This window comes from Streptomyces sp. NPDC093568, from assembly GCF_044764945.1.
GTDB lineage: Bacteria > Actinomycetota > Actinomycetes > Streptomycetales > Streptomycetaceae > Streptomyces.
On the sequence record NZ_JBIWJD010000010.1, the window covers coordinates 1 to 230686 of the forward strand.

184 protein-coding genes and 5 pseudogenes (1 of these 189 cut by a window edge) are annotated in these 230686 nt (G+C 71.3%); 78 read left to right on the forward strand and 111 right to left on the reverse strand.

The annotated features are described in order from the left end of the window. The first annotated feature begins 223 nt into the window (after positions 1-223). A complete protein-coding gene (locus ACIRD7_RS33200; protein ID WP_403459394.1) occupies positions 224-433 on the forward strand; it encodes an aldehyde dehydrogenase family protein in 210 nt (69 codons plus the stop codon). 97 nt (positions 434-530) lie between these two features. Here the strand turns inward: ACIRD7_RS33200 and ACIRD7_RS33205 are convergent, their stop codons facing one another. Then, positions 531-1886: an NAD(P)/FAD-dependent oxidoreductase gene (locus tag ACIRD7_RS33205; RefSeq protein ID WP_403459708.1), complete on the reverse strand. Its 1356-nt coding sequence runs from the start codon at positions 1884-1886 to the stop codon at positions 531-533. A gap of 305 nt (positions 1887-2191) precedes the next feature. Further along, a complete protein-coding gene (locus tag ACIRD7_RS33210; protein WP_403459709.1) occupies positions 2192-3313 on the reverse strand; it encodes a PP2C family protein-serine/threonine phosphatase in 1122 nt (373 codons plus the stop codon). 200 nt (positions 3314-3513) lie between these two features. Between ACIRD7_RS33210 and ACIRD7_RS33215 the strand changes: the two genes are divergently transcribed. Then, positions 3514-6222: a SpoIIE family protein phosphatase gene (locus ACIRD7_RS33215; RefSeq protein WP_403459396.1), complete on the forward strand. Its 2709-nt coding sequence runs from the start codon at positions 3514-3516 to the stop codon at positions 6220-6222. Here ACIRD7_RS33215 and ACIRD7_RS33220 read toward each other — a convergent pair. Both ACIRD7_RS33220 and ACIRD7_RS33225 read right to left on the reverse strand, forming a co-directional pair. Beyond that, entirely contained in the window at positions 6210-8099 is a 1890-nt protein-coding gene (locus tag ACIRD7_RS33220) for a propionyl-CoA synthetase (protein WP_403459398.1), read from the reverse strand. The genes ACIRD7_RS33215 and ACIRD7_RS33220 overlap by 13 nt on opposite strands. A gap of 196 nt (positions 8100-8295) precedes the next feature. Further along, positions 8296-8400: pseudogene (locus ACIRD7_RS33225) on the reverse strand (AraC family transcriptional regulator); the annotation flags it as partial. Between the two features lie 104 nt (positions 8401-8504). On the opposite strand from ACIRD7_RS33225, the gene ACIRD7_RS33230 reads away from it, so the two are divergent. From ACIRD7_RS33230 to ACIRD7_RS33245, 4 genes are all read left to right on the forward strand, one after another. Continuing rightward, the gene (locus tag ACIRD7_RS33230) at positions 8505-9512 is read left to right on the forward strand and encodes an NADP-dependent oxidoreductase (protein ID WP_403459400.1); all 1008 of its coding nucleotides are present in this window, start codon (positions 8505-8507) and stop codon (positions 9510-9512) included. Positions 9513-9538: 26 nt separating this feature from the next. Further along, positions 9539-10591, forward strand: a complete 1053-nt coding sequence (locus tag ACIRD7_RS33235) for an alcohol dehydrogenase catalytic domain-containing protein (RefSeq protein ID WP_403459401.1) — start codon at positions 9539-9541, stop codon at positions 10589-10591. Between the two features lie 709 nt (positions 10592-11300). After that, positions 11301-12539 carry a choice-of-anchor Q domain-containing protein gene (locus ACIRD7_RS33240; RefSeq protein ID WP_403459403.1) on the forward strand — a complete coding sequence of 413 codons (1239 nt, stop codon included), beginning with the start codon at positions 11301-11303 and terminating at the stop codon, positions 12537-12539. A gap of 33 nt (positions 12540-12572) precedes the next feature. After that, the gene (locus tag ACIRD7_RS33245) at positions 12573-14234 is read left to right on the forward strand and encodes a carboxylesterase/lipase family protein (protein ID WP_403459404.1); all 1662 of its coding nucleotides are present in this window, start codon (positions 12573-12575) and stop codon (positions 14232-14234) included. A 33-nt stretch (positions 14235-14267) separates the two neighbouring features. Here the strand turns inward: ACIRD7_RS33245 and ACIRD7_RS33250 are convergent, their stop codons facing one another. Continuing rightward, entirely contained in the window at positions 14268-14927 is a 660-nt protein-coding gene (locus tag ACIRD7_RS33250) for a TetR/AcrR family transcriptional regulator (protein ID WP_403459405.1), read from the reverse strand. A gap of 392 nt (positions 14928-15319) precedes the next feature. On the opposite strand from ACIRD7_RS33250, the gene ACIRD7_RS33255 reads away from it, so the two are divergent. Then, positions 15320-15652 (forward strand): putative quinol monooxygenase, encoded by a 333-nt coding sequence (locus ACIRD7_RS33255; protein ID WP_403459406.1) that lies wholly within the window; start codon positions 15320-15322, stop codon positions 15650-15652. A gap of 111 nt (positions 15653-15763) precedes the next feature. Here the strand turns inward: ACIRD7_RS33255 and ACIRD7_RS33260 are convergent, their stop codons facing one another. From ACIRD7_RS33260 to ACIRD7_RS33270, 3 genes are all read right to left on the reverse strand, one after another. Next, positions 15764-16975: a S8 family peptidase gene (locus ACIRD7_RS33260; protein WP_403459408.1), complete on the reverse strand. Its 1212-nt coding sequence runs from the start codon at positions 16973-16975 to the stop codon at positions 15764-15766. Positions 16976-17304: 329 nt separating this feature from the next. Continuing rightward, entirely contained in the window at positions 17305-18249 is a 945-nt protein-coding gene (locus tag ACIRD7_RS33265) for an LLM class F420-dependent oxidoreductase (RefSeq protein WP_403459409.1), read from the reverse strand. After that, entirely contained in the window at positions 18246-19031 is a 786-nt protein-coding gene (locus ACIRD7_RS33270) for an ABC transporter ATP-binding protein (RefSeq protein WP_403459411.1), read from the reverse strand. The genes ACIRD7_RS33265 and ACIRD7_RS33270 overlap by 4 nt, the downstream gene beginning before the upstream one ends. A gap of 295 nt (positions 19032-19326) precedes the next feature. On the opposite strand from ACIRD7_RS33270, the gene ACIRD7_RS33275 reads away from it, so the two are divergent. Beyond that, positions 19327-20352: an ABC transporter substrate-binding protein gene (locus ACIRD7_RS33275; protein WP_403459413.1), complete on the forward strand. Its 1026-nt coding sequence runs from the start codon at positions 19327-19329 to the stop codon at positions 20350-20352. A 76-nt stretch (positions 20353-20428) separates the two neighbouring features. Then, positions 20429-21277: an ABC transporter permease gene (locus ACIRD7_RS33280; RefSeq protein ID WP_403459416.1), complete on the forward strand. Its 849-nt coding sequence runs from the start codon at positions 20429-20431 to the stop codon at positions 21275-21277. Here the strand turns inward: ACIRD7_RS33280 and ACIRD7_RS33285 are convergent, their stop codons facing one another. From ACIRD7_RS33285 to ACIRD7_RS33295, 3 genes are read right to left on the reverse strand one after another with little or no spacing between them, the layout of a single operon-like run. Next, complete coding sequence (locus ACIRD7_RS33285) at positions 21278-22000, reverse strand: TetR/AcrR family transcriptional regulator (RefSeq protein WP_403459710.1); 723 nt, start codon at positions 21998-22000, stop codon at positions 21278-21280. A 49-nt stretch (positions 22001-22049) separates the two neighbouring features. After that, positions 22050-22673, reverse strand: a complete 624-nt coding sequence (locus ACIRD7_RS33290) for an HAD-IA family hydrolase (protein WP_403459417.1) — start codon at positions 22671-22673, stop codon at positions 22050-22052. Positions 22674-22696: 23 nt separating this feature from the next. Beyond that, the gene (locus tag ACIRD7_RS33295; protein ID WP_403459418.1) at positions 22697-23896 is read right to left on the reverse strand and encodes an acetyl-CoA C-acyltransferase; all 1200 of its coding nucleotides are present in this window, start codon (positions 23894-23896) and stop codon (positions 22697-22699) included. Between the two features lie 209 nt (positions 23897-24105). Here ACIRD7_RS33295 and ACIRD7_RS33300 point away from each other — a divergent pair, with 209 nt between their 5' ends. Then, the gene (locus ACIRD7_RS33300; protein WP_403459419.1) at positions 24106-24987 is read left to right on the forward strand and encodes an alpha/beta fold hydrolase; all 882 of its coding nucleotides are present in this window, start codon (positions 24106-24108) and stop codon (positions 24985-24987) included. A 2-nt stretch (positions 24988-24989) separates the two neighbouring features. Beyond that, positions 24990-25811: a hypothetical protein gene (locus ACIRD7_RS33305; RefSeq protein WP_403459420.1), complete on the forward strand. Its 822-nt coding sequence runs from the start codon at positions 24990-24992 to the stop codon at positions 25809-25811. 53 nt (positions 25812-25864) lie between these two features. Here ACIRD7_RS33305 and ACIRD7_RS33310 read toward each other — a convergent pair whose 3' ends face one another. Both ACIRD7_RS33310 and ACIRD7_RS33315 read right to left on the reverse strand, forming a co-directional pair. Beyond that, positions 25865-27187 carry a cytochrome P450 gene (locus ACIRD7_RS33310; protein WP_403459421.1) on the reverse strand — a complete coding sequence of 441 codons (1323 nt, stop codon included), beginning with the start codon at positions 27185-27187 and terminating at the stop codon, positions 25865-25867. A 148-nt stretch (positions 27188-27335) separates the two neighbouring features. Continuing rightward, positions 27336-27734 carry a hypothetical protein gene (locus tag ACIRD7_RS33315; RefSeq protein ID WP_403459711.1) on the reverse strand — a complete coding sequence of 133 codons (399 nt, stop codon included), beginning with the start codon at positions 27732-27734 and terminating at the stop codon, positions 27336-27338. A 181-nt stretch (positions 27735-27915) separates the two neighbouring features. Here ACIRD7_RS33315 and ACIRD7_RS33320 point away from each other — a divergent pair, with 181 nt between their 5' ends. Beyond that, on the forward strand, positions 27916-29157 hold the full coding sequence (locus ACIRD7_RS33320) for a cytochrome P450 (RefSeq protein ID WP_403459422.1): 1242 nt from the start codon (positions 27916-27918) through the stop codon (positions 29155-29157). Here ACIRD7_RS33320 and ACIRD7_RS33325 read toward each other — a convergent pair whose 3' ends face one another. The 5 genes from ACIRD7_RS33325 to ACIRD7_RS33345 are packed head-to-tail and all read right to left on the reverse strand — an operon-like array spanning position 29158 to position 33253. After that, the gene (locus tag ACIRD7_RS33325) at positions 29158-30534 is read right to left on the reverse strand and encodes a cytochrome P450 (RefSeq protein WP_403459424.1); all 1377 of its coding nucleotides are present in this window, start codon (positions 30532-30534) and stop codon (positions 29158-29160) included. Beyond that, entirely contained in the window at positions 30531-31169 is a 639-nt protein-coding gene (locus ACIRD7_RS33330; protein WP_403459425.1) for a GTP-binding protein, read from the reverse strand. Before ACIRD7_RS33330 ends, ACIRD7_RS33325 begins: the two co-directional genes overlap by 4 nt. Beyond that, positions 31147-31506 (reverse strand): DUF742 domain-containing protein, encoded by a 360-nt coding sequence (locus ACIRD7_RS33335; RefSeq protein WP_403459426.1) that lies wholly within the window; start codon positions 31504-31506, stop codon positions 31147-31149. The genes ACIRD7_RS33330 and ACIRD7_RS33335 overlap by 23 nt, the downstream gene beginning before the upstream one ends. Then, a complete protein-coding gene (locus tag ACIRD7_RS33340) occupies positions 31503-31916 on the reverse strand; it encodes a roadblock/LC7 domain-containing protein (protein ID WP_403459428.1) in 414 nt (137 codons plus the stop codon). Before ACIRD7_RS33340 ends, ACIRD7_RS33335 begins: the two co-directional genes overlap by 4 nt. Continuing rightward, complete coding sequence (locus ACIRD7_RS33345) at positions 31913-33253, reverse strand: ATP-binding protein (RefSeq protein WP_403459430.1); 1341 nt, start codon at positions 33251-33253, stop codon at positions 31913-31915. The genes ACIRD7_RS33340 and ACIRD7_RS33345 overlap by 4 nt, the downstream gene beginning before the upstream one ends. Positions 33254-33569: 316 nt before the next feature. On the opposite strand from ACIRD7_RS33345, the gene ACIRD7_RS33350 reads away from it, so the two are divergent. After that, the gene (locus tag ACIRD7_RS33350; RefSeq protein WP_403459431.1) at positions 33570-34505 is read left to right on the forward strand and encodes a helix-turn-helix domain-containing protein; all 936 of its coding nucleotides are present in this window, start codon (positions 33570-33572) and stop codon (positions 34503-34505) included. Between the two features lie 28 nt (positions 34506-34533). Here the strand turns inward: ACIRD7_RS33350 and ACIRD7_RS33355 are convergent, their stop codons facing one another. From ACIRD7_RS33355 to ACIRD7_RS33370, 4 genes and pseudogenes are all read right to left on the reverse strand, one after another. Continuing rightward, positions 34534-36855, reverse strand: a complete 2322-nt coding sequence (locus ACIRD7_RS33355; RefSeq protein WP_403459434.1) for an FdhF/YdeP family oxidoreductase — start codon at positions 36853-36855, stop codon at positions 34534-34536. A gap of 107 nt (positions 36856-36962) precedes the next feature. Next, positions 36963-38111 carry a glutathione-independent formaldehyde dehydrogenase gene (locus ACIRD7_RS33360; protein WP_403459436.1) on the reverse strand — a complete coding sequence of 383 codons (1149 nt, stop codon included), beginning with the start codon at positions 38109-38111 and terminating at the stop codon, positions 36963-36965. A 427-nt stretch (positions 38112-38538) separates the two neighbouring features. Beyond that, complete coding sequence (locus ACIRD7_RS33365) at positions 38539-38787, reverse strand: hypothetical protein (RefSeq protein ID WP_403459437.1); 249 nt, start codon at positions 38785-38787, stop codon at positions 38539-38541. Positions 38788-38863: 76 nt separating this feature from the next. Then, positions 38864-39217 (reverse strand): annotated as a pseudogene (locus ACIRD7_RS33370) (AMP-binding protein); the annotation flags it as partial. A gap of 843 nt (positions 39218-40060) precedes the next feature. On the opposite strand from ACIRD7_RS33370, the gene ACIRD7_RS33375 reads away from it, so the two are divergent. Both ACIRD7_RS33375 and ACIRD7_RS33380 read left to right on the forward strand, forming a co-directional pair. Then, the gene (locus tag ACIRD7_RS33375) at positions 40061-40834 is read left to right on the forward strand and encodes a calcium-binding protein (protein WP_403459438.1); all 774 of its coding nucleotides are present in this window, start codon (positions 40061-40063) and stop codon (positions 40832-40834) included. A gap of 64 nt (positions 40835-40898) precedes the next feature. Continuing rightward, the gene (locus ACIRD7_RS33380; RefSeq protein WP_403459439.1) at positions 40899-41675 is read left to right on the forward strand and encodes a calcium-binding protein; all 777 of its coding nucleotides are present in this window, start codon (positions 40899-40901) and stop codon (positions 41673-41675) included. Between the two features lie 457 nt (positions 41676-42132). On the opposite strand, the gene ACIRD7_RS33385 is transcribed toward ACIRD7_RS33380, so the two are convergent. Both ACIRD7_RS33385 and ACIRD7_RS33390 read right to left on the reverse strand, forming a co-directional pair. After that, a complete protein-coding gene (locus ACIRD7_RS33385) occupies positions 42133-42849 on the reverse strand; it encodes a cellulase B precursor (RefSeq protein WP_403459440.1) in 717 nt (238 codons plus the stop codon). 133 nt (positions 42850-42982) lie between these two features. Beyond that, positions 42983-45334 carry a xyloglucanase gene (locus tag ACIRD7_RS33390; protein WP_403459441.1) on the reverse strand — a complete coding sequence of 784 codons (2352 nt, stop codon included), beginning with the start codon at positions 45332-45334 and terminating at the stop codon, positions 42983-42985. Positions 45335-46298: 964 nt separating this feature from the next. On the opposite strand from ACIRD7_RS33390, the gene ACIRD7_RS33395 reads away from it, so the two are divergent. From ACIRD7_RS33395 to ACIRD7_RS33405, 3 genes are all read left to right on the forward strand, one after another. Further along, complete coding sequence (locus tag ACIRD7_RS33395; protein WP_403459443.1) at positions 46299-47015, forward strand: glycoside hydrolase family 3 protein; 717 nt, start codon at positions 46299-46301, stop codon at positions 47013-47015. Then, positions 46958-47692, forward strand: a complete 735-nt coding sequence (locus ACIRD7_RS33400) for a fibronectin type III-like domain-contianing protein (protein ID WP_403459445.1) — start codon at positions 46958-46960, stop codon at positions 47690-47692. Before ACIRD7_RS33395 ends, ACIRD7_RS33400 begins: the two co-directional genes overlap by 58 nt. A gap of 191 nt (positions 47693-47883) precedes the next feature. Then, complete coding sequence (locus ACIRD7_RS33405; protein WP_403459446.1) at positions 47884-49266, forward strand: condensation domain-containing protein; 1383 nt, start codon at positions 47884-47886, stop codon at positions 49264-49266. 276 nt (positions 49267-49542) lie between these two features. On the opposite strand, the pseudogene ACIRD7_RS33410 reads toward ACIRD7_RS33405, so the two are convergent. Continuing rightward, a pseudogene (locus tag ACIRD7_RS33410) lies at positions 49543-50214 on the reverse strand (hypothetical protein); the annotation flags it as partial. A 531-nt stretch (positions 50215-50745) separates the two neighbouring features. On the opposite strand from ACIRD7_RS33410, the gene ACIRD7_RS33415 reads away from it, so the two are divergent. The 4 genes from ACIRD7_RS33415 (at position 50746) to ACIRD7_RS33430 (ending at position 57090) form a co-directional block, all read left to right on the forward strand. After that, on the forward strand, positions 50746-51318 hold the full coding sequence (locus ACIRD7_RS33415; RefSeq protein ID WP_403459448.1) for a hypothetical protein: 573 nt from the start codon (positions 50746-50748) through the stop codon (positions 51316-51318). Between the two features lie 155 nt (positions 51319-51473). Beyond that, the gene (locus ACIRD7_RS33420) at positions 51474-53780 is read left to right on the forward strand and encodes a beta-L-arabinofuranosidase domain-containing protein (RefSeq protein ID WP_403459450.1); all 2307 of its coding nucleotides are present in this window, start codon (positions 51474-51476) and stop codon (positions 53778-53780) included. A gap of 161 nt (positions 53781-53941) precedes the next feature. Next, entirely contained in the window at positions 53942-55354 is a 1413-nt protein-coding gene (locus ACIRD7_RS33425) for a non-reducing end alpha-L-arabinofuranosidase family hydrolase (RefSeq protein ID WP_403459451.1), read from the forward strand. 89 nt (positions 55355-55443) lie between these two features. Further along, a complete protein-coding gene (locus ACIRD7_RS33430; protein ID WP_403459453.1) occupies positions 55444-57090 on the forward strand; it encodes a glycoside hydrolase family 27 protein in 1647 nt (548 codons plus the stop codon). 456 nt (positions 57091-57546) lie between these two features. Here ACIRD7_RS33430 and ACIRD7_RS33435 read toward each other — a convergent pair whose 3' ends face one another. From ACIRD7_RS33435 to eccD, 9 genes are all read right to left on the reverse strand, one after another. Beyond that, positions 57547-76101: a hypothetical protein gene (locus ACIRD7_RS33435; protein WP_403459454.1), complete on the reverse strand. Its 18555-nt coding sequence runs from the start codon at positions 76099-76101 to the stop codon at positions 57547-57549. 81 nt (positions 76102-76182) lie between these two features. Continuing rightward, positions 76183-76554: a hypothetical protein gene (locus ACIRD7_RS33440; protein WP_403459455.1), complete on the reverse strand. Its 372-nt coding sequence runs from the start codon at positions 76552-76554 to the stop codon at positions 76183-76185. Positions 76555-76556: 2 nt separating this feature from the next. Further along, positions 76557-77021, reverse strand: a complete 465-nt coding sequence (locus ACIRD7_RS33445; protein WP_403459456.1) for a YbaB/EbfC family nucleoid-associated protein — start codon at positions 77019-77021, stop codon at positions 76557-76559. 157 nt (positions 77022-77178) lie between these two features. Then, positions 77179-80490 carry an AAWKG family protein gene (locus ACIRD7_RS33450; protein WP_403459458.1) on the reverse strand — a complete coding sequence of 1104 codons (3312 nt, stop codon included), beginning with the start codon at positions 80488-80490 and terminating at the stop codon, positions 77179-77181. A 30-nt stretch (positions 80491-80520) separates the two neighbouring features. Further along, positions 80521-80985, reverse strand: a complete 465-nt coding sequence (locus ACIRD7_RS33455) for a type VII secretion system-associated protein (RefSeq protein WP_384767591.1) — start codon at positions 80983-80985, stop codon at positions 80521-80523. 195 nt (positions 80986-81180) lie between these two features. Beyond that, a complete protein-coding gene (locus ACIRD7_RS33460) occupies positions 81181-81489 on the reverse strand; it encodes a WXG100 family type VII secretion target (RefSeq protein WP_126397276.1) in 309 nt (102 codons plus the stop codon). An 88-nt stretch (positions 81490-81577) separates the two neighbouring features. Next, positions 81578-81913 carry a hypothetical protein gene (locus tag ACIRD7_RS33465; RefSeq protein ID WP_126397274.1) on the reverse strand — a complete coding sequence of 112 codons (336 nt, stop codon included), beginning with the start codon at positions 81911-81913 and terminating at the stop codon, positions 81578-81580. A gap of 476 nt (positions 81914-82389) precedes the next feature. Then, positions 82390-83955, reverse strand: a complete 1566-nt coding sequence (gene eccB, locus ACIRD7_RS33470) for a type VII secretion protein EccB (protein WP_403459459.1) — start codon at positions 83953-83955, stop codon at positions 82390-82392. Between the two features lie 40 nt (positions 83956-83995). Then, the gene (gene eccD, locus ACIRD7_RS33475; RefSeq protein WP_403459461.1) at positions 83996-85402 is read right to left on the reverse strand and encodes a type VII secretion integral membrane protein EccD; all 1407 of its coding nucleotides are present in this window, start codon (positions 85400-85402) and stop codon (positions 83996-83998) included. 457 nt (positions 85403-85859) lie between these two features. Here eccD and eccCa point away from each other — a divergent pair, with 457 nt between their 5' ends. Then, positions 85860-89843, forward strand: coding sequence for a type VII secretion protein EccCa (eccCa, locus tag ACIRD7_RS33480; protein WP_403459462.1), 3984 nt, complete (start codon positions 85860-85862; stop codon positions 89841-89843). A gap of 496 nt (positions 89844-90339) precedes the next feature. On the opposite strand, the gene ACIRD7_RS33485 is transcribed toward eccCa, so the two are convergent. The 4 genes from ACIRD7_RS33485 to ACIRD7_RS33500 all read right to left on the reverse strand — a co-directional run bounded on the left by ACIRD7_RS33485 (position 90340) and on the right by ACIRD7_RS33500 (position 96972). Beyond that, positions 90340-91551: a S8 family serine peptidase gene (locus ACIRD7_RS33485; protein WP_403459464.1), complete on the reverse strand. Its 1212-nt coding sequence runs from the start codon at positions 91549-91551 to the stop codon at positions 90340-90342. Continuing rightward, positions 91548-94862 (reverse strand): right-handed parallel beta-helix repeat-containing protein, encoded by a 3315-nt coding sequence (locus ACIRD7_RS33490; RefSeq protein ID WP_403459465.1) that lies wholly within the window; start codon positions 94860-94862, stop codon positions 91548-91550. The genes ACIRD7_RS33485 and ACIRD7_RS33490 overlap by 4 nt, the downstream gene beginning before the upstream one ends. A 158-nt stretch (positions 94863-95020) precedes the next feature. Next, on the reverse strand, positions 95021-96223 hold the full coding sequence (locus tag ACIRD7_RS33495; protein WP_403459466.1) for a ricin-type beta-trefoil lectin domain protein: 1203 nt from the start codon (positions 96221-96223) through the stop codon (positions 95021-95023). Further along, positions 96220-96972, reverse strand: a complete 753-nt coding sequence (locus ACIRD7_RS33500) for a type VII secretion system-associated protein (protein WP_403459713.1) — start codon at positions 96970-96972, stop codon at positions 96220-96222. The genes ACIRD7_RS33495 and ACIRD7_RS33500 overlap by 4 nt, the downstream gene beginning before the upstream one ends. A 499-nt stretch (positions 96973-97471) precedes the next feature. On the opposite strand from ACIRD7_RS33500, the gene ACIRD7_RS33505 reads away from it, so the two are divergent. Both ACIRD7_RS33505 and ACIRD7_RS33510 read left to right on the forward strand, forming a co-directional pair. Then, on the forward strand, positions 97472-98548 hold the full coding sequence (locus ACIRD7_RS33505; protein WP_403459468.1) for a mannose-binding protein: 1077 nt from the start codon (positions 97472-97474) through the stop codon (positions 98546-98548). A 314-nt stretch (positions 98549-98862) separates the two neighbouring features. Continuing rightward, positions 98863-100254: an MFS transporter gene (locus ACIRD7_RS33510; protein WP_403459469.1), complete on the forward strand. Its 1392-nt coding sequence runs from the start codon at positions 98863-98865 to the stop codon at positions 100252-100254. Positions 100255-100311: 57 nt separating this feature from the next. Here ACIRD7_RS33510 and ACIRD7_RS33515 read toward each other — a convergent pair whose 3' ends face one another. The 4 genes from ACIRD7_RS33515 to lnt form a co-directional block, all read right to left on the reverse strand. After that, positions 100312-102258, reverse strand: coding sequence for a helix-turn-helix domain-containing protein (locus tag ACIRD7_RS33515; RefSeq protein WP_403459470.1), 1947 nt, complete (start codon positions 102256-102258; stop codon positions 100312-100314). 75 nt (positions 102259-102333) lie between these two features. Next, on the reverse strand, positions 102334-103143 hold the full coding sequence (locus tag ACIRD7_RS33520; RefSeq protein WP_403459471.1) for a 3-hydroxybutyrate dehydrogenase: 810 nt from the start codon (positions 103141-103143) through the stop codon (positions 102334-102336). Positions 103144-103197: 54 nt separating this feature from the next. Further along, the gene (locus tag ACIRD7_RS33525; RefSeq protein WP_403459472.1) at positions 103198-103677 is read right to left on the reverse strand and encodes an NUDIX hydrolase; all 480 of its coding nucleotides are present in this window, start codon (positions 103675-103677) and stop codon (positions 103198-103200) included. Between the two features lie 68 nt (positions 103678-103745). Continuing rightward, positions 103746-105356 (reverse strand): apolipoprotein N-acyltransferase, encoded by a 1611-nt coding sequence (gene lnt, locus ACIRD7_RS33530; RefSeq protein ID WP_403459473.1) that lies wholly within the window; start codon positions 105354-105356, stop codon positions 103746-103748. A gap of 264 nt (positions 105357-105620) precedes the next feature. On the opposite strand from lnt, the gene ACIRD7_RS33535 reads away from it, so the two are divergent. After that, a complete protein-coding gene (locus tag ACIRD7_RS33535) occupies positions 105621-106688 on the forward strand; it encodes an O-antigen ligase family protein (protein ID WP_403459474.1) in 1068 nt (355 codons plus the stop codon). Between the two features lie 225 nt (positions 106689-106913). Here ACIRD7_RS33535 and ACIRD7_RS33540 read toward each other — a convergent pair whose 3' ends face one another. Next, complete coding sequence (locus ACIRD7_RS33540) at positions 106914-107456, reverse strand: hypothetical protein (protein ID WP_403459477.1); 543 nt, start codon at positions 107454-107456, stop codon at positions 106914-106916. A 105-nt stretch (positions 107457-107561) separates the two neighbouring features. Continuing rightward, positions 107562-108347: a glutamate racemase gene (locus ACIRD7_RS33545; protein WP_403459478.1), complete on the reverse strand. Its 786-nt coding sequence runs from the start codon at positions 108345-108347 to the stop codon at positions 107562-107564. A gap of 57 nt (positions 108348-108404) precedes the next feature. Here ACIRD7_RS33545 and ACIRD7_RS33550 point away from each other — a divergent pair, with 57 nt between their 5' ends. Next, the gene (locus ACIRD7_RS33550) at positions 108405-109580 is read left to right on the forward strand and encodes a glycosyltransferase (RefSeq protein ID WP_403459479.1); all 1176 of its coding nucleotides are present in this window, start codon (positions 108405-108407) and stop codon (positions 109578-109580) included. Here ACIRD7_RS33550 and ACIRD7_RS33555 read toward each other — a convergent pair whose 3' ends face one another. Next, entirely contained in the window at positions 109581-110849 is a 1269-nt protein-coding gene (locus tag ACIRD7_RS33555) for a TerD family protein (protein ID WP_403459481.1), read from the reverse strand. A 299-nt stretch (positions 110850-111148) separates the two neighbouring features. On the opposite strand from ACIRD7_RS33555, the gene ACIRD7_RS33560 reads away from it, so the two are divergent. From ACIRD7_RS33560 to ACIRD7_RS33575, 4 genes are all read left to right on the forward strand, one after another. Continuing rightward, entirely contained in the window at positions 111149-111583 is a 435-nt protein-coding gene (locus ACIRD7_RS33560) for a DUF6643 family protein (protein WP_403459482.1), read from the forward strand. A gap of 45 nt (positions 111584-111628) precedes the next feature. After that, positions 111629-112459, forward strand: a complete 831-nt coding sequence (locus ACIRD7_RS33565) for an MOSC domain-containing protein (RefSeq protein ID WP_403459484.1) — start codon at positions 111629-111631, stop codon at positions 112457-112459. Between the two features lie 186 nt (positions 112460-112645). Continuing rightward, positions 112646-113251, forward strand: coding sequence for a hypothetical protein (locus tag ACIRD7_RS33570; protein ID WP_403459485.1), 606 nt, complete (start codon positions 112646-112648; stop codon positions 113249-113251). 109 nt (positions 113252-113360) lie between these two features. Then, positions 113361-115805 carry a right-handed parallel beta-helix repeat-containing protein gene (locus ACIRD7_RS33575; RefSeq protein ID WP_403459486.1) on the forward strand — a complete coding sequence of 815 codons (2445 nt, stop codon included), beginning with the start codon at positions 113361-113363 and terminating at the stop codon, positions 115803-115805. Positions 115806-115830: 25 nt separating this feature from the next. On the opposite strand, the gene ACIRD7_RS33580 is transcribed toward ACIRD7_RS33575, so the two are convergent. Further along, positions 115831-118182 carry a hypothetical protein gene (locus ACIRD7_RS33580; RefSeq protein ID WP_403459488.1) on the reverse strand — a complete coding sequence of 784 codons (2352 nt, stop codon included), beginning with the start codon at positions 118180-118182 and terminating at the stop codon, positions 115831-115833. A 291-nt stretch (positions 118183-118473) separates the two neighbouring features. Here ACIRD7_RS33580 and ACIRD7_RS33585 point away from each other — a divergent pair, with 291 nt between their 5' ends. The 3 genes and pseudogenes from ACIRD7_RS33585 to ACIRD7_RS33595 form a co-directional block, all read left to right on the forward strand. Beyond that, complete coding sequence (locus ACIRD7_RS33585) at positions 118474-119304, forward strand: DeoR/GlpR family DNA-binding transcription regulator (RefSeq protein WP_403459490.1); 831 nt, start codon at positions 118474-118476, stop codon at positions 119302-119304. A 58-nt stretch (positions 119305-119362) separates the two neighbouring features. After that, on the forward strand, positions 119363-119842 hold the full coding sequence (locus tag ACIRD7_RS33590) for an SRPBCC family protein (RefSeq protein ID WP_403459491.1): 480 nt from the start codon (positions 119363-119365) through the stop codon (positions 119840-119842). A gap of 23 nt (positions 119843-119865) precedes the next feature. Next, positions 119866-120012 (forward strand): annotated as a pseudogene (locus ACIRD7_RS33595) (SRPBCC family protein); the annotation flags it as partial. A 10-nt stretch (positions 120013-120022) separates the two neighbouring features. Here the strand turns inward: ACIRD7_RS33595 and ACIRD7_RS33600 are convergent. Beyond that, positions 120023-121147 carry a PLP-dependent cysteine synthase family protein gene (locus ACIRD7_RS33600; protein WP_403459493.1) on the reverse strand — a complete coding sequence of 375 codons (1125 nt, stop codon included), beginning with the start codon at positions 121145-121147 and terminating at the stop codon, positions 120023-120025. Positions 121148-121487: 340 nt separating this feature from the next. Here ACIRD7_RS33600 and ACIRD7_RS33605 point away from each other — a divergent pair, with 340 nt between their 5' ends. Next, positions 121488-121811 carry a hypothetical protein gene (locus ACIRD7_RS33605; protein ID WP_403459495.1) on the forward strand — a complete coding sequence of 108 codons (324 nt, stop codon included), beginning with the start codon at positions 121488-121490 and terminating at the stop codon, positions 121809-121811. 184 nt (positions 121812-121995) lie between these two features. After that, positions 121996-122547: an ATP-binding protein gene (locus tag ACIRD7_RS33610; RefSeq protein WP_403459498.1), complete on the forward strand. Its 552-nt coding sequence runs from the start codon at positions 121996-121998 to the stop codon at positions 122545-122547. 64 nt (positions 122548-122611) lie between these two features. On the opposite strand, the gene ACIRD7_RS33615 is transcribed toward ACIRD7_RS33610, so the two are convergent. The 3 genes from ACIRD7_RS33615 to ACIRD7_RS33625 are packed head-to-tail and all read right to left on the reverse strand — an operon-like array spanning position 122612 to position 126230. Continuing rightward, positions 122612-125173: an ABC transporter permease gene (locus ACIRD7_RS33615; RefSeq protein WP_403459499.1), complete on the reverse strand. Its 2562-nt coding sequence runs from the start codon at positions 125171-125173 to the stop codon at positions 122612-122614. Next, the gene (locus tag ACIRD7_RS33620; RefSeq protein WP_403459501.1) at positions 125170-125946 is read right to left on the reverse strand and encodes an ABC transporter ATP-binding protein; all 777 of its coding nucleotides are present in this window, start codon (positions 125944-125946) and stop codon (positions 125170-125172) included. Before ACIRD7_RS33620 ends, ACIRD7_RS33615 begins: the two co-directional genes overlap by 4 nt. Next, complete coding sequence (locus ACIRD7_RS33625; RefSeq protein WP_403459502.1) at positions 125943-126230, reverse strand: SHOCT domain-containing protein; 288 nt, start codon at positions 126228-126230, stop codon at positions 125943-125945. The genes ACIRD7_RS33620 and ACIRD7_RS33625 overlap by 4 nt, the downstream gene beginning before the upstream one ends. A gap of 256 nt (positions 126231-126486) precedes the next feature. On the opposite strand from ACIRD7_RS33625, the gene ACIRD7_RS33630 reads away from it, so the two are divergent. From ACIRD7_RS33630 to ACIRD7_RS33645, 4 genes are all read left to right on the forward strand, one after another. Next, positions 126487-127062 carry a TetR/AcrR family transcriptional regulator gene (locus ACIRD7_RS33630; RefSeq protein ID WP_403459503.1) on the forward strand — a complete coding sequence of 192 codons (576 nt, stop codon included), beginning with the start codon at positions 126487-126489 and terminating at the stop codon, positions 127060-127062. Between the two features lie 72 nt (positions 127063-127134). After that, complete coding sequence (locus ACIRD7_RS33635) at positions 127135-127719, forward strand: DUF4865 family protein (protein ID WP_403459506.1); 585 nt, start codon at positions 127135-127137, stop codon at positions 127717-127719. 45 nt (positions 127720-127764) lie between these two features. Further along, positions 127765-127941, forward strand: a complete 177-nt coding sequence (locus ACIRD7_RS33640; protein WP_403459507.1) for a DUF1272 domain-containing protein — start codon at positions 127765-127767, stop codon at positions 127939-127941. A 189-nt stretch (positions 127942-128130) separates the two neighbouring features. Continuing rightward, positions 128131-128487, forward strand: a complete 357-nt coding sequence (locus tag ACIRD7_RS33645) for a peptidase inhibitor family I36 protein (protein ID WP_403459508.1) — start codon at positions 128131-128133, stop codon at positions 128485-128487. Between the two features lie 33 nt (positions 128488-128520). Here the strand turns inward: ACIRD7_RS33645 and ACIRD7_RS33650 are convergent, their stop codons facing one another. The 3 genes from ACIRD7_RS33650 to ACIRD7_RS33660 all read right to left on the reverse strand — a co-directional run bounded on the left by ACIRD7_RS33650 (position 128521) and on the right by ACIRD7_RS33660 (position 131091). Continuing rightward, positions 128521-128970 (reverse strand): RpiB/LacA/LacB family sugar-phosphate isomerase, encoded by a 450-nt coding sequence (locus ACIRD7_RS33650; protein WP_403459509.1) that lies wholly within the window; start codon positions 128968-128970, stop codon positions 128521-128523. Between the two features lie 204 nt (positions 128971-129174). Further along, the gene (locus ACIRD7_RS33655) at positions 129175-130413 is read right to left on the reverse strand and encodes an ROK family protein (RefSeq protein ID WP_403459510.1); all 1239 of its coding nucleotides are present in this window, start codon (positions 130411-130413) and stop codon (positions 129175-129177) included. 36 nt (positions 130414-130449) lie between these two features. Beyond that, positions 130450-131091, reverse strand: coding sequence for an alpha-ketoglutarate-dependent dioxygenase AlkB family protein (locus ACIRD7_RS33660; protein ID WP_403459512.1), 642 nt, complete (start codon positions 131089-131091; stop codon positions 130450-130452). 67 nt (positions 131092-131158) lie between these two features. On the opposite strand from ACIRD7_RS33660, the gene ACIRD7_RS33665 reads away from it, so the two are divergent. After that, positions 131159-132292 (forward strand): methyltransferase, encoded by a 1134-nt coding sequence (locus ACIRD7_RS33665; RefSeq protein ID WP_403459714.1) that lies wholly within the window; start codon positions 131159-131161, stop codon positions 132290-132292. A 3-nt stretch (positions 132293-132295) separates the two neighbouring features. On the opposite strand, the gene ACIRD7_RS33670 is transcribed toward ACIRD7_RS33665, so the two are convergent. Beyond that, a complete protein-coding gene (locus ACIRD7_RS33670) occupies positions 132296-133150 on the reverse strand; it encodes a ketose-bisphosphate aldolase (RefSeq protein ID WP_403459514.1) in 855 nt (284 codons plus the stop codon). Positions 133151-133184: 34 nt separating this feature from the next. Continuing rightward, positions 133185-134066: an SIS domain-containing protein gene (locus ACIRD7_RS33675; RefSeq protein ID WP_403459515.1), complete on the reverse strand. Its 882-nt coding sequence runs from the start codon at positions 134064-134066 to the stop codon at positions 133185-133187. A 132-nt stretch (positions 134067-134198) separates the two neighbouring features. Here ACIRD7_RS33675 and ACIRD7_RS33680 point away from each other — a divergent pair, with 132 nt between their 5' ends. Next, complete coding sequence (locus ACIRD7_RS33680) at positions 134199-134978, forward strand: DeoR/GlpR family DNA-binding transcription regulator (RefSeq protein ID WP_403459516.1); 780 nt, start codon at positions 134199-134201, stop codon at positions 134976-134978. A gap of 58 nt (positions 134979-135036) precedes the next feature. Here the strand turns inward: ACIRD7_RS33680 and ACIRD7_RS33685 are convergent, their stop codons facing one another. Next, positions 135037-135207, reverse strand: coding sequence for a hypothetical protein (locus tag ACIRD7_RS33685; protein WP_403459518.1), 171 nt, complete (start codon positions 135205-135207; stop codon positions 135037-135039). On the opposite strand from ACIRD7_RS33685, the gene ACIRD7_RS33690 reads away from it, so the two are divergent. Both ACIRD7_RS33690 and ACIRD7_RS33695 read left to right on the forward strand, forming a co-directional pair. Beyond that, the gene (locus ACIRD7_RS33690) at positions 135185-135505 is read left to right on the forward strand and encodes a hypothetical protein (RefSeq protein WP_403459520.1); all 321 of its coding nucleotides are present in this window, start codon (positions 135185-135187) and stop codon (positions 135503-135505) included. The two genes, ACIRD7_RS33685 and ACIRD7_RS33690, sit on opposite strands and share 23 nt — an antisense overlap. A 90-nt stretch (positions 135506-135595) precedes the next feature. Further along, positions 135596-137431 carry a glycoside hydrolase family 15 protein gene (locus tag ACIRD7_RS33695; protein WP_403459521.1) on the forward strand — a complete coding sequence of 612 codons (1836 nt, stop codon included), beginning with the start codon at positions 135596-135598 and terminating at the stop codon, positions 137429-137431. 18 nt (positions 137432-137449) lie between these two features. Here ACIRD7_RS33695 and ACIRD7_RS33700 read toward each other — a convergent pair whose 3' ends face one another. Then, positions 137450-138400 (reverse strand): hypothetical protein, encoded by a 951-nt coding sequence (locus ACIRD7_RS33700; RefSeq protein ID WP_403459523.1) that lies wholly within the window; start codon positions 138398-138400, stop codon positions 137450-137452. Between the two features lie 187 nt (positions 138401-138587). On the opposite strand from ACIRD7_RS33700, the gene ACIRD7_RS33705 reads away from it, so the two are divergent. Then, positions 138588-138803, forward strand: coding sequence for a heavy-metal-associated domain-containing protein (locus ACIRD7_RS33705; RefSeq protein ID WP_403459524.1), 216 nt, complete (start codon positions 138588-138590; stop codon positions 138801-138803). A gap of 67 nt (positions 138804-138870) precedes the next feature. After that, positions 138871-141126, forward strand: coding sequence for a heavy metal translocating P-type ATPase (locus tag ACIRD7_RS33710; protein ID WP_403459525.1), 2256 nt, complete (start codon positions 138871-138873; stop codon positions 141124-141126). A 90-nt stretch (positions 141127-141216) separates the two neighbouring features. On the opposite strand, the gene ACIRD7_RS33715 is transcribed toward ACIRD7_RS33710, so the two are convergent. From ACIRD7_RS33715 to ACIRD7_RS33750, 8 genes are all read right to left on the reverse strand, one after another. Further along, positions 141217-141669: a phospholipase gene (locus tag ACIRD7_RS33715; RefSeq protein ID WP_403459526.1), complete on the reverse strand. Its 453-nt coding sequence runs from the start codon at positions 141667-141669 to the stop codon at positions 141217-141219. A gap of 148 nt (positions 141670-141817) precedes the next feature. Next, complete coding sequence (locus ACIRD7_RS33720; protein WP_403459529.1) at positions 141818-142396, reverse strand: hypothetical protein; 579 nt, start codon at positions 142394-142396, stop codon at positions 141818-141820. Between the two features lie 5 nt (positions 142397-142401). Then, the gene (locus ACIRD7_RS33725) at positions 142402-143262 is read right to left on the reverse strand and encodes a carbohydrate ABC transporter permease (RefSeq protein ID WP_403459530.1); all 861 of its coding nucleotides are present in this window, start codon (positions 143260-143262) and stop codon (positions 142402-142404) included. After that, positions 143259-144197 (reverse strand): carbohydrate ABC transporter permease, encoded by a 939-nt coding sequence (locus tag ACIRD7_RS33730; RefSeq protein WP_403459532.1) that lies wholly within the window; start codon positions 144195-144197, stop codon positions 143259-143261. The genes ACIRD7_RS33725 and ACIRD7_RS33730 overlap by 4 nt, the downstream gene beginning before the upstream one ends. Beyond that, positions 144194-145477: an ABC transporter substrate-binding protein gene (locus tag ACIRD7_RS33735; protein ID WP_403459534.1), complete on the reverse strand. Its 1284-nt coding sequence runs from the start codon at positions 145475-145477 to the stop codon at positions 144194-144196. Before ACIRD7_RS33735 ends, ACIRD7_RS33730 begins: the two co-directional genes overlap by 4 nt. Before the next feature lie 69 nt (positions 145478-145546). Beyond that, entirely contained in the window at positions 145547-146299 is a 753-nt protein-coding gene (locus ACIRD7_RS33740) for a cupin (RefSeq protein WP_403459535.1), read from the reverse strand. After that, positions 146293-147204, reverse strand: a complete 912-nt coding sequence (locus tag ACIRD7_RS33745; RefSeq protein WP_403459537.1) for a PmoA family protein — start codon at positions 147202-147204, stop codon at positions 146293-146295. Before ACIRD7_RS33745 ends, ACIRD7_RS33740 begins: the two co-directional genes overlap by 7 nt. Continuing rightward, complete coding sequence (locus tag ACIRD7_RS33750) at positions 147201-148316, reverse strand: Gfo/Idh/MocA family protein (RefSeq protein ID WP_403459538.1); 1116 nt, start codon at positions 148314-148316, stop codon at positions 147201-147203. Before ACIRD7_RS33750 ends, ACIRD7_RS33745 begins: the two co-directional genes overlap by 4 nt. Before the next feature lie 299 nt (positions 148317-148615). Here ACIRD7_RS33750 and ACIRD7_RS33755 point away from each other — a divergent pair, with 299 nt between their 5' ends. Continuing rightward, positions 148616-149797, forward strand: coding sequence for a flavin-dependent monooxygenase (locus ACIRD7_RS33755; protein ID WP_403459540.1), 1182 nt, complete (start codon positions 148616-148618; stop codon positions 149795-149797). Positions 149798-149803: 6 nt separating this feature from the next. On the opposite strand, the gene polX is transcribed toward ACIRD7_RS33755, so the two are convergent. The 8 genes from polX to ACIRD7_RS33795 form a co-directional block, all read right to left on the reverse strand. Then, positions 149804-151540, reverse strand: a complete 1737-nt coding sequence (gene polX / locus ACIRD7_RS33760) for a DNA polymerase/3'-5' exonuclease PolX (RefSeq protein WP_403459543.1) — start codon at positions 151538-151540, stop codon at positions 149804-149806. A gap of 114 nt (positions 151541-151654) precedes the next feature. After that, complete coding sequence (locus tag ACIRD7_RS33765) at positions 151655-152896, reverse strand: DegT/DnrJ/EryC1/StrS family aminotransferase (RefSeq protein WP_403459544.1); 1242 nt, start codon at positions 152894-152896, stop codon at positions 151655-151657. A gap of 139 nt (positions 152897-153035) precedes the next feature. After that, positions 153036-154163: a GNAT family N-acetyltransferase gene (locus ACIRD7_RS33770; RefSeq protein ID WP_403459545.1), complete on the reverse strand. Its 1128-nt coding sequence runs from the start codon at positions 154161-154163 to the stop codon at positions 153036-153038. A 177-nt stretch (positions 154164-154340) separates the two neighbouring features. Further along, a complete protein-coding gene (locus ACIRD7_RS33775; RefSeq protein WP_403459715.1) occupies positions 154341-154613 on the reverse strand; it encodes a DUF6355 family natural product biosynthesis protein in 273 nt (90 codons plus the stop codon). Positions 154614-154834: 221 nt separating this feature from the next. Further along, a complete protein-coding gene (locus ACIRD7_RS33780) occupies positions 154835-155599 on the reverse strand; it encodes a class I SAM-dependent methyltransferase (protein WP_403459547.1) in 765 nt (254 codons plus the stop codon). A 96-nt stretch (positions 155600-155695) separates the two neighbouring features. Next, on the reverse strand, positions 155696-156901 hold the full coding sequence (locus ACIRD7_RS33785; protein ID WP_403459549.1) for an aminotransferase class V-fold PLP-dependent enzyme: 1206 nt from the start codon (positions 156899-156901) through the stop codon (positions 155696-155698). A gap of 5 nt (positions 156902-156906) precedes the next feature. Next, entirely contained in the window at positions 156907-158217 is a 1311-nt protein-coding gene (locus tag ACIRD7_RS33790; RefSeq protein ID WP_403459550.1) for a pyridoxal-phosphate dependent enzyme, read from the reverse strand. Beyond that, positions 158214-159686 (reverse strand): Y4yA family PLP-dependent enzyme, encoded by a 1473-nt coding sequence (locus tag ACIRD7_RS33795; protein WP_403459551.1) that lies wholly within the window; start codon positions 159684-159686, stop codon positions 158214-158216. Before ACIRD7_RS33795 ends, ACIRD7_RS33790 begins: the two co-directional genes overlap by 4 nt. A gap of 254 nt (positions 159687-159940) precedes the next feature. On the opposite strand from ACIRD7_RS33795, the gene ACIRD7_RS33800 reads away from it, so the two are divergent. After that, positions 159941-160483 (forward strand): hypothetical protein, encoded by a 543-nt coding sequence (locus ACIRD7_RS33800; protein WP_403459552.1) that lies wholly within the window; start codon positions 159941-159943, stop codon positions 160481-160483. A 13-nt stretch (positions 160484-160496) separates the two neighbouring features. Here the strand turns inward: ACIRD7_RS33800 and ACIRD7_RS33805 are convergent, their stop codons facing one another. Together ACIRD7_RS33805 and htpG are read right to left on the reverse strand one after the other, a co-directional pair. Next, on the reverse strand, positions 160497-160907 hold the full coding sequence (locus ACIRD7_RS33805; RefSeq protein WP_403459553.1) for a VOC family protein: 411 nt from the start codon (positions 160905-160907) through the stop codon (positions 160497-160499). A gap of 98 nt (positions 160908-161005) precedes the next feature. Beyond that, positions 161006-162913, reverse strand: coding sequence for a molecular chaperone HtpG (gene htpG, locus ACIRD7_RS33810; protein ID WP_403459555.1), 1908 nt, complete (start codon positions 162911-162913; stop codon positions 161006-161008). 205 nt (positions 162914-163118) lie between these two features. On the opposite strand from htpG, the gene ACIRD7_RS33815 reads away from it, so the two are divergent. Together ACIRD7_RS33815 and ACIRD7_RS33820 are read left to right on the forward strand one after the other, a co-directional pair. After that, a complete protein-coding gene (locus ACIRD7_RS33815) occupies positions 163119-163541 on the forward strand; it encodes a hypothetical protein (RefSeq protein ID WP_403459556.1) in 423 nt (140 codons plus the stop codon). A gap of 28 nt (positions 163542-163569) precedes the next feature. Then, the gene (locus ACIRD7_RS33820) at positions 163570-163995 is read left to right on the forward strand and encodes a hypothetical protein (protein WP_403459558.1); all 426 of its coding nucleotides are present in this window, start codon (positions 163570-163572) and stop codon (positions 163993-163995) included. Between the two features lie 15 nt (positions 163996-164010). On the opposite strand, the gene ACIRD7_RS33825 is transcribed toward ACIRD7_RS33820, so the two are convergent. Beyond that, positions 164011-164745, reverse strand: a complete 735-nt coding sequence (locus ACIRD7_RS33825; RefSeq protein ID WP_403459559.1) for a class F sortase — start codon at positions 164743-164745, stop codon at positions 164011-164013. 115 nt (positions 164746-164860) lie between these two features. Continuing rightward, a complete protein-coding gene (locus ACIRD7_RS33830) occupies positions 164861-165724 on the reverse strand; it encodes a hypothetical protein (protein WP_403459561.1) in 864 nt (287 codons plus the stop codon). A gap of 224 nt (positions 165725-165948) precedes the next feature. Between ACIRD7_RS33830 and ACIRD7_RS33835 the strand changes: the two genes are divergently transcribed. After that, positions 165949-167049, forward strand: coding sequence for an acyltransferase family protein (locus tag ACIRD7_RS33835; protein ID WP_403459563.1), 1101 nt, complete (start codon positions 165949-165951; stop codon positions 167047-167049). Positions 167050-167059: 10 nt separating this feature from the next. On the opposite strand, the gene ACIRD7_RS33840 is transcribed toward ACIRD7_RS33835, so the two are convergent. From ACIRD7_RS33840 to ACIRD7_RS33850, 3 genes are all read right to left on the reverse strand, one after another. After that, the gene (locus ACIRD7_RS33840; RefSeq protein ID WP_403459565.1) at positions 167060-167656 is read right to left on the reverse strand and encodes a TetR/AcrR family transcriptional regulator; all 597 of its coding nucleotides are present in this window, start codon (positions 167654-167656) and stop codon (positions 167060-167062) included. 19 nt (positions 167657-167675) lie between these two features. Continuing rightward, positions 167676-169739, reverse strand: a complete 2064-nt coding sequence (locus ACIRD7_RS33845) for a discoidin domain-containing protein (RefSeq protein WP_403459566.1) — start codon at positions 169737-169739, stop codon at positions 167676-167678. 186 nt (positions 169740-169925) lie between these two features. Beyond that, positions 169926-170702 (reverse strand): class I SAM-dependent methyltransferase, encoded by a 777-nt coding sequence (locus ACIRD7_RS33850; protein WP_403459567.1) that lies wholly within the window; start codon positions 170700-170702, stop codon positions 169926-169928. A 255-nt stretch (positions 170703-170957) separates the two neighbouring features. Here ACIRD7_RS33850 and ACIRD7_RS33855 point away from each other — a divergent pair, with 255 nt between their 5' ends. Then, positions 170958-172889, forward strand: coding sequence for a glycoside hydrolase family 5 protein (locus ACIRD7_RS33855; RefSeq protein WP_403459568.1), 1932 nt, complete (start codon positions 170958-170960; stop codon positions 172887-172889). A 30-nt stretch (positions 172890-172919) separates the two neighbouring features. Then, entirely contained in the window at positions 172920-173621 is a 702-nt protein-coding gene (locus ACIRD7_RS33860) for a lysostaphin resistance A-like protein (protein ID WP_403459569.1), read from the forward strand. 4 nt (positions 173622-173625) lie between these two features. Here the strand turns inward: ACIRD7_RS33860 and lpdA are convergent, their stop codons facing one another. The 4 genes from lpdA to ACIRD7_RS33880 form a co-directional block, all read right to left on the reverse strand. Further along, positions 173626-175038 (reverse strand): dihydrolipoyl dehydrogenase, encoded by a 1413-nt coding sequence (gene lpdA, locus ACIRD7_RS33865; protein ID WP_403459570.1) that lies wholly within the window; start codon positions 175036-175038, stop codon positions 173626-173628. Positions 175039-175187: 149 nt separating this feature from the next. After that, positions 175188-176009: a hypothetical protein gene (locus ACIRD7_RS33870; protein ID WP_403459573.1), complete on the reverse strand. Its 822-nt coding sequence runs from the start codon at positions 176007-176009 to the stop codon at positions 175188-175190. A gap of 133 nt (positions 176010-176142) precedes the next feature. Continuing rightward, complete coding sequence (locus ACIRD7_RS33875; RefSeq protein ID WP_403459574.1) at positions 176143-179304, reverse strand: amidohydrolase family protein; 3162 nt, start codon at positions 179302-179304, stop codon at positions 176143-176145. 110 nt (positions 179305-179414) lie between these two features. After that, positions 179415-179993, reverse strand: coding sequence for a hypothetical protein (locus ACIRD7_RS33880; RefSeq protein ID WP_403459576.1), 579 nt, complete (start codon positions 179991-179993; stop codon positions 179415-179417). A 177-nt stretch (positions 179994-180170) separates the two neighbouring features. On the opposite strand from ACIRD7_RS33880, the gene ACIRD7_RS33885 reads away from it, so the two are divergent. Together ACIRD7_RS33885 and ACIRD7_RS33890 are read left to right on the forward strand one after the other, a co-directional pair. Continuing rightward, positions 180171-181418: a sensor histidine kinase gene (locus ACIRD7_RS33885; protein ID WP_403459579.1), complete on the forward strand. Its 1248-nt coding sequence runs from the start codon at positions 180171-180173 to the stop codon at positions 181416-181418. After that, positions 181415-182017: a DNA-binding response regulator gene (locus ACIRD7_RS33890; RefSeq protein WP_403459580.1), complete on the forward strand. Its 603-nt coding sequence runs from the start codon at positions 181415-181417 to the stop codon at positions 182015-182017. Before ACIRD7_RS33885 ends, ACIRD7_RS33890 begins: the two co-directional genes overlap by 4 nt. A gap of 22 nt (positions 182018-182039) precedes the next feature. Here ACIRD7_RS33890 and ACIRD7_RS33895 read toward each other — a convergent pair whose 3' ends face one another. After that, positions 182040-182471 (reverse strand): helix-turn-helix domain-containing protein, encoded by a 432-nt coding sequence (locus tag ACIRD7_RS33895; RefSeq protein WP_403459581.1) that lies wholly within the window; start codon positions 182469-182471, stop codon positions 182040-182042. Positions 182472-182545: 74 nt separating this feature from the next. On the opposite strand from ACIRD7_RS33895, the gene ACIRD7_RS33900 reads away from it, so the two are divergent. The 3 genes from ACIRD7_RS33900 (at position 182546) to ACIRD7_RS33910 (ending at position 185333) form a co-directional block, all read left to right on the forward strand. Continuing rightward, complete coding sequence (locus ACIRD7_RS33900; protein ID WP_403459582.1) at positions 182546-183436, forward strand: class I SAM-dependent methyltransferase; 891 nt, start codon at positions 182546-182548, stop codon at positions 183434-183436. Between the two features lie 92 nt (positions 183437-183528). Beyond that, positions 183529-184239 (forward strand): ThuA domain-containing protein, encoded by a 711-nt coding sequence (locus ACIRD7_RS33905; RefSeq protein WP_403459584.1) that lies wholly within the window; start codon positions 183529-183531, stop codon positions 184237-184239. Continuing rightward, positions 184209-185333, forward strand: coding sequence for a Gfo/Idh/MocA family protein (locus ACIRD7_RS33910; protein ID WP_403459586.1), 1125 nt, complete (start codon positions 184209-184211; stop codon positions 185331-185333). The genes ACIRD7_RS33905 and ACIRD7_RS33910 overlap by 31 nt, the downstream gene beginning before the upstream one ends. A 7-nt stretch (positions 185334-185340) precedes the next feature. Here ACIRD7_RS33910 and ACIRD7_RS33915 read toward each other — a convergent pair whose 3' ends face one another. Both ACIRD7_RS33915 and ACIRD7_RS33920 read right to left on the reverse strand, forming a co-directional pair. Beyond that, entirely contained in the window at positions 185341-186819 is a 1479-nt protein-coding gene (locus tag ACIRD7_RS33915; protein ID WP_403459587.1) for a glutamate-cysteine ligase family protein, read from the reverse strand. A gap of 480 nt (positions 186820-187299) precedes the next feature. Next, entirely contained in the window at positions 187300-188838 is a 1539-nt protein-coding gene (locus ACIRD7_RS33920; protein ID WP_403459589.1) for a CHAD domain-containing protein, read from the reverse strand. A 188-nt stretch (positions 188839-189026) separates the two neighbouring features. Here ACIRD7_RS33920 and ACIRD7_RS33925 point away from each other — a divergent pair, with 188 nt between their 5' ends. After that, complete coding sequence (locus ACIRD7_RS33925; RefSeq protein WP_403459591.1) at positions 189027-190196, forward strand: MFS transporter; 1170 nt, start codon at positions 189027-189029, stop codon at positions 190194-190196. 47 nt (positions 190197-190243) lie between these two features. Next, positions 190244-190603: pseudogene (locus ACIRD7_RS33930) on the forward strand (VOC family protein); the annotation flags it as partial. A gap of 33 nt (positions 190604-190636) precedes the next feature. Here ACIRD7_RS33930 and ACIRD7_RS33935 read toward each other — a convergent pair. After that, the gene (locus tag ACIRD7_RS33935) at positions 190637-191179 is read right to left on the reverse strand and encodes a DM13 domain-containing protein (RefSeq protein ID WP_403459592.1); all 543 of its coding nucleotides are present in this window, start codon (positions 191177-191179) and stop codon (positions 190637-190639) included. A gap of 211 nt (positions 191180-191390) precedes the next feature. Between ACIRD7_RS33935 and ACIRD7_RS33940 the strand changes: the two genes are divergently transcribed. Beyond that, on the forward strand, positions 191391-192131 hold the full coding sequence (locus ACIRD7_RS33940; RefSeq protein ID WP_403459594.1) for a maleylpyruvate isomerase family mycothiol-dependent enzyme: 741 nt from the start codon (positions 191391-191393) through the stop codon (positions 192129-192131). Between the two features lie 18 nt (positions 192132-192149). Here the strand turns inward: ACIRD7_RS33940 and ACIRD7_RS33945 are convergent, their stop codons facing one another. Then, the gene (locus ACIRD7_RS33945; protein ID WP_403459595.1) at positions 192150-192560 is read right to left on the reverse strand and encodes a MarR family winged helix-turn-helix transcriptional regulator; all 411 of its coding nucleotides are present in this window, start codon (positions 192558-192560) and stop codon (positions 192150-192152) included. Between the two features lie 85 nt (positions 192561-192645). Between ACIRD7_RS33945 and ACIRD7_RS33950 the strand changes: the two genes are divergently transcribed. Both ACIRD7_RS33950 and ACIRD7_RS33955 read left to right on the forward strand, forming a co-directional pair. After that, positions 192646-194130: an MFS transporter gene (locus ACIRD7_RS33950; protein WP_403459596.1), complete on the forward strand. Its 1485-nt coding sequence runs from the start codon at positions 192646-192648 to the stop codon at positions 194128-194130. A 71-nt stretch (positions 194131-194201) separates the two neighbouring features. Next, positions 194202-194486 carry a DUF6332 family protein gene (locus ACIRD7_RS33955; protein WP_403459598.1) on the forward strand — a complete coding sequence of 95 codons (285 nt, stop codon included), beginning with the start codon at positions 194202-194204 and terminating at the stop codon, positions 194484-194486. Here ACIRD7_RS33955 and ACIRD7_RS33960 read toward each other — a convergent pair. From ACIRD7_RS33960 to ACIRD7_RS33970, 3 genes are all read right to left on the reverse strand, one after another. Beyond that, entirely contained in the window at positions 194447-195112 is a 666-nt protein-coding gene (locus tag ACIRD7_RS33960) for a response regulator (RefSeq protein ID WP_403459600.1), read from the reverse strand. The two genes, ACIRD7_RS33955 and ACIRD7_RS33960, sit on opposite strands and share 40 nt — an antisense overlap. Beyond that, positions 195109-196350, reverse strand: a complete 1242-nt coding sequence (locus ACIRD7_RS33965; RefSeq protein WP_403459602.1) for a sensor histidine kinase — start codon at positions 196348-196350, stop codon at positions 195109-195111. The genes ACIRD7_RS33960 and ACIRD7_RS33965 overlap by 4 nt, the downstream gene beginning before the upstream one ends. 92 nt (positions 196351-196442) lie before the next feature. Continuing rightward, positions 196443-197138 (reverse strand): TetR/AcrR family transcriptional regulator, encoded by a 696-nt coding sequence (locus ACIRD7_RS33970; RefSeq protein ID WP_403459603.1) that lies wholly within the window; start codon positions 197136-197138, stop codon positions 196443-196445. Between the two features lie 132 nt (positions 197139-197270). Here ACIRD7_RS33970 and ACIRD7_RS33975 point away from each other — a divergent pair, with 132 nt between their 5' ends. Next, on the forward strand, positions 197271-197720 hold the full coding sequence (locus tag ACIRD7_RS33975) for a nitroreductase family deazaflavin-dependent oxidoreductase (protein WP_403459604.1): 450 nt from the start codon (positions 197271-197273) through the stop codon (positions 197718-197720). Here the strand turns inward: ACIRD7_RS33975 and ACIRD7_RS33980 are convergent. Continuing rightward, on the reverse strand, positions 197710-198948 hold the full coding sequence (locus ACIRD7_RS33980; protein ID WP_403459605.1) for a geranylgeranyl reductase family protein: 1239 nt from the start codon (positions 198946-198948) through the stop codon (positions 197710-197712). The genes ACIRD7_RS33975 and ACIRD7_RS33980 overlap by 11 nt on opposite strands. 133 nt (positions 198949-199081) lie before the next feature. Here ACIRD7_RS33980 and ACIRD7_RS33985 point away from each other — a divergent pair, with 133 nt between their 5' ends. Both ACIRD7_RS33985 and ACIRD7_RS33990 read left to right on the forward strand, forming a co-directional pair. After that, positions 199082-200437, forward strand: coding sequence for a dipeptidase (locus ACIRD7_RS33985; RefSeq protein WP_403459606.1), 1356 nt, complete (start codon positions 199082-199084; stop codon positions 200435-200437). A 25-nt stretch (positions 200438-200462) separates the two neighbouring features. Next, complete coding sequence (locus ACIRD7_RS33990; RefSeq protein WP_403459608.1) at positions 200463-201521, forward strand: protein kinase family protein; 1059 nt, start codon at positions 200463-200465, stop codon at positions 201519-201521. Here the strand turns inward: ACIRD7_RS33990 and ACIRD7_RS33995 are convergent. The 3 genes from ACIRD7_RS33995 to ACIRD7_RS34005 form a co-directional block, all read right to left on the reverse strand. After that, positions 201488-202531, reverse strand: coding sequence for an NUDIX domain-containing protein (locus tag ACIRD7_RS33995; protein ID WP_403459609.1), 1044 nt, complete (start codon positions 202529-202531; stop codon positions 201488-201490). The two genes, ACIRD7_RS33990 and ACIRD7_RS33995, sit on opposite strands and share 34 nt — an antisense overlap. Before the next feature lie 144 nt (positions 202532-202675). After that, the gene (locus tag ACIRD7_RS34000; RefSeq protein ID WP_403459721.1) at positions 202676-203005 is read right to left on the reverse strand and encodes a hypothetical protein; all 330 of its coding nucleotides are present in this window, start codon (positions 203003-203005) and stop codon (positions 202676-202678) included. 30 nt (positions 203006-203035) lie between these two features. Next, on the reverse strand, positions 203036-204034 hold the full coding sequence (locus tag ACIRD7_RS34005; protein WP_403459610.1) for a TIGR01777 family oxidoreductase: 999 nt from the start codon (positions 204032-204034) through the stop codon (positions 203036-203038). Between the two features lie 243 nt (positions 204035-204277). Here ACIRD7_RS34005 and ACIRD7_RS34010 point away from each other — a divergent pair, with 243 nt between their 5' ends. After that, positions 204278-206236 carry an NPCBM/NEW2 domain-containing protein gene (locus ACIRD7_RS34010; RefSeq protein WP_403459717.1) on the forward strand — a complete coding sequence of 653 codons (1959 nt, stop codon included), beginning with the start codon at positions 204278-204280 and terminating at the stop codon, positions 206234-206236. 76 nt (positions 206237-206312) lie between these two features. On the opposite strand, the gene ACIRD7_RS34015 is transcribed toward ACIRD7_RS34010, so the two are convergent. Next, complete coding sequence (locus tag ACIRD7_RS34015; RefSeq protein ID WP_403459611.1) at positions 206313-207266, reverse strand: ROK family protein; 954 nt, start codon at positions 207264-207266, stop codon at positions 206313-206315. A 246-nt stretch (positions 207267-207512) separates the two neighbouring features. On the opposite strand from ACIRD7_RS34015, the gene ACIRD7_RS34020 reads away from it, so the two are divergent. Further along, entirely contained in the window at positions 207513-208562 is a 1050-nt protein-coding gene (locus ACIRD7_RS34020) for a LacI family DNA-binding transcriptional regulator (RefSeq protein ID WP_403459612.1), read from the forward strand. Between the two features lie 6 nt (positions 208563-208568). Then, positions 208569-209378: a hypothetical protein gene (locus ACIRD7_RS34025; protein WP_403459613.1), complete on the forward strand. Its 810-nt coding sequence runs from the start codon at positions 208569-208571 to the stop codon at positions 209376-209378. On the opposite strand, the gene ACIRD7_RS34030 is transcribed toward ACIRD7_RS34025, so the two are convergent. Together ACIRD7_RS34030 and ACIRD7_RS34035 are read right to left on the reverse strand one after the other, a co-directional pair. Continuing rightward, positions 209324-211273, reverse strand: coding sequence for a protein kinase (locus ACIRD7_RS34030; protein ID WP_403459614.1), 1950 nt, complete (start codon positions 211271-211273; stop codon positions 209324-209326). The genes ACIRD7_RS34025 and ACIRD7_RS34030 overlap by 55 nt on opposite strands. A 94-nt stretch (positions 211274-211367) precedes the next feature. Next, positions 211368-212672 carry a DUF6986 family protein gene (locus ACIRD7_RS34035; RefSeq protein ID WP_403459615.1) on the reverse strand — a complete coding sequence of 435 codons (1305 nt, stop codon included), beginning with the start codon at positions 212670-212672 and terminating at the stop codon, positions 211368-211370. Between the two features lie 205 nt (positions 212673-212877). On the opposite strand from ACIRD7_RS34035, the gene ACIRD7_RS34040 reads away from it, so the two are divergent. Further along, entirely contained in the window at positions 212878-213783 is a 906-nt protein-coding gene (locus ACIRD7_RS34040) for an endonuclease/exonuclease/phosphatase family protein (protein ID WP_403459616.1), read from the forward strand. Between the two features lie 58 nt (positions 213784-213841). Here the strand turns inward: ACIRD7_RS34040 and ACIRD7_RS34045 are convergent, their stop codons facing one another. From ACIRD7_RS34045 to ACIRD7_RS34060, 4 genes are all read right to left on the reverse strand, one after another. Next, positions 213842-214816, reverse strand: coding sequence for an electron transfer flavoprotein subunit alpha/FixB family protein (locus ACIRD7_RS34045; RefSeq protein ID WP_403459617.1), 975 nt, complete (start codon positions 214814-214816; stop codon positions 213842-213844). Between the two features lie 51 nt (positions 214817-214867). Then, positions 214868-215656, reverse strand: a complete 789-nt coding sequence (locus tag ACIRD7_RS34050) for an electron transfer flavoprotein subunit beta/FixA family protein (RefSeq protein WP_403459618.1) — start codon at positions 215654-215656, stop codon at positions 214868-214870. 242 nt (positions 215657-215898) lie between these two features. Then, on the reverse strand, positions 215899-216408 hold the full coding sequence (locus ACIRD7_RS34055) for a flavin reductase family protein (RefSeq protein ID WP_403459620.1): 510 nt from the start codon (positions 216406-216408) through the stop codon (positions 215899-215901). A gap of 208 nt (positions 216409-216616) precedes the next feature. Further along, positions 216617-217030, reverse strand: coding sequence for a TlpA family protein disulfide reductase (locus tag ACIRD7_RS34060; protein ID WP_403459621.1), 414 nt, complete (start codon positions 217028-217030; stop codon positions 216617-216619). Positions 217031-217106: 76 nt separating this feature from the next. Between ACIRD7_RS34060 and ACIRD7_RS34065 the strand changes: the two genes are divergently transcribed. Next, positions 217107-217523 carry a DUF4395 domain-containing protein gene (locus ACIRD7_RS34065; RefSeq protein WP_403459623.1) on the forward strand — a complete coding sequence of 139 codons (417 nt, stop codon included), beginning with the start codon at positions 217107-217109 and terminating at the stop codon, positions 217521-217523. 185 nt (positions 217524-217708) lie between these two features. Continuing rightward, positions 217709-218437 (forward strand): lysophospholipid acyltransferase family protein, encoded by a 729-nt coding sequence (locus ACIRD7_RS34070; protein WP_403459625.1) that lies wholly within the window; start codon positions 217709-217711, stop codon positions 218435-218437. 12 nt (positions 218438-218449) lie between these two features. Here the strand turns inward: ACIRD7_RS34070 and ACIRD7_RS34075 are convergent, their stop codons facing one another. Both ACIRD7_RS34075 and ACIRD7_RS34080 read right to left on the reverse strand, forming a co-directional pair. Continuing rightward, positions 218450-219145 (reverse strand): B3/4 domain-containing protein, encoded by a 696-nt coding sequence (locus tag ACIRD7_RS34075; RefSeq protein ID WP_403459626.1) that lies wholly within the window; start codon positions 219143-219145, stop codon positions 218450-218452. A gap of 8 nt (positions 219146-219153) precedes the next feature. Next, positions 219154-219726 (reverse strand): transglutaminase family protein, encoded by a 573-nt coding sequence (locus tag ACIRD7_RS34080; RefSeq protein ID WP_403459629.1) that lies wholly within the window; start codon positions 219724-219726, stop codon positions 219154-219156. Between the two features lie 187 nt (positions 219727-219913). Here ACIRD7_RS34080 and ACIRD7_RS34085 point away from each other — a divergent pair, with 187 nt between their 5' ends. Then, positions 219914-221266 (forward strand): hypothetical protein, encoded by a 1353-nt coding sequence (locus ACIRD7_RS34085; RefSeq protein ID WP_403459630.1) that lies wholly within the window; start codon positions 219914-219916, stop codon positions 221264-221266. A 13-nt stretch (positions 221267-221279) separates the two neighbouring features. On the opposite strand, the gene ACIRD7_RS34090 is transcribed toward ACIRD7_RS34085, so the two are convergent. The 3 genes from ACIRD7_RS34090 to ACIRD7_RS34100 are packed head-to-tail and all read right to left on the reverse strand — an operon-like array spanning position 221280 to position 224535. Then, positions 221280-222350: a threonine aldolase family protein gene (locus ACIRD7_RS34090; RefSeq protein ID WP_403459632.1), complete on the reverse strand. Its 1071-nt coding sequence runs from the start codon at positions 222348-222350 to the stop codon at positions 221280-221282. After that, entirely contained in the window at positions 222347-223096 is a 750-nt protein-coding gene (locus tag ACIRD7_RS34095) for an SDR family NAD(P)-dependent oxidoreductase (protein WP_403459719.1), read from the reverse strand. The genes ACIRD7_RS34090 and ACIRD7_RS34095 overlap by 4 nt, the downstream gene beginning before the upstream one ends. Before the next feature lie 41 nt (positions 223097-223137). Further along, positions 223138-224535: a DUF6421 family protein gene (locus tag ACIRD7_RS34100; protein WP_403459634.1), complete on the reverse strand. Its 1398-nt coding sequence runs from the start codon at positions 224533-224535 to the stop codon at positions 223138-223140. Between the two features lie 389 nt (positions 224536-224924). Here ACIRD7_RS34100 and ACIRD7_RS34105 point away from each other — a divergent pair, with 389 nt between their 5' ends. After that, complete coding sequence (locus ACIRD7_RS34105) at positions 224925-225608, forward strand: glycerophosphodiester phosphodiesterase (protein WP_403459635.1); 684 nt, start codon at positions 224925-224927, stop codon at positions 225606-225608. 18 nt (positions 225609-225626) lie between these two features. On the opposite strand, the gene ACIRD7_RS34110 is transcribed toward ACIRD7_RS34105, so the two are convergent. Beyond that, positions 225627-226178 (reverse strand): GNAT family N-acetyltransferase, encoded by a 552-nt coding sequence (locus tag ACIRD7_RS34110; RefSeq protein ID WP_403459636.1) that lies wholly within the window; start codon positions 226176-226178, stop codon positions 225627-225629. A 70-nt stretch (positions 226179-226248) separates the two neighbouring features. On the opposite strand from ACIRD7_RS34110, the gene ACIRD7_RS34115 reads away from it, so the two are divergent. Further along, a complete protein-coding gene (locus ACIRD7_RS34115) occupies positions 226249-226641 on the forward strand; it encodes a VOC family protein (RefSeq protein WP_403459637.1) in 393 nt (130 codons plus the stop codon). Between the two features lie 120 nt (positions 226642-226761). Then, the gene (locus tag ACIRD7_RS34120) at positions 226762-227526 is read left to right on the forward strand and encodes a VOC family protein (RefSeq protein ID WP_403459638.1); all 765 of its coding nucleotides are present in this window, start codon (positions 226762-226764) and stop codon (positions 227524-227526) included. An 8-nt stretch (positions 227527-227534) separates the two neighbouring features. On the opposite strand, the gene ACIRD7_RS34125 is transcribed toward ACIRD7_RS34120, so the two are convergent. Together ACIRD7_RS34125 and ACIRD7_RS34130 are read right to left on the reverse strand one after the other, a co-directional pair. Next, positions 227535-228071, reverse strand: coding sequence for a MarR family winged helix-turn-helix transcriptional regulator (locus tag ACIRD7_RS34125; RefSeq protein ID WP_403459639.1), 537 nt, complete (start codon positions 228069-228071; stop codon positions 227535-227537). After that, positions 228068-229486 carry an FUSC family protein gene (locus ACIRD7_RS34130; RefSeq protein ID WP_403459640.1) on the reverse strand — a complete coding sequence of 473 codons (1419 nt, stop codon included), beginning with the start codon at positions 229484-229486 and terminating at the stop codon, positions 228068-228070. Before ACIRD7_RS34130 ends, ACIRD7_RS34125 begins: the two co-directional genes overlap by 4 nt. 166 nt (positions 229487-229652) lie before the next feature. Here ACIRD7_RS34130 and ACIRD7_RS34135 point away from each other — a divergent pair, with 166 nt between their 5' ends. Together ACIRD7_RS34135 and ACIRD7_RS34140 are read left to right on the forward strand one after the other, a co-directional pair. Then, positions 229653-230183: a DUF5134 domain-containing protein gene (locus tag ACIRD7_RS34135; protein ID WP_403459641.1), complete on the forward strand. Its 531-nt coding sequence runs from the start codon at positions 229653-229655 to the stop codon at positions 230181-230183. A 144-nt stretch (positions 230184-230327) separates the two neighbouring features. Next, positions 230328-230686: the 5' portion of a phosphatase PAP2 family protein gene (locus ACIRD7_RS34140; protein ID WP_403459643.1), read on the forward strand. The gene runs 313 nt beyond the window's last position; 359 of the gene's 672 nt are visible here — the first part of the coding sequence; the start codon lies at positions 230328-230330; its stop codon lies off the right edge, out of view.

A 230686-nucleotide genomic window follows, 5' to 3' on the forward strand; every position in this document is an offset into this window, starting at 1 on the left:
AACGGCTCGATCCACTTCGCATCATCCGCTGAGATCACCCCACCCATGCCCAGCCAACGCACCAACCGCCCCACCGGTTACGGGACAACCTCTAGACAGGCCTCGTCCGGGCTCGCCCCCTACTTGACCGCGTGGTGACGGCATGCTGCCCGCGGCGTCGCCGAGCTGCACGAAGGGCTACGGAAGGGCTCGGCCCCCCATTCCCCGACGACTTCACCGCCCGGTGATCATCGTCAAGACATTCGCCGACGAGGAAGAAGCCGTACGGCGAGTCAACGACGTACCTCTCGGCCCTCTCGGCCTGTCGGCATCGGTGTGGACCGAGGACGCGCGCCGCAGTCACACCGTCGCCGCCCGACTCGGCTTCGGCACCGTCTGGGTCAACTCCCATCTGGTGCTTGCGCCTCGACCACCCGGGGTGCCGGCGACCTGACCCGACCCCTCGCCGGCCGGAGATGCTGGACGCGGCGCGGGCTGTGCCGGGCGATTTGACGGCCGTTCGACGGGGATGCCCGGGCTGCCGCCCTCGCTCAGGCTTCCGGTTCCTCCCGTGTCTCCGGCGGCTCGGTGGGCGTCGGCGCGGGCGGGCGGAAGAGGACGGCCCGGGCCACCGGCGGGGCGAACAGGGCCGATACCGGCGCGGCGAGGACCAGCACGGCGCGGAAGGCGCGCCCCACGACCGGGTCGCCCGGGGCGCGCTCCTGGACGCGGCCCAGGTACCAGTCGGCGAAGCGGTCCGCGGGCCCGCCGTCGACCGCGTTGCCGACCGCGCCCGGCATCTTGCGGTCCGCCCCGGCGGAGATGTCCCACGCCTGCCGGGACGACGCGAGGAGTTTCCGCTGGACGCGCCGTGTCGTGGGGGTCCGGCGCGGATCGGCCAGCGCGTCGCGCAGGGCGACCGCGTTCATCGCGGCGACGGTCATGCCCTGTCCGTAGATCGGGTTGAAGGTGCACAGTGCGTCGCCGACAGCGAGGAATCCGGCCGGGCGGCGGCCGGGAAGGTCGTAGCGGCGGCGGGCGTTGGCGGTCCGCCGGTAGCCGAACGCCGATGTGAGCGGCTCGGCCTCCTCCAGCCACCGGTGCAGCAGCGGATGCGGCAGCCTCTTGGCGTACGTCACGAACTCGTCGTCGCCCCTGGGCGGTTCGTCGCCACGCAGGCCCGAGACGATGACCAGATGGCTGCCGTCCTCCAACGGCAGCGCACCGCCGGCGTGGACCTGTTCGGGGTTCGGGTAGACGTAGTACCCGGCGGTGTCACCGTCGAGGACACCGCTCCTGCCGCGGTAGACGCGTGACGCGTACGCGAGCCCGGTGTCGATGGTCTCCTCGTGCGGGGCCTCGGCCCCGATCTCCGTGAGCCACTCCGGGGCCTTCGAGCCGCTGCCGGAGGCGTCGACGACCAGGTCGGCCTCCACGGCCCGCTGCTCTGCGCGGGCGTCGCCGGAGCGGTCCCGCAGGCGCACGCCTCGCACGCGCGAGGCGTCGCCGAGGAGTCCGACGACGTCGGTCCCCTCCACGGTGCTGATCACAGGGTTGGCGAGAACTCGCCGCCGCACCAGATCCTCGAGCTGCGCGCGGGAACCGGTGTAGATGTGCGTCGAGGCGGGCGTCCTGCGGAACCAACGGCCCTTCTGCCACAGAACCAGGTCCGACGGCATGCCCACCCGGGGCGCACCTGCCGCCCCGAGCTCCGCCACGAAGCCCGGCAGCAGCGACTCCAGGGCCACCTGCCCGCCCTCCAGCAGCACATGCGGATGCCGACCCTGCGGTACACCGGACCTGGGCTCGGCCCCGTCCGGGAACCGGTCGCGCTCCACGACGGTCACCCGGTCGGCGTGCCCGGCGAGTGCGTGCGCGGCGAGCAGCCCCGCGAGGCTCCCGCCCACGACGACCGCATGCCGTCCGCCTCGACGACCGTCCACGCCCCGACCGCCCGTCTCCACAGCAGAGTTCACCGACCACTCCCCCTTTGATCGCCACGTCGCGAGAAGGCACCAGTATCCAGCCGCGCACGCCAGGTTGACCGCTTTCCAGCCCCTTTGCGCCTCCTGACCGCAGGGTGGGCGCAACAGGTTCTCCGCGGCCTCCGTGCAGGCGGCCGGCTCGCTCGAACGGCCGCACCGACACCCCTTCCACAGGGCCAGCACTCCACGGGCCGGTTCCGGGCCTGCCCTCCGCCCCTCCCGAAAACTCAGCCCTCCGCGCCGGCGGCTCTCCGATCTTGTGCGCCGGAGCACCTCAGCGCGAGGGCCGCGATGTCGTCGCCGAGCCTTCCGCCGCAGTGCTGGAGCAGATCCCGGTGCAGTTGATCGAGCAGCTCGCGCGGCTGCTCCTGGCCCTGCCGGCCCATCCAGTCCGACAGCGGGAAGAACTGGCCGGCGTGGTCCCGGGCCTCCGATACGCCGTCCGTGTAGAGCAGCAGCTGGTCACCCGGGGCGAAGTCGACCATGTCGACCCAGTAGCGGTCACCGATGAGCGCCGCGAGGTTGAGGGGCGGGGAGGGGACGGTGGGCTCCAGGACGCGGACCTTTCCGTAACGCGCGATCAGCGGCGGGGGATGCCCGCAGTTGAGCAGTCGCAGATGGCCGCCGCCGTGCGAGATCTCGGCGAGGAGAGCGGTGGCGAAGTGCTCGGGCTGGTCGTGGACGGGAAACGCGTCGCTGTGGCGCGTGACGGTGGTCTCCAGCCGGTGGACGATGCCCTGCAGGTCCGGCTCGTCGTACGCGGCCTCCCTGAAGCAGCTGATCACCGCCGAGGCCGCCCCCACTGCGGACAGACCCTTGCCCCGCACGTCACCTATGAGCAGCCGGACCCCGTGCGGTGTACCGATCGCCTCGAAGAAGTCGCCCCCGATCCGGGCCTGCTCCTGGGCCGCCAGATAGAGCGACTCGATCTCGACGTCCTCGATGCGGCTCGGCAGCGGGCGCAGCAGCACCGTCTGGGCCGCGTCGGCGACGAGCCGGACCTGGAAGAGGGTTTCCTCTCGCTGAAGTCGGACATGGCTCCCGTATGCGGCCGCCAAGGTGACCGCGACGATCGCGGCCGCCGTGTACTGCGTCCCCAGATCGGTGTAGAAGAAGCTGAGGACGATCATGAGCACCAGGCAGAACGACCCCAGGAGCATCGTGGGGACCACGGGCCACATCGCGGCGGCAAGGGCGGGTGCGGCGGGCAGCAGGCGGCTGACGGCGATCTCCCTGGGTGTGGAGAACGCCAGAGCGGCGATGAGGACGGTCAGGACCACGGGTGACAACCGGGCAGCTTCCCATCGGCCGCTGTAGGCGGGGCGACGGCGCCACAGCCGTGCAGACATGATCACAAAAAGCATCATATCGGCCTAAATGGGCATCCAGCACGGAAAGATCAAGCGCCGCACAGCGAGAATCCGCGGCCGGCAGTCACGCCGAGAGGGCCGAGGCCATGCGACGCATGGCCGCACAGACGCCCCAGGCCGGCCGAGCAAGGATCGGATCAGCCCTGGCCAGTCGGGATCACCGGTGTTAAAAAGGTCGCATGGCGAGTCGCTTCGCCCGCTTTCCACACCTGTCCGTCAAACGCGTGATCGGCAAGGGCACGCGGAGCGTAGCCGGGCAGGTGTTGATTTTCCAGGTGGCCCTGGTGGTGCTCCTCGTGGCCTGCGGCGTCTTCGCTCTCATCCTGCAGTCGGAGCGGGACACCAGTGCCGAGGCCAGGCGGCGCTCCACGGCGGTGGCACAGACCTTCGCGCACTCACCCGGCGTCCACGCGGCCTTGCGGACCCCGGATCCGAGCAAGATTCTCCAGCCGCTCACCGAGGCGGCCCGCCGCGCCGCCGGCGTCGACTTCATCGTGGTCATGAACACCGAGGGCATCCGGTACACGCACCCCTTGCCGGACCGCATCGGAAAGCGGTTCGTGGGCGAGATCGGGCCGTCACTGGCGGGGAAGGTCTACGTGGAGAGCGTCGACGGCCCGCTCGGCCGCGAGGTGCAGGCCACGGTCCCGATCAAGAACGCCGACCGCGAGGTGGTGGCCCTCGTCTCGGCCGGGATGAAGGTCAAGAGCGTCCAGAGTCAGTTGACCCGGCAACTACCGATCATCATCGGCGCCGGGGCGGGGGCGCTGGTGTTGTCGACCGGTGTGACGGCCCTGGTGGGCAGGCGGCTGCGACGGCAGACGCACAGTCTTGCCCCGGCCGAGATGACCCTGATGTACGAGCACCACGACACGGTGCTCCACTCCGTCCGGGAAGGCGTGCTGATCGTGGCCGACGACGGGCGGCTGATGCTGGCGAACGACGAGGCCAGACGACTGCTGGAGCTGCCCCCGGACGTCGAGGGCCGGCTCGTCTCGGACCTGCCGGGCCTCGATCCCGAGACGAAGGCGATGCTCTCCTCCGGGCGCGAGACCACCGACGAGGTACACCTCGCGGGTGAGCGGCTGCTGGCGGTCAACCAACGACCCACGGATCGCAAGGGAGGCCCCAAGGGAACGGTGGTCACGCTGCGCGACACCACCGAGCTGCAGGCGGTGACCGGCAGGGCGGAGGTCGCACGGGAGCGGCTCAGGCTGCTGTACGACGCCGGACTCCAGATCGGCACCACCCTGGACGTGTTGCGCACCGCCCAGGAGTTGGCGCGGGTCCCCATTCCTCGCTTCGCGGACTTCGTCACCGTGGACCTGGCGGACGCCGTTCTGCACGGCGATGAGCCGGCCCCCACGGGGACGGACATGCGACGCGCGGCCGTGTCCGGCATCGTGGACGACCATCCGCTCACCGAACAGGGCCGGCTTTTCGACTACCTTCCCTCCACGCCCCAGGCGCGCGGCTACGGCAGCGGCCGCTCCCAGTTGGTGAGCGATCTGCCGACCGCGACGGGCTGGCGCGTGCAGGACCCCGATCGCGCCAAGGCGATCATCGACTACGGCATCCATTCCCTCATCACCGCCCCCATCCAGGCCCGTGGCGTCGTACTGGGCATGGCCACCTTCTGGCGCGCGCGACAGCACGAGCGCTTCAACGAGGAGGACGTCTCACTGGCGGAGGAGCTGGTGGCCCGTGCCGCCACGAGCATCGACAACGCCCGCCGCTACACCCGCGAGCACACCCTGGCAGTCACCCTCCAGCGCAGCCTGCTGCCGCAGGCCATGCCCGAGCAGAACGCCCTCGACATCGCCTACCGCTACCTCCCCGCCCAGTCGGGCGTGGGCGGTGACTGGTTCGACGTGATTCCCCTGCCCGGGAGCCGGGTGGCACTGGCCGTCGGCGATGTGGTCGGCCACGGCCTGCACGCGGCCGCCACGATGGGACGGCTGCGGACCGCGGTGCACAACTTCTCCTCCCTCGATCTGCCACCCGACGAGCTGCTGAGCCATCTGGACGACCTGGTCGGGAACATGGACCAGAACGAGGCGGCCGAGAGTGCCGCGGGAGTCGTGGGCGCCACCTGCCTTTACGGGATCTACGACCCGGTGACGCGCCGCTACGTCGTGGCGCGTGCGGGGCATCTGTCGCCCGCGCTGGTCCACCCCGACGGAACCGTCACCTTCCCGGACGTGCCGGCCGGTCCGCCCCTGGGCCTCGGCGGCATGCCGTTCCAGACCGCGGAGCTGTGCCTCGCGGAGGGAACCCAGCTCGTCCTGTACACGGACGGCCTCATCGAGGACCGCGCCCGCGATCTGGACGTGGGAATGGAACTGCTGCGCGACGCGCTGACGGGCCACCCCGGCAGGCCGCCCGAGGAGACCTGCCAGGACGTGCTGGACAGCCTGCTCCCCGAGCGTCCCAAGGACGACGTCGCCCTGCTCGTCGCCCGCACACGGGAACTGCCGCCCGACCGGATCGCCGACTGGGACGTACCGCCGGACCCGGCGGCCGTCGCGGGTATGCGCGGCGCCGTGTCCGAAAGGCTCGAGGCGTGGGACCTGTCGGAGCTCGGCTTCACCATGGAGCTCATCCTGAGCGAGCTCGTCACCAACGCCATCCGCTACAGCAGCGGACCCATCCACGTGCGGCTGATCCGCGACCGCAGCCTGATCTGCGAGGTGGCCGACGGCAGCAGCACGTCACCGCATCTGCGCTACGCCGCGACGACGGACGAGGGCGGCCGGGGCCTGTTCCTCGTGTCCCAGATGGCTGAGCGCTGGGGCACCCGGTACACCCCGCAGGGCAAGGTGATCTGGGCCGAACAGGCCCTGCCGGAGACGGGAAGCGGCGGCGATCAGCCGGCTCAGACGGTGTGATCGGGGCGGTGGAGCAGCGGGCGCAGGGTCTCGATGACGCTCGGGTCGTCCACCGTGGACGGGATGGGCTCGTCGAGGCCGTCGGCGATACCGCGCATCGTCTTGCGCAGGATCTTCCCCGAGCGCGTCTTGGGCAGGGCGGCCACGACGGCGACCTCCTTGAGGGAGGCGACGGCGCCGATGCGCTCGCGTACGAGCTGGACCAGTTCGCTCTCCACCTCCGCCGGGTCGCGGGCGGTGCCCGCCTTCAGCACGACGAAGCCGCGTGGGACCTGCCCCTTGAGGGGGTCCGCGACCCCGATCACGGCGCACTCCGCGACATCGGGGTGAGCGGCCAGGGCCTCTTCCATGCTGCCGGTGGACAGCCGGTGTCCGGCCACGTTGATGACGTCGTCGGTGCGGCCCATGACGTACACATAGCCGTCCTCGTCCAGGTGCCCGCTGTCGCCGGTGAGGTAGTAGCCGTCGTAGGCGGAGAGGTAGGAGGCGACGAAGCGGGCGTCGTCGTTCCAGAGAGTGGGCAGCGAACCGGGAGGCAGAGGGAGTTTCACGACGATCGCGCCGTCCACGCCCGCCGGCACCGGCTGCCCCGAGGGGTCGAGGACGCGGACGTCCCAGCCCGGCAGCGGAAGGGTGGGCGAGCCGGGTTTGAGGGGGGCGGCCTCGATGCCGACCGGGTTGGCGACGATCGGCCAGCCGGTCTCCGTCTGCCACCAGTGGTCGATCACCGGAATGTCCAGGAGGGCGCCCGCCCAGTGGTAGGTCTCGGGGTCGAGGCGCTCACCGGCGAGGAAGAGATAGCGCAGGCGGGAGAGGTCGTAGTCGGCGGTGAGGGCGCCCTTCGGGTCCTCCTTCCTGATGGCGCGGAAGGCGGTGGGCGCCGTGAACATGGTCTTGACGCCGTGCTCGGCGGCGACCCGCCAGAACTGGCCCGCGTCCGGGGTGCCGACCGGCTTGCCCTCGTACAGCACGGTCGTGGCGCCGGCCAGCAGCGGACCGTAGACGATGTACGAGTGCCCGACGACCCAGCCGACGTCGGACCCGGTGAACATCGTCTCGCCCGGGCCGATGTCGTACACGGCGCCCATCGACCAGTGGAGAGCCACGGCGCAACCGCCGCAGTCGCGGACGACTCCCTTGGGTTTTCCGGTAGTTCCGGACGTGTAGAGGATGTAGAGGGGGTCGGTCGCGGCCACGGGAACGCAGGCGGCCGGCGGTGCGTCGGCGACCAGGCCGGCCCAGTCGAGGTCGTCCGGCCCCAACTCGGCCCGCGCTTGCGGACGTTGCAGGATGATCCGCTTGTGCGGCTTGTGCCCGGCGAGTTCGATCGCACGGTCCAGCAGCGGCTTGTACGGCAGGACGCGCTTGCCCTCGATGCCGCAGGAGGCGGAGACGATCACCTTGGGGGTGGCGTCGTCGATACGCACCGCGAGTTCGGGTGGGGCGAACCCGCCGAAGACGACCGAGTGGACGGCGCCGATGCGTGCGCAGGCCAGCATCGCGATGGCGGCCTCGGGCACCATCGGCATGTAGATGACCACCCGGTCGCCGTGCCCCACCCCGAGCCCGGCGAGAGCCCCGGCGAAGGCCGCCACCTCGTCCCGCAGCCGGGCGTAGGTATAGGTGCGGCGGGTGCCGGTCACCGGGGAGTCGTAGATGAGCGCGGCCTGTTCGCCCCGGCCGGCTTCGACATGCCGGTCCACCGCGTTGAAGCAGACGTTGAGCCGGCCGTCCGGGAACCAGCGGTGGAAGGGAGCGCCCGAGGAATCAAGGGCACGGGACGGCGTCACGTCCCAGTCGACGCCTTCCGCCGCCCGCAGCCAGAAGCTCTCCGGGTCTTCGAGGCTGGCCCGGAAGACGTCCTCGTACATTCCCATCGCGCTCTCCTTGACCAGAGTCGTGGTGCCTGCCTGCTCCCACGTCACAGTTGACCATGCGGCCGGCGCAGCCGTGTTCGGCCTGGTCCGACGCCGGTCAGCCGATCGCGAGCAGTTCCAGCGTGTCGATCACGCGGTGGAGGAGCCCCGCTCGTTGTCGTACCAGGCAATCACCTCGGTGTGGCGGCCGTCGACACGCCGCGCGCGTCGTGAACTCCTGTGCCGGGATGCCGACATCCAGCGGTTCGGCACCTTCGAGCACGAGGACGGGGGTACGAGCGGCCGGGGGCGCCGCGATCATCCGCACCTGCTCCCTCTTGTCTCGAACGGCACACCACCCGTACGCTCACTCTCCATACCGACCAGCTGGTATGCCATGTGGGAGCGCCGAAGGAGCCGCCGGAGATGAGCAGGATCAACCGCCAGGTGCGCCTGGCCGCACGTCCCGTGGGAGCGCCGCAGCCCACCGACTGGCACCACGTCGAGGAGCCGGCCGGGGAGCCGGGCGACGGGGAATTCCTGGTGCAGGTGCTCTGTCTGTCGATCGACCCCGCGATGCGCGGCTGGATGAACGCGGGCCGGTCCTACATCCGCCCGGTGGAGATCGGCGAGGTGATGCGGGCCGGCGCGGTGGGCAGGGTGATCGCCTCCCGGCACTCCGGCTTCGCGGTCGGCGACCATGTGTCGGGCTCGTTCGGCGTGCAGGAGTACTGCGTGTCGGACGGACGCGACGTGACCAAGGTCGACCCGGCGGCGGCCCCCTTGCCGACGTATCTCGGTACGCTCGGCATGTCGGGCCTGACGGCCTACTTCGGCCTCATCGAGGTCGGGCGTCCCGAGTCCGGGCAGACCGTCGTGGTGTCCGGAGCGGCCGGGGCCGTCGGCAGCGTCGTCGGGCAGATCGCCAAGATCCTGGGCTGCCGGGTCATCGGGATCGCCGGCGGCGAGGCCAAGTGCAAGCTGGTGGTCGACGAGTTCGGATTCGACGCCGCGATCGACTACCAGAACGAGGACGTCCGCAAGGCGCTGCGCGAGCACGCCCCCGACGGTGTCGACGTCTACTTCGACAACGTCGGCGGCGACGTTCTGGACGCCGTGCTGCTGCGGCTGGCGCGCGGTGCCCGCATCGTCGTCTGCGGCGCGATCTCCCAGTACAACAGCACCAAGCCGCAAGGCCCGGCCAACTACCTGTCGCTGCTGGTGAACCGCGCCTCCATGACGGGCATCGTGGTCTTCGACTATGCCGACCGGTACGCCGAGGGCATCGCGCAGATGGCCGCGTGGCGGGCGGAGGGCCGGCTGAAGTCCCTGGAGGACGTGGTGTCCGGCTCGGTCGCGGAGTTCCCCGACACCCTGATGCGACTCTTCCGTGGTGACAACCACGGCAAGCTCGTGCTGAAGATCGCGGACTGACCGGGCCGAGGGGAGGGCGAAATCCGATGAAGGCACTGACCTACCACGGCCGTCACGACATCCGCTACGGCGATGTCCCCGACCCGGCCGTCACCAGCCCCACCCACGCGGTGGTGCAGGTGACCGCGGCCGGCATCTGCGGCAGCGACCTGCACATCTACGGCGGCAATCCGTTCAGCCCGGAGCTGGGCTACACACCGGGACACGAATGCGTCGGCGTGGTCGTCGAGACCGGGGGGCAGGTCACCCGCTTCAAGCCCGGCGACCGGGTTCTGGTGCCGGCCTCGGTCGGCTGTGCGCACTGCGGGTCGTGTGCGGCCGGGTTCACCGCCCGGTGCGAGCGCGCCAAGTCGAGCATGGAGCTCTGCTACGGCGTGAGCCCGCAGCTCCCGGGCAGCCAGGCCCAGGCTCTGGCGGTGCCGTACGCCGACGTCAATCTGGTGCGGCTGCCCGAGGGCATCTCCGACGAGGCCGCCCTCGTCCTGACGGACAACGCCCCCACGGCCTGGTACGGCTGCCGCCGCGCCCGTATCCAGCCCGGCGAGACCGTCCTGGTCGTCGGCCTCGGCCCGGTCGGCCTGATGGCGGCCCAGTCCGCCTTCGCGATGGGCGCCGCGCGGGTGCTGGGCACGGACCTGGTCGCGGAGCGCCGCGCCTTCGCCGCCACCCTGGGTGTGGAGCCGGTCGAGGGCGAGGACGGGCGGGCGGCCATACGGGAGTTGACCGGCGGACGCGGGCCGGACGCCGTGGTGGAGGCGGTCGGCTCGGACGCCACCATCGAGCTCGCCCTCAAGGCCGTCCGCCAGGCCGGCCGGGTCAGTGTCATCGGGGTCAGCCAGAACAAGGCGTTCCCCTTCCACATGCAGCTGGCGCAGATCAAGGAGCTGGAGTTCGCCATCGGGCTGTGCTCGGTGCACTACGAACTCCCTCCCCTGATCGCCCTCACCCAGGCCGGCCGGATCAAGCCCGAGGTCGTGGTCTCCCACCACTTCGCTCTCTCCGAAGGCCCGGCGGCGTACGAACTGTTCGCGGGCCGCGCCGACGGCGTCCGCAAGATCCTGCTCGACCCCACCCGCTGACGCACCTCCCCCGGCCCATGGGCAGGGCTGCGGGCCGCCCTACGGCGTCCGGGCGGTCCGCGGCCGTCCCCGCGCAGCCCTCAGGAGGTGTCGCCGCCCGCGAGATCCGGCGCTCGAAGGCGGCCCGGGCGGCCGGGATGGGGCTTGTCCCCGCTCAGTACGGAGCCGAGCCGTCCGAGCACAAAGCCCAGAGGGCTTCTTCACCGTCAGCCCGAGGCAGCCCTCCTCCGCGAGGATCTCCACCGCCGCGTTCAGGAGCCTTCGCCGAGAGGCCGCTCGCTGCTCATCACGCTCGGCCGTGGGGCGGCCGCCCGCCACGGTTGGTTCGCTCATCGGGGACCAGAAGTATTCCATTGACGGTGCGGTTCCCCGGCCCTGTGGCGCCCGCCCGCCACGGCGTGACCGGCCGACACCTCCGCAGGCCGCGAGCGCCTCAGCCCGTCGTCGCGGCCAACACCCGTGGCGCTCAGGCGGCTTCTTCTCCCCAGGGTCACGACATCCCCATTCGGCCATTCCGTCGTCCGCCGGTGGACGCGGGACAGCCTGAATGGAACGCTCGCTACAGACCGGGCGGTATGGAGGCGCGGCCCCGCGGCCGCGCCGGCGCCGTTGCCCGTACGAGCCGTCGCGCATCGCTCATCAGCACGAAGTCCTCGCAGCAGTCGAGTCCTGCCACGCCCGGATTCCTGACCCGAGAGGGGTTCACCGCATGAAGTGCTTGGCCGTCACGGCCGCAACTGCCGCCGTCCTCCTTGCCACCGGGGCGCTTCCCGTCGCCCATGCCGCCGCTCCCCCGGCCGCCGACCCGGCCGAGTTCACCGTGGACACCACGTCCGACGCGGTCGACGCCGACGGGTCGGACGGCCGGTGCCTCACCGCCTCGGGCGCGTGCAGCCTGCGTGCCGCGGTGATGGCCGCCAACGCCCGGCCGGGCAGTACGATCACGCTGCCTCCCGGCCACTACCGGCTGACGATCCCGCCCGACCCGCGGCTGATCATCGGCGACAATCCCGACCCCACCACGGGCGACCTGAACGTCGCCGCCCCCGTCACGATCAAGGGCGCCGGCGCACGGACCACTGTCATCGACGCCAACCACCTGGACCGGGCCTTCCGCATGCAGGCGGAGTCCCGGCTGTCCGATCTGACGATCACGGGAGGGGTGACCAGGCAACGCGAACTGCCCATCACCGACACCGGCGGTGGGGCGATCGCCAACGGACATCACATGACGCTGCGACGCGTCACCGTGAGCGGGAACTCCGCCGGTTACGGTGGCGGCATCTTCAACGTCCCGGACTCCCACCTCGATCTGATCGACAGCACCGTCAGCGGGAACGTCGCGGGAGAGGCCGGAGGCATCAGGTTCGACAACACCGGCACCGTGACCAACTCGACCATCGCGGACAACCGGGTGACGAACCCCGGCGACCGCCCCGGCAGCCTCGCCGGTTACGGCGGAGGCATCGACATCCGCGGGAGGGGGCCCGTGGACATTCTCAACGCGACCATCACCGGGAACAGTTCCAGCGATGGCGGGGGCGGGATCAACTTCGCCCCGGCCTATCTCGACAGCCTGCCTTCACCGATCCCCGACGTCGTCGAGCTGCCCCTGGGGCGCATGACGCTGCGCAACTCCATCATCGCGGGCAACACCGTCGACGGCGCGCCCGCCGACTGCAAGAAGGCCTTCGCCACCATCGCGTCGCAGGGCAACAACGTCGACGGCGACGGCAGTTGCCGACTCACCGCGGCCGGCGATCTGCCCAGCCGTGCCCCCCTGATCGGACCGCTGGCGAACAACGGTGGCCCCACCGACACCGTCGCACTGCTGCCCGGCAGCCCCGCCCTGGACGCGGCCGACCGCTGTCCGGCCACCGATCAGCGCGGCGTCGTACGACCTCAGGGCGCCGCCTGCGACATCGGCGCCTACGAGCACACCCCCTGACCCCCTCCCCCACCCCGGCACCTGGAGTGATGGATGAGAGCCCCGCGCCTGCGCACCACGCCGGCCCGCGCCACAGCCACCTTCGCGGCCCTGCTCCTCTCACTGATCCTTCCCCCGCCCACGGCCCGCGCCGACTCCGGACCCGCATCCCTGGTCGTGCACACCGACCGGGGCTGGGTCCGGGGCACGGCCGTCCGCGACGACGGCCGGGCCTTCCATGGGATCCCGTTCGCCGCCCCGCCGACCGGTGAGCTGCGCTGGCGTCCGCCGCGACCCGCGGCGCGGTGGTCCGGCGTACGGGACGCCACCGCACCGGCCCACCCCTGCCCCCAGCTACCGCTGACGCTGCTCCCCGACGGCGGGCCCGTCCTGCCCGGTGAGTCCAACCGCACCGGCAGCACGGTGGAGGACTGCCTGTACCTCAATGTCCGGACCCCCGCCCGCACTGGCGGCCGGCCTCTGCCGGTGCTGGTCTGGCTGCACGGCGGAGGCAACACGTACGGCGCGGGCAGCGACTACGACAGCGCCGCGCTGGCCGCGCGGGGTGTGGTCGTCGTGACGGTCAACTACCGCCTCGGAGCACTGGGGTTCATGGCCCACCCCGCCCTGTCGGCCGAGGGCGCCGACCACGCCTCCGGCGACTACGGCCTCATGGACCAGCAGGCCGCACTGCGCTGGGTACGGCGCAACATCGGCGCCTTCGGGGGCGACCGGAACCGGGTGACGCTAGGCGGACAGTCCGCCGGATCGGCGGACACCTGCCTGCACATCGCCTCGCCGACCGCGAAAGGCCTGTTCCACCGGGCGATCCAGCAGAGCGGATCCTGCGCCGCGGACGGCGGTCTGACGCCCCTCACACTCGATGCGGCCGAGCGGAAGGGAAGCGACTTCGCGACCTCGGTCGGCTGCACCGACCCGACGACCGCGGCGGGCTGCCTGCGTGCCGTCCCCACCACCGAGCTCATCCGCGCCACCGGGACAGGGGCCGCCTCCCTGTGGACCCCGAACACCGGTCCTCGTGTCCTCCCCCGCCCTCCGCACACGGCGTGGGCCGAGGGACGAGTGAACGCGGTCCCGACGCTGAGCGGCAACACCCATGACGAATACCGCTACTTCACCGCGCTGTACGTGGATCTGCTCGGCGGCGGCCCCCTGACCCCCGCCTCGTACGCCGCCCTCGTCAGGCTCCAGTACGGCAACCGCGCGGCCGCAGTCCTGGACGCCTACCCCGCCTCGGCATACCCGTCCCCCAACCTGGCCTACTCCGCCGTCGGCACCGATCAGCGGTTCGCCTGCCCGGCGCGGGCCGACAGCCGACTGTATGCCGACCGGGTGCCCGTCTACGCCTATGAGTTCAACGACGCCCAGGCACCGCCGTTCATCCCGGCACCGCACACCCCGCAGGGCGCCTTCCACGCCTCCGAACTGGCCTATCTCTTCCCCATGGACGTGCTGGCGCCCCTGACGCCCGCCCAGCGGCGGTTGTCCGCCACGATGACCGCCTACTGGGCCCGCTTCGCGGCCACCGGCGACCCCAACGCGCCCGGGACTCCGCCCTGGCCGCGCTACACGGCCGTCGGCGACCGCATCCAGGTGCTGGCACCGGACCGGGTCGGACCCACCACCGGCTTCGCAGCCGACCACCACTGCTCGTTCTGGCAACCGGCCCCGGTTGCCCGAGGAGCCGTGCGATGACATCGCCCCTCGGATCCTGCACCTACCGGATCTTCATTCCCCGGTCGTGACGCCGTGGGAGGGGGCGTCCTCGCCAGGGACGCCCCGCACCGGAACTCCGTGGTGGGTCGCCAGCGCCAGCAACGCCACGCGCAGCGGTCCGGTTTCCAGGACGGTGTCCGGCTCGAACCAACGGGCCACCGCGGTTCCGCTCGCCATCCGCAGCGTGAAGCGCGCCAACCCGTCCGCCACCTCGGGGTGGTCACGCAGTGCGAAGACGGAGCTGAGCGAATCCCGGGCCCAGGCCACCAGCGCGTCGCGGTAGTGATGCACCTCGGCCACGGCGGCCGCACTGGCGTCGTGCTGCACCATGCCCAGCCCCAACAGCAGCTTCACTCCTCGTGGGTGGCGCTGGAATGCGCCCTCGACCTCCGCGAGAAAGGTGTCCAGCCGCTGCGTGACATCGGCCCCCGGCACCTCGGCCGGGGGCAGGGCCGCCAGCAGCGCGGTCCTGGCGCGCTCCAGTACCGCGACGTAGATCCCGTCCTTGCTGCGGAAGTGCCAGTAGATCGAACTGACCGGCAGGCCGCACGCGGCGGAGATCATCGAGATGGACGTGGCGGCGTAGCCGTGGCGCGACATCAGGTCGCCGGCGGTGTCCAGTATCGCGTCACGGGACCGCGCGCCACGGTCCAGGGCCGGTGCCTCCGTCATAAGGCCGACTTTAGAGGAGGCGCCGGCCGTGAGGGCCCAAGGCAGGCTCCACAAGGCGGAGTTGGCGAACCAGTTGGCCCGCAGATGCTCATTCCCGTCATGAGCGAAGGCCTCTGCTCCGAGGGGCAGGCGGCCGTAGACGAGGAGGAGCAGGCCAGCCGCGGCCCCCGGACGGTCGCATCGGCGGTGTCCGCGGTCGGAGGGGCGGTGTCCCGTGCGGAATGCCGCGACGCGCCGGGTGTCCTGGGCTCCGTAAAGCCGTGACGGCAGGGCGAACTCGTACGATCGTGTCGCTGTGCGCCCCTGCCCACCCTGCACGCGGCGCGACCCTTTCCCCTCCGCCCCGCACGCACGGCGCGGAGACGAGCAACAGCGATCACTGAAGGAATTCCATGATCTTCATCACCGCCAAGTTCCGCGTCCGCCCGGAGCACGCCGACCGCTGGCCCGAGATCAGCGCCGACTTCACCCGGGCCACGCGCGCCGAGCCCGGCTGCCTGTGGTTCGACTGGTCGCGCAGTGTGGAAGAGCCCACCGAGTACGTCCTGGTCGAGGCCTTCCGCGACGACGAGGCTGGGGCCGCGCATGTGCAGTCCGCGCACTTCAAGGCCGCGCAGCAGACACTGCCGCCTCATCTGGTCGAGACGCCGCGCATCGTGAACATGAGCGTTCCGCAGGACGACTGGTCCCTGCTCGGAGAGATGGCGGTCACCGAACAGCGGTAGTTCCCTGTCCGGACGTCCGTGTCGCGCGGGCATCACCCCTTGCCACGACGCGGCCCGGCGGTGCCGCCGCACACGCTGGCGGCACCGTCGGGCCCAATGACCTGTGTGGGTCTACTCGGTCACCTTCAGCAGCTTGTTGGGCGTTCCGCTGCTCGGGTTGGTTATCTTGTCGCCGGTCGCCGCGCCGGTGAGCGCCGTGGCGACCTCGGCGGGAGTGGCGTCCGGGTGACCGGCGAGGTAGACGGCGGCTGCTCCAGTGACGTGGGGGGTGGCCATGGAGGTGCCGGAGATCGTCTTGGTCCCCTGGTCGCTGTCGTTCCAGTCGGAGGTGATGTCCGAGCCGGGCGCGTACAGGTCCACGATCGAGCCGAAGTTGGAGAAGTCCGACTGGGCGTCGTCCTTGGTGCTGGACGCGACCGTGATGGCCTCCGCGACCCGGGCCGGTGAGCCCTGCCCCGCGTCCGCCGACTCGTTGCCGGCGGCGACCGCGAAGGTGACGCCCGAGGCGATGGCCTTCTTGACCGCCTCGTCGAGAGCGGGGTCCGCGCCACCGCCGAGGCTCATGTTGGCCACCGAGGGGCCCTGGTGGTTCTGGGCCACCCAGTCGATGCCGGCGACGACCTGTTCGGTGGTGCCCGAGCCGTTGTCGTCGAGCACACGGACCGCGACGATCTTGGCCTTCTTGGCCACCCCATGGGAGGCGCCGGCGATGGTTCCGGCCACGTGGGTGCCGTGGCCGTTGCCGTCGTCGGCCGAGTCGTCGTTGTCGACGGCGTCGAACCCGGAGGCGGCGCGGCCCTCGAAGTCCTTGTGGCTGATGCGTACGCCGGTGTCGATGACGTACGCGGTCACTCCTTCCCCGGCCTTGTCCGGGTAGGTGTACTTGCTGTCGCCGGCCGCGTCCGTCTGGTCGATGCGGTCCAGGCCCCAGGACGGCGGGTTGTCCTGGGTGGCATTGATGTGGAACTTCTTGTTCTGGACCACCTTGGACACCGCGGGGTCGGCGGCGAGGCGCTTGGCCTCCGTCTCGGTCAGGCTGCCGGCGGAGAAGCCGTTGACCGCCGAGCCGTAGGTCCGGCTGACCTTGCCACCGTACTCGGCGGCCAGATCCCGCTTCTCGGCCGTGGACGCCTTCTGGTCCAGAAGGACGATGTAGCTTCCGGCCACGGCTCCTTCGGCGTTCAGACCGTAGACGGTGCCCTCCGCGGGCTGTCCCGCCGAGGCAATGGGGGACACGTAAAGGCCGGTGCCGACGACGGTTGCGACAGCCGCGATCGCGGTGACGATCTTGGCCTTGCCTGAGCGTTTGTGATGCGCCGTCAAGAGGGGTCTCCTCGTGAAGTGGGGGGATTTGCGTTCGAACGGCAGCGCTGCGCGTGCTCAGGAGAGTGCCGACTTGTCGCGAGCAGATCAATCTCTTGATGTGGCCCCGACGTCCGGCAAGTGGTCGATCTCCACGAGATTCACGCACATTCGAAGCAACCCGAGCGCAAATGTGCAGCGCTGAACGCTGGTTGAATCACCAAGGAGCGGTCCAGGATTATCTGTGCCAATTTCTTCACCGGTCACTCACGTGCGGTGGCGTGAGCGTCACCGCACCAAGGTTCGGCCCGCGCGGCTCCGGCGTCACAGCGTGCGTCGGACTCCACGCACTACAGCTGCGGGAGCACCTCACCGGCGATGAGCTCCAGGTGGTCGAGGTCCTCGAAGTCGATCAGTCGCAGATGGATACGGCTCGCGCCGATCGCGGAGAACTCGCCGAGCCGGTCCACGAGCTGGGCCGGGGATCCGACCACCGGATCCTCCGGCGGCAACGCGCTCTTGACGTGCAGCGGGGCGGCCCGCCGTTGCGCCTCCGCGTCGGTACGGCCGATGGCGACCACGACCCCGGCCGAGAGCACCAGCGCTGACCGACCGGCATCGGCCCTTCCGGTCCGCTCGCAGGCCTCGGCAACCCGTTGGTACGCCCGGGCAGTCTCGGCAACCGACTTGAAGGGCATGTTGAATTCGTCGGCATACCGAGCCGCCAGCTCCGGGGTGCGCTTGGGGCCGCGGCCCCCGACGATGATCGGCGGACCCGGCACCTGCACGGGCTTCGGCAGGGCGGGCGCGTCGGCCAGCCGGTAGTGGTCGCCGCTATAGCTGAAGCTCTCGCCGACCGGTGTCCGCCACAGGCCGGTGATCACCGCCAGCTGTTCCTCCAGCCGATCGAAGCGCTCCGCGGCGGGCGGGAACGGGATGCCGTACGAGGTGTGTTCCCGCTCGTACCATCCTGCGCCGAGGCCCAGCTCGACCCGCCCCCCGCTCATCCGGTCGACCTGCGCCACCGTCACGGCAAGCGGGCCCGGCAGCCGGAAGGTGGCCGAGGTGACCAGGGTGCCCAGCCGGATCCGGGAGGTCTCCCGGGCGAGCGCGCCCAGCGTGAGCCACGCGTCGGTAGGGCCTGGCAGCCCGGGATCGGCGCCCATCGCCTGGAAGTGATCGGCCCGGAAGAAGCCCTCGAAGCCGCCGGCTTCGACGAGTCGGACGAAGCGCAGCTGATCCTCGTAGTCGGCGCCGCGGTGCGGCTCGGTGAAGACGCAGATCCGCAGGCTCATCGCCCCTCCGTCTCGGCCGACGTGGATGTGTCCCGTTCCATCAGCAACTCGTGCAGATCGGCGCTGCATCGGGCCACTTCGCCCAGGTGCGCGGTTCGGCCCAGCGTCCGCGGCCGGGGAATGGCGACGTCGACGATCTTGCGGATCCGGCCGGGCCGCGGGCTGAGCACCACCACCCGGTCGGCGAGCAGCACGGCCTCGTCCATGGAGTGGGTGACGAAGACGACCGTTGACGAGTTCTCGACGTGGATGCGCTGCAGCTCCACCGCGAGGTCCGCGCGGGTCAGCGCGTCGAGTGCGGAGAACGGTTCGTCCATGAGCATCACCCGGGGCTCGCCCATCAACGACCGGCACAGGGCGACGCGTTGCTGCATACCGCCGGAGAGCTCGTGCGGCCGGTGCTTCTCGAAGCCGCCCAGTCCGGCCGTCTCCAGCAGCCGCTTCGCCCGGTCGCGGTACTCGGCCTTGTTCCAGCCGAAGATCTCCACGGGCAGCAGGACATTGTCGAGGACGGACCGCCAGGGCAGCAGCGCCGGTCGCTGGAACAGCATGGCGACATCACGCCGGGCTCCGGTGACTCGCTCGCCGCCGATGGTGATCTCGCCCTCGGTGACCGGCAGCAGCCCGGCGATCAGTCGGAGCAGGGTGGACTTGCCGCACCCGGACCGGCCCACGACCGCCACGAACTCACCCTCGGCGATGTGCAGCCCGATGTCCTCGAGCGCCGGCGTCGAACCGGACCGGCTGGTGAAGCCGCGGGACACACCGGTGAGTCTGATCATCCGGCGCTCTCCCCATCCCCTGGCGATCGCCGTGTCGGCCGGTTCGTGACGCCCAGTCAGGCTACCCGCAGCAGGCCGCTCGGCGGTACCTGTCGTCCGGTCGGACGACGTCGGCGCGCGAATGCCCCAGTGCCCCACACCTGGCCCACAACTACCCATCGCTCGTACGCTGTTACCCGCACCAAGTGTCATGCTCGCGGCGGTTCCGTCACGCCGTTCCGTCCGTCTGTCTCGTCTGTCTCGACGCCCTTCCGCCGGCGCGCAGTCGGCGGTCGGAAAGGACAACACTGTGCGCATGATCAGGTTCGCCCGTACGGTCGCCGCGGTGGCCCTGACCACATCGCTGGCGCTGGTGGCGGGATGTGGCGGCTCGGATTCCGACGCAGGTTCCGGTGACGACGGCAAGGCACTGAAAAAGGTGACCTACCTGACCTCGTTCGGCAACTTCGGCCGGGACGCGTACGCCTGGGTCGCGAAGGACAAGGGGTTCTTCGAAGAGGCCGGCTTCGACGTGGAGATCAAGCCGGGCCAGGGCACCGGCGGCGTGATTCCGGCCGTCGTGAGTGGCCAGGCGCAGTTCGGCCCGATCGACCTGACGGGAGGTCTGCTGCACATGGGCAGCGGTCAGGCGAAGGACTTCGTCGCGGTGGCCGCCATCCAGCAGCGCACCATGGCCGCGATCGCCTCCACCGAGGGCAACGGCATCGCCGCTCCGAAGGACCTCGAAGGCAAACGGCTCGCCGACACGCCCGGCTCTGTCGTACGCAACCTCTTCCCGACGTACGCCCGACTGGCCGGCGTGGACGCCGAGAAGGTGACCTGGGTCAACGGCGAGGCACAGACCCTGATGGGCACGCTCGCCGGCGGTTCGGTGGACGGCATCGGCCAGTTCGTGGTGGGTAGGCCGACGATCGAGGCGGTGACGAAGAAGAAGGCCGTCCTGCTGCCGTACAGCGACGTGATGCCCGACCTCTACGGAAACGTGCTGATCACGTCGAAGAAGATCGCCGAGCAGGATCCGGAGATGGTGAAGCGGTTCACCGGCGCGCTGCTCAAGGGCTTGGAGTACAGCCTCGCCCACTCGAAGGAGGCCGCCGAGATCCTTCAGCGGAACGTGGACGCCACGAACCCGACCGCCGCGGCCGCCGAGTTGGAGTTGATGGCCGAGTACGTCACGCCGGGCGGTTCCGGCACGGCACTCGGGACGCTGGACTCCGCGCGGGTCGCGAGGAGCATCGCGATCCTGGAGCGAGCTGGCGCGCTGCGGCAGGGAATGACCCCTGAGCGGATCATCGACTTCGACCTGGTGCCGAAAGCCTGACCGTGCCGCGCCGGAGAAAAGCCCCGCTGGGAGAAAGGCCTCGCTGAGGGAAAGGCCTCGCTGGGAGAAGGATGGGATGACCGAACTCTCGAAGCCGCAGCAGGCCTCGGCGGCGGGCCCGGAGCCGGTGCCCGCGCCGCGAGTCGGTCCACGGCGCAGGACGGGCATCGGCGTTCTGCTGCTGCCCTTGGCCGGGCTGCTGGTCGCGCTCGGCGTGTGGTGGCTTCTCACCTCGGTGCTGGAGCTGATCCACCCGGCTGTGCTGCCTCCGCCGGGTGCCGTGCTCTCGGCGTTCGCCGCGGCCCCGGGCCAGTTCCTGGAACATGCCGGCGACACCACGGTCGAGACGGTGGTCGGGTTCGTTCTCTCCAGCGCCTGCGGTGTTCTGATCGGGCTGTCACTGGCGGCCTCGCGGGTACTGGAGCGAATGTTCACGCCGCTGCTGGTCGCCGTCAACGCGGTTCCGAAGATCGCGCTCGGGCCGCTGTTGGTGGGAGCGCTCGGTTGGGGGCAGAAGCCGGTCCTGACCATGGTCTTCCTGCTCTGCTTCTTCCCGATCGTGCTGTCCACCGCGACCGGCCTCACGTCGACCCCGGCGGACCTGGCCGAGTTGGCGCGCTCGCTGGACGCCTCGCGCTGGCAGGCTTTCCGGAAGGTACGGTTGCCCGCCGCACTGCCGCAGATCTTCGTCGGGCTGAAGGTGGCCATGCCTCTCGCCGCGATCGGCGCGGTCATCGGCGAGTTCCAGGCCGGTGAGAGCGGGCTGGGCTATCTGATCGTGCAGGCGGGCGGGGTCGGCGACACCGCCACCGCCTGGGCCGCGATCATCCTGATCGGCCTGATGAGCATCCTGCTCTACTTCGCTTTGGTGTCGCTGGAACGGTTGGCGCTGCCCTGGGTCAGGGACACCACCTCGCGAGGCTGATCAGCCCTGGTCAGGGAACCGTAGGGCGTTCGCCCAGAGCCGGGTGACGGTGGAGACGAGTTCCTCGAAGTCCACCGGCGTGCCGTCTTCTTGCCGCTCACCGAGCACGAAGGCGTTGTAGGCCATGACGCTGACCATGCCCGAGAGCGCACGGGAGGCCAGCATCGGATCGACCTCACGGTCTGCGACACCGCGCGCTTGCAGGTCGGCGATGCCGCGCGCGTTGCGGCGGATGAACTCGTCGGCGCGCCGGCTTCGGAACGTACGGAACTCCGGCTCCACCTGCGCGACCTGCTCAAGCAGTGCCATCAGCTTCGCGTTGCGCTTGTACGCCAGGAGATACGCGCGATTGCTCGCCTCGAGTACCGCGTAGGGATCGTCGGCATCCTCCACCCGGGCCATACCGGGGTGGAGCATGTCCTCCTGCGCCTCCAGGAGGACGGCCGCAAGCACCTCTTCCTTGTTCGCGAAGTAGGTGTAGAACGATCCCGCCGCGCACTGCGCCTCTTTGGTGATGTCGGTCAGGCGGGTGTCGAGGTAGCCGTCCCGTTCGAACACCTTGCGCGCTGCCTTCACCAGAGCGGCCCGTGTCCGCGCTCCGCGCTTCGTCGCGGGCGGCTCGCGAAGGTGCGAGAGGGGCGCCATGGGGGGTGCCTTCTCGCCGTCCATCTCGTCGGCCGCAGTGGTGTTCATCGCGGGAACAGTACTTGAATCCGACGCCATGGTCACAAAGCCGCCTCCGTCGAAGACGAGATGTTTCTCGATCGGTCGGTCAGGCGCTGATCCCGAATCGTTCGGCGAGCTGGCGACGGGTGTCGGCGGCACTGGTGTGCAGTACGCCGCCGATTCCGATCCGTGCCGCTCCGTCGAGGTTCTGCTGGAGGTCGTCGATCATGACTGCCTCCTCGGGGGCGACGCAGAGACGTTCACATGCGATCGAGTAGATCCGTCGGGAGGGCTTGCGGATCCCGACCACGCCGGAGATGACGACCACGTCCGCAAGAGCGGCCAGGTCGACACCGTCGTAGGTACCGGTACCGAACGAATTCGACACGAGCGCGACGGGATGGCCCGCGACTCGAAGATCACCGAGCAGCGCGAGCATGTCCTGGTCGATCGACATGCCCGCCTGCATCCGGGCCGTGAGCCCCTCGGCCTCGACGACGGCGCCGTGGACGCGGAGTCGTTCGGCGAAGCCCCGCTCGAAGGCTTCGGTGTCGATCCGGCCGCACTCGTGGTCGGCCAGAAGTGTGCGTGACGGCTGGTCCCGGCTGAGGAGTTGCAGCGGCAGGCGCGGGTCTCCGAGGGAGGCGCCGAAGTCGGTGAACGCCTGCAGCACACTGGAGGTGATGACACCCCCGAAGTCCACCAGGACCGCGGTTCGGGCCTTTTCCACGCCGTTCGACAAAGTATCCACGCTCACAGGACCTCGAACAGTCCGGCCGCGCCCATTCCGCCCCCGACGCACATCGAGATCACCACGTACCGAACACCCCGGCGCTTGCCCTCGATGAGGGCATGGCCCACCAGACGGGCACCGGTCATTCCGTAGGGGTGGCCGACCGAGATCGCGCCGCCGTTGACGTTGAACCGCTCGGGGTCGATGTGCAGTTCGTCGCGGCAGTACACCGCCTGGGAGGCGAACGCCTCGTTGAGCTCCCACAGGCCGATGTCGTCGATGGTGAGGTTGTGCTGCTTCAGCAGCTTCGGAATGGCGAACACCGGCCCGATGCCCATCTCGTCCGGTCCGCAACCGGCAACGGTCATACCGCGGTACACGCCCAGCGGTTCCAGTCCGCGGCGCTCGGCCTCGCCCGACTCCATCAACACCGACGCCGAAGCCCCGTCCGACAACTGCGAGGAGTTGCCCGCCGTCACGCTGGAATGCGCGCTCACCTGGCCGTCGGGCAGCACCGGTGCCAGCCCGGCCAGGGCCTCGAGCGTCGTCGACGCGCGGTTGCCCTCGTCCCGGGTCAGGGTGACCTCTTCGTGGCGTGCCTCCCCGGACTGCTTGTCGAGCACCTTCTTGACGCTGTCCAGCGCGACGATCTCCTGGTCGAACCGGCCGGCCTCCTGCGCCGCCGCGGTGCGCTGCTGTGACGCCAGGGCGAACTCGTCCTGGCGTTCCCGGCTCACGCCGTAGCGTTCGGCGACGATCTCCGCCGTCTGCAACATCGGCAGGTAGATGCTCGGCTTGTGCTCGACCAGCCAGGGATCCGTCATCCGGTGGGTGTTCATGTGCTCGTTCTGCACCAGGGAGATCGACTCGACACCGCCGCCGACAGCGATCTGCATGCCGTCCGCGATGATCTGCTTGGCGGCCGTCGCGATGGCCATCAGGCCCGACGAGCACTGCCGGTCGACCGTCATCCCGGACACGGTGTCCGGAAGCCCGGCGCGCAGAACGGCCTGACGCGCGACATTGAAACCGGATGCCCCCTGCTGCGCGGCGCAGCCGAAGATCACGTCCTCGACCTCGCCGCCCTCGAGTCCGGCGCGTCGTACGGCGTGGGACAGGGCATGGGCGGCGAGTTCCTGCGACTGGGTGTCGTTGAACGCGCCGCGGTAAGCCTTGCCGATCGGCGTCCGTGCCGTCGAAACGATGACTGCTTCCCTCATGTCGCCTCACTGCCTTTTGTTGGGGCGGTTCGTCCCGGATCTTCGGGGCCGGGGATTCCCTGACACGAGCCACGGCCGCAAGGGGTACGGGGGTCGGCCTCCGGCCCTGGTTATAGTTGAATCCGGCGTCATGTTCAACCAGCCCGCGGTCTTGACAGCGTGCCCCCCTGCCTGAAGGCTACCGACCAGTTGGTATGAAGGGGTGAGTCGTGACCGAGCTGAGCATCTCCACCGGTGCGGGCGTGTTCGACGCGATCGCGGCTGGTCCGCCCGAGGGCCGCCCGGTGCTGCTGCTGCACGGCTTTCCCCAGACGGCGCTGGCGTGGCAACGGCAGATCGCGGAGCTGGCCGAGCAGGGCTATCGGGTGGTGGCGCCCGACCAGCGTGGGTACTCCCCCGGCGCCCGCCCCCAGCGGCCCGAGGACTATCGCATGAGCCTTCTCGTCGACGACGTCGTCGCGATCACGGAGGAACTGGGCTGGGCGGCGTTCGATCTGGTCGGGCACGACTGGGGAGGTGCGGTGGCCTGGTGGACCGCTGACGCCCACCCCGGCCGCGTACGCACCCTGACGGTTGTCTCGACCCCGCATCCCGGCGCTCTGGCGACCGCCCTGCGTACCGACGACGACCAGCGCGGCCGCTCGCAGTACATGATCCACTGGCGTGAAACCCCCGCGACCGAGGAGCGCATGCTGGCCCACGACGCCGAGCTGCTGCGCGCCCTGTACGCCGGGAAGGTTCCGCAGGACAGCGTCGAGGCCTACGTACGGCACCTGTCCCGGCCAGGGGCTCTCACCGCCGCACTGAACTGGTACCGGGCAGGCCGCCCCGACGGCAAGATCGGCACCATCGACGTGCCCACGCTGTACGTCTGGAGCACGAGCGACAGGGCGTTCGGCCCGGCGGCGGCACGGGAAACCGAGCGGTGGGTCAACGGGCCGTACCGCTTCGAGTCCATCCCGGACGTCACCCACTGGGTCCCGGAGGAAGCGCCCGAAACCCTGAACCGCCTGCTGCTCGAACACCTGCGAGCGCACGGCCAGTACGGAACCGCAGCGCACACCCCGTCCCCCGACTCTCCGAAGAGGTGACCGTGAAGACAGCGCGTGCGGCCTGGCGCGGGCTCGAACCCGTGCACGGCATGATCTACTTCGTCCCCGAAGCCAGGCGACGGTACGCGGACCTCGGACTGAGCGGACGCGCCGGCTACTTCACCTCCCGCAGCGCCGCGTTCGGCCGGGCATCCGCCGAGCTGGTCATCGCGACCTTCTACAACTTCAACCCCTCGCTCGTACGGCAGGCGCTCGACGGGGCCTGGGACGCGACGACGCCGCAGCAGGTGCTGGACGCGCGGTACGCCGCGGCGGGCGAAGCCCTGCGGCGCGCGGGAATCCACGAACTGCCCGCCCTCGACGAGGTCCTGGCACTGACCCGCCGGGCCGCCGAGGCGGCCCGCGAACACGCGCAGGGCCGCCCGCTGTTCGCCGCGCACGCCGCACTGCCCTGGCCGGAGGATCCGGTACTGCAGCTGTGGCATGCCCAGACGCTGCTCCGGGAGTTCCGTGGGGACGGCCATGTGGCCTGCCTGCTGAGCGAGGGCATCGGGCCCCTGGAAGCCCTGGTTCTGCACGCCGCCACCGGTGACGTTCCCGTCGACTTCCTCAAGGCCAGCCGCGCGTGGCCCGAGGAGGAGTGGGCCGACACGCGGGAACGGATGAGCAAGCGAGGCCTCCTCGACGGCGACTCCCTCAGCCCGGAAGGCGTACACCTACGTCGGCACATCGAGGACCGCACCGACCGCCTGGCCCTTCCCGCCTACGCCGCCCTGGGTGACGCCGACTGCGAACGCCTCGCCGAACTCGCCGGCCCCTTCGGCCGGGCCGTCCTCGAAGCCGGCCTCCTCAAGCTCGGCTGACCGGGCCCTGTCCCGGGCCGAGGAACACCGAATGGTCGTCGCCGCCGTGCCGCCTACGCCCGTTCCACTGCCACCTTCGACGGCGCCCTGAACGACAGCAGGCCGAGCATGGGTGGCTCCCCCGTCCCGGCGGCCGGCCGGATGTCCGGAAGTCTGCGTGCCGCTGCCCGCAGGGCCACCGCCGCCTCCGTGCGCGCCAGGGACGCACCCGGGCAGCGGTGGCGACCGGCGCCGAAGGCCAGGTGGTGGCGGATGTTCGCCCGGTTCGGGCACATCTGTTCCGGCTTCGGGAAGACCTCCGGGTCGGATCCGCTGCCCATGAGCATCAGCAGCAACTGCGCACCGGCCGGCAGTGCGACTCCGCCCAGTCGGGTGGCCTGCGGGGTCACCCGGCGCCAGGTGGTCACCGGCGGCTCACGTCGCAGAACCTCTTCCACCCAGGCCTCGGCCGGGCCCGCCGCCCCGGCCACGCTCGGCCACCTGCCGGGCTCCTCGAGTGCCCGGCGCAGCACGGTGGCGATGAGTTGTCCGGTGGTGGACTGGCCGGCGATGAAGACGAAGAAGCACGCGGCGACCGCGGTCTCGGCGTCCAGTGGCCTGCCGTCGGGGAGGCGGTGGCGGGCGAGTGCCCCGATGAACGAGTCGGCAGGGACCGCGGCGCTGCGCACGGTCGCGGTGAGCCACTGATGGAATTCGGCTACGAGCTCTGCCAGTTCCAGTTGCCGTTCGAGTGGAGGCCTGCCCCAGAACAGCTCCAGCGAGGCGTCACTCCAGCGGATCAGAGTGGCCGGTTCGACGCCCTGGATGCCGAGAACCTCCATCAGCACCCGGCACGGAAGGACCTGCGCGAATGAGGTGAACAGGTCGCAGCCGTCAGTGGCGTCGAGTTGGGACCGTACCCCGTCGAGCAGTTCGTCGGCGATGCGCTCGATCACCGGCACGGCCGCCGCGACACGCTGTGCGTTGAAGAACCGTGTGACCACGCGGCGCAGTCCGGAGTGGCTCGGGGCGCCGTTGTTCGCCAGGGCGGGCGGGAGCGTGAAGCCGACGCGGGCCAGGACCCTGAGCACGGCGATGGGCAGCGGGGTGACAGCGTGCTGGGCGTTGTCCGGGTGGAACCGCTCCGGGTCGAGCAGGACCCGGCGTACGTCCTGGTGGCGGCTGACCAGCCACAGCCCGGTGGCGGGGTCGTGGTGGACGGGAGACTCGGACCGCAGGAGGTCCAGCCAGGGGTAGGGGTCGCGGACGAAAGGGTCACCGAACAGGTCGAGCAGACCCAGCGGATCACGGGTGTCGGTGGGTTCGGGGCCGGCCGCCGGGCCCCACCCGGCTGCTCCGGTACCAGGTGCGAGGGAATCCAGAGCCGGGGAAGTCACGGCCGGAAGTTAACACGCACCAGGCACGCCACCAGGCAGTATGTGCGCGGCATCACTTGCTGATCCCCGGCTTGGACTCGCAGACTGCGCCCGCATCGCACCCCGCGGATCCCGCCCCGGCCGGGCTCAGGTTCGGCCGGGGCGGGTGTCAGATGGTGGGCGGCTTCCCCTGGAGGAGGGCCGTGCGGAGGGCGGAGTGCAGGCGGGGTGTGTTCGTCCACTCGTGGTCGCGCGACGGGGAGACCCGCCAGTACAGACCGGGGCGCGTGACGCGGTGCAGCGGGGGGATCGCCACGTGGCAGCCCCGGCCCAGGACTCGCACCTGCGGCAGCTCCCAGTCGGCGGCGGAGCCAGGAGGAATCAGCCAGTACAGGCGTCCGCCGAAGCCGTCCCCGATCACGGCTCCCGTCCCGTCCCCGAGGTCGCGCAGTGTGTCGGTCCCGAGGTCGAGCGGTACGCGTACGGCGTCCCACCAGCCACCCGCGGCCACGATCCGCACCTCGACACTGCCCGGGTGCATCCACCACGGAGCCTCGTCGACAGTCATCGCACTCACCGGCTCTCCGATCCGACACCCCGCACCGTAAGGCGGCGACGAACCGCCGACTTGCGTCCGCGCGCAGGGAAGTTGCCCCCGCGCGCAGCGTTCGGGCACGGCTCTCACGTGCACACGCTACGTTCAAGTAGCTTTACAGGCCGTACTGATGCGCGAGCGCCAGGAGGCTTCCGTGGGACACCCCCGCCCCTTAGTGATCGACCCCACCGGCCGCGACATCCACGGCGAGGCCGCCCGGATACGCGAGCACGGACCGGTGACCCTCGTCGAACTGCCCGACGGTGTGCGGGCCTGGGCCGTCAGCAGTCCCGATCTCCTCAAGCGCCTGCTGACCGACCCACGTGTCTCCAAGGACCCGCGCCAACACTGGCCCCGATGGATCAACGGCGAGATCTCCCCGGAATGGCCGCTGTTCACCTGGGTCGCGGTGCAGAACATGTTCACCGCCTACGGAAGCGAGCACAAGCGGCTGCGCGCCCTGGTCTCCAAGGCGTTCACCGCACGCCGCAGCATGGCGCTCCGACCCCGCATCGAGGAGATCACCACCGCCCTGCTGGAGCGGGTCGAGGCGGCCGGACGGGACGGCCAAGTCGTCGATCTGCGCGAGGAGTTCTGCTATCCGCTGCCGATCCAGGTGATCAGCGAACTCTTCGGCCTGCCCGAGGAACAGGGTGCGGAGCTACGGGCCGTCGTGGACGGCGTCTTCCACACCTCCGCCACCCCGGAGGAAGTCACCGACATCTATACGCGGTTCTACGCGGCGATGGGCGAACTCGTCGCTCTCAAGCGGCGGTCGCCGGGCGACGACCTGACCTCGGCGCTCATCGCGGCCCGCGACGACGGCGACACCGGGCTGAGCGAGCAGGAACTGCTCGACACCCTGGTACTCATGGTCAGCGCCGGCCACGAGACCACGGTCAACCTGATCGACAACGCCATTCACCTCCTGCTGACCCATCCGGACCAGCTCGCCCACGTCCGCTCCGGCCGCGTCTCCTGGGAGGACGTCGTCGAGGAGGCGCTGCGCGTGGAGGCGCCCGTCGCCAGCCTGCCGCTGCGGTACGCCGTCGAGGACCTCGTGATGAGCGAGTTCGGCGGGCCGGACGGGGTGGTGATCGGCAAGGGTGAGGCCATCCTCTCCGCCTACGCGGCCGCCGGACGGCACCCCGGGAAGTACGGCGAGGACGCCGACCGCTTCGACGTCGCCCGCGCCGACAAGGAGCACCTCGCCTTCGGCCACGGCGTGCACTTCTGCCTGGGCGCCCCGCTGGGGCGACTGGAGGCCCGCATCGCGCTCCAAGCGCTCTTCGACCGCTTCCCCGGACTCCGACTCGCCGCTTCTCAGCAGGAGTTGGAACCGGTCGACTCCTTCATCTCCAACGGCCACCAGTCCCTTCCGGTACGCCTGTCCTGATCACTCGCCACGCCACCACGCCAGCAGCCGGGCGCCCCATCCTCGCCGCACGCGATCGGCCTCGGGCCCCGCGGTCGGCCCGGGTGTCGGCGCGCTGCGCCGCACGGGCGACTCGTCGCCGACGGTGGAGGGGGTGGACGGGGTGACGGCAGCCGGCGGGAAGGTCACCGGCAGCGCGGCCAGCGCACGGTGGAAGGGACCCGGCCGCCAGGCCAGTTCCTCCACGGGTACGGCGAGTTCGACGTCCGGAAGCCGGTCGAGCAGCTTCTCCACCGCGACCGCCGCGATCAGCCGGGCCGGACCCTGCGCCGGGCAGTTGTGCGGGCCCGCGCTCCACGCCAGGTGGGCGCGGTTGCCCGCACGCTGATCCGCCGTCAGGGACGGGTCGGTGTTCGCCGCGGCGAGACTGACCACGAGCGGATGCCCCGCCCGCAGCAGCACCCCTTCGTGGACGACGTCATGGATCGGGTAGTGAACGGCGTAGTTGGCCATGGGCGGGTCGGTCCACAGCACCTCGTCGAGGGCGTCGTCCACCGGCAGGCTGCCGCCCGAGAGGCTGCCCGCGAACCGGTCGTCGGACAGCAACAGCCGCAGGGCGTTGGCGATCAGGTTCTGCTGGGGTTCGGTGCCCGCGCCCATGAGCAGCACGAGGGTGTGCACCATTTCCTCGTCCGAGAGCTGGGCGGGGTGGGCCATGAGCCAGGACGTCACATCCGGCCCAGGACGTCGGCGCTTCAGTGTGACGAGGTCCAGCAGCGTCGTCGCGAGCAGTTCGTTCGCCTTCTCGGCGTCCACTCCGTCGAAGATCCCGGACATCCCCTGCACCAGCCGCTCCCCGTAGTCGGCCGGGCAGCCGAACAGGCGGTTGAACACCAGCAGCGGAAGCACCTGGGCGTACTCGCCGAGCAGATCGGCCTGCCCGGCCGGGGCGATGCGGTCGATGAGCGTGTCCGCGCTCGCCTCGACGTAGCGCCGCAGGGTGGCAGGGGCCACCCGGGCCACGCTGTCGGTGATCGCGCCACGCAGCCTGCGGTGTTCCGCGCCGTCGGCCCACAGCGCGTTCGGCCGGTACATCATCATCGGCACGACCGGGCTGTCCGGGGCCACGGTGCCGTCCGCGAGGTCCTTCCAGCGGCGGGCGTCCTTGGAGAACGTCTCGGTGCTGCGCAGCACGTGCAGGGCGGCGTCGTATCCGACGACGAGCGAGGCCCGCACGCCGGGCGCCAGCTCGACCGGCGCGATCGGGCCGACGTCGCGCAGCCGCCGGTAGACGGCCGCCGGGTCGGCGGCGAACTCGGGTCCGTGCAGGGACTCGCGCGCAGAGTGGGCGGGGCAGCCCGGCGGCGGGGAAGGCGGTACGTGCGGTACGGAGGTCACGCATGCTCCATGGGGCCGATGGGGGTCCCCCCGCTCGGGCGAAGCCGAGAGTGGGGGAGGGTGAGGAGGTACTCGACGAGACGGATGAGGGCCCGCGTGGCCGAGACCCGGTCGCGGGCGTCGCAGCGGACGAGGGGGGTTTCGGGCAACAGGTCGAGGGCCTCGCGCACCTCGTCGAGCTCGTACGCGGGGGCGTCGTGGAACTGGTTCAGGGCGACCGCGTACGGCAGTCCGTGCTCCTCCAGTACGCCCATGACCTCGAACGACTGGCTGAGGCGGCGGGCGTCGGCGAGGACGAGCGCGCCGAGCGCGCCCTGGGTCATGTCCTGCCACAGCCGGGTGAAGCGCTGCTGGCCCGGGGTGCCGAAGAGGTAGAGCACCAGGCGGTCGTTGAGGGTGAGCCGACCGAAGTCGAGGGCGACCGTGGTGGTCGTCTTGTCCCGCATGCCGGCCAGGTCGTCGACGAGGGCGCCGGCCTCGGTCATGACCTCCTCGGTGCACAGGGGCCGGATCTCGGAGAGCGTGCCGACGAACGTGGTCTTGCCGACCGCGAAGTGGCCCACGATCAGCAGCTTGACCGCCGTCTGCACGCTGGGCCGCAGATAGACGTCGTCAGAGGCGGGCGCGGAGTCCATCGAGCACCTCCTGGAGGATTGTGGCGTCGGTCGGCCGGGCGGCGGGGATCGGTGCGCGGGTGACGATGTGGCCGCTGTCCATGAGATCGGCGATCAGCACTTTGGCCACGCCGACCGGCAGCGACAGGTGGCCGGCCACCTCGGCGACCGACAGGGCACCGGGCCGGCACAGCTCCATGAGCCTGCGCTTTTCCGGGTTGAGTCCGGTCAGCGGCAGATCGTCGGCGGCGATCAGCAGCGTGACCAGGTCCAGGGTGTTGCGGGTCGGGTGGGCGCGGCCGTCCGTGACGACGTACGACCGCACCAGCCTGTCTGCGGGGCGGCGCCGGGGTGTCATGCCGGACTGCCGGTGTCCTGCCGGGCGGGGCTGGTCAGCTCCTTGCCGAGCCGGTCGACGAGTTTGTGCATGCGGTAGGTGACCGCCTCCATGTCGACGTCATCACCGGTGGAGACAGCGAGGTAGGCGCCCTCTCCGGCGGCGACCAGGAAGACGTAGCCGTGTGCGAACTCGATCATGGTCTGCCGCCAGGGGGTGTTCGCGGAGCCGCAGAACTCGGCCGTGCTGCGGCTGATCGACTGGACGCCGGACAGTCCCGCGGCCAGCCGTTCGGCGTCGTCGCGGTCGATGTCCTTGGAGAAGGCGCGGAGCATGCCGTCGGCGGAGAGCAGGATCGCGTGACGCGCCTGCGGCACCTTCAGCACCTCGTCCAGCATCCAGCCCAACGTGTTGTTGGTGGGCCCGGTCATTCGTGGCTGTTCCCTTCGTCGTCGTGGAGTGTGTGCCGGGCGTCCCTGCCGGAGCGGGTGCCGCGTGCGAAGGCGCCCATGCGCCGGGCGTTCTCCTCGGCCGAGCGGCCGCCGACCTCTTCGGCCGCCACGGGCTGCGGGGCCGGTTGCCGTGGGGTGCGGCGACGTCGCTTGGGCAGACCGCCCGGCGTCGTTGCCTCCGCGGGGTCGGGGTCGGGGTCGGGAGCGGCGGCCGGATCGGCGGTGGGGGCTGTGTCGGTCGAGTGCGTATGCGCAGGGGCATGGGCCTGCGCGGGCGCGGGCGGTTCCGCGGCCGGCACGGGCACCTGGTCGGCGGGGTCCAGGTGCGTGAGCAGGGCGGCCGGCAGGAACACGACCGCGCGGACACCGCCGTACGGGGAGAGTGTGTCCACGGAGACGTTGAACCCGTAGCGCTCGGTGAGCGCCCCGATGACGGCGAAGCCGAAGCGGGGCGGGTCGCCGAGCCGGACGATGTCCACGTCGTCAGTGCGGGCGAGCAGTTCGGCGGCGTGCTCGGCCGCCTGGCCGTCCATGCCGACCCCGGCGTCGTCGATCACCACGCAGGCGCCGTTGTGCACCGTCTGGACGGTGACCTCGACGGTCGTGCCCGGCTGCGAGTGACGCGCCGCGTTGTCGAGCAGTTCGGCAACCGCCAGTACCACCGGTTCCACGGCCCGGCTCCGCACGGCGATGTCGACCTCGCCGTTGATACGGATGCGCCGGTAGTCGCGGATACGGGAGGTTGCGCCGCGTACGACCTCCACGAGCGCGGAGGTGGCACGCTGGCGGCCCGGCCACGAGCCGCACAGCACGGCGATGACCTGGGCACGGCGGCCGAACTGGGCGTTGGCGTGGTCGATTTCGAGCAGGTCGCTCAGCACGCCGGGGTTGTCGTGCCTCTCCTGCATCTCGGAGATGGACACCTGTTGTTCGTTGGCCAAGGCCTGGAGGGAGCGCATGGACGCCTTCAAGGCGGCCTTGGCCGACTGGTCGGCGGTCGACCGGGCGTGTTCGACGGCACCGGCGAATCGCTCCACGACGCCGTCGAGACACTTCGCGAACTCCGTGTCGGCGAGCCGGGGATCGAGCAGACCGACGTCCGGGACCTGCTGGTGGGTCGCGTCTTCCAGGGCCGGCAGCCTGGCCGAGACGAGGTGCCGCAGTTCCTCGTCCCGTGCCCGAAGGCCCTCCCCCAGTTCGGCGTTCCGTCTGCGCTGCCGTGCGGTGATGCCGCGTTCGCGCACCAGCAGCACGGCGACGGCGAACAGGCCCAAGGCCAGGCACCAGAACACCGCCTCCGGTATCTGTTCCGTCATCAAGTCCTCACAGCGGGTGGCGGGTCGACGGGCAGCGCACGACGGTAGTGGCGCGTCCGCTTCCGGACTTGTCCGTGCGCGCAAGGAAGTTGCCGCGGGACGCACGCCCGTTCGTGAGACCCGCAGATCGCGACCTGCTCGGCACGGGCGTGGGTCGATGAGGCCGATGAGGCCGATTCGAGTTCCGGAAACCGATTGCTGGTCCCTAGGCTGCGCCGAACAACAGTCCTCGAACACAGGGGCGTTCGGGGCTGCTCCCGAGGCCGTCGGGAGACGTCGCAGCAAAGGGGATGCGTTGCCCACGGGAAGCTACGTCGTGGAGACGACGAGAACCGCCGAGGTCGGGGCCCGCGAGCAGACCGATCTGTGGAGTGAGCGCGTCGCGGCGTACCAGACCAGGATGGACTACAAGTACGCCCGCGCCGAGGGCTTCCGCGGCGAGATGATCCGGCAGGGCAGCGACAGCTACCAGGTCGTCACCTGGTACAGCGACCAGATCGAGTACGCCCGCACGCCGGGCCTGATCCGTCAGATGCCCGACCCCGACTACCGGCTCCTCTTCCCGCTCGCGGGCGAACTGCTGCTGCGGCAGGACGACCAGGAGGTGCGGCTGACGCCGGGCACGGGCAGCCTGATCACACTCGGTGCGCCCTTTGAGATCCTGCACGGCGCGTCCCTGCGCGGTGTCATCATGTCGATCCCGGCCCAGGAGATCGACGGCCCGCTGAACCGGAAGGCACCGCTGGCCACCGGGCTCGATCTGACCAAGGGGCTGGGCCGTGTGGTGCACTCCATGGTGCGCGGCCTGAACGACGAGCGTGGCCATCTCACCACCCCGCAGTTCGACGCCGTCTGCGACCGCGTCGTCGAGCTGCTGTGCATGCTCGCCTGCGGGGACGACCGTCCCGACGTCCTGGGGCAGCTGACCGAGGTGGAGGCGGTGGTCCGCCGCCATGTGCGCGAGCACGCGGCCGACCCCGGCCTGTCCGGCGCCTCCATGGCCCGTGCCCTCGGCTGGTCCCTCCGCCAGATCCAGCTCGCGCTCCAACAGGTGGGCACCACGCCTCGCGACCTGATCCGCGAGGAGCGCCTGCGGCTGGTCCGCGAGCGACTCCTGCGCGCCGACTGCGCGCACATGACGATCACGGACCTGACGTACGCCTCGGGCTTCTCCTCGGCGAGCGCGATGAGCACGGCCTTCCGCCGGCGCTTCGGGGTGAGCCCCCGGGAGATGCGTTCCAAGGCCCGCTGATCTGCTGATCCGTCGCACGGCGTCCGGCTCAGCCGTTGGCGGGTTCGATGCGGATCACGATGGATTTGGTCGTGGGAGTGTTGCTGGTCTCGGCCGTGGAGTCCAGTGCGGCCAGGACGTTCGCCTCCGGGTAGTAGGCGGCGGCGCAGCCCCGTGGTGTCGGATAGCGGACGGCGCGGAAGCCGGGGGCGCGGCGTTCGCCATCAGGGTTGACGCTGACCAGATCCACCAGATCGCCTTCGCGCAGGTGGAGGTCGCGGAGGTCGTCCCGGTTGAGCAGGACGACCCGCCGTCCGCCCTTGATGCCGCGGTAGCGGTCGTCGAGGCCGTAGACGGTGGTGTTGAACTGGTCGTGCGACCGTACCGTCGTCAGCAGCAGGTGTCCCGGCGGGACGTCGGTCGCGGTCGGTGGGTTGACGGTGAAGCGTGCCTTCCCGGCCGGTGTGGGGAAGGTGCGGGAGTCGCGAGGTGCCCGGGGAAGCATGAAGCCGCCGGGCTGCCGGAGGCGCTGCTCGAAGGCGTGGAATCCGGGGACGACGTGCTCGATGTGGCGGCGGATCACGGCGTAGTCGTCACGCATCTCGCGCCAGCCGAGGTCGGCGCCGAAGAGCGCGTGCGCGAGGTCGGCGATGATCGCGACCTCGCTGCGCAGGTGCGGTGATCCGGGAAGGAGCCGTCCGCGGGACGCGTGCACCATGGCCATCGTGTCCTCGACGGTGACGAACTGCTCGCCGGAAGCCTGCAGATCGCGTTCGGTGCGGCCGAGACAGGGCAGGACCACTGCCTCGGTGCCGTGGCACAGATGGGTCCGGTTCAGCTTGGTCGCGACATGGACGGTGAGGGCGCAGTTGGCCAGTGCGGCCTCGGTGACCTCCGTGTCGGGCGTGGCCGCGGCGAAGTTGCCGCCGAGGCCGAGGAACACGTCGACCTTGCCGTCGCGCATGGCCTTGATCGAGTCGACGGTGTCCAGACCGTGGGCACGGGGCGGTTCGAAGCCGAACTCGTCGCGGAGCCTGTCCAGGAAGGTGTCCGGCATCTTCTCCCAGATGCCCATGGTGCGGTCGCCCTGGACGTTGCTGTGCCCGCGGATCGGGGCGGGCCCGGCACCGGGGCGTCCGATGTTTCCGCGCAGCAGAAGGAAGTTGACGATCTCCCGGATGGTGGCCACCGCATTGCGGTGCTGGGTGAGCCCCATCGCCCAGCAGACGACGACGCTGTCTGCGGCGAGCACGTCGGCCGCGACGTCCTCGATCAAGCGGCGGGACAGACCGGCCGTCGTCTCGATCCGCGACCGGTCCAGGGCACGCCATGCCGCTGCCGCCGCCTCGTAGCCGTCGCAGTACCGGTCGATGAAGTCGTGGTCCAGGACGGAGCCCGGCCGGGCGTCCTCCCGGTCGATCAGCGCACGGTTCAGGCCCGCGAACAGGGCCAGATCCCCGTTGACGCGGACCGGGACCCAGCGGTCGGTGAGCTGCGTACCCGGACCGATCAGGCCGCGTGCGGTCTGTGGGTTGCGGAAGCGGCGGAAGCCGGCCTCGGGGAGCGGGTTGACGGCGATGATACGGGCGCCGCGCCGCTTGGCCTGTTCGAGCGCGGTGAGCATACGGGGGTGGCAGGTGCCGGGGTTCTGGCCCACGACGATGATCAAGTCCGCGTGATCGGTGATGTCGGGGTAGGTGATGAGGCCCTTTCCGACACCGATGGTCTCGGTCAGGGCCGCGCCACTCGACTCGTGGCACATGTTCGAGCAGTCCGGCAGGTTGTTCGTGCCGAGTCTGCGTGCCAGCAGCTGGTAGAGGAAGGCCGCCTCGTTGCTCGTACGGCCGCTGGTGTAGAAGACGGCACGGTTCGGATCGGCGAGGCCGCGCAGACGGTCGGCGGTGAGCGCGAGCGCGTCCTCCCACGAGATGGGCTCGTAGTGCCTCGCGCCGGGGGCGAGATGCATCGGCCGGGCCAGCCGGCCCTGCGACTCCAGCCAGTGACCGTCCCGCTCCCGCAGGGCGGCGACGGAGTACCGGGCGAAGAACGCCGCGTCGACGCGTTTGCGCGTGGCCTCCCACGCGACGGCCTTCGCGCCGTTCTCGCAGAACTCCGCACTCTTCCGGTGGTCGGGGTCGGGGTCGCCCCATGCGCAGCTCGGACAGTCGAACCCGTCGACCTGGTTCATCGCCGAGAGCGTCTGCAGACTCCGCTTCGGCCCCATTTCGGCCATGGAATACCGTGCGGATTCGGTGATGCCGTGGATTCCGACGCTGGACTTCTTTGGGCCGGACGCTGTCGGTTCCGATGCGGGCGCAGAGCCGCCCGGCGACGCGTGCGTGCCCGTCGGGTCGATCGGTTGCTCAGCCATGACTGCCTCTTCTGCCAAGGCCGCTCACGGCGGGTCGGCTGCTGGGCTTGGCTTCCAGCAGCCGACCCGCCGTCCTGGACGTACGGTGTGGCGTCCCGTCCGGCCTCTTACGCCGCGAGTGCGTGGCCTGGATGCAGGACGACCTTGGTGTAGCCCTCGATCCGCTGGTCGAACTTCTTGTACGCGTTCGGCGCCTCCTCCAGCGGCAGTTCGTGGGAGACCACGAAGCTGGGCTTGGCGCGCCCCGCGATGATGAGGTCACGCAGCTGGCGGTTGTACTGCTTGACGTTGCACTGCCCGGTGCCCATCCGCTGGCCCTTCTCGAACATCCTGCCGATGGAGACCAACAGCTGACCGTGCTTGGCGTTCTCGTCGGGTCCGCCCGGGTCGGACGGCACGTACAGACCCGGTACGCCCAGCATGCCTGTCGGCCGTACCGTCTCGACGAGTGTGTTGAGGACGACGGCGGGTTCCTCGTGGCTCGCGTCGTGCGCCTGGGCCTGGTAGCCGACGGCGTCGACGCCCTTGTCGGTTCCCTCCCCGCCGGTCTGTTCCTTGATCTGCGCGGCCGGGTCGCCCTTGGTGAAGTCGATCGGTATGGCTCCGATCTCCTCGGCCTTGGCGAGCCGCTCGGGCACCCGGTCCACGGAGAACACCTTCGACGCACCGCGCAACAGCGCGGAGTACGCGGCCATCAGCCCGACCGGACCGGCACCGAAGACGGCCACGCTCTCGCCGGGAGACACCTGGGCGAGCTCGCATCCGTGATAGCCGGTCGGGAAGATGTCGGCGAGCAACACGAAATCGGTCTCGAAGTTGTTCGTCGGCAGCTTCAGGCAGTTGAAATCGGCGAAGGGCACCCGTAGCAGCTCTGCCTGCCCGCCCGTGTAGGGGCCCATGGCCACGTAGCCATAGGCGCCACCGGCGAAGCCCGGATTCACCGTCAGGCAGAAGCCGGTCTTCCCGGCAAGGCAGTTCTTGCAGAATCCGCAGGCGACGTTGAACGGCATGACGACGCGGTCACCCTTGGACAGCGAGGTCACACCCGCTCCGGTTTCCTCGACGATGCCGAGGTTCTCGTGTCCGAAGACGATGCCCGACTCGGCTGCCGTGCGGCCCTCGTACATGTGCAGGTCGGATCCGCAGATCGCGGTGGACGTGACCCGTACCAGCACGTCGTTCGGGTGCTGGATCTGCGGATCGTCGACATCCCTGACGGCGACGCTGAAGGGCTTCTCGTAGACAACGGCTTTCATCTGGATCACCTCTGCGTCGAGCGCCGGGTGACGACGACGGGCCGCCCTGATCGAGGCCCTGGCCGGGAGAACAGGTAACGAGGCGGAGCCCTCGGTCCGTGTCGTAGCCCCAGGCGCCTTTGCTCCCCCTTTGGATACTTCCAGGGAACGCCCGTGACGCACGCGCTGCAACCCCCGCCGGCCGGGGATCCCGGCGCCGGGTAACACACTGCTCACGTCACGTCACCGAGGGGAAGGCCGCCGAGAACCGGCTGCGTCTCGGTGTGTGGGTCGGCACCGGGCTCGTGGGCGTCGCCTTCTGCCCGGAGGACGGCCTCTGCTTCAGCTACTGACACTTCGCTCCGTCCGCATGGCGCCTGGCACCGCCGCCCGGAGACACACGGCGACCAGGGCAGCACCGTCCCGTCGGGGCGGACCGTCTCGGCGTTCACCCGCACCTGCACGCGCAGCCGCGGGGAACGGGAGCCTGCCACGCCCCGACGCGGTCGAGGCTCTCGCCGGAGGTCACCCGCAGCTGGGCCTTGAAGCCCAGGGAGACGGAGCCCTCACCGGTGTCCACAAGGAACTCGAACGTGCCGAGGCCGGCATAGGCGGCCTCCCTGGCCATGCGCAGCGCCGCGGCGTGCAGCCCGGCCCGCACCGCCTCGTCGAGACCGGGCGCCGGCGCGATCTCCACGATCTTCTGCCGGTGCCGCTGCAGGGACGTGCAAGGCTCCGTCGCGCAGGATGCCGAGCATGGCGACCACGAGCTGCTGGCAGTTGGGCAGGAACACCCCGACGCGTTCTCCGGGGCGTACGCCACTGCGCTGGAGCCAGCCGCACAGCCGCGCCGTCGGATCCTCCAGCGCCGCGTACGTGATCTGGTCGCCGTAGAAGGTGATCGCGACGCGGTCGGGATGACGCCGGGCCCAGTGCCCCAGGTGGTCGGTGACCGGCCGCTGAACCGGCCGCTGCCCGAACGGATACACCACCTGCCTCGGCGTCGAGGCCGGCCATACGCGCTGCTGGCGGGCCCTCACGTCGGCGAAGCACTCCTCCACGCGCGCATTGTCCGCCACGACGGCCTCCACCCGGCTCAGGCATACCAACCGGTCGGCATGTGCCACGTCAACGTAAAGGGAACCGCAGGCCAGGACAAGGGTGCGGACGCGGTGGGAGGAGGCCCGTCTCCTTGCAGGTTACGAACCAGCCAGAGCCACATCAGGAGGCTCGTGTACGCACCCGAAGCGCGCTCCGGCGCAGTGGCGGCCCGGCCACCACTGGACGTCCTTGCCGTCCACCGCTCGCACCGAGACAGACCGGGATACCCAGGGCCTTCGGCGCAGAGCCCGAAGCCGCTTGGACATGCCGACGGAAAGCCCTGTTCACGAGCCCTTTTGGATCGGCCGTGCGGGCCGAATCAACTCCCCCCACGACTAATTGAATTCGGTATAGGTGAATCGTTAATTGACGCAGCCGGCCTGATAATAATCAAGCACAGGTATGCGCGCAGTTCATCCATCCCCGCCCAGGGTGACGATCCACGCGCGGAGACGGTGTATTCGGCAATGGCGCTAATTCGGCTTCAGCACGGCTTCGCATCCCGGCATGCTCTGGGTGCCCAGGCGCCAGGGCCGATCACCGGTCGAGCAGGCGTCGGCCATGGCGCGATGGGAGGGGTCTTCGAGGACCGAGGACTGTTGAAAGCGGCAAGGACATACGGGTGTTGCGCCGGGATGGGCCCCGCAGCCGTAGGTTCAGTGCTTGCGGCCACACCATTTCCCTAGTTTTCCCTCGCACTCCGCCAAGCCGGCTATTGGGTCCCGGCTGCGGCCGGCAGACCACGCCCCCGAGCCGTCAATACCTGTCTCCTCCGATTGGCTCGGTGATCGAAGCAAGGTGACCAAGGCAAAGGGAAATGCGCACGGCTGCGAGATCGAAATTCAGCGCCCTATCGTCAGGAGCAGGTCATGAAGAGAACGCGTCATCACACCGTGGCATTTCTGGCCACCGCGTGCGGTTTCACTCTGTGCCTCACGGGCGTGGCCCGCGCGGCCGACGCACCGGCGCCACACATTCTCGCCACGACGCTGGTGAACAAGACCGGCACCACCATCACGGTCACCGCCGGAGTCGGACGGGGCAACACGATCAGTGTCTGGCAGTCCGGCAGCAGCATCAGAATCAGAGACACCGGAGACACGGTCGCGCCGTCCGGCGACTGCTACGCCATCAGCACGACCGAAGTGGCCTGCAGGGCCGCCGACACCACCGAACTCGTGGTCAACGCCGGAGACCAGGACGACAGCGTCACGTCGTCGCTGGCGGCCCTCGGTGTCACCCTCATCGGCGGTGCCGGCAATGACAGCCTGTACGGCGGGTCCGCGAACGACACCCTCGAAGGCGACGAGGGTTCCGACTTCCTCTCCGGCGGCGCAGGCAACGACACGCTGACGGGGGCTGCCGAGGCGGACAGGATCTTCGGTGGCTCCGGCAATGACTCCATCGAGGGACGCGGCGGCTCGGACATCGTGGACGGCGGTGCCGGCAACGACGTGATCTACGGCGGCGGCGGCAACGAGCGGATCGTCGCCGGCGCCGGCAACGACTACGCCGAGGGCGGCAGCGGCCGGGACTCCATCGACGCCGTGGACAACGTCAGCGGCAACGACTACGTCGAAGGCGGCACCGAAGTGGACGACTGTCGCGCCGACTTGGGCGACAACGTCAGCGGATGCCCCTGATCAGCATGAGTGAGCAGCACGCAAGCACCCGTACACGGCGAGACAACACGGAAGGCGGGCACCGATGAGAAGACGAAGCATCTACACCACGCTGGTGGCGATCGGCGCACTCACCTGCGCCCCGCTCACCGCCGCCTCCGCCGCGCCCGGTGCCGCCCCCGGCGGAAGCCTGGCAGGCACCACGGTCGTGCAGGAGGTGGGTGACACCCTGGTCGTCACAGCTGACCAGGGGGTGGCGAACGACATCACCATCCGGCGTCAGGGCACCGTTGTCGTAGTGACGGACGCCGGGGACACCGTGGCCGCCGTCGCCCCGTGTCAGTCGACGGGGACGCACACGGCGGAGTGTCCGCTGCCGGTCACGTCGATACGGGTCAACGCCAACGACGCCGATGACAGTGTCAGCATCTCCCCGAACCTGGACGCCGCGGGAACGGTGATCGGCGGTGCGGGTGACGACCGCCTCAACGGCGGGCCCCGGGCGGACCGGCTCGTCGGCGACGACCCGGCTGCCACCGGCCTGCGGGCGACGCCGGGCAACGACACCATCAACGGCGGCCCCGGCAACGACACGATCTCCGGGCTGGCCGGCAACGACACCATCAACGGCAGTGCAGGCAATGACACCCTCAACGGCGACGACGGCAACGACACCCTCGGGGGTGACCAGGGCAACGACACCCTCACCGGGGGCAGGGGCAATGACACGCACCTCGGCGGCGAGGGCAACGACACCCTCAACGCCGTGGACAACATGATCGCCAACGACAGTCTCGACGGCGGCCTCGGCTTCGACACCTGCAACCGCGACACCGGCGACACAGCCCTCAACTGCCCCTGATCAACCTGGGACCGATCCGGTCGGAGGCGTCGCCGGACAGCCGCACCGGCTGTCCGGCGACAGGCCGCAGCGCCAAGCCTCCCAGCCGTCCCTCCACGAGCGGGCGTGGTGGTCCCACGCATAGCCAGACCACGAGCGGGCATGGTGGCTCACGTGTAGCCAAGCCCCGAACTATGTTGCCCCACAACATGTGCGCCTGACCTGCGTCTTTCTACGGTGTGCCGGTACCTACCCGTCCCCACCGCACACGAGGATGGCGAGCGCGGTGGCCTACTGCGAGCAGCGCGACACCCCCTCGTCCCGCTGCTCGGGGTTGCGGTCGCCGCCGAAGGCGAGACCGCCCAAGCGGTCGGTGACGCTGCGTGTGGTCCCGACGGTGCCTCCCTGCAGAGAGTCGGGCGCTGCTTCCGGGCAGAGGGCGGCAGGTCACTGGTCCGCCCTTCCGCTTGTGGCGGCGTCAGAAGCCCACGGCGCCCCAGGAGTGAGCCGTGTAGTCGCCCGGCCCGAACTCCCAGCCGGCCATGACGCTGTTGAGGTAGTGGTCGCCGGTGTAGAAGCCCCTGTTGAGGCCGTAGTTGAAGAACGGGGTGAGGCTGCCGGACCACCAGCCGGACTTGCTCCTGTCCAGGAAGCTGAGGGTGTGGCCGCCGTTGCTCCAGGTGTACTCGTAGATGTCCCAGGTGCGGCCGCCCAGGCTGACGTTGGTCGCGGCGGGGATCGCGTTGCCGTTCGCGTCGTAGTGGTCGGCCAGCGGCTTGGTGTTGTACCAGTTGAGCCAGATCATGATCTCGGTCTTGGAGTTGCGGTCGGTCGGCGCGGGGTAGGGGTCGATGAAGATGTCGTACGCGGCGTCGTAGTACGAGCCGGACTTCGGCCACGCCGACTGGCTGAACCACGAGTTGTTGCTGGGGCTGACGTCGCGGATCTTCTTGGGGAGGGTGGTCACCGGGGACGACCAGCCCCAGTCCTTGCCGTTGACCATGGCGACGAAGCCGGTGCCGGTCGAGGAGTTCACACCCCAGTTGTTGTCGTCGCTGTACCACGTCGAGGCGTTGCCGCCGGTCGCGTAGTGCTTGAACCAGTACGTCTGTGACGCTGCCACTGCCGAGTTCGGCAGAGTGAAGACGAGAGCCAGAGCCGCGAGAAGCGCGGCCCAGCCGATACGGAATTTCATCAGCCCTCCGGAATGTGCTGAGTGGGGGATCACACAGGAGAGGAGATGTCGGTCGTCCTGCCGTGGCGGCAGGGCCACGTCGGTCTCCCTTTCGGGACGGCGGGTGCGGAGCGAGGCGGCCGGCAGCCGAACCTCACTTGGGGTCGCCGTAGATGACTCCTCGTCCGTTCGTCCCGAAGTAGACCCGGCCGTGGACCCGGGGGTCTCCGGTCATGGTCTGGCCGGTCCAGGCGAACTGGTGCCGGTCGTCGTTGATGCGGATCCAGGTCCGGCCCGCGGTGTCGGACCGGAAGATGCCGCGCACGCCGTGGATCTTGGAGCTGGTGTAGACGGCGGGGTAGGTGGCGCCGGGTGCGGCCTTGCCGAATCCGACGACGTCGCCCTCGTCCACCGCCTTGAACCTGGTGAAGGACGTTCCGGAGTCGGTCGACCGCCACAGCCCGTACGGTGTGGGGGTGGTGGGCTTGTTGGTGCCGCCGGCCAGCCAGATGTCGCCCTCGTGGCCCGGTACTGCCTTGAACCGGACGTTCCCCGCGGTGGGCAGACCGGTCGCCGCCGTGGCCGTGAAGCTCTTGCCGCCGTCCGTGCTGCGGTAGAAGACGCCGGAGTTGTAGGCGTAGAACTTCGCCGGGTTCACCCGGTCGGAGCGCACGAGGGCCCCGGTCGGCAGCCCCTTCGACGCCGTCCAGGTCGCTCCGTGGTCGTCGGACCAGCTGACCCGCGCGCCGGCCGGGGACCAGACGATCCGCCTGCCGTCGGCGCTGATCGCGACGGCCTGGTCTGCGTCTCCGGGCCCGGTGACTCCGGACGGCTCACTGCCCGACGGCTTCCAGGTGTCGCCGCTGTCGGTGGAGACGGCGAAGTGCTGGGTCCAGCCGCTGGTGGGGTGGCCGACCCGCACGATGGTGTGGGGCGCCAGTTCCGCGTAGTCCAGGGTCGTGGTGCCGCCGAAGGTCGGGCTGTCGTACATCTTCGGCGCCTTGTGGAAATCCGTGTGCCGGAAGCCGCCGACATCGCCCACGCCCGAGAAGAGGTGTGCCGCACCGGCGGGCGGGCTGATCAGACAGAGGACAGAGGTTTCCTCCAGGCCCTGGGCGCGCACGGACAGGTGTACCGTGCCGCCGCTGTCCCAGTCGGTCAGGTTGTCGGCGCCGTAGATCGTCGCTCCGGTCCCGTACATGAAGTGGTCGGAGTCGAAGGGGTCGATCTGGACGGACTCCATCATCCAGCCCAGCTTCGGGGCGAGCTCGGGCAGCGACGGCGAGGCGTTCCAGGTCAGCCAGGGGGCGGCGGAGATGTCGATGTCGTAGCGCAGGGTGCGCTCGGAGTTCGGGCCCTGGTCCCATGCGCGGGTCCAGCTCGCGCCGCCGTCGGTGGAGCGGAAGAGGATGCAGTCGGGGTACCACTTGACCTGGGTGGACACCATCAGGGTGTCCGGGTTCTGCCGGTCGATGGTCAGGCCGCTGTAACCGTAGGCGTTGTCGTCGCTGGTGGACGGCACCGGGCTGATGCGGGACCAGGTGTCGGTGGCGGTGTCCAGCTTCCACACGTCGCCCTTGGAGCCGTCGTAGGGGCCGGCGGTGTCGCTGGTCGCCAGGTACAGGTAGCCGCCGACGTGGTCGAAGACCGCGTGGTGCGGGATGAAGCCGGTGGGCTGCCCCGGTACGCGTTCCCACGTCGCTCCCGCGTCGGTCGACCGGTAGAGGATGTTGTCCTTGTCGGCGACGGTGACGTAGATGGTCCGGGTGGCACGGCCCGCTCTGCCGGTGCGCTTGTCGAAGACGACTTGCAGCACGCCCAGGTTGTCGCCGTTGTAGCCGTCGGGGTCGGTGGGGTCGATGACGAAGTTGCCCGCGTTGGGGAAGGTGGTCACCTTCGCGAAGGTCTTGCCGTGGTCGGTGCTGCGCCACAGCCCGTGGCCCCCGCGCACTCCCAGGTAGAGGATCCTGTTGCGGTTGGGGTCGATCACCAGCCGCTCGCCGATGCCCCGGCCGGGCATGTTGCCGCCCAGCCGGAACGGCAGCGGGGTGGTCTTCCACGTGCGGCCGCGGTCGGTCGAGCGCAGGATCGCCGCCATGCTCGGGTCCCATTCGGGCATGGTGTAGGTGCCCGCCGCCAGGTAGACGCGGTCGGGGTCGACCTCGTCGGTGGCGATGCTGATGACGCCGGTGTGTCCGTACTCGTCCCAGCCGATCCAGTCGGTGAGGGGGATCCACCGGCGGGACGCCTTGTCGAGGCGGTAGGCGCCGCCGATGTCGGTACGGGCGTACACCAGTTGGGACTCGCTCTGGTTGAAGATGATGCCGGTGACGAAGCCACCGCCGACTATCTCCGCGTTGCGGAAGGTGTAGGGCGCGCGTCGGGCCTTCCCGGCCGCGTGGGCGGACGCGGCGGAGGCAGTGGAGGGGGCGAACACAGGGAGCGCGGCCGCGGCCGCGCCGGCGGCCAGCAGCCCTCGCCGGGAGAGGTGCGGGACATCACTCATGACGGGTCCTTGCCTTTCGGGTGCGGGTCCGTACGGGGCTGCGCACAAGCAGCGGCCCTGTCGGCTCCGGTGTGGTCGGAGCAGGGTGGGTGGACGGTGTCAGCCCTGGCGCAGCACCGCCGCGCACGGGCGGCGAGCGTCAGCCCGTCCGGGCCGACCGGCTCCGCGTGACCACCGCGGTGATCGCGCGCGACGTGGGCAGCACCACCGACCCTGGTAGTACTGGTTGCGAGCGGGCGGAATGGTTCCCCACAGCGGCGTGGCGGACGTGTAGTGACCGCCCTCGCCCGGGGTCTTCTTCACCGTGGTGACCGGCTCGGCGGGAAATGTGAGGTAACCCGGCTCCGTGACCGCTCCGTTGGGGAATCTGACGGATGCTATGTCCGGCTTGCCGACCGTGCTGGACACATAGGCGGGCAGCGCGGCGGCCAGGTCCTTCTTGCTGCTGGTGCCGCCCTTGCCGGCACCGGAGCCGCTGCCGCCGCAAGCGGCCAGCAGAGGTGAGAGAGAGGCGGCGCCTGCTACGCCGGCGGCCGTTCGTAGGACGGCTCGGCGGTTCATCTCAATGCTCAAGTCGTTGCGGCCCTTCGTTTTCGTGGATCCGACCGACGCGCGCGCCGACCTGCGTCGGCCGGTGGCCTGAGGTCGGGAGGGCGGGAGGAATCCGAGTCGATGCGCTTCGACGTTTCGGTGACACTAAGGCTGGGTTTCCTGGGCGACAACGGGCCGCACAGGTAACTTTTCGGTAACAGGCATGGTTGAGAGTGACGGCACGCCCCGCCCTTCATACGGCTTCACCACAGGTGAGCTGGTCTTCCGGGCAAACCCTCAGCGGGAAGCGGCGACGCCGGGAAATCGACCTGCGGCGGCTGAGCGACGTGTGATTGACACACAACTCAGCGTCATGTCAACGTCGAAGCGCTTCGATTGCGCGACCTGCGATCGAGGAAAGCCGTACGCCGCCGTGGACTCCGCCACCGGCCGGGTCACCCTCTCCGCCGAAGCCCCCGAGAAGGCGGAACGCTGGACCCTAAGGGTCGTCAGGGACGGAATCGCCGAAGCCGTCGCGGCCGCCGCCTCGGCGGACGTCGCCTCGGCGGACGTCGCCATGATCGTCCTCGGCAACGACCCGCACATCAACGGCCGTGAGACCGAGGATCGTACGGGCATCTCGCTGCCGCCCGCGCAGGAAGCCCTGCTGCGCGCCGTCGCCACCGAGCGCCCTGAGGCGGTGCTGGTCGTGATGAGCAGTTATCCGTACGCCGTCGACTGGGCGGACAAGCACCTGCCCGCCGTGGTGTGGACCTCCCACGGCGGGCAAGAGACGGGCCGAGCGCTCGCCGGGGTCCTGCTCGGCGAGGCCGAACCCTCCGGACGGCTCCCGCAGACCTGGTACCGCGGCGACGACCCGCTGCCCGGCCGCCTCGACTACAACATCATCAGCGCCGGCTGGACGTACCAGTACCACGACGCCGCACCGCTGTACCCGTTCGGGCACAGGCTGTCCTACACCAGCTTCGCCTATTCCGACCTGCGGCTGTCCGCCCGGGAAGCGGCACAGGACGACACCCTGACCGTGAGCGTCGAGCTCATCAACACCGGAGGCGCTCGGGCACCGAGACTGTGCAGCTCTACACTCGTGCACTCGCCGCCCGCCACCGTGCGCCCAGACGCAGACTGACGGACTTCCGCAAGGTCTCCCCCGCACCCGGTGAACGACGACGGCTGGAGTTCGACATGCACGTTGCGGTCTTGGCCCATTGGTCCGTCTCAGCGGGCGCCTTCGCCGTGGACCCGGGACAGTACGAGATCCTGATCGGGCACTCGGCCGAAGCCATCGCCCTGACGGCACCCCTCACCGTGACGGGGCCGTCGGTCCTCCCCGCACGCAGTCTCATCGGCGGACGACTGGAGGCCGTCGACTTCGACGAGTGCGTGGGCGGCACGCTCGCCGACGCAACCCGGGAGAAGGGGAGGCGGTCACGCCGGCAACCGGTGCCATCCACTGCGGACTGCGCTACCGCTCGGTCGACCTGGGCGGCCCGCCAGACAGACCGCTCGTCATCACGGCCGAGGTGTCCCGCGCGACGGAGGACGCGACCGTCGAGATCTACACCGGCGGCGGTCCCAGTATCGGCACCTTGCTCGTCGGCCTCCATGTCCCCGCCGGCACCGACGGCCGGGTACGACTGGCGCACGGTCAGCGCGCCGATCCCGGCGGGGGTGACCGGGGTGAACGATCTGCATCTCGTTCTGCGGGGGCAGTGTCCACCTGGCCGCGATCGCCGGCGGGACGCGGGAAGGACCGGTGGGACGCGGGAAGAAGGGCGGTCCGCCGTCGCGTTCCACACCTACTGAGCATTGACCCAGGTGGTCCGCGCGGAACTATCCTTTGCCCGAACATGGGGCGTCCGCGCTCCGGCCGCGTCGTCGTACCGCCGGACGGCGTGGAGGCTCGGGCGCCTCCACGCCGTCCGGTCGGCGAACCTGCCGCGCGCCATTCGCGAGACGTGGCGGGCAGCCGACGTACCGGAGGGGGCCGGGCGGACATGCGACAGATCGCACGCCATGACGTCGTCTTCGTCGCCGGCACCGCCGGAGAGCATGAACTGACCTGGTCGCAGAAGGCCCATGAACGCGAAGGATGCCACCCCCATCTCCACGGCCCCCGCAACAGGAACCAACGGATGGCGCGGGCACTCGACAGCACACCCGACATGGCCGCGGTGCTTCATGCCTTCGCCGCGGTCATGGCTCACTTCGAGGCGCTGCGCACGCTGTATCCACGTAACGCGGACGGGCACCCTCGCGCCGTCGTCGTGGCCTCCGGCGTGCTCCAGGTCGACGAGTACGCCTCCGACGCCCCGGCGACGAGCGACGAGCTGAGCGCCCTCACCCTTCGACTGGCCGAGCCCGGATTCGGTCCGGACGAGTTGCCGTTGCGGGCCGCCGTCGTCACCGTGGACGGCAGCCCCCTCCACATCGCGCTGTCATTGCACCACTTCTCGGCGGACACGACGGCCGCCCGGATCGTGGCCGAACGCCTGGCCCGACTGGCCGCCGATCCGGGCGCCGACCTCGGCACTGGGTGGCAGCCGCGGCAGATCGCGAGTTTCGAAGCCAGTCCCTCTGGGCTGCGGCACGCCCATCGTGTCGACGCCCACGACCGGGCCATGCTCCGTCAGTCCGCCATGCCCGAACTCCAGGTGCCCGCGAGCCCCAGGGGCGCCCTCTACAACTTCGTATGCCTCGACTCGGCGGCGGTCGCGCTCGCGGCAGCCGGTCTGGCGAAGCAGTACCGGACATCCGTGGCCGCCGTCCTGCAAGCCGCATACGCCTGTGTGCTCGCCGAGCACCTCGGCATCGAGAAGTGCGTGTTCAACACCGTGATGGCCAACCGGCAGACCACCTTCGCCCGCGAGGCGGTGGCCCATATCGCCGGCAGGGTCCTGGTCCCGGTCGACACATCCCTGGGCAGTGACCGGTTCCCGGCGCTGTGTCGTGCCGTCGACGCGGCACTCGTCAAATCCTCCTCCGTCAGCCTGCGAGAGCCCGAGCGCTACGCCAGGTCCCTGGACGAAGTCTCCGCCGAACTGGGCCGCTCCGCGGACAACCCGTACATGGTCAACATCCGCCCCGTTGCGCCCCGCACGCTGATCCGGGCTCGCGTGGACAGGGCACGGCAGGACTTCGAGCGAGCCATGGCGTCCAGCCGGTACGGACGATTCCCGAAAAACGTCGACACGTACTCCGGAAAGCTCTGCTTCGTTGTGTGGGACATGTCCGAGACGGCCGGAATCAGTCTCGGGACGGATGCCGCGTCGTTCGACGCTACGGATCTTGAGCAGATACTGCGGTCCTTCGAGAGGCGGCTGGTCGGAGCGGCGATCGGCGGTCATGCCGCACGGAGCGGCTCCTTCGCCGGCGCGTAGGGACACGGCGCCGGCCTCGAAGGCCGGCGGCCGGGCTCGGGCGCCGGCGCGGCTGACCCGGGCATGCCACCCGGGGCGGCGCGAGGCCTTGCCCAGAGCCTCCTGCACAAGGCCCCGTTGTCGGTGGCGGCTGCCCCAGGGGCCGGGCGCCGTACGACCCGCGCCCCGGCGCTCCGACCCCCTGGGACTGGGGGGCGGCGACAGCCTCTGTCCAGACGGGCCGCGTGGGCGCTCATCGAACGCTGACGCTGCCCAAAGCCTTCCACATACTGGTGCTCATCGCCCGCCCGGTGCTCGGAGTCGTAACCGGCGGTGCACTAGGCACAGTTCCATGGGGCCCTTGATCCGGATGCAGTCCCAGTCACTGAGGTCGGCCGGGATGATTGGGTTGACGTAGGGACGGCCGGAAAGCGCCGCCACCGTGCCAGGCAGGGCCGGGGCCTTCCTCTGTGAGCCAGTGGGCTCATGACCGTAGAGCCACTTCTGCCGGTGCGGGCGTCCGTGCCGACCATCCGGCACGCTTCCCGAGTGCTGTAGCCCTCTTGCATGAGCCGGGAGTACGTCTCCCGCGTCCGACTCGGCTCTCCGGCCCTGAGGGATCAGGTCCCGCCGGATCTCGAAGTTCGTCACCCCTCTGGACCGGGATGTTGCGACGGCCAGGGCTGGCTCCGCCGTTCGACTGCCGACCGACACCCGGACGCCGCCCGCGGCGGGCAGCGAGCGGATCTCGATGACGACGAAGTCCGGTGTCCAGTCGCCGGAGTTGGAGAACGTCAGCGTGTTCGACGAGCCCCTTGCCAGGGAGACCTCGACCGAGACAGTGCCGGGTGTGGTCCAGGAGACGGTCGGCGGGAAGGCGACCGCGGTGGCCTGCCGGTCGTTGACCTGGAGGACGGGCCTACGAGCCGCGTTGCTGCCGTTCGTGGAGGCGGATTCGACGACCTTGGTGCCCGTGGCGCCGTGTCACAGGACGCCCGGCCCGTCGGCGCCGGTGGCACCGCGACCTGGGGGGAGTCACCGCGAGGGGTACCGCCCGGAGGGGTTCGGCGCGCTCCGGCTCTGGATGCCGATGAGGCCGCCGACGGCGGTCATCAGCCCCACGGCACGGACGAGGGCGTCTGCACCGACGTCTCGCGCCTGGAAAGCGCGCACTTCGGGGCATGCGGGTTCCTTCCGGAGGCGGGAGCGCTCTCGCACCGCGATTGTCCGGCATTTCGAAGGCGGGTCGAATTGCCGGACATGGTCGGCGCCGACCGTAGAGGGAGCCACGTACGGGAGTCAACTGATGCGACAGTAACGACTTTTCCGTGATCCAGGCGGCACGGAATACACCAGAACGGAACCCGCCGGAAACATTGACGGCGCCACGTCCCAAATCTATCTTCTGCTCGAACTGCCGTACATCGTTCGCGATTTCGAACAACGACATCCCTCGCCACGGCGATTGACCAAGCGGACTGGCCGGGCCCGGAGGAAGAGTTGAACAGAACCGCAAGAACGCTGCTCGCCCTGCTGGGCCCAGTGCTGCTGGCCATGCTGGGTGTCCCCGCCCTTCAGGGCACGGCCTCCGCCGCCGCCCCGCCGGCCGGGCAGGCCACGCGCTACACGATGACCGCGTTCACCAACAGCAGCGAGTCGAGCATGTACGTCTACGACTCGCCGGACGCCACCGGATTCACCCTGCAGAAGGGCCCCGCCTACACACCGCCGTCCGGCCTGATCCGGGACCCCAGCATCTTCAAGCACACCGACGGCTTCTACTACATCACTTACACCACCAACTGGACCGGGAACACGATCGGTTTCGCCCGGAGCACCGATCGGGTGAAGGGGCCTGACCTCCGCACCGCCCTCCCGCCGTTCCGCCGCGGGCCCCACCCACGGCGGCACGGCCCCGACTCGGCCCCGCATGCTTCCTCTCAGGACATCCAATGTCTGACTCGCCTCCCAGAGAGCGGGTCGACCCCATCCGAAAGCATTCCAGCCTTTTCGTGTCGCAGGACTGGACAGAGGCAACATTCACGTCCGTTAATCCATCCCATGGATCAGTAGAGAGGGCTGATGGGACCGAGACTTCGTCGGCCTGCCGACGTATGGCGCCACATCGGCGGCAGACAAGCCCGTGACGTACTGCATCCGGCCGTCGGACATGCGAGCGGACGCACTGACGACCAAGCAGTCGCTCTCCCCCCACCGAAAGGTTCAAGATGTCTTCCTCCGTCAGCAGACGGCGCCTCCTGCAAATAGCCGGGGCCACTGCCGCTGCCTCTGCCACCGGATCCTTCATCGGCAGCTCTCCCGCCCACGCGGCGATCCCTCCCGCAAGGGCCGACATCGGGGTCTCCGCGCACCCCTTCGCACTCGACCAGGTCCGGCTCACCGCGAGCCGTTGGCTGGACAACCAGAACCGTGCGCAGAACTACCTGCGGTTCGTCGATGTCGACCGGCTGCTGTACAACTTCCGTGCCAACCACCGGCTGTCCACCAACGGCGCGGCCGCCAGCGGCGGTTGGGACGCACCGGACTTCCCCTTCCGTACCCACGTCCAAGGGCACTTCCTCACGGCATGGGCACAGCTGTACGCCGGGACCGGGGACACCACCTGCCGGGACAAGGCGACCACCATGGTTGCGGAGTTGGCCAAGTGCCAGGCCAACAACAGCGCCGCCGGTTTCAACGCCGGGTACCTCTCCGGCTATCCCGAGTCCGACTTCACCGCTCTCGAGCAGCGGACCCTGAGCAACGGCAACGTGCCGTACTACACCATCCACAAGACCCTCGCCGGCCTGCTGGACGTATGGCGCCTCATCGGCAGCACACAGGCCCGGGACGTGCTGCTCGCCCTGGCGGGATGGGTCGACTGGCGCACCGGCCGGCTGACCAGCCAGCAGATGCAGACCATGCTGGAAACCGAGTTCGGCGGCATGAACGCCGTGCTGACCGATCTCTACCAGCAGACAGGCGACGCACGGTGGCTCACCGTCGCCCGGCGGTTCGACCACGCCGCGGTGTTCGACCCGCTGGCGTCCGGCCAGGACCGGCTGGGCGGACTGCACGCCAACACCCAGGTGCCCAAGTGGATCGGGGCCGCCCGGGAGTACAAGGCCACCGGCACGGCCCGCTACCGGGACATCGCCACCAACGCCTGGAACTTCACCGTCAACTCGCACACCTATGCCATCGGCGGCAACAGCCAGGCGGAGCACTTCCGCGCCCCGAACGCCATCGCCGGCTACCTGAACAACGACACGTGCGAGAGCTGCAACACCTTCAACATGCTCCTCCTCACCCGGGAACTGTTCGCGCTGGACCCGAACCGAGCCGCACTGTTCGACTACTACGAGCGGGCGTGGCTCAACCAGATGATCGGCCAGCAGAATCCGGCCGACGACCACGGCCACGTCACCTACTTCACCCCGCTCAACCCGGGAGGCCGCCGCGGTGTGGGCCCGGCGTGGGGCGGCGGCACCTGGAGCACCGACTACGGCAGCTTCTGGTGCTGCCAGGGCACCGGTCTGGAGATGCACACCAGGCTGATGGACTCCATCTACTACCGCAGTGACAACACCCTGATCGTGAACCTGTTCGTACCCTCGGTGCTCAACTGGTCAGAACGCGGAATCACGGTCACCCAGACCACGACATACCCCGTCAGCGACACCACGACCCTGCAGGTCACCGGCAACGTCAGCGGAACCTGGGCCATGCGCATCCGCATCCCGAGCTGGACCACCGGGGCCTCCATCAGCGTCAACGGCACGCAGCAGAACATCAACACCAACCCCGGCAGCTACGCCACCCTGAGCCGCTCCTGGACCTCCGGCGACACGGTCACCGTCCGCCTTCCCATGCGGATCGTCATGCGAGCGGCCAACGACAACGCGAACGTCGCGGCGATCACCTACGGCCCGGTGGTCCTGTCCGGCAACTACGGCAACTCCGCGCTCAGCTCCCTCCCCACGCTGGACACGTCGTCGATCACACGGACCAGCGGCAGTTCGCTCGCCTTCACCGCGATCGCCAACGGCTCCTCCGTCAACCTGGGCCCGTTCCATGACGCGCACGGCCACAACTACACCGTCTACTGGAAAGCCGGCGGCACCGTCCGTCTGGTCAACGCGGCCAGCGGTCTCCTGCTGGGCATCCAGAACATGTCCACGGCCGACGGCGGCCGCGCGCTGCAGTGGCCGGACAACGGCACCGCCGACCACGACTGGTACATGATCACCGACGGGAACGGGTTCCGCTTCCGCAATGCCCACAGCGGCAAGGTGCTCGGCGTCCAGGGCATGTCCACGGCGGACGACGCGACCGTCCTGCAGTGGTCGGACAACGGCACCGCCGACCACAGATGGACGCTGCTCGACCAGGGAGACGGGACCTACAAGATCCGCAACGAGAACAGCGGCAAGTTGCTCGCCATCGCGGACAACTCCACCGCCGTGGGCGCGTTCGCGGTCCAGGACTCTGACGACGGCACCGCCGACCAGCGGTGGCGCATCGTCAGGAACTGAGATCTGCCCCGGAACCAGGTCTTGGTCGCTCTCTGCCCTTCACTCTGCTCGACGCTGCGATCAATGTTCGACAGACCGAACGCGGTCGGGGCGCAGCACATCAGTCCGGACCGCCCCCGACGGGGCCGACCGGAACCGCTCACCCAAGGAATGAGGTCCCCATGCTCAGACGTATTCCTAGCCGCAGACATCTGTCCGTGCTGCTCGCGGCTTTGGTCGCTTCGGCGGCGACACTCGTCGCCGACCCGGCTCAGGCGGCCACCAGCGGTGCCTTGCGCGGTATCGGTTCCGGCCGGTGTCTCGATGTGCCGGGCGCCAACCAGACCGACGGCACGAACGTGCAGATCTGGGACTGCCATGGCGGGACCAACCAGCAGTGGACGCTCACGGACAACAACCAGCTGACCGTGTACGGCAAGTGCCTCGATGTTCCGGGCCACGCCACCACGGCAGGTACCCGGCCGGTGATCTGGGCCTGCAACGGCGGTACGAACCAGCAGTGGCGGGTGAACTCCGACGGCACGATCGTCGCCGTGGAGTCCGGGCTGTGCCTGGACGTCAGTGGCGGCGCAACGGCCAACGGCACGGCGGTGCAGCTCTGGAACTGCACCGGCGGCAACAACCAGAAGTGGACCGGCCTGTCCGCGCCGCCGGGCGGCACGTGTGCTCTTCCGTCGACGTACCGATGGAGCTCGACCGGCGCGCTGGCCCAGCCGGCGAACGGGTGGGCCTCGCTGAAGGACTTCACCACCGTGACGCACAACGGCCGGCACCTGGTCTACGCGACCTACTCTGACGGGTCGTCGTGGAAATCGATGGCGTTCAGTCCCTTCACGAACTGGTCGGACATGGCGTCGGCCCCCCAGACCGCGATGAGCCAGGGCGCGGTGGCTCCCAAACTGTTCTACTTCGCGCCCAAGAACATCTGGGTGCTGACCTCGAACGGGTGGGGCACCCAATGGCCCTTCGTCTACCGCACGTCGAGCGACCCCACCAACCCCAACAGCTGGTCCGCGCCGCAGCCGCTGTTCACCGGCAGCCTCCCCGACGGCAGCGCGATCGACCCGACCATGATCGCCGACGGCCAGACCATGCACATGTTCTTCGCCGGTGACAACGGCAAGATCTACCAGTCGACCATGCCGATCGGGAACTTCCCGGCCAGCTTCGGCTCGTCGTACACGACGATCATGAGCGACACGGTGAAGAACCTGTTCGAGGCGCCGGAGGTCTACAAGGTCCAGGGCCAGAACCAGTACCTCATGATCGTTGAGGCGCGGGGTGCGAATGAGAACCGCTTCTTCCGCTCGTTCACGGCCACCAGCCTGAACGGTCCGTGGACGCCGCAGGCCGCCACCGAGAGCAACCCCTTCGCCGGCAAGGCCAACAGCGGTGCCACCTGGACCAACGACATCAGCCACGGTGACCTGGTCCGCGACAACCCCGACCAGACCATGACCATCGACCCCTGCAACCTGCAGTTCCTCTACCAGGGCCTGTCCCCCGACATCCCGCCGAACACCTCCTACATACAACTGCCCTACCGGCCGGGCCTGCTCACCCTGCAGCGCTGACCCGAGGGCACACGACCAGAAGCTTGTGACCGTGCCTGTCGGGCACGGTCACGAACTGCTTTCGCCTTGTCTCCCAGGAAGGAACCCCCATGGTCCCCCTGCACAGACGACTGCTGCGTCTCCTCGCGGCCACCGCACTGACGCTCACCGCCTCCGTCACCGCCTCCGCCGGCACGACCGCCGAGGCCGCGCCGGGCAGCCCCGCGCTCACCCCGCCGCTGGGGTGGAACAGCTGGAACAGCTTCGGGTGCGGGATCACCGAGGCCCAGGTCCGCGAGGCCGCCGACGCGATGGTGTCCTCGGGCATGAAGGCCGCGGGCTACCAGTACGTCGTCGTCGACGACTGCTGGTTCGACCCACAGCGCGACAGCGCGGGCAACTTGCGGGCCAACCCGACCAAGTTCCCCAGCGGCATGAAGGCGCTCGGGGACTACATCCACAGCAAGGGCCTGAAGTTCGGCATCTACCAGGCGCCCAACGAGCGTACGTGCGCGCAGGGCGTGGGCACCTACCCCGGCTCCACCGGCAGCAAGGGGCACGAGGCCCAGGACGCCGCCACGTTCGCCTCGTGGGGCGTGGACTACCTCAAGTACGACTGGTGCTCCGGCAACGGCACCCTCACCGAGCAGATCGCACAGTTCACCATCATGCGCGACGCCCTGCGCGCCACCGGCCGCCCGATCGTCTACAGCATCAACCCCAACAGCTTCCACGCCCCCACCGGCGACAAGTACAACTGGGGCGAGGTCGCCGACCTGTGGCGGACGACCGAGGACCTGCTCGACATCTGGCAGAACAACAACACCAACAGCTATCCCATGGGCGTCGGCAACGTCCTGGACGTCACCGCGCCGCTGGCCGCGCAGTCGGGTCCGGGCCACTGGAACGACCCCGACATGCTGGTCGTCGGCCGCCCCGGCCTTTCACTGGCCGAGTCCCGCTCCCACTTCGCCCTGTGGGCGCTGATGAGCGCCCCGCTCATGGCAGGCAACGACATCCGCACCATGTCCGCCGACGTGAGCGCCATCCTGCGCAACCCGCGGCTGCTGGCGGTGAACCAGGACTCGCTGGGCGCGGGCGGACGCCGGGTCCGCGACGACGGCAGCACCGAGGTCTTCGCCAAGCCCCTGTCCGACGGCTCGGTCGCCGTGGGCCTGTTCAACCGGGGCGAGGGCACCGCGACTGTCACCGCCACGGCCGCGCAAGTCGGCCTGTCCGGCAGCTCGTTCACCCTCACCGACCTGTGGACCGGCGGCACGTCCAGCACCTCCGGGCAGATCTCGGCGAGCGTCCCCGCGCACGGTGTCGCCGTGTTCAAGATGACCGGCGGGAGCCCGCTGGCCGCCACCACCGCACGCCTGCGCGGCACCGGGTCCGGCCGCTGCCTGGACGTGGACCGCGCCTCCACCGAGGCCGGGACGACGACGCTGATCTGGGACTGCCACACGGCCGCCAACCAGCTGTGGACCACCTGGGCCGGAGGCGAGATCCGCGTCTACGGCGACAAGTGCCTGGACGCCTCCAACCAGGGCACCACCAACGGCACTCGAGTCATCACCTGGCCCTGCAACGGCCAGAGCAACCAGAAGTGGACCGTCGGCACCGACGGGTCGATCCGCAACGTCCACGCCGGGCTGTGCCTCGACGCCAACGGGGCCGAAACCGCCAACGGGACCCCAGTCATCCTGTGGACCTGCAACGGCCAGAACAACCAGAAGTGGACCACGCTCCCTTGACCCGCCACCCCTACCACCGCGCAGGGAGCCGCCCGATCGGTTGAGAGCCGTCCCACGACAGCATGCCAAGACGGGTGCTCCAGTGGCCCTGCCCTGACTCCGCCAGACGAGCAGGGCAGGGCACCTGCTTGCTCCGAGGAAGCCAGACCTCGATCGACAGCAGGAGATGGTCTGTATGCCGGGTGACGTTGTCAGCGCGCACCGCTGCGGCCCATCGCGGTGCCTGCCCCAGGGCGTCACGTTCGGGGGACCCGGTCCCACGGGCGCAGACGCCACCGGGCAACAACCCGACGCTGAACGCAGCCCTCATCTGCCTGGCCGCCGCCGCGTCGACGTCCTGCGCGCCATGCTCAAGCACCGCGCCCTCCACCAATCCGGGCCCGACCGCGCCTCCAGGACCACCCTGCACCTCCCCTGTGATCAGGAACGACTACGGCCGCCGATCCCCGGGTGGGCTCAGGATGCTTGGTCGTCGCTCTGCTGGATGCTGTCGCCGCGGTTGTTGATCGCGATATAGGTGCCGATGCGGCGGAAATCGTTGATCACGCCGAACATGCTCTTGTCCGACGGCAGCAGGGTCCGCACCGGAGAGTCGTCCGCCAACTGGGCGAGGAACGCCGCCTTGTAGGCGTTGAACACCCTGGCCGTGTAGCCGGGTTCCTTCGCCGCGTTCATCCGGTGGTCGTTGGTGACGGCGATCGAGGCGAGGTCCATCAGATAGCAGTCGATCAGGTCTGTGACGTCCTTGGACGTCGCGTTGCCCTCCCCGTTCACCGCGTCCTCGGCCAGGATCTGTGCCATCCCCACAACGATGTCCCGGTAGATCCCGTGCCGGGTGCTGCTGGGGAAGGCGGCCATGATGTGGTCGGCCTGGCCCGCGCCTTCGGTACTCATGGTGCGCGGCGTCCTCAGGTCCGTCAGGCCGGGCACGGCCAGCGGAACGCCCTCGAACATCGACTCCTCGTCCGGGATGTTCGTGTTCCGGGAGGCGAGGGGGTGCAGGCCGATCTCGTGAGCCAGCATGCCCATGATGTAGCCGATGTCGTACTTCTCGAAGTAGTAGCTGGCCAGGTTGATGTCCACACCGTCGTCGCCACGGTCGATCACGTCGGCCGGCGTCTCCGTCGTGCGCAGGCGCAGGGTGACGCGGCAGGGGCGGTTGCCGATGTACTCGCGGATCGTGTCGTGCTTGCGAAGCAGCTCGATGATGTGGACGGCCTTGTCGCGGTAGGTCTCGTTGGTGTGCTTCAGGTTCGTGAACTCGAAGTTCCCCGACCTGAAGGAGGTGACGGTCGTCGCGTCGTGCGGCATGCGGGCCGGGACATCGGTCCCGGACTCGGTGGACCGGGGCAGGGACACTGGGTCTACCCACACCGACTGGCGCGGGACGGGCGTTGTCGCGGAGCGGGCCGCGGCCCAGGTCTGCTCGTCCTGCTGGGGCTGTGGGGCCACGTCTCCGATGTGGGCGGCCAGGAGGTCGAGGTGTCGGCCACGCAGACCGGCAGCCGCGAGGGAGGAGTCCTCGGGTTGCTCGTCCAGGGCGCCGAGCAGGCTGCCCGGGATGTGTGGGCGGTGCGGGGAGTCGGCGTCCCGGTACTCGTCCCGCAAGCCCAACTGGTGAGTGAGTTCGTGGGCGAGGTGGACCGGGTCGGCGTCCGCCCACCAGGTGTTCTGATCCATCGCCCGGTCCCGGCCCACGAGGTCCACGGTCAAGTGCGGGTCGTCGGCCGGGTCGACGTGCTCGACGGTGACGTGCAGGCGGTCGCCGTTGGGCAGGCGGTAGGCAGGGGTGTTCAGCAACTCCCGCACGCCCGCGTCGAGCTGACTGCGTACGTGTGCGACCTGGTCCGCCGGCCCCCGTATCGCAAGCCGTACCGTGAGGTCGGTGGTGGGCTCGCCCTCGAACGAGAACCGCCGCGTGTCGAAGCCCGACCGCACCACGAAACGGGGGCGATCGTCGCGCGGGCCACGCAACCGAGGTGTCGCCGCGGGGGTTTGCTGTGCGGGCACCTCGGTCTGCTGCGGGAGCCGTGGGCGGGCCTCTTCGGTCGTGATGGGCTGCTGGATGCTGTCGCCGCGGTTGTTGGTCGCGAGGCTGGTGGCGAGTGTGGCGAAGTCCCGGACGACGCCGAACAACCCCTTGTCCGCGGGCAGGAGGGGGCGGGCGGGGCTGTCCTCGGCCATGTGCTGGGCGAGCAGGGCCTTGTAGGCGTTGTAGACCTTGGCGGTGTTGCCGGGCTCCTTGGCCGCGTTCATCCGGTAGTCGCTGGTGATCGCGATCGAGGCGACATCCATGAGGTAGCAGTCGATCAGGTCGGTGACGTCCGTTGCCTTGGCTCCGTCCGCGCCGGATCGCGCGGCGCGGGCCAGCATGTCGGCCATCCTCAGGACGATGTCCCGGTAGATCCCGTGCCGGGTGCTGCTGGGGAAGGCCGCCATGATGTGGTCGGCCTGGCCCGCGCTGTCGGTGTTCATGGTGCGCGGCGTCTTCAGATCGGAGAGTCCGGGCACCGGGAGCGGAACGCCGGCGAACATGGCCTCCTCATCCGGGATGTTCGGGTTCCGGGAGGCGAGTGGGTGCAGACCGATCTCGTGAGCCAGCATGCCCATGATGTAGCCGATGTCGTACTTCTCGAAGTAGTAGCTGGCCAGGTTGATGTCCACACCGTCGTCGCCACGGTCGATCACGTCGGCCGGCGTCTGAGTGGTCCGCACGTGCAGAGTGATACGGCAGGGGCGGTTGCCGATGTAGTCGCGGATCGTCGGGTGGTCCCTCAGCAGCTCGATGATCCTGATGGCCTTGTCGCGGTACTTCTCGTTCGTGTGCTTGAGATTCGTGAACTCGAAGTTCCCCGACTTGAAGGGAGTGAGGGTCCCCTCCTGCGGTGTCCCGTCTTGTCGCGTACGGGCCGGGACTTCGGCCCCGGACTCAGCCGGCCGGGGTAGGGAGACCGGGTCCACCCAGACGGACTGGCGAGGCACCGGTGTGGTGCTCGTTCGGGCCGCGTCCCAGGTCTGGTCGTCGGGCTGGGGCTGCGGGGTCACATCGCCGATGTGGGCGGCCAAGAGGTCGAGGTGTCGGCCACGCAGGCCGGCAGTCGCGAGGGAGTCCTCGGGTTGCTCGTCCAGGGCGCCGAGGAGACTGCCCGGGATGTGCGGGCGGTGCGGGGAGTCGGCGTCCCGGTACTCGTCCCGCAGGCCCAGCTGGTGAGTGAGTTCGTGGGCGAGGTGGACCGGGCTGGCGTCCGTCCACCAGGTCGTCTGGTCCATGGCCCGGTCTCGTCCGGTGAGGTCCACGGTCAGGTGAGGCGAGTCCGAAGGCTGCACCAGTTCGACGGTGACGTGCAGGCGGTCGCCGTTGGGAAGTCGGTGGCCGGGGTTGTTCAGGAACTCGTGCACGCCTGCCGTGAGTCGGTCGTACACCTGCGTCGCATCGGCGCCTCGAAGGGCGACGCGGACGGTGAGGTCGGTGACCGGCTCACCGTCGTAGGAGAACCGGCGGGCGTCGAAGCCGGAGCGAACGACGTACCGAGGACGGCGGTCGAGCCGACCCTGCGGCTTCGGCTCGGGGTTCTGCCGCGGCACGGTGTCGGGGCTGGGCTGAGGCAGCCGTGGGCGCGCCTCGCCCGGGTCGGTGCCGGTCTGGATGCTGTCGCCCTGGTTGTTGAACGTGAAGCTGGAACCCAGACCCAGGAAATTGCCGGTCACGTTGTACCAGCTCTTGTCCGCCGGCAGCAGTGCACGCACCGGGCTGTCCTGCGCCAACTGCGCGACAAACATCTCCTTGTACGCGTTATAGACCCGCGCCGTGTTCCGGGGTTCCCACGCCGCGTCCTTGCGACGGTCGTTCGTGACCGCGATCGTCGCCAGATCCATGAGATAGGTGTCGATCAGATCGGTGACGTCCTTGGCCTTGGCACCCTCCTCCCCGGTCCGGGCGTCCTGCGCCAACACGCCCGCCATCTTCACCACGATGTCCCGGTAGATCCCGTGCCGGGTACTGCTCGGGAAGGCCGCCATGATGTGATCGGCCTGCCCCGCACCCTCCGTACTCATCGTCCGTGGCGTCTTCAGATCCGCCAGCCCCGGCACGGCCAGCGGAACGCCCTCGAACATCGACTCCTCATCCGGGATGTTCGTGTTCCGCGAGGCCAGGGGATGCAGGCCGATCTCATGGGCCAACATGCCCATCACATAGCCGATGTCGTACTTCTCGAAGTAGTAACTCGCGAGATTGATGTCCACGCCATCGTCACCACGGTCGATCACATCGGCCGGGGTCTCCGTCGTGCGCAGATGTAGCGTGATACGGCAAGGACGATTGCCTATGTAATCCGCGATCGTGTCGTGCTTCCGCAACAGATCAATGATCCGGACCGCCTTGTCGCGGTACTTCTCATTCGTGTGCTTCAAATTCGTGAACTCGAAGTTCCCCGACTTGAAGGGGGTAATGGTCTCCGCGTCCTGCGGCATACGAGCCGGGACATCGGACTCGGTCGACCTGGGCAGGGAGACCGGATCCACCCACACCGACCTACGAGGCACCGGTGTGGAAGCAGAGCGCGCCGACTCCCAGGACTGGTCGTCCTGCTCAGGCTGTGGCGTCACATCGCCGATCTGGGCGGCCAGGAGGTCGAGATGACGGCCACGCAAACCGGCCACAGCCAGGGAAGAATCCTCCGGCGGCTCGTTCAGATCGCCCAGCAGGCTGCCCGGGATGTGGGGGCGGTGCGGGGAGTCGGCATCCCGGTACTCGTCCCGCAGACCCAACTGGTGCGTCAGCTCGTGCACCAGATGTGCCGGGGCAGCATCCGCCCACCACGTCGTCTGGTTCATGGCCCGGTCCCGGCCCGCCAGGTCCACCGTCAGGTGAGGCGAGTCGGCCGGGTCGACGTGCTCGACGGTGACGTGCAGGCGGTCGCCGTTGGGCAGGCGGTAGGCAGGGCTGTTCAGCAACTCCCGCACGCCTGCGTCGAGCTGCCTGCGTACGTGTGCGACCTCGTCCTGCGGGCCCCGTAGCGCCAGACGCACCGTGAGGTCGGTGACCGGCTCACCGCCGAACGAGAACCGGCGCGCGTCGAAGCCGGAGCGCACCACGAAGCGGGGGCGGCTGTCCCGCCGGCCTCTTGGGGCGGGTGGGGTGGCCGTGGGGTCGGTCGGTGTGGGTGTCGGGGATTGCGGGAGACGCGGGCCTACAGCGTCCGTGCCCGGTGCCGTGGAGACAGGCACGGTGTCCGTGTCCATCTCGTCCTCGCCCGACTCGTACTCCGACGAGGAGCCGGCGGGATACTGCTCGTTCGCGTTCGCCGTCCTGGCGCCCTGGAGCACCCCGTTCTGGTCCAGGTACGCGCCGATGTTCTCCGCGTTGTCCCTGATGTGCTGCAGCAGCTGGGGCCGCTCGCGCATCCACTGCGGCATGCGCCAGCCGGGGAAGAACATGCCGTGGGTGCCCGACGCCTGCACCTGGTGGCCGAGGGGGTTGCCGATGTGTTCGTTGACGGCTTGGTAGGCGAGGTCGCAGGAGGCGCAGGCCATCTTGAATCCGCCCAGGTTCAGCGTCTGGGGGGCGTTCGGGTCGCCCGGGTTGTTCTCCCAGTGCTCGACCCAGTGCCCGAGGAGGGTCAGCTCGCCGTGCTCGGAGCCGTACGATCCGGCCGCCGGGGTGCCGTCCCGGCCGGCCACGTTGAGGATGCGGGGCCTCGCCAACGCCCGCTTGACCAGGTCGAGTTCGGGTGAGTCGGGGTGGTAGAGCCGGTACCAGCCGGTGGCCAGGGCGCGCAGTTTCGTGCGATCCCGCATGTCCCGTGCGACACCCGGCCGTCTGCGTGCGAGCCACCGCTCGTCCCGGCGCCACTGCTGCCGCTCCGTCGTGAGGCGCTGCTGTTCCTGCTGGGCGGCCGCTTCCTCCTCCAGCAGGGTGTCCCACTGCCGCTGAAGGCCCTCGTCCCAGACGCCCGAGTCGTACCTCTGCTCCAGCTGCCCCCGCAGCTGCGCCTGCTCCTGGGACCGCTGGTCGAGTTCGCGCTGCCCCTGGTCCAGCCGCGCAGACCACTGCCGGTGCGACTCCTCGTCCCGGGACCACTTCTCCAGTTCCCGCTGCCGCCCGGTGCCGCCCGGCTCCTGGCCGGAGACGAACCAGCGCAGTTCGTCCTCCACCAGGGCCGCCTCGTCCGCCGTGAGCGCCTTCGTGCCGGTGTTGCCGGCGATGCCGAGCGAGCCGTCCGGCAGCAGTCCGACGGCGATGTGCGGGGTGACCTGGGCGTCCGCCTGGCGGTCCGGCTTCCGGAGCACTTCCTTCACCATGCGGGCCACCCGGTCCAGCATGCGCAGCGTCACTTCGCGGTCCCGCTGGGAGGTACCCGGCGGGCGCGTCTGAGTGAAGGGGGTGCCGGTTCCGAGGCCGAGCGCCTCCCGTAGCTGGTCGTACTCCTCGGACGCCAGCCTGCCGGCCTGCTCCGCCGCGTCCAGGGCCTCGGGGACGCCGATGCCCGCGTGCTCGGTGAACGCACTGTCGAACGCGACGTCCGGGAAGCCGCCGAGTCGTTCGTTGCGGCGCGTCACCACGTTCAGCAGGGCGTCGGCCCGCAGTTCGGGCTCGTCCAGCAGGTCGGCGAACTCGGCGGCGAACTCGTACTCGGGGCTGGTCCGGACGGTCGCCTGCTCGCTCTCGGAGTCGGAGTCGGAGCCCAGGTCCATCTCGACGTCCGAGTCCGCGCCTGCGTCCGTCGCCTCGTCGGCTCCGGACAGTGTGCTCAGTTCGTACGCCTCCTCCTCGCCCTGCAGGCCAGGGAGGGGGCTGCCGGGCGGGGACTCGGGCAACGGGATGGCAGCCGGGTCCTGGTCCCGCACGGGCGGGGCCGGCGCGGGTGCCGGCGTGCGCGGGATCAGCGGGACGAAGTCGCCGCCGCGGCGGCGGAGCCGGATGTGCGGGCCGGCTTCGCCGGACGGGCCTGGGTAGGTGTGGGCGGTGCCGTTCTCCTCGACCAGGGTGACGGTGGTGCCGGTCGCCGCGGCGGCCCACTCGGCCACCGCACGGTCGGCCCCGGGGGTCCAGGGGGCATCGGCGAGGTAGCGCCGAAGGTGCCCGTCGCGGGCGTCCTGGCTCGGCGGGGGCGCGCCCGGGCGGAGGGTGAGGGGCGGGGGCGTGAAGAGTGAGTCGCGTTCGGCGCGGGTGCCGGGCAGGCCGCCCAGGCGCATCAGCCGGGTGGGCGGTGCCTCGGCGCGCAGGCGCAGTCGATTCGCCTCGTGGCGGTCCAGGCCGGGCTGTTGGGCAGCGTGGTGCAGCGCGGAGGAGAGCGCGCCGAAGAAGCCGTTGCCGCGGCCGGTGGGGGTGCCTTGGGTGTAGGTGGCGCCGTCCGGTGCGGTGAGGACGCCGTCGCGGTCGAGACCGTAGCGGGGGCCGGTGCTATCGGCGGGCGGGTGCCAGGGCGGGGTGGTGTGGCTGCGGTGCGTGGGGGTGGTCTCAGTGCCGGCGCTGCCCGAAGTCCCGGAGCCCGTATCGATGTCGGCCGTGGCCGGTAGCGCCGTGGCGACCGGGGGCGGGGTGCCGGGCGGCAGGGTGGCGTGGAAGAAGCCGTCGGCGGCAAAGAGGACCGGATCCGTGGCCGGGTTGACGGCGGCCGGATCCGTGCCGTGCGGGAGGAAGGTCTGCTCGCGGCCCTCACCGGTCACGACGGTGACCGGGGTGCCGAGGACCCGCGCGGCGAGGGCGGGCAGCAGGTCGGCGCCGCCGTGGTCGCCGGCGCGGCGCTCGGGCGGGGCCGGTTCGCCGTCCGGTCGGCCGGTGCCGTCCGGCTGCGGCTCGCTGGTGAACGGGCGGAGCATGGCCGCGGTGGCGAGGCCCACTCGCTGCGCGGGGGTCGGCCAGAACGTCAGCGGGAGACGGCCGAGGGCGTCGAACTCGGCCTGCTGGGCGGGCGTCAACCGTACCTGCGCGAAGTCGAGTTCGTCCTGGGTGAAGGTGTCCTCGGCATCCAGGGCGAGGGAGTCGAGCAGGTCCTCGTTGCCGTCCTGGCCCAGTTCCCAGGCCAGGCGGTTACGGGCGGCTCGGACGGCCCGCTCGGTGATCGCCGGGTCGCCGGGGTTGGCGGTGAAGCGGGCCGCGAGGTCGGTGCCGAGCAGGTGGGGCAGCCGGCCGCGGTCCTGGGCGACGGCGATGAGCGCGTGGAAGAACGAGGCGCCGTCGTGCGGCATGTCGTGCACGTCGCGCACGGTGGTGCCGTCCGGCGGGGTGAGGGTGCGCGGGGCGGAGTCGGTGCCGTCGGTGATCGTGTACGGCTCGGGCGCCTCGGAGCGCCAGTCCGGCTCGGTGTACTCCTGCGGGCTGTCCGGCACCGGGACCGTGGCCCGGCCCTGGTGGTGGGCGGTGGCTCGGGAGGCCGCGAGGTGCAGCCGGTGGTGGTCCGCGGCGGCGGCGTCGGTGTGCCCCTCCCAGCGGCGGACCTCCTCGCGGGCGGCCTGCCAGGCGGCGACGGCCGGGGACTGCGCCATGGCCTGCGGCAGGACGGTCGCCTGGTCGGGGTTGCCGTCCCCGAGTGCGGCCTGTTCCTCCGGGTTCAGGTCCAGCCATGTCTCCCGGGCCCGCGCCCGGGCGTCGTAGTAGTTCTTCTCGGCCGCGGCGAGGTCGCCCGCCGCCTTGACCAGGTCGTCCCAGGCCTTGCTGACCTCGTCGGGGAACGAGGTGTCGTCCAGGAGGCCGTAGTCGCGGGCGATGTCCTCGCGCAGCCAGACCAGGGCGGTGGTCTCCGCCTCGGCGGCGCGCGGGCCGCGCTTGGCCTTGCCGAGCGCGTGCAGCGGGCGGCTGTCGGTGATCCCGTGGTCCACCTCGGCCACCGACAGCCAGCTCACCGGCACGGCGAAGAGCATGCTGCGGTCGGTGACGACCTTGAGGTGGATGCCGAGGGTGGTGTCCGCGGTGCCCTTGAGCGCGGTGCCGTCGGTCGCGCCACCGATCGGGACCGAGGCGCCCGGGTTCATGACACCCGCGTTGCTGTTGCCGGCCAGCGGCGCGGTGCCGACCACGCCCTCGACGCTGTCGGTGATGCCGGCCTCCAGCGCGTCGGAGGTCTTCGAGCGCTGCATGGCCTCCATGCGCGGCTTGCTCTCGACGGCGAGCAGCCTGGCGCCGCCGCGGTGCATCTTCGCGTAGAGGCGGGATTCGGCGGTGTGGGACTGGCCGAAGAGGCGGGCGGAGGCCTGCGCGGGCAGCGGTGAGCCGTTCGCGGTGAGCGCCTCGCGGAAGCCGGCGGTCAGGCCGACCTGGCTGGTGGCCTCCTGCTGGGCCTGGGCGGGGGCGGTACCGAGGCCGGTCAGCGGGGTGAGGCGGGCCATGCGGACGCGTTCGGTGAGGGAGTTGCCGGTGTGCCGTTTGCCGAGGTCGCCGTCGCCGAGGCCGTCGGCTCGGGCGGTGGCGAGGGTGAGGGCGTCCTGCACGTTGGCGGCGCCTCGGATGTCCACGGCGAGGATGCCGGAGCCGAGGCGGTCGTCGAACGGCAGCACGTCGGAGGCCTCGGAGTCGCCGCGCCAGGCGGCGATGCCCTCGGGTCGGGCCTGATCGACCGTCAGCATCCGTACGGCGCGCTCCGGTTCGGGCACGTCCTCCTCGGTGAGCGCGCCGTCGGCGCCGTCGCCGGTGGGGGTGAGCAGGCCGGCCGGGACGATCTCGTTGAGGGTGCCGACCGACGCGACGGCGCGCGGGGAGAGCGTCTGGCCGGTCGCGTCCGTCATCGTGACGGTCAGGACGTAGCTGGTGACGATCTCGGCGTGCGCCTGGGTGGTGGCGATGTTCGGCATCGAGGTGTTGCCGGTGGTGTCGGTGCGGGTGCTCGACCGTCCCTTGGCGGCGGTGCCCTGGAGCGAGGGGTTGGCGAGTAGGACGCCGCTGTCCGCCGCGCGCTGGCCGACGCCTAGGGTCACGTCGCCGCCGCGGTCCTGGGAGGTGGCGCCGGAGTCGTCGCGGGCGGTGGTGCGGTAGTCCTCCAACTCGTAGCCGGTGCGCAGCCGTTCCACGGTGGTGGTGATCGGCGTCAGCTTGAACCGCAGCTGTCCGGGGCTGCCGCCGACCGGCAGACGGGTCGGGCTGGACCAGGTGCGGTAGCGGACCGGCAGGGTCATCCCGTCGGTCGTCAGCTCGTGCAGATGGGCGCGCAGGAAGTCCGGGGAGAGCCGCTGGAGCACCTGCTCCCGGTCGTGCGAGGGCACTCCGATCTTCTTCAGCCGTCCCGTCAGCTGCTGCGCGGCGTGGCTCGCGTCGAGCTGTCCGCTGGGGTGGCTGGGGAAGCGGCGGCCGCGCAGAAAGGGGGGCAGGCGGTAGCCGCCGCCGAGGTTGCGCGGGGTGGTGGTGCCCAGGCCGTCGGGGGCGAGCCCGGCCTCGATGACGTCCTGCATCGGCAGGTGGAACATCACCGCGTCGCGGACCCGGTGGAGCGCGGCGGCGGCCCGGCGCGGGGCGAGGCTTCGGCCGAGGCGCTCGGACAGCCGCCCGGCGGCGGAGCTGATCCTGGCCCCGGCCTTGGTGCCGATCGCACCCATCGCGGCTGTCCAGTTGTCCCGTACGGCGACGGTCTCGGCGGCGTCGGCGACCACCAGGTACATCCGCCCGCCGTAGGCGAGGGTGGTGTTGCGTCCCCGGGTGAGGGTTTGCGCGACGCTGCGGCCCTTGCCCCAGGCGTACTGGAGGGCGGTCGAGTAGGAGCCGACCACCGCCGGTTGGCCGGGGGCCTGCTGCAGCGGCATGTCGGCGCCCTGGACACCGACGGTGGTGCGCGAGACGGTGCTCGCGCTGCCGGCGATGCGGTGCTCGTTGCCGATGGTGGCTTCGAGTGTGGCCGGCTTCGGGTCGCTCTTGACGCGGAGGTTGTCCAGCGCGCCGCGGACCGCGGCCTTCACGTGGTGCGTCTGGAACGGTCCGGCGCCGTTGAGTCCGGTGATCCGGGAGCCGAACGGGCCCAGATACTGGCCGAGTTGACCGGCGACGTGGAGGTTCGCCATCGCGCGGCGCAGCGCGCTGCGCACCGGGGCGCCGGGCGCGCTGACGTGCCAGGAGGTGCCCGAGGCACGGTCGGCGGTGTCCTGCATCAGCTGTTGGCGTTGGGTGCCGCCCTCGGTGCTGAGCACCACGTGCGGGGCGCTCAGCAGCTTCCGGACGAGCCGTCGGTCGGCCGAGTCCGACCTCGGCAACGGGCGGGTGCCGTCGAGGAGTTGGTCGGCCTCCGTGGAGGAGAGCCGCTGCGGGGCGGGGTCGGTGGCCGGTGCCGCCCCGGTGGGCGTCGGGTCGGCGGGGGCGTAGCGGTCGGAGCCGTGCGCCATGGGTACGGCCAGCTCCACCCGGCCCACCGTCTCGCTCCCCCGGGCGAACAGCGGGCGTTCCTCGGCCTTGCTGACGAAGACGCCGGCGCCGAGGAGGCCGACCGAGGCGAGCCTGGCCCAGCCGCGCGGGCGTCGATGGCCCTCGAAGGTGGCGCCCAGCTCCACCTGGTAGCTGTACAGGTCGGCGCCGTTCTGGAACATCAGGTGGTCGTGGTTGACCGCGACCGTGTTGCGGGTGGCTTTCTGGTCGGTCCTGGCGTAGCGGGCGCCCACGGACACGTTGCCGGTCTGGCGCGGCAGTCCGGCTTCGGGCACCTTGTCGTGGTCGCGGGGCGAGATGCCCAGCTCGACACCGCCGGAGAGCGTGCTGGACGCCTGCTGCCCCTGGCCGGAGACCTCGGTGCCGATGACCGCGTTGCGCAGCGAGCGTTCGCTCATGGTGGTCTCGAACCGCCGGTCGGTGAGCCTCGCCCGCAGGATCAGCGTGTGGTGGCCGCGGCGCACCTTGCCGTCCTCGGTGAGGGTGACCGGGATGCCGGTGGTGGTCAGGTCGTCCAGGCTCTGCGCCAGGCTGGGCCGGTTGAGGGCCTCGCGGACCTGACGGTCGTTGTGCAGCGCGGTCCGCATCCGTCCGTCGCCGTACCAGAACTTCGCCAGTCGCGGGTGCCGCAGCATCAGCGGCGGGACGAACAGCGACGGGTACGAGCGGTGCAGGGTGTCGAGGACGGTGTCCGCGAAGGTGCGCAGGGGGTCCTGGGGGGTGGGTTGCCCTTCCTGGTTCTGCTGGGGATCCGGGTGCTGATCCTGGCCCGGATCCTGATCCTGGTTCGGTACGGCATCCTGCGGGCGGTCGGGGCGGAAGCCCTCGGCGCGGACCTGGCCGCTCAGGTGGACGGGATCCTCCCGGGTGAGGTACCAGGGCACCGGCGGCTCGGCGTCCGGGTTCGGGCCGGTCTGGCCGGGCGTACGGCTGTCCCAGCCCGCGAGCCTTCGGGCGTCCTGGGTGGAGATCCAGTCCAGGCTGACCACCCGGACCGGGCGGGCCGCGGAGGGCGGCTCGCCGGCCTTGCGCACCATCAGGGTGCGCTCCACCCGGTAGAGCGCGACCGGGTGGTTGCGGACCCGACCGGTGGTCTTGCGGGCCGCGTCGGTGCCGAGGTAGTGGCCCCGCCCGGTGCTGAGGTCCCCACGGACGAGCGGCCCGCCCTGGAGACGTACGTCGGTCTCCGGGCCGACGAGGGTGTAGTTGGGGCCGGCGGTGACCTGGACGCCGAAGCGGGTGTCGCGGACGTGGCCTCGCTCGTTCTGGTACGTGGTCTGGGTGAGGTCGCGCAGCTCGGCCTTGACCGACTCGGCGACCAGGGTGGCCCGGTGCGGGATCGACCGCTCGACGACGAGGTGGCCGAGCGGATGCTGTCCGCTCCCCCGGGTCAGTTCGGGTCCGCTGACCGGCCCGGAGAAGCGACCGAACAGGGCGAGCAGCCGCCCCGGACGGACGTACGAGACGAGCGTGCGGTGCGCCGAACTGCCGGGCCGTGCACCGGAGATGGCGAGAGCGATGTCCTCCGGCGGGTCCGGCAGATGCAGTCCGGTGGTGTCGGAGACCCTCGGCTCGACCCCGTCCGGGAAGGTGAGCGTCTCGGGCGCCCGTCGGGGCCCCTTGAAGGGCACGGTGAGGTCGTCGGGCAGCCGCCAGCTGAGCCCGTCGCGCATAGCGAACTCGGCGGTGTGGACGGATCTGCGCTGCCAATCGGGGCCCGGCCCGGGCGAGTCGGGGGTGTTGCTCGGCGCCTCGGTGACCCGCTCCACGCGCACCCGGTAGTGGACGTCGTCCAGGTGCAGGTGCGAGCCCTCGTGGGCGCGGTACTCCGTCTGGTGGTACGCCTGGGTGCCCTGGGAGTAGTCGGTGCGGCGGGTCCAGCCGAGCGAGACGCCGATCTTCAGAAGCCAGTTGAGGGGCGGTCCCATGCTCAGCGCGGCGGCGATTCGACGACCGTAGCCGACGCTGCGGCCGCCGCCCGTGCCGGCCTGTCCGCGGCGCATGGTGTCCAGGCGGGTGGTGCCGCCGTCCACGTCGGCGAAGCGTTCCCAGCGGTGGTACGGGATGGCCTCGACGATCATCTCGTGGCCGACCCCGGACTTCTCCCGGCCCACGAAGCGCGCACCGCGCGGGGCGGTGAAGGCACCGGGCTGGTCGGTCAGCAGGCGCAGCAGTTCCGCCTCGTCGAACTGGGAGCGCAGCTTCTTCGGCAGGTTCCCGAGGATCTCCTGGGCGACCTGCTCGGGTGAGCGCAGGGTGAGGACGCCGGGGCCGTTGAAGAGGCCGGTCCGGTCAGCCGTGCGGGAGTCCGGGTTCCCGTCGTCCGGATCGGCGTCCGGGCTGATCAGGACGGTGGGGAGCCGGCTGCCGTCCTCGAAGGTGACGGTGCGCGGTGCCGGGCCCGGTGGCGGGGCGTCCGGGCCGGTCAGCAGGCGGGGCGGGCGGTACCGGTCGAGCTGGGTCTCCAGCGGCACCCGGTCGCCCCGGTCGGGGGTCTCGGTGTCGGGGCGGTCGAGTTCGGTGATCCCGCCCATGCCGCGCAGCCACTCGCTGAACGGGTCGGAGTCGTCCGGCGGTGCGCTGGCCGGGTCCTCGGTGGCCGGGGTGGTGGTGTCGGTGTCCGGTACGGGGGTCAGCGGGGCCGTCGCCGGGACCAGGGCGTCGTAGTGGTCGTTGCCGTTGTAGGCCAGGTGCAGCGTGCCTCCCCGGCCGCCCGGGTGGAGGGTGGTGACGAGAGTGTTCGCCGAGGAGTGCGGGTCGGGCTGGACGAGGCGCAGGTCGAGGTCGAGGGTGTGCGCCAGCGCCTGCGGGAGCAGGTCGGCGAAGGGAGAGGACCACAGCTGCGAGTGTTCGGCCGCGGCGGCGACGAGTCCCTCGGTGCCGATCCTCCGAGCGTCGGCGGGAGTCGGCGCCACGACGGCGAGGTGCGGGTAGCCGCTGTCGCGGAGGATGCGCCGCCACTGGCGGGCGTCGCCGTTGGTGACGACCGACTGTGCGATGCGGTTCCAGCGCTCGGTGATCCGGCTGCGCGCGTCGGGGTTGCGCACCCCCGCGAGGGCGGTCATCCGCAGGTCGTCCACCACGGCGAGCACCGGGTCCGGGGTGGCCTCGGCCGCCGCGGCGGCGAGTTCGGACCCGGTGATCCGGTCGCGCAGCATGGTGCGCAGCCCGGCGACGTTCCGCGCGGCCCACGCGGGCGGGACGTCCTGGCTGCGGGCGCTGTCGAGCAGTGCCCGGAAGAGGCAGTTCCCGCCGCCCGGGGTGTCGAGTCGTCTGAAGTTGCGGCCGTCCGCGCGCACGGTGTCCGCCGGGCCGGGCGTCGTGGTGCCGTTGCTCAGCACGAGCAGGTCTTCGGCGAGGCTCTCCGGGCGGCTCGGCGGGGGCGACAGGTCGGGCCTGCGGCGGGCGAGTTCAGCGGTGTCCTCGGGGCTGAGCCCCAGCTCGGACAGAGGCAGCGGGGTGTCGGAGAGCGACCAGGTGATCTGCGCGGACGGCGCGTAGGAAAGACCGCGCACGTCGTCCGGCGAGACAAGGGTGTTCGGCGGGAGGGCGGGCGGCGGCGGGGGCAGGAGGGCGTCGAGCGTGGTGTCGGGCCCTGCGGTGGAGCGCAACTCGCCTGCGGCGCGCAGGAAGTCGGTGTACTGCTCGACGGTGGGGCCGGTCGCCGGGTCGACGTCGGCGCCGGACCAGTCGGTGACCATCCGGCGCAGCAGGTCGGGGGTCATACGGCCGTCGCCGTAGCGGGCGGCGGTGTCCGGGCTGAGCCAGCGCAAGCCGTCCACATAGGCGAGCCCGGCGAGCAACTCGCGGTTCCCCGGCTGCTGTTCGGCGTCCGTGCCGAGGGCGTCGCGCAGGGTGCGGACCTGCTGGAGGGTCCGGGCCCGGGCGAAGGCGTCGGCGGGTTCCGGGCCCGTGTGCAGGCCGGCGTCGCGAGCCAGGCCGTCCAGGTCGGCGCCGTCGGGCTCCGGGGTGAACAGCCGCCAGCGTCCCGGCCCGTCCGGACCCTCGGTCAACACCGGGCGGATGTCACCGTTCCCGTCCCGGGCCGTGCCCACCTCGGTGGTCGGCGCATACACGGGCCGCCCGGTGCGGTTCGCCACGTGCTGGGCCACCGGCAGCCCGGCCACCTGCGGCTGCCGGCCGGTCTCGCAGGAGAACAGCACCAGCGGCCGGTCCTGATCGCCGTCCCGCGCCCAGGACTTGAGCACCTCGCCGAGCTGCACACCGCTGACCTTCACGGTGGGGCGTGCCACGTCGTCGGTGCCGAGCGTGACGGTACGAGGGGTGCCGTGCCCCGTGAAGTAGTCGGCGCCCCGCTCGGTGCCCGAACCGGGCAGTGCGGTCGGCGGGCCGGTGAACACCGTACGCGGCGGGGACTGGGCGGTGTCGGTCTCCGAGCCGACGGGACGCGAGGTGGTGCGCACACCGCGGAAGGTGTCCTGGCCGAGCAGGGCCTGGCGGGCTGCGCTGTGCGACGTACCGTCCTCGGCGGGGCTCTGCGAGATGGTCAACGTCTGTACGGCACGCCCGGGTTGGGGCTTCATGGATGTGTCCGGCACCAGACGCCGCAGCTGCGCGAGGGGCACCGTGTGGCCGTCGAGGGTGGTGACGGCCGGCTCGCGGGCCGGCGGCGTGGGGCCGTTGCCGTCGTTGGCGGGGCGCACGACGATACGTCCGGGCGGCGGGGGCGGCACGGTGGGTGCCGCCGCGGGGGTGTCGGGCGTAGGGGACGGGGGTGGTGGCGGCGGGGTGCCGTCGTTCCCGGGCCCGCGTCCGCCGCCGGGACCGGGTGCGTGACCGCCGGTTCCGTTGCTGTCGCCGGACTCCAGGTGCAGGTCGGTGGCTGTTTCGGTCCAGGGGCGGGACAGGGTGTCGAATTTGGCCGTGGGGGGTTCGGCCGCGGCGGTGGTGGGGCGGGGAGCGGTCGTGACTTTGAAGTCGGGGTCGACTCCGTTGTCGTATACGGGAGTTGTGGACTCGGTGAGCACCTTCGCGGGCGGCGTGGCCGAGCTCTCGGTGGCGGGGCTCGGTGCCGGGCCCAGGGCGTCGGCGAGCGGCATCAGGACGTCCGCGCCGGGGAAGGCGGTCTCGGTGGTGACCGTGGTGACGGTGTCGCCGTCCGGTGTCACGATGGGCGGAGGACCGGCCAGCGGGCGGACGCGAACCGGGGCGCCCGGTCCCTCGCGGGTGAGTTCGACGGCGGCGCGAACCGGGCGGCTCGCCCCGTCCGGCGTGACCGGAGGCCCGAGCACCACGGCCCGGTCGACCCCGGCCCGGTCCAGCAGCTCGGCCGCCTCGGGGTCCCCCTCCACCGGGGGTGGTGTCTCCGAGACGACGATGGTCAGGGGCGGTGCGTGGGTTGTGCCGTTGATGTTGCTTGCGTCGGTGGTGCCGGCAGTGTCACTGGTGTCGGCGTAGGAGCCGGTGGTGCTCACCTTCGGCGGATCAGTGGTGATGTCGGGGGCCGGGGTGGAGACGCTGTCGGTCGAGTCCGAGGTCTCGGGGGATGGAGTGACCTCCGGCGAGACCGTGGTGTCCGGGGAAGAGGGAGTCTCCGGCGAGGACGTGGTCTCCGGCGACTGCGAGGGCTGCGTGGAGTCGTCCGTCGTCGTCCGCGAACCGTCCAACGGAGCCGTGCCGTCGGGCGTACGGGTGCCCTGTGGCTGCGACGTCTGCGGCGGCTGCGCGGTGGACGGACCCGGGTTGGCGCCGTTGGAGACGGGGGCGCCCGCCGGCCGACCGCCCGTGCCCGCCCCCGTGCTCGTTCCAGGAGCGGACGCGTTCTGTGAACCGCCCGCGGTGACGGGACCGTTGTTCACCTGTCCCGGCACCGGCGCCGTACGGCCGTCCCGCTCGGCTGCCAGATCCGGGTCCGGCGAGTTCTGGACGTCGCTGTCCACGGTGACCGGCGTGCCGAAGCCGTCCAGCGCGCGGCGGACGTTGTCGGCGTCGACCTGGACGGCCGGGCCGTTCCCGGCGGGCACCACCCGGACCTCGGGCCGTTGCGACAGGTTGTTGTGCACGGTGTCGCGGACGTCGATCTCGGTGTTGCCGGGCAGCGGGGTGCCGCGCAGGTCGGCGAGGTCGCGCAGGGCCTGCTCGCGGACATCGGCGGGGCCGTTGTGGACCTGCTGCCACAGGGCGTTCTCCGCGGAGGTCACGGGCAGTGAGCCCGGCGAGTACGGCGGGGGGTCCTGGGTGATGTAGGACGGCGGGTCCTGAGTCGAGTACGGCGGCGGGTTCTCCGCGAAGTCGGGTTGAGGCGACGGGCTGGTGGAGCCGGCGCCGCCGGTGAGGTCCGTGGTGGAGGGACCGCCGGTGCGGTCGGGGCCGTCGCTGTCCTCAGTGCGCGAGGAGTCGGTGGAGTTCCGCGTGTCGGAGTCGCGGGTGTCCCCGGAGTCCGAGGTGTCACCGGAGGAGACCGTCGGCGGCTGGTTGCGCATCTTGTCGATGACGTGGCGCAGTTCGGCGCCGCTGTTCAGGGCGGCGTCGGAGAGGGTCGACTCGACCTGGCTGCTGATTCCCGCGCCGACGAAGGTGGACCAGTTGGTGGACCAGTCGCCCTCGAAGGCGCCCTTGATCAGGATCTCGGCGAGGGACTCGCCGGCGCTGGCGGCGATGAAGTCGGCCGTGCCCTTGAGCCCGTAGTGGCCGGCCAGCGCGCCCGGCCGGTCGGCGTTGTTGCGCAGGAGTTGGTTGTTGCGCCACAGGTCGGGGTTGTTGCGGAAGGACAGCGGTCCGTCCCTGAAGGTGACCGGCGTGTTGTTCGTGAGGTTCGGACCGTTCCCGTTGGGGCTGGGGGTGGGGTCGGGCCGGTCGTTCGGGCCGGGGCCCGGGTCGGGATCGGGGTTCCGCTTGGGGTCGGGGGTGTTGTTCCTGTAGTCGAGGTCGGGGGTGTTGCGCAGGTTGGGGTTGGGGGTGGGCTTGAATTCGAGGTCGGGCCCGTTCTTGAGGTAGTTGTTGTCGTAGCTCTTGACGATCTTCTTCGCGAAGTCGTCGAAGATGCTGGTGAGGAAGCCCGCGGCGGCGCCGAACGCGGCGGACTTCAGGATGTCGTCCCAGTCGAAGCCGTCGGGGCGGCGGCCGTCCGGGGCGAAGTTCATCATCGCGAGGCGCACCGCGAAGGTGGTGAACGCCTCGGCGAACGCCTCGGTCAGCGAGGGCGCGATGTGCAGCCGCTGGAGCAGATGGGTGAGCGTGGTGAGGATGACGAACCGGCTGCGCAGCTTGGCCATCATGATCTGGCTGGCCGAGGCACCGCCGGTGAAGAAGGACATCGCGAGGTAGAGGGCGATCTCGATGAGCAGCCGGATGACCTCGGCGATGACCTGCCACTTGGACTCCATGATGTCCATGGAGGTCTTGCGTCGGCCCTCGGCGATCTTGTCGAGCTGCTCGGCGAAGTCGCGCAGGTAGTTCTTGCCGCCGTCGTCGATGAGCATGCCCATCGCCTTGGCGTAGGACTTGGACAGGTCGTCCGGCATGACCTCGGCGATGTCGTGGATCGACTTGTCGATCAGCGCGGACATCTTGTCCAGCTTGCGTCCCAGTCCGGAGTAGGGCCGGCGGCTCTCGTAGGCGAGATCCTCGTCGGCGTCGATGAGCTTCTCCCCGGTGAGGATGAAGATCATCGCGTTGACCTCGGGCGATGCCTTGATGCTCATCGGGAGCCGTCCTGGGGGCTGTGCGGGCAGGAAAGAGCGGCCGCTCCCGGCGTGGTGCGGGAGCGGCCGGCGGTGCGGAGGTCAGCGGCGGCCATGCCCGCCCGTGTCGCCGTCCAACCCGTTGGTCTCGATGAAGTTGTTGGCCCGCTCGACGTCCTCGATGTTGCGGTCGCGGGTGCCCTTCATCATGCGGACCTGGCTGACCGTGGCGTCGGTGATGCCCACGACCGCGTCGCGGATGGACATCATCGTCTCCTTGGTGGTCTGCCGCTCCTTCTGCTCCTGCGGCTTGGCCTTCTCGGCGAACTCGCCCTCCGTGCCGGGCCAGGAGACGGTGGGCGCCAGCTCGTCGAGGAACTCCTCGGTGATGCCCTTGGCCAGTGTGCCGATCTCCTCCAGCTGCCTGGCCAGGGCCTCGATGCGGTTCGGGTCGACGTAGTAGCGCTGTCCCATGGTCAGTCCTCCCCGTCCTCGCCGAGCGCGTCCCGCCAGGCCGGGGTGGCCTGGCCGTCGCGCGTCGTGTGCGCGGTGTCTTCGGCATCGTCGCGCAGCACCTCGGGGCCGAAGATCCGCTCCCAGTCCAGCTCGAAGCCCTTCAGCTCCGGCACGTTGCTGCTGGGCTCGGCGAAGGGTGCCATCGCCTTCATCACATGCCGGTTCATCTTCAGGCGCGCCGCGTTCGCCGCCTCCAGGACACTGGCGGCCAGCTCCTGGGGCGACATGTCGCGGTACTTGTTCTCCAGGAACTCGATCCCGGACAGCTCGCCCTGCGGGCCCACGGTGGCGCGGACGGCGCGGTCGGAGGAGAGCACCGCGAACGACGCCTGCCGCAGCTCGCGCTCGGTGCGCGCGATCGCCTCCTGGGCGGCCTGGAGTTCGGCCATGGCCTTCTCGAGGCGCTTCTCCAGCGGTTCCGTCACGCCCGCTCCTGCCTTCCGGGTCGGTCTCGCTACGCCCGGCTGTGGTGGCCGGTCCTGAACTGTCCTGCTGATCTTGCCTGTTGAGGCCTCCGCTGCGGAAGCCGGGGACGCGTGGTGTACGTCTCCGCGCGAAGCCCACACCGAGGCCGTACGGTGCTCACCGTCCGATGACGGCCGGAGTGCCGCCCTCTTCGGTGCCCCAGACGTCCGCGTCCTCCTCCAGGTAGTCGGCGGAGCTGGTGGTGGCCCTGCGGCCCGGCTCCGTCTCCTCCTCGGGGGATTCGCCGCCGGTGGTCGCCACCCGGGAGGCCGGCGCCAGGAAGGTGTCGCCGTCCTCCTGGCGGTTCCAGGGGCTGCGGCGCCGTCGGTTACGGCGTTCGCTCTCCTCGGCCGCGTCGACGAGCACGGCACGCACCCGCTCACCGTTGCCCTTGTCGCCGCCCGCGCCCATGCCGCCCATGCCGCCGCCCATCGGCATACCGGGGCTGCCGGGCATGCCGGGTGCGCCAGGGGTCCCGGCCGTGGCGGCGGGAGCGAGCGGGGTGCCCAGGCTGTCGGCGGCACCGTCCGAGAGGGGCTCGGCACCGAGTCCGCCTCCGCCGGAGAGGTCGGACGAGAGGGAACCGTCCCCGGTCAGGCCGCCGCCGGAGGCCCCGCCGCCCGCGCCGCCGCCGAGGCCCAGGTCGGACAGCGACATGTCCCGGGTGGTGGTGCCGTCACCGCCACCGCCACCGCCGCCACCACCGAGGCCGTCCAGCTTGCCGAGGTCGTCGAGCAGGCCCGAACTGTCCACGTCGCCGCGCGAGTTGAGATCGTGCAGGTTGACCGTCTCGGTCCTGCCCTGCGGGTCGGTGACGGTGGCGATGCCGGTGTCCGGGTCGATGACCTGCTTGCTGCCGTCCGGGAACTCGGTGGTCAGCTGGCCGTTGTCGAGGCGGGTGACGGAGCCGTCCGGGTTGGTCACCGTCGCGCCGTGGGTGAGGTCGGTGGTCGTGGTGGTGCCGTCCGGGTTGGTGCTGGTGAGCAGCCCGCTGTCCGGGTCGAACTCGATGCTGCTGCCGTCCGGGAACTCGGTGGTGATGTCGCCGCCGGTGAGCTGGGTGCTGCCACCCGTCGGAGTCGGAAGACCGGACCCGTCGCCGTTGAGGTTCCCGAGGTTGCCCAGGTCACCGATCGACTCGGTGGGCAGGTCGGCGTTGATGTCGCCGAGGTCTCCGAGCCTGTCCTGGCCGTTGAGGTTGCCCAGATTGCCGAGGTCCTGGGTCGTCGTGGTGCCGTCCGGGGCGGTGGTGGTGGTCTGCCCGGTGGTGGGGTCGACGGTCTGGACGGTGCCGTCGGGGAACGTGGTGGTCAGCTTGCCGTCGTCGCCGAGGGAGGTGACCGAGCCGTCCGGGTTGGTCACCCGGGTGCCGTCGCCCAGGTTCTGCGTGGTGACGCTGCCGTCCGGGTGCGTGGTGGTGAGGACCCCGCTGTCCGGGTCGAAGGAGGTGCTGCTGCCGTCCGGGAAGTCGGTGGTGAGCTTGCCGCCGTCGAGTTGGGTGGTGCTGCCGGTCGGGGACTTGAGGGAGCCGCCGCCGCTGTTCAGGCCGCCGAGGCTGCCGAGGTTCTCGGTGATCGCGTCGTTGGCGGCGCCCGCGGCGTTGTTGTTCGTCCCGCCCGCTCCGCTGTTCAGCCCACCGAGGCTGCCCAGGTTCGAGGTGACCGGGGGCGGGTCGGTCGCGAAGAACTGCTGGCTGCTCGTGGGTTCGAGGTCGCCCAGGCCCTCGGTGGTCGTGGTCGGGTTCAGCAGTTGGTCGATGTTGCCGAGGTTCTGCTCGGTGACGGCGTTGGGATCGTTGAGACCGCCGAGGCTCTCCTGCACGGACTGAGCCTGCTCCTTGGCGATGCGCTGGGCCTCCTCCTGCTCACGCCGCTGCTCCTCGCGCAGCTCGTCCTGGTACTTCTTGTCCTCGTCCCGCTGCTGGTTCTGCTCGTTGCGCAGCTCCTCCTGGAGTTTCTTGTCCTCCTCGCGCTGGCGGTTCTGTTCCTCGCGCAGCTCGTCCTGGTACTTCTTGTCCTCCTCCCGCTGCCTTCGCTGCTCCTCGCGGAGTTCCTCCTGGTACTTGCGGTCCTCCTCGCGCTGCCGCTCCTGCTCCGCGCGCAGCTCGTCCTGGTACCTGCGGTTCTCCTCGTTCTGCCGGTTGATCTCCTCCCGCTCCTCGTCGGCCTTGCGCTCCTCGTACTCCTCGGAGGCGGTGCTGGTCGACTTCGGCTTGGGCACGTTGTCGGAGAAGTCGTCGCCCAGGTCGAGGAAGTGGTTGTTCAGGTTCGACTGCACCGTGGCGGCGGGCTTGCCCAGGTACTCGTCGACGCCCTGGCTCCAGATCTTGACGGCCTTGTCGCCGACCTTCTTCCAGTTGGCGATGTCGGTGAGGTCGCCGTACTCCGGGTGCACCTGGGTGAAGTCGCCGTGCGGGCTGTGACTGACGGAGGTCGTGTAGCGGGAGGTGTACGACTTGATGTCCGTCTTGGCGACGTTGTTCGCGTCGACCCACTGGGCGAGGTCGTCCAGTACGTAGCGCAGCACCTGGTGCGGGTCGTAGTACGGGGACTTGGCCCAGGCCAGCCACGCCTCCAGCAGCTTGGTCGCCGCCTCCTCCAGGTACTTGCGGCCCAGCGAGAGAGCCTTCGAGTACACGGTGCCGCCGGTTCCGGTCTCGTCGCCGGAGCCGGGGCTGGAGTCGAAGGTCTCGACGTAGTTGTCGTAGTTCTCTCGGATCTTCTTCAGCAGGCTGCGGAAGACCTCCGCGGCCTCGCCCTTCCAGCTGGCGTCGTCCCGGCCGAAACGGTCCTCCCAGTCCTTCAGCACCACCGCGTGGTCCCTGAAGAACTTGGCGGCGAAGTCGAAGGACTCGCCCGTGGTGTTGAAGGAATTCAGGTCCACCACGTCGGCCCCGGGCACGCCCAGGTTGCTGAACCGGGCGTCCTGGGTGTTGCCGCCCAGCAGGGCGAGGAGCGCAGCCCGCGGCCCGTTCATGTACCGGGCGAGCGGGATGGTGCTCATCTTGTCCTTGTTGTAGTCCGTGAACTCGTTGCCCTCACGGACCTGCGCGTCATGGACGTTGTCCGAGCCCGGACCGGCGAAGATGATGTTGTCGCCGTCCTTCACCCGGCCCTCGAAGACGATCCGGGCCTGCATGATGGACCGCTTCTTGCCGCTGTCGAAGAACCAGATGTCGTAGTCCTCGCCCTTGTTCGTCAGGAAGCCGGAGTCCTTGACGAGCAGGCTGAGGCTGCGCTCCTTGATGTCCATCCGGAAGAGCTTGCCGCCGTGTTCGGAACGGAGCGTGTCGAAGACGGTGTTGCGGTCCGGGACCGGATAGCCGGTGATGTGGGTGACCAGGGTGGCCCAGGTGTCGCCCGACGGATCGCCGGCGTTGTCGAACTTGTCGAGGTTCGCACCGGAGTTGGGATCGTACCGATCGGCCACCTGGCGCCCTTTCAGATTCTGTGCGGCTGGTCAGGACTCGTCTTCGCCGGTGGTGCCGGCGGTCAGGGTGTCGACCTCGTCGAAGGTCTGCAGCAGTGTCTGCGCGTCGATCGCGTCGAGGTTCTTGTCCTTGGTCTTGTTGGCCTCTTCGATGGTCTCGGTGAGGGCCTCCTTCAACTCCTTGAAGAGGTCCATCTGGTCACCGAGCAGCTTGTCGATGGCCGTTGCCGCGGTGCGGATGTCCTCGATCAGCTTCGGACCCGAGACCAGGGGTTCGGTGACCATCCTGCCGATGCGCAGGAGTTGCTTGTCCTGGGCGAGGTTGTCCGGTGTGGTGTGCCCGTCGATGAGGTGGCCGAGCGGGCGGATGTGGGACCCGTCGCCCTGCTCCTTGTGCTTCTTCGCGGCCGTGTAGACGGGCTGTACCTCGTTGTCCCGGAAGTACTCCATCTGCTTGAGGTCGAAATGCTTGACGTCGGCCTTCTCACCGGCCATGGGACGCTCTCCTGCCGCTCGGTGCCGGACGGGGATAGGGGGGCCCGGCGGGCGCCCGCGGGTACGGACGACGGCCGGGCCGGCGCACCCGCATGCCGCTGGGGCACACCGGGACGGTCCGGAGAGTGCCGCCCGCGTAAGTGGCGCCCGGCACGGCCTCCCCGGGACTCCTGGGGACTCTTCTGCGGCCAGGGCCTAGCGGGCCCGCACGCTCCCCCAGTTATCGGCGCTCTTGCGCTCGTCACGGGAGTGGTTGTCGTGGATGGTCTGGATCAGCTCGCCGTTGTCCCCGAGCAGCTTGGCCATGTTCTTGGTGGCCTGGTCCCACTCCGCCTGGACCTGGCGGTAGGTCTCCTGGTCCGAGCCCTCCCAGGAGTTGACGAGCGGCTTCAGCTCGTCCTCCAGGTTGTTGAGGGTCGTGATGATCTGCTGGGTCTGAGCCATCAGTTCCTCGATGGCGTTGCGGACCACGGGGTACTGCACGTCGATGATGCCGTCGGCCATGACGTCTCCTCTCGTACGGCCGGGCGCCTGGGCCCGGGAAGCTCAAGGGGTCCGGCCGCGCCGTGACGGGGCCGGTGCTGCGGATCGGTCAGAGCAGCGCTTCGAAGACGCCCTGGCTGGTCTTGCTGTTGAGGATCTCGGTCAGATCCTGGTTCTCCTTCGCCAGGCGGTTGGCGGAGGTCACGTTCTCCTGGAGCGCGTCGACCATCTTGCTGATCTGGATGACGACCTTCTGCGCCTCGGCGTTCCAGCTGCGGAAGAGCTTCAGCAGGGCCTGGCCCTCGTCGCCGCCGACGCCCGAACGCGCAGCGATCTCAGCCACGTTGTTCTGGATCTTCTCGACCTGGCTCCGGGCCGACTCCAGGGAGGAGACACCCCCCAAGCCCTTGGCATAGTCCGCTTTCCTTGCGGCGCTGTCCGCCATGTCGCGCTCCCTTCCTACAGGCCTGTCTCGTCGTACGTTGCTCGCTGAGGCTAAAGAGAAGCCGGCGTTCCGCGCAACGCGATCAGGGAAGATTTGAGCTTCGGTCTGCTCACCTCAGAATTCTTGCGTGGCAAGGGAGTTGTGCCTTGGTTTCAGGGAAATGAACAAGCCTCACCGAACGGGCCGGACGTACCGAGGTACATCGTCCACCCCGCGTCGCGATGCGGGCAGAAAGCGGGCACGCACAGTCGGAGAACGGGCATCGCGGAGCGACGGTATCCAGCATTGAGAGCGCTTCCCCCGGGATTCCGCGGACACGGTCGGCCCAAATATCTGAGCTTTGTTTGAGGTCCTTCCCGCGCCCGATCCCGGGACGACGAGACAGACTTCACATCACCGGAACCGAGATTGGCTCAATTTCCCTGCTGTAGCGCCCTTTTCCTCTTCATCGGCGCTGAATGCACCCCTTGCAGTGATCAGCGCGCGCTGTCCGCCTTGTCCGGCCGGGCGCTCTCCTCACCCTGCTCCCGGTCGTCGGCGGCATCGCACTGCGGAGCGGTAACCCGGGGCTCCGCGGCGCCCATGGCGGCGGCCGGGTCGAGGTCCGCGCCGGTCGGGAGGGCCGCGAGCAGCGGCGCCGGGACCGAGCCGATGTCCGCGGCCCCGTATCCGAGTGCGGCCAGCGAGTTCTTGCTGGAGACGCGGTACTTCACGCCGTTCTCCGCCACCAGATAGGTCGTGCCGGCGTGCGCGGCGCCGCTGGCGTGCAGAGCCCGGACCAGGGCGCCCCTGCCGGGCCTGACCACCGTGGCGTCGGTGGGGACGCAGGCCTGCCGCATCGGTTGAGCGGTGCCCTCGGACACCGCCACCGGGGCGAGGTCGGCCAGCGGCACCAGCACCGACCTGATCCGGACGCCGCCATTGTCGCCGTCCACCTGCGCGCATAGCGCGGTACCGCGCGGCACGGACTGCGGGACAGGGGGCGCGTCCGGCAACTCCGCGGACGCGGTGGGGTCCTGGTCCGCGGCCCGGTGCTCGCGCAGCGCGTCGGCACCGACGGTGCGCACCTCGGGCGAGCGTCCCTCGTATGCGTCCCTCTGGGTGGCCGGGTCGCCCAGCACCAGGGCGGCGCCGAGCCGGGTCAGCGGCACCAGACCGTCCTTGGTCAGCAGGTGGTACGTGCTGTCGCCGCCGGGGACGCTGACCTTGAACAGCTGGCCGATCCGGCTGGCCTCACCGCCGAGCACGGGGCCTTGCGCACCACGCTCCGGCACCGCGAGCGGCTTCAGGACGGGACCGGGCGCCAGTGCGTCGAGGAAGGCCGCCGAGACCCGCATCGGCCGCTCGGAGCCGTAGCCGAGGGCGTTTCGGGCGTCGGATTCGCGGTCCAGCGGCAGCCTGCTGCCCCGCCACACCAGGTACTCGGTGTCGTCCGGCCCGCGCACCAGCACGGCGCGGTCGCCGCCGACACCGCGGGAGTCCAGCGGCGACCCGGCCACCACGGTCGTCGCCCCCGGCTCCTCCACGCCGGTCCTCGCCACGGCACCGGAGGTGTCCGGCAGCGCCCCGTCGGGACCGGTGACGCACATGTGCCAGGCGTCGGCGTCGAGTTGGCCGGGCTCGGGCACGGTGTCGGGAACGCCGGGGATACCGGCGGGGGCGCCCACCGGGACGTCGCGCAGGGAAGCGGTGCCGACGTCCACGGTCTCCAGGTCGGAGCCGCCGATCAGCCGCGCCGAGGCGTAGTTGCGCACGGGGTGCAGTACGCCGTCGGTGCCGGTCCACAGGTACCGGGCGCCGGTGTCGCGGTTGACCACCAGGTGCTCACCGTCTCGCCAGGCGTCGTTGCCGCCGGGGCGCAGCAGGCCGTACACGGTGGCGCCCGCGCCGATCAGGACGGTGACCAGCATGCCGAAGGCCACGCCGCGTGTGGTGCGCCCGAGCGGGCTCTCGGGGGCGTCCGGGTCGGCCATCAAAAGGCCCGAACTGAGCCTGCCCATCATGAAACTGTGGGCGTGTACCTGGTCGCGTTTGGACTGCACGGCCTCTCCTACTCGTTCTCTTGCAGTAGTGCGGGTGTGCTCAGCCGAACAGGCCGCGCAGCCAGCCGAAGAGTCCCGCCACCCACAGGCTCAGCGGCAGCAGCGCCACCGCGATGCCGGTGTGCGCGATCTCCGCGGCCCGGCCCCAGTACGGCAGCATCCGTCGGCCGGGCACCGTCCAGGCGGCGATCACCAGGGCCGCCGCCGCGCCGAGCAGTACCGCGAAGACCACCAGGCGCCCGTCGCCGTCGCTGTCCACCGCCCAGGCGCGGGCGAGCAGCAGCAGCCCCCAGATGCCGGGCACCGCCAGGGTCAGCCGCTGCCCGATGTGCACCAGGCCGCGGGAGTGCAGGAGCAGCAGCATGCTCAGCGCGACCGAGGTCACCACCTCGGGCAGGTCCGGGTGGTGGGTGAGGACGGCCAGGGCGGCCGCGGAGATGACGCCGCTGACGGCGAAGAGGGCGGTGACCCAGCGCCCGGCCAACTCGGTGCGCTCGGCGACCTCGTCGCCCGCGTAGGGCTCGATGCCCTCCTGGAGCTGGCTGGCGGAGGACGGCAGGGAGGGCATGCGCATCCCGGCCAGCTTGAAGGCGAACGGTGCCACGGTTCCGGCCGCGAGGACGATCACCGTCGCCACCAGCGCGACCGCTGCCTGCACGTCCAGGCCGGAGTACCCGATCAGGGCGCCGGCGATCGCGGTGGCCACCGAGACGACCGCGGTGGCCAGCAGGGCGGGGGCGCCGACCGCTGTGGCGGCCAGCGCGAGGACCGCGCCGCCGGCGCCCGCGGCACCCGCCGCGAGCAGGCGCGCACCGGCGACCTGCGCCGCGTCCGGGCCGGTCAGATCGCCGCCGGGCAGCACCCAGCCGGCCAGCGCCAGGCACGGCCCGACGAGCAGGCCGAGCGCGGTCGCGGAGAGACGGTCGCCGACCGCGCGACTGGCGGTGCCCGCGCCCGCGAGCAGCAGGATGCCCGCCACGGCCGCGCAGGCGGCCTTCAAGGAGCCGGAGCCGGTGACTCCCGGCCGAAAGACCAGCACCAGGGCGGCCAGCACGGTCGCCACGGTGGTGCCGACCAGCAGCCCGCGGGCCGCCTCGGGGTGCCAGGTGTGCAGCCGTCGGCCCGCGGTGTCGGCTATCCCGTCCACCAGGTCGTCGAGCCGCGCCTCGGGCAGCGCCTCGGTGTGCGCGCGCAGATAGAGCACGTCCCCGTCGGCGAGGCCGGCCCGCGCGAGTGTGGTCTCCTCGTCGAGCGGGGCGTCACCGAGCCGCTGCAGCACCCAGCCGGCATGGTCGAGTCCGGCCTCCTCGGCCTCCTCGCCGACATAGCGCAGCAGCGTGGGCAGCAGATCGGCGACCGGAACGTCGGCGGGCACGGCCAGATCGACGGAGACGCTCGGCGCGCGTACGGTCAGGCGGCACAGTTCGGCCACCGCGCTGTCGGTCATCAGCTGAACTCTCGTCTTCCTTGGAGGGTTTGCAGGAGGACTTTCCCCATGAGAGGGGCAGTGCGAAGAGTACGGAAGGTCCCCACGAGCCAGAACAGGGGGTTCGGACGGGGGAATTGACTCCGCTCACCGCGGCAACCACCCCTCCCGCGTGGACAGGTCGCGTTACGTGAATGCAGACTACTGCCTACGCTCGCCGGATCGTGCTGGGGACCGGACTCCTTGTCCGGTATGCGGCTGAATGGTGGGGGAGTTGAGAGTTCCCCGCTCTTGGCTCACAACATTCATCCGGCGTTCACCGCGCACCCGGGTCCCGGGAAAATGAGCGCGGTGCGGTCTTTCCCGTTACCGGGTGTGTACCGGTATTCGGCGCGGGCCGGAAAGCCAGTGAAACCGGAGGTTCTGTTCCTTGAGTGTGGTGCTGTTTCGCCGGCCGGCCCGCAGGCGCGGACCCGAGATGCCCGAAGGGCAATTGACCCTCCAGGAGCCACCGGTCCTGGCCGAGACGGTTCCCGACACCTCGGCGATCTGGACCTACCTGCCGATGGCGCTGATGTCGGTGTCGATGATGCTGATGTTCATGCGTCCGGGCGGTGGCAACGGCGTCTTCATGTATCTGGCGCTGGGCGTCATGGCGCTGTCGGCCGCCGCCATGCTGCTGGGTCAGCTGATGCGCCGCTCCAGCGAGCGCAAGCAGCGCCTGAAGGGCGAACGCCGCGACTACCTCCGCTATCTGGCGCAGATGCGCAAACGGGTCCGGGCCACCATCGTCGAGCAGCAGCGGGCGCTCGCCTGGCGCCACCCGGAGCCCTCGTCGCTGCGTTCGCTGGCCCGCACCTCACGGCTGTGGGAACGCCGCCCGGCCGACGAGGACTTCGGCGAGGTCCGGCTCGCGGTCGGCGAACAGCAGCTCGCGCTCACCCTGAACCCCGTCTCCACCCGCCCGGTGGAGGACCTCGAACCGCTCTGCGCGCATGCCCTGCGCCGCTTCATCCGCGCCTACTCCACCATTCCCGAGCAGCCCCTCGGCCTCTATCTGCGCTCCTCGGCGCGGGTCATGGTGCGGCCCGAGGAGCCGTCGGGCGAAGAGTCCGGCGCCCCGTCGGAGGAGGGCGGCCCCGACGCCGTACGCGCTCTGGTGCGCGCCGCGCTCGGGCAGCTCGCGGTGTTCCACGCGCCCGAGGAGCTGTGGATCGCCCTGTGCGTCAGTGACGAGCGGCGGGCCGACTGGGAGTGGGTGAAGTGGCTGCCGCACGCACTGCATCCGCACGAGGAGGACGGCGCCGGCCAGGTTCGCCGGATCACCGCCGACCTCACCGAGCTGGACGACCTGCTCGGCGCCGAGTTCGCCGAACGCCCCGGCTTCGACCCCGATGCCCGACCGGGGCGTGACGAGCCGTACACGGTCGTCGTCCTCGACGGCATCACCGTCCCCGAGAGCCACCGCTGGGAGGGCCACGGCTACCGCAACGCCGTGGTCCTGGACGTGTCCGGCGCGCTGCGCTGGCGGCCCGGCCGTAACACGCTGCGGCTGACCGTCGGACCGGACCTGGTGAACCTGGTGCGCACCGACCGCAGCCGCAAGGAGCGCTCGGTGCCGCTCGGCCGGCCGGACCGGCTCGGCCTGCTCGGCGCCGAGTCGCTGGCCCGGCTGCTCGCCTCCCGCCGGATCAGCCTGGGCAGCGACATCGCGCAGCCGCTGGACGCGGACGTGGAGCTGACCACCCTGCTCGGCATCCCCGATCTGCACCGGCACGACCCGAAGGCCCTCTTCGCCCGGAACACCGGCTCCGCGCGGCTGCGGGTGCCGATCGCGGTCGGCGTGGACGGCCGTCCGGTGGAGCTGGACATCAAGGAGTCGGCGCAGGGCGGCATGGGCCCGCACGGCATGCTGATCGGAGCCACCGGCTCCGGCAAGAGCGAGCTCCTGCGCACCCTCGTCCTGGGCCTGGCGCTGACCAACTCCTCCGAGACCCTCAACTTCGTCCTGGTCGACTTCAAGGGCGGTGCCACCTTCCTCGGCCTGGAGGAGCTGCCGCACACGTCCGCCGTCATCACCAACCTCGCCGACGAGGTCGCCCTGGTGGAACGCATGCAGGACGCCCTGCACGGCGAACTCATCCGCCGCCAGGAACTGTTGCGCGCGGCCGGCAACTACACCTCCGCCCTGGAGTACGAGCGGGCCCGCGCCGGCGGGGCGGATCTCAGGCCGCTGCCCAGCCTGTTCGTGGTGGTCGACGAGTTCAGCGAACTCCTCGCGACGCACCGGGAGTTCATGGACCTGTTCGTGATGATCGGCCGCCTCGGCCGCTCCCTGGGTGTGCATCTGCTGCTGGCCTCGCAGCGCCTGGACGAGGGCCGTATGCACCAACTGGAGAGCCACCTGTCCTACCGGGTCGGCCTGCGTACCTTCTCCGCGATGGAGAGCCGTGGCGTGCTCGGCGTGCCGGACGCCTACGAGCTGCCTGCCCAGCCCGGCAGCGGCTACCTCAAGTCCGGTGTGGAGGCGCTGACCCGGTTCCGCGCCGCCTACTCCTCCGGGACGTACCGGCGCCGTACCGGCGCGGTGGTGCAGGCCCGGGTGGCCAGTCAGGTGGTGCCGTGGACCAGCGGCTGGGTCGTGCCGCGCACGCTCGAGGCCGCGCCCGATCCGGAGCCGGAGACCGAGGAGACCGGCGACGAGGAGACCCTGCTGGACGTGGCCCTCGACCGGCTGCGCGACTCGGGTCCCGCCGCCCACCAGGTGTGGCTGCCGCCGCTGGACGAGCCGTCCCCGCTGGACGCCCTGCTGCCCGGTATCGCGCCCGACCCCGAGCGCGGCCTCACCGCCGCCGGCTGGTCCGGCAACGGCAAGCTGCGGGTTCCGGTCGGCCTGGTGGACAAGCCCTTCGAGCAGCGCCGCGACCCGCTGATCGTGGACCTCTCGGGGGCCGGCGGCCATGTCGCCATCGCGGGCGGCTCACAGAGCGGCAAGTCCACTCTCGCCCGCACCCTGATCGCCGGCCTCGCCCTCACCCACACGCCCGCCGAGATCCAGTTCTTCTGCCTCGACTTCGGCGGTGGCGGTCTCTCGCAGCTCGCGGGGCTCCCCCACGTCGGCGGTGTCGCCGCGCGCCTGAACCCGGAGCGGGTGCACCGGGCCGTCGCCGAGGTGATGACGCTCCTCGCGCGCCGCGAGCAGTTCTTCGTCGACCACACCCTCGACTCCATGCAGTCCTACCGCCGTCGCCGGGCCGCCGGGGAGTTCCCCGACGAGCCGTTCGGCGACGTGTTCATGGTGGTCGACGGCTGGTCCACGGTCCGTCAGGACTACGACGAACTGGTCCCGAAGTTCAACGAACTCGCCGCCCGCGGCCTGAACTACGGCATCCATCTGCTCATCACCACCACCCGCTGGGTGGAGCTGTCCGCGCAGGTCCGCGACCAGGCGGCGACCCGCCTGGAGTTGCGGATGGGTGACCCGATGGACTCGGAGATCGACACCCGCAAGGCCCGCTCGGTGCCGCGCAGCGGCGGCCGGGGTATCACCGCCGACAGCAAGATGCACTTCCTCGCCGGACTGCCCCGCCTCGACGGCCGCGGTTCCCTCGACGACCTCGGCGAGGGCGTCGCCCACTTGGTCGGCGAAGTCTCCAAGCACTGGTCCGGGCCGGCCGCCCCGCAGGTCCGGATGCTGCCGCACCGGCTGCCGGTCGCCGAACTCCCCGCGCCCGAACCCACCGAGGGCGGCGGCATGCGGCTCCCGCTCGGTATCGACCAGGACGCGCTGGAGCCGGTGTGGCACGACTTCAGCCGCACCCCGCACCTGATCGTGGTCGGCGACACGGAGAGCGGCAAGACCAACCTGCTGCGCCGCATCACCGAGGGCATCACCGCCCGGTACGCCCCCAACGAGGCGAAGATCATCGCGGTGGACTACCGGCGCACGCTGGTGGACGCCATCCCGGAGGAGTACCGAATCGGGCACGTGATCTCCCTGGACAACCTGACGGAGACCATCGACGGCGCGGCCCGCGCGCTGAAGACCCGTGTCCCGGGTGCGGACATCGCCCCGGCCCGGATGCGCAAGTGCGACTGGTGGACGGGGCCGCGTCTGTTCATCCTGGTCGACGACTACGACATGGTCGCGGGCAACTCCTTCCAGAGCCCCTTCGAGCCGCTCTTCGAGCATCTGACCCTCGGCTACGAAATGGGCCTCCACCTGATCGTCGCCCGCAGCGCGATGGGCGCGGGCCGGGGCCTCAGCGACTCGCTCATCCGACGCCTGGACGAGGCGAACAACCCCGCGATCCTGCTCTCCTGCCCGCCCACGGAAGGCCGCCTCTTCGGCAACGCCAAGCCCCTCAACCTCCCACCCGGCCGCGCCCAGCACATCGCCCGCCGCCGGTCACGGCTGATGCAGACGGCACTGGTGGAGACGGGCCGCGGCCAGGAGGAGTGACACCACGACACGGTGAGATACGGCGGGGGCCATCTCGGGGTGGCCCCCGCCGTCGGCTTTGCGGGAGGGGCGCCGTGGGCGGGCAGGTGGGCAGCCGCGACTCCGGCGGCACCCGTCCCTGCCGGAGAGCCGACCGCAGGTGCGTTCTGGGACCGGCCGCATGGGGGGCTGTGCAGCCGAGCGGGAGCCGCCACCGCCCGCAGGCCGACCCCGGGCACCTACCGGACCGGCGCCGCCTGACGGCCCAGCGCAGGCGCCTCCCGGACCAGCCGCACGCATCGCGTGCACAGCGGACACGAGCCGCCTGCCCGAGGGCCGACCCCGGGCACCTACGGGACCGGCCGCATGCACCGGATGCGCAACCGAAACAAGCCCACGCCGCCCGAGGGGCCCTCGGGGACCGGTCGCCAGTGCCGAGCGCGCAGCCGTTGGCATCCGGCACAAGCAAGCCCCAGCAGGGCGCACAACCGTCAGCACCCGCGCCCCCAGGCTCGGCTCAGTCCTCCTGCGTACCGCCCGCCCTCGCCGGGCGCCAGCCGCGGGCTCGGGCGCGGGGAAGGGTGAACGCGGCCCACAGGACCGTGAGTACGGCGGCGGAGCCGAGGATGACGAAGAGGGTGGCGCGGCCGGTCGCGCGGTCGGCGGCGGAGGTGTCACGGACGGACAGCGGTTCCGCGGCGCGCTCGGTACCGGACGCGGTTCCCGAGTCGCCCAGGACCGTGGTGACGGCGGCGTAGGCGTCGAGCTGCGGGATGTCGGCGGGATAGGCCGTGGCGGTCAGACGGCCGGTGACGGCGTCGGCCGAGTCGTCCGGGTGGGCGGCGCGGACCATCGCGGCGGCCCCGGCCGCGTAGGCCGCGGCCACCGACGCGCCGGCGCCGAGGTAGTGGCCGTCGCCTCTCGGACCGCCGGAGACCACCCCGGCGCCGGGGGCGGCCAGGTCGATGCCCGTGGTGGGCAGGGCGCTGTCCGGGCGGACGCCGCCGGGCAGCATGTCGGCGACCGAGAGTACGCCCGGTTCACCGGCCGGCCAGTACAGGCGGGACGGGATCTCGTCGGTGCCCCGTGACGGCGGGTCCGGGGTGGCCGCGGCGACCACGACGGCGCCCGCGCCGCGGGCCTCGACGACCGCCCGGGTCAGTGTCGCGTCCCGGCGTGGCAGGGCCACGGTGACGGCGATGACGTCGGCCCCGGCTTCGGTCGCCTCGCGCACTGCCTGCGCGACCAGCGAGGCGCTCGACTCACCGCGGGTGTCGGTACCCCGCAGGGCCAGGATCCTGGCGCCCGGGGCGACTCCGGCGAGACGCGTGCTGTCCCCGCCGGTTCCGGCGATCAGCCCGGCCAGGAAGGTGCCGTGCCCGACGCAGTCGTCGGCGGCGGTACCACTGGCGGTGACCCGGCCGTCGAGGCCCGCGGCGTCAGGGTCGACGCCCGTGTCGATCAGGGCGACGGTGACCCCCTCACCGGTGCCCTGCCCGCGCAGCCGGTCCAGGTCGAGGCGCTGGCGTGACCAGTCCTGCTTCTGAGCCGTCTCCCGGGAGGCGGGGGTGCAGTCCGCGTCCGCGTCGAGCGCGGAGGGCATCGGGGGAAGCTCCTGGCCCTTTCCACCGTCGGCCGTATGGGCCGGCACGGTCGCGGGCAGCAACAGGGCGGCGGCGAGGCCTGCCCCGGACAGCAGACGGGCGGCCCCACGGGCGTACGCGGTCACAGTCCGACCCCCTTGGGGGCCGCGGCGACGTCCTCGGGGATGAGGATGCGCAGGTCGTCCAGCGTGGGTGCGGCCAGCGAACTGAGCCGCCCCGCCTGGCGGGTGACCATCGACTCGACCACCTGCCGGGCCAGCCGCGCGTTGCCGAACGAGCGGTCCCGGGGCAGCGCGTCGAAGTATGCCTTGAGCACCGGGCCGGTGCCGGGTCCGCACTCGTAACCCATGCTCGCGGCCTGTGCGCGCACGATGGTGACCAGTTCCTCGGAGGAGTAGTCGGCGAAGGAGATCCGGCGCGGGAAGCGGGAGGACAGGCCGGGGTTGGAGCCGAGGAAGCGCTCCATCTCGTCGGTGTACCCGGCGACGATGACGACCACCTCGTCGCGGTGGTCCTCCATCAGCTTCAGCAGGGTGTCCACGGCCTCCTGGCCGAAGTCGGCACCGCTGCCCTGCGGGGTGAGGGTGTAGGCCTCGTCGATGAACAGCACACCACCTCTCGCCCGTTCGAAGACCTCGCGGGTGAGCTGGGCGGTGTGGCCGATGTAGCGGCCGACCAGGTCCGCGCGGGCCGCCTCCACCAACTGGCCTCGTTGCAGGATGCCGAGTTGCGTCAGGATCTCGCCGTAGAGGCGCGCGACGGTGGTCTTGCCGGTGCCGGGCGGACCGGTGAAGACCAGGTGGTGGCTGAGTGAGGGCACCGGCAGCCCGGCGGCGGCCCGGTGGCGGGCGGTGGTGATGAGGTTGACCAGGTCGGCGACGTCGCGCTTCACCTCGGCCAGGCCGATCATGTCGCCGAGGCGGGTCAGCGGGTCGTCGTCCGGTACGGCGGACTCGGTGGCCTTGGCTGCGGCGGTGGCGGAGACGTCCTCCGGGAGCAGCAGCTGCAGATCGTGCTCGCCGACCTGGGGCAGGGAGGCGAGACGGACCGCCTGCCGGTCCACCATCTCCTCGAACACCCCGCGCGCGGCACGGCCGTTGCCGAACCCGGCGTCCCTGGGCATCGCCTCGAAGTGCGCGACCAGCGCCTGTGCGGTGCCCTCGCCCAGTTCGTACTGGTGCTGGGCGCACATGTTCTCCATGATGGCGACCAGTTCGGGCACGGAGTAGTTCTCGAACTCGACGGTGCGGGAGAAGCGGGAGGCGAGGCCGGGGTTGGAGCCGAGGAAGGACTCCATCTCGCGGGAGTAGCCGGCCGCGACCACCACCACGTCGTCGCGGTGGTCCTCCATCAGCTTCAGCAGGGTGTCGACGGCCTCGCGGCCGAAGTCGGCGCCACCGTGGCCACTGTCCGCGGTGAGTGTGTACGCCTCGTCGATGAACAGCACGCCGCCGAGGGCCCGTTCGAAGGTCTCGGTGGTCTTGATCGCGGTGCCGCCGACGACCTGTGCGACCAGGTCGGCGCGGGAGACCTCGACGAGGTGCCCGCTGCGCAACGAGCCCAGTTCGGCCAGGATCGCCCCGTAGAGGCGGGCGACGGTGGTCTTACCGGTGCCGGGCGGACCGGCGAAGATCAGGTGCCGGCTCATCGGCGGGGCGGACATGCCGAGTTGCTCGCGGCGCTGGGCGAGCTGGGTCAGGTTGACCAGGGTGCGCACCTGCTGCTTGACGTTCTCCAGGCCGATCAGCGCGTTGAGCGCGCCGAGCGGGCCGTCCTCGCGGTCCGGCGGGGGCGCGTCCGCGGCGCCGGAGCCGGCCGGGTCGGTGTTCTCGGCGCTGCCGCTGCCCCAGGCGTCCCGCTTGCCGTTGCCGGTGCTCTTCAGGCCGTCCACGGCGAGCCGTTCGCCGGGCGTGGTCTGCACCAGGCCGCCGCCCTCGTTCTCCCGGGCGAGGCAGTTCACCAGCGAGACCGGCGCGGTGGACTCCACGCGGAAGCCGTCCTGGGCGCCGCCGGAGACCTCGCAGCCGCTGAGGGAGGCGAGCGCGCCCTCGCGGAGCAGGAAGCCGTGGCCCTGGGCGGCGTGCACCGTGGTGCGGTTGGCGGTCAGTTCGCCGCCCGCCTCGACCACGACGCCTTCCTCGCCGGATATCTCGATGCGGAAGTCGCGGACGGTGACGTTGCCTCCGTCGTCGACGACCAGGCCGTTGGTCGCGGTGTCGGAGACGCCGCCGCCGGCGAGGTAGAGGGTGCTGCCGGAGCCCGCGCGCACGCCCGCGCCCTTCGGCCGTACGATCTCGCAGTCCTCGGCGCGGCCGCGGGCGTCCTTGCCTGCCACGATGCCGTCGCCGCCGGGCTCCACCAGCCGGGCCCGGCGCAGCAGCGGGTTGGCGCCGCCGCGCACCGCGATCGCGGGCGAACCGCCGATCACCTCCAGGCGGTCCAGCTCGGGCGCCGAGTCCTCCTCCAGGAGCAGTCCGGTGTGTTCGCAGTCGCGGACCGTCAGGCCGGTCAGCGCCGGGGACGCGGCCCCGGCGACCCGCAGCGCCGCGCCCTGTGCGCCGTCCACCCAGCAGTCCTCGAAGGTGCCGCGCGCCCGGTCGGTGACCAGCACGCCGTGGCCGCGGGTGCGCGAGACGCGGCAGCGGCGCAGCACCGGGTCGGTGCCCGCGGCCAGCGCGATCCCGTTGCCGGAGGCGCCAGTGACGCGGACGTCCTCCAGCGTCGTACGGCCCGAGCTGCTCAGATGCACTCCGGTGCTGGTGTCGTGCACCACGGTCCGGATCACCGTGAGGGAGCTGTTCTGCTCCAGGGCGATGGAGGGCTTGTCGGTGGAGGAGATGTCGCAGTCCTCGACACTGCCGGTGGACTCGCCGTTGGCGAGCAGGCCGTTGCCGCGGGCGGCGCGCACGGTGCAGCCGCGCAGGCGGGCCTCGCCCTGCTCGGCGACGACCAGCCCGCTGGTGCCCAGGTGCTCAAGGGTGCAGGACTCCACGGTGGTGGGAGTGGTCGAGGTGACCACGATTCCCGCGCCCTGCGGGTTGCTCACCCGGCAGTCCCGCAGCGCGAGTGACCCGGTGCCTCCGGCCAGCATCGCGGTCCAGGCGGCGCCGACGATCTCGCAGCCGTCGAGCGCGGCCTGCCCGCGTCGCACGTCCACGGCCGGAAGCTCGGCGTCGCCGCCGCGCAGGGTCAGCTCGGAGAGCATCACGGCGTCGGCGCGCAGGGCGAGCACGCTGCCCGAACGTGGCCGGATCTCGACCGTGCCCCGGCCCTCGGCGGCGGTGAGGGTGACCCGGGTGTGGATCACCAGGTTCTCCGCGTACGTCCCTGGCCGGACGCTGATGAGCGCGCCGGTACGGGCAGCCGAGAGTGCCTCACCGATCGTCCGGTAGCGGTCCCGGTCCCCCGGACCGACCGTGAGTACCTGGCGCGACACGCACCAACCTCCTTGCTAGGGCGGCGTCTTCTGCGGGGCGCCCCCGGTACGTCGGGTGCGCGTGATGTCGGCGAGCCGACGGTGCCATCATGCCCTCCTGTCGGGGCGGGCTGAGGCCGGGAGTGCTTGCTCTCGGCCTGAACGCGTCCGCCGGGCGGTCAGACGCTCCACTTCTGGTTGTCGGTGCCGGCGCAGGTCCACAGTTGCAGCCAGGCTCCGTTGTCCGTGTTGTTGTCCTTGATGTCGACGCACTTGCCTACGACGGTGTTGACCAGGTCGTGGCGCTCGTTCAGGACGAACTTCTGGGCGGCGTTGCCGCTGCACCAGGCGATCTGGATGGGGGTGCCGTCGCTGTAGTTCGCGTTGGCCACGTCCAGGCACAGGCCCTTGATGCGGATGGTGCCGTCGGAGGCGAACTGCCACTTCTGCGCCTCGCTGCCGTTGCACTCCCACACGAACAGCTTCTTGCCGTCGCCGAAGTCGGAGTACGGGACATCGACGCAGCGGCCGGAGAGATGGCTGCGCAGGGAGACCGGGGCACTGAACGTCACGCCCGAACCGGGGTTCGCGGGCCGGTCGTCGCCGCCGGACGCCTTGTCGCCCCCGGACTTCGCAGGCTGGTCCCGCTCACCCGAGTCCGTCTCGGACGTGTCCTTGCCGCCGGTGACTTGCTTCGGCGTGTCCTTGCCCGAGCCCTGCGCCGCGCCACCCGCGGGGGCCTTCTGCACGGGCTTTTCGGGCTTGGCGGAGTTCTTCTCGCCGTCGGACGGGGCGCCGGTGTCGGGTTTGGTCACCACGAAGTCGCCCGGCGGCTCCTGCTCACCGCCGCCGAGGACGGTTCCTCCCGCCGGCGCCACTTTGGAGCTCTTGTCGTCGTCCCCGGTGAGGACGAGGAACGGCACCGACACGAGCAGCGCCCCCGCGACGGCCGCCCCGGCCAGCACCGCCTTGCCCGGCCGCCCCACGTGACCGGGCTGCTGCTGGGGCCGGTCGATGGCGGTCGCGGTCATGGTCCGCACGAGTGCGGGGAGCTGGCTTTTGGCTGCCGTGGCGGCACCGGGGTCGGCTTCGGAGTCCGACTCGGACGCGGACGTGGCATCGGACGCGGACTGACTGCCGGTGGCTGCGCCGGATCCGGGACCGGTCTCGGCTTCCGGCTCGGTAGCGGTAGCGGTCCGGCCTTCCGTGACGGGTTCGGCCGTGGCGGCCGTCTCCTCGGCACGGGCCCCGGCCTTCGCCTCGCTCGGATCCAGCGCGGCCTCGGACTGGGGCTCCGCGGCAGCGGCCGCGGCTGCCTCCTCGCCGCCGGAACCGGACTCCGCCCTCGGGGAGCTGGGGTTGGGCTGGACCGAACGCGTCACGGCGTCCTCCCTGTGGTGTGGGGCCAGGGTTCAGAAGAGCTGTGAGTCCGGTCCTCGGGGCGGGCAGCGGGTGCCTGCTCGGCTCCCGGCTCGCGCACGGGATCGAGGAGTCCGTCCGCCGGGACGAGCAAGGGGGCCGCGGCACCGGCGTTGACCATCAGCAGGGTGTCCGAGCCGCGCAGTGAACGGGCCAGCTCCCGTGCCGGAACGGTGTCATGCCGAAGTGCCCCGGACATGAACTCGTGTGCCGGGGAGGTGAACAGCAGCACCACGGGCGCCCCGTCCAGCCCGGCAGCCGTGAGCGGCCCGCCGTCCGGTCCGCGCACCACGGTGATCTCCGCTTCGGCGAGAGCCTCGAGCGCCTCGTCCACCGAGCCGTAGCCGGTGGCGGCCCGCTGCGCCGCCGCGTCCACCGGGTCGGTGGGCTCGGGCCAGCCGAGCACCCGAGCCGACGGCCGGTATGCGGGGTTGGGACGGTAGTCCCCGACCCCGCCGCTCTCGTCCGACTGCCACTCCCCCAGTACCGCCCACTCCGGCGGCGTCCGCTCCTGCGTCCACTCCGGGTCCACCACACCGATCCAGTGGCCGGGCGCACGCCGGGCAGCGGCCCGTACGGCCTCGGGTATCTCGGGGATGTCGGTGGGCCCGGCGTCGTCGGCGCCGGATGAGTCGACGGCGGCCGGGCCGGAGCCGTCGGGCGCCGCGAGCCGGCTGTCAGGCCCGCCCTCTTGCCGTTGTCCGGGCCGCATCTCCACCTGAACTCTTCGCTCTGTACGAACACTTGGGTGCCGGCGGCGTGCGCACGCGACGACACTGATCAGATCGGGGAGCCATCAGAATGCCACAACAGTCAAGCCCGTTGCGGGCAGAGCAGGGTCCGAATCAGTTGTTCACGTGCCCGTTTGCTGACCGGGTGAGGGACTTTCCGGGCGCAGCACGGCGGGAGCGGACAAAGCGATGGGAGAGTTGGGGCGGGTGGTACGACTGATCACCCGCGGTACGGGCTAAGTTGGGCCACACGGGAAGACCACGCAGCTCGAAAGGGCGCCTGACCGGCCCGCGGCCGCCACCGCGGCGGGTCTTGTACGCCTCGACGACCGGGGCAGGGCCGTACCAGGTCCACCCCGGCGCGGCGCTCACCCAACGCCCGCCGGGCCGCCCGGCGTTCGTCCAGCCGGCCACTGTGCGGGTCAAGCTCGCCACCGACAGCTCCGCCACCGACAGCTCCGCCCCGAGGAGGAGTACCGCATGTCCCCCCAGCACCCCACCACCGGCGCGAACGCGGAGGCGGCCGCCGCCCGCGTAGGGGAGGCCGGTTTACCGACCGATCCCTCCGCACCGGACGCAGCGGAGCCGAGCCGACCCCCGGCCCCCCAGGCGGAGTCCGGGACCACCGGTTCCACCTCCGGGACCACTGCTTCGGCGTCCGGCGCCACCGGTTCGGCGTCCGGCGACTCCGGCTCGGACTCCGGGACCACGGAGGCGGAGTCCGGCACCACCGGTGCCGAGGAGACAACGGTCACCCCGTCCCAGCCCACACCCGCAGCGGCAGCCGCAACCCCTGAGACGTCCGAGGAGCGCGTCGCCGTCGCGGCGGCCGTCGGTACGACGCCTCCGGGTGTCAGGACCGACACCGGCGTCGGCAGCGGACGACCCCGCAAGCCGATCCTGGCGGGGGCCGCGATCGCCGGCGCCGCGCTGATAGCCATACCCCTGTTCCTGGCGGGAAGCGCGAAGGACGACGGGCCTCCCGACTCCGCCAAGGGGCTGGCCGCGGAGGGCTCCGACACCGTCCTCAACCCGACCTCCGCCCCCGCCGCACTCGACGACTACGTGGCGTCGAAGCCCAGTCCGTCCCCGAAGAAGGCGAAGAAGAGCGGGCCGCCGAAGGTCACGGTCCCCGTGCCCGCGGCACCCGAGCCGAAGCCCAGCCCGAGCCGCACGGCCCAGTCGAAGCCCAAGGCGAAGCCGGCGCCCAAGCCCGCGGCGACCCCGAAGTCGAACTGGAGCACCGAGACCGTCTACGCGACGAGTGTCCTGGAGGTCAACCAGGCCTGGACCACCAACCGCATCCGGATGGTGATGCAGACCGACGGCAATCTCGTCGTCTACAACGAGGAGGGCAAGCCCATCTGGGCGTCCATGACATTCGGGCAGAACCACCGGGCGATCTTCCAGCAGGACGGCAACCTCGTCATCCACAACGGCGAGGACCAACCCATCTGGGCCTCCCAGACCTGGGGCCGTGAGGGCGCCCAGCTGGTCCTGCGAGCCGACGCCAAGGTGGTGATCGTGCACAACGGCGCGGTGGTCTGGTCGACCTGAGGCACTTCGGCGGGACACATCGTCACGCCTTGTCCTTTTCGCTTCCTTCGTCAACGCCTCCTGCAACACCGGTCATTGACACCTGGCCGGTGTTGTGGGCTCGCGATCGTGCTGGGGCTCACGGCCGCCCCGGCCCAAGACGTTTTTTCACCCCTCGTTAAGCCCCTCAGCCGCCCCTCCCCGAGCTGGCATGGTGGTCCGACGCATAGCTGGGCCCCGAACTATGTTGCCCCACCACATGTGCCCCTGACCTGCACGTTCCTACGGTGTGCGAACACGTACCCGTCCCCACCGCACACGAGGAAGTGGCGCACATGGCCTCCGGAACCACCGCTCCCCCACCACCCGCGAACCTCCGTCGCATCGTTGCCGCCAGCCTCATCGGCACCACCATCGAGTGGTACGACTTCTTCCTCTACGGATCGGCCGCCGCCCTCGTCTTCAACAAGCTGTTCTTCCCGGACTCCGACCCGCTCGTCGGAACCCTGTTGTCGTTCCTGACCTATGCCGTCGGGTTCGCCGCACGGCCGTTGGGCGCGTTGGTCTTCGGCCACTACGGTGACCGGCTCGGCCGTAAGAAGCTGTTGGTGCTGAGTCTGCTGTTGATGGGCGGGGCGACCTTCGCGATCGGCCTGTTGCCGACTCACGCGACCATCGGGTCCGCGGCGCCCGTGCTGCTGACCGTGCTGCGGCTGGTGCAGGGATTCGCTCTCGGTGGTGAGTGGGGCGGTGCCGTGCTGCTGGTCTCCGAGCATGGCGATGCGCGGCGGCGCGGATTCTGGGCCTCGTGGCCGCAGACCGGCGCCCCCGCGGGCCAGTTGCTGGCGACCGGCGTGCTGTCCCTGCTGACAGCCACCCTGTCGGACAGTGCCTTCGGCAGCTGGGGCTGGCGCATTCCGTTCCTGCTGTCGGGTGTGCTGGTGATCGTCGGTTTGTGGATTCGTCTGTCTGTCGATGAATCGCCTGTCTTCAAGCAGGCGCTGGCGCAGGCCGAGGCTCGCAAGACCGCGCGCACGTCCGCCGACGCCGCCGAGAAGCTGCCGCTCGTCTCCGTGCTGCGGCACCACTGGCGTGACGTGCTCGTGGCGATGGGCGCACGCATGGCGGAGAACATCAGCTACTACGTCATCACGGCGTTCATCCTCGTCTACGCCACCACGTCGGCCGGCATCTCCAAGCAGACGGCACTCAACTCGGTACTCATCGCCTCGGCCGTCCATTTCGCGGTGATCCCGGCATGGGGCGCGCTGTCGGACCGGATCGGTCGCCGTCCCGTCTATCTACTTGGCGCGGTCGGCATCGGGCTGTGGATGTTCCCGTTCTTCCGGCTCATCGACACGGGTGGCTTCGGCAACCTGATCCTCGCGGTGACCGTCGGCCTGGTGTTGCACGGCGCCATGTACGCACCCCAGGCCGCCTTCTTCTCCGAGATGTTCGCGACCCGGATGCGCTACTCCGGCGCCTCGATCGGCGCCCAGTTCGCGTCGGTCGCGGCGGGCGCGCCGGCACCCCTGATCGCCACCGCGCTGCTGGACAGCTACGGCAACTCCACCCCGATCGCCCTTTACGTCATCGCCGCGGCCGTCCTGACGGTGATCGCGGTCGGAGTGGCCAAGGAGACCCGCCACCGCGACCTGGCCGACATCGAACCCTCGGAAGGAGCGGAGCCCACAGCGGCCCGGGCGGCGGAATCACACTCCGTCTGACCCTAGTCCTGACCATCGCAACCGGCCCCGGCCCCCGTACGCCACCGCGTACGGGGGTCAGCGCTGTCCCGGTGCGGACAACCGGTGCAGACGCAGGGCCAGTTGGATCTCCAGGACGCGTGCGGGGCTCTGCCAGTCGGCGCCGAGGAGGCGACCGACCCGCTCCAGGCGCTGCGCGACCGTGTTCACGTGGACGTGCAGGTCGTCCTTGGTGCGGGCCGGGCTCATCCCGCAGGCGAAGTAGGCGTCGAGGGTCTGCAGCAGGTCGGTGCCGCGGCGTTCGTCATAGGCGACCACCTTGCCGATCGTACGGTCGACGAAGCCCCCAATGTCCCGGTCCCCGGCCAACAGCAGTCCCAGGAAGCCGAAGTCCTCGGCGGCGGCGCCGTCCCCCGAGCGATCGAGCAGCCGCAGCGCGTCGAGACAGCGCCGGCTCTCGTCGTAGGCGGTGGCCACGGCGTCCTGACGGGCGGTCAGGTCCTCGACCGGCGCGGAGGCGCCGACGGTGACCGCTTCGTGGACGGCCGTACCCAGGTGACGGGCGGTTCGGCGGGCCACAGCCGTGGCCGTGTCCCCGCGCTCCAGCGGCAGGAGCAGCACCGTGCCGCCGTCGCGGGCCACGGCCAGGCCCTGCCTGGTCGCGGCGAGGTGGGAGGCGGCGGACCACAGGCGTCGGCGAGCGGCCGCCTCCTGGTCGGCGTCGGCCGGGACCGCGTCGATGCGGGCGGCGAGGACGACGTGGGTGGCGTCGAGGTCGGCGTGCAGCCGCGCCGCGCGTTCGCGCAGCAGCCGTGGGTCACGGTCGCGGGCGTCGAGGAGGTCGTCCAACAGCTCGCCGCGGACACGCTGTTCGGCCTCGGCGGCGGAACGGCGGGCGAGGAGCAGTAGCGAGGTGACCGTTGCGGCACGCTCGAGCGTGCGCTGGTCGACGGGGTCCAGGCCGGGTTGGCCGCGCAGCACCAGCGCACCGAGGAGTTCGCCGCCTGCGACCACCGCCGCGATCCAGTCGTCGGCGTGCCGCACCGCGTGGCCCTCGGCGCGGGACGCCTCCAGGGCTCCCGCCGGTGCGGTGGCGGCCTCGGTGAACTCGACGGTGCCGTCGAGGACTTGGGAGACGGCGGCGGCCACGTCGTGCACCCCGCCGCCGTGCAGCACGAGTTGGGCGAGCCGGTCGTGCACGTCGGAGGCCCGCTCGATGACTCCGCTGCGGTCCTGGATGATCTCGTTGGCCCGCTCCAGGCCGGCCAGGGCCGAGCGTGTCTCGGTGAGCAGGTTCGCGGTGTCGAGGGCGGCCGCGGCGAGGGCGGCGAAGGAGCCGAGGAGGGCGATCTGCTCCCGCTCGAAGACCCGGGCACGCCGGTCCGCCGCGAAAAGCACCCCGATGACGTGGTGCCCCAGCATCAGCGGCACTCCGAGGATGGCGACCAGCCCCTCGTCGCGGACGCCGGCGTCGATGGCGAGCGTGTGCTGGAAGCGGTCGTCCTTGAAGTAGTCGTCGGTGACGTAGGGGCGGGCGGTCTGGGCGACGAGTCCGCCGAGCCCCTCCCCCATCCCGAGCCGCAGCTGCTGGAAGCGGGCGGCGACCGAGCCCTCGGTCACTCGCATGTAGGTGTCGCCCCTGGCCGGGTCGTTCAGGCTGAGATAGGCGACGTCCGTGCCGAGCAGAGACCGGGCGCGCTGCACGATCGCCTGGAGCACGGCGTCCAGATCCCGCAGGCCGGCCAGGTCGTGGGCCGTCTCGAACAGGGCCGACAGCTCGGCCTCGCGCCTGCGCCGCCCCTCCAGCTCGGAGCGGACGCGCAACGCGAGCAGCTTGGCCTGTTCGAGGGCGACGATCCACTCGGTGGATCTGCCCTCGGCGCGGGCGAGCAGCACCGGCTGTTCATAGGCGTCGGCGGACGCGCCCCGGGCCAGCAGCTCGAGGAACGGCGTCTCGGCGCCGCTCGGGGGCGCTCCGGCATCGGCTGGGAAGCGCTCGGCAGGGTGGACGTGATCGCGAGACATGCCGACAGGATTGCTCATCGCACCGCCGCCCCGTCAGGCCTGTGGATAACTCGGGATTCCGCCGGCCCCGGCCGGTCAGTGCGCGGTCCAGCCACCGTCGAGCACGAGCGAGGTACCGGTCACGAACGACGCCTGAGGGCTACACAGGTAGGCCACGGCCTCCGCGACCTCCTCGGGTTCGATGAGCCGCTTGACCGCGCTGTCCTTCAGGAGCACCTCGGACAGCACCCGCTCCTCGGGAATGCCGTGCGCCTGGGCCTGGTCGGCGAGCTGCCTCTCGACCAGGGGGGTGCGCACATAGGCGGGGTTCACACAGTTCGAGGTGACGCCATGTGCCGCGCCCTCCAGCGCGGCGGTCTTGGAGAGTCCCTCCAAGCCATGTTTGGCGGCCACATAGGCCGACTTGAAAGCCGAGGCGCGCAGCCCATGTACGGAGGACACATTCACGATCCGGCCCCAGCCCTGCCCGTACATATGGGGCAGGGCTCCACGGATGAGCCGGAACGGTGCCTCCAGCATCACGGTGAGCACCGTGTGGAAGACATCGGGCGGGAACTCCTCGATGGGACGCACCAGCTGCATCCCGGCGTTGTTGACGAGAACGTCGGTGCCGGCGGCGGCGAGTTCCGCTGCGTCCAGGTCGGTGAGGTCGAGGACGTGCGGCTCGACGGCGCCCGCGAGCCCCTGGGCCCGCGCCTCGAGGTCCTCCAGGCCCACCGCGTCCCGGTCGACCGCTCTCACCTTGGCCCCCGCCGCCGCGAGCCGCAGCGCACAGGCCCGGCCGATGCCGCCGGCGGCACCGGTGACCAGGGCGGTACGGCCATCGAGGTCGAGGGGGGACGGCGCGGGCGAGCCGTGAGCCGGGAGGGTTCTGGACGCGGTCATGGCTCGACCCTAGGCACCACCCTCACCAGGCCACATATGGTCACAGCCCATACTTCAGTCCGAGGTCATGGGTTCGAACCACGTGGGTTCATCGGACAGGGCCTGCTTGATCCGGAAGATCTGCCGTTCCTTCATCGTGGGCAGCGCGTCCACCGCGAACCAGCCCACCTCCACGGACTCGTCATCGTTGACGCGTGCCTCACCGCCGACGGCGCGGCAGCGGAAGGTGATGTCCATGAACTGGCACTGGTCGCCGTTGGGGTAGGTGACCTCACGGCCGGCCTTGATGAGGACGACCCGCTCGGGTACGCACTCGACCCCGGTCTCCTCGTACACCTCCCGTACGGCGCAGACCGCGGGCTGCTCGCCGGGATCGGGGATGCCGCTGATCACCGTCCACTGGTGGTTGTCCGCGCGCTTTCCCAGCAGGACCCGTCCCTCGTCGTCGAAGACGACGGCGCTGACCCCGGGAAGCCAGAGCAGTTGGTGGCCGGCGGAGGCCCTGATCGTACGAATAAAGTCGGGAGTAGCCATGCCGTCGACCCTAACGGGCAGGTGGCGGCGCCCCCGGTGAATTCCGGGGGCGTCCGACCGGCGTACGACTACACGTCACCGGCGCGTCGCGCGCGCAGCCCGGCGCCGATCGCCCAGCCGAGGCCGCCCGCGGCGACCAGCACCAGGGCGATCTCCGGCAGGATGCCGAGGCGCGTGGCGGGCGTCTCGCTGGAGCGCAGCGGGACCTTCTGGACGAGCGAGTCGGCCACGAACATGCCCGTGCGCTGGGTGATCGTGCCGTCCGGCATGATGATCGCGCTGACGCCGCTGGTCACCGGGACGGTGACGGTCCGACTGTGTTCGACGGCCCGCACACGGGACATGGCGAGCTGCTGGTAGGTCATCTCGCTGCGGTCGAAGGTGGCGTTGTTGCTCGGCACGGAGATCATCTGCGCGCCGTCGGTGACCTCGGAGCGCACGGCCCAGTCGAAGGCGGCCTCGTAGCAGGTGACGAGTCCGACCTTGGCGCCGTCCATGGTGAACACGCCCGGCTCGGTGCCGCGGCTGAAGTCCTTGCGGACCATCGAGGTCCAGTTCTCGTTGATCGCGCCGACGAGCGAGCGCAGCGGCAGGTACTCGCCGAACGGCTGGATCTGCCGCTTGTCGTAGGTGTCGACGGGGCCCTTTGCCGGGTCCCACAGGATCTGCTCGTTGAGCAGCTTGCCGTCGCGTTCGACGACGCCACCGACCGAGATGGGCACACCGATCGCCTTGGCGGCGGTGTCGATGACGGCGCGGGCGTCGGCGTTGGCGAAGGGGTCGATGTCGGAGGAGTTCTCGGGCCACAGCACGAAGTCGGGCTGCGCGACCTTGCCCGCCTTGACCTCGGCCGCGAGACGCTCGGTCTCGCGCGCGTGGTAGTCCAGGACGGCCCGCCGCTGGGAGTTGAAGTCGAGCCCCGCGCGCGGGACGTTGCCCTGGATGACGGCGACGGTCGCGGTGCCGTCCTCGGCCTTGTCGCTGACCAGCGGACGTGCGGCCACGGCGCCCACCACGGGCACGGCCACGCTCAGCAGGGCCACGGCCGCGGTGGACCGCTGGACGGCCCGGGTGCGCCGACGCTCAAGGACGAGGCGTACGACCTCGTAGAGCCCGAAGCCGCACAGGACCACCGCGAAGCCGAGCACCGGTGTGCCGCCGACCGCGGCGAGCGGAAGGAAGGCGCCGTCCGCCTGGCCGAACGCGATCTTGCCCCAGGGGAAGCCGTTGAACGGCGCACGCGCGCGTGCCGCCTCCCCGGCGATCCACAGCGCCGCCGCCCACACCGGCCAGCCCGGCAGTCTCGACACCACGGCGACTCCCGCGCCGACCAGCGCGACGAAGACCGCCTCGATCACGACGAGCGCGAGCCAGGGGCCGGGCCCGACCTCCACTCCGGTCCACACCAGCAGCGGCAGCAGGAAACCGAGCCCGAAGAGGTAGCCGAGGCCGAGGCCCGCCTTCCAGCTACGGCCGCGCAGCACCCAGCCGAAGACGGCGAAGGCGGGCAGGGAGAGCCACCACAGCGTGCGCGGCGGGAAGCTGACGTAGAGCAGCACTCCGGAGAGCGCCGCGGCGAGGGCCGGAACCAGGCGGACGAGCCGTGCGGCCCGCGAAGCGGGCGCTATCTGCGGCTCCAACTGGTCCGACTCGTCCACGGAGGTTGCGGTGACGGTCACTCCGGGAGTGTACGGCGGCTGACCTTGGCAACGACAGCGCGGTCCGAGTGCGGAGACGGCCCGCCCCTCGCCCGTACCGGATGCCCCGCCGAGGCCCTCCGGCGGCCGGGTGACGCATCGTTCCTGCACTGGACGTCCACAAATCGGCCATAAGCCGTTACGGTATGCCGGAGCCTCAGTCGTACCGGCCGAGAAGGTCCGGGCGGCCGGGGCCCGTCACAGGTCGGGGGACCGGTTTCGGGGGGCGGGTTGGGTGTCGCGGGGATGACGTCTGCGGCAGGTCCGGATGAGGACAGCGACAGACGAAACGTTTCTGATGCGGCCGGCGTGGTGGTGCTGGGGGCCTGCGCCGCCTGGTCGCTGATCTCGGCTGCCGTGCGCGACGGCCGCCCCGAAGGTGTGCTGCTCGCGATCCTCGCCGTGGCCGCCGGCTATGCGGCGGGGCGGATCAGCGGGGCGCTGCTGCCGGTCGCCGCGCCCTGCGCGGGAGCGCTGGCGGGGGTGAGCCTGACGCTGACCGTTCCGCATCTGTCTCCCGGCCCTCAGATCATCGCCCCGCTGGGCCACGCCGGGGCCACCGCCGCCATGCTGACCCTCTCCACGGGCGCCGCGTGCTGCGCCGCCTGGGCCGCGTCGACCCCGCTCGTGCGTCTGGGCCTACGCGCGGTGGCCGCCGGAATCGCGGTGACCGCCGCGGTCCTGGGCTCCACCAGCGGGTTCGTCGCCTGTACCGCCGTCCTCATCTGCTCACTCGCCGCCGGCCACATCCGTCATCGCGGCGTGGGCATCGCGGGTCTGGCCCTGGCCGCGGCCTCGGTCACCGGCCTGACCTGGGCGGTCGCCGGGAACATGGTGCCCGGCGGACTGCTCGCCTGGCTGGAGGGGCAGCTGACGGAGCACCGGATCCAGCTGTGGCACGACGCGCTGCACCTGGCCCAACAGGAGCCTGCCCTCGGCGTGGGTCCGGGACGCTTCGGCGAACTCGGCGAGAAGGCGGCCGGGACACTGCTGTCCGACGGCAAGCCCCACTCGGCGCCCTTGCAGCAGGCGGCGGAACAGGGGGTCGTCGGCGTGCTGCTGCTGGCGGCGGCCTTCTGCTGGATGCTGTTCGCGCTGTGGCGCACCGCCCGCCCCACCCCGGTCGCCCTCACAGCGGGCGCGGCCCTGACGGCCCTGGCGGGGATCGCCGCGGTCGGCAACGCCCTCAGCTTCACCACGGTGTCGGTCGGCGCGGGCCTGCTGGCGGGGCTGGCGACGGCACGCCCCATAGCCGTCGTACCGGCGCATCCTGAGAACGGCGTACGCGCGGGTGGCGATCGGCCGACGCACTGATCTGCGGCCACATGCCCCGGACTACGGCAGTGTCATCGGCGCACATGGGCTCGGAAGCCACCCTCGGCGACGATCCCCCGATCCCAGCGACGACCTGCATCACCTTCGGATCTACGCGTCACCTCCGGATCCACCCGTCACCCTCGGCTCTACGCGTCACCCGCAGATCCACCCGTCCTCCGCGGATCCACCCGTCCTCCTGGATCCCCTCGACCCAAGACCGTCTCAGAGCGCCGTACCCGCCGCCCTGGACCGCAGCCGATCCCGGATGACCCCCACGGCCGCCTCCGCGTCATCGACGGTGATGGTGAACGTGTGGCCGTCCCACAGCCGTAGCACCAGACCCTCACCACGCCGTACGACGACCGCGGTGCCCTTCTCGGGCCGCCATCGGTAGCCCCAGCCACCCCAGTGACGCGGAGTGACGAGCGGGACGAATTCGGCGCCCACGACCTGGGACAGGGGGATACGGCGACGCGGCACTCCGATGTGGCCGCAGCGCACTTCCAGGCACTCCTGGTCGACCTTCAGGGCGACATGCACGAACGCGAGGGTGCCGAAGAGGACCAGCAGTCCGGCCGCGATGCACCCCACGACCGCCATGACGAGCGGGGCGACGCCGTCCGTCCACGGCGAGTCGACGGCCAGCTCGATTCCGAGCGCCATGCAGGCGGCCCCGACGAGCGCGAGCAGCCACTGGACCCGGTTGGTCGCCCGCCCGGTCCATACATCGGGGTGCGGCTTACCGCCGTGGAGGTGGTCCCTCATGGCTATGAGGTTACTCAGGATTCGCTGCGCTGGTAGCTCGTGGCGGAGGGTGACTGCGCCGACCGGACCACTGCGGACTCTTGTCGTCCGTTTTATGCCCTTAGGTCACAGCACAGGGCTGATCTCCTGGAGGAGACGCCCCTCCTCGTAGGCGAGAGCGGGTGCGGGGAGCGTGCCCTCGCGTCCGCTCAGGAGCACGGTGAGCGTGCCGGTCGGCGCGGCCGCGGGGGCGGGCTGCTCATCGAGGCGGCGCAGTGCCTGGGCGGCCACCGCGCCGGCGGAGCCGTGCAGGACGAGCGGCGGGAAGCCGGGGCGCTGCACGGCGGTGCGGATGCGCTCGGCGACGAGTTCGTAGTGCGTGCAGCCCAGGACGACGGTCGTCACGTCCCGGGGGGTCAGCGCGGCGGCCGCGGCGACCGCGACCTCGATCGCCGTGTCGTCCGCGTGTTCGATGGCCTCCGCCAGTCCGAAGCACGGCACCTCGGTGACGGTCACACCGTCGGCGAAGTCCTTGATCAGTCCGCGCTGGTAGGGGCTGCCGGTGGTGGCGGGAGTGGCCCAGATCGCGACGGGGCCACCGCCGGCCGCGGCCGGCTTGATCGCGGGGACCGTGCCGATGACCGGTATGGCGGGTTCGAGCCGGGCCCGCAGGGCGGGCAGCGCGTGCACGGACGCGGTGTTGCAGCCGACGATCAGGGCGTCGGGCCGGTGTGCGGCGGCGGCCTCGGCCACGGCCACCGCGCGCCGCGTGAGGTCCTCGGGAGTCCTGGGACCCCAGGGCATGCCGTCGGGGTCGAGTGAGAGCACGAGATCTGCGTCGGGTCGCAGCCGCCGTACCGTAGCGGTGGCCGCCAGCAAGCCGATTCCGGAGTCCATCAGCGCGATCTTCACCCGGCCACGATAGACGATGGGCCCTTTTCGACCGGCCGGGTGGGGCAGACTGCGCACGTGAGCGCCATCGCGTGGATCGCCGCCGCATCACTGGCCGCCTGGCTGTGGCTGATGCTCTGCCAGGGCTTCTTCTGGCGTACGGATGTCAGACTCCCGCGGCGGGCGCTGCCGGACGACTGGCCGTCGGTCTGTGTCGTCGTGCCGGCCCGCGACGAGGCCGCGGTACTTCCGATGAGCCTGCCGTCGCTGCTCGCCCAGGACTATCCGGGACGCGCGGAGATCTTCCTGATCGATGACGGCAGTTCGGACGGCACCGGGGAGCTTGCGCGAGAGCTCGCGCGGGAGCGGGGCGGGCTGCCGCTGACGGTGGACTCCCCCGGTGAGCCGCCCGCGGGCTGGACGGGCAAGCTGTGGGCGGTGCGGCACGGCATCGGCCTGGCACGCGCGCGTGACCCCGAGTACCTCCTGCTCACGGACGCTGACATCGCGCATGCGCCCGACAGTCTGCGGGAGCTGGTCGCGGCCGCCCGCACCGGCGGTTTCGACGTCGTCTCGCAGATGGCGCGGCTGCGGGTGGATAGCCTGTGGGAACGACTGGTCGTGCCGGCTTTCGTGTACTTCTTCGCTCAGCTGTATCCGTTCCGCCGGATCGGTGCGAAGGGGGCGCGGACGGCGGCAGCGGCGGGCGGCTGTGTCCTGATCAGTGCCGAGGCCGCCGAGCGGGCGCGGATTCCGGACGCCATCCGGCACGCCGTGATCGACGACGTGGCGCTCGCGCGGGCCGTCAAGCGTGGGGGCGGCCACATCTGGCTGGGGCTGGCCGAGCGGGTGGACAGCGTGCGTCCGTATCCGCGGCTTGCCGATCTGTGGCGGATGGTCTCGCGCAGCGCGTACGCGCAGCTTCGGCACAACCCGTTGGTGCTGGCCGGGACGGTCGCCGGTCTCGCGCTGGTGTATCTGGTGCCGCCGGCGGCCCTGGTGGCGGGTCTGGCCGGCGGGGACACGGCGACCGCGGTCGGCGGCGGTCTCGCATGGCTGGTGATGACGGGGACGTACGTACCGATGCTCCGCTACTACCGCCAGCCGCTGTGGCTCGCGCCCCTGCTTCCATTCACCGCGTTCCTCTACCTCCTGATGACGGTCGATTCCGCGGTGCAGCACTACCGGGGGCGTGGTGCGGCCTGGAAGGGCCGCACCTATACACGTCCCAACGCGGTGCCCGACGAGGGCTGACTACTTGCGGCCCGGGGTCCAGTTCATGCCCCACCCGTAGGCGTAATCGACCGTGCGCTGCGGGCTCACGCCGCGCTCGGGCACCAGGTAGCGGGCCTCGCGCTGGACGACCAGGTCGTCGCCGGTGTTGGTGATCAGGGCGAGCGCGCACACCGTAGAGGGGACGGTGCACTCGTCGAGCGAGAAGTCGACCGGGGCGCCGTGCTGCGGTGTGAGGGTGACCGTTGCGTGCAGGTCGGCGAAGGAGCGCGCGCCCTCATAGATGGTGACGAAGATCAGGATGCGCCGGAAGGCCCGCTGGTGGTCGAGGTTGACGGTGAGGTTCTCGCCGCTGGCCACGGCACCGGTACGGTCGTCGCCGTCCAGGTGGATGTACGGGGGCTGGTGCAGGGCGCCGAAGGCGTTGCCGAGGGACTGGATCACTCCCTTGCTGCCGTCGGCCAGCTCGTACAGGGCGCACAGGTCGAGGTCGAGGTCGTTGTGCATGGCGACCGGGCGGCCCAGCTTGCTCGCCCAGCCGGAGAACTGCTTGCGGACCTGCCAGTTGAGGTTCACGCGCAGGGCGCCCGAGGTGCCGCCCTGCTTGGTCAGCGAGACCGAGGGGGCCGCCTTGGTGAGCGTCACCTTGCTGAGGCTGACGGGCGCTGCCTGGGGGACGGGCGGGGCGACCGGCGGCATGGCGGGCGGCGGCGGGGTCATCACGGGCGCGGCCGGTGGCGCGACGGGCGTCGGTGCGGGCGCCGCCTGCTGGGGCTCGTCGACGGTGATGCCGTAGTCGGTGGCGAGGCCCTCCAGGCCGCTGCCGTAGCCCTGGCCGACGGCGCGGAACTTCCAGGCGCCCTGGCGGCGGTAGAACTCACCGAGCACGAAAGCGGTTTCGACGGTGGCGCCCGTGCTGTCGAAGCGGGCGACGGTCGTGCCCTGGGCGGCGTCCTTGACCTCGATGTACAGGTTTGACACCTGGCCGAACGACCCTCCGTCGGCGGAGGCGGCGAGGATGACCGTCTCGATGGCGGGCTCCACGCGCGTGAGGTCGACGAGGAGGCTGTCCGTCACCTGGCCGCCGGCCTCCCGCTTGCCCTCGTGGCGGACGGCGCCGGAGGCGTGGGCGGGCTGGTTGTAGAAGACGAAGTCCGCGTCGGAGCGGACCTTTCCGCCGACGAGCAGGAGGGCCGAGGCGTCCGCGTCGGGGACGCCGGGTCCTGAACGCCAGCCCAATTCGACCCGCAGTGCCGTCGTCGGCACCGGAACATTCGATCCCTTCGGCATTGACATGTCCGCCCCCATCACCTGCTCACCGCGCCAGGCATGTCCCGGCGGCCCACTGGGTTCTTCTCCTGGGTCAACCTAATTCCCCTGGCCCTCGAAGTCCCACGGGGGCGCGGAAACACTCATGGTCAACCGGCGGTAACCCGCCCGGAACTCGGCATTTACAGGATCCGAGCGCCGATTGGCGTCCCTTTTTGCCAAGTTCGCTCGGATTGGGGATCCTGCGTCACTGCGGGCGCATAAAACAACCCTCTTATCGGTCTCCCCAACCAGCACATCGTGGGCTTACCTTATGTGCCATGACCTCCCCCCGCTCCACCTATGGCGGCGGCTACTACTCCGCCTCCTTCCCGGACACCCCGATCTACGACAAGCTCGTGGCCGAGCGGGGTACCCCGCAGATCGCCCCGATCCGGGTCCCCGCCGCGTACGACATGCCGGGCGGCAACCTGCCCGCGCTGCCGTCGGCGCTGCCCGCCCTCCCGGCGGCACCGTCCCAGCCCTCCTACGGTTATCCGCAGGCCCAGCAGCCCTCTCCGCTGCAACAGGCGCCCGCGGCCTACATCCCGCAGCAGGCGGCCGCGCCGCGCGGCTACCCGGGCCCGCAGGCGCAGCAGCCTCGGCCGGTGGCCCCCGGTGGCATGGGCTACGAGGCGATGCGCCCCGCGGCTCCCCGCCCCGCCGCGGCTCCTTACCAGGATCCGTACAACAACCAGCAGTACCGCGGCTACTGATCCATTCCCTGCGGGGTTGTCGGCGCCACCTGGCACGATGGCCCCATGGGGCATGCACAGCTGCAGTCGATTCACGTTCATCCGGTCAAAGCGTTCCGGGGCACCTCACCCCCGGAAGCCGCCGTGGAGCCCTGGGGGCTGGCCGGAGATCGTCGCTGGATGCTGATCGACGACGGGGGAAAGGTCGTTACCCAGCGCCAGCGGCCTCGCCTTGCGCTCGCCGCCGCGGAGCTGCTGCCCGGTGGCGGCGTACGGCTGACCGCGCCCGGCATGGACCCGCTGACCGTGCCGGTGCCGCGCACGCCCGACACCGTGCCGGTGGAGCTCTTCCGCGACAAGGTCGAGGCGGCCCTCCCCGAGGACGACGCCGCCCATACCTGGTGCAGCACTTATCTGGGCGCCGAGACGCGCCTCGTGTACATGGCCGACCCCGCCACGAGCCGGCCCGTCGACCCCGAGTACGCCCTGCCGGGCGAGACGGTCAGCTTCGCCGACGGCTATCCGCTGCTGCTCACCACGACCGGGTCGCTCGACGCCCTCAACTCCCTGATCGCCCAGGGTGACCACGCGAACGAGGGCCCGCTGCCCATGAACCGTTTCCGGCCGAACGTCGTCGTGTCGGGCACCGCCGCCTGGGCCGAGGACGACTGGTCGCGCATCGCCATCGGCGAGGTCACCTTCCGTTTGCCGAAGAAGAGCGGGCGCTGCGTGGTGACCACGACCGACCAGGCCACCGCCGAGCGCGGCCGGGAGCCGCTGCTCACCCTGGGCCGACACCGCCGCATGGGCGGCAAGCTGGTCTTCGGCCAGAACCTGGTGCCCCTGTCCCGAGGCACGATCCGGGTCGGCGATCCGGTCACGATCCTGCCTGACTGAGCAGACCTCCTGGCTGAGAAGCGCTCCTGACCGGGGAACCTCGCGCCGGGGCCCGGGCGTTGGGCCTTTCGTGAGAAGTTCATGAGAGGCCACGGACGCAGGTGATTTGGCTCTCTCTTCGGCGGGGCCCGCGGGTGAACGGCTCCGCCACGGGTTATCACGGAGCGGGAAGGGGGTGGCCGGACGATGCGGGCGATCAGCGGACTCTGGCGCTGGCGGCACAATCCGCTGCGCCGTGCGACGGACTTGGCGGAGGCCTGGCTCGCTCTCGCGGCGCTGCTGCTGATCCTGGCCGTGGCGCCCTTGGCGGGCTTTTTGATCGGCGGTCTCGCTCAGGACGCCTTGCAGCAGTCCGTGCGTGAACAGCGCCTGTCGCGGCACCTGGTGACCGCGAAGGTGGTCCGCAGGCTGGAGGCCTCCCCGCTGGACATGGACCCCGAGGCGGCGACCGGTCGGGACCGGCGCACGCGGGTCGTGGCCGACTGGACCGCACCGGACGGCACCGTGCACCACGGCCGGGTCATGGCGAGCCTGGACAGCCCGCAGCGGGGCGACCGGTTCCGGATATGGACCGACCAGCAGGGCCGTACGGTCGCCCGCCCGCTGGACTCCGCGACGGCGTCGACGCACGCCGTGCTCGCCGGAGTCGGCACCGCCCTGCTGGCGGCCGGCCTGGTCGAGGGCGGCAGACGGCTGATCGTCTGGCGCATGGTCCGTCGCCGGTACGAGCGTTGGGACCGGGCGTGGGACAAGGCGGGTCCGGACTGGGGCCGGACCGGCACCGGCAGCTGACGGCCTTCCGGCTCTGGTCAACCCACCGTCCGCGCGCACGCTACGGTGGACCGGCCGAACTCTTCGGCAGCAGAACCCGCGTACTACGAGGTGGGGGCACAACAACGCCATGGCACAGGGCACGGTCCAGGTGACGCACACCGGTACATCGCGGTGGCGGCGCCGCACGGGTGAGTACGCGTCGCTCGCCGCCGCCCTGGAGGCCGCGGCCGACGGTGACGTCCTCACCGTCGCCCCCGGCACCTACCGGGAGAACCTCGTCGTCCAGCGGGCGGTGACCCTGCGCGGCCCCGAGGGCTCCCCCGGTTCGGTGCGGATCGCGCCCGTGGACGGTGTGCCGCTGACGGTGCGCGCCTCGGCCGTGGTTCAGGACCTGCATGTGGAGGGACAGGACGCGGCGGCGCCCGCGCTGCTGGTGGAGGAGGGTGCCCCGGAGCTGTCGGACGTACGGATCGTCACCCGCTCCGCGGCCGGGATCGAGGTGCGTGGCGGGGCGCGACCGACCGTGCGGCGCTGCACCGTCGACAACCCCGCGGGCATCGGCATCGCCGTACTGGACGGCGGTGGCGGGGTGTTCGAGGAGTGCGAGGTCGTCGCGGCCGGCCAGGCGGGCATCGCCGTGCGCGGCGGCGCGCACCCCCGCCTGGAGCGCTGCCGGGTGCACCACGCGGCGGGCTCGGGGCTGACGGCCACCGGGGAGAACTCCGCGCTGGAAGCCGTGGGTTGCGAGGTCTACGAGGTCCGCGGCTCGGGCGTCCAGATCACGGGCCGGGCCACCGCTCACCTCACGGACTGCGATGTGCACCGCACCACCGCCGACGGTGTCACGCTGGACACGGACGCGGTGCTGACGCTGGCGGACTGCCGTATCCACGACATCCCGGAGAACGCGGTCGACCTGCGCTCCCGTTCGGTGCTCACCCTGACCCGCACGACGGTGCGTCAGTTCGGGCGCAACGGCCTGTCGGTGTGGGATCCGGGCACGCGCGTGGACGCCAACCAGTGCGAGATCTTCGACAGCACCGGCGACTACCCGGCGGTCTGGGTCAGCGACGGCGCGACGGCGGTTCTCGACTCGTGCCGGGTGCACGACGTGCCGGACGCGTTGTTCGTCCTGGACCGCGGCTCCCGCGCGGACGTCGTCGACAGCGACCTCTCCCAGGTGCGCAACACAGCCGTGTCGGTGAGCGACGGCGCCACCGCCCAGCTCGACGACTGCCGGATCCGGGACGCGGCGACCGGCGCCTGGTTCCGCGACCACGGCAGCGGCGGCACCCTCAACAACTGCACCGTGGACGGCACCCAGACCGGCGTGATCGTCACCAAGGGCGCCGACCCGACCATAGAGCGCTGCACGGTCGACTCCCCCGCGGAGGCCGGGTTCTACGTCTCGGCGGGCGGGCGCGGCACCTTTCTGAACTGCCGGGTGCGGGGCAGCGCCGGATACGGCTTCCACGTGATCGACGGCTGCCGTACGACGCTGCGGAAGTGCCGTACGGAGCGGTGTGCGCGCGGGGGTTACGAGTTCGCCGACGCCGGCTCGGACGGGGCCTCCGGGGTGGGCCCCGACGTGGAGGACTGCACCAGCGACGAGAGCGCCGGGCTGAGGCAGCCGGCTGCGGCGCCGGAGCCGGTCGTGCAGACGGCCGGCCAGACCCCCGGTCTGCTCGGCGCGATCCCCGGCCAGCGCACCACCGAGCAGGAGGCGCTCGTCGCCGCCTCGCGGGCCGAGGAGCAGCCGACGCGGACCTCGAAGGCCGTGCTCGGTGAACTGGACGCGCTGGTGGGCCTGGAGAGCGTCAAGCGCGAGGTGCGCGCCCTCACCGACATGATCGAGGTGGGCCGGCGCCGCCAGCAGGCGGGCCTGAAGGCGGCCTCGGTCAAGCGGCATCTGGTCTTCACCGGCTCCCCCGGCACCGGCAAGACGACGGTCGCCCGTCTCTACGGCGAGATCCTCGCCTCCCTCGGCGTCCTGGAGAAGGGCCACCTGGTCGAGGTCTCCCGTGTCGACCTGGTCGGCGAGCACATCGGCTCCACGGCGATCCGCACCCAGGAGGCCTTCGACAAGGCGCGCGGCGGTGTGCTGTTCATCGACGAGGCGTACGCGCTGTCGCCGGAGGACTCGGGCCGGGACTTCGGCAAGGAGGCCATCGACACGCTGGTGAAGCTGATGGAGGACCACCGCGACGCGGTCGTGGTGATCGTCGCGGGCTACACGGCGGAGATGGAGCGCTTCCTGTCGGTCAACCCCGGTGTGGCGTCCCGTTTCTCACGCACCATCACCTTCAGCGACTACGGCCCCGACGAGCTGCTGCGGATCGTGGAGCAGCAGGCCGAGGAGCACGAGTACCGGCTCGGCGCCGGCGTCACCGAGGCCCTGCTGAAGTACTTCACGGCGATCCCCAAGGGCCCGGCGTTCGGCAACGGCCGCACCGCACGCCAGACCTTCGAGGCGATGGTGGAGCGGCACGCGAGCCGGGTCGCGCAGCTGGAGGAGCCGAGCACGGACGATCTGACGCTACTGTACGCGGACGACCTGCCGGAGCTGCTCTGACCCGACCCGGCAGGTCGCCCTTGGCTCAGCTCTCGGCCGCGGTCTCGGGCCGTTGCGCCGGCACCCCCGGCCTGAGCCGCGCGAGCAGCCGCTCCCGTTCCTTCGCGAACGCCGGGTCCGCCTGGTAGTCGCCGTGGCCCAGGATGGGTGCGGGCAGGGGGTGTTCGGGGGTGCGGCCGTAGGCCAGCGGGTCCCTGAGGGGCTCGCGGTCCACCTCGGGTGTGCAGCTGCCCGGCAGCCGGACCGGGCCGCCGATGGGGTCGGTGAGCCGGTACAGGTTGCGCCAGCAGTCGACGTCGGCGTGCAGGGAGGTCAGCGCGGCCTGGCCGAAGTGGGCCGGGAACCAGCGGCCGTACAGGCGCTCCAGCGGGGAACCGTAGGTCAGGAGCGCGACCCGTTTGCGGTCGGCCGGCGTCAGCTGCCAGGCCGCGGCGGCCGCGAGCACACTGCCCTGGGAGTGACCGGAGATGACCAGCCGCCGGCCGTCCTCCGCGCCGGTCCACGTGGCCATCCGCCAGGTCAGGTCGGGCACCGCGCGCTCGGCGTAGCAGGGCGGCGCGAAGGGGTGTGCGGCGCGCGGCCAGAAGGTGCCGACGTCCCACAGGATGCCGATGGTGCGCCGGGCGGAGGCGTCCTTGTAGGCGCGTCGCCCCCAGGTGACGAACAGTATGAAGCCGAAGCCGATCAGCCAGGAGCCCAGCGCCTGCGCGGTCTCGGCGGCGCCGTGGACGAAGGCGTACGTCCCGTCGGCGGCCTTGCTCGGTGTCGCGTCGGTCGTCAGGGCACCGACCAGGGCTCCGGCGCCCAGGAGCAGGGTGGCCGCGGAGGTGACGGCGACGAGGAGGGGCGCGCGGTCGGTGAGCGTCGCCATCGCGCGGGTCGTCGCGATACGCCGGGTGCGGGCGGGGTCCTGCGGCTCCCCCGTGTAGTCGAGCTCCACCGTGCCCAGCTCGGTCCGGCGCAGCCGCCACGCCCGCCACCCCAGCCCGCCGCAGAACAGCAGGACGAGGACCAGCAGCGGCGGGATCACGGACGCCTGCCAGGTCAGCAGCACGGGCGGTCCGACGATCGACGTGCCTGTGCCGTCCAGCCAGTCGGCCACCCGCTGGGAGACCCCGCCGGACATCACCCCGCCCAGAGCGCAAGCCAGCATCACCACGGCGGGTCCGCCGAGGCCGCGCATCGCGGCACGGGCGTCGGGCCGGGTGCGGTACAGGAGGTGGGCGACCACGGCGAGCACGATGACGAGCAGGCCCTGGATGAAGGCGATGGCGCCGAAGGTGGGGTCGCCCGGGAGGCGACCGGTCGACTGCCAGCCCGGCCGGTCCCACCCGGCGTACACCAGGGCGAGCGCCAGCAGGCCGAGGGCGGCGAGCGGCAGCCGTCGTACGAGATGCTCGTCCAGTTCCTGGCCGAGGCGGTTCTCGCTGCGGCCCCGGCGGCATACCACCCACACCACGACCGCCGCACAGGCGACGAGGGCCGCGTCCAGGGTCCACCCCAGGGTGTCGAGGAGCGCCGGTCCGCCGGGGCGGCGGTCGAAGCGGGCCGCCGCCGAGCCGACCGCGGCGGCGACCGTCAGCAGGCCGGCGGCGGTGTGGGCGGCGCGCAGCCGGGCCACGAGGCGACGGCCGTACCAGAAGCCGGGGCGGCCCAGGGAGCTGCCGCCGGTCTCCTCGTCGGGCTCGGGCTCACGGGCGATGGGCTGCTGGGACTCGTAGGCGCTCCAGGTGCGCCGGGAGAGGTACCACAGCAGGCCGGTCAGCGCGGCGGGCACCACGGCCGCGAGGGCGAGCCTGCGGCCGGGGTCGCTCCACCAGCCGCCGTTCGAGACCGTCGGGGACAGGAAGCCCAGCCAGCTGTGCCGGTCGGCGCACGCGCGTGTGCCCGCGCACTGCCAGGCCGCGAGGTCTAGGGCTACCTCGCACGCGGCCGCGACGAGCAGCACCGTGAGCGTCAGGCCCGCGAGCCGCACGAGCAGGCCGTACAGCCGTACCGTGCGCCCGTGGTCGCGGGCGGTGGGGCGCATCCAGTGGGCGAGGTTCACCACCATGAACGGCAGAAGTAACAGCCACAGGGCGCGTGCGCTGTTGCCCGAGGTGAGGTTGCACCAGACGTAGGCCTCGCGCACCGGTTCGCCCCGGTGGTCCTGCGGCCGGTCCTCGGCGTCGACGTCGTCGGCCCGCCGGAAGACGGCTGCCGTGTCGTCGCCGGTGATCCGCACGGTCCGCGGATCGTCGAGCATGTCCTCCGGTGTCTTGCCGCCGACCCCGTGGACCAGGAGTTCCAGGGCAATTCCGGTACCCGTCCGCCCCGTGCCCGGGTCGTCGGGCCCTTCCGTGGCGTCGTCCGCTCCGCGTCTCTCAGCCAGTTCCACTGTTCGCACTTCCCCCGTGACGAGCCGTCGGCTTCTGTCCGTGCGGGCACAAGGATCTCCGCCCGGAGGCGTCCGTACACCTCTCGTCACGGAATCTCCCCGTTCCGTGTGAAGAACCGGGGAACGGAGGATGCCGAGATGACATGCACGCATCGTGACAGCCAGTGGCGCGGCGGGTACCGACCCATGCGAGGATGAGACGCCCCGCGCACGTGGAGGGGCGAGAATGTCCTTGTGGGAGGGGTTGCGGGGGGCATGTCGGACGGCGGCGGCGAAAGGACCGGAGCGTACGTGAGCGAGAATCAGAACCTCCTCGCGGAGCAGCGGCGCGCCCTGATTCTGGACGAGGTACGGCGCCGCGGCGGTGTGCGTGTCAATGAGCTGACGCGCAAGCTCGGCGTGTCGGACATGACGGTGCGCCGCGATCTCGACGCGCTCGCCCGGCAGGGCGTGCTGGAGAAGGTGCACGGCGGCGCGGTCCCGGTGGTCGAGGCCAGCACGCACGAGCCGGGTTTCGAGGCCAAGTCGGGTCTGGAGCTGACGGCCAAGGAGGACATCGCGCGGGCGGCGGCCGAGCTGGTCGCGCCGGGCAGCGCGATCGCGCTGTCGGGCGGTACGACGACGTACGCGCTGGCGCAGCAGCTGGTCGAGGTTCCCGACCTCACCGTGGTCACGAACTCGGTGCGGGTGGCCGACGTCTTTCACGTGGCGCAGCGCACCACGGGCCCCCGGCAGGGCGCGGCCACGGTGGTGCTGACCGGCGGGGTGCGCACGCCGTCCGACTCGCTGGTGGGCCCGGTGGCCGACCAGGCGATCGCGGCGCTCCACTTCGATGTGCTGTTCCTCGGTGTGCACGGCATATCGGTGGAGGCCGGCCTGTCCACGCCGAACCTCGCGGAGGCCGAGACCAACCGGCGGCTGGTGCAGTCGGCGCGGCGGGTCGTGGTGGTCGCCGACCACACCAAGTGGGGTGTGGTGGGGCTGAGTTCCTTCGCGGCGCTGGATCAGGTCGACACGCTGGTGACGGACGCCGGGCTGGCGACCGACGCGCGCTCGGGGATCGCCGAGCACCTGCGCCGGCTGGTGGTGGCCGGTGAGCCCGATGAGGGTGCAGACATCTGACGAGGCGCCAGCTATGGTGACGCTGCCCGGAGCGGCTTCGGCATAGGGGGTTTCGTCCATGGCTCACCTGCTGCGCGAGGTGGGGATCGACTTCGTCGGGACCGCACCCGTACGTCATGTCTTCGCGCGGGAGATCTCCGCTCCCCCGGAGACGGTGTACCGGGCGCTCGCGGAGGACGTGGCCGCCTGGCCGCAGTGGTTCTCGGCGGTGACGCTGGCGCGTCCGCTCGACGAGGGAGCCCGGCGCGAGGTCCGGCTCAAGGGCGGCACGCGTTTCGAGGAGACGATCCTGGCGGCGAAGAGCCCCGAGGTGTACGCCTACCGCGTCGACCTCACCAACGCGGCGGGGGCGCGGGCCATGGTCGAGGAGTGGCGGCTCGCCCCGGCGGGGGCGGGAACCCGGGTCCAGTGGACCTTCGCTGTCGACGGTACGGCGCCCTTCCGGTTCGTCTTCGGCCTCGCGCGGGCCGGCCTCGGCAAGGCGTTCAGGGACGCGGTGACGTCCCTGGACCGGCGGCTGGCCGCGGCGGCACGCTGAGGCCGGCGGGTCACTCGGGCCAAGCGGGAACCCGGGTCCAGTGGACCTTCGCCGTCGACGGTACGGCGCCCTTCCGGTTCGTGTTCGGCCTGGCGCGGGCCGGCCTCGGCAAGGCGTTCAGGGACGCGGTGACGTCCCTGGACCGGCGGCTGGCCGCGGCGGCACGCTGAGGCCGCCGGGTCACTCGGGCCACACGCCCGTCTCCAGCAGCTGCTCGATGGCCGTGGCGTACGGCGCGATGTCCAGGCCCTGCCCGGCCAGCCACGCGTCCGAGTAGTACTTGTCGAGGTAGCGGTCCCCGGGGTCGCACAGCAGGGTCACGACGCTCCCCTGCCGTCCCTCGGCCACCATCTCGGCGACGATCTTCAGCGAGCTCCACAGCCCGGTGCCGGTGGAGCCGCCCGCCTTGCGGCCGATGGCCCGCTCCAGGGCGCGCACGGCGGCCACGCTCGCCGCGTCCGGCACCTTCATCATCCGGTCGATGGCGCCGGGCACGAAGCTCGGCTCCATGCGCGGCCGGCCGATGCCCTCGATGCGGGAGCCGCAGTCGCAGGTGACGTCCGGATCGCCGGTGGTCCAGCCCTCGAAGAAACAGGAGTTGTCGGGATCGGCGACGCAGATGCGGGTGTCGTACTGCATGTAGTGGACGTACCGGGCGAGGGTCGCGGAGGTGCCGCCGGTGCCGGCCGTGGCGACGATCCACGCGGGCTCCGGGAACCGTTCCAGGCGGAGCTGGCGGAAGATGGACTCGGCGATGTTGTTGTTGCCGCGCCAGTCCGTGGCCCGTTCGGCGTAGGTGAACTGGTCCATGTAGTGGCCGCCGGTCTCCACCGCGAGCCGGGCGGACTCCTCGTACATCTTGCGCGAGTCGTCCACGAAGTGGCACTGGCCGCCGTGGAACTCGATCAGACGGCACTTCTCGGCGCTCGTCGTGCGCGGCATGACGGCGATGAAGGGCACGCCGATCAGCTTGGCGAAGTACGCCTCGGAGACGGCCGTCGAGCCGCTGGACGCCTCGATCACCGGGCGGCCCGGCCGGATCCAGCCATTGCACAGGCCGTACAGGAAGAGGGAACGGGCCAGGCGGTGCTTGAGGCTGCCGGTGGGGTGGGTCGACTCGTCCTTGAGGTACAGGTCGATGCCCCACTGCTCGGGGAGCGGGAAGCGCAGGAGGTGCGTGTCGGCCGAGCGGTTGGCGTCGGCCTGGACCTTGCGTACGGCTTCTTTCAGCCAGTCGCGGTAGTGGGCGTCGGTGCGGTCGACGTCGAGGGTCACGCCGGACGGGGTCTGCTGGAGGGTACTCACGGCGCTGCTCCTCGTGCTGTGCGGCGGCGCCGAATCGCGCGGCCGTCGCTTCGAGCATAAACACCTTCCGCACGCTTCTCACCTGCATAAACACACCTTTGAGAGCCTCAAAGGCAGCCCTGGGCCGATGGCCTCACGGGGCTCTGGGGGCGCATTCGCGCGAGTGCTTCCAACGCCCCCGGCCAGGCATGACGTGCGTACTGGTGTCCGGCGCGGTACGCGGGCAGACTGCACCGGACGGGACAGCGATCCCGAGCGGGGGCACACTGGATCACGACCAGAGCCGGCCGCGGCCCGCACGGGACGGACCGGCACACCGAGGCGCACTAAGGGGCGGGGCATGGCTGAGCCGGAGTTCAGGGCCACGGGCGTGCGGATCGGGAAGCGGCTGCGCTCGCTGACCCGGGCCGGGCAGATACGGATCAGCGACGGCAGGGTGCAGCTGCTCACCAGCTACGGCAGTGAGATCGACAGCGCGCCGGTGCAGGCGGTACGGGCGTCCAAGCCCTGGTTCGCCCCGGACGACCGGGCCCTCGCGGACCTCAACGGCAATCGCTATTCACTGACTTTGGGCGATCACGACCCCGCTCCGGGCGAGCCGGGTCCGCCCGCGGCGCGCCGGTTCATCGAGGCCGTACGGAAGGCCGCCGGGCGCAAGGGCTGAGTCACCGCGAGTTGCGGTCCCGCACCCCCTGCGTCACGCTGGTCTCACGTCACTCTGGGTTTACCGGCGATAACGCTGCGAACCAGCCCGCCGGCCACGACAGCAGGCGGCCGTTTTCCTCAAGGACCCTGCTGGATCCGTACTTCGTGTTCTTCCGGACCTCTTCAGTCGGGGAGTCGCAGCCGTGATCAAGTACCCAAGCAGGCACTGCACGGTGGAGCTCCAAGCCCTGCCGTCGCGGATCGGTCAGGTCCGCAGAATCGTATCGGCGCACTTGCGCTACTGGCATCTGGACGCCTTGATAGACCGCGCCGCGCTCGGTGTGACCGAGCTGTTGACCAACGTCCACCAGCATGCCCAGCCGGACAAGACGTGCACCGTGGAGATCGAGCTGCTGCTCGACCGGCTGATGGTCTCGGTGCGCGACACCGACCCGCGGCTGCCGGTCGTGGCGGACGTCGGCAAAGCCGACTCCCTCGCCACCTGCGGGCGCGGGCTGGCGATGGTGGCCGCGGTCAGCGAGAGCTGGGGCGTACGGCCGGACGGCGAGTCCGGCAAGGTCGTGTGGTTCGCGCTCACGACACCGGTCGTGTCGGCACGGGCGGCGGCCGCGCGCCCGCCGAGGCGGACGGCGATGGCCGTGGAGAAGCCCGTACGGCAGTTCGCGGAGGTCGCGCAGCGGGTGGACCTGCGTCGGCCGGAGCACGCTCCCGCCCGGTCGGCCGTTGTGGGCTGACCGGGCGGTGAGGGGGATCTGGCTGCCGGGTGACCCCGTGCTGGGGTGAGCCGGCCCGGCCGGGTCACTCCGTGGCGATGGCCCGCAGGACGTCCAGGCGTGCCGCGCGGCGCGCCGGGCGCAGGCCCGCGAGAGCTCCGGCCGTCAGGCCGACCAGGGCCACGACCACGAGTTGCAGGGGCGGTATCGCGAAGGCGAAGGCGCTGTCGCTCGCGCCGTCGGACGCCTTGACCAGGACCCAGCCGAGGAAGCCGCCGAGGGCGAGGCCGCCGGCGGTGCCGAAGGCGGCCACCAGGACCGACTCCCAGCGGACCATCGCGCGCAGTTGGGACCGGGTCTGGCCGACGGCCCGCAGCAGCCCGAGTTCGCGGGTGCGCTCGTGGATGGCCAGGGTCAGGGTGTTGGCGATGCCGAGCAGGGCGATGAGGACCGCGAGGGCGAGCAGCGCGTAGACGAGTGTGAGCATCATGTCGATGCCGCCCGCCGAGGACTGCGCGTACTCGTCGCGGGTCTGCACCTCGGGGTTGCCGTATCCGTCGGCGACCTTCTCGACCGCCGCCTTGCCGGCGTCCGTGCCGACGCCGTCCTTGAAGGAGACGGCGATCAGGGTGTCGGCGTCCTGGGTGCGGTGCGGGGCCCAGGCGTCGCGGGTGATGACGTAGTCGCCGGCGAGTTCGGACTGGCCGTAGACCGCGCGGACGGTGAAGTTCTCCGTACGGCCGTCGGTGAAGGTGAGACGGGTCTTGTCGCCGGTCGTCAGGTGCTGTTTGCCGGCCTCCTTCTCGGTGATGGCGATGCCGTCCGTACCGAGGTCGCGCAGGGAGCCGTGGACGGCGCCGAGGTCGAAGGTGCGCTCCAGGGCGACCGGGTCGGTGACCGTCAGGGCCCTGCCCTCGCCGTCGACTTCGGCGACGCCGCGGCCGAGGCCGACGGCCGTGTCCACCTCGGGCAGCCGCTGGACCGCGTCGGCCAGACGCGGGCTCAGGCCGCTGCCGCCCGCGCCGAACGACGGGGTGCTCACGGCCACGTCGCCCGCGAAGGAACGGGACACGGTCTGGTCCATGGTCGCCTTCAGCGAGGCTCCGAACACCGTGAACAGCGACACCACCGCCACGCCGATCATCAGCGCGCTCGCCGTGGCCGCCGTGCGCTTCGGGCTGCGCAGGGCGTTGCGCCGGGCGAGGCCGCCGGTGACGCCGCGCAGCCGGTCGAGGGGGCCGCCGAGGATCCGTACGGCCGTCGTGGAGGCGACCGGGCCGAGGACAACGAAGGCGACCAGGGCGAGGACCGCGCCGGTGCCCGCCAGCCAGAGGGACGGGGAGACCAGGACGCCGGTGAGCGTCACGGCGATGGCGAGGGCGATGAGGCCCAGTCCGGTGACGGCACGCGGCCGGGAGGCGCCGGAGGTGTCGACGGACGTCTCGCGCAGCGCGGCCAGCGGTGCGGTGCGGCCGGCGCGGACCGCGGGCAGCAGGGCGGAGCCGAGGCAGACCACGACGCCGACCGCGAGCGGCAGGGCCATGGAGAGGGCGCTGATGACCAAGTCGCCCTCGGGGAAGGGGAATCCGATCGCCGGGAACAGCGCCTGGAGCCCGGCCGCGATCCCGATGCCGCCCGCGAGTCCGGCCACGGAGGCGGCGACGGCCACGGCGGTGGCCTCGACGAGGGTCGACGCGGTGACCTGGCGGCGCGAGGCGCCCAGGGCGCGCAACAGGGCGTTCTCGCGGGTGCGCTGGGCCACGACGATCGCGAAGGTGTTGTGGATGGAGAAGGTCGCGACGAGCAGGGCGACGCCGGAGAAGACCAGCAGGAAGGTGGTGAAGACGGACAGGAACTGGCTGGAGATCATGTCGGTGTTCTCGGCGGCCGACTCCTGACCGGTGATCGCCTCGACTCCCTTGGGCAGTACGGGCGTCAGGGCGTCCACCAGTTCCTCCTGGCTGACGCCGGGACCGGCCCGCACCTGGATGCTCGTGGCCTCGCCCGGCCCGGCGGTGAGGTACTTCTCCGCGTCGGCCTGGGTCATGCCGGTGAAGGTCACCTGGGCCATGCCGTCCTCGCCGCCGAAGGTCGCGAGGCCGACGATCGTCACCTTGACGGGGTCCGGCGTACGCAGGGTCGTCGTGTCGCCGATCCGCAGGTCGCCGCGTTCGGCGGTGCCGCGGTCGATGACGACCTCGCCGGACTTCCCGGGGACGCGGCCGTCGGCGAGCTGGTACGCGTTGAGTTCGGGGTCGCCGATCCAGTTGCCGGCAAGGGTGGGCGGGCCCTGGCCGCCGATCGGGTCGCCGTCCTTGCCGACGAGTTGGCCGGCGCCCTGAATGCTGGGCGCCGCGGCCGCGACGCCGGGGACCTTTTCGACGGTGCGCACGAGGTCCGTGCCGACGGGTTCGCGTACGCCCTGGCTCTCGCCGGGCGTGGTGATGGCGTCGGCGCTGCGGACGACGGCGTCGGTGCCGCTGGTCGCGTTACCGAACATGGTGTCGAAGCTGGCGCGCAGCGTGTCGCCCATGACGAGGGTTCCGGCGAGGAACGCCACGCCGAGGAACACCGCGAGGAACGTGCCGGCGAAGCGTCGCTTGTGGGCGCGCAGGGAGGACACGCTCAGGCGGACGGATGCGTTCATGACGGCACCTCGAAGGCTTTCATGCGGTCCAGGACCTTGTCGGCGGTCGGGGATTCCATCCGGTCGACCAGGCGCCCGTCGGCGAGGAACACGACCTCGTCCGCGTGGGCGGCGGCCACCGGGTCGTGGGTGACCATGACGACCGTGCGGGAGGTCTGGCGCACCGTGCGGCCGAGCAGCCCGAGGACCTCCCCGCCGGAGCGGGAGTCGAGGTTGCCGGTCGGCTCGTCGGCGAACACGACGTCGGGCCGGCCGGCGAAGGCGCGGGCCACCGCGACGCGCTGCTGCTGGCCGCCGGAGAGCTCGGAGGGGCGGTGGTGGAGCCGGTCGCGCAGGCCGACTACGTCGATCAGCGCGTCGATCCATTCCTTGTCGCCGCGGCCGCCCTTGCCGCCCGCGAGGTCCAGCGGCAGCGTGATGTTCTCCGCGACGGTCAGCGTCGGCACCAGGTTGAAGGCCTGGAAGACGAAGCCGACCCGGTCGCGGCGCAGGAGGGTGAGGCGGCGGTCGTCGAGACTGCTCAGCTCGGTGTCGCCGATGTGGGCGGTGCCCGAGGTGAGCGTGTCGAGGCCGGCCGCGCAGTGCATCAGCGTCGACTTGCCGGAGCCCGAGGGCCCCATGATCGCGGTGAAGCGGCCGACCGGGAAGTCGACGCTCACCCCGTCCAGGGCCCTCACGCTGGTGTCGCCGCTGCCGTACACCTTCACGGCGTCCACGACGCGGGCGGCCGCCGGCGTGATCGTCACCGCGCTCGTGGCGCTCGTGGCCGTCATGCCGCACCGCCCTTGCCCTTGCCCTTGCGGCCGAACTGCTCGTCCCGGACGGACAGCCGGCGCCAGTACTCGTCCTCGTCGATCTCGCCGGAGGCGAAGCGGTGGCCGAGGACGGTGATGGGCGAGTTGTCGTCCTCGGCGGACCGCCAGGGGCCTCGGCGCCCGCGCCACACCGTGCGGCGCAGCAGGGTGATGCCGCCGATCACGACGGCCGCCCAGATCAGCGGGAAGAAGAGGATCCACGGGCCGGGGCCGCCGTCCGCGAAGTGAGCCAGGGTCTGCATCTCGAGTCATCTCCCGAGTCGTTTCGGTCGGGTGGTTCGGGTGGTTCGGGTGGTTCGGGTCGTTCCGGTCGTTCGGTGATGTCTCGAGACTCGCGCCGGGAGGGGGTCCGGGTCGTCGTACGGCCAGCGGCAGTGCGTGTACCTCGCGGGGAGTAGGACGGGCTGGTGGCGCTGCTCCGAAAGGCCTTCGGAGGGCCTTCGGAAGCGCCTTCGGAGGGCCTCGACTTCTGTAACTACTAGTATGTACAGTCTCCCTATGAGCACCTCGGACCGGCTGATCGAGTCCACCCGTGAGCTGCTGTGGGAGCGCGGTTATGTGGGCACCAGCCCCAAGGCGATCCTGGAGCACTCGGGCGCCGGGCAGGGCAGCATGTACCACCACTTCAAGGGGAAGCAGGACCTCGCGCTGACCGCGATCACGCGGACCGCCGAGGAGATGCGGGCTACCGCCGCGGGAGTACTCGACGGGCCGGGAACGCCGTACGAGCGCATCGAGACGTATCTGCGGCGCGAGCGGGACGTGCTGCGCGGCTGTCCGATCGGGCGGCTGACGATGGATCCGGACGTGATCGCGAGCGACGAGCTGCGGGCGCCGGTCGACGAGACCCTCAACTGGTTGCGGGAGCGGCTCGCGGCGATCGTCGAGGAGGGCCGGGAACAGGGCCAGTTCGCGGCGGGACTCGACGGTGAGTCGGTCGCGGCGACGATCGTCGCGACCCTCCAGGGCGGCTATGTCCTCGCTCGCGCGTCCGGTTCGGCGGCGGCCTTCGACGCGAGCGTCCGGGGCCTGCTGTCGCTGCTCGCCCCGCACGCTGACGCCCGCACACCTTGAGGACCCCGCCTCCCCTAGCACCCCGCGCACCCTTGAAAACCCCGTACTTCTTGCGGGAGAAGGGAATTCGGCATGCATGCCATGCAGTACTCGTTCACGTTGCCCGCCGACTACGACATGGGCGTCATCCGCTCCCGTGTCGCCCGCCTCGGACATCTGCTGGACGGCTGGGAGGGCCTCGGCATCAAGGCGTATCTGCTGCGGGAGCGCGGGGTGCACGGGTCGCCGGTCAACCAGTACGGGTCCTTCTACCTCTGGAACACCATGGAGGGCATGAACGCCTTCCTGTGGGGAGGCGCCTTCCAGGGGCCCGTGAACGACTTCGGGCGGCCCCGGATACGGCGGTGGACGGGGCTCGCGTACGCGGAGGGCGGCGCCGCGGACTCCCCCGCCCAGTTCGCCGCGCGTCGGCGCCGACCCGTGCCGGACGGTGTGGAGTTGGCCGCGTTCATGGCGGAATCGGCGGACGCTGCCGGTGAGTTGGCCAAACGGGACGAGGTCGTACTGGCCGCCGCCGCGGTGGACACGTGTGCCTGGGAGGTGGTCCACTTCTCGCTCTGGGACCGCGAGCCGCCCCAGGCCGAGGGCGAGGTGTACCAGGTGCTTCACCTGTCGGCGCCGGAGCGCGGCGCGTTGCCGCGGGGGCGGCAGTGGTGAGTGCGGTCCCTACGGTGAAGTGACCCCGCGAGGAAGGCGGAAGACATGGCGCTGGAGATGCGCGACCGGTGTGAGCGCTGCGAGACGGCGGCACTGCCGCCCGACGCCCCGGCCAGCATCTGCTCGTACGAGTGCACCTTCTGCGTCCCCTGCACGGAGGCGATGCGGGGCGTCTGCCCCAACTGCGGCGGCGAGCTGGTGACGAGGCCGCGCCGCCGGTGAGGGGTCGCGCGGGATCGCGCGACCGGTCGCGGTGCTGACAAGGCTCTGGTCCCTGACATCTGTCAGGGACCAGAGCCTTTGCCCGGCCGCAATGCTTGGCCACTTGGAAGCGGCCGGGCCGACCACAGCCGCCCGGCACCGACGAGGACGGAGGAAACTGTGACGGCACGGTTTCGCACGAAGGCCGGCGTGAGCGCAGCGGCACTGCTGATGGCGGCGGCCTGGGGTGTGGCCTCGGCACCATCGGCGTCGGCCGCCGTGTCGGACTGCCCCAGGGAACACGTCTGCGTATGGAACAACGACGTGGCGTGGGGTCAGCCGACGTGGAAGTCGACGGGGAACCTGTACGACCTGCACTCGGAGCACGGGATGGTCATCGTCAACAACGGTGTGCGCTACCCGGGGGCGGACCACATCTGGTACAACCTCACCGCCCAGGCCGGTGGCAACTTCAAGGGGTGCCTGCACTACCCCAACGACGAGAACATGACCACCTACCTGGGCCCCGTCACCCTGCACAGCGCGGTGTGGGGCGGCGAATGCTGAGCTGAGCGCCTGCCGACCGGATCCGGGCAGGCTCTACGCCCTGCCCCGGTCCAGTCGGCCGATGCGGGCCACGTTCTCCCGGTCGTCGGCGTCGGCGCTCGCCTCGGCGGCGAACCAGGCGTCGAGGATTTCCTTGAGCAGGGGGCCCGACGTCAGGCGGAGGCTGAGGGCGAGGACGTTGGCGTCGTTCCAGCGGCGGGCGCCGTCGGCGGTGTAGGCGTCGGTGCACAGGGCGGCCCGTACGCCCGGCACCTTGTTCGCGGCGATGGAGGCGCCGGTGCCGGTCCAGCAGCACACGACCGCCTGGTCGGCGGTGCCGTCGGCGACCTCGCGGGCGGCCGCCTCCGAGCAGGCGGCCCACTGCGGGTCGGCGCCGGGGCTGAGCGCACCGTACGCCACCACCTCGTGGCCGCGAGCGCGCAGCTCGGTGACGAGTGTGCGCGCCACCGGTTCGTCCATGTCCGAGGAAACGGAGATCCGCATGCCCCCGAGCCTACTCGGCGCCGCTCGGCCCGCCGGGGCGCACGAGGGCACGCCCGCGATGCGACGCGCGCTCGGTCCGCCGCCGCCCGGTCAGGCCAGCGCCCCCAGCGGATCGTCCAGCACCGGCTGCCACGCCGACTCGGCCGCGCCAATCAGGCATGGCACGCCCGCAGTGCGACACGCGCTCGGTCCACCGCCCCCCGGTCAGGCCAGCGCCCCCAACGGATCGTCCAGCACCGGCTGCCACGCCAACTCGGCCGCGCCGACCAGGCTGTTGTGGTCGAGGGTGCACGCGAGGATCGGGACGCTGCCGCTCTGACCCCACAGGCTGCGGTCGGCGACGACGGCCCGCAGACGGTCGGGGTCGGCGTCGAGCAGGGTGCGGTGGAGGCCGCCGAGGATGATGCGGTCGGGGTTGAGGATGTTGACCAGGCCGGCCAGGCCCAGGCCGAGGCGGTCGATGAGGGCCTCGGTGGCCGTGCGGATCGTCGGGTCGTCGTAGTGGTTGCCGATCAGGTCCTTGGACTGCTGGAGCAGCGAGACCTCGGGGCCCGGCTGGCGGCCCGCCGCCGTGAGGAAGGCCAGCGGGTCGGCCTCGACGTCGAGACAGCCGCGGCTGCCGCAGTGGCAGGGTCTGCCCTCGGGGTTCACGGTGAGGTGGCCGACCTCCAGGGCCAGACCCGAACTGCCGGTGTGCAGGCGGCCGTCCAGCACCAGCGCGCCGCCGACTCCCCGGTGTCCGGTGGCCACGCACAGCAGGTCGCGGGCGCCGCGCCCGGCGCCGTGCCGGTGCTCGGCGAGCGCGGCGAGGTTGACGTCGTTTCCGGTGAACGCCGGGCCGGTGATCCCGGCCGCGCGCACGCACTCCGCGAAGATACGGCGCACCGGGGCGCCGACGGGCCAGGCGAGGTGCAGGGGGTTGAGCGCGAGCCCGTCGGGTTCGGCGACGGCGGACGGTACGGCGAGTCCGGCGCCGACGCAGCGCCGTCCGGTCGTGCGCAGCAGGTCGGCGCCCGCTTCGACGACCGAGCCGAGCACCTTGGCCGGGTCGGCGTCGACGGTCTCGCAGCCCGGCGCGGTGGCGACGATGCGGCCGCCGAGACCCACCAGCGCCGCCCGGAAGCCGTCGGCGTGCACCTGGGCGGCGAGGACCACGGGCCCGTCCTCGGCGACCGCCAGCCGGTGCGAGGGGCGCCCCTGGGAACCGGCGGCCGCGCCGGGCCGGGCGTCGACCCGGATCAGCCCGAGCGCCTCCAGCTCGGCGGCGACCGCGCCGGCCGTCGCCCGGGTCACCCCGAGCTCGGCGGTGAGCACGGCGCGCGTGGGCGCGCGGCCGGTGTGCACGAGCTCCAACGCGGGTCCGAGCGCACCGCGCCCCCGGTCCAACCGCGTCCTCGAGGTGGTCCCATCCCCCGCCGGCCGGGGGTCCGCCTTGCCGCTCATGAGGGCGAGTCTCCCATGATCCGCAGCCGCGGCGGTCTACAGCCCGCTCACTCTGAGCGTGACGTTCAACCGTCCGGTCAGTCCCAACTCGGGCGGCGCGGTGCCGGGGTGCACCTTCGGTACGCCGTGGTAGGCGAGCCGCGAAGGACCGCCGAACACGAACAGGTCGCCGCTGCGCAGTTCGACGTCCGTGTACGGCCGGGTCCGGGTCTCGGTGTTGCCGAAGCGGAAGACGCAGGTGTCACCGAGGCTCAGGGACACGACCGGTGCCTGCGACTTCTCGTCGCTGTCGCGGTGCATGCCCATGCGGGCGTCGGCGTCGTAGAAGTTGATCAGCGCGATGTCGTAGGCCTCCCCCGCCCGGTCCAAGGCGTCCCGCACCGCACGGCGGCCCAGCTCGCCCAGCCAGGCGGGGAACGGCTTCACCGGGGTGCCGTCGCCGTCGACGACCGTGCGGGAGTAGGCGTAGGGGTACCAGTGCCAGCCGAGGCAGACCTGCCGGGCGGTCATCGTGCCGCCGCCGGGAGTGCGCACGGTACGCAGGCCGGCCGGTGGGCGGGCCCACTCACGGCAGGCCGCCAGCAGCTCGCGCTGACCCTCGGCGTCCAGCCAGTCGGGCACGTGCACCGCGCCCGGAGCCACCTCCGTACGGTCCCGCGGGAACAGCTCGGCGTCCATCTCCCCATCCTCCCCCACCGGCCGTGAGCTGCGGCTCGGCTAGCCTGGACGCACGATGAACGACCGTATGACGACGCCGTGGGGCGAGCTCGCGCTGACCCGTTTCCCCGAGGACCCGCGCGACAGGCTGCGTGCCTGGGACGCCTCCGACGAGTACCTGCTCCGGTACCTGGCTCAGGAGGAGATCGCGCTGTCCGGCTCGGTCGTGGTCGTCGGTGACCGCTGGGGAGCCCTGGTCACGGCACTCGCGGCGCACCGGCCGACGCAGATCACGGACTCCTTTCTGACCCAGGAGGCGACCCGCGCCAACCTCGCCCGGCAAGGGTTGGAGCCCGGCGGGGTCCGGCTGCTCACCACGCGGGACACCCCGCCGGACCGGGTCGACGTGCTGCTCGTGCGGGTGCCGAAGAGCCTCGCGCTGCTGGAGGACCAGCTGCTCAGGCTGGCGCCCGCGGTGCACGAGGGCACGGTGGTCGTGGGCACGGGCATGGTGAAGGAGATCCACACCTCCACGCTCGAGCTGTTCGAGCGGCTGCTCGGCCCGACCCGCACCTCGCTCGCGGAGAAGAAGGCCCGGCTGATCTTCTGCGCCCCCCGGCCCTCGGCGGAGCGGCCCGCGAACCCGTGGCCGTACACCTACACGCTCCCGGACGGCATCGGTGCGGTCTCGGGGCGCACGGTCGTCAATCACGCGGGCGTCTTCTGCGCGGACCGGCTCGACATCGGCACGCGGTTCTTCCTGGGCCATCTGCCGGACGGGAAGGGGGCCCGGCGGGTCGTGGACCTCGGGTGCGGCAACGGTGTCGTCGGTACGGCGGTGGCGCTGGCGAACCCGCAGGCGGAGGTGCTGTTCGTGGACGAGTCCTTCCAGGCCGTGGCCTCGGCGGAGGCGACGTACCGGGCGAACGGGGTGCCGGGGCACGCCGAGTTCCGGGTCGGTGACGGGATGGCGGGCGTGCCGGACGGCAGTGTCGACCTCGTGCTCAACAATCCGCCGTTCCACTCCCACCAGGCGACGAGCGACGCGACGGCCTGGCGGATGTTCAGCGGGGCGCGGCGCGCGCTCGGGCCGGGCGGTGAGCTGTGGGTGATCGGCAACCGGCATCTCGGGTACCACGTGAAGCTGCGGCGGCTGTTCGGCAACAGTGAGCTCGTGGCGAGCGACCCGAAGTTCGTGGTGCTGCGGGCGGTCAGGAAGTGACGGTCAGGGAGCCCTCAGTACGCCGATGAGGGCGGCGACCGCCCGCACCATCGCCTCGCGGCCCACGCTCAGGTACTTGCGCGAGTCGACGGCCTCGGGGTTCGCGGCGAGGTAGTCGCGGATGGCGCTCGTCATCGCGATGTTGAGGGCCGTGCCGATGTTGACCTTGGCGATACCGCCCGCGACCGCCGCGGCGAGTTCGCCGTCCGGGACGCCCGAGGAGCCGTGCAGGACGAGGGGGACGTCCAGGGTGGCGGCGAGGCGCTTGAGGAGTTCGTGGTCGAGGGCGGCCGTGCGGGTGGTCATGGCGTGCGAGCTGCCGATGGCGACGGCGAGGGCGTCGACCCCGGAGTCGGCGACGAAGGCGTGGGCCTCGGTCGGGTCGGTGCGGGCGCCCGGGGCGTGGGCGTCGAGCGGCGGCTCGCCGTTCTTGCCGCCAACCCGCCCCAACTCGGCCTCGATCCACAGGCCCTGGGCGTGCGCCCAGTCCACGGCCGCCTTCGTCGCGGCGAGGTTGTCCAGGTACGGCAGGCGGGCCGCGTCGTACATCACGGAGCTGAACCCGGCGTCGGGCGCCTGGCGCAGCAGGTCGTCGCTCTGGATGTGGTCGAGGTGCAGGGCGACGGGGACGGCGGCGCGTTCGGCGGCGGCGACGGCAGCGCGGGCGAGCGGCAGCAGCCGTCCGTAGCGGAACTTGACGGCGTTCTCGCTGACTTGGAGGACGACGGGCGAACTCACCGACTCGGCACCGGCGATGACGGCCTCGACGTGCTCCAGGGTGATGACGTTGAACGCGGCGACGGCCGAACGGGCCGCGGTGGCACGGTTGATGAGCTCACCGGTGGTGGCGAGAGGCACGTCCTGTTCCTTTCTCGGCGCCCGTCAGGAGGCGTCAGGGGGCGAGGATCACCGAGCGGGTGAGGTGGCGCGGCCGGTCCGGGTCGAGGCCGCGGGCGGCGGCGACGGCGACGGCGAGCCGCTGGGCGCGGACGAGTTCGGCGAGCGGGTCGAGACGGCCCTCGATCCACAGGCCGCCTGTGACGCGGACCTGTTCGGCGAGTCCCTCGGGTGCCTCGCCGAACATCCAGGTCGCCGTGCCGCTCGTCGTGATGCTGATCGGGCCGTGGCGGTACTCCATCGCGGGGTAGGCCTCGGTCCAGGACAGCGACGCCTCGCGCATCTTCAGCCCGGCCTCGTTGGCCAGGCCCACGGTCCAGCCGCGGCCGAGGAAGGTGAACTGCCCGCACTCCACGAGCCCTTCGGGCAGGTCGGCGGCGAGCGCGGCACGGGCGTCGGCGACGACGGCGTCGGTGTGCAGGCCGAGGTGGGCGCGCAGCAGGGTGAGGGCGGTGGTGGCGAAGCGGGTCTGTACGACGGATCGCTCGTCCGCATATGCGAGGACGACGACGTCGTCGGCGGCGGTCATGACGGGGGTGTCCGGGTCGCCGGTGATCGCCGTGGTGCGGGTGCGGCCCTTCAGGCGTCCCAGCAGTTCGAGCACCTCGGTGGTGGTGCCGGAGCGGGTCAGGGCGACGACTCGGTCGTACGTCCGTCCGGGCGGGAACTCCGACGCGGCGAAGGCGTCCGTCTCACCCTGGCCCGCGCTCTCGCGCAGGGCGGCGCACGCCTGGGCCATGAAGTACGACGTGCCGCAGCCGACGATCGCGACCCGCTCCCCCGGCGCCGGCAGCACCCCGCCGAGGCCGGCCGCCTCGGACGCGGCGCGGGTCCAGCACTCGGGCTGGCTGTTCAGCTCGTCCTCGACATGGGTCATGCCGACACCCTCCCGGCCTTCGACAGGCAAATGCTTGTTCTTGCAAGATATCGCGAGCTTTCGAGCATAATCAAGCAATCGGCTGAGATGCGTGCGCTATGGTCGCCGGGAAGATCGAGGATGGGAGGGCCGATGTCGCGCGACGCCCGCTGGAAGGCGCTGCTGGAACTGCTCGTCGAGCGGGGCCGGCTGGACGTCGAGGAGGCGGCCGCCGAGCTGGCGGTGTCGGCCGCCACGATCCGCCGCGACTTCGATCAGCTCGCCGAGCAGCAGATGCTGGTCCGCACGCGGGGCGGCGCGGTCGTGCACGGGGTGTCGTACGAGCTGCCGCTGCGCTACAAGACGGCCCGCCACGCCTCCGAGAAACAGCGCGTCGCCAAGGCGGTGGCCGATCTGATCGCCCCCGGCGAGGCCGTCGGCCTGACCGGCGGCACGACGACCACCGAGGTGGCGCGCGCGCTGGCCGTGCGCAGCGACCTGGGCTCCGGCGCGCCCGCTCTGACCGTGGTCACGAACGCGCTCAACATCGCCAACGAGCTGGCCGTACGCCCGCAGTTCAAGATCGTGCTCACCGGTGGGGTCGCACGTCCGCAGTCGTACGAGCTCATCGGCCCGCTCGCCGACGCGGTGCTGGCCCAGATCACCCTCGACGTGGCGGTGCTCGGCGTCGTCGCCTTCGACCTCACCCACGGCGCCGCCGCCCACGACGAGGCGGAGGCGGCGATCAACCGCCTGCTGTGCGAGCGCGCCGAGCGGGTGATCGTGGCGGCGGACTCCAGCAAGCTGGGCCGCCGCGCGTTCGCCCGGATCTGCGCGGCGGACACGGTGGACACGCTGGTCACGGACTCGGCGGCGGACCCGGACACGGTGCGGGGCTTCGAGGAGGCGGGGTTGCGGGTCGTCACGGTCTGAGCGGCGGCGGCCGACGCGGGCGACCGCCTCTGCGATGCGGTGGGCCGTGGTCCCCTCCTCACGTCCCCTCGGCGGTCAGCCGGCCGATCAACCTGATGACCTGCCTTCGGGTGGCGAGTCGGCGGGCGAGGAAGGCCATGATCCGGTTCAGCCGTCCGGCGATGACGCTGGGCGGCGGGTTTCTGCGGTCCAGGGCGGCCAGCGCGGTGCGGACGACGTCTTCGGCCAAACACACCCCCGAGCGGGTCCTGGAGCTGTCCCGCCTCATTTTCGACACCCCCTCGCTGCACGCCCGCTACATCGAGAAGCGACTTCGCTGGCAGGCCGAGCTCGTCCCGGTCGTCGCGGCACGGCTGGGACCCGGTCCTGCCCCCGACGCCGCCTCCGATCCACGCGCCAGGGCGATCGTCGCGACGGTCTTCGCCTGCGTCGACACGGCGACCGAGCTGTGGGCCAGGCACGACGGGCGGCCCGACCTGGCGGACCTCTACGACCAGTGCCTCGCGGCGGTGCGCGGCACCGACTGACCCGCCCGCGCAATCACGCCGGACCCGGCCCCACGCCCGCGATTCCCCCTACCCTGGGATCGAGGCGCATGGCGGGCCAGGGAGGCTGCGATGAGCACTACCCCGATCGAGACGGGCGCCCCCGGGGCGTCGCGCTACGTGCCGATCGCCGACCACGGCCTGATCGGCGATCTGCGCAGTGTCGCCCTGGTGGGCACGGACGGCACGATCGACTGGTACTGCTGCCCGTCCTTCGACGCGCCCAGCGTCTTCGCGGCGATCCTGGACGCCGAGCGCGGCGGCTGCTTCGAGCTGGCGGCCTCCGTGCCGGCCCGGACCAAGCAGTTCTACTTCCCCGACACCAACGTCCTGATCACCCGGTTCTTCACCGAGGACGGCGTCGGCGAGGTGCAGGACTTCATGCCGGTCGACGGCGATCCCACCGAGGTCGAGCGGCATCGGCTGATCCGGCGCGTGGTGTGCGTGCGCGGCTCGATCCCGTTCCGTACGCGCGTGGCGCCCCGTTTCGACTACGGCAGCCGGACGCACACCGTCCGCCTGGAGGACGAGCTCGCGGTCTTCGAGGCCGGGGAGCTGTCGATGGGGCTGACCTCCACGGTGCCGCTGGAGGCCGAAGGGACCGACGTGTGCGCCGACTTCAAGCTCTCCGAGGGCGAGACGGCGGTGTTCGCGCTGGACCAGGTCGGCAAGGGCGTGACCCCGCGCCGGTGCGCGCGGACCGAGGCCGAGCGGCAGTTCAACAGCACGGTGGCCTACTGGCGGCAGTGGCTGTCCGCGTCCAAGTACCGGGGCCGCTGGCGGGAGATGGTGCACCGCTCCGCCCTCACCCTGAAGCTGCTCACCTACGCGCCCACCGGCGCGATCGTGGCCGCGCCGACGACGAGCCTGCCCGAGCAGCTCGGCGGCGAGCGCAACTGGGACTACCGGTACATGTGGGTGCGCGACGCCGCGTTCTGCGTGTACGCGATGCTGCGGCTGGGCTTCACCACCGAGGCCGAGGCCTTCATGAAGTTCCTGACCGAGCACGTCAGCCGGGGCGACGGCGCCCCCACCGGTCCGTTGCAGATCATGTACGGCATCGACGGCCGCACCGATCTGCCCGAACGCGAACTCGACCACCTGGAGGGCCATCTCGGCTCCGCCCCGGTGCGCGTCGGCAACGCCGCGTCCGAACAGCTCCAGCTCGACATCTACGGGGCGCTGGTCGACTCGATCTACCTCTACGACAAGTGGGCGCAGCCGATCTCCAGCGGCCAGTGGGACGACGTGTGCGCGCTGGTGGAGTGGGTGTGCGAACACTGGGACCAGCCCGACGAGGGCATCTGGGAGACCCGCGGCGGGCGCAAGAAGTTCCTGTACTCGCGACTGATGTGCTGGGTGGCGATCGAGCGGGGCATCCGCATGGCCAACCGCCGCGGTCTGCCCGCCGATCTGCCGCGCTGGCAGGAGAGCCGGGACCTGATCTACCGGCGGATCATGAGCCGGGGCTGGTCCGAGACACGCCAGGCCTTCGTCCAGCACGAGGACAGCGACGTACTCGATGCCGCCGTGCTGATGATGCCGATGGCGAAGTTCATCGCGCCGACCGATCCGAAGTGGCTGTCCACGCTCGACGCCCTCACCGAGGACCTGGTGTCCGACTCGCTGGTCTACCGCTACGACCCGGAAGCGAGCCCGGACGGCATGCGCGGCGACGAGGGCACGTTCTCCATCTGCTCGTTCTGGTACGTCGAGGCCATGGTCCGGGCCGGCCGGGTCGACGAGGCGCGCCTCGCCTTCGAGAAGATGCTGACGTACGCCAACCATCTGGGCCTGTACGCCGAGGAGATCAGCCACACCGGTGAGCAACAGGGCAACTTCCCGCAGGCGTTCACCCATCTCGCGCTGATCAGCGCCGCGTTCAACCTGGACCGGGCCCTCGGGTGAGGTGAGTGCGCCGCACCGTCAGTGCCCGTGTCCGGCATCCTCCTCATGCGGGGCCGTCTCGCCTGCCGCCCCCGCCCGGACCGTGAACTCCGCGGTGCGCACCTCGCCCTCGTGCTTGAAGTCGAGGAACAGGCGGTAGGTGCCGCTGCTCGGCGCGGTGGCGGTGAAGGAGACCTCCGGGCCGGGCTTCGTGGTGCCGTCGCCGGGTTCGCCGTTGGGGTGGACGTGGAGGTAGGCGAGGTCGCCGGAGCGCAGGGCGACCAGGTGGCCGTAGGCGCCGAGGTAGGGCTGGAGGTCGGTCACCGGGCGGCCGTTTCGTGAGACCTTCAGCTTCAGCTCGCTCGCCTTGCCGGGGCTCAGGGCGCCGTCGAGGCGGACCTCGTAACCGTTGACCTTCGCGGTGGTGTTCGGGGCGGGCACGTTCTGCGGCTCGTAGGTGCCCGCGGCCGCCAGGTCCGCGCCCAGGGTGAGGTTCTCGGCGCCCTTCTTCGCCGGGGTGAAGTCGGCGAAGACGCGGTATCCGCCGGCGCGGGGAAGCTCCACGGGGATGCTCCAGGTGCCGTCGGTCGCGCGGGTGGGGTGCAGATGGCGGTAGGTGGCCAGGTCGCGTGAGGCGACTATGAGGTGGAGCTCCTTCTCGTGCTCGCGCTGGAAGGCGGTGACGGCGCGGCCGGCGGCGTCGCGGATGACGAAGCTCAGGTCGGAGCGCTTGCCGGCGGTGACGCGCGAGGTCCCGAGGTCGAGGGTGTAGCCGCCCTCGGAGATCTGCAGCCCGCCGGCCGGCGTCGTCTCGTGCCCGCCGTGGCCTTCGTCCTCCGCCGGTTTCGACGAGGTCTCGCCGTGACGGTCGTGGCGGGCGGGCGCTGGGTCCTCGACGACGGGGTCGACGCCCTTGCCCACCCCGTAGGCGGTCCCGAAGGTCGCGGCCAGTGCGGCGGCGAACGCGGTGATCCTCAATCCGGCATTCATGGCGGTCTCCTGCGGGTCGATGCTGCGGTGGCGTCCCCTCGATGCACTTCACAATACCCCTGGGGGGTATTAAGTCAACCTCCGACCAGCCCTTGCTTCACCTACCCCCTGGGGGTATACATGGATACCGAAGGATACCCCCACCCCGTACCCGGGTCGACTCGACCCGCGCCCATTGGAGGAACCCATGTCCACCACCACGTACGCCGTCTCCGGTATGAGCTGCGCCCACTGCAAGGCCACGCTCACCCAGGCCATAGGCGAGCTGGAGGGCGTCACGAAGGTCGATGTCGATCTCGCCACCGGACAGGTCACCGTCACCAGCGCCACCACGCCCGACGACGCCCGGATCGCGGAGGTCGTCGACGACGCCGGCTACGAGCTCACCGGCCGCGCCGCCTGACCCGCACCCCCGACCGCCGGGGCCCGGCCGCACCGGGCCCCGCCCGCACCCCGCACGAGGAGCAGGGATGACCACCACCGCGTCCGACCCCACGACCGAGGTAGAGCTCGCCATCGGCGGGATGACCTGCGCCTCGTGCGCGGCGCGCATCGAGAAGAAGCTGAACCGCATGGCCGGCGTGTCCGCCACCGTCAACTACGCCACCGAGAAGGCGAAGGTCAGCTACGGCGGTGACGTCTCCGTCCAGGACCTGATCGCCACGGTCGAGGCGACCGGGTACACCGCGCAGGAGCCCGCGCCGCCCGCGCAGGAGGAGGCCGGGGGCGGCGAGGGTCAGGACGAACTGCGGTCGCTTCGGGAGCGGTTGGTCACCGCGGTGACGCTCGCCGTGCCGGTCGTCGCGATGGCCATGATCCCGGCGCTGCAGTTCGAGTACTGGCAGTGGCTGTCCCTCACCCTGGCGGCGCCCGTCGTCACGTATGCCGCGTGGCCCTTCCACAAGGCGGCGCTGACCAATCTGCGGCACGGCGCCGCCACCATGGACACGCTGATATCGGTCGGGACGTCGGCCGCCTTCCTGTGGTCCCTGTGGGCGCTGTTCCTGGGCACCGCGGGCGAGCCCGGCATGACCCACCCCTTCGAGCTGACCATCGCCCGCGGCGACGGCTCGGGGAACATCTACCTGGAGGCCGCCGCCGGAGTCACCGCCTTCATCCTGGCCGGGCGCTACTTCGAGGCCCGCAGCAAGCGCAAGGCGGGCGCGGCCCTGAAAGCACTGCTGGAGCTGGGCGCCAAGGACGTCACCGTCCTGGACGCAAGCGGCGGCGAACGGACCGTTCCCATCGCGGAGTTGAAGGCCGGCGACCGCTTCCTCGTCCGTCCCGGCGAGAAGATCGCCACCGACGGTACGGTCGTCGAGGGCTCGTCCGCGGTGGACGCCTCGATGCTGACCGGCGAGTCCGTCCCGGTCGAGGTCGCGCAGGGCGACCCGGTCACCGGCGCGACGATCAACGCGGGCGGCCGGCTCGTCGTCGAGGCCACGCGGGTGGGCGCCGACACCCAACTCGCCCGGATGGCACGGCTGGTGGAGGACGCCCAGAACGGCAAGGCCGCGGCACAGCGGCTCGCGGACCGGATCTCGGCCGTGTTCGTGCCGATCGTGATCGCGCTGGCGCTGGGCACCCTCGGCTTCTGGCTCGGCAACGGCGCCGGGGCGGCCGCCGCCTTCACCGCCGGGGTCGCCGTACTGATCATCGCCTGCCCGTGCGCCCTGGGCCTCGCCACGCCGACCGCGCTGATGGTGGGCACGGGGCGGGGCGCGCAGCTCGGCATCCTGATCAAGGGACCGGAGGTGCTGGAATCCACCCGCAGGGTCGACACGATCGTGCTGGACAAGACGGGCACCGTGACCACCGGCCGGATGACCCTGCTCGCCGTGCACACCGCCGAGAACGCCGATGAGGCCGAAGTCCTGCGTCTCGCGGGCGCGTTGGAGCACGCCTCCGAGCACCCGATCGCGCGTGCCGTGGCCGAGGGGGCGCTGGCGAAGCTGGGCGCGCTGCCCACGCCCGAGGACTTCGCGAACGTGCCCGGCCTCGGGGTGCAGGGCGTCGTCGAGGGCCACGCGGTGCTCGTGGGCCGGGAGCGGCTGCTTGCGGACTGGGCCATGGAGCTGCCGGAGGAGCTGCGGCGAGCCAAGTCCGAGGCGGAGGCGGCCGGCCGCACCGCCATCGCGGTCGCCTGGGACGGCGAGGCGCGGGCCGTGCTGGAGGTCGCCGACGCGGTGAAGGAGACCAGCCCGGAGGCGATCCGCCGGCTGCGGGCGCTCGGCCTCACCCCGATCCTGCTGACCGGGGACAACCGGGCCGTCGCCCAGGCCGTCGCCCGCGAGGTCGGCATCGCCCCCGAGGCCGTGATCGCGGAGGTGCTGCCGCAGGACAAGGCGGACGTCGTCAAGCGCCTTCAGGATGAGGGCCGTTCGGTCGCGATGGTCGGGGACGGCGTCAACGACGCGGCCGCGCTGGCACAGGCCGACCTGGGCCTGGCGATGGGCACCGGTACCGACGCCGCGATCGAGGCCGGTGACCTCACCCTGGTCCGCGGGGACCTGCGCGTCGCGGCGGACGCGATCCGGCTCTCGCGCAGGACGCTCGGCACGATCCGCTCGAACCTGTTCTGGGCCTTCGCCTACAACGTCGCCGCCCTGCCGCTCGCCGCGGCCGGACTCCTCAACCCGATGATCGCCGGAGCGGCCATGGCCTTCTCCTCGGTGTTCGTGGTCGGCAACTCCCTGCGGCTGCGCTCGTTCCGGGCCGCGGACTGATCCGGCACGCACAAAAAACACGAACAAAAAACACGCACAAAAAAAAGGGGGGCGCCGCGGGTGCGGCGCCCCCCTTTCCTGTCCTGGATCTCAGCCGAAGGCCTTCACGGCCTGGTAGTACGTCCAGGCCGTGCTGTTGCAGGCGGTCTTCGTGGCACCGCCGTAGTTGGCGCACACACGCTTGAGGTCCTCGTAAAAGGCGCTGTCCAGACGGGACTTGTTGGCGTCGAAGGCACCGATCGCCTTGTAGTTGCGGTAGCCGAAGTCGTGCCGGGCGCAGGATGTGGAGAACGGGAAGCCGAAGGGGTTGTCGGGCGAGGAGGAGCAGTAGTCCGTGGACCAGTCGAAGCCGTACGCGGACCAGGCGGACTGGTTGGCGCGGGCGGCCACCCAGGCGTTGTAGCTGGACGCGCTGGTCTGCGTCCAACTGGACAGGACCTGGGGCTTGTCGGCGGGAGCGGCGTCGGCGGCCGAGGCGGTGGCGAGGACGGCTGCGAGGGAGAGGGTCGAGGCGGCAAGACCGGTGGCGAGTCTGCGGTGCATTCCACACCTCCATGAGGCTGCGACCCGCCCATCGGGTCGCAGGTTCATGACAAGATGATTGACACCCGGACAGACCTTTCACACCGCATGCCGCCTAATGGACCGTTAACTCATGGGCGAGCAAGGAGATCAGAGGATGAACTCGCCGTCATCCTCCCCTGCGCACGTCCACCGCGGTGACCGCCAGTGCCAGCGGTCCCGGCGCCAGGAACGCGAGCGGCACCAGCATCCAGGCGCACAGGCAGGCGGTCGCCACCGCGAGCAGCACGAGGCCGCTGCCGCCGGGATCCCGTACGGCATCGCCCGCGGCCCCGCGCACGGCGGTCCGCCAGTCGGTCAGCGACTCGGGGCGGGCGCAGGCCCGCAGGCCGACGACCAGGGCGCCCGCCCCGATGACGGCCGCCGTCACGGCGAAGGCCGCCCCACCGGGCAGCCCCGCCCCGGCCAGCGCCAGGTCGGCGGCCACCAGCAGCGCGCCGGCCGGCGCGAGGGCGCCCGCGGCCAGATCACCGGCCCGCAGCCGGCGCCGTAGCAGCGCGAAGTACCGCCCGGCGGTGGCCGGTTGCCCCCCTCGCGTGCCCCGCAGCACCGCGCACGCCGTGGACAGCGCGGCGGGCGCGGTCAGCAGTGGCAGACAGGCCACGGCCGTGGCGAGGCCGACGCTGAGCACATCGGCGAACAGGGTCATCCGCGGGCCGAACACCTCGCCCGCCTCACGTGCCGGCATCCCGCTCACCCCTTCAGTCCGGAGCTGGCCATGCCCTCCACCAGGAAGCGCTGGAAGGCGAGGAAGAACAGCACGATCGGCAGCAGCGCGATCACGGACAGCGCGAACATCGGGCCGAACGCCGAGGTGCTGGAGGCGTCCACGAACGACCGCAGGGCGAGCGTGAGCGTGAACTTGTCCGGGTCGAAGAGGTAGATGAGCTGGGTGAAGAAGTCGTTCCAGGTCCAGATGAAGGTGAAGATCGCCGTGGTGATCAGGGCGGGGCGGGTCAGCGGCAGCACGACCAGGAAGAAGCTGCGGAACGGCCCGCAGCCGTCGATGCGCGCCGCCTCCTCCAGCTCACGCGGCAGTCCGCGCATGAACTGCACGATGAGGAAGACGAAGAACGCCTCGGTGGCGAGGAACTTCGGCAGGATCAGCGGCCAGTAGGTGTTCACCAGGCCGAGCTGGTTGAAGATGATGTACTGCGGGATCAGCACCGCGTGGTGCGGCAGCATGATCGTGGCGATCATGAACGCGAACAGCGGCCCGCGGAACCGGAAGCGCAGCCGCGCGAAGGCGTAGGCGGCGAGCGAGCAGCTGATGACGTTTCCGAGGACCGCGCCGCCCGCGATCAGCAGCGAGTTGCTCAGCAGCCGCCAGATGGACACGTCGTTCACGCCGTCCAGGGCGGTGGAGTAGTTCGACCACTCCAGATGGCGGGGCAGCAGGTCGAGGCTCGCGAGGACCTCGTCGGCCGGTTTGAGCGAGGTCGCCAGCAGCCAGGCCAGCGGGTACAGCATCACCAGCAGGGCGGCCAGACAGCCGAGGTGCAGGGCGATCCGACCCCAGCGAACGGGCTTACGGGCAACGGCGGTCGCGGTCATCGTTCCCCCTCGGAGGCGTAGAAGACCCAGGAGCGCGAGGTGCGGAACAGCACCGCCGTGACGGCGCCGATCACCAGCAGCAGCACCCAGGCCATGGCGGAGGCGTAGCCCATGTGGGAGGCGACGAAGCCGCGGTCGTAGAGGTAGAGGGTGTAGACGAGGGTCGAGTCGGCGGGGCCGCCCTTGCCCGCGCCGATCGCGAAGGCGGGCGTGAAGACCTGGAAGGCCTGGATGGTCTGGAGCACGAGGTTGAAGAACAGCACCGGGGACAGCATGGGCACGGTGACCGACAGGAACTGCCGCCACTTCCCGGCCCCGTCCACCGCCGCGGCCTCGTACAGCTCGGCCGGGATCTGCTGGAGCCCGGCGAGGAAGATGACCATGGGAGCACCGAACTGCCACACCGTCAGCAGGGCCACGGCGAGCAGCGCCCAGCCCGGCTTGTTGACCCAGCCGCCGGTGCCGAGCAGGTTGTCCACCGTGCCGCCGTCGTTGAAGACCGCCCGCCACACGAGCGCGATGGACATCGACGCGCCCAGCAGCGAAGGGGCGTAGAACGCCGACCGGTAGAACGCCTTGCCGCGCCGCATGGACTTCAGGGCGAGCGCGACGACGAGGGCGAGGGCGAGTTGCAGCGGCACGGCGATGACGACGTAAGTCAGGGTGGTCACCACCGACCGCCAGTACCGCGGGTCCTCGGTGAACATCTGGACGTAGTTGCGCAGCCCCACCCAGCGCGGCGGGTTGAACAGGTCGTAGTCCGTGAACGACAGGTACAGCGACACGGCCATGGGCAGCAGGGTCAGCACGATCGCGCCGAGCACCCATGGTGACAGGAACACCCAGGCGGGGCCCTGCCGTTCGCGCCCGCTCCGGCGCCTGGCGGTGGCGGTGGTGGCGGGCTTCGCCCGTGCGGGGATCGTGGTGGTGGTCATGACCTCAGCTCCGCCTTCGCCTCGGTGACGTAGTTCTCGGCCGCCTCGCGGGGCGACATCCGCTCGTACGACACCTGGTCGTAGTCGCGCTGGAAGGTGGTCTGCAGGGCGTTGTCGCCCGACGGCGGAGCCTGCGGCGGGTCCTCCAGGGTGCCCTCCAGGGAGGTCTGGTAGGCGGCGATGGTCTTGTCGAAGTCCTTCAGTTCCGGCTCGATGTCCTCACGCAGGGAGTCGTTCACGGGAATGCCGCGGGTGGCGCCGAGGATCTTCGCCGCCGCCGCGTCGTTGACGAGGAAGTCGACGAGCCGGGCCGCCTCCTCGGGGTGAGCGGTGCCCGCCCCGACGCCGAGGAACATCGACGGCTTGAAGTACTGACCGGGGGTACCGTCCTCGCCCGACGGCATGGGCGCGAGCGCGACGCCGCCCGGTATCAGGGCGAGGTAACCGCTGGCCGGGGCGTCCCAGTTGGCGTCGGCCGTGGCCTCACCGCGCCCGAGCGGGGTGTTCTCGACGGAGCCGTCGAGCTGGGTCGTCTGCTCGGCGGGCGAGACGACACCCGCACGCCGGAGCTTGTCGGTGAAGGTCCACCAGCGGGTGAGGTCGTCGGCGGTGAAGCCGAGCCCGCCGTCCTTCGTGTACAGGGACTTGCCCCGGCCGCGCAGCCACACCTCGAAGCAGTCCTCGCTCTGGCCGGGGTCGGTGGCGCCGGGCCGACCGGTCTTCTCGGCCAGCGCGCGCATGGTGTCGGCCCACTGGCTCCAGGTCCAGCTCCGGCCGGGCAGCGGCACACCGGACGCCTTCCACGCCTGGACGTCGTAGGCGACGGTCTCCGTGCCGCGGCCCTGGGGGATCGCGTACTGCGTGCCGTCCAGCCGTCCGGTGGCGAGCAGCCCCGCGTCGATCTCCGCGGTGCGCAGTACGGCCTTCTGCTCGCCGAGGTCGAGCAGGACCCCGCCGGAGGCGTACTGGTCGATCTGCCGGTAGTCGAGCTGCATCACGTCCGGAGCATCGCCGCCGGCGGCCTGGGTGGCGAGTTTCTGCTTGTAGGCGTCGTAGGCCGAGAACGACGTCTGCACCTGGATGTCCGGGTGCTGTTTCTCGAACAGGGCGAGGGCCCGCTCGGTGCGCTCCGCGCGGTCGGGGTTTCCCCACCACGTGTAGCGCAGCACGACCTTGCCGCCGCCGACCGACTCCCCGGATCCTGAGCAGCCTGCCAGGATCGCGCAGAGCGCCAGTGCGGCGGCCGCGGCGCAGAACCCCTTTGTCCTGTGTCCGGGCATACCGAGGTCACCTCTCCTCTCCTCGGGATTTCTCCTGGCCCCCTCCGAACACCCCCTGCGCCAAAGCGGTCACTCGCCGCCGTACGGCAGAGTCACCCCCGGCAGGTTGTACTCGTCCCGCCGGCCGCACATCCCGAACCCGCCGAGCCTGGTGGGCCCGGTCTCGTGCGCGGTCGCGTCGCCGAGGTACGCCGGCTCGCCCGCCTCCAGCGCGTCCAGGTGGGCGCCCGTGCGTTCGGCGGTGGCCAGCGCGCCGGCCCGCCACAGCTCCCGCCAGTGGGGCACCTTGGCCCGCACCAGGCGGGCCGCGGCACGCTGGAACTCCAGGTACGGGCCGTTGTCCCCCGCGACGAGCGCCGCCCGCAGGGCGAGGTAGCCCTCGACGGCGAGGTCCCTGCGGCGCCGGGCGGCCTCGGCGGTCTCCGGGCCCGTGCCGGGCGGGAGTGCGGCCGCGGCCGCGTACCGGTCCGGATCCGCGAGCACCTCCGGCGGGAAGGTGAAGACGGCGTCCCCGGCCTCGGGCAGGCCGCTGTTCTGCATCAGCACGGTGATGCGCAGATCGCCGCCCTGGACCATGCGGTGCACGGTTCCCGGCGTGAACCAGGCGACCGATCCCGGCTCCAGGGGGATGTCCCGGTGGCCGTCGGGGCTCAGCGTCTGCACGGCCCCCCGGCCGCCGGTGACGACGTACGCCTCGGTGCACACCAGATGCAGATGCGGGCTGCCGCCGCACACACCGTCGGCGGCCTCCCAGTCGTAGGCGCTGAGGTGGGACAGGCCGACGGCGCCGGGCAGCGGGTGCGGGAGGGCCGGCTTCACCACGGCAGCCCCTCCAGGTGGGCGGCGACCCGTTCGCGGTCCCAGGCGCCGTCGGCGAACACGACGCGGTAGCGGTAGCCGAAGGACTCCCCCGGCGCCAGCTCGAACTCCTCGAAGAACGCCCAGGAGAACGCCACCGTGGGGATCGGCTCGGAGCGCACGAACCAGTGCGACTCGTGCACGGCGTCCAGGTTCTCGGGGGCGTGCGCGAAGACGAGCGTGGAGTGCCCGTCGACGTCGTCGTGCTCGGTGGTGTAGGCGAGCCACGGCCCCTGACTGCCCATCAGTTTCTCGGCGTCGGCGTCGGGCGCGAAGGCGGTCCCGCCGGTGAAGTCGCGCGGGCCGCGCCACTGGAGTCCGGTGTAGCCGGCCATCTCCCGGCCCTCGGTGGTCGGGGAACCGAACCGCAGCGGCTCGGCACGGATGTTGGTGAGCCGGATCGACCAGTCCAGCGCCCAGGCGCCGGCCTCCTCGTCCACCGAGTGCACGGTCAGCCCGCGCACCTCGCGCGCCCACTCCTCGCCGCCGTTCTCGACCCAGGTCAGTTCCTCGGTGAAGGCGAGCCGGTCCTCCTCGACCGTGAGATCGGTGAAGCCGTCGTGCCGCATGGAGCCGACCCGCTCGGGCAGGGCGAGGTAGCCCTGGCCGTGCACATAGCAGTTGCCGCCCCAGAAGTTCTGCCCGGACAGGTGGCTGGCCGTCATCTGAAGACCCTTGTGCCAGCGGTGGTCGCTGGGCCGGTAGCCGGTCACGGTGTGCCCGGCGAGGGTGCGCACGGGGTGGGCGTAGGGCTTGCGGGACTCGAAGGCGTCCGGGTCGGGGCGATAGACGTAGCGGAGGATCTCGGTGCCGCCTGCCGCCGTCACCGCGATGTGGTCGCCGTGCGCGTGGGTGACGCGGATGCTCATGCGCGCTCCTTGGGGGCCCAGTGGGGGTGGTCTCCGTGCATGGCCCGGTAGTAGGGGTCGCCGGGTCCGATCTCGCCCGCGCGCACCGGGTGCCCGGTGAACGCGGACTTGTAGAGGGCGGCCGCGAAGTCGAGGGTGGCCCGCGCGTCCGGACCGCTGCCGGGCGGGCGGACACCGTTGTCGTGGGCGTCGAGGAGGGCGCCGAGCTGCGCCGTGTGCGAACTGGGCACGTCGGCGGCCGGGGTGCGCCAGGCGGAGGCACGCTCGGAGGAGACGTGCGGGGCCGGGGTGTAGACCCAGTCGTCGTTGCGGTGGCCGTACAGGTGGGTGAGCTCGACCGTCGCGTCGGCGCAGTCGACGCGGATCCGGCTCACCTCGTGCGGGGACAGCACGCTGTTGACGACGGTGGCCAGGGCGCCGTTCTCGAACCGCACCAGGGCGGTGGAGACGTCCTCGCTCTCGGTGTCGTGGACCAGGCGCGCGGCCATGGCGCGGATCTCCGTCCACGGGCCGAGCAGGTTCAGCAGCAGGTCGAACTGGTGGATGCCGTGCCCCATGGTCGGCCCGCCGCCCTCGGTGGCCCAGCGTCCGCGCCACGGCACCGCGTAGTAGGCGGCGTCGCGGTGCCAGGTGGTCTGGCAGTGGGCGACCAGCGGAGCGCCCAGCTCACCGCTCGCGATCAGCTCCCGGGCGTGTACGGCACCCGAGCCGTACCGGTGCTGGAAGACGACCGAGGCGTACGCCCCCGACGCCTCCTCGGCGGCGGCGATGTCGTCGTACTCGGCGAGCGACAGACACAGCGGCTTCTCGCACAGCACCCAGGCCCCCGCCTTGAGCGCGGCGATCGTCTGCTCCCGGTGCAGGGACGGCGGGGTGCCGATCAGGACCAGGTCGGGGCGTACGGCGTCCAGCATGTCGCCCGTCGAGGTGTACCCGGCGACGTCCTCGCCCGCGAGCTCCCGGAAGGCGTCCAGCCGGGACCGGTCCACATCGACGGCGGCCACCAGCTCCACCCGGTCCGCATGGGATCTCAGGGCGGAGAGATGGCTGCCGCTGACGATGGCGCCGGTGCCGATCACGGCGACACGACGACGGGTGGAGCTTGGGGACATGCGGTTCTCCTCGGACGGCCGGCGGACAGCCCACTGCCAGAAAGCGCTTGCACTTCGAGGGCGACCCTAGGCAGGGACGGAATGTAAGGACAACCCCTCTGCGGCGAGATGGGCAAAGCCGGACCCGTTCGGCACGCCCACCCCCGCACGCTCCCCGCCCCGCCACCGGCCCAAACGAACGAAGATCAACAGATCTGGCCGAGACCGTGCGGTGCGCCAACTCGGGCTCCGCGAGGGGGCGTTGACAGCGCCGGGGATCCGCGTCACGGTGATGACTCCTCGCGCCCGGGAGGTCACCCATGGCAGCAGCCGGCACCGACGCCGAGCTGGTCGACCGCGTACGGTCCCTGCGCCCGCTGATCCGCGAGAACGCGCCGCTCGCCGAACAGCGGCGGCGTGTGGTGCCCGAGGTCGCCGCGGCGCTGACCGACGCCGGGATCCACCGGATGAACGTGCCGCGGCGGTACGGCGGCTACCAGAGCGGGCTGCGCACCCAGGTCGACGCGGTGGCCGAAATCGCCGCAGCGTGCGGTTCGACGGCGTTCAAGACGGTGATCCAGGCCGGCTGCTCGTACATCGCCGCACTGTTCCCCGACGAGGCGCAGGACGAGATCTTCACCGGCCCCGACGTCAAGGTCGGCGGCACCCTCGTGCCGGACGCCACGGCGGTCCGGGCGGACGGCGGCTACGTCGTCAACGGCACCTCGGGCTTCGCCACCGGCTGCCACGACGCCGACTGGCATCTGCTGACGGTCCGGGTCGAGTCCGCCTCCGGCGACGGACCGCCCGAGCTGCTGTGGACGGCGGTGCCGATGGCCGACCTTGAGATCCTCGACGACTGGCACGTCTCGGGACTGGCGGGCACGGGCAGCGCCAGCGTCGTCGCACGGGACGTGTTCGTGCCCGCACACCGCACGCTGCCGGTCGGCCCGTTGCTGGCGGGCGTGTTCCCCTCCAAGGCCAGTGCCGAGGACCCGTTCTACCGGATGCCCGTCCTGCTGATGTTCTGCGCGTGGACGGCGCCCAACGCCCTGGGGCTGGCCCGCTCCGCCCTGGCCGAGTTCACCGAGCGCAGCCACCGCCGGGGCATCACCTACAGCCCCCACACCCGGCAGAGCGAGGCGACGGTCACCCATCTGCAGGTGGCCGAGGCGGCCATGAAGATCTCCTGCGCCGAAGCGCTCACCGACGGGTTCATCACCGTCATCGAGACACGGGCCCGGTCCGGTGAGCCGCACACACCCGAGGAGCGGGCCAGGATCCGGGCGCAGAACGGCTATGCGACCCGGCTGTGCAAGGAGGCCGTCGACCTGCTCGGCTCTGCCTCCGGGGCGTCGTCCCTCAACCTGGACGTGCCCGTGCAGCGGGCCGTGCGCGACCTGAACGCGCTGAGCCTGCACTCGTTCGTGAACCCCGCCACCAACCTGGAGATCTACGGCCGGGTCCTGTCGGGCGTCGACCCGGGCACGCCGTTCCTCTGACCCCGGTCAGCCCTTGTCCAGGAAGCGCCGCAGCCGGGTCAGCGGCCAGGCGTTGATCACGTCCTCCTTGGTGAGCCAGCCGCGCTGCGCCGTGCCCACGCCGTAGCGCAGGTTGGCCAGGTGGATCACGGCGTGCGCGTCGCTGTCGACGGCGAACCGCACCCCGTGCCGCCGGGCCCGCAGGATGTCCTCGTCCCGCAGGTCGAGCCGGTCCGGGTGGGAGTTGATCTCCAGGGCCGTGCCGGTGCGGGCGCAGGCGGCGAAGACCGCGTCGAGGTCGACGTCGATGCCCGGGCGCTTGCCGAGCAGGCGAGTGGTGGGGTGGCCGATGATGTGGACGTGCGGGTTCTCGCAGGCCCGGACGATCCGCCGGGTCAGCGCCTCGCGGCCCTGGTTGAAGTGCGAGTGCACCGAGGCGACGCACAGGTCGAAGCCGGCGAGGAAGTCGGGCGGCCAGTCCACCTCGCCCTCCGGGCCGATGTTCAGCTCGGCGCCGTGCAGCACCCGCATGCCGCCGCGCGTGCCGCGCCCGCCGTACTCCCCGTCGAGCTCGCGGACCCGTTCGCGCTGGGCGAGGATCCGTTCGTCGGTCATCCGCTGCATGGCCATGTCGGGGCCGTGGTCGGTGACCGCGTAGTAGGCGTAGCCGCGCTCGGCGGCCGCGGCGACCATCTCCTCCAGCGGGGCGAGCCCGTCGGTGAGGTCGGTGTGGGTGTGCAGATCGCCCCGGATGTCCCTCTCCTGGATCAGGTTGGGCAGTTCGCCGCGCAGCCCGGCCTCGATCTCGCCCCGGTCCTCCCGCAGGGTGGGCGGGATCCAGGGCAGGCCGAGCCGGGCGTACACCTCCTCCTCGGTCTCGGAGACGATCTTCTCGCCGGTCTCGGTGTCGAACAGCCCGTACTCGGAGAGCTTGAGCTTCTTGTGGACGGCCATCTCCCGGGTGCGGATGTTGTGCGCCTTGGACCCGGTGAAGTACTGCATGGCCGCGCCCCAGGAGTCCGGCGGTACGACCCGCAGGTCGACCTGGAGGCCCTTGCGGGTGCGGACCGACGTCTTCTTCTCGCCGTGCGCGATGACCTCCGAGACGTACGGCAGCTCGGTGAAGGCCCGCATGACCGGCTGCGCCTTCCGTGCGGCGACGAGGATGTCGATGTCGCCGATCGTCTCGCGGACGCGGCGCAGCGAGCCGGCGTAGGAGCAGCGCTTGACGCCGGTCACCTGGGACATCTCGGCGACGATGTCCTCGGCGAGACTCATGGCGACGTCGATCAGGACGCGGTCGCCGGAGGACTGCAGCAGGCCGATGCCGTGCAGGATGTTCTCCTCGGTCTTCGGCCCGAAGCCCTTCAGGTCGCGCAACCGCTCCTCGTGGATGGCGTCGGCCAGTTCCTGTGTCGTGGAGATGCCGAGCTCCTCGTACAGGACCATGGCCTTCTTCGGGCCGAGCGTGGGGATGGCCGTCAGCTGCCGGACACCGGCCGGGATCTTGGCGCGCAGTTCCTCCACCGCGGACACGCTGCCGGCCGCGAAGTACTCGACGACCTTCTCGGCGATCGACTTGCCGACGTTCGGGATCTCCTTGAGGCCCTTGACGTCCAGCGTGGACACGTCGGCATGGTGGCCGCCGATCGCCCGGGCGGCCTTCTCGTAGGTGCGCGCCCTGAACGCGTCCCCTCCGGTGATCGAGATCAGGTCCGCGTACTCCTGGAGCAGGGCGGCGACGTCGTCGTTGGACCGAGCCACGCCTCCAGGGTGGCACGGCACGACCGGCCGGACGAGCCAAGGGCCGCCGTCGGCGGGAGGACGAGGTGCCGTCCCACGGGAGACGGCACCTCGTCAGCGGCGGCCACCGGCCCTCTAGGGGCCGAGTGGGGCGGGTGGTGTGGTCGTCGGGTCGGGTTCGGGCAGTGGGGCCCGCAGGGGCGGGTGGGCCGGGGTCGCCTGTTCCTTCGTCAGGGCGGCCGCGATCCTGCGGGCCGTGAGGGGATCGGCCGGCAGGGTGTGGGAGGCGAACCAGCGGGCGGCCGCGGGGGCGGGGGACGGTTCGACGAACTCGGCGCCGGCGTAGTCGTCGAGCGGCGGGTCGTAGATGTACCCCGCGACCAGGCCATGGCCGACCAGGCGTTCCACCAGGGCGTCGCGGTCGTGGACCAGCAGCGGCACACGGAAGAGGGAGGGCGGGCCCTCGTGTGCCACGTGGTCGCGCAGTGCCGGGGTGGCCCAGGTGGTGCCCGACAGCAGCGAGACACCGGCCCGGCGGCGGGCCAGGTCGCCGTCGAGCAGCGCCATCCGCAGCTCCAGCTGGCCGCGCACGAGGGCCCCGTGGCGGGTGCGGAAGCCGTGCAGGTCGACCCGTACCCAGGGCTCGTACGCGGTCAGGCTGGGCGCGTGCCGGGCGCTGCCGGCGAGGCGGTGCGCGTGCAGGGCCATCCGGAAGTCGTCGCGTTCGAGGAGTCCGAGGCGCTGCATCGTGCGCCACACGGGCCGCACCAGGCGGAAGCCGCGTACGGCGGAGCGCGCGAGCGGGCGCAGTGTGGTGGCGAGGTCGACGCGCAGCCGGCGCGGGGTGAGCAGGTCGTCGCGCAGCAGTTCCAGCTCGCGCCGGGTGCGTGCGTCGTCGACGGCGAGGAAGCCGCCGGCCATCCCCGCGACATGCTTGGACAGACTGAAGGCCGCGGCCGTCCCGAAGGTGCCGATGGGCTGCCCGCCCACATGGGTGCCGATGGCGTGCGCCGCGTCCTCGATCAGCGGGATCCCCAACTGCTCGCAGCGACGGCGCAGTTCGACGACCCGGTCCGGCATGCCGTAGAGGTTGGTGGTGAGGACGGCGTCGACGTTGCGCCAGGTGGAATCCGGTACGGCGGCCGGGTCGATGTTGCCGTCCCACTGGGACACGGGCGCCTGGACCGGGCGCAGTCCGGCGGCGAGGACGACGAAGAGGATCACGTCGTCGTTCACCGGGGACATCAGCACCCGTGCGCCCGGCCGGCACCAGCGCCGCAGCGCCAGGTACAGGGCGAGTCGGGCCGAGGGCGTGTAGACGCATTCGCGTCCGATGCGCCGTGTCATCATCGCGGCGAGCCGCGATCCGTACGGCATGGTCACCTCTTCCGTGGAAGGGTCCGACGAAGGGTTGCCCGAAGCGGGCGGCGGGCGCACGCCTTCGCGCGTCGTCCGAGGCCGCGCCTCGGCCAGGGATACGACGCCCGGGCGTACGCATGACGGGAGCGGGGCCCGCTCAGCGGGCGCGGGCTCCCGCGTTCGGGGGGTGGGTCCGGCCCGAGGTGCGCAGGGTGCCGACGGTCTTCAGCAGCCGGTCGGCGGGGTCCCGCAGCCGGGGATGGGCCAGGACGGTGTTCCTCAGGCCGCGCACGGGTCTGCGCCACATCCGGTGGGCCGCCGCCACCGGGTGCGGGCGTACCGCGAACCCCTCGGCAACCCGCAGCTCACGGGTCTTGAGCCAGTCCTTGTACTCCTTCTCGCCGCGCCCCATGTCCATGAGCGTCACACCGTCGCGGCCGGCGGCCTCGGCCAGCCGCAGATGCATCATCAGGCCGGGCGAGTAGTAGCCGAACTCCGGGTCGTACGCGGTGAACCAGGCCGCGAACACGGTGCGCGAGCGCGGCCCGAAGTGCGCGGCGACCGGCCGGTCCCCGGCGTACACCACGGACAGGACGCCGGTGAAGTGCTCCTCGCGGACCTGGAAGAGATCGTCGACGAGGTCGACGATCCAGGGGCGGGAGAAGCGGTCCATCCGCCCGGTTCTGCGGTACTGGGCCGACTTCCACCGCATCAGGGTGCGCAGCATCCGCGGGTCCCGCTCGTCGTACACGAACCGCACCTCGCCCGCGTCCCGGCCCAGGCGGCGCTCCTTCTTCAGCGTGGTCTTGGCGAGGCCCGGGTACGTGGCGCGCAGCCACTCGGGGTAGCCGCCCTCGCCGGGTTTCAGGTCCAGGACGGGAGAGGCGAAGGTGCCCGTGACGTACGGGCCGAACGGCTGCTGCTCCTCGACGAGGTGATCGAACTCGAACACGGACAGCCCGCAGGCCCGCAGCAGTGCGCGGGTGTCCCAGGTGACCCCGGGCCGGTGCACCAGGGCCTGACAGTCGGACAGGCCGAGCCCGATGGCCCGGCCCACGCCGTACACGTTGCGTTCGTAGGGGAGGAAACCGACCGCCTCCCCGTTCTGGTGCAGGACCGCCACCCGTGCTCCTGGGCGGTACCTGCCGACCCCGAGTGCGAACTCCGGCGCCAGAAAAGGGTTGGCGTAGTCCGGCGACTCGTCCATCGCCCGGTGCCATGCCCGGCGCAGTGACTCGTTCAGTTCCTCGGGTCTGTGAATCGTGATGGCGTTCGTGGATCGCATGCGACCGCTCCCCCCAGAATCCCCCCAGAGGCGCTTTTTGGCGCCTCGCCACGGTGTCCCCCATGTCGAACTTTGTGGCGAGGCTCAAACGTCGCGAAACAGTACGCACACTGTCAAGGCGCCTGAACGATCCTTTAGCTGCGCTTGGTTCGGCAGGGCCGGGAGTGCGTCCGGTCGTCAGCAGGTACGGCCGACGTAGTGCGCCCCCTGGATCTTGTCGGCGGAGCCCAGCCAGGTCTTGCCGGGCGCGACGCACCGCTCGTAGTCGGAGGCGTAGGCGACCCTGACCTGGATGACGACCCGCGAGCCGTCGGAGGTGCAGTGGTTGTAGTAGGCGTCGGCGCTGGTCTCGTAGAAGCCGCACGGATCGGCTGCCGCGGGGCCCGCGTGGGCGGTGACGGCGCCGAGGGACGTGAGCACGAGGGCGGCGGAACCGAGGGCACCGGTCACCATACGACGAAGACTCAAGGCGAACTCCTTGGCCGGTGGCGGGGACGGACCGTCAGGGGCCGTGCCCGCCGATGAGCTGGATACGGGCACAAGGATCTCCGGGCCGGGCGGGTCGCCTGATCGGATCTCACGCCGTTCACCTGGCGAATCGTTCCTCTGTGCACCAATGGGATGATCTTGTTCCGGTTCCGTGGCGGCCCCGCACGAGGCTGTGCAGCCGGTCAGCGGATCGCGACGACGACATGGCTGTCGCCGTACTGCCAGACGACCCCGGCGTGCCGGAACCCCGCCCGGCGCAGCAGTCGTTCGTGCGCGGCCACCGACAGACGGACCTCACAGTCGGCGGCGGTGGCCGACTGCCGGCGCCGGCGTTCCGTGAGCAGGTCGGCGAGTTCGGGGTCCTGGGCGACGGCCGTCCACCAGGAGTCCCAGTCCTCGTACGCGAAGGCGTGCCCGCGTCCGGCGTGGCGACGGCCGACGTGTCCGGCGAGTTCGGCGAGCGCGCGGTCGTCCTGCGGGAAGTGGTCGCCGTTGACGAGGACACCGCCGGGCCGCAACAGGTCAGCGAGTTGCCGGTAGGTGCGCTCCAGGACGTCCGGGGCGAGGTAGTGCAGCGCCGTCGTCGACACGGCCGCGTCCAGCGGCCGGCCGAGGCTCAGGGCGTCGGTCCAGCCCTGCGCGCCGATCACCGCGTCGACGTAGCGGGCCGCGTCCGCGTGATGGGTGCGGGCCAGTTCCAGCAGCAGCGGGTCCATGTCCACGCCCACGATGTCGGCGTACGGCAGCCGCCGGGCCAGCCGGGCGGCCAGCGAGCCGGGGCCGCAGCCCAGGTCGGCGACGAGCGGGGCGGGCGACCGGCCCTCGACGGCCCGCTCCACCACGTCGGCGATCACCGTGAACCGCTCCTCGCGGTCCACGGCGTACCGCTGCTGCTGGCGCTCCCAGCGCTCCACCCATCGCTCCGCCGTCGCCAGGCTCAACCCCATGCGGCCGTGCCACCTCGCCGTTCCACACCTGTCTCACGCTGCCGGGCTCGACCCTACAGGTGGAAACGGTTCCCATTCCCTCTAATGGCGGTACCGTCACCCGAGCGTGGCAAGCACGGCCAGCAGCCGGTCCACCTCCTCCACGGTGTTGTGGACGTGCAGGCTCACCCGCACCGAGCCGGTCCGCTCGCCCGCACCGCCCTGGCAGTGCTGGTCGGAGCGGACCATGAAGCCGTCACTGAAGAGGATGAACCCGAGATCGCCGGAGTCGATGGCGTGGTGGCGGAAGGTGACGATGCCGCGGCGCCGCTGGACGGGCGAGCCGGCGGCCAGGCTGGTCTGGCAGCCGAGGATCTCGTAGGCGTCGAGGTGGCGCAGTCCCTCGGTGAGCCGGGCCGCCAGGGCGACCGTCCAGCGCTCGATCCGGTCGGTGCCGGCGGCCTCCAGCCAGTCCAGGGCGGCGGTGAGGGAGGCGATGCCGACGGTGTTGGGGGTGCCCGCCCAGCCTCCGGGGGTGAACCGCGGACCACGTGCCCGGCGTGCCCACACGGCACCCGTGCCGGGCAGGGCCATCGCCTTGTGCCCGGAGAAGACGACGAAATCGACGTCGAGCTCGGCCACGGACACCGGCTGATGGCCGACGCTCTGGGCGGCGTCCAGGCAGATGACCGCGTCCGGTCCGACCGCGCGGCGCACGCGGTGGATGTTCATGTCGCCGCCGTACACATGGTGGACGTGGGTCACGGCGACGAAGCGGGTGCGCGGTCCGGCCAGTTCGGCGAGCGCGCGGTGGTCGTAGTCGCCGGACGCCCGTTGGTACGGCATCGGCCGCACGCGGATGTGGACGCCCTGCCGGGCCAGTTGCCCCTGAGCCTCCAGCCAGGGCGCGATGTTGGCCTCGTGGTCGGCGACCGGGACCACGATCTCGTCGCCGTCGGCGAGGAAGTGGGGCAGCCAGTCGCGGGCGAGCGTGCGCAGCCCCTCGGTCGTACCGCTCGTGAAGTGCACGGCCGAGCCCTCCGGCGCGGGGTCGCCGAGGAACCGCTTCACCCGCTCGCGGGCCTGCTCGACCAGGGCCGTGGTCCGGTTGGCCCAGGGATAGGTGCCCCGCCCGGCGTTGGCGTTGCTCGTGGTGAGGTAGGCGTGCACGGCGTCGAGCACGGCCTGCGGCTTCTGGGCGGTGGCAGCGCTGTCCAGGTAGGCGAGGTCCGGGTGGGCGGTGATGATCGGGAACTGGGCGCGCAGAGCACGCTGCCACTCCCCCAACTCCCATGACGGGGCGGTGAGGTCGATGTCGGTCATGCGCGTCAGTCCCGTACGAGGGGTGCGCCCGCGTCCCGCCAGGCGATGATGCCGCCGGACAGGCTGCGCACGTCCGGGTGCCCCATCCGGGTCAGCAGGGCCGCGTAGCGGGCGGACTTCTCGCCGACCGGGCAGGCCAGCAGAACCGGGCGGTTGCGGCTGAACGGCAGCCCGCCGTGCAGGAGTTCCTCGAAGAGCTCGTCGACGATGTTGACCGAGCCGTCGATGTGCAGGGCCGCGTAGGCGTGGGAGCCGCGCAGGTCGACGACGAGCGTTTCCCCGGAGGCGATCCACGCCTGGGCGTCGGCCACGCCGATGGCCGGTGCCGTGCGTATCTCGGCGTCGGTCAGGTCGGCCGGGGAGTTGTCGCGGCGCGGGCGGCCGAAGAGGTCGGGGCGGCGCTGACGGACGTAGCTGAGATAGCTCTCGACGCGGTCGCAGACGATGAAGACGGCCGACTGGCGTTCCGTCAGCTCCTGGTCGACTGCCTGTAGTTGGCGTATCGCTCCGAAGTACGCGGCGCCTCCGGTGGGTCCGGCCAGGATGCCGCAGCGGCGGTTGAGGGTCAGCATTCCCTCGATCGCCTCGTCGGCGCTCACCGAGTCGACGGTGTCGTAGGTACCGGGGTCGAACAGGCCCACCTCGTGCGCCTCGTCGATGGTGCGGATGCCGGGGACGAAGTCGGACTTGCCGGCCACCAGGCCGACGACCCGTACGGCGGGGTCGTGTTCGCGCAGGGCGCGGGCGACGCCGGTGGACGAGCCGGCCGTGCCCACGCAGGCGATGAACCAGTCCGGGGCCCGGCCGTCGAGGTCCTTGACGATCTCCGGTCCGGTGCCGGTGAAGTGGGCCTCGGTGTTGCGCGGGTTGAAGTACTGGTCGGTGTGCAGATACCGGCTGCCGGGCTCGGAGAGGGTGCAGTGGAACAGGGTGAGCGGGTCGTCGGTGGCGGTCGGGTCCAGGCACTCGCTCTGGCCGGGCAGTTCCTCGATCTGCGCGCCGAGCAGCAGGAGCAGGTCCTTGATCTCCGGGATCCGCATCCGGTTGGTGACGCTCTTGAAGGTCAGGCCGTGCATGCCCGCGAGGACGGCCAGGGCCTTGGCGGTGTTGCCGCTCGACAACTCGACGACCTGCCCGGCCCCGGCGGTCAGATGGGGGCGTGCCATGTTCCAGGCGGTCCGGTCCTTCACCGAACCGAACGGGTTGAGCAGTTCCAGCTTGGCGTACAGGTCGATGTTCCTGAGGCCGTGCACGGCCGGATCGATGCGCACCAGCGGTGTGTTGCCGATGGCCTCGGTGATGCTGTCGTACCTCACTGCGCTCCCCCCACGGGTGTGGTCGGCCAGTACTGGTCGTCCAGGCACCAGCGCCATCGGTCTCCTTCCTGCCAGGCGGCGACCTTGCGCGCGGCGGGCTGGTGCTGGGCACGGGTGGCGTGGAAGTCCATGCAGTAGCCCGCCGTGTTGGCGAAGGCCAGCAGGTCGCCGGGTGCGGGGCGGCGGGGCAGGAGGACCGTGCGGCGGGTGATCAGGTCGGATTCCAGGCACAGGCTGCCGAAGAGGTGCACGGGGACCGGTTCGGTGCCGGCGTCCTCGCCCGCCCGGTCCCGTGGCACGAGGACGGGATCCATGAGGACCCCGTGCTCCTCCAGCCCCACGTCGTCGGCCTTGGCCGCCAGCCGGACGTGAAGGGGGCCGCCGGTCTCCTGGTCACGCACCTCCAGCACCCTCGTCAGGGTCACACCGCACTGGTCGAGCAGCGCCCGGCCGGGTTCGGTGTGCAGGTCGTAGAGGTGCTCCAGGAGCAGCGCGGCCAGGGGGCGGCCGCCGAAGGAGGCGGCCGGGTGTGCGAGCAGTTCGTCGAGATAGCGGGCGCCGGCGACCGGACGGTGGGCGGGGTACAGGCCGAGCGTGCCACGCAGGGTGCCGGCCTCGTTGCGCAGCCCGTAGCCGTGGCCGCCGTAGGTCAGGGGCGGGCGGATACCCAGGACGGCTTCGGTGAGCTCGGTGGTGTACCGCTCCCATTGGCCGCCGTCGGCAAGGTAGTTGACGCCGAATCCGCCGCCGATGTCCACGGCCCGGGGCCGCAGCCCGCGGCTGCGGCACTCCTCCAGCACCCGCAGACAGCCTTCGAGCGCCACGGCCTTCTCGGTCAGGCTCGTCGTGTCCAGGTGGTAGGCCACACCGACCAGGTCGAGCGCGTCGGCGTGTCGCTCGACGGCCTCCAGGAGGGGGCCCGAGTCCCCCGGGGCGGTGCCGAATCGGCTCCGCCTGGTCAGGACGCGTACACCGGACGCCTCGAACCCCGACAGCCGCAGCAGGACCCGGGTTCGGGGCAGGGCGTTTTCGCGTACCAGGGTGGCGAGTTGCTCCAGCTCGCTTCGCGTGTCGAGGCTGACGGTGACCGATGTGCGGGCCGCCAGCCACAGGAACTCCGGGTTCTTCGGTCCGGTCGCGGTGATCCGGTCCGGGGTGAGTCCCGCACCCAGGGCGTGCTGCAGTTCCCCCAGCGAGGCGACGTCCACGCCCGCGTCCGTGGCCGCGAGCCTGCGCAGCAGGGCGCTGGACCGGTTGGCCTTGTGGGCCAGGAACACCTGCCCCGCGAGGTGGTGGGCGCCGTACACCGCGCGGAACTGGCGGAGATTGTCGGCGAGTTGGTCGGGGACGACGATGTTCAGCGGTGAGCCGAGGGCGTCGGTGAGGGTGTGCAGCAGCTCCGGGGAGTTCAGCAAGGAGCGCAGCCGTGACTCCAGCCGCGGTTCGAGAAACAAGGGCTGCCCGCCCATGCCCGGCCCTCCCCCGCCCTTCGGGCCCGACGCTCCGGGCGCTGTCGACCACTCCCCGCGGTATGCCGTATAGCTCCTTTCCCTGCTCCCCGCGGTTTACGCCCTGTACCTGCACTGCTGGGCGGTACGTCAACAGGTGGGCCGAAAATCACCGGTGCGCGCCGCCGGTCTGCCGCGCGGTCAGCCGCCGACCGGAACGGTTCATTCCGTGGTAGGCACACTGGAGTCGACGCGAACGACGGGACGGGGACGCGGTGTTCATCAGGCGAGTGGCCGTCGCGGTGACCGCGGCCGGGGTGCTGGGGACCGCCGGGTGCTCCTCGGACGAGGGCGGCGGTGTGACGGAGCGGACGGACACGGCCGTCAGCAGCTCGACGGGCACACCCCCCTCGGTGTCCCAGTCGGCATCCCCTTCGTCGGTGCCTTCGGAGGCCCGGACCGCGACCTCCGTCCCCGTCACAGGACCGGATCAGCGGCTGGTGACCATGGTGGTCACCGGCGGCTTCGCCGGGGTGCACCAGGAGGTCGTCCTGCGGGGCGACGGCACCGTGCACACCGACAAGGGCGAGCAGGCCGTCCGCCGGGCCGACCCCGCCGAGTTCACCGAACTGCGCACGCTGCTCGGCGATCCGGCGCTGGACGAGGTCTCCGACGACACGCGGGACATGGAGGCAGCGGACCTGTTCCAGTACACGCTCCGGTTCGACGGCCGTACGGTCATGACGGACCGCTCCGTCGACGAGCCGGCCCTCGACCGGCTCATCGACGCGCTGAGCGAGTGGCTGCCCCGGCGGTGAGGCGGCTTCGCGCTCAGGCGGCCTGCCCGGCGATGTTGACCATCCAGGTGATGCCGAAGCGGTCGGTACACATACCGAAGACGTCGCCCCACATCTGCTTGTCCAGCGGCACGGTCACATGGGCGCCGTCCGACAGCTTCTCCCAGTAGCCGCGCAGCTCGGCGTCGTCGTCGCCGCTCAGGCTGACCGAGATGTTGTTGCCCGGCTTGTGGTCGTCCGTCGGAGTGTCGGCGGCCATCAGGGTGAAGCCGTTGGGGGCCTCCAGCATGCCGTGCATGATCTTGTCGGCCAGCGGGGAGTCCTTCTGGCCGAACTCGGCGTAGGTGTTGAGGTTCAGGGTGCCCCCGAAGACCTCCTTGTAGAACTCCAGCGCCTGGCGGGCGTCGCCGGCGAAGGTGATGTAGGGGTTGAGACGCGAGGCCATGGATCCTCCAGGAGTAGGGCCGGAAGCCGACTGCAAGGAAGGTAGCGCGGGCCGCTGACAACGGCCCGCGCACACGGCCGCATGGAGCACAGCTCCGGTTACAGGGTGCGCTCCAGCCGGTCCGCGACCAGCTTCACGAACCGCGCCGGGTCCTTGGGCTGGCCGCCCTCGGCGAGCACCGCCAGCGTGTGGAGCAGCTCTGCGGACTCGACGAGCCCGGAGCGGTCCTCGCGCTCCTTGTACGCCTGGTTCAGGCCCTTCACCAGCAGGTGGTCGGGGTTGAGCTCCAGGATCCGCTTGGTGCGGGGCACCTCTTGGCCCATCGCGCGGTACATGTTCTCCAGGGCCGGCGTCAGGTCGTGCGCGTCCGAGACGACACAGGCCGGGGAGACGGTGAGCCGCGACGACAGACGCACCTCCTTGATGTCCTCGTCGAGCTGCTCCCCCATCCAGCCGAGCAGCCCGGCGTACTCCTCGGCCTGCTTCGCCCGCTCCCCGTCGGCCTTCTCGTCGCCCTCGGCGTCGAGGTCGATCTCGCCCTTGGCGACGCTCCGCAGCTTCTTGCCCGCGTACTCGCCCACGGTGTCGACCCAGACCTCGTCGACGGCGTCGGTGAGCAGCAGGACCTCGATGCCCTTGTCGCGGAACGCCTCCATGTGCGGGGAGTTCTCGATGCTCTGCCGGGACTCGCCGGTGATGTAGAAGATGTCGTCCTGGCCGTCCTTCATCCGCTCGACGTACTGCGCGAGCGTGGTCGGCTCGTCGTCGGCGTGCGTGGTCGCGAAGGAGGCGACGGCGAGGATCGCCTCGCTGTTCTCGGAGTCGGTGACCAGGCCCTCCTTGAGGGCGGTGCCGAACTCCCGCCAGAAGGTGGCGTAGCGCTCGGCGTCCTTGGTCATCATGTCCTTGACCGTGGACAGCACCTTCTTGGTCAGCCGGCGCTGCATCATCCGGATGTGCCGGTCCTGCTGGAGGATCTCGCGGGAGACGTTGAGCGAGAGGTCGGCCGCGTCGACGACGCCCTTGACGAAGCGCAGGTACGGCGGCAGCAGCGCCTCGCAGTCGTCCATGATGAAGACACGCTTCACATAGAGCTGGACACCGCGCCGGAACTCGCGGGTGAACAGGTCGTGCGGGGCGTGCGAGGGGATGAACAGCAGGGACTGGTACTCGAAGGTGCCTTCGGCCTGGAGCCGGATCGTCTCCAGCGGCTCGCGCCAGTCGTGGCTGATGTGCTTGTACAGCTCGTGGTACTCGTCGTCCGAGACCTCGTCGCGCGAGCGCGCCCACAGGGCCTTCATCGAGTTCAGCGTCTCGGGCTCGGGCGCGCTGTCCCCGTCGTCGGAGGAAGCGGCCTCCGGGACCATCCGGATCGGCCAGGTGATGAAGTCCGAGTAGCGCTTGACGATCTCCCTGATCTTCCAGGGCGAGGTGTAGTCGTGGAGCTGGTTCTCGGGGTCGGCGGGCTTGAGGTGGAGCGTGACCGAGGTGCCCTGCGGCGCCCCGTCCACCGTCTCCAGCGTGTACGTGGCCTCGCCGCGCGAGGTCCAGCGGGTGCCCTGGGTCTCGCCGGCCCGCCGGGTCACCAGCGTCATCTCGTCCGCCGCCATGAAGCCGGAGTAGAAGCCGACGCCGAACTGGCCGATGAGCCCCTCGGCCCCGGCCTCGTCCTGCGCCTCCCGCAGCTCCTTGAGGAAGGTGGCGGTCCCCGAGTTGGCGATGGTGCCGATGAGCCGGCCGACCTCCTCGTACGACATCCCGATGCCGTTGTCCCGCACCGTGAGGGTACGGGCGTCCTTGTCCACGTCGATCTCGATGTGGAGGTCGGACACGTCGGCGTCGAGGGTGTCGTCCCGCAGCTTCTCCAGGCGCAGCTTGTCGAGCGCGTCCGACGCGTTGGAGACGAGCTCGCGCAGGAAGACATCCTTGTTCGAGTAGACCGAGTGGATCATCAGCTGGAGCAGCTGACGGGCCTCTACCTGAAACTCAAACGTCTCGGTCGGCATGGTTCGCGACTACCTCACAGGTCCAGTCACCGGAATGGGTCACAGTCACTCTAAGACACGAGGTCAGCGCGGAGTGCGGCGATCCCGGAGGAGGCCGCCTCCCGCCTCCGTCCCGCCACCCTGAGACATCACAGGCTGTGCTCCTCCCCCCGCGGTGCCAAGGTCGGTGTGCATCGAGGACCGACCTGATCGAACGGAGGGGCCGATGCCCACCTCACGACCGCGCACCTCCCGGCGCAGGTCGGCGGCCGCCGCGGGGGCCGCCGCCGCCCTGCTCACCGGAGCCGGACTGTTCACCGCCGCGCCCGCACAGGCCGCCCCGCGCCCCTGCCCCGGCGCCGGACCGGGCGACCCGGCGCGCTGCGCCCAGGTCATCGGCATCGACCCGGGCTCGGCCCTGGTGATGCGCACCGAGCCGCGCTACGGCTCGACGGAAGTGGCCCGCTACGGCAACGGGCAGTGGCTGGAACTCTCCTGCTGGACCACCGGCGACCCGGACGCCGACGGACACGGCTACCGCTACTGGATGCAGGTCTCCACGCCCAGGACCTGGGGCTACGTCAACGACTGGTACCTGGACACCGGCGGCCCGAACACCTGGAAGTCGCAGCTCCCGCAGTGCCGCTGATCGCACCCAACCATCAGAAGGAGCTTTCGTGACACAGCCGAACCAGCCGCCCGGCCGGCGCCTGCGCGCCCTCACCCTGACGGGTGCCGTACTCACCGTCGCGGCCTCCGCAGTGCTGACCGGAGCGGGCCCCGCGGGCGCCGCGATCCACACGTGCAGCATCTCGGGCGACCGCACCCAGTGCGCCTACGTCACCGGCATCGACGCCGGATCCCATCTGGCGGTGCGCACCGCTCCCCGTTACAGCGCCCCCAAGTCGCCCGTCTTCGGGCAGTACCACAACGGGGACGAGCTCGGCCTGATCTGCTGGACCACGGGCGACCCGGACGCCGACGGACACGGGTACCGCTACTGGATGCGGGTCGACAACGGCATCGGGGACGGATACGTCAACGACTGGTACCTGGACACCGGCGGCCCGAACACCTGGAAGTCGCAACTCCCGCAGTGCTGAGCCGCCGCCGGTGAGTCACACGAGGTGGGCGAAGACCACCAGGTTCGCGGTGTAGTCCTTGACCTGGCGGTCGTAGTCGCCCGCGCAGGTGATGAGCCGGACCTGGGCGCGGGGCGTGTCGGCGTAGACGCGGTCGCTGGGGAAGTTGTCCTTGTCGAAGGTCTCGACGCTGTCGACCACGAAGGACGCCCTGCGCCCGTCGGCTCGCGCCACCTCGAAGCGGTCCCCCTTCACTAGCTGGCTGAGGTTGGCGAAGACCGCGGCGGACGTGGTCGTGTCCACGTGCCCGGCGATGATCGACGTGCCCGGCTCGCCGGGGGTGGCGCCCTCGGCGTACCAGCCGACGAGGTTGGTGTTCCCGGCCGGCGGCGGTTCCAGCCGGCCGGTGCTGCCGATGGCGAGATCGACGAAGGGCGCGTCGACGGAGATCTTGGGGATGTGCAGCCGGACCGGCCGGGAACGGGCCAGATGCCTGCCCACGGGCCGCCCGTCGGGCGACCCGGACTCCGGTGCGGCGTGCCGCCCGGCCCCTGAGGGGTCGTGCCCTTCGACCGCCGGAGGCAGGCGGGGCGCCCGGCCCGGTTCGGACGCCCGGTCGTCGCCGCCCCCCAGGGTGACCGCCAGCACCATCAAGGTGACGGCGCTCCAGAACAGCGCCATCGCCACGCGCCTTATCCGACGCGAGGTCTCGGCACGGGTGGCCGAGCGGGACGGGGCGGTTTCGGGGGAAGGGGGACGGCCGGCGGCCATCGGACACCACCTCACTGGGGCACGGCAGTGGAGAGGACGAGCGGGTGAACCGAAGGGGCCGCCGCGACGCGCGGCGCACGTGCGGCGGCCACAGCGGCTATGTCATCGGGCATGGTCAGGCCGCGGTTCCGGAGGCCTTCTTGCGGCGCAGCGCGTAGACCCCGGTACCGGCGACCGCCAGCGCGGCCAGACCACCGGCGGTCACACCCGACGAGGAGGCGAGACCGCCACCGCCGGTGTGCATGCCGCCGTGCGGCTTGTCGTGCCCGCGACCCTCGTCGTGGCCACCGCCCCACGAGTCGTCGTTGTCGCCCTTCCACGAGTCCTTGCCGTGGTCTTCCTTCCAGGGCTCCTCTTCGCCGCCCCAGCCCTTCTCGGACTCCTTGTTCCGGTAACTGTCCGGGTCGTGCTTCGGGTCCTTGTCACCGCCCCAGTCGTCGTCGTTCACGGCGGCCAGCGCTCCGCCACCGGTGTGGATCCCGCCACGCGGCCCGTCGTGCTTGCCCTCCTTGCCGTGCTCCTTGCCGGAGGACTCGTCGTGCCCCTCGGACTTGCCGTGTTCATCGGACTTGCCGTGCTCGTCGGACTTGCCATGCTCATCCGACTTGCCGTACTCGTCGGACTTGCCGTGCTCCTCGTAGTCGTCGTCGTTCACGACAGCCAGCGCTCCACCACCCGTGTGGATCCCACCATGCGGCCCGTCGTGCTTGCCCTTCTCCTCGTGTTCCTTGCTGTAGGACTGGTCGTGGTCCTCGGACTTTCCGTGGTCCTCGGACTTGCCGTGCTCTTCGGACTTGCCGTGGTCCTCGGACTTGCCGTGCTCTTCGGACTTGCCGTGGTCCTCGGACTTCTCGTGCTCCTTGCTGTGGGAGCTGTCCTCGGGGTCCCAGTCACCCATGGTGACGGCGTACGCGGCAGGTGCGATCGCCAGCGCGGCCGTGGCCGTCGCGGTGGCGAGCAGCATGCGGACAGAGCGCATAGGTAAATCCTTCCGTCACGGCCTGGGCGGCTGACGCTTCATCACCACTGGAGCCAGACCTTGACGTGATCCACCGTCAGTCATGTCCTCGGGACGCACCATCCGGAGCGATCACACGGGTTACGACCACACCCTGACGGCCCTATGCCGAGCAGCCCCGCCCCCCGGAACCCCGCATTCCCCCGGAGAGGTTTGCCCCGCCGACAAGTGGTGAGACGCGGGGAATGTCCCAGCAAGCCGTCACCGACCTCGCCCGTGAGCCCGCCGCACCGCCGTCACCTGCGCCTTCGCGGCAGCGGGACGCGTTCTTCGACAATGCCAAGTACGCGGCGATCGTGCTGGTGGCGATGGGCCATGCGTGGGAACCGCTGCGGGACGGCAGCCGGACCGTGAGCGCGGCGTACATGCTGGTGTACGCCTTCCACATGCCGGCGTTCATCATCGTCTCCGGCTACTTCTCCCGGGGCTTCGACCACCGCCCGGACCGGCTCAGACGGCTGGTCGGCGGCCTCGTCGTGCCGTACGTCGTGTTCGAGACCGCCTACACCTTCTTCACCCGGTGGACGGACCAGGAGCCGGACCGCCCGGTCAGTCTGCTGGACCCGCTGTATCTGACGTGGTTCCTGGCGGCGGTGTTCCTGTGGCGGCTGACCACCCCGCTGTGGCAGCGGGTCCGCATGCCGGTGCCACTGGCCCTCGGCGTGGCGATGCTGGCCACCCTCTCACCGTCCATCGGCAACGACCTCGACCTCCAGCGCGCCCTTCAGTTCCTGCCGTACTTCGTGCTGGGTCTGTCGCTGAAGCCCGAGCACTTCCGGCTGGTGCGGCGCCGTGCGGTGCGGATCGCGGCCGTGCCGGTGTTCGCGGGCGCGTTCGCGGTGGCGTACTGGGCGGTGCCGCGGATGACCGGCAGCTGGTTCTACCACCGCGACAGCGCCGAGGAGCTCGGTGCGCCCGCCTGGTACGGCCTGGTGATGACGCCCGTCCTGTTCGTCTGCTCGCTGCTGCTGGTGGCCTGCTTCCTGTCCTGGGTGCCGGGGCGTCGGATGTGGTGCACGGCGCTGGGCGCGGGCACGCTCTACGGCTATCTGCTGCACGGCTTCCTGGCGCAGGGCGCCAAGTACGGCGGCTGGTACGACTCCGCCTGGGCCCACCGGCCGCTCGGCGCGGTCGTCATCACCGTGGTGGCCGCGGCGGTCGTGACCGTGCTGTGCACGCCCCCCGTGCGGCGCGCCCTGCGCTTCGTGGTCGAGCCGGACCTGCGGTGGCTGTTCCGGCGGGAGGCACCGGCACCGGGCCGGGAGCCGGTCGCCGCACGGGAGTGAACCTTCCCCGTCAGCTCTCGCTCACCAGTCCGGCGATGTGCGCGGTGACCGTGTCGAGGATGTCGTTCCAGGCCGCCTCGTCGCCGAGCACGAGGTAGTTGAGGGTCAGGCCGTCGGTCATGGCGGCCAGGTAGCGGGCCAGCACGGGGGCGGGCACGCGCAACCGCAGGCCCATGGTCCGGCCGAGCTGGTCGATGAGGTCGCCGTACGTCTCGGCGTACAGCTCGTACTGCCGGCGCGCCAAGTGCTCGAATCCGGGCTGGCGCAGCGCGTACTGCGTCAGCTCGTAGGTGAGCATGTGTTCGTCCGGATGGGCGCGGACGTGGTCCCAGTACGCCTGGAAGCCGGCCCGGACGGTCTCCTCGAGGGTCGCCCGGGGCCGTAGCGCCTCCTGCACCAGGGTCACGTAGTGCCCGGTGATGGTGGTGATGACGGACTCGATCAGCTCCTGCTTGGAGTCGAAGCAGTAGTGGAAGACGCTCAGCGAGACGCCCGCCTCGGCGGCGATGGACCGGGTGGTCGTCCTGGGGACGCCGTCCCGGGCCATCGCCCTGATGGCCGCCTCGGTGAGCTGTCGCCGCCGCTCGGCGGACGGCAACCGTGCCATGGAGCCCCTCTCGTGACTGTCAGCCGCTGTGGACGCCGACCTCGTAGAGGGAGTAGCCCCAGTCGGTGCCGCGGTCCTGCCCGTGGATACGGACGTATCTGGCCGGTGTGCCGGCGAACCTGGCCGTGTCCAGGCCGCCGTCACCGGCGGTGGTGGACCAGGCGGTCCGCCAGGTCGCGCCGTCGGTGGAGAGCTCGACGCGGTACGCCTTGCCGTAGGCTCGCTCCCAGTCGAGGGTGACCCGCCCGACGAGACGGGTGGCGCCGAGGTCGACCTGGTACCACTGGTCGTCGCTCCAGTCGCTCGCCCAGCGGGTGCCGCCGTCGCCGTCGACGGCCCGGCCCGGCTGGTAGCTGGTGAACAGGCTCCACTCCGAGGAACTGGCGGACGTGGCCGTGCCACGGGCGAGGTTCACGCCGGACTGGTGGTTCTCGGAGGCACCCCAGGTGTCGAGGTAGGACTCGGCGCCCCGGAAGAGGTCGTCGACCACGTCCTGGCCGCCGACCCGGCGGATGTCCTCGATCCAGTCCGGGACGAGGCCGTAGTGGGCGGCGCCGTCGGTGTTCAGGTCCCAGGTGCGCTCGCCGGTGGTCTGCCGGTCGATGACGGAGCCGCCGTCGACGCTCTTGAAGGGGTACGTGACCTTGTTCGGGGCGTCCGCTCCGCGCGGGCCCGGCCAGCCGCCGACGCCGTTCATGTCGGTGCCGTAGCCGTAGCCGACGCCGTACTTGTCGCGCAGGGACTCCGTGCGCTTGGCCTCCGAGATGAAGCCCTCGGAGCCGTGCATGTACTGGGCGATGAAGCCGCCGAGGCCGTAGACCCGCTCGGTCCAGTCCATGTCCATCCAGCTGTGCGAGGACAGCACGCCGGGGTAGGACGCGGACTCGAAGATGTCGAGCGCCCGGCCTGCGGCCTTGACGCTCATGTGGTCGATCTCCAGCATCATCCCGCGGTTCATCATGCCCCGTACGGCGTACTCACCGAGAGCGGTGAGCCCCCGGACGTTGCACTGGGCGTCCGCGTTGTACGAGGGGACGTCCACGCCCGCCGGAAGCTTCATCTCGGCCTCGGCCGCCGTGGCGTTGCCGATCGGGTTGTCGTGCTGCGGGCCCTTGCACGTCTCGGTCTTCCAGAAGGTACCGGTCGACAGGAACTGGCCGACGTTGATGGCCGTGCCGAGTCCGCCCGAGTCGAAGCGGACGCCGCACAGCGCGTTGTCGAACTTGTGGCACAGGAACATGCTGCGCACGCCCAGCGAGTACAGCTCGTCCAGGCCCTTGTCGATGTCCTCCTTGCTGCACTGCGCGATGTCGAGGATCTGCTTGCAGCCGAAGGGCTCGGAGGTCTCCACACCGAGGACGACCGCCAGCTTGCCCTGCTCGATGACCTGACGGGCCTGGGCGCTGTCGGTGACGATCCGGAACCAGCCCTTCCCGGTGCCGCCGTACATCTTGTCGACGTAGGCCTGCATGTCGTACGTCAGCTTGGCCTGGAGCCTGATCGACGTCATCTCGTCGCAGCTGCGGTCCTTGAAGAAGTACACCGAGCAGATCACGCCGTTGGTGACGAGGTCGTTGACCAGCACCCGCTGGCCGCCGCGCCAGGCGCGCTCGATCCAGGCGTAGTAGTTCTGCTGGTGGGTCAGCGAGTCGTGCGCGGGCCAGTCCTTGAACGTGGGCCAGCCGACCGGGTCGTGCTTGCCGTCACCGCCGTTGGTGATGAAGTCGAAGATCGCGAGTGAGCCGTCGGGGTAGTGCTCGGGGCAGTCCTTGAGGGCGTCCGCGACGCCCTGCTCGGAGAAGGGCTTGCCGCAGATCAGCCGGCCACCGAAGGCCTCGTTGGAGAAGATGTGGTCGTGCGCGTCGACGAAGCCGCGGACCTCACCCTTGGCGTCGGCGCCCTTGAACGGCTCTCCCGTGACGTTGATCCGGGAGTCGGGCTCAGGCCGTGCGCTGGGGTCCCACCAGTTGGTTCCGGCCGCCGAGCTCGGTGTGGGTCCGAGCGCGACGGACAGCACTAGCAGGAGCAGCGAGACAACGGTGATGTTCTTGCGTCGGCGGTACGGGCGTCCGGCACTGGTCACAGCCCTCGTCCCTCGGTCGGCGGGATGGCGAGGCCGGATTGTCACGACCTCGCAATATGTGCGACAGAGGATCGCCACTACCGCTTTACGAGTCAAGTGTCCGGGACGGATGACCTGATGACGATTGCGTGACTCAACTCGCGTGGGTGATTGCGCGGTTCAACTCGCGTGCGTGATTGCGCCCCCTCAACTCGCGTGCGTCACACGGATCTTGGACTGGCCGTGCGGGAGCGCCTCCCAGTCCGCCATGAAGCGGGCCCGCAGCCCGTGCTTCTCGGCCAGTGCGACGAGGGTCTCGGTGCGGTAGTAGAAGTCCTCCCGCAGGACGTGGTGCTCCTCGCCCTCGGTGCGGTCGAAGGTGAAGTCGAACCAGCCGTCGGCCGCCATCACGCGGCCGACATGGGCCAGGCACTCCTCGATCACCGTCAGCGGCGAGTGCGAGAAGACGCTGTGGGCGTGCACCACGTCGAAGTGCGCGTCGGGCAGGAAGCGCAGCGTCAGGTCGCGCACCGGCGTGAGGGTCGGGAGCCGCTGCTGCAGACCCATCTCCGCGACGGTGTCCTGCGCGGCGAACAGGATGTCGGGAGAGATGTCGATGCCGTAGTAGTGGCCGGGCTCCAGGTGGCGGATGAACCGCCAGCCCCCTCGCAGGTTGCCGCAGCCGATCTCGAGCATCCGGTGCTCGGGACGCAGGCCGTGGCCGACGAGGTAGTCGAACTGCATCGCCCCGAGCGCGAGCCAGCGCTCACGGTTGCGGCTGCCGACGGCCGCGTCCGGGTCGGCCCGGGTGTCGGAGCGCATCACGGCCCGGTAGTAGGCGATGTGGTCCGGGTGCCGGCGGCGCAGCCACAGATCACGGGCGGACCGGGCGAGGTGGCGGGGCACGCGGTCGGGGTGGCGCAGGGCGTAGGCGAGCCGGTGTCCGAGGGTGGTGCGGTTCAGGCTGAGGTTCTTGGCCGGCATGGGGATCGGACCTCCCGGGGGACGCGGTACCACCGAGCATGCGCAGGGGACCGCCGGGGCGCCACAGGGCGGTACGGCCGGTCCGAACCGTGATGCCCTTCGCGTGTCGGGGTGGGGACGGGGGGTGGCCGTATGGGCTCCGTGTGAGGAACGTCTGCGTCTGCCCGACCATCCCAGTGCCTGGGTGTCGTTCGTGCACTACGGTGTATGAGCCGGCGCGACATGACGCCGCCATGACAAATACACAGCCTCGGGATGGTGACCGTGCGCGGAACCCTGGTGAGGGCGGCACTCGCCGCCGCAGCACTCCTGGTCCCCCTGGCTCCACTCCCCCAGGCCGTGGCCGAGCCCGCCGGCGTGGCCGCCACGGCCGCCGCCCCGCTGGTCGCGGAGGACTGGACGCCTCCGCTCAGCACCCGGGGCCGCTGGATCGTCGACGCGGACGGGGACCGCTTCAAGCTGCGCTCCGGCAACTGGCACGGCGCCAGCGGCACCTGGAACGGCTCGGGCGACCCCGAGCAGGACGCCGCCCACCACGCCGGCGAGAACTCCGGCCGGGTCCCGCTCGGTCTGGACCGCGCCCCGATGGCCGAGATCATCGCCGGGTTCCGGGAGATCGGCATCAACAGTGTCCGGCTGCCCTTCTCCAACGAGATGGTCCACGACACCCGCCCCGTCACGGACGACGTCGTCGCCGCCAACACCTCCCTGCGGGGACTGACCCCGCTGCGGGTGTACGACGCGGTGGTGCGCGAGCTCACCGCGGCCGGACTCGCGGTGATCCTCAACAACCACACGAACACCACGCGTTGGTGCTGTGGGGTCGACGGCAACGAGCGCTGGAACGCGAGCCGGTCCACCGCCGCCTGGGAGGACGACTGGCTGTTCATGGCGCGCCGCTACCGGGACAACCCGCGTGTGGTCGGCGCCGACCTGTACAACGAGGTGCGCCGCAACGTCTGGGACGACCCCAACTGGGGTCTGGGCGACGACCACGACTGGTTCGCCGCCTCGCAGCGGGCGGGCGACCGCATCCTCACCGAGGCCAATCCGAATCTGCTGATCGTGGTCGAGGGCATCAACTGGACGGGCATCCCCGTCGACGGCCTGCCGCACGAGCGCCCCACCCTGGAGCCCGCCCGGCGCCTGTCGCACACGCTCGTGGACTCCGGCAAGCTCGTGTACTCCGCACACTTCTACGACTACACGGGTCCGAACCACAGCGGCGCCACCGGCACGGGCGAGACCAGCGACCCCCGCTACCGCGACCTGAGCCCCGCCGAACTGGTCGCCGTCCTGAACCGGCAGGCCTTCTTCGTCAGCGCAGAACCGGACCAGCACTTCACCGCCCCGGTGTGGATCAGCGAGTTCGGCGTCGGCGGCCGCGAGGAGACCGGTCAGAAGCAGCGGGCCTGGTTCGAGAACTTCGTGGACCAACTCGTCCGCACGGACGCCGACTTCGCCTACTGGCCGCTCGTCGGCTGGCACCAGGACCGCAAGGGCAACGGCTGGGCACTGCTGCACTGGGATGCGCAGGGACATCGGATGGGCCTCTACGACGGCGACGACTGGCGGGCCGCCGCCTGGACGCGGCTCGTCGAGGCCGACGGCCGTACCGGTCCGGTGCCACAGGTCTCCGACTGGTCCATGCTCAGCCCGGACCACGGCGACTTCGTCCAGTCACGGCGGATGCGCGCCCTGCCCGACTGGGACTCCGGCGCCCGCAAGGCCGTCTGCCCCGACGGTCAGCGGCTGCTCGGCCTCGCCCACACCGGCAACCGGGGCCTGTGCTCGGACGTGACCTCGGGCGCCCTGTGGGACCCGGCCCGCGGACACGAGGTGGTAGTCGACGAACGGCATGTACGTCCGGGCGGCGACTGGGCGTCCGGCTACACCAAACTCCAGTGCGCCGACGGGCAGTTCCTCATCGGGTACAGCGTGCGCGGCGCGGCCGTCTCCGCCGCCCTGTGCGCGGCCGCACCGGCCGGAAGGCTCGGCACGAGCGGCCGTACGGTCTGGTTCGACCGGGGCGACAACCGGGGGACGGCCGCGAAGGGCGGTGACTTCGCGTACGGCCGCTACAAGGGCCAGTGCGATGACGACGAGTACGCGGCCGGCATCGCCTACACCGGCCGGGTGGGCTCGGCCCGGACACCCGACGCGCTGTACTGCCGCGAACTGGGCTGATCGTCACGGCCGGGGCATGCTGGAACCCGGATGCGGATCACCTGTGCTCTCGCCGTGCTCGCCGCCGCGAACCTGCTGAACAACTGGCTCGCGCGGAGCCCCGCCATGTACGTGATCATCTGCGTGACGGCGACGGCCGTGCTGCTGATGATCGCCCGCTGGGACGGTCTCACCCCCGCCGACCTGGGGCTCGACGCGGCGGGCGTGCGTCGGGGGCTGCGGTGGGCGCCCGTCCTGGTGGCGATCGTCCTGCTGGTCCTGCTGGTCCTCCTCGCCGTTCCGGCCGGGCGCGAGGCGTTCCGGGACGGCAGGGCGGCGAACCTGTCGCTGGTGGGGATGCTGTGGGGAGCGCTGGTGCGGGTGCCGTTCGGGACCGTGCTGCTGGAGGAGACCGCGTTCCGTGGCGTGCTGTGGGCCATGATCCGGCGCCGGCACGGCACGGCGTGGGCCACGGGCGTGTCGTCACTGCTGTTCGGGGTGTGGCACCTCATGCCGTCCCGCGGCATCAACCGCTCCAACGCCGCCATCGGGTCCGTCTTCGGTGACGGACCCGCCGGGGTGGCCCCGACCGTGGCCGCGGCGATCGTGGTCACGGCCCTGGCCGGGGTCGTCCTGTGCGAGCTGCGCCGCCGCTCCGGCAGCCTGCTGACGCCGATGACCCTGCACTGGGCGGTCAACGGCTTCAGCTACGCGTTCGCCTGGGCGGCGGCCCGCTGGTGGCTCTCCGGCTGAACCGTCAGAAGTTGATCATGTGACCCGCGAGGCCGTGGACCGCCTCCTTGACCGCCTCGCCGAGCGTGGGGTGCGCGTGGACGTTGCGGGCGACCTCGTGCACGGTCAGGTCCCACTGCTGGGCCAGGGTCAGCTCGGGCAGCAGCTCGGTGACGTCCGGGCCGATCAAGTGGCCGCCGAGGAGCTCGCCGTACTTGGCGTCGCTGATCAGCTTCACGAAGCCGGTCGCGTCGCCGAGGCCGTGGGACTTGCCGTTCGCGGTGAAGGGGAACTTGGCCACCTTGACGTCGTGGCCGAGTTCGCGGGCCTGTGCCTCGGTGTAGCCGAAGCTGGCGATCTGCGGCTGGCAGTACGTGGCCCGCGGGATCATCACGTAGTCGAGCTCCATCGTCTCGGCGTCCGCGAGGGTCTCGGCGGCGACGATGCCCATCGCCTCCGCGGCGTGCGCGAGCATCAGCTTCGCCGTCACGTCACCGATGGCGAAGATGTGCGGGACGGACGTACGGCAGCGGCCGTCGATGTCGATCGCGCCGCGCTCGGTGACCGTCACACCGGTCTTCTCCAGGCCGTAGCCCTCGATGTTCGGCTGGAAGCCGATCGCCTGGAGCACCTTGTCGGCCTCCAGGACCTGCTGGGCGCCGTCCTTCCCGGTGACCGTGACCCGCACCTGCTCGCCGGACTCGTCGACGGTGTCGACCCGGGTGGAGGTCAGCACGTCGATGCCGAGCCGGCGGTACTGCTTGGCGAGTTCGGCGGAGACCTCGGCGTCCTCCAGCGGGGCCATCCGGTCGAGGAACTCGACGATCGTGACCTTCACGCCGTAGTTGTGCAGGACGTAGGCGAACTCGACGCCGATCGCGCCGGCGCCCGCGATGATGATCGAGCGCGGCAGCTCCTCGGCGAGGATCTGCTCCTCGAAGGTCACCACGCGCGAGCTGCGCCGGGTGCCGGGGAGCAGCTTGGGGGTGGCGCCGGTGGCGATGATGCAGTGCTCGAAGCCGATGGTGCGGGTCTCGCCGTCGTAGCCGGCCACCTGGAGGGTGTGCGGGTCGAGGAAGGTGCCGCGGCCGTCGATCTCGGCGATCTTGTTCTTCTTCATCAGGTAGTGGACGCCCTTGACCCGGCCGTCGGCGACCTTCCGGCTGCGGCGGAACGCCTCGCCGTAGTCGAAGCTGACCTGTCCGTCCACCTGGATGCCGAAGGTCTTCGCCTCGCGGGTGAAGATGTGCGCCAGTTCGGCGTTGCGCAGCAGCGCCTTGCTGGGGATGCAGCCCACGTTCAGACAGACGCCGCCCCAGTACTTCTCCTCCACGACCGCCACGCGCTTGCCCAGCTGGGCGGCGCGGATCGCGGCGACGTAGCCACCGGGGCCCGCGCCGAGGACCACGACATCGAAGCGCTCGTCCTGCTCGACCATGGAGAGTTCCTTCCTGAGGGCTTTTCATCCTGATCTGCCGGTGCCGGACCCCTCGTGGGGGTTCGGCTCCTTCCAGCATGAACGCATCCGTCAGGTTGTGTGGTGAGGCGGGAGCGTGACGACGATCTCAGATGGCGCCGCGTTCCTGGTCAGCCGAGGCAGACGACGTTGAGCACGCACAGCTGCGCGGGAGTGGTCTCCTGCGGTTCCGGGCTCGACGGAGCCGGGGACGCCCCGGAGTTCGCCCCGTCCGTCGGGGTCGGCGTGGGGGCGGGCTGCTGCGCCTCGGCCGCCCCGCCGCCGGAGCCCGACGCGGGCGCCGGGGAGACGGTCTGGGTCTGCGGGACGGTGGTCGCGGTGGGGCTCGGGGTGCCGGCGACGTCCGGTCGGGTGAACTGCCGTGTGGTGCGCGGTGTGCTGATGGACTCCCGGGCGGCGTTCGTCGGGCTCGGCTTCGACGTGGGCGTGTCGGTGCGCCCGGCCTCGCGGGTGTCCGGCGGCGTGGACGCCGGGCGGGTGAGTTCGGTCTCCTGCTGCTCCGGGAGCCCCGCGTTCGGGTGTTCCGGTGCCGTGGCCGCCTGGGCCTTGTCGCCGGAGCCCCGGTCCATCGAGGCGACCGTCAGGCCGCCGCCGACCAGGGCGACGGCCGTCGCGACCACGGCCCGGCGCTGGTTCTTCTTCCAGCGGGCCCGCTGGCGCCGGCGCGCGGCGCGGCCCTGCGGTGCGGCGGGCACGCCCTCGGCCTCGCCGGGCGCGGTCTCGTCGTGGTGGTCCGACGGCGTCGCCCCGTCCTGGGGGTGGTCGTCGTACCACGCGGCGTCGGCGGCGCTGCCCCACGTCGCGGCGCCCGGCGCGGCGGACCCCGGGGCACCCCCGACCGCGGAGGGAGCGATGTCCGGGGCGTAGGCGCCGCACCCGGGGCACACAAGGGCCCCGTTGAGATGCCGACGGCACGATGAGCAGTAGTCCATCTACGGTCTTCCTGGGTTCGTACGGGGGGAGCGAACGGCCAGCAACGCTAACGAGGCTTTCGACGGGCTGTGTGCAGCCTGAGTGATGCTCCTGCGCAGATGTGCCAGGAAGTGTGTGCGCACCGTGCCCCGCTCAGAGGTCGCAGCAGCCCTCGCGCCGCAGGTGCCGGCTCACCTCCAGCCAGTCCTCCCGCGCCCGTCGTCCGGTCGGGGTGCCGAAGGCGTCCACCAGGTCCGCCTGCTCGAACAGCACACCGCCGCGCAGGACCGCCACGGTGCGGATCAGCGTGGCGAAGTCGGTGAACGGGTCGCCGTCGACGACGGTGAGATCGCCGAGCTTGCCCTCCTCCACCGTGCCCAGGTCGGCGTCCGCGCCGAAGACCCGGGCGGGCAGCAGGGTCGCGGTGCGCAGCGCCTCGGCCGGGGACAGGCCGGCGCGGTGCAGGGCGCGCAGCACCAGGTGCAGATGGAGTCCGACCGGGACGATCGGCTGGTCGGTGCCGACCGCGACGAGCCCGCCGCCCGCGAGGATCCGCCGGTAGACGTCCATCTCCCGGCCCAGCGCGGCCAGTTGGGCCTCGGTGGGCGGCCGGCCGGCCCCTTCGCGGACCAGTGCGGTGTCCCACGGCGGCATGAGCGCGGTGACGCGCGGGTCGTCCGCGAGCGCGGGCTCGGCGCCGAGCAGGGCCGTCGCCGTGAAGGGGGTCGCGACGAGGTGGAAGCCGGTGCCGGTGTAGATCTCCTCGACGTCCTGGTAGGCGCGCCCGCTCGCCGAGGTCGCGTGCCCGAACTCCAGCCGCTGCGTGGCCTGCAGGTGGGTGGTCAGGTCCTGCCCCAGCTGCACACCGGGGCTGCACAGGTGGCTGCCGCTGCGCACGCCGAGCCGCCGGTGCGCGAAGTCCGCGGCCTCCTTCATCAGCCAGCCCGGGGCCCGTACGTACGTCTTCACGAAGTCCCAGTCCAGCGCCTCCCCGCGGGCCAGCGAGCGGCGCAGTCCCTCGGGGGTGCGGTGGGCGCGGCCCATGCTGTAGGCGACCCGCGCCCCGTCGAGGAGTTCGCCGGTCGTGAGCAGCCGGGGTCCGGCGAGGGCGCCGGCGGCGACGGCCTCCCGGACGCGGGCCTGCTCGTAGGCGAAGCCGCCCAGGGAGACGGCCGTGGTGATGCCGTAGGCGAGCTGGAGCGCGGTCTGCCGGCCGCCGTACGTGGACTGCCAGGGGTGGGTGTGCGCGTCCCACAGGCCCGGGATCACGGTGCGGTCGCCGGCGTCGACGCGGCGGGCGGCGGGACGGCCGCCGCGATGCGGGGCCACCTCGGCGATCCGGCCGTCGCGGATGACGACGTCGACGTCCTCACGGACCTGTGAGCCGGTGCCGTCCCACAGGCGGCCCGCGTGCACGACCGTGTCCGCCGGGCGCGGTCTGCGGTAGTCCAGCGAGACGCGGACGGTACGGCGGCTGCCGTCGGTGACGTCGATCAGGCGCAGGGTGCCGGCGCTGAGGTAGAGCAGGGTGCGGGCGTCGGCGGACCAGGACGGGTGGTCGGCGGGCTCGGTGGTGAGCCGGCGCGGTGCGCCGTCAGGGGTGCCGTCGGGGCGGACCGGCAGCAGCCACAGGGCCGACTCGGCGACGACCGCCATCCAGCGGCCGTCCGGGGACCAGACCGGGCCGGAGTCGTAGCGGTCGGAGAGCGAGGTGTGCGGGGCGAGGGCGTGCAGTGCGGCGGTCCCGGTGGCCGTGTCGACGACGCGGATGAGGTTGTAGCCCTCCCGGAAGCGCTGGTTGAGGCGGTTGCGGTCGCACAGCGCCGCGTACCGGCCGTCGGGCGACCAGCTGGGGCGGCCGGGCAGTCCGCCCGCTCCGAGGGGTGCGGCGAGGATCCGTTCGGTGCCGTCGGGCAGGTCGCGCACCACGAGGTTGCCGGACATGTCCAGGCAGGCCAGCCGAGTCCCGTCGGGTGAGAGGGCGGGGAAGACACGGCCGCCCCCGGCGAGCAGGGTGTCCTGCCCGGAGGCGAGGTCGCGGCGGCGTACGGCGAAGAGTCCGTCGCGGTCGTCGGCGTACACCAGTGCCGTGCCGTCGGGCGTCCAGGCGGGCGCCAGCACATAGCGGGTGGCGGGGGCCTGGAGCACCTTGCGGGGCGCCCCGGCGCCGGTCGTCCCGGCGGTCCACAGCGCGTTGAGCGCGGCGAAGGCGACGCTGCGGCCGTCCGGTGCCAGGGCCGGCAGGTGCAGCGCGCGCACGGGGCGGGTGGCGGAGCCCTCGAAGTCGTACGCCTTGCCGCGGTAGCGGGGCCGGTCCACGGGCAGCGTGGCGGTGAACGGGATCTCCTCGCCGTCGCCCGGCGCGTCCGGGTCGACCAGGCGGAACTTTCCGTCGACGGTGAGGAGCAGGCGCTCGGCGTCCGTCCAGCGGGGCGGTGCGGGCAGGACGTCGCCCTGTACGGCGACCGGCTCGCCGTCCACGACGAGGGTGCAGGAGGCCGCGGGCGAGGCGGTGGTGCGCAGGTACGCCAGGCGTCCGGCGGGCGAGACTTCGGGGGTCATGAGCTGGGCGCCGGAGTCGTCCGTGTGCTCGGTGACGACCGGTCCCGAGCCGTCCGCGGCCACCGACGCGATGGTGGTGGCGCGGAGGGTGCCCGTGGCGGTGACGCCGGCCCGCACGAACAGCACCCGTTCGCCGTCGGCCGACCACGCCGGGTCGAAGTCCTCCCAGCGGGCGTCCTGGCCGGGGCCCTGCTGACCGGGGCGACCGGTGAGCCGGGTCAGAGCGCCGGTGCGCACGTCCACGACCCAGATCCGGTACGGGGCACCGGTCACGGTGTCGCCGCCGCGCTCGGAGGCGAAGGCGACCCGGGTGCCGTCGGGTGACCAGGCCGGGCCCCGGTCGTCCCACGGTCCGTCGGTGAGCTGGTGCAGCCCGGTGCCGTCGGGCCGCAGCGTCCAGAGGTGGAAGCCGCCGCCACGGTAGGCGCAGACGACGAGCCGGGTGCCGTCGGGCGAGAACTGCGGGCGGGTGGGTTCGAGGCCGGGCGGGGTGAGCGCGACGGCGGTGCCGCCGTTGCGCGGGACGGACCAGAGCACGTTCTGCACCTCGGCGACCAGGCGGTCACCGGTCGGTGCGAGGGTCGCGGAGCCGCCCGTGGCGGCGGTGAAGGACAGGGTGTCCGGGCCCGGGGCGGCGGACGCGGCGGGTGTGCCGACGGTGGCGAGCGCCGTCGCCGAGGCGGTCGCCTGGAGGAATCTGCGGCGGGAGAGCGGGCCGTAACTCGGGGCGCCGGCGGTGTCTTCGGTGTCCAAGAGAGCTCCCAGTGCGCGGAGTTGGCGGATCGGACGGGAGAGACCACTGGTGGCAACGTAAGGGGCGGGACCCGGTTACGGCCCCCGCCCCGGCGCTTCTCGGCCGTTCTTCACGCCGACGGGACCAGAAACAGCAGCTGTACGGCGACGAGTACGTCGATGACGCCGCACCACTCGGCGAACGTGCCGGAGACGACCTTGGCGCGCGACAGGTGCACGAAGTCCCAGACCCCGTGGAGGAACCAGCCGGCCGCCACGAGGTAGCGGCCCTGACCGGGGTCCACGGCCAGTCCGGCGAGCGCGAGAGCGCAAAAGAGGACCGCGCCCGCGGCCTGGATCCCGAAGGCGGCCCGTCCGTGGGGAGTTCCACGGACGGCACCCCAGGCCAGGAGAACCGCGGCGAGGCCGACGAGGACCGCCGAGGCGTCCACGGCATCCTGCGCGGCGAGCCCGAACACGGCCACCAGGCCCACCCCGAGCACCGGCCAGGTGAACCGCGACTCCCCGAGCTGATGGACCATCAGGTAGATCAGGGGGAGCAACGGCAGCACCTCCCCGTAGCCTCCGACCGCGCCGGCCAGGTCCTGTCCGCCGGAGGTGGCGACGTTGAGGGCGACGACCGCTACGGCCAGCGCGGTGGGCCAACGCCGCGTGAGCCGGGCGGCCGGGTGCGCTGCGGTGGTGGGCATGGGGTCCTCCGGTATGTGAAGTCGTAGGGGGCGGGGGCGAGTTCACGGGGAACCGCCGCCTGGTCACAGCCTCTTCCGTCGCAGTACCGGCCAGTAGTGCCGAACCCCCATGCGGCCGCGTGGGGTTGTCACGTCCTCGCATGACATTTGTCATGCGGCCTGGGCCACAATGACCCCGTGGGGGACGGGGCGATCGAGCGTGACGCGGCGGGGCTGACGGGCCTGCGCCGCCACACCTGGTGGACCGTGCCGGGCATGACCGCGTGCGCGCTGGCCGTCTTCGTCGGCGCATGGGTGCTCGACGGCGACGTCCCGCTGTGGGCCCGTGCTCCGGCCGCGGGAGCCCTGGCGGTCGAGGTGGGGGCGAGCGTGGTCCTGCTGGGCCGGCGGCTGGCGCTCCCGCCCGCGTCCGCCACGCCCTCCAGGAGATGGCTGGCGGCCGCCGCGGGGGCCGCGGGCGTGCTCGCCGCCGCTCCCCTGGCCGTGGGCAACTACGGGCTGTGGCCGATCGCGCCCGCCGTGGTGGTGGCGATCGCCGCGACCTACCTGCCCCCGCACCGCAGACGGCGGCTCCTCGTCGGTGCGGTGACCCTCGCGCTGCTGCCGGGGAGCGTCGTCAGCCTGGCCGAGGGCGACGGTGAGCTGGCGTACGCCGCGCTGTTCCCGGCCGGGCTGGTCGCCTTCACGGCGTGGGTGACGCTCGGCCCCCTGTGGGCCTGGGACACCGCGCGGCGGCTGGACGAGGCGCGCCGGCTGGAGGCGGAGCTGGCGGTCCGGGAGGAGCGGCTGCGGTTCGCCGCCGACCTGCACGACATCCAGGGCCACCATCTCCAGGTGATCGCCCTGAAGGCCGAGTTGGCGGAGCGGCTGGTCGAGCGGGACCCGGCACGCGCGGCCGGGGAGATGAAGGAGGTACGGCGGCTCGCGGCGGACGCCCTCAGCGACACCCGTGCGGTGGTGCGGGGTTACCGGCGGACGACGCTGGACGACGAGCTCGCCAACGCGACCCGGGTGCTGGCCGCCGCCGGCATCGAGGCGAGGACGACGCTCGACCCCGACGCCGGGGAACTCCCGGACCCCGCCCGCCGTCTGCTCGGTCTGGTGATGCGGGAGGCCACCACCAATGTGCTGCGGCACAGCCGGGCCGGGCACGCGGAGGTCCGCTACCGCGTCGCCGACGGCCACGCCCGCCTGAGCGTGATCAACGACGGTGCCGAGGAGCATCCGGGGGCCCTGGACGGAACGGGACTGCGCGGCCTCGCCGAGCGGCTGGAGGCGGCCGGCGGCGAACTGACCTGGAGGCACGACGGGGACCGCTTCATGGTCGAGGCCGCGCTGCCGAGCCACTCACCGCGGGCGTCCGGGCCGCCTCGCTCGCCGCAGCCGGCCGACTCGCGAAACCCCACCGACGGAGCCGCCCGATGATCCGCCTGCTGATCGCCGACGACGAGGACCTGCTCAGGAGTGCCCTGGCCGCCCTGCTCGCGCTGGAGGAGGACCTCAGCGTGGTCGCCGAGGCAGCCACCTCCACCGACGCCGTACGGCTGGCCCGCGCGCAGCGTCCGGACATCGCCGTCCTCGATCTGGAGATGCCGCCGACCGACGGGCTGCGCGCCGCCGAGGAGATCCAGGCCGAACTGCCCACCCAGATCGTCCTGGTGACGCGGCACGCCCGGCCGGCCGTACTGCGCCGGGCCCTGGCCGCCGGTGTGCGCGGCTTCGTCCCCAAGACGACCCCGGCGGCCCGGCTGGCCGAGATCATCCGGGACATCGCCGCCGGCCGCCGCTATGTGGATCCGGACATCGCCGCCTCCGCGCTGACCGAGGACGACTGCCCCCTCACGGGCCGCGAACTGGAGGTCCTGCGCGCCGCCCGCTCCGGTGCCTCGATCGCCGAGATCGCCACAGAGGTCCATCTGGCCCCCGGCACGGTCCGCAACTACCTCTCCGCGGCCATGTCCAAGCTGGGCACCCCGACCCGCCATGCCGCAGCGCACCGCGCCTGGGAACAGGGCTGGATCTGACGCCTCGACGCCCGCCAGGGCCTCACCGCGGCCCCGGCGCCCGCTTCCTCGGTACCGCGACAGCGCCCGATGCGGCGGCGTCGAGGAGGCGGCGGAAGGTGGGGCACTGCGCGTGGCTCGGCGCGGGACAGGCCGCGGCGTGCCGCAGGGAGTCCCGCAGGACGCCCAGTTCGCGGATCCTCGCGTCCAGCTCGTCCGCCTTGGCCGCGAGCATCTCCCGGTCGATGCGCGGCCCCCCGTCCGGCGCGAACATGCGTGCGATCTCGTCGAGCGAGAACCCGGCCGTCCGCCCCAGCACGATCAGCGCGAGCCGTTCCAGTACGGAAGAATCGTACTGACGACGCAGGCCCCGCCTGCCGGTCGAGGCGATCAGCCCCTTTTCCTCGTAGAACCGCAGCGTGGAGGCGGGAACTCCGGCGCGCCGCGCCACCTCGGCGATGTCCAGGTCCGTCATTCGCTTGACCTCAAGTCGACTTGAAGTAGCACGCTGTCATCCCGGCTCGGCGAACGCAAGCACAGGAGGCGATCATGGACGTGAGGCGCGGGACCGGTGACGATCAGGCGTCCCGTTGGAACGGGCCCGGCGGGAACGCCTGGGTCGAGACGCAGGGGTTGCTGGACGACGTACTGCGGCCGTTCGAAGAGCTGCTGATCGAGGCGATGCCCGCGGACCCGGCCGGGCACGTGCTCGACGTGGGCTGCGGGACCGGTGGCACCACGGTCGCCGTCGCGCGCCGGCTCGGCCCGGCGGGTCACTGCGCCGGTGTCGACATTTCGGAACCGATGATCACAGCCGCCCGGGCGCGCGCCGAGCGGGAGGGCGCGCAGGTGTCCTTCATCCTCGCCGACGCACAGGAGCACGCCTTCGAGCCCGCCGCCTTCGACACCGTCATCTCCCGCTTCGGAGTCATGTTCTTCGACGACCCCGTCCGGGCTTTCGCGAATCTCCGGCGCGCCACCAGGGAAGGGGGCGCGCTCCGGTTCGTCGCCTGGCGCGGGCCGGCCGAGAACCCGTTCATGACGACGGCCGAGCGCGCCGCGGCACCGCTGCTGCCGAACCTGCCCGTCCGCCGCCCGGACGAGCCGGGGCAGTTCGCCTTCGCGGACTCGGGCAGGGTCCACCGCATCCTGGCGGAGAGCGGGTGGTCCGCCATCGACATCCGGCCGGTCGACGTGGCCTGCGCGCTTCCCGAGCGGGAGCTGGTGCGCTACTTCACCCGGCTCGGTCCGGTCGGCCAGGCCCTGCCCGGGGTGGACGAGCGGACCCGCGCCAAAGTCGTCGAGACGGTTCGCGCCGCGTTCGACGGCTTTGTCGAAGGTGCCGAGGTCCGCTTCACCGCGGGCTGCTGGATGGTCGGCGCCCGAGCGACGTCCGGGTCGGCCGACTCGCCCGCGCCCTCCGCTTCGACCGCGCCGTAACGAAAGTTTCGCGGAATCCGGCGACTCTTTCCTCCGGGCAGGGGCCTGACGCATAGTGATGACGCTGTTCTGCGGCCTCACGAAGGGACGAGATGACGCGGAAGAACGCCCTGGTGGTCCGAGGGGGTTGGGAAGGACACGAGCCGGTCCGGGCCACGGAGTTGTTCCTGCCCTTCCTGCGCGCGAACGGATTCACCGTAAGGGTCGAGGAGTCGACCGACGTCTACGCCGACGCCGGCACGATGGCCGGCACCGATCTGGTCGTGCAGTGCGTCACGATGTCGGAGATCAGCGCCGAGCAACTGGCGGGGCTGAGCGCGGCGGTCGTGGCCGGCACCGGCTTCACCGGCTGGCACGGCGGCATCGCGGACTCGTTCCGGGCCTCCTCCGACTATCTCCACCTGGTGGGCGGACAGTTCGCCACCCACCCGGGCAAGGAGCCGTGCGAGCGCGAGGGGGTCCAGGAGGACAACTACCTGCCGCACACCGTCACCGTCACCGACCTCGGCCGGGAACACCCCGTCACCGCCGGCATCGAGGACTTCGACCTGCACACCGAGCAGTACTGGGTGCTCCACGACGACCTGATCGACGTCCTGGCCACCACGACCCATCCCACCCGGCCCTGGCAGCCCTGGCACCGCCCGGTCACCTCGCCGGCGGTCTGGACCCGGCAGTGGGGCGCCGGCCGCGTCGTGGTGACGACGCCGGGGCACAGCCTCGACGTATTGGAGCACCCCGCCGTCCGCACCGTCATCGAGAGGGGAATGCTGTGGGCGACGCGCACCGCGTCGGCGTCGTAGGACTGGGCGTCATCTCGCGCGCGTACCTGGACACACTGGTCGGGCATCCCGCCGTCCGTGTCACCGCCGTCGCGGACCTCGACGCCACCCGGTCGGAGGCGGTCGCGGCCGAGCGGCCCGGCGTCCGCGCCCTGACCGTCGAGGAGTTGCTGAGCAGCCCGGACGTGGACACGGTGCTGAACCTCACCGTCCCCGCCGCCCACGCCGAGATCGCCCTCGGCGCCGTCGGCCACGGGAAGAACGTCTACGGGGAGAAGCCACTCGCCGCCGACCTCGCCGACGCGCACGCCGTACTGGAGGCCGCCGCGAAGGCGGGGGTCGGCGTGGGGTGCGCGCCGGACACGGTCTTGGGCACCGGCATCCAGACGGCGCGCGCGGCCGTGGCGGCGGGGAGCATCGGACGTCCGCAGTTCGCGTCGGCCGTGATGGTCACGCCGGGGCACGAACGCTGGCATCCGCATCCCGACTTCTACTACACGGCCGGGGGCGGCCCGCTGCTGGACATGGGGCCGTACTACCTCGCGTCCCTGGTCCATCTGCTGGGTCCGGTGCGTGCCGTGACCGGGGCGGCCGGGCGGCCGCGTGCCGAGCGCGTCATCGGAAGCGGGCCGCGCGCGGGCGAGCGGATCCCCGTCGCGGTGGACACGCATGTCACCGGTGTGCTGGAGCACGTCGGCGGGACCCTGACGACGATCACGACGAGCTTCGACGGCGTGGCCACGACCGCCGCGCCGATCGAGGTCCACGGTGAGACGGGCACGCTCGCGGTCCCCGACCCGAACTACTTCGACGGCGAGGTGCGGCTCTTCGAACTCGGCGGCACCGAGTGGCGCACGCTCCCGGTGTCGGCGGGCTACGCCGACGGCGCCCGGGGCATCGGCCTGCTCGATTTCGTCGCCGCGCACGAAGACCGGGCGCCCCGCGCGAATGGTGAACTCGCCCTGCACGTACTGGAGACGATGACCGCGCTGCTCCGCTCGGCGGCCGAGGGGCGTCGCGTCGAGCTGACGACGACCGTGAATCCCCCCGCTCCCGTGCCGCTGACTCCGCCCGAGGACTGGCGCGGGGACCACCACACAGCACCCTCCCCGTGAGCGGACGTCAGTCCACGGGCCAGGTGTGGGCGGCCGCGTTGAGGTGCATGTAGTCCATGTACGTCCTGGTCATCCGCCGCAGGGCGTCCTGTCGATCGGAGACGCCGGCCTTCTCCAGATGATGGACCGTCTCCACCTGCCACAGGGCGCCGTTGCGGGCGGTGACGCAGCGCTGCTCGATGATGCCCAGCAGGGGCTCACGCCAGGCGGCGTCCATGCCGGCCAGTTCGAGGCCCCGATGGGCGAGGGGCAGCAGGCGCCGCAACACCAGTTCCGTGACCGGCACTTCGCCCATGCCGGGCCAGTACAGGCGGGCGTCGATGCCGTCACGGGCGGCGGTGTGGAGGTTCTCCTCGGCGACCGAGAAGGACATCCGCGACCACACCGGACGGTCCTCGTCGACCAGGGCGCGGGTGAGGCCGTAGTAGAAGGCGCCGTTGGCGATGGTGTCGGAGACGGTGGGGCCCGCGGGCAGGACCCTGTTCTCGATGCGCAGGTGCGGGCCGCTCTCCGTGACGGCGTAGACGGGGCGGTTCCAGCGGTAGATCGTGCCGTTGTGCAGGGTCAGTTCGCCCAGCTCAGGGGCGTCCCCGCGGTCGTGGACCGCCTGCGGGTCCTCGTCGTCGCACAGGGGCAGAAGGGCCGGGAAGTAGCGCACGTTCTCCTCGAAGAGGTCGAAGACGCTGGTGATCCAGCGCTCTCCGAACCACACCCGCGGCCGTACGCCCTGCGCCTTGATCTCCACGGGCCGGGTGTCGGTGGCCTGCTCGAACAGCGGGATGCGGGTCTCGCGCCACAGCTCCTTGCCGAAGAGGTACGGCGAGTTCGCCGCGAGGGCGATCTGCACGCCGGCGACGGCCTGGGCGGCGTTCCAGTAGTCCGCGAACTGCTTCGGCGAGACCTGGAGGTGGTACTGCGTGCTGGTGCAGGCGGCCTCGGGGGTGATGGTGTCGGCGTAGGTCGCCAGCCGCTCCACTCCGTCCACGGTGATCCGCAGGTCCTCACCCCGTGCCGCGAAGATCTGCTCGTTGAGCAGCCGGTAGCGCGGATCGCCGGACAGGGCCGCCTCGCCGACGTCCGTCTCCCCGAGGGTCGGCAGGATGCCCACCATGATCAGGTGGGCGCCCACGGCTGAGGCGCGGTCCTCGGCGTGGTTGAGCGCGTCGCGGATGGCCTGCTCCCACGCCCCGGGGCCGCCGGTCGTCAGCTCGCGCGGCGGAATGTTGATCTCCAGGTTGAAACGGCCCAGCTCGCTCGACCAGGCGGGGTCGGCGATGGCCTGGAGGACCTCGGTGTTCCGCATCGCCGGGCGCCCGTCGTCGTCGACGAGGTTGAGCTCGATCTCCAGCCCGACCTTGGGCCGCTCGCTCTCGAAGGTCGAATCGCGCAGCATCTGGGCGAGCACATCGAGGCAGGTGTGCATCTTCTCCCGGTACCGGCGTCGGTCCTCGCGCGTGAACACCAGGGCCGGCACATCACGTCCCATCGTGGCCCTCCCGAGTCCCCTCGGCGGATACCTTTCCGTCCCAGAGTCGCACCTCGGGCGGGCCCCGAACAGTCGGAGGACAGCAGCGGTCCCGCCGCTGGCGGAGCACCTCTACGCAGGGTTACAACCTCGGGTGAGGACGCCGGTTTCCTCGCGCTGTGGGGCTGGAGCAACGCGAAGGTGTTCGCCGAGATCGCGAAGACGGTCAAGGGCCCGGTGACCTCGCAGGCCCAGGCCGATGCCTACCGGAAGGCGTCCGACGTGGACCCGGGGGTGTCACCGGTGATGAGCTTCAGCGCGAGCAACCACCTCGGCACGCGCAGCGTGCAGCGTGCAGCGAGTGACCGTGAAGAACGGCGTGTGGACGTCCGTCGGGGACTTCTCCACGCCTCCGAGGCGCCACTGACCGCACCTCGTCCGCGCCGCCACCGGCGGTCGTCGACCGGCCGCCGGTGCCGGCGTGAACGGCCGGAGCACGCGTCAGTCGGTGATCGCCTTGCGCAGTCCCGGATTGGACGCGTCGGCCCACGCGGCCGGCAGTTCCCGTTCTCGGTCCGCGGCCACGGCCTGCTCCTTGCCGTACAGCAGGCCCCAGGTGAAACCCGGCTCGCCGGCCGCCTGCGCCGCCAGGGCGAGCTTTCGCAGGGCGTCCCGGGCCACGACGCTGTCCTGGTGGTCCCCGAGCACCTTCTGCACGGCCTTCACGCGCTTGCCGAGCCGCTTCGCGGGCTTGCCGAGCGTGGCGCGCGCCGGTTCGGTGGCGTAACGCGTCTTCTTGGCCGACTTGCGGGCCTCGTGGAGGGCCTTGTCGCGTTCCGTTCCGGGGGTGAGCTCCAGGGCGTGTGCCGTCCGGTCGGCCAGCCGGTCGTACTCCTTGAAAATGGCCTTGGCCATCACCTTCCGCGGCTTGCGGGCGGCCTTCCGACGCAGTGGGGGCTGTTCGCGGAGCCTGGCCAAGGAGTCCAGCAGGGCCAGATAGCGGGGGGTGTTCAGGGCGTCCAGGGTGCGTCGGCGCGCCTCGGCGGTGTTGGCGACGTTCCACGTCCGCAGCCGGGCGGCGACGGGTCCGAGGACCAGTTCGTCCGGCGCGGCTCCGATGCGCTTGCCGAGCCGGCCCATGAGAACCTCCTGGTCGCGTTCCGCGCCCAGCTCGCCGCCCAGCCACTTGAGGTCGTCGCGGATCGGGTCGGTGACCTCGCGGTCCAGCACCGGCCGGTAGGAACGCAGCACGCTGCGCAGGCGCCGGCAGGTCACGCGCATCTGGTGCACCGAGTCGGGCACGTCGCGCCGTACCGCCGGATCCAGGCCCACCAGCTTGCGCACCTGCTCGTCGACGTATCCGAGGACCTCGTCACCGGCCGAACCGTCCACGACGGTCTCGGCACGGGTGTCAGGGATCCGCGGCCCGCCGAGTCCTGTCTCCGTCATCGCCCTGACCGGCTTCGACGGATGGTCCGCGCGCTCGATGCCCTTCTTGTGCAGGGTCTTGTCCACGACGTCCAGCAGCGCGGGATCGGTGTCCTCGGCGAGCTCGACCTCAAGCTCGGTCCAGGCGGCCACCGTGGTCGTACCGCGCAGGGACTGGGCGCGGACCCTGTCGATGACCAGCTCGGCCAGGACCGTTTCGGCGGAATCGACGAGGTGCCTTGTGTCGCGGGTGGACCGGATCCGGACCGCCGGCGTCAGCTCCGCGCCTCGGGTCCGTGAAAGGACCAGGTCACGCAGGGTGTCCGGGAGCGTCTCGGACAGCGGCGCATGCACCTCCTCCCGGCTGTCCCCCGACAGGGGCAGTTTCAGGTGCCAGCCCTCGTCGTCCCCGCCCGTCCTTCGCCGCAGCGTGGCCGACGCGCCCGCGAGGCGCAGGTCGTCGGTGTCGTAGTACACGGCGTCCAGTTCGTCCATGCCCTGTTCCAGGACCGCCGCGATGCGGTCCACGCCGGTGAGCTCCGGGAGCCACGAGGTGTCCTCGGCCGACGGAGCGTCGTACTTTCGCTCTGTCTCACGCTTCGACTGGGTCATGTACATCGCGTACACGCCTCAGGACGGCTCAAACACAGGTGAGGGCCCGGGTCTGCGAAGTCTCACGTCTTTCCTTCTCGCCGCTTCCGAAAGCGCTCGCTGCGCGCCCGAAACCCCTTGCCCTGCTCCCGGCGGCCACCTAGCGTTGTTTTGTGCCGCCAATAAACAAAACCCGAACGCACAACGCCGTGCCGGGTGCCCCCAGCGACCTCACCCGCCTCCGTATCGCCCTGACCGTCTTCTTCGCCCTCGACGGCTTCCTCTTCGCCGGCTGGGTCGTGCGCATCCCCGCCATCAAGCACCAGACCGGCGCCTCCGCCAGCGCCCTCGGCCTGGCCCTCCTCGGCGTCTCCGCCGGTGCCGTCCTCACCATGACGCTGACCGGCCGGCTCTGCCGCCGCTACGGCAGCCACCAGGTCACGGTCGTCTGCGCCGTACTGCTCTCCCTCAGCGTGGCCCTGCCACCGCTCACGCACTCCGTCCTGGCACTCGGCACCGTCCTGCTCGTCTTCGGGGCGGCCTACGGCGGCATCAACGTCGCCTTCAACAGCGCCGCCGTGGACCTGGTCACCGCCCTGCGCCGGCCCATCATGCCGAGCTTCCACGCGGCCTTCAGCCTGGGCGGCATGGTCGGCGCCGGCCTCGGCGGGCTGGTCGCCGGTGCCCTCTCCCCCTCCCGGCATCTGGCGGCGCTCGCCGTCATCGGGCTGGTGGTGACGGCGGTGGTGGGCCGGACGCTGCTGCGCCAGGAGCCGCCGGCGACCGCCGGTCCCGCAGACGCCACGGGCAAGGTCCCGCGCCGCATGGCCGGCCGAACCCGCGCGCTGGTGATCGTCTTCGGCCTGATCGCCCTGTGCACCGCCTACGGCGAGGGCGCCATGGCCGACTGGGGCGCCCTCCACCTCGAACAGGACCTGGACGCCTCTCCCGGGGTCGCCGCCGTCGGCTACTCCTGCTTCGCCCTGGCCATGACCATCGGCCGGCTCAGCGGTACGGCCCTCCTCGAACGGCTCGGTCACGGCCGTACCGTCGTCGCGGGCGGCGCCACCGCGGTGGCCGGGATGCTGCTCGGCGCGCTCGCGCCCTCCCTGTGGGCGGCGCTGCTCGGCTTCGCGGTGACCGGGCTCGGTCTCGCCAACCTCTTCCCCGTGGCCGTCGAACGGGCGGGCACCCTGGCCGGCCCGAGCGGCGTCGCCACGGCCTCCACTTTCGGCTACGGCGGCATGCTCCTCGGGCCGCCCGCGATCGGCTTCATGGCGGAGTGGTTCTCCCTGCCCGTCGCCCTCACCAGCGTCGCCGTGCTGGCGGCGATCGCCACGCTCATCGGGGTCGCGACCCGGCGCACGACACCCGACTGACCGGCCCGGGCGTTGTCCGCGCCGTCCGCGCTCACCATCATGGCCGGATGGCGCGACTCCACGACATCGTCATCGACTGCTCCCGGCCCGCCGCCACCGCCCTCTTTTGGGCCGCCGCCCTCGACGGGTACGCCGTCGCCCCGTACGACGAGGCCGAGCTGTCCCGGCTGCGGGCGCAGGGCATCTCGGGGCCGGAGGACGACCCGACCGTGCTGGTCGAGCCGCGTGGCGGCGGCCCTCGCCTGTGGTGTCAGCTCGTGCCGGAGGCCAAGCGGGTGAAGAACCGGCTGCACCTGGACCTGGTGTCGGCCGACGCGCAGGCCGAGGTCACCCGGCTGCTCACGGTCGGCGGGAGGCTCCAGGACCGCCACGAGGACCACTGGGTGCCGGCCGACCCCGAGGGCAACGAGTTCTGCATGTATCCGCACCCTGAACCCCGGTCACACGCGCGCGAGTTCCGCCGCTCCGAAGGACACGTCGAAGCGGTCGCACCAGATGCTGACGCTGCTGTAGCGGGACAGGTCGACGTCCTGCGGCACGGCGTAGTTCTGACTGCCCTTGTTGCCCTTGAGCTTGCCGAGGCTGACGTGCAGCCCGTCGTCGAAGACGCGCCAGCCCTTCAGCCCCTGCTTCACCGGCGCGTCCGTCAGCCACACGCGCAGGTCCGGTCCGTTGCTGGTGTCGAGCCGCTCCAGCCGTACGACGTGGGAGCCGTCGGCCAGCCGTACGAGTTTCACGGTGCCCGATGTCGCGTGCTCATGGCTGATCAGGTCGCCGGCGGCCAGCGTCCGCGGCGCGGCGGGCGGAGAAGAGGCCCCCGGCGCGACGGTCGGCGCGGCCACGGGCAGGGCCTCCTCCACCGTCTGGTCCTGCCAGAGCTTCCACGGCTGGAACCAGTACAGCCCGAAGCCGCCCACCGCGAGAACCAGTGCCAGTACCCCGATGCCCAGCGGCCTGCCCAGCGCCTTCCGAACCCGCCCCATGTCCGTCCCGCCTCCCGAGAGTTGTCCTTCGCCATCCCATTCAACGCGGAGGGCGGCCGCTCACGTACACCGAGCGTGATGACGAAACTCTTACGTCAGAACCCTGACCGCCGAGCCCTGACGTCCAAGCCCTGACGTCCGCACCCCTGCATCCGAAGGCGACCGGACGGCGCATCCCCTCGACCGCACTCCATCGGGCACACTCACTGCCATGGAGACAGCCGACTTCGTTCGAGCCCTGGACCGCGAGGGTCTGCTGCTGGCCGCGGCGGCGGATGAGGCCGGGGTCGACGCCAAGGTGCCGACCTGTCCGGAGTGGCAGGTGCGGGACCTGGTGCGGCACACGGGGATGGTGCACCGCTGGGCGACGGCGTTCGTGGCCGAGCGGCACACCTCCTACCACCCGGACGGCGGCCTGCCCGACCTCGACGGCCCGGAGTTGCTCGCCTGGTTCCGGCAAGGGCATCGCCGCCTGGTCGACACGCTCGCCGGCGCGCCCGCCGACGTGCGGTGCTGGCACTTCCTGCCCGCCCCGTCACCGCTCGCGTTCTGGGCGCGCCGGCAGGCGCACGAGACGACGGTGCACCGCTTCGACGCGGAGTCGGCGCGCGGCGGTACGCCGAGCGAGATCGACGCCGGCTTCGCGACGGACGGCATCGATGAGTTGCTGCGCGCCTTTCACGTCCGGCCCAAGAGCCGGGTCCGCAGCGGCGAACCCCGGGTGCTGCGGGTGCGGGCGACGGACACCGACGACGCCGTGTGGACCGTACGGCTGTCGCCGGAGCCGCCGGTGACCGAACGGGACGGCGCGGGCAGGGCCGACTGCGAGGTCGCCGGGCCGGCGGACCGGCTGTATCTGGCGCTCTGGAACCGGCTGCCCTTCCCCGGCGTGACCGGCGACGCCTCGGTCGCCACGCTGTGGCGGGAGAAGTCGGCCGTCACCTGGAGCTGAACTGCGGTCGCACGCCAGTCAGTTCGCGAGCATTCTCGTCAGGACCGCCCGCTGCACGGGCAGCACCTCACCGTGCAGCGCGCGCCCCTTGGGGGTGAGCGCCACGACCACGCCGCGCCGGTCCTGCGCGCACATGCAGCGCTCGACGAGGCCGTCCTTCTCCAGCCGGGCGATCAGCCGGGACAGCGCGCTCTGACTGAGATGGACCCGCTCGGAGATCTCCTGCACACGGAACGACGACGCACGCCGCGGATCCGCCGAGCCGCCGCGCGACGCACCCTCGGCGAGGACGTCGAGCACCTCGAAGTCGCTGGCGCACAGGCCGTGTTGGTTGAGCGCCCGGTCCAGTTCGCACTGGGTGCGCGCGTGCAGCGCCAGGATGTCCCGCCACTGGTTCACGAGCGCCTGCTCGGCCTTCTTCGCCGCCATGGGCGCACGCTAGCAGAGATTCGCATTTGTTGCATCAGCATTAAATGCATTTGCATCTCATGCATGTGCATGTAGCGTCTTGCCCATGACCTCTCCGCTCAACTCCCCCACGGCCGAGGGACGCTGGACCCCCCGGCTGTGGGGCACCCTGCTCGTTCTGTGCGCCGCGATGTTCCTGGACGCGCTGGACGTCTCGATGGTGGGCGTCGCCCTGCCGTCCATCGGCGCCGACCTGGGCCTGTCCACCTCGACCCTGCAATGGATCGTCAGCGGCTACATCCTCGGCTACGGCGGTCTGCTCCTCCTCGGCGGACGGACCGCCGACCTGCTGGGCCGGCGCCAGGTCTTCCTCGTGGCCCTGGCCGTCTTCGCGTTCGCCTCGCTGCTCGGCGGTCTCGTCGACTCGGGCCCGCTGCTGATCGCGAGCCGGTTCGTCAAGGGCCTGGCCGCGGCCTTCACCGCGCCCGCCGGCCTGTCCATCATCACCACGACCTTCGCCGAGGGCCCGGTCCGCAACCGCGCCCTGTCGATCTACACCACCTGCGGCGCCACCGGCTACTCGATGGGGCTCGTCTTCTCCGGCCTGCTCACCGAGGCCAGCTGGCGTCTGACCATGCTGCTGCCCGCGCCGATCGCGCTGATCGCCCTGGCCGTGGGCCTGAAGCTGCTGCCGCGCAGCGCTCGCGAACGGACGGAGGGCGGCTACGACATCCCGGGCGCCATCCTCGGCACCGCGTCGATGCTGCTGCTCGTGTTCACCGTCGTCCAGGCGCCCGAGATGGGCTGGGGCTCGGCCCGCACGGTCCTGTCCTTCGTCGCCGTCCTGGTCCTGCTCACCGCCTTCGTGCTCGTCGAGCGGCGCAGCCCGAGCCCGCTGATCCGGCTGGGCGTGCTGCGCTCCGGGGCCCAGGTGCGGGCGCAGTTGGGCGCGTTGACGTTCGTCGGCAGCTACATCGGCTTCCAGTTCCTGGTCACGCTCTACATGCAGCAGCTGCTCGGCTGGTCGGCGCTGCACACGGCACTGGCCTTCCTGCCGGCGGGCGCGCTCGTGGCGCTGTCGGCGACGAAGGTCGGGGCGGTCATCGACCGGTTCGGCACGCCCCGGCTGATCGTGGTCGGCTTCGCCCTGATGGTCGCGGGTTACGTCCTGTTCCTGCGCATCGACCTCGACCCGGTCTACGCGGCGGTGATCCTGCCCACGATGCTGCTGGTCGGCTCCGCCTTCGCACTGACCTTCCCCTCGCTCAACGTCCAGGCCACGAACGGCGTCGACGAGCACGAGCAGGGCATGGTCTCGGGTCTGCTCAACACCTCGGTCCAGGTGGGCGGCGCGCTCTTCCTGGCCGTCGTCACGGCGGTCCTGACGGCGAACGCGCCCGCGGAGCCCGCCTCCCCGCAGGCCGTCCTGGACAGCTATCTGCCCGCCCTGGTCGTGATCACCGGGATCGCGGTCGCCGGGCTGCTGATCGCCCTGACCGGACTGCGCACCCGCCCCGGCCGGCGCACGGTCGTGGTCGCCAAGTCCACCGCGAGGGAGGCGGAAGAGGAGCGTGTGGCGCTCCGCGAGTAGGGGGACCGCCTCCCGCGTGTGCCCGGCGGTGCCCCTTGCTCCGCCGGGCACACGCCTGTTTGACTCAAGGGATGGAGAGCTACGGGGGACGGCGCCGGCAGGCGGAGCGGGACGCGATCACCGTCGAGATCGGGTACGCGCTGTTCAGCGCCGCTTTCGCGGCGGCGGTACTGTTCGGAGCGATCGCCGGACCGGCGTTCGTCTTCGACGTGTCGGACGGCGCGCGCGGCACCCTTGTCTCCGTGGGTGCCACGGTCGCGGTGCTGCTGTTCTTCGCCCGGGTCGTCAGTGTCCTGACACGGTTCCGGCAAGCCTCTCAGCCCAACCAGCCCGGCCGCACCAACCCCGACTCGTAGGCCAGGACGACGAGTTGGGCCCGGTCCCGCGCCCCCAGCTTCACCATGGTGCGGCTGACATGGGTCTTCGCGGTGAGGGGGCTGACCACCAGGCGGCGGGCGATCTCCTCGTTGGACAGACCGATGCCGACCAGCGCCATCACCTCCCGCTCGCGCTCGGTGAGCTCGGCGAGGGTACCGGCCGCCGCCGGCTCCTTCGAACGGGCGGCGAACTCGGCGATCAGACGCCGGGTCACCCCGGGCGACAGCAGGGCGTCGCCCTCGACCACCGCCCGTACGGCCCGCAGGAGTTCCTCCGGCTCGGTGTCCTTGACCAGGAAGCCGGAGGCGCCCGAGCGTATGGCCTCGAAGACGTACTCGTCGAGTTCGAAGGTGGTGAGCATGACCACCTTGACGCCCTCCAGCCCTTCGTCGTCGGTGATCCGGCGGGTCGCGGCGAGTCCGTCGAGGAGCGGCATGCGGATGTCCATCAGGACGACGTCGGGCCGCAGTTCGCGCACCTTGCGCAGCGCCTCCTCGCCGTCGGACGCCTCCCCGGCCACCTCGATGTCGCGCTGCGCGTCGAGCAGCGCGCGGAAACCGGCCCGCACCAGTGACTGGTCGTCGGCGAGCAGAACGCGGATCACCGGTCCTCCTTGGTCTCGGCGGGACTTGTCACCGGCAGCACGGCGAGCACCCGGAACCCGCCGTCGGCACGCGGGCCCGCCTCGATCGTGCCACCCAGCGCGGCCGCCCGCTCCCGCATTCCGGCCAACCCGTTGCCGCTGCCGCCCGCGTCGGCGCCGGTCGCGGGACCGTCGTCGTCGATCCGCAGCCGTAGCGCCCCGACGTCGTCCCGATCGAGACGCACGCGCGCGTTTCGCGATCCGGAGTGGCGTACGACGTTGGTGAGGGCTTCCTGGACGATCCGGAAGGCGGCGAGGTCGGTACCGGGCGCCAGACGGGGCGCGGTGCCCTCGATCTCGACGGTCAGTCCCGCGCTCGCGGCCTGGCCGACCAGTTCCGGCAGGCGGTCGAGGCCGGGTGCCGGGGCGCGCGGGGCGTCGCCGGGGGTGCGCAGGGTGTCGAGGACCTGGCGGACCTCGCCGAGGGCCTCCTTGCTCTGGGCCTTGATGGTGGTGAGCGCCGTGCGGGCCTGCTCGGGGTCGGTGTCGAGGAGGGCGAGGCCCACGCCTGCCTGCACATTGATCACGGAGATGCTGTGCGCGAGGACGTCGTGCAGCTCGCGGGCGATCCGCAGCCGCTCCTCGTCGGCCCGCCGCCGCGCCGCCTGCGCCCGCTCGGCCCGCTCCTTCGCCCACTGCTCGCGCCGGGTCTTCGCCAGCTCCGACACCGCGACGATCGCCGCGACCCAGGCCGCGATCACGCCCTCCTGCCCCCAGGAGGCGGCCGGGTCACCGGACGGCGGCAGCCACTCGTACAGCCAGTGGGCCACGAGCGCGTGCCCGGCCCAGAACACCCCGACCGCCGCCCAGGCGGCTCTGCGGTGCCCGGTGACGATCGCGTTGAAGCAGGCCACGGCGACGGCCAGGAAGACCGGGCCGTAGGGATATCCGGCGCCCAGGTAGACAGTGGCGGCCACCGATGTGCCGAACACGACGGCCACCGGATACCTCTTGCGCCACAGCAGCAGCCCCGCCGCCACGAACAGCAGCACACGCGCGAACGGGTCGAGGTCCTGGCGGTCGCCCTGCCCCTGCCCCGCGAAGTTCGAGCCGGCCAGTACGAAGACCGTGATCAGGACGGTGGAGCGCCAGGGCAGGCGAGGCCTCTGTTCCTCGTCGTCCCACCGGTTCCACCACGGCGGCCCGTGCCGCCACCACATCGGCGGGCCGCCGCGCGGGCGTACCTGCTGCTCGTCCATGTCCGCCACGCTAGACGCGACGGCCGCCGGGCGGCGTCACCCGCGCGTGGTGATCACGCGTACTCCCCGCGAAGTACGCCCCCGGTGACGGCTCACTCCAGGCCCACACCCAGCGCGAGCCGGGTCACCGCGTGCCGGAAGAACACCTCCCTGTCCTCCACGACCCGGTGGAACTGCCCGAACAGCTCGAAGCCGACGAGCCCGAAGAGCTCGGCCCAGGCGGCGACCAGGGCCGCGACGGCCGCCGGGGGGAGGTCGGGCGCCAGGTCGGCGGCCATGCGCTCGGCCTCGGCGCGCAGGTCGGCGGGCAGCGCCGGGGGTTCGGTGAGGGCGGAGCCGCGGTGGGCGTCGCGGACGATGCCGATGAAGACGAGTCCGACGCGGGAGGCGGGCGGGACGGTGGTGTCGGGCGCGGTGTAGCCGGGCACGGGCGAGCCGTAGATCAGCGCGTACTCGTGCGGATGGCGCAGCGCCCAGCCGCGTACGGCCTCCGCCACCGCCGTCCAGCGCCGCACCGGCCCGGCGTCCGCGCACTCGGCGTGGGCCGCTTCGGCGCTCTCGCCGAGGGAGTTGTAGGCGTCGATGATGAGAGCGGTCAGCAGGTCGTCGCGGCTGGGGAAGTAGCGGTAGAGCGCGGAGGAGACCATGCCGAGTTCGCGGGCCACGGCACGCAGCGACAGCTTGGCGGCGCCTTCCGCCGCGAGCTGTCTGCGGGCCTCGTCCTTGATGGCCGCGGTGACTTCCATCCTGGCGCGGGCACGGGCGCCCTGTGCGATGCGACTGCTCATATGAGGCAGTCTCCCACGAAAATCAGAGCAGTGCACACAATCGAGAGCACTGCTCTTGCTTTGGGTCACCCAAGTCGTGCACACTGCTCTCAAGCGAGAGCACCGCTCTCTCATTACCGACCGGGGGTCACCATGTCGTCGCCGTACTACCTCAAGGGCAGCCCGCTCAACGTCCGCTTCAACAGCGTCATCGGCTGGCTGGCCCGGCACGGGCTCAGCCTCGCCGGCACCGCGGAGATGTCGGTGCGCGGCCGCAAGAGCGGCAAGATGCAGCGCATTCCGGTCAACCCGCACAGCTACGAGGGCACGCAGTACCTCGTCTCGGCCCGCGGTCACTCCCAGTGGGTGCGCAACATGCGGGCGGCGGGCGGCGGAGAGCTGCGCGTCGGACGCAAGGTGCGGGAGTTCTCCGCGGTGGAGCTTCCCGACGGGGAGAAGCTCCCGATCCTGCGGACCTATCTGGAGAAGTGGGGCTGGGAGGTCAACCAGTACTTCAACGGAGTCACCGCGAAGTCGTCCGACGAGGAGCTCGCCGCGGCGGCCCAGGACCACCCCGTCTTCCGGATCACCGTCAAGAAGTGACCTCGTCGGCAGGGGACACCGGGCGGCGGTCCATCGCCGTCAGGGCACGCTGGGCCATCGGATGGGAGCGGACGAGCTCACCCAGCGAGGTCGAGCCGCGGGTGATGTCCATGAACGCCTTCCAGGCCGGCCGGAATCCGGTCAGCGCCGCGTGGAAGAGCCCCGGCCGGCGCTCGAACACCGTCAGCAGCCGCTTGCCGACGCTCATCTCCACTCCGAGGCCCGCCTTGATCGCGAAGGCGTAGTTCAGGGCCTGGCGCCGGGCGTCCACCGCGTCGTGCGCCTCGGCGATCCGTACCGCCCACTCCCCCGCGAGCCGCCCGGAGCGCAGCGCGAACGAGATGCCCTCGCGCGTCCACGGCTCCAGCAGCCCCGCCGCGTCACCGCACACCAGAACCCGCCCGCGCGACAGCGGGGAGTCGTCGGCGCGGCAGCGGGTCAAGTGCCCGGAGGAGATGCTCGGTTCGAACCCGGCGAGCCCGAGCCGGCCGATGAACTCCTCCAAGTACCGCTTGGTCGCGGCGCCTTCACCCCGGGCCGAGATCACCCCGACCGTGAGTGTGTCCCCCTTGGGGAACACCCAGCCGTAACTGCCGGGGATCGGGCCCCAGTCGATGAGGACCCGCCCCTTCCAGTCCTCGGCGACCGTGTCCGGCACCGGGATCTCCGCCTCCAGGCCGAGGTCCACCTGCTCCAGCTTCACCCCGACATGGGCTCCTATCCGGCTCGCGCTGCCGTCCGCGCCGACCACGGCCCGCGCGAGCAGCGTCTCGCCGCCCTGGAGGACGACCGCGACGGAGCGCCGGTCCGGCACCGCCGAACCGTGCTGCTCGACACGCTGCACGGTGACGCCCGTACGCAGCTCGGCGCCCGCCTTCTGCGCGTGCTCGACGAGTTGCTGGTCGAACTCGGGCCGGTTGATCAGCCCGAACAGCATCTGCTTGGAGCGGCGGGTGCGGGTGAAGCGGCCGTTGTTCGAGAACGTCACCGCGTGCACCCGGTCGCGGAAGGGCAGCTCGAAGCCGGGCGGGAGCGCGTCGCGCGAGGGGCCGATGATGCCGCCGCCGCATGTCTTGTAACGCGGCAGCTCCGCCTTCTCCAGCAACAGCACGCGCCGCCCGGCGACCGCCGCCGCGTACGCGGCCGAGGCCCCCGCCGGTCCCGCACCCACCACGACGACGTCCCACACCTGCTGCACGTCGTCCGCCGAAGAGTTCTCGCTGCTCACGATGGTCTACTGCTCCCGATCAAGCCGCCTACGCCTGCTGTCCCCCGCATCCTACGGCGGGCATCGTCGCAGGCCGCTGTGGGAGGATCACAGCACTCACAGGTACAACGTCGCACCCACAAGGAGCGTGCCCATGTCGTCGAATCCGGTCGCCGAGACCGTCGCCTCCCTGATGCCCAGGGCGAAGGCGGAACTCACCGAGTTGGTGGCATTCAAGTCGGTGGCGGACTTCGACCAGTTCCCGAAGAGCGAGAGCGAGGGCGCCGCCCGCTGGGTGGCCGACGCGCTCACCGCCGAGGGCTTCGAGGACGTGGCCCTGCTCGACACCCCCGACGGCACGCAGTCGGTGTACGGCTACCTGCCGGGCCCCGCGGGCGCGAAGACGGTCCTGCTGTACGCCCACTACGACGTGCAGCCCCCGCTGGACGAGGCCGCCTGGAGCACCCCGCCCTTCGAGCTGACCGAGCGCGACGGCCGCTGGTACGGCCGGGGTGCCGCGGACTGCAAGGGCGGCCTGATCATGCACCTGCTGGCGCTGCGCGCGCTCAAGGCGAACGGCGGTGTGCCGGTGCATGTGAAGGTGATCGCCGAGGGCTCGGAGGAGATGGGCACGGGCGGTCTCGAGCGCTACGCCGAGGAGCACCCGGAGCTGCTGGAGGCCGACACCATCGTGATCGGCGACGCGGGCAACTTCCGTGTGGGGCTGCCGACGGTGACCACGACCCTGCGCGGCATGACCGCCCTGCGGGTGCAGGTCGACACGCTGGAGGGCAACCTGCACTCCGGCCAGTTCGGCGGGGCCGCGCCCGACGCGCTCGGCGCGCTGATCCGCGTCCTGGACTCGCTGCGCGCGCAGGACGGTTCGACGACCGTCGACGGCTTGACCGACGTACCGTCGTGGCAGGGCCTCCAGTACGACGAGGAGCAGTTCCGCAAGGACGCCAAGGTCCTCGACGGTGTCGAGCTGATCGGCTCCGGCACGGTGGCCGACCGCATCTGGGCGCGCCCGGCCGTCACCGTCCTCGGCATCGACTGCCCGCCGGTCGTCGGCGCCACCCCGTCCGTGCAGGCGAGCGCGCGTGCTCTGGTCAGCCTGCGGGTGCCGCCGGGCGTCGACGCGGCCGAGGCCACCAAGCTGCTCCAGGCCCACCTGGAGGCGCACACGCCGTGGGGCGCCCGCGTGCGCACCGAGCAGATCGGCCAGGGCCAGGCGTTCCGCGCCGACACGAGCAGCCCGGCGTACCAGGCGATGGCGGACGCGATGGCGGTCGCCTACCCGGGCCAGGAGATGCAGTACGCCGGCCAGGGCGGCTCGATCCCGCTGTGCAACACCCTCGCCGCGCTGTACCCGCACGCGGAGATCCTCCTCATCGGCCTGAGCGAGCCGGAGGCACAGATCCACGCGGTGAACGAGAGCGTGTCCCCCGAGGAGCTGGAGCGCCTTTCGGTCGCCGAGGCGATCTTCCTGCGTAATTACGCGGCCAGTTGAGGGCCGTAGCGCCGAGGATGGGTGCGTGAACCGCACCGAACGCCTCGCCGCCCACACCCACATCGCCACATCGCTCGCGCTGCTCTCCGACCGCGAGCTCGCCGATCTCGTGGAGTCGGGCACCCCGCTCGGCTCCGGGATCGGCGGGCGTGCGGCGCTGGTCGAGGTGGACGGCAGGGCGGTGTTCGTGAAGCGGGTTCCGCTCACCGACGTCGAGCTGCGGCCGGAGAACGTCCGCTCGACGGCCAACCTGCTGGGCCTGCCGGCCTACTTCCACTACGGGATCGGCAGCCCGGGATTCGGCGCCTGGCGCGAACTCGCCGTGCACACGATGACCACCAACTGGGTTCTGGCCGATCGGTTCCAGGGCTTCCCACTGACCCATCACTGGCGGGTCCTGCCCGACACACCGCAGCCGCCGCACGAGTTGCTCGCCGACCTGGAGCGGGCCGTCGCCTACTGGGGCGGCGGCCCGCAGGTCCGCGAGCGGCTGGTGGGACTACGGACCGCGACCGCGAGCCTGGTGCTGTTCCTCGAGTACGTGCCGTACACCCTGAGCGACTGGCTGGACGCCCGGGTACGCACGGCCGACGCCGACGCCGCGTGCACCTTCGTGGAGAAGGAGCTCACGGCCGTCACCGACTTCCTGCGCGAGGTGCGCCTGCTGCACTTCGACGCCCACTTCCAGAATTTCCTCACCGACGGACACCGGCTCTACCTCGCCGACTACGGCCTGGCCCTCTCCGCCCGCTTCCCGCTCACCCCCAAGGAGCGGGACTTCTTCGAGCGGCACCGGGACTACGACCGCGTCCACATCGCCTTCCACTTCGTGAACTGGCTGGCGACCGCCCTGTACGGCCATGACCGGGACGGCCGCGAGACCTTCGTGCGCGCGTGTGCCGACGGCGAGCCGGCCCTGGGGATCCCGCGGGCCGCCGCGGACATCATCGAGCGGTACGCGCCGCTCGCCGCCGTCATGGGGGACTTCGCCCGGCGGCTCCAGCACGACAGCAGGCTGACCCCGTTCCCCGACACAGAGCTGCGGCTCGCTCAGGAAGGTGCCGGAACGCCCGCCTCCAGGTAGTGCGCCGCCCCGCGTTCCCGTGCCCTGAGCGCCCAGCGCAGCCGCTCGTAGCGCACCGGCGGCAGCAGATCGGCGGCCTCCTCCTCCGTGACGAAGCGCCAGTCGCGCAGCTCGGGGCCGGGCAGCAGCAGGCGCGCGGCCTCGTCGGAGTCGAGGCGGCCACCGTCGAAGAGCAGGCGCAGACCGCCGTAGCCGGGGGGCGAGGGCCGCTCCCAGTCGACGACGAGGAGGCGCGGCACGTCCCGCAGCCGTATCCCCGTCTCCTCGGCGACCTCGCGCATGCCCGCGCGCGCGGGCGCCTCGCCGCGTTCGACGACACCGCCGGGGAACTCCCAGCCCGCCTTGTAGGTGGGGTCGACGAGCAGCACCCGGTCCTGCTCGTCGAAGAGGAGCACCCCCGAGGCGAGCGTCTCGGCGGTGGGCTCGGGGGTCTGCACGATGTCGCAGACCGGGACCGTGCCGTCACCGACCGCCTCGGCGATGCGCACGGCGGTCTCGTACGGCGTCAGGGCGCTGTTGTCGACGGGGTGCGCGTCCGCGGTGAGCCAGGCGGCGAGCGCGGCGCGGTACGGCTCGATGTGGTCGTACGACCACTGCCGGACCCGTATCTCGCCGTCGGGCAGCTCCGGCGGTATCTCCCGCCCGGCTATGCGCTCGCGCAGGATCGTTTCCGCCGGGGCGAGCAGGACATGCTGGACGGTGATGCGGCGGGCGGCGAGGCCGCCGAAGATCTCGTCGCGGTACTCCTGGCGCAGCAGGGTCATGGGGACCACGAGGGTCCCGCCGAGCTCGGCGTGCAGCGCGGCCGCCGTGTCGATCACGAGACGTCGCCAGATCGGCAGGTCCTGGAAGTCACCGACCTCGGTGAGGTGTTTGGGCGGGAGCAGATGGGCGAGTGCTCCGCCGATGACCTCGGGGTCGAAGAGCGTGCTGTTCGGGATCAGCTCGATCAGTTCCCGTGCGGTGGTGGTCTTCCCCGCACCGAACGCGCCGTTGATCCAAACGATCACGTTTCCCCCTCTTCTGTTGGCCCCCTGTGGCTTGCCCGCTCCACCCTGCCACGGAAACCAGCTCTCGTAGAGAGCGCATGAGAACGGCGCCGGAGCCCCCGCGGGTGCGGGGCAGCGGCGCCGTGCGGTGGAGTCGGTGGCTCGTCAGCCCTTCTTGCCGGACTTCCCGTGCGGGGCGTCGTTGACGGCCCGGTCCGTCTCGCGGTTGATCGCCTTGCCGAAGGTGTCCAGGGTCTGGTCCACGTTGATCCCGGCCAGCTTGGTCGGAGCGGTGGTGCCGAGGCCGCCGAGCTTCTTGCCGCTCATGTCCAGGCCGGCCGCCTTGATCTGTCCGCCGGTGGTGCCGGGCAGCCCGGCCGTGGGCCCTCCGGTGCCGGAGGCCTGGGGGGCCTCGGCCGAGTGGGACGGCGTGACCGCCGCGACGACGAATCCGGTGGCGAGGGAGGCGATGGCGAGCATGCTGCGCTTCTTCATGGCCGGTTCAACTACGAAACGGCCTCGGAGTCACGCCCCGACGCCGGACGAACCGGACAGCGACGCGGACTCGGCGCCGGCCCTCCCGCGGCCGCCACGGCGCCGCCGTACGAGATCGCCGGCCGCCGGCGCCCATCGCGGGTACGCGAAGTCGAACCCCTCGTCGAGCAGCCGGCCGGGAACCACGCGGCGGCTCTTCAGCAGCAGCTCCGTGTCCGAGCGCAGCGCGAACGCGCCGAGTTCGGCCATCCACTTCGTCGCCGGCAGGCCCACGGGGACGCCCCCGGCCGAGCGCAGGGCCCGCATGAAGGCGCGCTGGGGCAGCGGCTCGGGCGCGGCGAGGTTCACCGGACCGGTGAGACCCTCCCGTGCGACCAGGAACTCGACGGCACGCACGAAGTCCTGGTCGTGGATCCAGGAGACGTACTGCCGGCCGCCCGCCACGGGCCCGCCGAGGCCCAGCCTCGCCAGCCGCAGCAGGACGTCGAACACACCGCCCCGGTCAGGGCTCATCACCATCGCGGAGCGCAGGGCGACCTTGCGGGTGTGCGGCGTGTCGGCCATCTCCTGGGCCCGCTCCCAGGCCCTCGCGATCTCGATGCTGTAGGCCCAGTAGTCCGGCACATCGGGCTCGCTGCCGCCGATCACCCCGGTCGCCTCGTCGTTGGGGGCGTCGAAGCGGTGGGCGTAGACGGTGGCCGTGCTCATCTGGAGCCAGACCCGGGGCGGCCGCTCGGCGTTCGCGATGGCCTCCCCCACGATCTCGGTGGAGTGCACCCGCGAATCCATCATGGCCTGCAAATTGGCCGGGGTGTAGCGGCAGCTGACGCTGCGCCCGGCGAGGTTGATCACGACGTCGCTGCCGTCGATCTCCTTCGCCCACGGACCCCTGGTCGCACCGTCCCACTGGACCTCGCGCTCGCGCGTAGGCGTCCTGGTCAGGACGACGACCTCATGTCCTGCGCCGCTCAGCGCGCGGTTCAGGATGGTGCCCACCTGCCCGGTTCCCCCGGGAATCACTATCTTCATCAGCTCCCCCTCGGATCTGGGACCGAGCCTAGCGCAGCAGTTGAACATGTTCAAAAGTGTGCCGCGTCACAACTTCCGGTACAGACCACTTTCCAACACACTCCGACAGGTTCTACCGTGAGCCAACCGTGACGCGTACATGACGTCATCACGCTCTCGCAGGTACGGAGGAACGTAACGGTGCGTCACCTTCACACCCGCACAACCCGAAGAAGGCTGGTCGGAGCCCTCGTGGCGGGGCTGATGTGCGCGGCGGGACTCGCCGCCCCCGCGGCCACCGCGGCGCCCGCGGCGCCCGCCGCGCCCACCGTGGACGACGGACTGGCACTCACCCCGCCCATGGGCTTCAACAACTGGAACTCCACCCACTGCCGTGCCGAGTTCAACGAGTCCATGGTCAAGGGGATCGCGGACATCTTCGTCGAACGGGGTCTCAAGGACGCCGGATACGAGTACGTCAACCTCGACGACTGCTGGGCCCTGCCGTCCAGGGACACGAACGGCAAGCTCGTGCCCGACCCGGTCAGGTTCCCGGGCGGGATCAAGGCCGTGGCCGACTACGTCCACTCCAAGGGCCTGAAGCTCGGCATCTACACCAGCGCGGGCACGAAGACCTGCAACTCCGCCGGCTTCCCCGGCTCCCTCGGCCACGAGTACAGCGACGCCCAGCAGTTCGCGGACTGGGGCGTGGACTACCTCAAGTACGACAACTGCAACAACCAGGGCGTGGACGCCAAGTTGCGCTACACGACCATGCGCGACGCGCTCAGGGCGACCGGACGCCCGATCGTCTACAGCATCTGCGAGTGGGGCGAGAACCAGCCCTGGGAGTGGGCGGCCGACGTCGGCCATCTGTGGCGCACGACCGGCGACATCAGCGACAACTGGGGTTCGATGCTGTCGATCCTCAAGCAGAACCTCCCGCTCGCACCGCACGCCGGCCCCGGCCGGTGGAACGACCCGGACATGCTGGAGGTCGGCAACGGCGGCATGACGGCCACCGAGTACCGCTCGCACTTCTCGATGTGGGCGATCATGGCCGCGCCGCTGCTCATCGGTTCCGACCTGCGCTCGGTCTCCGAGGAGACCTTCGAGATCCTCGGCAACCGCGAGGTCATCGCGGTCGACCAGGACCCGCTGGGCAAACAGGGAAGCGTCGTCTCGTCCTCGGGCGGTCGCTGGGTCGTCGCCAAGGAGATGCGGGACGGCAGCCGTGCGGTGGCGCTCTTCAACGAGACCGGCAGCGCCCAGCGCATCACCACGAGCGCGACGGCGGTCGGCCTGGCGTCGGCCGACGCGTACACGCTGCGCGACCTGTGGCAGCACCGCAGCTACAACACCGCGGGCACGATCTCGGCGACGGTCCCCGCACACGGCACGGTCCTCCTGCGCGTCCGGGCCGACGGCAGGTGGGCCCAGCACCCGCCCGCCGTGGAAGTCGGCCTGGAGGGCAGCCCGTTGGTCGAGGCCGGAAAGGCGGCGAACCTGACGTCGACGGTCACCGATCTCGGGCGTACGACGGCCAGGCGCGTGTCGGTCACGCTGACCGGCCCCGAGGGATGGTCCGTGCGGCCGACGTCCCCGACGACCTCGCCGGCGCTCCCGACGGGCCGCTCCCTGCGCACCGAGTGGGCGGTCACAGCGCCCGAGGGGACGCCCTCCGGGTCGTACGGCCTGACCCTCCGAGCCGGCTACCGCTCACCGGCCGGCGTGCGCGTCGACAGCGCGCTGCCGCTGACCGCCACCGTGGTGACTCCACCGCCCGCGGGGACGTCCGGGCTCGGTGACCTCCCCTGGCTGTCGGCCACCAACGGCTGGGGCCCGGCCGAGCGCAACACCAGCAACGGCGAGAGCGACGCGGGCGACGGGAACCCGATCACCATCGGCGGCGTGGTGTACGGCACGGGCCTGGGCGTCCACGCCGAGAGCGCCGTCGAGTACTACGCCGGCGGCGCGTGCGAGACGGTCACCGCGCAGGTCGGGGTCGACGACGAGGAGGGCGCGGACGGCAGCGTCGCCTTCGAGATCTGGGCGGACGGCACCAAGGCCGCCTCGACCGGAGTCCTCACCAACGCGCAGCCGGCCCAGCTGATCACGGCCGACGTGACCGGCGCCCAGGTGGTCCGGCTGGTCGTCACCGACGGCGGCGACGGCGTCACGTCGGACCACGGGGACTGGGCGCAGGCGCGGCTCAGCTGCTGAGCGGCAGGGGGCGGGCGGGACCACTCCGGCCCCGCCGCCTCCCCGGCGACTGAACGTTCCTGCCCGAGCCGGGCTCTCAGACCCCCGCCGCGGTCGCGTCCGCCTTCCTGGCGAGCGCGGCCGCGGCCGCCCCGACCAGGCCCGCGTCCGTGCCCATCTGGGCGGGCGTGATCACCAGCCGCTGGACGAAGGACAGGGTGGCGTAGTCGTGGAGCGCCTTGCGCAACGGCGTGAACAGGACGTCGCCCGCCTTGCCGACGCCCCCGCCGATCACCGCGATGTCGATCTCGACGAGGGTCGCGGTGGCCGCGATCCCGGCGGCCAGGGCCTGCGCCGCCCGCTCGAAGGAGGCCACGGCGACCGGGTCCCCGTCGCGCGCGGCGGCGGCCACCGCGGCGGCGGAGGTGTCGCCGTCCGGGCCGGGAAGCCAGCCGTTCTCGATCGCGCGCCGGGCGATGTTGGGGCCGCTCGCGATGCGCTCCACACAGCCGCGCGAACCGCACGGGCACACATCGCCGTCCAGATCGACGCTGATGTGGCCGATGTGGCCAGCGTTGCCCGTGGGTCCGGGGTGGAGTCGGCCGCCCAGCACCAGACCGCCGCCGACGCCCGTGGAGACGACCATGCAGAGCGCGTTGTCGTGCCCTCGTGCCGCGCCCTGCCAGTGCTCGGCCGCCGTGATGGCCACCCCGTCGCCGATCAGCTCGACGGGCAGCCCACCGGCCGCCTCCTGGACCCGCCGCACCAGCGGGTAGTCGCGCCAGCCGGGCACGTTCACCGGGCTCACGGTGCCCGCCGAGGCGTCCACGGGTCCCGCGCTGCCGATCCCGAGGGCCGTGGCACGCCCCCAGAGTGGCGATGCGGTGAGTTCGCCGACGACCTCCTCGACGGCCCGCATCACCGTCTCGCCGTCCTCCCGCGCCGGCGTCGCGCGCTGGGACCGGACCACGATCGTGCCGTGGCCGTCCACCAGCGCTCCGGCGATCTTGGTGCCGCCGATGTCGAGCGCAGCCACGAGGTCGGTGTGCATCAGTGTCAGTTCTCCCCGTCAACCATTCGGAACTCCCCGTCAACCACGGGAATTGGGCGAGCCGGTCTCGCGGTGGGGACGCAGGCCGGAGATTGCGGTGGACAGTGTCTCCCGGATCTGACAACGTTGTCCAGGCTCTATGCTCGACGCCACATCCTCATACAAACCCATGGACCGCCGCATCCCCCCGTGGACGACGGGCCGCCGTATCCCCCGTGGACGACGACAAGGACAGGACACCGCATCGTGCCCGAGACCATCCGCCGATCCGACCGCGCGCCCGAGAACCGCTACGGCAACCGTCCCACCATGAAGGACGTCGCCGCGCGTGCCGGAGTCGGCCTGAAGACCGTCTCGCGCGTGGTCAACGGTGAGCCCGGCGTCACCCCGGAGACGGAGCGCCGCGTCCAGGAGGCCATCGACGCCCTGGGCTTTCGCCGCAACGACAGCGCTCGGGTGCTGCGCAAGGGCCGTACGGCGAGCATCGGCCTGGTCCTGGAGGATCTCGCGGACCCTTTCTACGGTCCGCTGAGCCGGTCGGTCGAGGAGGTCGCCCGGGCACACGGCGCCCTGCTCATCAACGGCTCCAGCGCCGAGGACCCGGACCGCGAGCAGGAGCTGGCGCTGGCGCTGTGCGCACGGCGGGTGGACGGGCTGGTGATCATCCCGGCCGGTGACGACCACCGCTATCTGGAGCCGGAGCTCAAGGCGGGCGTCGCCACCGTCTTCGTGGACCGCCCGGCCGGGAAGATCGACGCCGACTGCGTCCTGTCCGACAACCACGGCGGCGCCCGCGACGGCGTGGCCCACCTCATCGCCCACGGCCACCGCCGGATCGGCTTCATCGGCGACATGCCCCGCATCCACACGGCCGCAGAGCGGCTGCGCGGCTACCGGGCCGCCATGGAGGACGCGGGCATACCGGTGGAGGACGCCTGGATGTCCCTCGGCGTCACCGACCCCGAGCGGGTGCGCCGGGCGGCCGAGGAGATGCTCGCCGGCCCCTCCCCCGTCACCGCGATCTTCGCCGGCAACAACCGGGTGACGGTCACCGTGATCCGGGTCCTCGCCGAGCACACCCGCCGGGTCGCCCTCGTCGGATTCGACGACATCGAGCTCGCCGATCTGCTGCAGCCGGGCGTCACCGTCGTCGCCCAGGACTCCGCTGCCCTCGGCCGTACCGCCGCGGAGCGCCTGTTCCGCCAGCTGGACGGCGCCCTGGCCGGCCCGGAGCGCATCGAGCTGCCGACGCGGCTGATCACCCGTGGCTCGGGCGAACTGCCGCCGGAGGACTGAGCCGGTATGGACGACCGCACTCTGGAGACGCTCGGTCTGGCGGACGCCCCGCGCGACGCCCCCCTGCTCTATCCGGGTGCCTGGCCGTCGGACTCCGGACTGCTCGACGGGGACCGGCTGCTGCCGCTGGACCGCCTGGTGTACGACGACCGGGTGCCCGTCCTCGCGGTCGGCTCCAACGCCTGCCCCGGCCAACTGCGCCGCAAGATGAGGGCGTTCGGGATCGTCTCCCCCATTCCGCTGGTCAAGGCCCGGGTGACCGGCCTCGACGTGGGCGTGTCCGCGCATGTGAGCCGCATGGGCTACGTGTCGGCCTCGCCGTTCCACGCGCCGGGCCACGTACGCGAGTTGTTCCTCACCTGGCTCGACGACGAGCAGCTCGCGGTGATCGACGCGAGCGAGGGCGTGCCCCTGCCGGACGGCAACTTCGGCCGCGCCTGGCTGCCGTCGTCCGACGTCCGGATCGACCTGGCCGACGGGACCGCGCTCCCGGGCGCCTTCGTGTACGTCAACCGCCATGGCGTCCTGCGCGACGGCACCGGCGCGCCGCGCAACCACCCCGGTCAGCGGGCGGTGATCACCGAACTCCTGCTGGGGTCCGCCCGGTTGAGGGAGCTGTTCGGCGGGACTCCGGAGGAGTTCTGCGCGCGGGCGCGAGCCGACGCGCGGCTGTGCGCCCGGGGCACCCGGCTGCTCGCGCAGGAGAACCTCGTGACGGTCTCAGGGCTGGAGGCGTATGTCACGACCGAGCCCGCCCGGGCTCAGCAGACCGGGAGTCCGGGCACCGGCTCGTCGTTGTTGCCGCCCTCGATGTAGACGTCGCTGACGTAGACATTGGTGTTGCCGCTGTCGTCGTCCGTCTTGGCCCACCAGACGTTGGTCCACTGCCCGGAGGTCTCGCGGCGGCCCAGGTTCTGCTGGCAGTAGAAGTAGTTGGTACCCGCGTGGAGGACGCCGACCTCGGTTCCGGAGGCGGTGTACGACTTGGCGGTCGTCCAGACCTGGCAGTTGTACTTGCCACCGCCGATGGAGAAGCAGGACGGTTCCGGTGTGGTGCCGCCGCCTCCGCCCGTGCTGCCTCCGCCACCGGTCGTCCCGCCCCCGCCGGTGGTGCCGCCGTCGCCGGAACCGCCGCCCGTGGTACCGCCGCTGGAGCCGCCCTCGCCGGAGTCCTTGGTCGGGGCGGCGGTGGTGGGCCGGTCCGAGGGCTCGGTCTTCGCCGTGCGGCTGGGGGACTTGGAGGCCTCGGGGGACTTCTTGTCGTCGTCCTCGTCGGTCAGTCCGGAGTCGTTCGAACGCCCCGCGTCCGGGCTGCCGTTGGCCTGGGCCGACCTGCCCTCCCGCACGCTGACGGACGACGAGTCCCGGGCCTCGTCGTCGGCGTCGCCCCCGCTGTTCACCAGTGCGAGGGTGCCCCCGGCCGCCGCGAGGACGACGGCGACGGCCGCGGCGGCGAGCAGCGCGCGGCCCTTGCGCCGGGCGGGCGTACCGGAGGAGGTGACCATCGGGCCGGTGGCGCCCGGGTCGTGCGGCGGCGTGGGCCCGCCGAAGCCGTGCTGCTGGGGACCGGAGGGGGCCTGCGCACCGCCGTACGGCGAAGGGGGCTGTCCGGGGGTGCCGGGTCCCGGCGCGGGCGGGCCGGAGTGGCCGACCGCTCCGAAGACCGGCGCCCCGGGCAGGTCGGACGCGGCCACGCCCTGCCTCGGTGTGTCGCCGCCGTGGGCCACGGGCGCACCCGGCCCGGCCGGTGCCGTGGGTCCGAAGCCGGGCGGTACCGAAGGGAGGCTGCGCTGGGTTTCCCCGGGGCCGGGGTTCGCCGGCCCCCTGAGCGCCGTCGTCGGGGCGTCCGTGCCGCCGAAGTCCGCCACTTCCTGGAGGAGTCCGCGCGCCTCGTCGGCCTCGGGGCGGGACTCGGGGCGCTTGTCCATCAGCCGCTGGAGGACGGGGCCGAGCGGTCCGGCGTTGCGGGGCTCGGGCAGGGGCTCGCTGACGATCGCGGTCAGCGTGGAGAAGGTCGAGGTGCGGCGGAAGGGCGCCGCGCCCTCCACCGCCGCGTACAGCGTGGCGCCCAACGCCCAGACGTCCGAGGAGGAGCCCGGCTCGGCGCCCTGGGCGCGCTCGGGGGCCATGTAGTCCAGGGAGCCGACGAGATGGCCGGTGCGGGTCAGGTGCGTGGCCGAGCCGTCGCCCGGGTCGTCCATCGTCGCGATGCCGAAGTCGGTGAGCACGACCCGGCCGGAGGTCTCCAGCAGGATGTTGCCGGGCTTGACGTCACGGTGCAGGACGCCGGCCCGGTGCGCCGCGGCCAGCGCGTCCATGACCTTGGCGCCGATGCCGGCCGCCTCCCGCGGGTCGAGCGTGCCGCGCTCGCGCAGCACGGCCTCCAGGGAGGGGCCGTCGACCAGTTCCATGACGATGAGCGGGCGCCCGTCGACCTCGGCGACGTCGTGAATGGCCACGACACCGGGGTGCCGCACCCGGGCCGCCGCGCGCGCCTCGCGCTGCATTCGCAGCCGCAGATCGGCGAGTTCGGGGCCGTCGGCGTCGCTGTAGGTGCGCAGTTCCTTGACCGCGACCTCGCGGCCGAGGACCTCGTCGAGGGCCTTCCAGACCACGCCCATGCCGCCGCGCCCGAGTTGGGCCACGACGCGGTAGCGCCCCGCCAGCAGCCGGCCGGTCTCGTCCGCCTGCCCGTTCTCCCCCGATGACACCGCTGCCCCGTTCCTGTGGACCGCCATTGCGTCCGTACAGACTAAGGGGCCCCGGTGACAACACCAGCCGCCGACGACCGCTGTGACCCGCCCGCTACTTCGCGGAGACCGTGAGGTCACCGCGTCGGGGTGCCGCGAATCCCTCCAGATCGGCACGAGTCAGACCGGTCAGCCGGGCGACCTCCGCGATGTCGAGGGCACCGCAGTCCAGGCCGCGCAGCAGATATCCACTGAGGGCCTTTGCGGTCGCGGGCTCGTCCATGACGTCGCCGCCGACCCGGCCCGCATACCGGGCGAGGCGGCCCGCCGCCTGTTCGAAGCCCTCGCGGTAGAAGGCGAAGACGGCCGCGTACCGGGTCGGGATGTGGCCGGGGTGCATGTCCCAGCCCTGGTAGTAGGCGCGGGCCAGGGCGCGGCGGGTGAGACCGTAGTGCAGCCGCCAGGCGTCGTGGACCTTCTCGGTCGTACCGACCGGCAGGACGTTCGTGGAGCCGTCCGAGACGCGGACGCCGGTGCCCGCCGCCGCGACCTGCATGATCGCCTTGGCGTGGTCGGCGGCCGGGTGGTCGCTGGCCTGGTAGGCGGCGGAGACGCCGAGGCAGGCGCTGTAGTCGAAGGTGCCGTAGTGCAGGCCGGTGGCGCGGCCCTCGGCGGCCTGGATCATCCGGGCGACGGCGGCGGTGCCGTCGGTGGCGAGGATGGACTGGCTGGTCTCGATCTGGATCTCGAAGCCGATCCGGCCGGGCTCGAGGCCGCGCGCCTTCTCGAACTCCTCCAGCAGCCGCACCATGGCGGTGACCTGTTCGGGGTAGGTCACCTTGGGCAGGGTGAGGACCAGCCCCTCGGGCAGGCCGCCGGCCTCCATCAGTCCGGTGAGGAAGATGTCGAGGGTGCGGATGCCCCGGTCGCGTACGGGTGCCTCCATGCACTTCATGCGGATGCCCATGTACGGGGCCGCGGTGCCGTTCTCGTACGCGTCGGCGATCAGGCGCGCCGCGCGGGCCGCCGTCTCGTCCTCCTCGGCGTCGGGGCGGGGGCCGTAGCCGTCCTCGAAGTCGACGCGCAGGTCCTCGATGGGCTCGCGCTCCAGCTTGGCGCGCACGCGCGCGTACACCGGCTCGGCGAGGTCGTCGGTCAGGCCGAGCACGGCGGCGAAGGAGGCCGCGTCCGGGGCGTGTTCGTCGAGGAGTGCGAGGGCCTGGTCGCCCCACGTGCGCAGGGTGTCGGCGGCGAAGGCGTCGCCGGGGACGTAGACCGTGTGGACGGGCTGCCGGGTGCCGGGGTCTCCGGGGTAGCGGCGCTCCAGCTCGGCGTCGACCGGCGCGAGGGAGGCGCTGATCTCCTCGCTGACGGCGCCCGCGAGGCTCGTCGCCACCTTCTCCTGCTGGCCCTGACCCATCCCACATCCTCCTGATTTCCGCGATACGGAATCAACAATCCGTAGAACGAAGTTATCCGGGTACCTTCCGCCTGGTCAACACCATGTCCACGGGGAGTCACTCCCCCATCTCGCCATGTTCACGCCCAACTCAGGGCGCGGTATCACACTTCCATACGCACGCCACGCACGACTCGTCCGGCAGTTCCGACCGAAGGAGCCCGAAGTGCCGAACCACAGCCGAGTCACGCGCCGCCTGGGGCTGAAGGCCGCGTTGGCCGCGGCGGTCACCGCGCCCCTCTCCAGTACAGCACTGCCCACGTCGTCCGCCTCGGCGGGCGAGCGCCCCTCCCGCCGCCACCTCCACGTCATGTCCTTCAACCTGCGGTTCGCGAGCACCGCGGAGCCCAACAGCTGGACCGTGCGCAGACCGGTGATGCGCGACCTGCTGCGCCGCGAGGCACCGCATGTCGTCGGCACCCAGGAGGGGATCTTCTCCCAGCTGCTGGACATCGACGCCGATCTCGGCGCGCGCTACGACTGGGTGGGCACCGGCCGCCTGCACGGCAGCCGCGACGAGTCCATGGCCGTCTACTACGACTCCCACCGGCTGCGTCCGACCGAGTACGACCACTTCTGGCTCAGCGACACCCCGGACGTGATCGGCTCCAACACCTGGGGGGCCGCGTTCGCCCGCATGGTCACCTGGGTCCGCTTCCGCGACCTGACCGACGGACGCGAGTTCTACGTCCTCAACACCCACTTCGACCATGTGAGCCAGTACGCGCGCGAGCGCAGCGCCGGGCTCATCGCGGAGCGGATCACCGGCTTCGACCGCGCGCTGCCGGTCGTGGTGACCGGGGACTTCAACGTCGCCGCCCACCGGAACACGGTGTACGACACCCTGCTCGGCGCCGGTCTCGTCGACACCTGGGACACCGCCGCCGAGCGCAGCGCGCTGTACGCGACCTTCCACGGCTACAAGCCGCTGACGCCGGACGGCGACCGTATCGACTGGATCCTGGGCACGCCCGGTGTCACGGCGCACCGGGCGGTGATCAACACCTACGCGGACGACGGCCAGTTCCCGAGCGACCATCTCCCGGTGCAGGCGTTCCTGACCCTGGGATGACACGAGGCCCCCGCGACCGTCGGCACGGTCACGGGGGCCTCGAGGTGCCCTTCGGGGATCAGCCCTTGCGGGCCTTGATCTCCTCGGTCAGGGTCGGGACGACGTCGAACAGGTCGCCGACGACGCCGTAGTCGACCAGCTCGAAGATCGGGGCCTCGGCGTCCTTGTTGATCGCCACGATCGTCTTCGAGGTCTGCATACCGGCGCGGTGCTGGATCGCGCCGGAGATGCCGGAGGCGATGTACAGCTGCGGCGAGACCGACTTGCCGGTCTGGCCGACCTGGTTGGTGTGCGGGTACCAGCCGGCGTCCACCGCGGCACGCGAGGCACCGACGGCCGCGCCGAGGGAGTCGGCGAGGGCCTCGATGATCGCGAAGTTCTCCGCGCCGTTGACGCCACGGCCGCCGGAGACGACGATCGCGGCCTCGGTCAGCTCAGGGCGGCCGGTCGACTCACGCGGCGTGCGGCCGGTGACCTTGGTGCCGGTGGCCTGGGCGGAGAAGGTGACGGACAGGGCCTCGACCGCACCCGCGGCCGGGGCGGCCTCCACGGCGGCCGAGTTCGGCTTGACCGTGATGACCGGGGTGCCCTTGGAGACACGGGACTTGGTGGTGAAGGAGGCGGCGAACACCGACTGGGTGGCCACCGGGCCCTCGTCGCCGGCCTCGAGGTCGACGGCGTCGGTGATGATGCCGGAGCCGATGCGCAGCGCCAGACGGGCGGCGATCTCCTTGCCCTCCGCGGAGGACGGGACCAGCACGGCGGCGAGGGAGCCCGCGGCGGACACAGACTCGACGGCGGCCTGGAGGGCGTCGACCTTCGGGACGACCAGGTAGTCGGCGTACTCGGCGGCCTCGTGGGTGAGGACCTTGACCGCGCCGTGCTCGGCGAGCGTGGCGGCGGTGTCACCGGCGCCGTTGCCCAGCGCGACGGCGACCGGCTCGCCGACGCGGCGGGCCAGGGTCAGCAGCTCCAGGGTGGGCTTGCGGACGGCGCCGTCCACGTGGTCGACGTAGACGAGAACTTCAGCCATGGGATTGCTCTCCTGCTTGGATCAGTTGAGGGGCGGTCAGCGAAGTCGAGCTCAGATGAACTTCTGGCTCGCGAGGAACTCAGCGAGCTGCTTGCCGCCCTCGCCCTCGTCCTTGACGATCGTGCCGGCGGTACGGGCCGGACGCTCGGTCGCGGAGTCCACGACGGTGTAGGCACCCTCAAGACCGACCTGCTCGGCGTCGAGCTCCAGGTCGGACAGGTCCCAGGACTCCACCGGCTTCTTCTTGGCGGCCATGATGCCCTTGAAGGAGGGGTAACGCGCCTCGCCCGACTGGTCGGTGACCGACACGACGGCCGGCAGGGACGCCTCGAGCTGCTCGGAGGCGGCGTCGCCGTCCCGGCGGCCCTTGACCGTGCCGTCCTCGACGGAGACCTCGGACAGCAGCGTGACCTGCGGGACGCCCAGACGCTCGGCCAGCAGCGCCGGTACGACACCCATGGTGCCGTCGGTGGAGGCCATGCCGGAGATCACCAGGTCGTAGCCGGCCTTCTCGATCGCCTTGGCCAGCACCAGCGAGGTGCCGAGGGCGTCGGTGCCGTGCAGGTCGTCGTCCTCGACGTGGATCGCCTTGTCGGCGCCCATGGACAGCGCCTTGCGCAGCGCGTCCTTGGCGTCCTCCGGACCCACGGTCAGGACGGTGATCTCGACGTCGTCGTCGGAGTTCTCGGAGATCTGCAGCGCCTGCTCGACCGCGTACTCGTCGAGCTCGGAGAGCAGACCGTCCACGTCGTCCCGGTCGACGGTCAGGTCATCGGCGAAGTGCCGGTCGCCAGTGGCGTCGGGCACGTACTTCACAGTGACAACGATCCTCAAGCTCACGCCGGCTCTCCTACTGCGTCGACATTTCTCTGCTGCCTACTTGCAGGCAGCATAGGCGCCCCAAGCGGCCGATCCCGATCGGGGCGACCCGCGCTCCGAGCGAAATATTACTCGTCAGTACACCCAGTTCGTTCCCGCTAAGCAAGCGCTTTGAACTGTGACCTTTGCAACGCAGCGTAATCGGAAATCGACGGCTTCGCAGAACCAGGGACGGCGGGGTCGGTCACACAGGCGGGGTGAGGTCAGTCACGCAGCCCGTTGAAGCGGCCCTGGTGGTACAGCAGCGGGCGCCCCGGTCCGGTGGGGTCGCCGAGCACGACCTCGGCCAGCACGATGCGGTGATCGCCGGCCGGCACCCGCGCCGCGACCCGGCACACCATCCAGGCCAGGACGTCCTCCAGGACGGGGACGCCCTCGGGACCCTCGCGCCAGGCCGTGGGCGGACCGAAGCGGTCAGCGCCGCTGCGGGCGAAGGTGCCGGCCAGGTCCTGCTGGTGCTCGCCGAGTATGTGGACGCCGACATGGTCCGCCGTGGCCACCGCTGGCCAGCATGAGGCGCCCGTGCCGATGCCGAAGGACAGCATCGGGGGCTCGGCGGAGACGGAGGTGAGCGAAGTGGCGGTGAAGCCGACCGGGCCCGTCTCACCGCGGGCGGTGATCACGGCCACGCCGGCGGCATGACGCCGGAACACGGAGCGGAGCAGATCGGGCGAGGCTTGCCGGGCGGTGCCGAGGCCTGACGTGGCCGTCATGGAGTTGTCCTTCTGCGAGGGGAGGCGTGGAGATCCGTGGCTGCTCAACAGCCCGGACAGCACGCGCTCGCGGTGCGGGCCAGATCGACGTGGGCCCGTCCGAAGAGAAGGAGTTCCTCACACATACGGTCAGACTGACGATAGGTGGTACGCACAGTCAAGTAGGTCCCGGGATGTGGGAGATGACTCACCCTCGTGTCACACCCCCTCAGACCGCTTCGCCCAGGGCGGCGATCACGTCCGCCTTGCGCGGCTGACCGGTGGCCCGCCGTACGACGTTGCCGTCGGCGTCCAGCACGAGCACGGTCGGCGTCTTGAGGATGCCGAGCCGGCGGACGAGGTCCAGATTGTCCTCGGCGTCGAGTTCGACGTGGGTCACACCGGGCACCATGCCGGCGACCTCGCCGAGCACCCGCCGGGTGGCCCGGCAGGGCGCGCAGAACGCGCTGGAGAACTGCACGAGCGTGGCGCGCTCACCCAGGTCCGCGCCCAACTCGGCGGCCTGGAGCCGCTTTCCGTCGTCCCGCCCGCGCACCCTGACTCTCCCGCTCCGCCGCCGCTGCAGCACTCCATACGCGCTCGCCGCCGCGAGCACCGCCACGCACACCACAAGTCCGGTCATCACCCTGCTCAAGCGTTCACGAGACTGCAAAGATTCCCAGCTCCCCTGAGTCTTTCCGTTGCGGAATGCTTGATTCATGGACATTGACGTGAGGGGGCCGCGCTTCGGGGCGGCCGTGACGACCGTGGTGCTGGCGGTCGTCCTGGTCACCGGCAGCCCCTGGCTGCTCGCGTGGCAGACGCTGGCGTTCGCGCTGGGCGCGGCGGGCGGGGTCGGCCGTTCGCCGTACGGCTGGCTCTTCCGCAGGGCCGTGCGTCCCCGGCTGGGGCCGCCGACCGGGTTCGAGGCGCCGGAGCCGCCGCGGTTCGCACAGGCGGTCGGGCTGGTCTTCGCGGGGCTGGGTCTGGTCGGGTACACGCTCGGGCCGGACTGGCTGGGTCTCGCCGCCACCGGGGCCGCGCTCGCCGCGGCTTTCCTCAACGCCGTCTTCGGCTACTGCCTGGGGTGCGAGATGTTCCTGTTGCTGCGGCGACTGACGGTGCGCGCCGGGTAAAGGCGGAGCCAAAATCCGAGGTGGATCACGGGGTGACGTGACGAGGATCTCGCCGTTCCGCGGCACTTGGGCTTGGCCGTCGGACGTTCTTGGGGCACGATCTGCGCAAGCCGTAAACCTACGGCTGCGTAACTTTTCACTGGGAGCTCCTTCCCAGGCAGAGAAGGAAGGGTCCACCGCGTCCCATGGCAGAGCTTGTCTACCGTCCCGTCGTCGGTTTCGCCCAGACACTGTTCAAGGTGTGGGACCTCAAGATCGACTGCAAGGGGTCGGAGAACATTCCACGCTCGGGCGGCGCCGTGCTGGTGAGCAACCACATCAGCTACCTGGACTTCGTCTTCAACGGCCTGGCGGCGCTCCCGCAGAAGCGGCTCGTGCGCTTCATGGCGAAGGAGTCCGTGTTCCGGCACCGGATCTCCGGCCCGCTGATGCGCGGCATGAAGCACATCCCGGTGGACCGCAAGCAGGGTGAGGCGGCCTACGCCCACGCGCTGGACTCGCTGCGCTCCGGCGAGATCGTCGGTGTCTTCCCGGAGGCCACGATCTCGCAGTCGTTCACGCTCAAGAGCTTCAAGTCGGGTGCCGCCCGGCTGGCCCAGGAGGCGGGCGTCCCGCTGATCCCGATGGCCGTCTGGGGCACCCAGCGACTGTGGACCAAGGGCCACCCGCGCAACTTCAAGCGCAGCCACACCCCGATCACGATCCGGGTCGGCGAGGCGATCGAGGCGTCCAGGGACAAGTACGCGGGCGCCATCACCCGCCAGCTGCGCGAGAGCATCCAGGAACTGCTGGAGGCGGCCCAGCGCGCCTACCCCGTGCGCCCGAAGGACTCGGGCGACACCTGGTGGATGCCGGCCCACCTCGGCGGTACGGCGCCCACTCCGGAGCAGGTCCGCGAGGCCGAGGCGCGCTGAGGCCCCGGCGTTTCAGCAGGCCGGGGGACGGACCTCGACCCGCGCTCCCGGGCTGAACTTCTCGAGCAGGTCCGCGAGTTCACTCGCCGCGCCCTCGACGTCGGCGACGGGCATCGGCGCCATGCTCTCCAGCAGGAAGATTCCGGACACGGTCTCCTCGGTGAGCCGGGTGCGCGGACCCTGGCGCCAGTTCCAGCGACGGCAGGTCACTCCTGCCTCGTCGCGCCACACGACCTCGCCCGCGTCGGGGTGTTCGACGACCTCCTCGCCGCCGGCGACGGTCACGAAGTCCTCCTCACCGGTGGCACGCACCAGGCTCATGCCGCCCTCGATGCGGTCGAGGTCCTCACCGCCGACGGGGATCAGATGGGCGACGCTGATCGCGTTGTAGACGTCCACCAGCACGTTGATCCGGGGCATTCCCGCGTCCGACAGCGCCCTTTTGGCCAGCGCCTCCGCGGAGTTGCGGGTGCGCGAGGGCTTGGACCCGAACGCCGTGTACGCCTCCCGCCAGGCCGCCATGTGCGGGTCCTCGTGAGGAGCGCGCCCGGCCAGGCGTTCGGCGAGCCGGCGGGTCGCGTCGTCGAGGAGCGCGGCACTGGCGTCCGTGCTGGGGCCGTTGACCAGTCCATGCGCCTCGACGGCGACGTGGGTGAATCCGGGCGCGAGGGCGCGCACCGCGTCGGACACGGTCAGGGAGAGGGTCATGGCCTGCCTCAGAGAGCGGTGGGGAGCGTCTTCCACAGGTGCGGCCGGTCTCGGGCGGACCTGAGCGCGCTCAACACGGACGGGTGCGGTACAGCATACAGGACCGGATGGTCCAGCTCATTGGACTCCGGGTCGGGCATGAAGGCCAACCGCTCGCCGTCGAGCGAGAACTGGGCGTCCACGCCGGGTTTGTTGGCCCGCGGATCCTGCCGGTGCCAGGCCCCGTTGAAGCGCACGGCGACCAGTCCGTGCACCACGTCGAACTTCTGGTAACACAGCGCGGTCGGGATGTCCTCGGCCCGCAGCAGCGCGGCCAAAGCGTGGGACTTGGCGTAGCAGATGCCCGTGCCCTGTTCCAGGACGTCCGAGGCGCGCCAGGTGACCCGGGGATCACCGGAGTCCTGCGAGTGCGGGATGGTGTCCCGCACGAACTCGAAGGCCATCCGCGCATATTCATACGAGTCGGCCACCCCTACCGCAAGCCTGGCCGCCGTCTCGCGCACGAGGGGATGATGATGGTCGATCACGTCGTCGGCGGCCAAGTAGGCAGAGAGATCTGCCGTTTCCTGGATCATCTGCATAACGCCAGAGACTAGGCGGCAGACAAGGAGATGGTCAATTGATTTGCGGGCTTCCGCATATATATACGGCCGAGTCGAGGCGGCGCGCAGGAATGGCCGGTCATTGCCGCAACCCAGCGCTCGGCCACAACCCCTCCCCCGCGTCGCGGGTCTCGCCACCGGACAGGTCATCGACTAGGGGGAATCCATGAAGTCTCGCCTGCTCACAGCCGCGCTCGCCGGCTCCGCCCTGGCCGCGGTGGGCACCGGGCCCGTGCACGCCGCGTCCGACCAGCTGTGGCTCGACGTGCCGTCACAGGCAGTGCTGGCCGCGGGCGGCACGCCGGAGCGCACCCTCGCGGTGCGGGTCACCCACGACAACACGGAGACCGGGGTGGCGGCCGGCCAACTGACCGTGGACGCGAGCGAGATCGCCGCCTTCGCGCGTGTGTCGTGGCCCGCGAACTGCGTGCCCGAATCGGCCGTCAAGGCGGTGTGCGACTTCCCGGAGACACCGGCGGGCACGAACAGCGTGGCCGCCGCCCAACTCGGCCTGAGCGCGCTGCCGGACGCCGACCTCGGCGCCTCCGGGTCCCTGCGCTTCACCGCGACCGCGGGCGAGCTGTCGGCGTTCCCCGCCGAGACCGTGATCACCCTGGGCAACGGCCCCGACCTCGGACTCAGCCAGGCCGAGGACCAGCGCGATCTCAGGCCGGGCACGAACACCCGGGTGAGCGCGACGGTCGGCAACAACGGCAACCGCACGGTGGAGCGCACCCTGCTGTGGCTCAACGCGTCCTACGGGACCGACTTCCGGGAGCGGCACTCCAACTGCGAGTACGCGCAGCACGCCACGGGGACGTCCGCGGTGTGCGTGCTGGACGAGGCCGTGGCTCCGGGTGAGCTGTACGAGCTGACGACCGGTCTGCGGGTGGGGCGCAAGGCGCTGTACGAGCGGTTCGACCACTCCGTACAGCCGTACTCGGACGAGGCCTTGGAAGAGGCGCACGGCGACAGGACCTGGACCCGGGGAACGGGCCCCGAGCTGGACCTGCGGCTCACGCCGGCGCGACGGACCGCCGCCGGGGAGGAGGACCTCGATCTGTCGGACAACGGCCGGGTCGTCATCCTCGAGGCCAGGAACACCGCCGATCTGAAGCTCACCGGCAGCAGGGCGCGCGGGGGCGCCGGGGACACCGTGACCGCCCGGATCACCGTCTACAACCGGGGTCCGGCGTGGGTGGCTTCGCTGGGGGCGGGGGCGCCCGTGGCGACGGTGCGGTTCCAGGCGCCCGAGGGCACGACGGTCGTCGGTACGCCGGAGGACTGCTGGACGCTGCCGCCGTCCGAGGAGGGGCCATCGGTCACGACGTACTTCTGCTGGACGCCGATCTACCTGCACGACAGGGCGTCCCACACGATGGAGGTGCGGCTAAGGATCGACGAGGTGGTGCGCGGGGCACGCACCACCGTCGAGATCCTCGACGACGAAGCGGAGCTGCCCGTCAGCAAGTTCGACCCGAACCTGCGCAACAACAGGGCGCAGATCGTCGTCAACTGACGGGCGCCGCCCGCTAGCGCGCCATCTCCTCCTTGAGCGCCGCCACGAACGCGTCCACGTCGTCCTCGGTCGTGTCGAACGCGCACATCCAGCGCACGACGCCGGCCGCCTCGTCCCAGAAGTAGAAGCGGAACCGCTTCTGGAGGCGCTCGCTCACGTCGTGCGGGAGCTTGGCGAAGACGCCGTTGGCCTGCACGGGGTAGAGGATCTCCACTCCGTGCACGGCCCGCACACCCTCGGCGAGGCGCTGGGCCATCTCGTTGGCGTGCCGGGCGTTGCGCAGCCACAGGTCCTTGGCGAGCAGGGACTCCAGCTGCACGGAAACGAAGCGCATCTTGGAGGCGAGCTGCATGGACAGCTTGCGCAGATGCTTCATGTGGCTGACGGCGTCCTGGTTGAGGACGACGACCGCCTCGCCGAACAGGGCGCCGTTCTTGGTGCCGCCGAGGGAGAGGATGTCGACGCCGACCGCGTTGGTGAACGTCCGCATGGGCACGTTCAGCGAGGCGGCGGCGTTGGCTATCCGGGAGCCGTCCAGGTGCACCTTCATGCCGTGCGCGTGGGCGTGGTCGCAGATCGCGCGGATCTCGTCCGGGGTGTAGAGGGTGCCGAGCTCGGTGCTCTGGGTGATCGAGACGACCTGGGGCATCGCCCGGTGCTCGTCGTCCCAGCCGTACGCCTGCTTGTCGATCAGCTCGGGGGTGAGCTTGCCGTCGGGCGTGGGGACGGTGAGCAGCTTCAGGCCGCCCATCCGCTCCGGGGCGCCGCCCTCGTCGACGTGGATGTGCGCGCTCTCGGCGCAGATCACCGCGCCCCAGCGGTCGGTGACCGCCTGGAGCGCGACGACGTTGGCGCCGGTGCCGTTGAACACCGGGAAGGCCTCGGCGGTCGCGCCGAAGTGGCTGCGCACGATCCGCTGGAGGTTCTCGGTGTAGTCGTCCTCGCCGTACGCCACCTGGTGCCCGCCGTTGGCCAGGGCCAGGGCGGCGAGCACCTCCGGGTGGGCGCCGGCGTAGTTGTCACTGGCGAAGCCGCGGACGTCCGGGTCGTGGTGGCGCCGGGCGTCGGTCTTCGGAGGGTTCACGGCTTCTCGGTCAGCCACAGGCGGTTTCCGTTCACTTCGGCGGCGGGCTTGTCCCAGACGCCCACGACGGCCTCGGCCAGGTCCTTGACGTCCGTGAAGCCCGCGAACTTCGCGTTGGGGCGGTCGGCGCGCATCGCGTCGTGCACCAGCGCCTTCACCACCAGGATCGCAGCCGCGGACGTCAGCTCCTCGCCGCCCCCGGCCTTGCGGAAGGCGTCGGCGAGCGCGAGCGTCCACGCCTCGGCGGCGGCCTTGGCGGCGGCGTACGAGGCGTTGCCGGCGGTCGGCTTCGAGGCGCCGGCGGCGCTGATCAGCAGATAGCGCCCGCGGTCGCTGCGCTGGAGCGGCTCGAAGAAGGCGAGCGAGGTGTGCTGCACGGTGCGGATGAGCAGCAGCTCCAGGAAGTCCCAGTCGTCGAGGCTGGTCTTGATGAAGGTCTCGCTGCCGCGCCAGCCGCCGACCAGGTGGATCAGGCCGTCGACGCGGCCGAACTCCTTCTCGGTGCGAAGCGCCCAGTCACGGGTGGACTCCAGGTCGAGCAGGTCGACCGTCTCGCCGGTGACGGCCGCGCCGCCGGAGGCGTAGCGCGCGGCGTCGACGGCCTCGGCCAGCCGCTCGGGGTCGTTGTCTGCGCCGACGACGGTCGCGCCCGCCTCGGCCAGTCGCCGCAGCGCCGCCCGGCCCGCGGGTCCGCCCGCGCCGGCCACCGCGATCACCGCACCGCTGAGAGCTCCGTTCCCCGCCATCTTCTTCGCCTCCTGAGCAGTGTTCTTGGTGGTGCCGTCGCTCACGCGGCGACTCGCTCGGCGCTGTCCGCGGTGATGCCCTTGGTGGAGGCGATCACGTTCTTCAGCTTCTTGGACAGGGCCTCATAGAACATGCTCAGCGGAAACTCGTCCGGAAGCACGTCATCGACGAGTTTGCGCGGCGGCTGGCTCAGGTCGAGGGCGTCGGGACCCTTGGCCCACTTGGAGCCCGGGTGCGGGGCGAGGTAGGTGGAGACGAGCTCGTAGCCGGCGAACCAGTGCACGAGCTTCGGGCGGTCGATGCCGTCGCGGTAGAGCTTCTCGATCTCGGCGCACAGCTCGTTGGTGACCTGCGGGGCGCGGTCCCAGTCGATGTGCAGCTTGTTGTCGGTCCAGCGGACGACCCCGTGCTTGTGCAGGTAGGCGAAGAGCAGCTGGCCGCCCAGACCGTCGTAGTTGCGCACGCGCTCGCCGGTGACCGGGAAGCGGAACATGCGGTCGAACAGCACGGCGTACTGCACGTCACGGGCCTGCGGGACGCCGTCGGCCTGCAGCTTCACGGCCTCCTTGAAGGCGGTGAGGTCACAGCGCAGCTCCTCCAGGCCGTACATCCAGAACGGCTGGCGCTGCTTGATCATGAACGGGTCGAACGGCAGGTCGCCGTGGCTGTGGGTGCGGTCGTGGACCATGTCCCACAGCACGAAGGCCTCCTCCGTGCGCTTCTGGTCGTGGACCATCGCGGCGATGTCCTCGGGCAGGTCGAGGCCGAGGATGTCGACGGCGGCGTCGGTGACGCGGCGGAAGCGGGCGGCCTCGCGGTCGCAGAAGATGCCGCCCCAGCTGAAGCGCTCGGGCGCCTGGCGCACGGCGATCGTCTCGGGGAAGAGGACGGCGGAGTTGGTGTCGTACCCGGCCGTGAAGTCCTCGAACTTGATGCCGCAGAACAGCGGGTTGTCGTAGCGGGTGCGCTCCAGCTCGGCCAGCCAGTCCGGCCAGACCATGCGCAGGACGACCGCCTCGAGGTTGCGGTCGGGGTTGCCGTTCTGCGTGTACATCGCGAAGACGACCAGGTGCTGGAGGCCGTCCGCGCGGCTCGCGGCGGGCTGGAAGGCCAGCAGCGAGTCGAGGAAGTCGGGCACCTCGAAGCCGCCCTCGGCCCAGCGGGTCAGGTCCTTCACCAGGGCCTCGTGGTAGGCGGCGTCGTGCGGCAGCAGCGGGGAGAGCTCACCCACGGCCTCGACGACACGCCCGACGGCGGCCTCGGCGTCCGCCCGGGTGGGCGCGCCCTCGGCCTCGAAGTCGATCGATCCGTCCTTGGACTGCCATGGCCGGATCTGCTCCACGGCATCCTTGAGCACCGGCCATGCCGGGTGCTCAACCACCCTGGTCACGGGAGGAACCCGCTCCTCCGTCGCCGCCTGCACAAGAATTTCCGTCATGTCCCATCCTCCACGGGAGAACCTCGCGTAAGGACACCGTATGCATACGAGGTTTCTCCCAGCAAGAGGAGGTGCGGGAAATTATCCTGCGCACCCGCAAGGTCACAGAATTTTTTCCTGCTGGATGCCTCGGCGGCGATTACTCCGGCATCCAGTGGGCAGACGCGGAGCCGACCGGCGGGAACCGGTCAATGCCCGCAGGACTCGCCCACGCCCGGGTGACCGGACAAAGGGGTGCGAGCCAGGTGCGGCCTGTCCCTCGCCGCAAACCCTGCGTACACGTGGGGTTCATCACGCGCACAGGCCACTAGGCTGCGGCACTGCCGCGCGAACAGCCCGTTCCGGTTCGTGCGCGAGCCGAGCCGCCGTCGACGGAAGCGAGTTGAACCTTGAACTTCCTTACCATCGGTCATCGCGGAGTCATGGGTGTCGAACCCGAGAACACCCTCCGTTCCTTCGTCGCCGCCCAGCAGGCCGGCCTCGACGTCATCGAACTCGACCTCCACCTGAGCAAGGACGGCGCACTCGTCGTCATGCACGACACCGACGTGGACCGCACGACCGACGGAACCGGCCCCATCGCCGACAAGACCCTCGCCGAGCTGCGCGCCCTGGACGCGGGCCGCGGTGAGCGGGTGCCGGTGTTCGAGGAGGTCCTGGACGCCGTGAAGGCGCCGATCCAGGCCGAGATCAAGGACGTCGCGGCGGCACGGGCGCTCGCCCAGGTGATGAACGACCGGGATCTGGCTCCCCGGGTGGAGGTGTCCTCGTTCCACGACGACGCGGTCGCCGAGATCGCCCGCCTGGTGCCCGGGGTGCGGACCGCGCTGATCGCCAGCCGCTACGGCACCGACATCGTGGACCGGGCCGTCGCGGTCGGGGCGGCGACGGTGTGCCTGAACATCCGCCGGCTCACGCTGGAGGTCGTGGAGCGCGCCCGCAAGGCGGACCTCAGGATCATCGGCTGGGTCGTCAACACACAGGACCATCTGCGTCTCGTACGGGCCCTGGAACTGGACGGCGCGACCACCGACTACCCGGAGATCAAGCGCACCGGCCGCTTCACCGCGTGACCGGCCGCCGCGTGCGCGTCACACCAGCTCCTTGACCAGCAGCTCGAACTGAAGGTCGTCCCGCTGCGGGATGCCGAAGCGCTCGTCGCCGTACGGGAACGGGGTCATCCGGCCCGTACGGCGGTAGCCGCGCCGCTCGTACCAGGCGATCAGGTCGTCGCGTACCGAGATCACGGTCATGTGCATCTCGGTCACGCCCCAGGTCTCGCGGGCCCGGCGCTCCGCCTCCGCGATGATCACCTTGCCGAGGCCGCCGCCCTGGAGGGCGGGGCTGACCGCGAACATGCCGAAGTAGGCGTGTGCGCCGCGGTGTTCGAGCTGGCAGCAGGCGACGATCCGCCCGTCCCGCTCGACCGTGAGCAGCCGGCTGTCGGGGGACTTGACGACCTCCCGCACCCCCTCCGGGTCGGTCCGCTGACCTTCGAGGATGTCCGCCTCGGTGGTCCAGCCGGCCCGGCTGGAGTCCCCGCGGTAAGCGGACTCGATCAGCGCGACCAGCGCGTCCACGTCGGCGTCGGTGGCGTCGCGGTAGGTGAGTCCGGTGTCGGCGGGGCTCGCGGCGGTGTCCATGGGGCGCTTCTCCACTCTCGGGCGCGGCTCGGGCACCGCTGAGCGTAACGCGCCACTAGGCTCCGGCTGCATGGTGCATGTACTGAGCGGTCGGACCCTGCTCCACCCCACCGATCCCGAGCGGTCGCGCGTCTTCTACGGCGAGCAACTGGGCCTCGCCGTCTACCGCGAGTTCGGGACCGGGCCGCAGCGAGGCACCGTCTACTTCCTCGGCGGGGGCTTCCTGGAGGTGTCGGGGCGTTCCGAGACCCCGCCGTCCCCGGCCGTACAGCTGTGGATGCAGGTCGAGGACGTCGTCGCCGCGCACGAGGAGCTGGTGGCGAAGGGCGTCGAGATCGCGCGGCCGCCGGTGAAGGAGTCGTGGGGGCTGATCGAGATGTGGCTCGCCGACCCGGACGGCACGCGGATCGTGCTGGTGGAGGTGCCGGCGGACCATCCGCTGCGGTACCGGCCCGGGATCTGAGCCCTCGCGATGGCGAGCTGATCCGAAAGACAGGCTCTGGGGGCTCCGGGGCGCCGCCGGATGGCCGGGCCCGGGGGCCGGGACTAGCGTGCTGGAGGGGGATTCCCCGCGGGAGGCGCCATGAAGCTCGACAAGCCGGTGACCGGTGGGCCCTGCTGGACCGAGCTCGGGACCAGTGATCTGGCCGGGGCCAAGGGGTTCTACGAGGGGCTGTTCGGCTGGCGCGCCGAGACCGATCCGCGTCAGGAGGCGGGCGGCTACACCGTCGCGCACCTCGGCGACGCGGCGGTGGCCGCGCTGACGCCGCTGTACCAGGAGGGCCAGCCGGTGGCGTGGAACGTGTCGTTCGCGGCGCCGGACGCCGATGCCACCGCCCAGCAGGTGACACAGGCCGGCGGCACGGTGCTTCTCGGCCCGATGGACGTGTTCGACGTCGGCCGCTTCGCGGTCGCCGTGGATCCCACGGGAGCGGTGTTCCAGCTGTGGCAGGCGCGGTCGTTCGCCGGCGCGGGGGTCCTCAACGCGCCCGGCGCGCTGGGCTGGGTGGAGCTGATGACGCGGGCGCCCGAGCGGGCCGTCGAGTTCTACACGACGGTGTTCGGCTGGACCGTCAACGCCTCGGAGCACTACACGCAGTGGGGCATCGAGGGCGCCGACTTCGGCGGCATGATGGCCATGGACGACAAGTTCCCGCACGAGGTGCCGGCGCACTGGCTGCCGTACTTCGCCGTGGTGGACGTCGGGGCGACGGCCCGGGATGCGGCCCAGGCCGGCGGCACGGTGCTCATGGAACCCACCTCGATGCCCAACGGGCGGGGCATCGCCGTCCTGCGGGATCCGCAGGGTGCGGTGTTCGGCGTGTACCACGAGCCCCCACAGGCCTGACACCCGGTTCAGGCACGCAGGGCGCCCAGCCGTCCCTCCAGCCGGACGAGCAACTCGCCCAGCAGGGAGGCGAGTTCACCGCGTCCCTCGGAGTCGAGCTCGGAGAGAACTGAGGTCTCGTAGGCGAGTTGCTCCGGCAGGATGCCGTCGACGAGGTCCCGGCCCTCGTCGGTGAGGCGGAGGTGGGCGACACGGCGGTCGCGGGTGTCGCCGCGGCGCTCGACCAGGCCCCGCTCGGACAGCTGCTTGAGGCGTTTGGTGACGGCGGCGCCCGAGGAGAAGGTCTCGCGGGCGAGTTCGCTGGGGGTCAGCTCGTGGCCGGTGCGGCGCAGCGCGCCGAGCAGGTCGAACTCGGGGCGGCTGAGGCCCGCGCGGCGCAGCGGGGCGTCCTCGGCCTGCTGGAGGAGGGCGGCGCAGCGGTTGATGCGGCCGATGATCTCCATCGGGGCGGTGTCGAGGTCGGGGTGGACGGTCCGCCACTGCCGGACCACCGCGGCCACCGTGTCCTGTCTCGTCCCGGTCGGCCCGCCGCTGGTCGCCGTCATGGCCGTACGCCCTCCGTAGTGTTGCCCGTGCGCTGGTCCGGGTGCCGTCCTCGGTCACCACCCGTAGCGGCGAGCGTACGTGGTCCGGCGCGCTCGGCACGCGCGACCCGCGACCGGTGCGGAACGGCCACGGCCGCGGCGAGCCCGAGCAGGGCGCCGACCAGGGTGTCCACGACCCGCTCGGTGATCAGCCGTCCGGGTTCCTGGAACCCGGCGAACTCGGTGATCAGCAGGGCCATCGGGGTCACGCAGAGGCCGCCGAGCCAGTAGTTGCGGCCGATCAGCGCCTCGGCGCCGAAGTTGAGGGCGAGACAGCACAGGACCAGCGCGGCCTGGCCGGTGTGGGCGAGTGGCACCAGCGCGGCGAAGACGAGGACTCCGAGCAGGTTGCCGACGACGCGCTGGACGCCGCGGCCCCAGGTGAGGGTGAGGTTGGCCTGGTACAGGGACGCCGCGGTGACCAGGGCCCAGTAGGGGCGGCCGACCCCGAGGGCGAGCGAGGCGTACCCGGCGAGGGCGCAGCCGAGGGCGGTGCGTACGGCGAGCGGGGCGAGCGGGCGCAGGCGGTGCCGCAGCGGGCCGGGGTGCGCGGCGGCCTCGGTGTCGATGCCGATGAGGTCCTCGACGTCGGGCACGGGCCGGTTGCCGCGTGTCTGCCGGGCCCAGGTGCGCAGCAGTTCGGGGTCGGCGTCGGCCGGGGCGGCGAGGGCGATCTCGGCGCGGACCAAGAGGCGCTCCAGCGCGTGGCGGGTCTCGGAGGGGCTGCCCGCGGAGCGCAGCGCCTGGCGGGCGGCCCGTACGGCGGTGGCGTCGCCGGGAGTCGGGGGCCGGCCCGTGCCGTGCGCCTCGGCGTGGGTGGCGGCCGCGTCCAGGGCGCTCGCGGTGGCCCGGCGTTCCGGTCCGTGCGGACGCAGCAGGCCGGGCGCCATGCCGACGAGCCAGGCCCAGGCGCCGGCCGCGGCGGCCAGGGCCAGGTGGCCCGGGATCCGGCCCGGTGACTCCGGGGCGAAGAGGGCGGCGGAGCTGATGAAGGTGAGGACGACGTTGCCCGGTGGGCCGATGCGGGTCGCGTCGCACAGCGTCTTCTGCACGGCGGCCAGCACCGCGCCGACGGCCACCAGCACGACGGCACTGCGGGTCAGCGACGCCGCGACCAGGGCGACGGCGAGACCGCCGAGCATGCCGAGTACGACCCAGGCCAGGGCTCGGGCCCGTGCGGCGTAGGGACGGTTGTGGGCGTAGAGCGCGCACAGGGATCCGGCCATGGTGTACATCGCCAGGTCCAGGCGGCCGAGCGCCAGCAGGCCGAGGTTGGGCGGGGCGACGGCGGCCACGACGCTCAGGGCGGGCTTGAACCAGATGTCCGAGGGCCGGCCGAGGCGCAGCACTCCGGCGAGCGGGAGAGGACTGCTCATGCGCATCAGCTTAGCAAGTGTTTTATCTGTAAAAGACTACCCGAAGGGCAGTCTTTACCTGCCGTGCTCCGCCGAATGCTCCCCGTGTACACCCTTGCGCTCGCGTGCGCGCCGCATGGCCGGGGCATCGACGGACTGTCCGAGACCGTCGAGCGGGGAGGTGCGCGTGCACGGACCGGCTTCGCCCGGCTGGCTGCTGGTCGCGCTGTGTGCGGCGACCGGGGCCTACTGTCTGCTGCGGATGCGCAGCCACGTCGAGGAGCAGCGCCGCACCGCGGGCGGCGAGGCGGTGATGGGCTTCGGGATGGCCGCTATGGCGGTGCCCGCCGCGGCGTACACGCCCCCCTCGTGGGCCTGGCCCGGCTATGCCGCCGTGTTCGGCGCGGCGGCGCTGCACGCCCTGTGGTCGGCACGGGCGGGCACACACCATCTGCACCACCTGGTGGGCGCCTCGGCCATGGTCTACATGTCGCTCACGATGGCCGTATCGCCCGGCCACGGCGGCTCCGGCATCCCCCTCGTGACGGGCGCGCTGCTCGCCTACTTCACGGGTTACGTCCTGCTGTCCGGCGTCCGCCTGGTGCCGGCCGTCGCTCCCGTCGGCGCCGGGCTCGGCTGGGGCGACCGGCCGGAGCTGGCGCGGGCCTGCCGGCTGTCGATGGGGATCGCGATGGTGGCGATGCTGCTGACCCTCTGAGCGGCGGGACAGGTCCGCGGTGCCGCTATAGCCGGGCCGTCGCCGGGTACCCGGATACCGTCGGGCGGAGGTGTCGGTGGGCGGGCGACGCAAACCCGCCCCCTGCATTGGCCTCCCGCCCCAAGGGTCGGCGAGGATCGCAGTATGCACACCCAGTCCGTCGAGTCCCCGCCCGAACCACCGGCCCAGCGCAGTGCCTCCCGCTGGGCCGGCGCCCTCGCACTGTTCTCCGTGCTGCTGCTCGCCCTGGTCGCGGTCCGGTGGTACCCGCTGATGACCCTCGACAACGGCATCGCGAGAACCACTCACCGCTGGGCGGTCGACGAAGGCGGCGTCACCCACGCGTTCCGCATCCTGACGGACTGGGTCTGGGATCCATGGACGATGCGCCTCCTGGTCTTCGCGGTGGCGGTCTGGCTGGTGTGGCGCGGAGCCGCGCGCTGGACGGCCGTATGGCTGGTGGCCACATGTGCGCTCGCCACGGCGATCCAGCAGTCCCTCAA

Bases quoted from the DNA above. Each gene is read 5' to 3' on its own strand.
- ACIRD7_RS33210 (WP_403459709.1), bottom strand. From the start codon at position 3,313: ATGTCTGCACGGCTGTGGCGCCGTCGCCCCGCCTACAGCGGCCGATGG.
- ACIRD7_RS33215 (WP_403459396.1), top strand. From the start codon at position 3,514: ATGGCGAGTCGCTTCGCCCGCTTTCCACACCTGTCCGTCAAACGCGTG.
- ACIRD7_RS33220 (WP_403459398.1), bottom strand. From the start codon at position 8,099: ATGGGAATGTACGAGGACGTCTTCCGGGCCAGCCTCGAAGACCCGGAG.
- ACIRD7_RS33230 (WP_403459400.1), top strand. From the start codon at position 8,505: ATGAGCAGGATCAACCGCCAGGTGCGCCTGGCCGCACGTCCCGTGGGA.
- ACIRD7_RS33235 (WP_403459401.1), top strand. From the start codon at position 9,539: ATGAAGGCACTGACCTACCACGGCCGTCACGACATCCGCTACGGCGAT.
- ACIRD7_RS33240 (WP_403459403.1), top strand. From the start codon at position 11,301: ATGAAGTGCTTGGCCGTCACGGCCGCAACTGCCGCCGTCCTCCTTGCC.
- ACIRD7_RS33245 (WP_403459404.1), top strand. From the start codon at position 12,573: ATGAGAGCCCCGCGCCTGCGCACCACGCCGGCCCGCGCCACAGCCACC.
- ACIRD7_RS33250 (WP_403459405.1), bottom strand. From the start codon at position 14,927: ATGACGGAGGCACCGGCCCTGGACCGTGGCGCGCGGTCCCGTGACGCG.
- ACIRD7_RS33255 (WP_403459406.1), top strand. From the start codon at position 15,320: ATGATCTTCATCACCGCCAAGTTCCGCGTCCGCCCGGAGCACGCCGAC.
- ACIRD7_RS33265 (WP_403459409.1), bottom strand. From the start codon at position 18,249: ATGAGCCTGCGGATCTGCGTCTTCACCGAGCCGCACCGCGGCGCCGAC.
- ACIRD7_RS33270 (WP_403459411.1), bottom strand. From the start codon at position 19,031: ATGATCAGACTCACCGGTGTGTCCCGCGGCTTCACCAGCCGGTCCGGT.
- ACIRD7_RS33275 (WP_403459413.1), top strand. From the start codon at position 19,327: ATGATCAGGTTCGCCCGTACGGTCGCCGCGGTGGCCCTGACCACATCG.
- ACIRD7_RS33280 (WP_403459416.1), top strand. From the start codon at position 20,429: ATGACCGAACTCTCGAAGCCGCAGCAGGCCTCGGCGGCGGGCCCGGAG.
- ACIRD7_RS33285 (WP_403459710.1), bottom strand. From the start codon at position 22,000: ATGGCGTCGGATTCAAGTACTGTTCCCGCGATGAACACCACTGCGGCC.
- ACIRD7_RS33295 (WP_403459418.1), bottom strand. From the start codon at position 23,896: ATGAGGGAAGCAGTCATCGTTTCGACGGCACGGACGCCGATCGGCAAG.
- ACIRD7_RS33315 (WP_403459711.1), bottom strand. From the start codon at position 27,734: ATGACTGTCGACGAGGCTCCGTGGTGGATGCACCCGGGCAGTGTCGAG.
- ACIRD7_RS33330 (WP_403459425.1), bottom strand. From the start codon at position 31,169: ATGGACTCCGCGCCCGCCTCTGACGACGTCTATCTGCGGCCCAGCGTG.
- ACIRD7_RS33335 (WP_403459426.1), bottom strand. From the start codon at position 31,506: ATGACACCCCGGCGCCGCCCCGCAGACAGGCTGGTGCGGTCGTACGTC.
- ACIRD7_RS33340 (WP_403459428.1), bottom strand. From the start codon at position 31,916: ATGACCGGGCCCACCAACAACACGTTGGGCTGGATGCTGGACGAGGTG.
- ACIRD7_RS33345 (WP_403459430.1), bottom strand. From the start codon at position 33,253: ATGACGGAACAGATACCGGAGGCGGTGTTCTGGTGCCTGGCCTTGGGC.
- ACIRD7_RS33355 (WP_403459434.1), bottom strand. From the start codon at position 36,855: ATGGCTGAGCAACCGATCGACCCGACGGGCACGCACGCGTCGCCGGGC.
- ACIRD7_RS33360 (WP_403459436.1), bottom strand. From the start codon at position 38,111: ATGAAAGCCGTTGTCTACGAGAAGCCCTTCAGCGTCGCCGTCAGGGAT.
- ACIRD7_RS33375 (WP_403459438.1), top strand. From the start codon at position 40,061: ATGAAGAGAACGCGTCATCACACCGTGGCATTTCTGGCCACCGCGTGC.
- ACIRD7_RS33380 (WP_403459439.1), top strand. From the start codon at position 40,899: ATGAGAAGACGAAGCATCTACACCACGCTGGTGGCGATCGGCGCACTC.
- ACIRD7_RS33385 (WP_403459440.1), bottom strand. From the start codon at position 42,849: ATGAAATTCCGTATCGGCTGGGCCGCGCTTCTCGCGGCTCTGGCTCTC.
- ACIRD7_RS33390 (WP_403459441.1), bottom strand. From the start codon at position 45,334: ATGAGTGATGTCCCGCACCTCTCCCGGCGAGGGCTGCTGGCCGCCGGC.
- ACIRD7_RS33405 (WP_403459446.1), top strand. From the start codon at position 47,884: ATGCGACAGATCGCACGCCATGACGTCGTCTTCGTCGCCGGCACCGCC.
- ACIRD7_RS33420 (WP_403459450.1), top strand. From the start codon at position 51,474: ATGTCTTCCTCCGTCAGCAGACGGCGCCTCCTGCAAATAGCCGGGGCC.
- ACIRD7_RS33425 (WP_403459451.1), top strand. From the start codon at position 53,942: ATGCTCAGACGTATTCCTAGCCGCAGACATCTGTCCGTGCTGCTCGCG.
- ACIRD7_RS33430 (WP_403459453.1), top strand. From the start codon at position 55,444: ATGGTCCCCCTGCACAGACGACTGCTGCGTCTCCTCGCGGCCACCGCA.
- ACIRD7_RS33435 (WP_403459454.1), bottom strand. From the start codon at position 76,101: ATGAGCATCAAGGCATCGCCCGAGGTCAACGCGATGATCTTCATCCTC.
- ACIRD7_RS33440 (WP_403459455.1), bottom strand. From the start codon at position 76,554: ATGGGACAGCGCTACTACGTCGACCCGAACCGCATCGAGGCCCTGGCC.
- ACIRD7_RS33455 (WP_384767591.1), bottom strand. From the start codon at position 80,985: ATGGCCGGTGAGAAGGCCGACGTCAAGCATTTCGACCTCAAGCAGATG.
- ACIRD7_RS33460 (WP_126397276.1), bottom strand. From the start codon at position 81,489: ATGGCCGACGGCATCATCGACGTGCAGTACCCCGTGGTCCGCAACGCC.
- ACIRD7_RS33465 (WP_126397274.1), bottom strand. From the start codon at position 81,913: ATGGCGGACAGCGCCGCAAGGAAAGCGGACTATGCCAAGGGCTTGGGG.
- eccD (WP_403459461.1), bottom strand. From the start codon at position 85,402: ATGACCGACAGCGCGGTGGCCGAACTGTGCCGCCTGACCGTACGCGCG.
- eccCa (WP_403459462.1), top strand. From the start codon at position 85,860: ATGCCCGAAGGGCAATTGACCCTCCAGGAGCCACCGGTCCTGGCCGAG.
- ACIRD7_RS33500 (WP_403459713.1), bottom strand. From the start codon at position 96,972: ATGCGGCCCGGACAACGGCAAGAGGGCGGGCCTGACAGCCGGCTCGCG.
- ACIRD7_RS33505 (WP_403459468.1), top strand. From the start codon at position 97,472: ATGTCCCCCCAGCACCCCACCACCGGCGCGAACGCGGAGGCGGCCGCC.
- ACIRD7_RS33510 (WP_403459469.1), top strand. From the start codon at position 98,863: ATGGCCTCCGGAACCACCGCTCCCCCACCACCCGCGAACCTCCGTCGC.
- ACIRD7_RS33515 (WP_403459470.1), bottom strand. From the start codon at position 102,258: ATGTCTCGCGATCACGTCCACCCTGCCGAGCGCTTCCCAGCCGATGCC.
- ACIRD7_RS33520 (WP_403459471.1), bottom strand. From the start codon at position 103,143: ATGACCGCGTCCAGAACCCTCCCGGCTCACGGCTCGCCCGCGCCGTCC.
- ACIRD7_RS33525 (WP_403459472.1), bottom strand. From the start codon at position 103,677: ATGGCTACTCCCGACTTTATTCGTACGATCAGGGCCTCCGCCGGCCAC.
- ACIRD7_RS33535 (WP_403459474.1), top strand. From the start codon at position 105,621: ATGACGTCTGCGGCAGGTCCGGATGAGGACAGCGACAGACGAAACGTT.
- ACIRD7_RS33540 (WP_403459477.1), bottom strand. From the start codon at position 107,456: ATGAGGGACCACCTCCACGGCGGTAAGCCGCACCCCGATGTATGGACC.
- ACIRD7_RS33555 (WP_403459481.1), bottom strand. From the start codon at position 110,849: ATGCCGAAGGGATCGAATGTTCCGGTGCCGACGACGGCACTGCGGGTC.
- ACIRD7_RS33560 (WP_403459482.1), top strand. From the start codon at position 111,149: ATGACCTCCCCCCGCTCCACCTATGGCGGCGGCTACTACTCCGCCTCC.
- ACIRD7_RS33565 (WP_403459484.1), top strand. From the start codon at position 111,629: ATGGGGCATGCACAGCTGCAGTCGATTCACGTTCATCCGGTCAAAGCG.
- ACIRD7_RS33570 (WP_403459485.1), top strand. From the start codon at position 112,646: ATGCGGGCGATCAGCGGACTCTGGCGCTGGCGGCACAATCCGCTGCGC.
- ACIRD7_RS33575 (WP_403459486.1), top strand. From the start codon at position 113,361: ATGGCACAGGGCACGGTCCAGGTGACGCACACCGGTACATCGCGGTGG.
- ACIRD7_RS33590 (WP_403459491.1), top strand. From the start codon at position 119,363: ATGGCTCACCTGCTGCGCGAGGTGGGGATCGACTTCGTCGGGACCGCA.
- ACIRD7_RS33605 (WP_403459495.1), top strand. From the start codon at position 121,488: ATGGCTGAGCCGGAGTTCAGGGCCACGGGCGTGCGGATCGGGAAGCGG.
- ACIRD7_RS33615 (WP_403459499.1), bottom strand. From the start codon at position 125,173: ATGAACGCATCCGTCCGCCTGAGCGTGTCCTCCCTGCGCGCCCACAAG.
- ACIRD7_RS33620 (WP_403459501.1), bottom strand. From the start codon at position 125,946: ATGACGGCCACGAGCGCCACGAGCGCGGTGACGATCACGCCGGCGGCC.
- ACIRD7_RS33625 (WP_403459502.1), bottom strand. From the start codon at position 126,230: ATGCAGACCCTGGCTCACTTCGCGGACGGCGGCCCCGGCCCGTGGATC.
- ACIRD7_RS33630 (WP_403459503.1), top strand. From the start codon at position 126,487: ATGAGCACCTCGGACCGGCTGATCGAGTCCACCCGTGAGCTGCTGTGG.
- ACIRD7_RS33635 (WP_403459506.1), top strand. From the start codon at position 127,135: ATGCATGCCATGCAGTACTCGTTCACGTTGCCCGCCGACTACGACATG.
- ACIRD7_RS33640 (WP_403459507.1), top strand. From the start codon at position 127,765: ATGGCGCTGGAGATGCGCGACCGGTGTGAGCGCTGCGAGACGGCGGCA.
- ACIRD7_RS33650 (WP_403459509.1), bottom strand. From the start codon at position 128,970: ATGCGGATCTCCGTTTCCTCGGACATGGACGAACCGGTGGCGCGCACA.
- ACIRD7_RS33655 (WP_403459510.1), bottom strand. From the start codon at position 130,413: ATGAGCGGCAAGGCGGACCCCCGGCCGGCGGGGGATGGGACCACCTCG.
- ACIRD7_RS33660 (WP_403459512.1), bottom strand. From the start codon at position 131,091: ATGGACGCCGAGCTGTTCCCGCGGGACCGTACGGAGGTGGCTCCGGGC.
- ACIRD7_RS33665 (WP_403459714.1), top strand. From the start codon at position 131,159: ATGACGACGCCGTGGGGCGAGCTCGCGCTGACCCGTTTCCCCGAGGAC.
- ACIRD7_RS33675 (WP_403459515.1), bottom strand. From the start codon at position 134,066: ATGACCCATGTCGAGGACGAGCTGAACAGCCAGCCCGAGTGCTGGACC.
- ACIRD7_RS33680 (WP_403459516.1), top strand. From the start codon at position 134,199: ATGTCGCGCGACGCCCGCTGGAAGGCGCTGCTGGAACTGCTCGTCGAG.
- ACIRD7_RS33695 (WP_403459521.1), top strand. From the start codon at position 135,596: ATGAGCACTACCCCGATCGAGACGGGCGCCCCCGGGGCGTCGCGCTAC.
- ACIRD7_RS33700 (WP_403459523.1), bottom strand. From the start codon at position 138,400: ATGAATGCCGGATTGAGGATCACCGCGTTCGCCGCCGCACTGGCCGCG.
- ACIRD7_RS33705 (WP_403459524.1), top strand. From the start codon at position 138,588: ATGTCCACCACCACGTACGCCGTCTCCGGTATGAGCTGCGCCCACTGC.
- ACIRD7_RS33710 (WP_403459525.1), top strand. From the start codon at position 138,871: ATGACCACCACCGCGTCCGACCCCACGACCGAGGTAGAGCTCGCCATC.
- ACIRD7_RS33715 (WP_403459526.1), bottom strand. From the start codon at position 141,669: ATGCACCGCAGACTCGCCACCGGTCTTGCCGCCTCGACCCTCTCCCTC.
- ACIRD7_RS33720 (WP_403459529.1), bottom strand. From the start codon at position 142,396: ATGCCGGCACGTGAGGCGGGCGAGGTGTTCGGCCCGCGGATGACCCTG.
- ACIRD7_RS33725 (WP_403459530.1), bottom strand. From the start codon at position 143,262: ATGACCGCGACCGCCGTTGCCCGTAAGCCCGTTCGCTGGGGTCGGATC.
- ACIRD7_RS33730 (WP_403459532.1), bottom strand. From the start codon at position 144,197: ATGACCACCACCACGATCCCCGCACGGGCGAAGCCCGCCACCACCGCC.
- ACIRD7_RS33735 (WP_403459534.1), bottom strand. From the start codon at position 145,477: ATGCCCGGACACAGGACAAAGGGGTTCTGCGCCGCGGCCGCCGCACTG.
- ACIRD7_RS33745 (WP_403459537.1), bottom strand. From the start codon at position 147,204: ATGAGCATCCGCGTCACCCACGCGCACGGCGACCACATCGCGGTGACG.
- ACIRD7_RS33750 (WP_403459538.1), bottom strand. From the start codon at position 148,316: ATGTCCCCAAGCTCCACCCGTCGTCGTGTCGCCGTGATCGGCACCGGC.
- ACIRD7_RS33755 (WP_403459540.1), top strand. From the start codon at position 148,616: ATGGCAGCAGCCGGCACCGACGCCGAGCTGGTCGACCGCGTACGGTCC.
- ACIRD7_RS33765 (WP_403459544.1), bottom strand. From the start codon at position 152,896: ATGCCGTACGGATCGCGGCTCGCCGCGATGATGACACGGCGCATCGGA.
- ACIRD7_RS33770 (WP_403459545.1), bottom strand. From the start codon at position 154,163: ATGCGATCCACGAACGCCATCACGATTCACAGACCCGAGGAACTGAAC.
- ACIRD7_RS33780 (WP_403459547.1), bottom strand. From the start codon at position 155,599: ATGGGGTTGAGCCTGGCGACGGCGGAGCGATGGGTGGAGCGCTGGGAG.
- ACIRD7_RS33785 (WP_403459549.1), bottom strand. From the start codon at position 156,901: ATGACCGACATCGACCTCACCGCCCCGTCATGGGAGTTGGGGGAGTGG.
- ACIRD7_RS33795 (WP_403459551.1), bottom strand. From the start codon at position 159,686: ATGGGCGGGCAGCCCTTGTTTCTCGAACCGCGGCTGGAGTCACGGCTG.
- ACIRD7_RS33805 (WP_403459553.1), bottom strand. From the start codon at position 160,907: ATGGCCTCGCGTCTCAACCCCTACATCACCTTCGCCGGCGACGCCCGC.
- htpG (WP_403459555.1), bottom strand. From the start codon at position 162,913: ATGCCGACCGAGACGTTTGAGTTTCAGGTAGAGGCCCGTCAGCTGCTC.
- ACIRD7_RS33815 (WP_403459556.1), top strand. From the start codon at position 163,119: ATGCCCACCTCACGACCGCGCACCTCCCGGCGCAGGTCGGCGGCCGCC.
- ACIRD7_RS33825 (WP_403459559.1), bottom strand. From the start codon at position 164,745: ATGGCCGCCGGCCGTCCCCCTTCCCCCGAAACCGCCCCGTCCCGCTCG.
- ACIRD7_RS33830 (WP_403459561.1), bottom strand. From the start codon at position 165,724: ATGCGCTCTGTCCGCATGCTGCTCGCCACCGCGACGGCCACGGCCGCG.
- ACIRD7_RS33835 (WP_403459563.1), top strand. From the start codon at position 165,949: ATGTCCCAGCAAGCCGTCACCGACCTCGCCCGTGAGCCCGCCGCACCG.
- ACIRD7_RS33840 (WP_403459565.1), bottom strand. From the start codon at position 167,656: ATGGCACGGTTGCCGTCCGCCGAGCGGCGGCGACAGCTCACCGAGGCG.
- ACIRD7_RS33850 (WP_403459567.1), bottom strand. From the start codon at position 170,702: ATGCCGGCCAAGAACCTCAGCCTGAACCGCACCACCCTCGGACACCGG.
- ACIRD7_RS33855 (WP_403459568.1), top strand. From the start codon at position 170,958: ATGGTGACCGTGCGCGGAACCCTGGTGAGGGCGGCACTCGCCGCCGCA.
- ACIRD7_RS33860 (WP_403459569.1), top strand. From the start codon at position 172,920: ATGCGGATCACCTGTGCTCTCGCCGTGCTCGCCGCCGCGAACCTGCTG.
- lpdA (WP_403459570.1), bottom strand. From the start codon at position 175,038: ATGGTCGAGCAGGACGAGCGCTTCGATGTCGTGGTCCTCGGCGCGGGC.
- ACIRD7_RS33870 (WP_403459573.1), bottom strand. From the start codon at position 176,009: ATGGACTACTGCTCATCGTGCCGTCGGCATCTCAACGGGGCCCTTGTG.
- ACIRD7_RS33880 (WP_403459576.1), bottom strand. From the start codon at position 179,993: ATGCCCACCACCGCAGCGCACCCGGCCGCCCGGCTCACGCGGCGTTGG.
- ACIRD7_RS33890 (WP_403459580.1), top strand. From the start codon at position 181,415: ATGATCCGCCTGCTGATCGCCGACGACGAGGACCTGCTCAGGAGTGCC.
- ACIRD7_RS33895 (WP_403459581.1), bottom strand. From the start codon at position 182,471: ATGACGGACCTGGACATCGCCGAGGTGGCGCGGCGCGCCGGAGTTCCC.
- ACIRD7_RS33900 (WP_403459582.1), top strand. From the start codon at position 182,546: ATGGACGTGAGGCGCGGGACCGGTGACGATCAGGCGTCCCGTTGGAAC.
- ACIRD7_RS33905 (WP_403459584.1), top strand. From the start codon at position 183,529: ATGACGCGGAAGAACGCCCTGGTGGTCCGAGGGGGTTGGGAAGGACAC.
- ACIRD7_RS33915 (WP_403459587.1), bottom strand. From the start codon at position 186,819: ATGGGACGTGATGTGCCGGCCCTGGTGTTCACGCGCGAGGACCGACGC.
- ACIRD7_RS33920 (WP_403459589.1), bottom strand. From the start codon at position 188,838: ATGACCCAGTCGAAGCGTGAGACAGAGCGAAAGTACGACGCTCCGTCG.
- ACIRD7_RS33935 (WP_403459592.1), bottom strand. From the start codon at position 191,179: ATGGGGCGGGTTCGGAAGGCGCTGGGCAGGCCGCTGGGCATCGGGGTA.
- ACIRD7_RS33940 (WP_403459594.1), top strand. From the start codon at position 191,391: ATGGAGACAGCCGACTTCGTTCGAGCCCTGGACCGCGAGGGTCTGCTG.
- ACIRD7_RS33945 (WP_403459595.1), bottom strand. From the start codon at position 192,560: ATGGCGGCGAAGAAGGCCGAGCAGGCGCTCGTGAACCAGTGGCGGGAC.
- ACIRD7_RS33950 (WP_403459596.1), top strand. From the start codon at position 192,646: ATGACCTCTCCGCTCAACTCCCCCACGGCCGAGGGACGCTGGACCCCC.
- ACIRD7_RS33955 (WP_403459598.1), top strand. From the start codon at position 194,202: ATGGAGAGCTACGGGGGACGGCGCCGGCAGGCGGAGCGGGACGCGATC.
- ACIRD7_RS33965 (WP_403459602.1), bottom strand. From the start codon at position 196,350: ATGGACGAGCAGCAGGTACGCCCGCGCGGCGGCCCGCCGATGTGGTGG.
- ACIRD7_RS33970 (WP_403459603.1), bottom strand. From the start codon at position 197,138: ATGAGCAGTCGCATCGCACAGGGCGCCCGTGCCCGCGCCAGGATGGAA.
- ACIRD7_RS33975 (WP_403459604.1), top strand. From the start codon at position 197,271: ATGTCGTCGCCGTACTACCTCAAGGGCAGCCCGCTCAACGTCCGCTTC.
- ACIRD7_RS33985 (WP_403459606.1), top strand. From the start codon at position 199,082: ATGTCGTCGAATCCGGTCGCCGAGACCGTCGCCTCCCTGATGCCCAGG.
- ACIRD7_RS34000 (WP_403459721.1), bottom strand. From the start codon at position 203,005: ATGAAGAAGCGCAGCATGCTCGCCATCGCCTCCCTCGCCACCGGATTC.
- ACIRD7_RS34005 (WP_403459610.1), bottom strand. From the start codon at position 204,034: ATGAAGATAGTGATTCCCGGGGGAACCGGGCAGGTGGGCACCATCCTG.
- ACIRD7_RS34010 (WP_403459717.1), top strand. From the start codon at position 204,278: ATGTGCGCGGCGGGACTCGCCGCCCCCGCGGCCACCGCGGCGCCCGCG.
- ACIRD7_RS34015 (WP_403459611.1), bottom strand. From the start codon at position 207,266: ATGCACACCGACCTCGTGGCTGCGCTCGACATCGGCGGCACCAAGATC.
- ACIRD7_RS34025 (WP_403459613.1), top strand. From the start codon at position 208,569: ATGGACGACCGCACTCTGGAGACGCTCGGTCTGGCGGACGCCCCGCGC.
- ACIRD7_RS34035 (WP_403459615.1), bottom strand. From the start codon at position 212,672: ATGGGTCAGGGCCAGCAGGAGAAGGTGGCGACGAGCCTCGCGGGCGCC.
- ACIRD7_RS34045 (WP_403459617.1), bottom strand. From the start codon at position 214,816: ATGGCTGAAGTTCTCGTCTACGTCGACCACGTGGACGGCGCCGTCCGC.
- ACIRD7_RS34055 (WP_403459620.1), bottom strand. From the start codon at position 216,408: ATGACGGCCACGTCAGGCCTCGGCACCGCCCGGCAAGCCTCGCCCGAT.
- ACIRD7_RS34060 (WP_403459621.1), bottom strand. From the start codon at position 217,030: ATGACCGGACTTGTGGTGTGCGTGGCGGTGCTCGCGGCGGCGAGCGCG.
- ACIRD7_RS34065 (WP_403459623.1), top strand. From the start codon at position 217,107: ATGGACATTGACGTGAGGGGGCCGCGCTTCGGGGCGGCCGTGACGACC.
- ACIRD7_RS34070 (WP_403459625.1), top strand. From the start codon at position 217,709: ATGGCAGAGCTTGTCTACCGTCCCGTCGTCGGTTTCGCCCAGACACTG.
- ACIRD7_RS34075 (WP_403459626.1), bottom strand. From the start codon at position 219,145: ATGACCCTCTCCCTGACCGTGTCCGACGCGGTGCGCGCCCTCGCGCCC.
- ACIRD7_RS34080 (WP_403459629.1), bottom strand. From the start codon at position 219,726: ATGCAGATGATCCAGGAAACGGCAGATCTCTCTGCCTACTTGGCCGCC.
- ACIRD7_RS34085 (WP_403459630.1), top strand. From the start codon at position 219,914: ATGAAGTCTCGCCTGCTCACAGCCGCGCTCGCCGGCTCCGCCCTGGCC.
- ACIRD7_RS34095 (WP_403459719.1), bottom strand. From the start codon at position 223,096: ATGGCGGGGAACGGAGCTCTCAGCGGTGCGGTGATCGCGGTGGCCGGC.
- ACIRD7_RS34100 (WP_403459634.1), bottom strand. From the start codon at position 224,535: ATGACGGAAATTCTTGTGCAGGCGGCGACGGAGGAGCGGGTTCCTCCC.
- ACIRD7_RS34110 (WP_403459636.1), bottom strand. From the start codon at position 226,178: ATGGACACCGCCGCGAGCCCCGCCGACACCGGACTCACCTACCGCGAC.
- ACIRD7_RS34115 (WP_403459637.1), top strand. From the start codon at position 226,249: ATGGTGCATGTACTGAGCGGTCGGACCCTGCTCCACCCCACCGATCCC.
- ACIRD7_RS34120 (WP_403459638.1), top strand. From the start codon at position 226,762: ATGAAGCTCGACAAGCCGGTGACCGGTGGGCCCTGCTGGACCGAGCTC.
- ACIRD7_RS34125 (WP_403459639.1), bottom strand. From the start codon at position 228,071: ATGACGGCGACCAGCGGCGGGCCGACCGGGACGAGACAGGACACGGTG.
- ACIRD7_RS34130 (WP_403459640.1), bottom strand. From the start codon at position 229,486: ATGAGCAGTCCTCTCCCGCTCGCCGGAGTGCTGCGCCTCGGCCGGCCC.